The organism is Flexivirga alba, assembly GCF_042661025.1.
Lineage (GTDB): Bacteria > Actinomycetota > Actinomycetes > Actinomycetales > Dermatophilaceae > Flexivirga > Flexivirga alba.
The window spans coordinates 618089-844162 of sequence record NZ_JBHSWH010000001.1 but is presented as its reverse complement, the minus strand read 5'-3'; the positions used below and the strand labels follow the sequence as shown (position 1 = coordinate 844162).

Annotated in this window: 203 protein-coding genes, 4 tRNA genes, 1 other RNA gene, 12 pseudogenes and 1 riboswitch (1 of these 221 running past the window's edge); of the genes and pseudogenes, 119 read left to right on the top strand and 101 right to left on the bottom strand. The window is 66.8% G+C overall.

Annotated features, from left to right (window positions below; all coding sequences use genetic code 11):
* Nucleotides 1-53 precede the first annotated feature (53 nt).
* Nucleotides 54-878 (top strand): alpha/beta fold hydrolase, encoded by an 825-nt coding sequence (locus ACFQDH_RS04205; RefSeq protein ID WP_382398771.1) that lies wholly within the window; start codon nt 54-56, stop codon nt 876-878.
* A 16-nt stretch (nt 879-894) separates the two neighbouring features.
* Here ACFQDH_RS04205 and ACFQDH_RS04200 read toward each other — a convergent pair whose 3' ends face one another.
* Nucleotides 895-1875 (bottom strand): ArsR/SmtB family transcription factor, encoded by a 981-nt coding sequence (locus tag ACFQDH_RS04200; protein ID WP_382398769.1) that lies wholly within the window; start codon nt 1873-1875, stop codon nt 895-897.
* A gap of 100 nt (nt 1876-1975) precedes the next feature.
* Between ACFQDH_RS04200 and ACFQDH_RS04195 the strand changes: the two genes are divergently transcribed.
* The gene (locus ACFQDH_RS04195) at nt 1976-2461 is read left to right on the top strand and encodes an OsmC family protein (RefSeq protein WP_382398767.1); all 486 of its coding nucleotides are present in this window, start codon (nt 1976-1978) and stop codon (nt 2459-2461) included.
* A 3-nt stretch (nt 2462-2464) separates the two neighbouring features.
* Here ACFQDH_RS04195 and ACFQDH_RS04190 read toward each other — a convergent pair whose 3' ends face one another.
* Together ACFQDH_RS04190 and ACFQDH_RS04185 are read right to left on the bottom strand one after the other, a co-directional pair.
* Nucleotides 2465-2947 (bottom strand): rhodanese-like domain-containing protein, encoded by a 483-nt coding sequence (locus ACFQDH_RS04190; protein WP_382398765.1) that lies wholly within the window; start codon nt 2945-2947, stop codon nt 2465-2467.
* Nucleotides 2941-3411: a cysteine dioxygenase gene (locus ACFQDH_RS04185; protein ID WP_382398763.1), complete on the bottom strand. Its 471-nt coding sequence runs from the start codon at nt 3409-3411 to the stop codon at nt 2941-2943. The genes ACFQDH_RS04190 and ACFQDH_RS04185 overlap by 7 nt, the downstream gene beginning before the upstream one ends.
* Before the next feature lie 230 nt (nt 3412-3641).
* On the opposite strand from ACFQDH_RS04185, the gene ACFQDH_RS04180 reads away from it, so the two are divergent.
* Together ACFQDH_RS04180 and ACFQDH_RS04175 are read left to right on the top strand one after the other, a co-directional pair.
* Complete coding sequence (locus ACFQDH_RS04180) at nt 3642-5033, top strand: glucose-6-phosphate dehydrogenase (protein ID WP_382398761.1); 1392 nt, start codon at nt 3642-3644, stop codon at nt 5031-5033.
* Nucleotides 5034-5362: 329 nt separating this feature from the next.
* On the top strand, nt 5363-5656 hold the full coding sequence (locus ACFQDH_RS04175; protein WP_382398759.1) for a DUF4190 domain-containing protein: 294 nt from the start codon (nt 5363-5365) through the stop codon (nt 5654-5656).
* A 1-nt stretch (nt 5657) separates the two neighbouring features.
* On the opposite strand, the gene ACFQDH_RS04170 is transcribed toward ACFQDH_RS04175, so the two are convergent.
* A complete protein-coding gene (locus tag ACFQDH_RS04170; RefSeq protein WP_382398757.1) occupies nt 5658-6809 on the bottom strand; it encodes a geranylgeranyl reductase family protein in 1152 nt (383 codons plus the stop codon).
* 43 nt (nt 6810-6852) lie between these two features.
* Nucleotides 6853-7158 (bottom strand): hypothetical protein, encoded by a 306-nt coding sequence (locus ACFQDH_RS04165; RefSeq protein ID WP_382398755.1) that lies wholly within the window; start codon nt 7156-7158, stop codon nt 6853-6855.
* Here ACFQDH_RS04165 and ACFQDH_RS04160 point away from each other — a divergent pair.
* The 7 genes and pseudogenes from ACFQDH_RS04160 to ACFQDH_RS04130 all read left to right on the top strand — a co-directional run.
* Nucleotides 7159-7314 (top strand): annotated as a pseudogene (locus ACFQDH_RS04160) (LUD domain-containing protein); the annotation flags it as partial.
* A gap of 92 nt (nt 7315-7406) precedes the next feature.
* The gene (locus ACFQDH_RS04155) at nt 7407-8915 is read left to right on the top strand and encodes a flavin-containing monooxygenase (RefSeq protein ID WP_382398753.1); all 1509 of its coding nucleotides are present in this window, start codon (nt 7407-7409) and stop codon (nt 8913-8915) included.
* A gap of 3 nt (nt 8916-8918) precedes the next feature.
* Nucleotides 8919-10184 carry a glycosyltransferase family 4 protein gene (locus ACFQDH_RS04150; protein WP_382398751.1) on the top strand — a complete coding sequence of 422 codons (1266 nt, stop codon included), beginning with the start codon at nt 8919-8921 and terminating at the stop codon, nt 10182-10184.
* Nucleotides 10181-10906, top strand: coding sequence for a class I SAM-dependent methyltransferase (locus tag ACFQDH_RS04145; protein WP_382398749.1), 726 nt, complete (start codon nt 10181-10183; stop codon nt 10904-10906). Before ACFQDH_RS04150 ends, ACFQDH_RS04145 begins: the two co-directional genes overlap by 4 nt.
* Nucleotides 10906-11901, top strand: a complete 996-nt coding sequence (locus ACFQDH_RS04140) for a glucosidase family protein (RefSeq protein ID WP_382398747.1) — start codon at nt 10906-10908, stop codon at nt 11899-11901. The genes ACFQDH_RS04145 and ACFQDH_RS04140 overlap by 1 nt, the downstream gene beginning before the upstream one ends.
* A 100-nt stretch (nt 11902-12001) precedes the next feature.
* Entirely contained in the window at nt 12002-12631 is a 630-nt protein-coding gene (locus ACFQDH_RS04135; protein WP_382398745.1) for a class I SAM-dependent methyltransferase, read from the top strand.
* 117 nt (nt 12632-12748) lie between these two features.
* On the top strand, nt 12749-13276 hold the full coding sequence (locus tag ACFQDH_RS04130) for a DUF2599 domain-containing protein (protein ID WP_382398743.1): 528 nt from the start codon (nt 12749-12751) through the stop codon (nt 13274-13276).
* Between the two features lie 48 nt (nt 13277-13324).
* On the opposite strand, the gene trxA is transcribed toward ACFQDH_RS04130, so the two are convergent.
* Nucleotides 13325-13711, bottom strand: coding sequence for a thioredoxin (gene trxA, locus ACFQDH_RS04125; RefSeq protein ID WP_382398741.1), 387 nt, complete (start codon nt 13709-13711; stop codon nt 13325-13327).
* Between the two features lie 347 nt (nt 13712-14058).
* Here trxA and ACFQDH_RS04120 point away from each other — a divergent pair, with 347 nt between their 5' ends.
* From ACFQDH_RS04120 to ACFQDH_RS04105, 4 genes are all read left to right on the top strand, one after another.
* On the top strand, nt 14059-14517 hold the full coding sequence (locus ACFQDH_RS04120; RefSeq protein ID WP_382398739.1) for a cupin domain-containing protein: 459 nt from the start codon (nt 14059-14061) through the stop codon (nt 14515-14517).
* A 44-nt stretch (nt 14518-14561) separates the two neighbouring features.
* Nucleotides 14562-15830 carry a low temperature requirement protein A gene (locus ACFQDH_RS04115; protein ID WP_382398737.1) on the top strand — a complete coding sequence of 423 codons (1269 nt, stop codon included), beginning with the start codon at nt 14562-14564 and terminating at the stop codon, nt 15828-15830.
* Between the two features lie 22 nt (nt 15831-15852).
* Complete coding sequence (locus ACFQDH_RS04110; protein WP_382398735.1) at nt 15853-16647, top strand: crotonase/enoyl-CoA hydratase family protein; 795 nt, start codon at nt 15853-15855, stop codon at nt 16645-16647.
* 112 nt (nt 16648-16759) lie between these two features.
* A complete protein-coding gene (locus tag ACFQDH_RS04105; protein WP_382398733.1) occupies nt 16760-17902 on the top strand; it encodes an NAD(P)/FAD-dependent oxidoreductase in 1143 nt (380 codons plus the stop codon).
* A 137-nt stretch (nt 17903-18039) separates the two neighbouring features.
* On the opposite strand, the gene ACFQDH_RS04100 is transcribed toward ACFQDH_RS04105, so the two are convergent.
* The 3 genes from ACFQDH_RS04100 to ACFQDH_RS04090 all read right to left on the bottom strand — a co-directional run bounded on the left by ACFQDH_RS04100 (nt 18040) and on the right by ACFQDH_RS04090 (nt 20063).
* Nucleotides 18040-18858, bottom strand: coding sequence for an alpha/beta fold hydrolase (locus tag ACFQDH_RS04100; protein ID WP_382398731.1), 819 nt, complete (start codon nt 18856-18858; stop codon nt 18040-18042).
* A gap of 9 nt (nt 18859-18867) precedes the next feature.
* Entirely contained in the window at nt 18868-19371 is a 504-nt protein-coding gene (locus ACFQDH_RS04095) for an MFS transporter (protein ID WP_382398729.1), read from the bottom strand.
* A 65-nt stretch (nt 19372-19436) separates the two neighbouring features.
* Nucleotides 19437-20063: an MFS transporter gene (locus tag ACFQDH_RS04090; protein WP_382398727.1), complete on the bottom strand. Its 627-nt coding sequence runs from the start codon at nt 20061-20063 to the stop codon at nt 19437-19439.
* Nucleotides 20064-20161: 98 nt separating this feature from the next.
* On the opposite strand from ACFQDH_RS04090, the pseudogene ACFQDH_RS04085 reads away from it, so the two are divergent.
* Nucleotides 20162-22203, top strand: a pseudogene (locus tag ACFQDH_RS04085) (NAD(+) synthase).
* Nucleotides 22204-22406: 203 nt separating this feature from the next.
* Here the strand turns inward: ACFQDH_RS04085 and ACFQDH_RS04080 are convergent.
* Nucleotides 22407-22886, bottom strand: coding sequence for a hypothetical protein (locus ACFQDH_RS04080; protein WP_382398725.1), 480 nt, complete (start codon nt 22884-22886; stop codon nt 22407-22409).
* Nucleotides 22887-23070: 184 nt separating this feature from the next.
* On the opposite strand from ACFQDH_RS04080, the gene ACFQDH_RS04075 reads away from it, so the two are divergent.
* From ACFQDH_RS04075 to ACFQDH_RS04065, 3 genes are read left to right on the top strand one after another with little or no spacing between them, the layout of a single operon-like run.
* On the top strand, nt 23071-26304 hold the full coding sequence (locus ACFQDH_RS04075) for a DEAD/DEAH box helicase (protein ID WP_382398723.1): 3234 nt from the start codon (nt 23071-23073) through the stop codon (nt 26302-26304).
* A gap of 45 nt (nt 26305-26349) precedes the next feature.
* On the top strand, nt 26350-27225 hold the full coding sequence (locus ACFQDH_RS04070) for an SDR family NAD(P)-dependent oxidoreductase (protein ID WP_382398721.1): 876 nt from the start codon (nt 26350-26352) through the stop codon (nt 27223-27225).
* Nucleotide 27226: 1 nt separating this feature from the next.
* A complete protein-coding gene (locus ACFQDH_RS04065) occupies nt 27227-27901 on the top strand; it encodes an NAD(P)H-binding protein (protein WP_382398719.1) in 675 nt (224 codons plus the stop codon).
* Nucleotides 27902-27985: 84 nt separating this feature from the next.
* On the opposite strand, the gene ACFQDH_RS04060 is transcribed toward ACFQDH_RS04065, so the two are convergent.
* Entirely contained in the window at nt 27986-28441 is a 456-nt protein-coding gene (locus ACFQDH_RS04060; RefSeq protein WP_382398717.1) for a Rossmann-fold NAD(P)-binding domain-containing protein, read from the bottom strand.
* Nucleotides 28372-28887: an NAD-dependent epimerase/dehydratase family protein gene (locus ACFQDH_RS04055; protein WP_382398715.1), complete on the bottom strand. Its 516-nt coding sequence runs from the start codon at nt 28885-28887 to the stop codon at nt 28372-28374. Before ACFQDH_RS04055 ends, ACFQDH_RS04060 begins: the two co-directional genes overlap by 70 nt.
* 109 nt (nt 28888-28996) lie before the next feature.
* On the opposite strand from ACFQDH_RS04055, the gene ACFQDH_RS04050 reads away from it, so the two are divergent.
* Nucleotides 28997-29563: a TetR/AcrR family transcriptional regulator gene (locus tag ACFQDH_RS04050; protein ID WP_382398713.1), complete on the top strand. Its 567-nt coding sequence runs from the start codon at nt 28997-28999 to the stop codon at nt 29561-29563.
* On the opposite strand, the gene ACFQDH_RS04045 is transcribed toward ACFQDH_RS04050, so the two are convergent.
* Nucleotides 29564-29917, bottom strand: a complete 354-nt coding sequence (locus tag ACFQDH_RS04045; protein ID WP_382398711.1) for a hypothetical protein — start codon at nt 29915-29917, stop codon at nt 29564-29566. It abuts the gene before it with no gap.
* A gap of 182 nt (nt 29918-30099) precedes the next feature.
* Here ACFQDH_RS04045 and ACFQDH_RS04040 point away from each other — a divergent pair, with 182 nt between their 5' ends.
* Nucleotides 30100-32211: an ArnT family glycosyltransferase gene (locus tag ACFQDH_RS04040; RefSeq protein ID WP_382398709.1), complete on the top strand. Its 2112-nt coding sequence runs from the start codon at nt 30100-30102 to the stop codon at nt 32209-32211.
* 14 nt (nt 32212-32225) lie between these two features.
* On the top strand, nt 32226-33113 hold the full coding sequence (locus ACFQDH_RS04035; protein ID WP_382398707.1) for a dolichyl-phosphate beta-glucosyltransferase: 888 nt from the start codon (nt 32226-32228) through the stop codon (nt 33111-33113).
* On the opposite strand, the gene ACFQDH_RS04030 is transcribed toward ACFQDH_RS04035, so the two are convergent.
* From ACFQDH_RS04030 to ACFQDH_RS04015, 4 genes are all read right to left on the bottom strand, one after another.
* Nucleotides 33041-33655 carry a hypothetical protein gene (locus tag ACFQDH_RS04030; protein WP_382398705.1) on the bottom strand — a complete coding sequence of 205 codons (615 nt, stop codon included), beginning with the start codon at nt 33653-33655 and terminating at the stop codon, nt 33041-33043. The two genes, ACFQDH_RS04035 and ACFQDH_RS04030, sit on opposite strands and share 73 nt — an antisense overlap.
* 13 nt (nt 33656-33668) lie before the next feature.
* Nucleotides 33669-34637 carry a non-homologous end-joining DNA ligase gene (gene ligD / locus ACFQDH_RS04025; protein WP_382398703.1) on the bottom strand — a complete coding sequence of 323 codons (969 nt, stop codon included), beginning with the start codon at nt 34635-34637 and terminating at the stop codon, nt 33669-33671.
* A 206-nt stretch (nt 34638-34843) separates the two neighbouring features.
* Nucleotides 34844-35389, bottom strand: coding sequence for a gamma carbonic anhydrase family protein (locus ACFQDH_RS04020; RefSeq protein WP_382398701.1), 546 nt, complete (start codon nt 35387-35389; stop codon nt 34844-34846).
* A 48-nt stretch (nt 35390-35437) separates the two neighbouring features.
* Nucleotides 35438-36148, bottom strand: a complete 711-nt coding sequence (locus ACFQDH_RS04015; RefSeq protein WP_382398699.1) for a LuxR C-terminal-related transcriptional regulator — start codon at nt 36146-36148, stop codon at nt 35438-35440.
* Nucleotides 36149-36297: 149 nt separating this feature from the next.
* Between ACFQDH_RS04015 and ACFQDH_RS04010 the strand changes: the two genes are divergently transcribed.
* Together ACFQDH_RS04010 and ACFQDH_RS04005 are read left to right on the top strand one after the other, a co-directional pair.
* On the top strand, nt 36298-36573 hold the full coding sequence (locus ACFQDH_RS04010) for a GlsB/YeaQ/YmgE family stress response membrane protein (protein ID WP_382398697.1): 276 nt from the start codon (nt 36298-36300) through the stop codon (nt 36571-36573).
* On the top strand, nt 36570-36767 hold the full coding sequence (locus tag ACFQDH_RS04005) for a hypothetical protein (protein ID WP_382398695.1): 198 nt from the start codon (nt 36570-36572) through the stop codon (nt 36765-36767). The genes ACFQDH_RS04010 and ACFQDH_RS04005 overlap by 4 nt, the downstream gene beginning before the upstream one ends.
* A gap of 78 nt (nt 36768-36845) precedes the next feature.
* On the opposite strand, the gene ACFQDH_RS04000 is transcribed toward ACFQDH_RS04005, so the two are convergent.
* Nucleotides 36846-38423 (bottom strand): ABC-F family ATP-binding cassette domain-containing protein, encoded by a 1578-nt coding sequence (locus tag ACFQDH_RS04000; protein ID WP_382398693.1) that lies wholly within the window; start codon nt 38421-38423, stop codon nt 36846-36848.
* Between the two features lie 210 nt (nt 38424-38633).
* Here ACFQDH_RS04000 and ACFQDH_RS03995 point away from each other — a divergent pair, with 210 nt between their 5' ends.
* Nucleotides 38634-40427 (top strand): long-chain-acyl-CoA synthetase, encoded by a 1794-nt coding sequence (locus ACFQDH_RS03995; protein WP_382398691.1) that lies wholly within the window; start codon nt 38634-38636, stop codon nt 40425-40427.
* A 99-nt stretch (nt 40428-40526) separates the two neighbouring features.
* On the opposite strand, the gene ACFQDH_RS03990 is transcribed toward ACFQDH_RS03995, so the two are convergent.
* The 4 genes from ACFQDH_RS03990 to ACFQDH_RS03975 all read right to left on the bottom strand — a co-directional run bounded on the left by ACFQDH_RS03990 (nt 40527) and on the right by ACFQDH_RS03975 (nt 44041).
* Nucleotides 40527-41270: a histidine phosphatase family protein gene (locus ACFQDH_RS03990; RefSeq protein ID WP_382398689.1), complete on the bottom strand. Its 744-nt coding sequence runs from the start codon at nt 41268-41270 to the stop codon at nt 40527-40529.
* A 60-nt stretch (nt 41271-41330) separates the two neighbouring features.
* Nucleotides 41331-41621, bottom strand: a complete 291-nt coding sequence (locus ACFQDH_RS03985) for a hypothetical protein (protein WP_382398687.1) — start codon at nt 41619-41621, stop codon at nt 41331-41333.
* Nucleotides 41622-41701: 80 nt separating this feature from the next.
* Entirely contained in the window at nt 41702-42967 is a 1266-nt protein-coding gene (locus tag ACFQDH_RS03980) for a fatty acid desaturase family protein (protein ID WP_382398685.1), read from the bottom strand.
* A gap of 18 nt (nt 42968-42985) precedes the next feature.
* Nucleotides 42986-44041 carry a ferredoxin reductase gene (locus tag ACFQDH_RS03975; protein WP_382398683.1) on the bottom strand — a complete coding sequence of 352 codons (1056 nt, stop codon included), beginning with the start codon at nt 44039-44041 and terminating at the stop codon, nt 42986-42988.
* Nucleotides 44042-44135: 94 nt separating this feature from the next.
* Between ACFQDH_RS03975 and ACFQDH_RS03970 the strand changes: the two genes are divergently transcribed.
* From ACFQDH_RS03970 to ACFQDH_RS03955, 4 genes are all read left to right on the top strand, one after another.
* Entirely contained in the window at nt 44136-45353 is a 1218-nt protein-coding gene (locus ACFQDH_RS03970; protein WP_382398681.1) for a PucR family transcriptional regulator, read from the top strand.
* A gap of 5 nt (nt 45354-45358) precedes the next feature.
* Entirely contained in the window at nt 45359-45781 is a 423-nt protein-coding gene (locus ACFQDH_RS03965; protein WP_382398679.1) for a VOC family protein, read from the top strand.
* Nucleotides 45782-45855: 74 nt separating this feature from the next.
* Nucleotides 45856-46791: an alpha/beta fold hydrolase gene (locus tag ACFQDH_RS03960; protein WP_382398677.1), complete on the top strand. Its 936-nt coding sequence runs from the start codon at nt 45856-45858 to the stop codon at nt 46789-46791.
* A 51-nt stretch (nt 46792-46842) separates the two neighbouring features.
* On the top strand, nt 46843-47454 hold the full coding sequence (locus ACFQDH_RS03955) for a hypothetical protein (RefSeq protein WP_382398675.1): 612 nt from the start codon (nt 46843-46845) through the stop codon (nt 47452-47454).
* Here ACFQDH_RS03955 and ACFQDH_RS03950 read toward each other — a convergent pair.
* A complete protein-coding gene (locus ACFQDH_RS03950) occupies nt 47441-48271 on the bottom strand; it encodes a hypothetical protein (RefSeq protein WP_382398673.1) in 831 nt (276 codons plus the stop codon). The genes ACFQDH_RS03955 and ACFQDH_RS03950 overlap by 14 nt on opposite strands.
* A gap of 105 nt (nt 48272-48376) precedes the next feature.
* Here ACFQDH_RS03950 and ACFQDH_RS03945 point away from each other — a divergent pair, with 105 nt between their 5' ends.
* Together ACFQDH_RS03945 and ACFQDH_RS03940 are read left to right on the top strand one after the other, a co-directional pair.
* The gene (locus ACFQDH_RS03945; protein ID WP_382398671.1) at nt 48377-50044 is read left to right on the top strand and encodes an FAD-binding dehydrogenase; all 1668 of its coding nucleotides are present in this window, start codon (nt 48377-48379) and stop codon (nt 50042-50044) included.
* Nucleotides 50044-50661 carry an NUDIX hydrolase gene (locus ACFQDH_RS03940; protein WP_382398669.1) on the top strand — a complete coding sequence of 206 codons (618 nt, stop codon included), beginning with the start codon at nt 50044-50046 and terminating at the stop codon, nt 50659-50661. The genes ACFQDH_RS03945 and ACFQDH_RS03940 overlap by 1 nt, the downstream gene beginning before the upstream one ends.
* Nucleotides 50662-50863: 202 nt before the next feature.
* Here the strand turns inward: ACFQDH_RS03940 and ACFQDH_RS03935 are convergent, their stop codons facing one another.
* Both ACFQDH_RS03935 and ACFQDH_RS03930 read right to left on the bottom strand, forming a co-directional pair.
* Entirely contained in the window at nt 50864-51028 is a 165-nt protein-coding gene (locus ACFQDH_RS03935) for a hypothetical protein (RefSeq protein WP_382398667.1), read from the bottom strand.
* Complete coding sequence (locus ACFQDH_RS03930) at nt 51025-51537, bottom strand: GOLPH3/VPS74 family protein (protein WP_382398665.1); 513 nt, start codon at nt 51535-51537, stop codon at nt 51025-51027. Before ACFQDH_RS03930 ends, ACFQDH_RS03935 begins: the two co-directional genes overlap by 4 nt.
* Nucleotides 51538-51864: 327 nt before the next feature.
* On the opposite strand from ACFQDH_RS03930, the gene mraY reads away from it, so the two are divergent.
* On the top strand, nt 51865-52962 hold the full coding sequence (gene mraY / locus ACFQDH_RS03925; protein WP_382398663.1) for a phospho-N-acetylmuramoyl-pentapeptide-transferase: 1098 nt from the start codon (nt 51865-51867) through the stop codon (nt 52960-52962).
* 21 nt (nt 52963-52983) lie between these two features.
* Here the strand turns inward: mraY and ACFQDH_RS03920 are convergent, their stop codons facing one another.
* Nucleotides 52984-53343 (bottom strand): ArsR/SmtB family transcription factor, encoded by a 360-nt coding sequence (locus tag ACFQDH_RS03920; RefSeq protein WP_382398661.1) that lies wholly within the window; start codon nt 53341-53343, stop codon nt 52984-52986.
* Between the two features lie 49 nt (nt 53344-53392).
* Here ACFQDH_RS03920 and arsM point away from each other — a divergent pair, with 49 nt between their 5' ends.
* From arsM to ACFQDH_RS03900, 4 genes are read left to right on the top strand one after another with little or no spacing between them, the layout of a single operon-like run.
* Entirely contained in the window at nt 53393-54238 is an 846-nt protein-coding gene (arsM, locus tag ACFQDH_RS03915; protein WP_382398659.1) for an arsenite methyltransferase, read from the top strand.
* A 58-nt stretch (nt 54239-54296) separates the two neighbouring features.
* A complete protein-coding gene (arsB, locus tag ACFQDH_RS03910; RefSeq protein ID WP_382404803.1) occupies nt 54297-55367 on the top strand; it encodes an ACR3 family arsenite efflux transporter in 1071 nt (356 codons plus the stop codon).
* Nucleotides 55364-55771 (top strand): arsenate reductase ArsC, encoded by a 408-nt coding sequence (locus ACFQDH_RS03905; RefSeq protein ID WP_382398657.1) that lies wholly within the window; start codon nt 55364-55366, stop codon nt 55769-55771. The genes arsB and ACFQDH_RS03905 overlap by 4 nt, the downstream gene beginning before the upstream one ends.
* A 53-nt stretch (nt 55772-55824) precedes the next feature.
* Nucleotides 55825-56580, top strand: a complete 756-nt coding sequence (locus ACFQDH_RS03900) for a class I SAM-dependent methyltransferase (RefSeq protein WP_382398655.1) — start codon at nt 55825-55827, stop codon at nt 56578-56580.
* A gap of 3 nt (nt 56581-56583) precedes the next feature.
* On the opposite strand, the gene ACFQDH_RS03895 is transcribed toward ACFQDH_RS03900, so the two are convergent.
* From ACFQDH_RS03895 to ACFQDH_RS03880, 4 genes are all read right to left on the bottom strand, one after another.
* Nucleotides 56584-57681, bottom strand: a complete 1098-nt coding sequence (locus tag ACFQDH_RS03895; RefSeq protein WP_382398653.1) for a hypothetical protein — start codon at nt 57679-57681, stop codon at nt 56584-56586.
* 80 nt (nt 57682-57761) lie between these two features.
* On the bottom strand, nt 57762-58322 hold the full coding sequence (locus ACFQDH_RS03890) for a bacterial proteasome activator family protein (RefSeq protein ID WP_382398651.1): 561 nt from the start codon (nt 58320-58322) through the stop codon (nt 57762-57764).
* A gap of 22 nt (nt 58323-58344) precedes the next feature.
* The gene (locus ACFQDH_RS03885; RefSeq protein ID WP_382398649.1) at nt 58345-59316 is read right to left on the bottom strand and encodes an NAD(P)H-quinone oxidoreductase; all 972 of its coding nucleotides are present in this window, start codon (nt 59314-59316) and stop codon (nt 58345-58347) included.
* Between the two features lie 10 nt (nt 59317-59326).
* The gene (locus ACFQDH_RS03880; RefSeq protein WP_382398647.1) at nt 59327-59956 is read right to left on the bottom strand and encodes a class I SAM-dependent methyltransferase; all 630 of its coding nucleotides are present in this window, start codon (nt 59954-59956) and stop codon (nt 59327-59329) included.
* Between the two features lie 133 nt (nt 59957-60089).
* Between ACFQDH_RS03880 and ACFQDH_RS03875 the strand changes: the two genes are divergently transcribed.
* Nucleotides 60090-61184, top strand: coding sequence for a flavin-containing monooxygenase (locus ACFQDH_RS03875; protein ID WP_382398645.1), 1095 nt, complete (start codon nt 60090-60092; stop codon nt 61182-61184).
* Between the two features lie 93 nt (nt 61185-61277).
* Here the strand turns inward: ACFQDH_RS03875 and ACFQDH_RS03870 are convergent, their stop codons facing one another.
* Nucleotides 61278-62054 carry an IclR family transcriptional regulator gene (locus tag ACFQDH_RS03870; RefSeq protein WP_382398643.1) on the bottom strand — a complete coding sequence of 259 codons (777 nt, stop codon included), beginning with the start codon at nt 62052-62054 and terminating at the stop codon, nt 61278-61280.
* Between the two features lie 80 nt (nt 62055-62134).
* Here ACFQDH_RS03870 and hutH point away from each other — a divergent pair, with 80 nt between their 5' ends.
* The 7 genes from hutH to ACFQDH_RS03835 all read left to right on the top strand — a co-directional run bounded on the left by hutH (nt 62135) and on the right by ACFQDH_RS03835 (nt 73207).
* Nucleotides 62135-63676 carry a histidine ammonia-lyase gene (hutH, locus tag ACFQDH_RS03865; protein ID WP_382398641.1) on the top strand — a complete coding sequence of 514 codons (1542 nt, stop codon included), beginning with the start codon at nt 62135-62137 and terminating at the stop codon, nt 63674-63676.
* A 128-nt stretch (nt 63677-63804) separates the two neighbouring features.
* On the top strand, nt 63805-65460 hold the full coding sequence (hutU, locus tag ACFQDH_RS03860) for a urocanate hydratase (RefSeq protein ID WP_382398639.1): 1656 nt from the start codon (nt 63805-63807) through the stop codon (nt 65458-65460).
* A 10-nt stretch (nt 65461-65470) separates the two neighbouring features.
* The gene (locus ACFQDH_RS03855) at nt 65471-66937 is read left to right on the top strand and encodes a purine-cytosine permease family protein (RefSeq protein ID WP_382398637.1); all 1467 of its coding nucleotides are present in this window, start codon (nt 65471-65473) and stop codon (nt 66935-66937) included.
* Nucleotides 66934-68139: an allantoate amidohydrolase gene (locus ACFQDH_RS03850; RefSeq protein WP_382398635.1), complete on the top strand. Its 1206-nt coding sequence runs from the start codon at nt 66934-66936 to the stop codon at nt 68137-68139. The genes ACFQDH_RS03855 and ACFQDH_RS03850 overlap by 4 nt, the downstream gene beginning before the upstream one ends.
* A gap of 184 nt (nt 68140-68323) precedes the next feature.
* A complete protein-coding gene (locus ACFQDH_RS03845) occupies nt 68324-69649 on the top strand; it encodes a formimidoylglutamate deiminase (RefSeq protein ID WP_382398633.1) in 1326 nt (441 codons plus the stop codon).
* Between the two features lies 1 nt (nt 69650).
* Nucleotides 69651-70844, top strand: a complete 1194-nt coding sequence (gene hutI, locus ACFQDH_RS03840) for an imidazolonepropionase (RefSeq protein WP_382398631.1) — start codon at nt 69651-69653, stop codon at nt 70842-70844.
* Between the two features lie 182 nt (nt 70845-71026).
* On the top strand, nt 71027-73207 hold the full coding sequence (locus ACFQDH_RS03835) for an NEW3 domain-containing protein (protein WP_382398629.1): 2181 nt from the start codon (nt 71027-71029) through the stop codon (nt 73205-73207).
* A 112-nt stretch (nt 73208-73319) separates the two neighbouring features.
* Here ACFQDH_RS03835 and ACFQDH_RS03830 read toward each other — a convergent pair whose 3' ends face one another.
* The 5 genes from ACFQDH_RS03830 to ACFQDH_RS03810 all read right to left on the bottom strand — a co-directional run bounded on the left by ACFQDH_RS03830 (nt 73320) and on the right by ACFQDH_RS03810 (nt 78151).
* Nucleotides 73320-74297, bottom strand: a complete 978-nt coding sequence (locus ACFQDH_RS03830; RefSeq protein WP_382398627.1) for a magnesium transporter CorA family protein — start codon at nt 74295-74297, stop codon at nt 73320-73322.
* Nucleotides 74294-74602 carry a DUF4333 domain-containing protein gene (locus tag ACFQDH_RS03825; protein ID WP_382398625.1) on the bottom strand — a complete coding sequence of 103 codons (309 nt, stop codon included), beginning with the start codon at nt 74600-74602 and terminating at the stop codon, nt 74294-74296. The genes ACFQDH_RS03830 and ACFQDH_RS03825 overlap by 4 nt, the downstream gene beginning before the upstream one ends.
* An 87-nt stretch (nt 74603-74689) precedes the next feature.
* Entirely contained in the window at nt 74690-76033 is a 1344-nt protein-coding gene (locus tag ACFQDH_RS03820) for a dihydrolipoamide acetyltransferase family protein (protein ID WP_382398623.1), read from the bottom strand.
* A complete protein-coding gene (locus ACFQDH_RS03815) occupies nt 76026-77039 on the bottom strand; it encodes an alpha-ketoacid dehydrogenase subunit beta (RefSeq protein ID WP_382398621.1) in 1014 nt (337 codons plus the stop codon). The genes ACFQDH_RS03820 and ACFQDH_RS03815 overlap by 8 nt, the downstream gene beginning before the upstream one ends.
* Complete coding sequence (locus ACFQDH_RS03810; RefSeq protein ID WP_382398619.1) at nt 77036-78151, bottom strand: thiamine pyrophosphate-dependent dehydrogenase E1 component subunit alpha; 1116 nt, start codon at nt 78149-78151, stop codon at nt 77036-77038. Before ACFQDH_RS03810 ends, ACFQDH_RS03815 begins: the two co-directional genes overlap by 4 nt.
* 78 nt (nt 78152-78229) lie before the next feature.
* Here ACFQDH_RS03810 and ACFQDH_RS03805 point away from each other — a divergent pair, with 78 nt between their 5' ends.
* Together ACFQDH_RS03805 and ACFQDH_RS03800 are read left to right on the top strand one after the other, a co-directional pair.
* Entirely contained in the window at nt 78230-78748 is a 519-nt protein-coding gene (locus ACFQDH_RS03805) for an Lrp/AsnC family transcriptional regulator (RefSeq protein ID WP_382398617.1), read from the top strand.
* Between the two features lie 85 nt (nt 78749-78833).
* Entirely contained in the window at nt 78834-79772 is a 939-nt protein-coding gene (locus ACFQDH_RS03800) for a hypothetical protein (RefSeq protein ID WP_382398615.1), read from the top strand.
* A 135-nt stretch (nt 79773-79907) separates the two neighbouring features.
* On the opposite strand, the gene ACFQDH_RS03795 is transcribed toward ACFQDH_RS03800, so the two are convergent.
* Together ACFQDH_RS03795 and ACFQDH_RS03790 are read right to left on the bottom strand one after the other, a co-directional pair.
* Entirely contained in the window at nt 79908-80291 is a 384-nt protein-coding gene (locus ACFQDH_RS03795; RefSeq protein ID WP_382398613.1) for an ankyrin repeat domain-containing protein, read from the bottom strand.
* Between the two features lie 56 nt (nt 80292-80347).
* Nucleotides 80348-80674, bottom strand: coding sequence for a DUF4235 domain-containing protein (locus ACFQDH_RS03790; protein WP_382398611.1), 327 nt, complete (start codon nt 80672-80674; stop codon nt 80348-80350).
* Between the two features lie 227 nt (nt 80675-80901).
* Between ACFQDH_RS03790 and ACFQDH_RS03785 the strand changes: the two genes are divergently transcribed.
* A complete protein-coding gene (locus tag ACFQDH_RS03785; RefSeq protein ID WP_382398609.1) occupies nt 80902-81942 on the top strand; it encodes a phosphatase PAP2 family protein in 1041 nt (346 codons plus the stop codon).
* Here ACFQDH_RS03785 and ACFQDH_RS03780 read toward each other — a convergent pair.
* The gene (locus ACFQDH_RS03780; protein ID WP_382398607.1) at nt 81835-82677 is read right to left on the bottom strand and encodes a thioesterase family protein; all 843 of its coding nucleotides are present in this window, start codon (nt 82675-82677) and stop codon (nt 81835-81837) included. The two genes, ACFQDH_RS03785 and ACFQDH_RS03780, sit on opposite strands and share 108 nt — an antisense overlap.
* A gap of 195 nt (nt 82678-82872) precedes the next feature.
* Here ACFQDH_RS03780 and ACFQDH_RS03775 point away from each other — a divergent pair, with 195 nt between their 5' ends.
* Nucleotides 82873-85116 (top strand): heavy metal translocating P-type ATPase, encoded by a 2244-nt coding sequence (locus ACFQDH_RS03775; protein ID WP_382398605.1) that lies wholly within the window; start codon nt 82873-82875, stop codon nt 85114-85116.
* A 115-nt stretch (nt 85117-85231) separates the two neighbouring features.
* On the opposite strand, the gene ACFQDH_RS03770 is transcribed toward ACFQDH_RS03775, so the two are convergent.
* The gene (locus ACFQDH_RS03770; protein WP_382398603.1) at nt 85232-86677 is read right to left on the bottom strand and encodes a protein kinase domain-containing protein; all 1446 of its coding nucleotides are present in this window, start codon (nt 86675-86677) and stop codon (nt 85232-85234) included.
* Nucleotides 86678-86806: 129 nt separating this feature from the next.
* Here ACFQDH_RS03770 and ACFQDH_RS03765 point away from each other — a divergent pair, with 129 nt between their 5' ends.
* Both ACFQDH_RS03765 and ACFQDH_RS03760 read left to right on the top strand, forming a co-directional pair.
* Nucleotides 86807-88117: an MFS transporter gene (locus tag ACFQDH_RS03765; RefSeq protein ID WP_382398601.1), complete on the top strand. Its 1311-nt coding sequence runs from the start codon at nt 86807-86809 to the stop codon at nt 88115-88117.
* Between the two features lie 178 nt (nt 88118-88295).
* The gene (locus ACFQDH_RS03760; protein WP_382398599.1) at nt 88296-89315 is read left to right on the top strand and encodes an SAM-dependent methyltransferase; all 1020 of its coding nucleotides are present in this window, start codon (nt 88296-88298) and stop codon (nt 89313-89315) included.
* Nucleotides 89316-89495: 180 nt separating this feature from the next.
* Here the strand turns inward: ACFQDH_RS03760 and ACFQDH_RS03755 are convergent, their stop codons facing one another.
* Entirely contained in the window at nt 89496-90197 is a 702-nt protein-coding gene (locus ACFQDH_RS03755) for a hypothetical protein (protein ID WP_382398597.1), read from the bottom strand.
* Between the two features lie 80 nt (nt 90198-90277).
* On the bottom strand, nt 90278-90742 hold the full coding sequence (locus ACFQDH_RS03750; protein WP_382398595.1) for a hypothetical protein: 465 nt from the start codon (nt 90740-90742) through the stop codon (nt 90278-90280).
* A gap of 575 nt (nt 90743-91317) precedes the next feature.
* On the opposite strand from ACFQDH_RS03750, the gene ACFQDH_RS03745 reads away from it, so the two are divergent.
* Complete coding sequence (locus ACFQDH_RS03745; protein ID WP_382398593.1) at nt 91318-91575, top strand: hypothetical protein; 258 nt, start codon at nt 91318-91320, stop codon at nt 91573-91575.
* 132 nt (nt 91576-91707) lie between these two features.
* Here ACFQDH_RS03745 and ACFQDH_RS03740 read toward each other — a convergent pair whose 3' ends face one another.
* From ACFQDH_RS03740 to ACFQDH_RS03730, 3 genes are all read right to left on the bottom strand, one after another.
* Nucleotides 91708-92304 carry an RNA polymerase sigma factor gene (locus tag ACFQDH_RS03740; protein ID WP_382398591.1) on the bottom strand — a complete coding sequence of 199 codons (597 nt, stop codon included), beginning with the start codon at nt 92302-92304 and terminating at the stop codon, nt 91708-91710.
* A 178-nt stretch (nt 92305-92482) separates the two neighbouring features.
* On the bottom strand, nt 92483-93067 hold the full coding sequence (locus tag ACFQDH_RS03735; protein WP_382398589.1) for a membrane protein insertase YidC: 585 nt from the start codon (nt 93065-93067) through the stop codon (nt 92483-92485).
* A 64-nt stretch (nt 93068-93131) separates the two neighbouring features.
* On the bottom strand, nt 93132-93434 hold the full coding sequence (locus ACFQDH_RS03730; RefSeq protein ID WP_382398587.1) for a hypothetical protein: 303 nt from the start codon (nt 93432-93434) through the stop codon (nt 93132-93134).
* An 86-nt stretch (nt 93435-93520) separates the two neighbouring features.
* Between ACFQDH_RS03730 and ACFQDH_RS03725 the strand changes: the two genes are divergently transcribed.
* Together ACFQDH_RS03725 and ACFQDH_RS03720 are read left to right on the top strand one after the other, a co-directional pair.
* Nucleotides 93521-94045, top strand: coding sequence for a mycothiol transferase (locus tag ACFQDH_RS03725; protein WP_382398585.1), 525 nt, complete (start codon nt 93521-93523; stop codon nt 94043-94045).
* Nucleotides 94046-94140: 95 nt separating this feature from the next.
* Nucleotides 94141-94887 (top strand): DUF4232 domain-containing protein, encoded by a 747-nt coding sequence (locus ACFQDH_RS03720; protein ID WP_382398583.1) that lies wholly within the window; start codon nt 94141-94143, stop codon nt 94885-94887.
* A gap of 20 nt (nt 94888-94907) precedes the next feature.
* Here ACFQDH_RS03720 and ACFQDH_RS03715 read toward each other — a convergent pair whose 3' ends face one another.
* The 4 genes from ACFQDH_RS03715 to ACFQDH_RS03700 all read right to left on the bottom strand — a co-directional run bounded on the left by ACFQDH_RS03715 (nt 94908) and on the right by ACFQDH_RS03700 (nt 96790).
* Nucleotides 94908-95282, bottom strand: coding sequence for a thiol-disulfide oxidoreductase DCC family protein (locus ACFQDH_RS03715; RefSeq protein ID WP_382398581.1), 375 nt, complete (start codon nt 95280-95282; stop codon nt 94908-94910).
* Between the two features lie 169 nt (nt 95283-95451).
* Nucleotides 95452-95541, bottom strand: a tRNA-Ser gene (locus ACFQDH_RS03710).
* A 230-nt stretch (nt 95542-95771) separates the two neighbouring features.
* Nucleotides 95772-96437 carry a LytR C-terminal domain-containing protein gene (locus ACFQDH_RS03705; RefSeq protein ID WP_382398579.1) on the bottom strand — a complete coding sequence of 222 codons (666 nt, stop codon included), beginning with the start codon at nt 96435-96437 and terminating at the stop codon, nt 95772-95774.
* Between the two features lie 59 nt (nt 96438-96496).
* Nucleotides 96497-96790 carry a type II toxin-antitoxin system VapB family antitoxin gene (locus ACFQDH_RS03700; RefSeq protein ID WP_382398577.1) on the bottom strand — a complete coding sequence of 98 codons (294 nt, stop codon included), beginning with the start codon at nt 96788-96790 and terminating at the stop codon, nt 96497-96499.
* Nucleotides 96791-96861: 71 nt separating this feature from the next.
* Between ACFQDH_RS03700 and ACFQDH_RS03695 the strand changes: the two genes are divergently transcribed.
* Entirely contained in the window at nt 96862-98412 is a 1551-nt protein-coding gene (locus ACFQDH_RS03695) for a helicase HerA-like domain-containing protein (RefSeq protein WP_382398575.1), read from the top strand.
* Between the two features lie 4 nt (nt 98413-98416).
* Here the strand turns inward: ACFQDH_RS03695 and ACFQDH_RS03690 are convergent, their stop codons facing one another.
* The 3 genes from ACFQDH_RS03690 to ACFQDH_RS03680 form a co-directional block, all read right to left on the bottom strand.
* Nucleotides 98417-99232: a LytR C-terminal domain-containing protein gene (locus tag ACFQDH_RS03690; protein ID WP_382398573.1), complete on the bottom strand. Its 816-nt coding sequence runs from the start codon at nt 99230-99232 to the stop codon at nt 98417-98419.
* Nucleotides 99233-99385: 153 nt separating this feature from the next.
* Nucleotides 99386-101017, bottom strand: a complete 1632-nt coding sequence (locus ACFQDH_RS03685; RefSeq protein WP_382398571.1) for a purple acid phosphatase family protein — start codon at nt 101015-101017, stop codon at nt 99386-99388.
* A 183-nt stretch (nt 101018-101200) separates the two neighbouring features.
* Nucleotides 101201-101288 (bottom strand) — tRNA-Ser (locus ACFQDH_RS03680).
* Between the two features lie 97 nt (nt 101289-101385).
* On the opposite strand from ACFQDH_RS03680, the gene ffs reads away from it, so the two are divergent.
* An RNA gene (gene ffs / locus ACFQDH_RS03675) (signal recognition particle sRNA small type) lies at nt 101386-101482 on the top strand.
* 208 nt (nt 101483-101690) lie between these two features.
* Here ffs and ACFQDH_RS03670 read toward each other — a convergent pair.
* Entirely contained in the window at nt 101691-103304 is a 1614-nt protein-coding gene (locus ACFQDH_RS03670) for a hypothetical protein (RefSeq protein ID WP_382398569.1), read from the bottom strand.
* Nucleotides 103305-103389: 85 nt separating this feature from the next.
* Between ACFQDH_RS03670 and ACFQDH_RS03665 the strand changes: the two are divergent.
* The 4 genes and pseudogenes from ACFQDH_RS03665 (at nt 103390) to ACFQDH_RS03650 (ending at nt 107712) form a co-directional block, all read left to right on the top strand.
* Nucleotides 103390-105634, top strand: a pseudogene (locus tag ACFQDH_RS03665) (DNA polymerase III subunit gamma and tau).
* 73 nt (nt 105635-105707) lie between these two features.
* Nucleotides 105708-106384 (top strand): annotated as a pseudogene (locus tag ACFQDH_RS03660) (lysophospholipid acyltransferase family protein).
* Between the two features lie 160 nt (nt 106385-106544).
* Nucleotides 106545-107144: a recombination mediator RecR gene (recR, locus tag ACFQDH_RS03655; protein ID WP_382398566.1), complete on the top strand. Its 600-nt coding sequence runs from the start codon at nt 106545-106547 to the stop codon at nt 107142-107144.
* The gene (locus ACFQDH_RS03650) at nt 107137-107712 is read left to right on the top strand and encodes a DUF5063 domain-containing protein (protein WP_382398564.1); all 576 of its coding nucleotides are present in this window, start codon (nt 107137-107139) and stop codon (nt 107710-107712) included. Before recR ends, ACFQDH_RS03650 begins: the two co-directional genes overlap by 8 nt.
* A gap of 27 nt (nt 107713-107739) precedes the next feature.
* Here ACFQDH_RS03650 and ACFQDH_RS03645 read toward each other — a convergent pair whose 3' ends face one another.
* Nucleotides 107740-108633 carry a phosphatase PAP2 family protein gene (locus tag ACFQDH_RS03645; RefSeq protein ID WP_382398563.1) on the bottom strand — a complete coding sequence of 298 codons (894 nt, stop codon included), beginning with the start codon at nt 108631-108633 and terminating at the stop codon, nt 107740-107742.
* A gap of 214 nt (nt 108634-108847) precedes the next feature.
* On the opposite strand from ACFQDH_RS03645, the pseudogene ACFQDH_RS03640 reads away from it, so the two are divergent.
* The 8 genes and pseudogenes from ACFQDH_RS03640 to ACFQDH_RS03605 all read left to right on the top strand — a co-directional run bounded on the left by ACFQDH_RS03640 (nt 108848) and on the right by ACFQDH_RS03605 (nt 118871).
* Nucleotides 108848-110115: pseudogene (locus tag ACFQDH_RS03640) on the top strand (aspartate kinase).
* The gene (locus ACFQDH_RS03635; protein ID WP_382398561.1) at nt 110112-111167 is read left to right on the top strand and encodes an aspartate-semialdehyde dehydrogenase; all 1056 of its coding nucleotides are present in this window, start codon (nt 110112-110114) and stop codon (nt 111165-111167) included. Before ACFQDH_RS03640 ends, ACFQDH_RS03635 begins: the two are co-directional and overlap by 4 nt.
* A gap of 5 nt (nt 111168-111172) precedes the next feature.
* Complete coding sequence (locus ACFQDH_RS03630; RefSeq protein ID WP_382398559.1) at nt 111173-112234, top strand: aspartate-semialdehyde dehydrogenase; 1062 nt, start codon at nt 111173-111175, stop codon at nt 112232-112234.
* 234 nt (nt 112235-112468) lie between these two features.
* The gene (locus ACFQDH_RS03625) at nt 112469-113917 is read left to right on the top strand and encodes an ABC transporter substrate-binding protein/permease (protein WP_382398557.1); all 1449 of its coding nucleotides are present in this window, start codon (nt 112469-112471) and stop codon (nt 113915-113917) included.
* On the top strand, nt 113914-114756 hold the full coding sequence (locus ACFQDH_RS03620; protein WP_382398555.1) for an amino acid ABC transporter ATP-binding protein: 843 nt from the start codon (nt 113914-113916) through the stop codon (nt 114754-114756). The genes ACFQDH_RS03625 and ACFQDH_RS03620 overlap by 4 nt, the downstream gene beginning before the upstream one ends.
* Before the next feature lie 108 nt (nt 114757-114864).
* The gene (locus ACFQDH_RS03615; protein WP_382398553.1) at nt 114865-115833 is read left to right on the top strand and encodes a DUF2332 family protein; all 969 of its coding nucleotides are present in this window, start codon (nt 114865-114867) and stop codon (nt 115831-115833) included.
* A 141-nt stretch (nt 115834-115974) separates the two neighbouring features.
* Complete coding sequence (locus ACFQDH_RS03610) at nt 115975-117504, top strand: AMP-binding protein (RefSeq protein WP_382398551.1); 1530 nt, start codon at nt 115975-115977, stop codon at nt 117502-117504.
* Nucleotides 117504-118871 (top strand): alpha-hydroxy-acid oxidizing protein, encoded by a 1368-nt coding sequence (locus ACFQDH_RS03605; protein WP_382398549.1) that lies wholly within the window; start codon nt 117504-117506, stop codon nt 118869-118871. The genes ACFQDH_RS03610 and ACFQDH_RS03605 overlap by 1 nt, the downstream gene beginning before the upstream one ends.
* 3 nt (nt 118872-118874) lie before the next feature.
* Here ACFQDH_RS03605 and ACFQDH_RS03600 read toward each other — a convergent pair whose 3' ends face one another.
* A complete protein-coding gene (locus tag ACFQDH_RS03600) occupies nt 118875-119420 on the bottom strand; it encodes a cysteine hydrolase family protein (protein WP_382398547.1) in 546 nt (181 codons plus the stop codon).
* A 4-nt stretch (nt 119421-119424) separates the two neighbouring features.
* Nucleotides 119425-120939, bottom strand: a complete 1515-nt coding sequence (locus ACFQDH_RS03595) for a purine-cytosine permease family protein (RefSeq protein WP_382398545.1) — start codon at nt 120937-120939, stop codon at nt 119425-119427.
* 116 nt (nt 120940-121055) lie between these two features.
* Here ACFQDH_RS03595 and ACFQDH_RS03590 point away from each other — a divergent pair, with 116 nt between their 5' ends.
* From ACFQDH_RS03590 to nrfD, 4 genes and pseudogenes are all read left to right on the top strand, one after another.
* Nucleotides 121056-122141, top strand: coding sequence for an LLM class flavin-dependent oxidoreductase (locus ACFQDH_RS03590; protein WP_382398543.1), 1086 nt, complete (start codon nt 121056-121058; stop codon nt 122139-122141).
* A gap of 9 nt (nt 122142-122150) precedes the next feature.
* On the top strand, nt 122151-125423 hold the full coding sequence (gene fdh, locus ACFQDH_RS03585) for a formate dehydrogenase (RefSeq protein ID WP_382398541.1): 3273 nt from the start codon (nt 122151-122153) through the stop codon (nt 125421-125423).
* Nucleotides 125416-126509: pseudogene (locus ACFQDH_RS03580) on the top strand (4Fe-4S dicluster domain-containing protein). The gene fdh and the pseudogene ACFQDH_RS03580 overlap by 8 nt, the downstream one beginning before the upstream one ends.
* On the top strand, nt 126506-127597 hold the full coding sequence (gene nrfD, locus ACFQDH_RS03575) for an NrfD/PsrC family molybdoenzyme membrane anchor subunit (RefSeq protein WP_382398539.1): 1092 nt from the start codon (nt 126506-126508) through the stop codon (nt 127595-127597). The pseudogene ACFQDH_RS03580 and the gene nrfD overlap by 4 nt, the downstream one beginning before the upstream one ends.
* 45 nt (nt 127598-127642) lie before the next feature.
* Here nrfD and selD read toward each other — a convergent pair whose 3' ends face one another.
* Nucleotides 127643-128632: a selenide, water dikinase SelD gene (gene selD / locus ACFQDH_RS03570; protein ID WP_382398537.1), complete on the bottom strand. Its 990-nt coding sequence runs from the start codon at nt 128630-128632 to the stop codon at nt 127643-127645.
* A gap of 37 nt (nt 128633-128669) precedes the next feature.
* On the opposite strand from selD, the gene ACFQDH_RS03565 reads away from it, so the two are divergent.
* The 3 genes from ACFQDH_RS03565 to selB all read left to right on the top strand — a co-directional run bounded on the left by ACFQDH_RS03565 (nt 128670) and on the right by selB (nt 131951).
* A tRNA-Sec gene (locus ACFQDH_RS03565) sits at nt 128670-128765 on the top strand.
* Nucleotides 128766-128794: 29 nt separating this feature from the next.
* Nucleotides 128795-130138 carry an L-seryl-tRNA(Sec) selenium transferase gene (gene selA, locus ACFQDH_RS03560; protein ID WP_382398535.1) on the top strand — a complete coding sequence of 448 codons (1344 nt, stop codon included), beginning with the start codon at nt 128795-128797 and terminating at the stop codon, nt 130136-130138.
* 13 nt (nt 130139-130151) lie between these two features.
* Entirely contained in the window at nt 130152-131951 is a 1800-nt protein-coding gene (gene selB, locus ACFQDH_RS03555; protein ID WP_382398533.1) for a selenocysteine-specific translation elongation factor, read from the top strand.
* 12 nt (nt 131952-131963) lie between these two features.
* Here selB and ACFQDH_RS03550 read toward each other — a convergent pair whose 3' ends face one another.
* A complete protein-coding gene (locus ACFQDH_RS03550; RefSeq protein ID WP_382398531.1) occupies nt 131964-133424 on the bottom strand; it encodes an MFS transporter in 1461 nt (486 codons plus the stop codon).
* 65 nt (nt 133425-133489) lie between these two features.
* On the opposite strand from ACFQDH_RS03550, the gene ACFQDH_RS03545 reads away from it, so the two are divergent.
* Both ACFQDH_RS03545 and icmF read left to right on the top strand, forming a co-directional pair.
* Nucleotides 133490-133984 carry a MarR family transcriptional regulator gene (locus tag ACFQDH_RS03545; RefSeq protein ID WP_382398529.1) on the top strand — a complete coding sequence of 165 codons (495 nt, stop codon included), beginning with the start codon at nt 133490-133492 and terminating at the stop codon, nt 133982-133984.
* Between the two features lie 93 nt (nt 133985-134077).
* A pseudogene (icmF, locus tag ACFQDH_RS03540) lies at nt 134078-137307 on the top strand (fused isobutyryl-CoA mutase/GTPase IcmF).
* Nucleotides 137308-137461: 154 nt separating this feature from the next.
* Here the strand turns inward: icmF and ACFQDH_RS03535 are convergent.
* Nucleotides 137462-138643 (bottom strand): trans-sulfuration enzyme family protein, encoded by a 1182-nt coding sequence (locus ACFQDH_RS03535; RefSeq protein WP_382398527.1) that lies wholly within the window; start codon nt 138641-138643, stop codon nt 137462-137464.
* Nucleotides 138644-138682: 39 nt separating this feature from the next.
* On the opposite strand from ACFQDH_RS03535, the gene ACFQDH_RS03530 reads away from it, so the two are divergent.
* From ACFQDH_RS03530 to ACFQDH_RS03520, 3 genes are all read left to right on the top strand, one after another.
* Complete coding sequence (locus tag ACFQDH_RS03530) at nt 138683-139240, top strand: Lrp/AsnC family transcriptional regulator (protein ID WP_382398525.1); 558 nt, start codon at nt 138683-138685, stop codon at nt 139238-139240.
* Nucleotides 139241-139371: 131 nt separating this feature from the next.
* Nucleotides 139372-140022, top strand: coding sequence for a hypothetical protein (locus tag ACFQDH_RS03525; protein WP_382398523.1), 651 nt, complete (start codon nt 139372-139374; stop codon nt 140020-140022).
* Between the two features lie 48 nt (nt 140023-140070).
* Nucleotides 140071-142383, top strand: coding sequence for an FdhF/YdeP family oxidoreductase (locus ACFQDH_RS03520; RefSeq protein WP_382398521.1), 2313 nt, complete (start codon nt 140071-140073; stop codon nt 142381-142383).
* Between the two features lie 6 nt (nt 142384-142389).
* Here ACFQDH_RS03520 and ACFQDH_RS03515 read toward each other — a convergent pair whose 3' ends face one another.
* Nucleotides 142390-143091 (bottom strand): helical backbone metal receptor, encoded by a 702-nt coding sequence (locus tag ACFQDH_RS03515; protein WP_382398519.1) that lies wholly within the window; start codon nt 143089-143091, stop codon nt 142390-142392.
* Nucleotides 143092-143195: 104 nt separating this feature from the next.
* Between ACFQDH_RS03515 and ACFQDH_RS03510 the strand changes: the two genes are divergently transcribed.
* On the top strand, nt 143196-144908 hold the full coding sequence (locus ACFQDH_RS03510; protein ID WP_382398517.1) for an AMP-binding protein: 1713 nt from the start codon (nt 143196-143198) through the stop codon (nt 144906-144908).
* 4 nt (nt 144909-144912) lie between these two features.
* On the opposite strand, the gene purU is transcribed toward ACFQDH_RS03510, so the two are convergent.
* Genes purU through glyA form a run of 7 tightly spaced genes read right to left on the bottom strand, consistent with a single transcriptional unit; the run spans nt 144913 to nt 153568 of the window.
* Nucleotides 144913-145785: a formyltetrahydrofolate deformylase gene (gene purU / locus ACFQDH_RS03505; protein WP_382398515.1), complete on the bottom strand. Its 873-nt coding sequence runs from the start codon at nt 145783-145785 to the stop codon at nt 144913-144915.
* Between the two features lie 41 nt (nt 145786-145826).
* Nucleotides 145827-147218: an L-serine ammonia-lyase gene (locus ACFQDH_RS03500; protein ID WP_382398513.1), complete on the bottom strand. Its 1392-nt coding sequence runs from the start codon at nt 147216-147218 to the stop codon at nt 145827-145829.
* Complete coding sequence (locus ACFQDH_RS03495; protein WP_382398511.1) at nt 147218-147826, bottom strand: sarcosine oxidase subunit gamma; 609 nt, start codon at nt 147824-147826, stop codon at nt 147218-147220. Before ACFQDH_RS03495 ends, ACFQDH_RS03500 begins: the two co-directional genes overlap by 1 nt.
* On the bottom strand, nt 147819-150725 hold the full coding sequence (locus ACFQDH_RS03490; RefSeq protein WP_382398509.1) for a 2Fe-2S iron-sulfur cluster-binding protein: 2907 nt from the start codon (nt 150723-150725) through the stop codon (nt 147819-147821). The genes ACFQDH_RS03495 and ACFQDH_RS03490 overlap by 8 nt, the downstream gene beginning before the upstream one ends.
* Nucleotides 150722-151018, bottom strand: coding sequence for a sarcosine oxidase subunit delta (locus ACFQDH_RS03485; RefSeq protein ID WP_382398507.1), 297 nt, complete (start codon nt 151016-151018; stop codon nt 150722-150724). The genes ACFQDH_RS03490 and ACFQDH_RS03485 overlap by 4 nt, the downstream gene beginning before the upstream one ends.
* Before the next feature lie 28 nt (nt 151019-151046).
* Nucleotides 151047-152276 carry a sarcosine oxidase subunit beta family protein gene (locus ACFQDH_RS03480; protein WP_382404802.1) on the bottom strand — a complete coding sequence of 410 codons (1230 nt, stop codon included), beginning with the start codon at nt 152274-152276 and terminating at the stop codon, nt 151047-151049.
* Between the two features lie 2 nt (nt 152277-152278).
* Nucleotides 152279-153568: a serine hydroxymethyltransferase gene (gene glyA, locus ACFQDH_RS03475; protein ID WP_382404801.1), complete on the bottom strand. Its 1290-nt coding sequence runs from the start codon at nt 153566-153568 to the stop codon at nt 152279-152281.
* A gap of 248 nt (nt 153569-153816) precedes the next feature.
* Here glyA and ACFQDH_RS03470 point away from each other — a divergent pair, with 248 nt between their 5' ends.
* The 7 genes from ACFQDH_RS03470 to ACFQDH_RS03440 all read left to right on the top strand — a co-directional run bounded on the left by ACFQDH_RS03470 (nt 153817) and on the right by ACFQDH_RS03440 (nt 160532).
* Nucleotides 153817-154467: a GntR family transcriptional regulator gene (locus tag ACFQDH_RS03470; RefSeq protein ID WP_382398505.1), complete on the top strand. Its 651-nt coding sequence runs from the start codon at nt 153817-153819 to the stop codon at nt 154465-154467.
* Between the two features lie 390 nt (nt 154468-154857).
* Nucleotides 154858-156396, top strand: a complete 1539-nt coding sequence (locus ACFQDH_RS03465; protein ID WP_382398503.1) for a purine-cytosine permease family protein — start codon at nt 154858-154860, stop codon at nt 156394-156396.
* Nucleotides 156393-157331, top strand: a complete 939-nt coding sequence (locus ACFQDH_RS03460; RefSeq protein WP_382398501.1) for a polysaccharide deacetylase family protein — start codon at nt 156393-156395, stop codon at nt 157329-157331. The genes ACFQDH_RS03465 and ACFQDH_RS03460 overlap by 4 nt, the downstream gene beginning before the upstream one ends.
* A gap of 18 nt (nt 157332-157349) precedes the next feature.
* Nucleotides 157350-158603: a M24 family metallopeptidase gene (locus ACFQDH_RS03455; protein WP_382398499.1), complete on the top strand. Its 1254-nt coding sequence runs from the start codon at nt 157350-157352 to the stop codon at nt 158601-158603.
* Nucleotides 158604-158731: 128 nt separating this feature from the next.
* Complete coding sequence (locus ACFQDH_RS03450) at nt 158732-159208, top strand: nucleoside deaminase (RefSeq protein ID WP_382398497.1); 477 nt, start codon at nt 158732-158734, stop codon at nt 159206-159208.
* A 40-nt stretch (nt 159209-159248) separates the two neighbouring features.
* The gene (locus tag ACFQDH_RS03445) at nt 159249-160004 is read left to right on the top strand and encodes an IclR family transcriptional regulator (protein WP_382398495.1); all 756 of its coding nucleotides are present in this window, start codon (nt 159249-159251) and stop codon (nt 160002-160004) included.
* Nucleotides 160005-160328: 324 nt separating this feature from the next.
* Nucleotides 160329-160532, top strand: a complete 204-nt coding sequence (locus ACFQDH_RS03440) for a cold-shock protein (protein ID WP_325551828.1) — start codon at nt 160329-160331, stop codon at nt 160530-160532.
* Between the two features lie 178 nt (nt 160533-160710).
* Here ACFQDH_RS03440 and ACFQDH_RS03435 read toward each other — a convergent pair whose 3' ends face one another.
* Nucleotides 160711-162621 carry a penicillin-binding transpeptidase domain-containing protein gene (locus tag ACFQDH_RS03435; RefSeq protein ID WP_382398493.1) on the bottom strand — a complete coding sequence of 637 codons (1911 nt, stop codon included), beginning with the start codon at nt 162619-162621 and terminating at the stop codon, nt 160711-160713.
* A 69-nt stretch (nt 162622-162690) separates the two neighbouring features.
* Nucleotides 162691-164343 (bottom strand): LCP family protein, encoded by a 1653-nt coding sequence (locus tag ACFQDH_RS03430; RefSeq protein WP_382398491.1) that lies wholly within the window; start codon nt 164341-164343, stop codon nt 162691-162693.
* A gap of 204 nt (nt 164344-164547) precedes the next feature.
* Between ACFQDH_RS03430 and ACFQDH_RS03425 the strand changes: the two genes are divergently transcribed.
* Nucleotides 164548-164638: transfer RNA gene (locus tag ACFQDH_RS03425), tRNA-Ser, on the top strand.
* 311 nt (nt 164639-164949) lie between these two features.
* Here ACFQDH_RS03425 and ACFQDH_RS03420 read toward each other — a convergent pair.
* The 3 genes and pseudogenes from ACFQDH_RS03420 to ACFQDH_RS03410 form a co-directional block, all read right to left on the bottom strand.
* Nucleotides 164950-165381: a GtrA family protein gene (locus tag ACFQDH_RS03420; protein ID WP_382398489.1), complete on the bottom strand. Its 432-nt coding sequence runs from the start codon at nt 165379-165381 to the stop codon at nt 164950-164952.
* Nucleotides 165378-165659 carry a sensor histidine kinase gene (locus ACFQDH_RS03415; RefSeq protein WP_382398487.1) on the bottom strand — a complete coding sequence of 94 codons (282 nt, stop codon included), beginning with the start codon at nt 165657-165659 and terminating at the stop codon, nt 165378-165380. Before ACFQDH_RS03415 ends, ACFQDH_RS03420 begins: the two co-directional genes overlap by 4 nt.
* A 296-nt stretch (nt 165660-165955) precedes the next feature.
* Nucleotides 165956-166102: pseudogene (locus ACFQDH_RS03410) on the bottom strand (histidine kinase dimerization/phospho-acceptor domain-containing protein); the annotation flags it as partial.
* 381 nt (nt 166103-166483) lie between these two features.
* Here ACFQDH_RS03410 and ACFQDH_RS03405 point away from each other — a divergent pair.
* Nucleotides 166484-166702: a hypothetical protein gene (locus tag ACFQDH_RS03405; protein WP_382398485.1), complete on the top strand. Its 219-nt coding sequence runs from the start codon at nt 166484-166486 to the stop codon at nt 166700-166702.
* A 269-nt stretch (nt 166703-166971) separates the two neighbouring features.
* On the opposite strand, the gene ACFQDH_RS03400 is transcribed toward ACFQDH_RS03405, so the two are convergent.
* The 4 genes from ACFQDH_RS03400 to ACFQDH_RS03385 form a co-directional block, all read right to left on the bottom strand.
* Nucleotides 166972-167694 (bottom strand): response regulator transcription factor, encoded by a 723-nt coding sequence (locus ACFQDH_RS03400; RefSeq protein WP_382398483.1) that lies wholly within the window; start codon nt 167692-167694, stop codon nt 166972-166974.
* Nucleotides 167695-168111: 417 nt separating this feature from the next.
* A complete protein-coding gene (locus ACFQDH_RS03395) occupies nt 168112-169839 on the bottom strand; it encodes a glycerol-3-phosphate dehydrogenase/oxidase (protein WP_382398481.1) in 1728 nt (575 codons plus the stop codon).
* Nucleotides 169840-169975: 136 nt separating this feature from the next.
* Nucleotides 169976-171493 carry a glycerol kinase GlpK gene (gene glpK, locus ACFQDH_RS03390; RefSeq protein ID WP_382398479.1) on the bottom strand — a complete coding sequence of 506 codons (1518 nt, stop codon included), beginning with the start codon at nt 171491-171493 and terminating at the stop codon, nt 169976-169978.
* Nucleotides 171494-171536: 43 nt separating this feature from the next.
* Nucleotides 171537-172502, bottom strand: coding sequence for an MIP/aquaporin family protein (locus ACFQDH_RS03385; RefSeq protein ID WP_382398477.1), 966 nt, complete (start codon nt 172500-172502; stop codon nt 171537-171539).
* A 177-nt stretch (nt 172503-172679) separates the two neighbouring features.
* Between ACFQDH_RS03385 and ACFQDH_RS03380 the strand changes: the two genes are divergently transcribed.
* From ACFQDH_RS03380 to ACFQDH_RS03345, 8 genes are all read left to right on the top strand, one after another.
* Complete coding sequence (locus ACFQDH_RS03380) at nt 172680-173462, top strand: IclR family transcriptional regulator (protein WP_382398475.1); 783 nt, start codon at nt 172680-172682, stop codon at nt 173460-173462.
* A gap of 5 nt (nt 173463-173467) precedes the next feature.
* Nucleotides 173468-174970, top strand: a complete 1503-nt coding sequence (gene glpK / locus ACFQDH_RS03375) for a glycerol kinase GlpK (protein ID WP_382398473.1) — start codon at nt 173468-173470, stop codon at nt 174968-174970.
* Between the two features lie 77 nt (nt 174971-175047).
* Nucleotides 175048-175629, top strand: a complete 582-nt coding sequence (locus ACFQDH_RS03370; RefSeq protein ID WP_382398471.1) for an RNA polymerase sigma factor — start codon at nt 175048-175050, stop codon at nt 175627-175629.
* Nucleotides 175626-176423: a hypothetical protein gene (locus tag ACFQDH_RS03365; protein ID WP_382398469.1), complete on the top strand. Its 798-nt coding sequence runs from the start codon at nt 175626-175628 to the stop codon at nt 176421-176423. Before ACFQDH_RS03370 ends, ACFQDH_RS03365 begins: the two co-directional genes overlap by 4 nt.
* Before the next feature lie 205 nt (nt 176424-176628).
* Nucleotides 176629-177108, top strand: a complete 480-nt coding sequence (locus ACFQDH_RS03360) for a GNAT family N-acetyltransferase (protein WP_382398467.1) — start codon at nt 176629-176631, stop codon at nt 177106-177108.
* A 226-nt stretch (nt 177109-177334) separates the two neighbouring features.
* Nucleotides 177335-178807: an HNH endonuclease signature motif containing protein gene (locus ACFQDH_RS03355; RefSeq protein ID WP_382398465.1), complete on the top strand. Its 1473-nt coding sequence runs from the start codon at nt 177335-177337 to the stop codon at nt 178805-178807.
* A gap of 139 nt (nt 178808-178946) precedes the next feature.
* Nucleotides 178947-179264, top strand: a complete 318-nt coding sequence (locus ACFQDH_RS03350) for a P-loop nucleotide/nucleoside kinase family protein (protein WP_382398463.1) — start codon at nt 178947-178949, stop codon at nt 179262-179264.
* A 293-nt stretch (nt 179265-179557) separates the two neighbouring features.
* The gene (locus tag ACFQDH_RS03345; RefSeq protein WP_382398461.1) at nt 179558-180091 is read left to right on the top strand and encodes a GNAT family N-acetyltransferase; all 534 of its coding nucleotides are present in this window, start codon (nt 179558-179560) and stop codon (nt 180089-180091) included.
* Between the two features lie 10 nt (nt 180092-180101).
* Here ACFQDH_RS03345 and ACFQDH_RS03340 read toward each other — a convergent pair whose 3' ends face one another.
* The 3 genes from ACFQDH_RS03340 to ACFQDH_RS03330 all read right to left on the bottom strand — a co-directional run bounded on the left by ACFQDH_RS03340 (nt 180102) and on the right by ACFQDH_RS03330 (nt 182398).
* Nucleotides 180102-180959 carry a hypothetical protein gene (locus ACFQDH_RS03340; protein WP_382398459.1) on the bottom strand — a complete coding sequence of 286 codons (858 nt, stop codon included), beginning with the start codon at nt 180957-180959 and terminating at the stop codon, nt 180102-180104.
* Nucleotides 180946-181554: an RNA polymerase sigma factor gene (locus ACFQDH_RS03335; RefSeq protein ID WP_382398457.1), complete on the bottom strand. Its 609-nt coding sequence runs from the start codon at nt 181552-181554 to the stop codon at nt 180946-180948. The genes ACFQDH_RS03340 and ACFQDH_RS03335 overlap by 14 nt, the downstream gene beginning before the upstream one ends.
* Before the next feature lie 202 nt (nt 181555-181756).
* Entirely contained in the window at nt 181757-182398 is a 642-nt protein-coding gene (locus ACFQDH_RS03330; RefSeq protein WP_382398455.1) for a nucleoside/nucleotide kinase family protein, read from the bottom strand.
* Nucleotides 182399-182421: 23 nt separating this feature from the next.
* A riboswitch (cobalamin riboswitch) is annotated at nt 182422-182559 on the top strand.
* 74 nt (nt 182560-182633) lie between these two features.
* Between ACFQDH_RS03330 and ACFQDH_RS03325 the strand changes: the two genes are divergently transcribed.
* From ACFQDH_RS03325 to ACFQDH_RS03305, 5 genes and pseudogenes are all read left to right on the top strand, one after another.
* Entirely contained in the window at nt 182634-183632 is a 999-nt protein-coding gene (locus ACFQDH_RS03325; protein WP_382398453.1) for a hypothetical protein, read from the top strand.
* Between the two features lie 48 nt (nt 183633-183680).
* The gene (locus ACFQDH_RS03320; protein ID WP_382398451.1) at nt 183681-184778 is read left to right on the top strand and encodes an energy-coupling factor transporter transmembrane component T; all 1098 of its coding nucleotides are present in this window, start codon (nt 183681-183683) and stop codon (nt 184776-184778) included.
* A pseudogene (locus ACFQDH_RS03315) lies at nt 184667-185770 on the top strand (ABC transporter ATP-binding protein); the annotation flags it as partial. The gene ACFQDH_RS03320 and the pseudogene ACFQDH_RS03315, both read left to right, overlap by 112 nt.
* A gap of 95 nt (nt 185771-185865) precedes the next feature.
* The gene (locus ACFQDH_RS03310) at nt 185866-186363 is read left to right on the top strand and encodes an AAA family ATPase (RefSeq protein ID WP_382404800.1); all 498 of its coding nucleotides are present in this window, start codon (nt 185866-185868) and stop codon (nt 186361-186363) included.
* Nucleotides 186360-187226 carry an ECF transporter S component gene (locus tag ACFQDH_RS03305; RefSeq protein WP_382398449.1) on the top strand — a complete coding sequence of 289 codons (867 nt, stop codon included), beginning with the start codon at nt 186360-186362 and terminating at the stop codon, nt 187224-187226. The genes ACFQDH_RS03310 and ACFQDH_RS03305 overlap by 4 nt, the downstream gene beginning before the upstream one ends.
* A gap of 154 nt (nt 187227-187380) precedes the next feature.
* On the opposite strand, the pseudogene ACFQDH_RS03300 reads toward ACFQDH_RS03305, so the two are convergent.
* Together ACFQDH_RS03300 and ACFQDH_RS03295 are read right to left on the bottom strand one after the other, a co-directional pair.
* Nucleotides 187381-188216: pseudogene (locus ACFQDH_RS03300) on the bottom strand (aldo/keto reductase).
* Nucleotides 188217-188297: 81 nt separating this feature from the next.
* Nucleotides 188298-189428, bottom strand: coding sequence for a serine hydrolase domain-containing protein (locus tag ACFQDH_RS03295; RefSeq protein WP_382398447.1), 1131 nt, complete (start codon nt 189426-189428; stop codon nt 188298-188300).
* 102 nt (nt 189429-189530) lie between these two features.
* On the opposite strand from ACFQDH_RS03295, the gene ACFQDH_RS03290 reads away from it, so the two are divergent.
* From ACFQDH_RS03290 to ACFQDH_RS03265, 6 genes and pseudogenes are all read left to right on the top strand, one after another.
* A complete protein-coding gene (locus tag ACFQDH_RS03290) occupies nt 189531-189734 on the top strand; it encodes an RNA polymerase subunit sigma-70 (protein ID WP_325551857.1) in 204 nt (67 codons plus the stop codon).
* A 93-nt stretch (nt 189735-189827) separates the two neighbouring features.
* Nucleotides 189828-190631, top strand: a complete 804-nt coding sequence (locus ACFQDH_RS03285) for a Clp protease N-terminal domain-containing protein (RefSeq protein ID WP_382398444.1) — start codon at nt 189828-189830, stop codon at nt 190629-190631.
* Between the two features lie 270 nt (nt 190632-190901).
* A complete protein-coding gene (locus ACFQDH_RS03280; protein WP_382398442.1) occupies nt 190902-191636 on the top strand; it encodes a beta-phosphoglucomutase family hydrolase in 735 nt (244 codons plus the stop codon).
* Nucleotides 191637-191639: 3 nt separating this feature from the next.
* A complete protein-coding gene (locus tag ACFQDH_RS03275) occupies nt 191640-194018 on the top strand; it encodes a glycoside hydrolase family 65 protein (protein ID WP_382398440.1) in 2379 nt (792 codons plus the stop codon).
* A 92-nt stretch (nt 194019-194110) separates the two neighbouring features.
* Nucleotides 194111-195525, top strand: a pseudogene (locus ACFQDH_RS03270) (class II fumarate hydratase).
* 100 nt (nt 195526-195625) lie between these two features.
* Nucleotides 195626-196774 carry a magnesium and cobalt transport protein CorA gene (locus tag ACFQDH_RS03265; protein ID WP_382398438.1) on the top strand — a complete coding sequence of 383 codons (1149 nt, stop codon included), beginning with the start codon at nt 195626-195628 and terminating at the stop codon, nt 196772-196774.
* 66 nt (nt 196775-196840) lie between these two features.
* Here ACFQDH_RS03265 and ACFQDH_RS03260 read toward each other — a convergent pair.
* The 4 genes and pseudogenes from ACFQDH_RS03260 to ACFQDH_RS03245 form a co-directional block, all read right to left on the bottom strand.
* Nucleotides 196841-198011: pseudogene (locus tag ACFQDH_RS03260) on the bottom strand (calcium:cation antiporter).
* 142 nt (nt 198012-198153) lie between these two features.
* Nucleotides 198154-198297, bottom strand: a complete 144-nt coding sequence (locus ACFQDH_RS03255) for an HAD family hydrolase (protein ID WP_382398436.1) — start codon at nt 198295-198297, stop codon at nt 198154-198156.
* Nucleotides 198298-198413: 116 nt separating this feature from the next.
* A complete protein-coding gene (locus ACFQDH_RS03250; RefSeq protein ID WP_382398434.1) occupies nt 198414-199328 on the bottom strand; it encodes a D-alanyl-D-alanine carboxypeptidase family protein in 915 nt (304 codons plus the stop codon).
* A 159-nt stretch (nt 199329-199487) separates the two neighbouring features.
* The gene (locus ACFQDH_RS03245) at nt 199488-200765 is read right to left on the bottom strand and encodes a S53 family peptidase (protein ID WP_382398432.1); all 1278 of its coding nucleotides are present in this window, start codon (nt 200763-200765) and stop codon (nt 199488-199490) included.
* 164 nt (nt 200766-200929) lie between these two features.
* Here ACFQDH_RS03245 and ACFQDH_RS03240 point away from each other — a divergent pair, with 164 nt between their 5' ends.
* Both ACFQDH_RS03240 and ACFQDH_RS03235 read left to right on the top strand, forming a co-directional pair.
* Entirely contained in the window at nt 200930-201745 is an 816-nt protein-coding gene (locus ACFQDH_RS03240) for a MerR family transcriptional regulator (RefSeq protein ID WP_382398430.1), read from the top strand.
* 82 nt (nt 201746-201827) lie between these two features.
* Complete coding sequence (locus tag ACFQDH_RS03235; RefSeq protein WP_382398428.1) at nt 201828-202226, top strand: SRPBCC domain-containing protein; 399 nt, start codon at nt 201828-201830, stop codon at nt 202224-202226.
* A gap of 50 nt (nt 202227-202276) precedes the next feature.
* On the opposite strand, the gene ACFQDH_RS03230 is transcribed toward ACFQDH_RS03235, so the two are convergent.
* A complete protein-coding gene (locus tag ACFQDH_RS03230; protein WP_382398426.1) occupies nt 202277-202696 on the bottom strand; it encodes a MarR family winged helix-turn-helix transcriptional regulator in 420 nt (139 codons plus the stop codon).
* Between the two features lie 116 nt (nt 202697-202812).
* Between ACFQDH_RS03230 and ACFQDH_RS03225 the strand changes: the two genes are divergently transcribed.
* The gene (locus ACFQDH_RS03225; protein WP_382398424.1) at nt 202813-204648 is read left to right on the top strand and encodes a chloride channel protein; all 1836 of its coding nucleotides are present in this window, start codon (nt 202813-202815) and stop codon (nt 204646-204648) included.
* Nucleotides 204649-204664: 16 nt separating this feature from the next.
* Here ACFQDH_RS03225 and ACFQDH_RS03220 read toward each other — a convergent pair whose 3' ends face one another.
* From ACFQDH_RS03220 to ACFQDH_RS03205, 4 genes are all read right to left on the bottom strand, one after another.
* The gene (locus ACFQDH_RS03220) at nt 204665-205414 is read right to left on the bottom strand and encodes a DUF4232 domain-containing protein (RefSeq protein WP_382398422.1); all 750 of its coding nucleotides are present in this window, start codon (nt 205412-205414) and stop codon (nt 204665-204667) included.
* A 239-nt stretch (nt 205415-205653) separates the two neighbouring features.
* Complete coding sequence (locus ACFQDH_RS03215) at nt 205654-206736, bottom strand: ABC transporter substrate-binding protein (protein WP_382398420.1); 1083 nt, start codon at nt 206734-206736, stop codon at nt 205654-205656.
* A gap of 76 nt (nt 206737-206812) precedes the next feature.
* Nucleotides 206813-207685, bottom strand: a complete 873-nt coding sequence (locus ACFQDH_RS03210; RefSeq protein ID WP_382398418.1) for an ABC transporter permease — start codon at nt 207683-207685, stop codon at nt 206813-206815.
* Nucleotides 207685-208533 carry an ABC transporter ATP-binding protein gene (locus ACFQDH_RS03205; RefSeq protein ID WP_382398416.1) on the bottom strand — a complete coding sequence of 283 codons (849 nt, stop codon included), beginning with the start codon at nt 208531-208533 and terminating at the stop codon, nt 207685-207687. Before ACFQDH_RS03205 ends, ACFQDH_RS03210 begins: the two co-directional genes overlap by 1 nt.
* 165 nt (nt 208534-208698) lie before the next feature.
* Between ACFQDH_RS03205 and ACFQDH_RS03200 the strand changes: the two genes are divergently transcribed.
* Together ACFQDH_RS03200 and ACFQDH_RS03195 are read left to right on the top strand one after the other, a co-directional pair.
* On the top strand, nt 208699-210306 hold the full coding sequence (locus tag ACFQDH_RS03200; RefSeq protein ID WP_382398414.1) for a sensor histidine kinase: 1608 nt from the start codon (nt 208699-208701) through the stop codon (nt 210304-210306).
* Nucleotides 210306-210998: a response regulator gene (locus tag ACFQDH_RS03195; protein WP_382398412.1), complete on the top strand. Its 693-nt coding sequence runs from the start codon at nt 210306-210308 to the stop codon at nt 210996-210998. Before ACFQDH_RS03200 ends, ACFQDH_RS03195 begins: the two co-directional genes overlap by 1 nt.
* A gap of 14 nt (nt 210999-211012) precedes the next feature.
* On the opposite strand, the gene ACFQDH_RS03190 is transcribed toward ACFQDH_RS03195, so the two are convergent.
* The 6 genes from ACFQDH_RS03190 to ACFQDH_RS03165 all read right to left on the bottom strand — a co-directional run bounded on the left by ACFQDH_RS03190 (nt 211013) and on the right by ACFQDH_RS03165 (nt 216865).
* On the bottom strand, nt 211013-211720 hold the full coding sequence (locus ACFQDH_RS03190; RefSeq protein ID WP_382398410.1) for a type 1 glutamine amidotransferase: 708 nt from the start codon (nt 211718-211720) through the stop codon (nt 211013-211015).
* 5 nt (nt 211721-211725) lie between these two features.
* Nucleotides 211726-212580 (bottom strand): LURP-one-related family protein, encoded by an 855-nt coding sequence (locus tag ACFQDH_RS03185; protein WP_382398408.1) that lies wholly within the window; start codon nt 212578-212580, stop codon nt 211726-211728.
* 219 nt (nt 212581-212799) lie between these two features.
* The gene (locus tag ACFQDH_RS03180) at nt 212800-213936 is read right to left on the bottom strand and encodes a DUF2786 domain-containing protein (protein ID WP_382398406.1); all 1137 of its coding nucleotides are present in this window, start codon (nt 213934-213936) and stop codon (nt 212800-212802) included.
* Nucleotides 213937-214200: 264 nt separating this feature from the next.
* The gene (locus ACFQDH_RS03175) at nt 214201-214602 is read right to left on the bottom strand and encodes a VOC family protein (protein ID WP_382398404.1); all 402 of its coding nucleotides are present in this window, start codon (nt 214600-214602) and stop codon (nt 214201-214203) included.
* Between the two features lie 29 nt (nt 214603-214631).
* Entirely contained in the window at nt 214632-216002 is a 1371-nt protein-coding gene (locus ACFQDH_RS03170) for an FAD-dependent oxidoreductase (protein WP_382398402.1), read from the bottom strand.
* Between the two features lie 89 nt (nt 216003-216091).
* Nucleotides 216092-216865, bottom strand: coding sequence for an SCO family protein (locus ACFQDH_RS03165; protein WP_382398400.1), 774 nt, complete (start codon nt 216863-216865; stop codon nt 216092-216094).
* Nucleotides 216866-216949: 84 nt separating this feature from the next.
* Here ACFQDH_RS03165 and ACFQDH_RS03160 point away from each other — a divergent pair, with 84 nt between their 5' ends.
* The 3 genes from ACFQDH_RS03160 to ACFQDH_RS03150 are packed head-to-tail and all read left to right on the top strand — an operon-like array spanning nt 216950 to nt 220199.
* Entirely contained in the window at nt 216950-217486 is a 537-nt protein-coding gene (locus tag ACFQDH_RS03160; protein WP_382398398.1) for a MarR family transcriptional regulator, read from the top strand.
* Nucleotides 217483-218844, top strand: a complete 1362-nt coding sequence (locus ACFQDH_RS03155) for a ClC family H(+)/Cl(-) exchange transporter (RefSeq protein WP_382398396.1) — start codon at nt 217483-217485, stop codon at nt 218842-218844. The genes ACFQDH_RS03160 and ACFQDH_RS03155 overlap by 4 nt, the downstream gene beginning before the upstream one ends.
* A 20-nt stretch (nt 218845-218864) precedes the next feature.
* Nucleotides 218865-220199 (top strand): threonine/serine exporter family protein, encoded by a 1335-nt coding sequence (locus tag ACFQDH_RS03150; RefSeq protein ID WP_382398394.1) that lies wholly within the window; start codon nt 218865-218867, stop codon nt 220197-220199.
* Here ACFQDH_RS03150 and ACFQDH_RS03145 read toward each other — a convergent pair.
* Genes ACFQDH_RS03145 through ACFQDH_RS03135 form a run of 3 tightly spaced genes read right to left on the bottom strand, consistent with a single transcriptional unit; the run spans nt 220156 to nt 222019 of the window.
* Nucleotides 220156-220866: a polyamine aminopropyltransferase gene (locus ACFQDH_RS03145; RefSeq protein WP_382398392.1), complete on the bottom strand. Its 711-nt coding sequence runs from the start codon at nt 220864-220866 to the stop codon at nt 220156-220158. The two genes, ACFQDH_RS03150 and ACFQDH_RS03145, sit on opposite strands and share 44 nt — an antisense overlap.
* Nucleotides 220863-221462 carry a hemerythrin domain-containing protein gene (locus ACFQDH_RS03140; RefSeq protein ID WP_382398390.1) on the bottom strand — a complete coding sequence of 200 codons (600 nt, stop codon included), beginning with the start codon at nt 221460-221462 and terminating at the stop codon, nt 220863-220865. The genes ACFQDH_RS03145 and ACFQDH_RS03140 overlap by 4 nt, the downstream gene beginning before the upstream one ends.
* Nucleotides 221463-221488: 26 nt before the next feature.
* Complete coding sequence (locus ACFQDH_RS03135) at nt 221489-222019, bottom strand: OsmC family protein (protein WP_382398388.1); 531 nt, start codon at nt 222017-222019, stop codon at nt 221489-221491.
* A gap of 18 nt (nt 222020-222037) precedes the next feature.
* Between ACFQDH_RS03135 and ACFQDH_RS03130 the strand changes: the two genes are divergently transcribed.
* Nucleotides 222038-222460, top strand: coding sequence for a PNPOx family protein (locus tag ACFQDH_RS03130; protein ID WP_382398386.1), 423 nt, complete (start codon nt 222038-222040; stop codon nt 222458-222460).
* Nucleotides 222461-222477: 17 nt separating this feature from the next.
* Here ACFQDH_RS03130 and ACFQDH_RS03125 read toward each other — a convergent pair whose 3' ends face one another.
* On the bottom strand, nt 222478-223359 hold the full coding sequence (locus ACFQDH_RS03125; protein ID WP_382398385.1) for a PIG-L deacetylase family protein: 882 nt from the start codon (nt 223357-223359) through the stop codon (nt 222478-222480).
* Between the two features lie 199 nt (nt 223360-223558).
* A complete protein-coding gene (locus ACFQDH_RS03120; RefSeq protein ID WP_465253889.1) occupies nt 223559-224533 on the bottom strand; it encodes a formylglycine-generating enzyme family protein in 975 nt (324 codons plus the stop codon).
* Nucleotides 224534-224608: 75 nt separating this feature from the next.
* Here ACFQDH_RS03120 and ACFQDH_RS03115 point away from each other — a divergent pair, with 75 nt between their 5' ends.
* Together ACFQDH_RS03115 and ACFQDH_RS03110 are read left to right on the top strand one after the other, a co-directional pair.
* Entirely contained in the window at nt 224609-225646 is a 1038-nt protein-coding gene (locus ACFQDH_RS03115; protein ID WP_382398381.1) for a LacI family DNA-binding transcriptional regulator, read from the top strand.
* Nucleotides 225639-226074: the 5' end (the start) of a sulfatase-like hydrolase/transferase gene (locus ACFQDH_RS03110; protein WP_382398379.1), read on the top strand. Its footprint extends 941 nt past the window's final position; the window shows 436 of its 1377 coding nt (coding positions 1-436); its start codon is at nt 225639-225641; its stop codon lies off the right edge, out of view. The genes ACFQDH_RS03115 and ACFQDH_RS03110 overlap by 8 nt, the downstream gene beginning before the upstream one ends.

Sequence of the window (226074 nt, the reverse complement as noted above, 5' to 3'; positions counted from 1 at the left end):
CCATATCTGACCATGACGCGTCCCGCGCTGCGGGCGACGAGGCGAGGCCCAAGATGACCGACATCAAATACACGCGCGAGGGCTCCGGCGACCCGCTGGTGCTGATCCATGGGATCGGGCACCAGCGCTCCGCGTGGGGCGACACTTTCGAGCTGCTGGCGGAGGATTTCGACGTCATTGCCATCGACCTGCCGGGTTTCGGCAAGTCGCCGGGGCCGGACCGCCCGCACAGCTACCGCATGGACAGCTACGTCGATCAGCTGGAGGAGTTCTTCGCCGAGCTCGGCCTGGACCGCCCGCACGTCGCCGGCAACTCCCTGGGCGGCATGTTCGCGCTCGAGCTGGCGGCTCGCGGCGCCGTCCGCACCGCGACCGCGATCTCACCCGCCGGCTTCTGGGGAACGCTCGGGCTGGTCAACGCGATCGCCAACCTGGCGATGCTGAAGGCTTCGACCTACGCTCCCCGTCCCGTGCTGAAAGCCTTCTCCGACAAGGCATTCCTGCGCAAGCTGAGCCTGCGCGCGCTCTACTCGCACCCCGAGCGGGTGCCGGCCGACGTCGCGTATGACGAAGCCCTCAACCTGCGCAACGCACCCGGCTTCTTCCCCGTTGCGTGGCACGCCTCGCGCGCTCGCTTCAAGGGCCGGCCGCTGGTGCCGGTGACGATTGCGTGGGGCACGAACGACCGGCTGCTCCTGCCGTCGCAGGCGACTGCCGCGCGGGAAGCGCTGCCGACCGTCTCGCACCTCACCCTGCCCGGCTGCGGCCACGTGCCGATGATCGACAACCCGGAGCTGGTTGCCGGCGCGATCGTGCAGACCGTCGTCCAGGCTGCTGACCGCGCGGGAGAGCCGCTGCTGCACCTCACCGGAGCCTGATCCGGCCCAGTCGATCTCAGTTCCCGCGGAGCGCGAGGCCTGCGGGGCTGAGCTGGTAGTAGACGAAGCGACCCCGCCGAAACTGGCTGAGCAAACCAGCGCGCTCGAGTACCTTCAGGTGACCACTCACCGTCGGCTTGGGTAGGTCCAGTTGGGCCGCCAGGTCGGTCGTGCTGACCGGCACCGTCGCCTTGCTGAGGATGCGCGAGCGGGTGCTGCCCATCAGTTGCTCGAGGCTGCTGGTCGCGGACTGCTCGGGCTCCTGCAACCAGAGCGTCGCCGCACCCCACGCCGGATAGCCGATGGCCACTGGCATGTCAGGCTCGTCGTTCTCGTCGGGGCCGTGGACGATGAAGCCGGATGCCTTGAAAACCACTGGTGTGAATACAAGTCCACCGGGCGGCGCCGCGATGTCGATGTCGAACTCGTGCTGCAACTCCAGAACCTGGCCGTCGAAACTGATCTGGTCATTCAGGTCGTTCAGGACACCGCCGATGCCGTCCTTGACGATCTGCTCGGCCCGCATGTTGAGGTCACGCAGCGCGATCGCATGCGCCCGGTCCCAGAACGGCTGCAGCACCCCGGTGAAGTAATCGACCAGTGCGTCCTGGGCGACCCGGCGCAACCCGGCCACATCTTCATCGCCGTATGGCGACCCCTGCTCGCGCAGTCGCTCGGCGACTCCATGCACATCCTGGTCCGGGATCGCCGTCACCAGCGACCGGAGCCGCTCGGTCACGGCGGCGGGTGAATTGTCCACGTCATACGCGTAACCGGGCACCACCAGCAAGGACGGTGCGGTCGGGTTCGTGGTCAGGCTTCGCAGCGTGGCGACGCCGGGTGCGTTCTGGTCGCGCAGCGCGGTGGCGAGCGGCGCGTGCAGTGAGCGCGACGACGGCTGCACGAAGAGCGACATGCTCGACAGGATGTTCCAGGCCGGGTCGACCACGAATTTGATCGCGGCGATGTCACCGGCCGAGCACCGCACGCGAATCATCACTCAAGTCCATTCTGGGTTGTTGGTCCGGCGCCCATTGTCGCGGAACGGCGTTCACCTCGTGGGCATCGGGTCGGCCGGACCGGCATACGATGCGGGTATGGCGGAAAACCATTCGTACCCAGTGGCTTTGAGCTGGCAGGGCTCCACCGGCGAGGGGTATGGCGCCTACTCCCGCACGCACTATGTCGCACCCGCCGAATTGGCCGGGGTGAAGCTGTCCGCGGACCCGCACTTCGGTGGCGACCCAGCCGTGCCGAACCCGGAGCACCTGCTGGTGATGGCGGCGAGCAGTTGCCAGTTGCTGTCGTTCCTCGCGGTGGCCGCGCGGGCCAGGCTCGACGTCGTCGACTACGTCGATGCAGCGGAAGGGACCATGCCGGAAGGAAATTCGCCGATGTCGATCACCGACATCGCGCTGTATCCGGTGGTGACGCTCGCGCGGGGCAGCCGCGTCGACCAGCTCGAGCGGCTGACGCGCATCGCGCACCAGGAGTGCTTCATCGCCAATTCACTGCGCTCGCGGATGTCGATCGACGCGCGCTTCGTGATCGACGGCCAGGACGTGGCGACCGTCAGTCTCTGACCGTCAAGCCTTGACCGGCAGGCCGAGCGATCGCCACGCTGCGAACCCGCCGATGACGTCGGTCGCGTGGCGAATGCCCAGGCTCACCAACGAATCCGCGGCAAGCGACGAGGCGTAGCCCTCCTGGCACAGCACGATGACGCGCAGCCCCGGTGCCGCGATCGGCAGCCGGGCGTCGCTGCGCGGGTCGAGCCGCCACTCCAGGACGTTGCGCTCGATGGTCAGCGCTCCCAGCGCAGCCGCCGGCTCACCCTCGCTCGTCCGTTGCGCGGCGGGGCGGATGTCGACCAGTGTCGCCCGCCGCCACAGCACCTCTTGGAAGGCGGCACGTGGGCTGAGTCGTTGCAATCGGCTGCGCGCGTCTGCGAGCTGATGGTCGACCCCGGCGAAGCGGGAAGTCGGAGCACTCTCCTCGGCTGACGTGACCGAGGAAGTCGTGAAAAGCGCTGACTGCCAGGTCAATTCGGATGCGAAGCCGGTCACCATGACAAACCGTCTTCGTCACGTCCCGAGAGGACCAGCTGATCGTCGCGAACCTCGTAGCGCGTCATGCTCTGCAACGCGGGGTGGTAGGCGTGCACCGAGACCGCCCAGTGTGTCGTCTCGTTGCGAACGTCGTGGATGTGTCGATCGGTGAAGTGCCGGCTTCGGCCGACGACCAGATCACTGGCTGCGTCATACCCGACCCAGACGTGTTCGCGCAGCGTTCCTTGCACGACGCGGAACGCACCGTATGCCGAGCCGTGGTCGTGCCAACCGGTCGCGGATCCAGGCGGCCAGGCGATGGCCCAGACCTGCACGTCGTCGTCGGTGGACAGCACTGCCCACTGACGCTCGGGCCGCGTCTCGTCATATCCGAAGCGCGACAGCGCGTCGGCATACCCGGCGGTGATGGCGTCGAGGTCCCGGGGCGTGATGGGGTGTGTCGAACTGCGGGCGATGGTTGTCATGGGTGCATCCTCAAAGCTGTCGAGTGAATTTCACTGTGGGAGAGCAGGTCTCGGACGAATTGACGTCCGCTGAGCTACTGACAGCGACAGCTGGTCCCGCGGCGCATGGAGCGGGCGGGATCACAAGTGATGATGCGTTGCATAACATTAAGTTACACAACCTATTACTTCGTGACAACTCGTGCGGTCCACATCGCGAACATTGGGGCCGGCCGTGCCATGCTCGGGCCATGGCTGCCGATACTCCTGTGACCCTGCTCATCCTCGGTGCCGGTGGTGACCTCACCCACCGACTACTGCTGCCCGGGATCGGCAGCCTGCTGAAGGTCGAGCCGTCCCGGAAGGTCCAGATCGTCGGCGCCGATCGCACGGACCTGACTGCGGCGCAATGGAAGAAGCGCGTCGAAGAGTCGTTCGCCACCGTTCCCGTGCCGGCTCGTCCGGCCCGGTCGGCGCTCGCCAAGACGCGCTACCAGCAGACCGACCTGCTCAATCCCGAGCAGCTGAGTGCACTCCTCGCCGGCTGCAGCGGTCCGTTGGTCATCTACTTCGCGCTGCCGCCGTCGGTGTCGATGAAGGTCTGCAAGCTGCTGGAGAACGTCGACCTGCCGGACGACACCCGACTGGCGCTGGAGAAGCCGTTCGGTGGTGACGAGAAATCAGCGCGTGCCTTCAATGCGCAGTTGCACAAGCTGGTCCTGGAAGACCACATCTTCCGCGTCGACCACTTCCTGGGCCGCTCCACCGTGTTCAATCTCATCGGGCTGCGTTTCGCCAACCGCATCCTGCAGCCGGTCTGGAATGCCGAGCACATCGAGCGCGTCGAGATCATCTACGACGAGGACCTCGCGTTGGAGGGGCGCGCCGGCTACTACGACGGCGCCGGAGCGCTGCGCGACATGCTGCAGTCCCACCTGCTGCAGGTGCTGGGGGTCTTCGCGATGGAGTCGATCGCCGATCTGTCTGCGCAAGAGGTCCAGGACCAGAAGGCGCAGGTGCTGCGCGCTACCCACCTGTGGGGTGGCAGCGCCAAGAAGTCGAGCAAGCGAGCCCGCTACACAGCCGGGCAGATCGGTCGTCGCAAGATCCCGGCATACACGCGGGAGAAGGGTGTCGACCCGTCGCGAGAGACCGAGACACTCGCACAAGTGCAGGTCGAGGTGCGCAACAACCGGTGGGCGGGCGTTCCGTTCACGCTGCGCAGTGGCAAGGCGCTCGGTGCGCCGCGAAAGCAGGTGATCGCCTACTTCAGGCCGGTGCCGCACCTGCCGGGCGGCTTCGACAACACCGCCGCGCCCGACAAGCTGATCATCGACCTCACCCCGGGCGCCGTGTCTTTCGTGCTCACGATGAACGCCGAGGGCAGCCCGATGGACCTGGAGCAGAAGACGCTGCGCGCCGAACTCGCGCCCGGCTGGATGCTGCCGTATGGCGAGGTCCTGCGCGAGGTCCTGGACGGCGACAATCTGCTCTCCGTGCGCAGTGACGCCGCCGAATCCTGTTGGCGCATCATGGATCCGGTGCTCAAGGCGTGGAAGGCGGGCCGCGTCCCGATGGAGACCTACCCCGCCGGCTCGGCCGGCCCGGCGGGCTGGCTGCCCGCCGACTCCGTCGTGGAGTAGCCCGCCGACGATTCGTGAGGGCGCTACACCCGCCCTTACCATGGCCGCATGTCTGATCCGTATGGCGGCAAAGGCTCGGACGACCGGGGCTCCACGAGCGAGAAACGACCGCGCAACCGGCGGTCGACCCCTACTCGCCGACGCCATACCCGGGGAAGTCCGCGGATCCCTCCGCCCAGCAGGGCCAGTCGGCATACGGGCAAGCTGGCTATCCGCAGTCGAACTACTACGGGCAGCCGCAATATCCCCAGCAGCAATACCCACCGCAGGGTTACCCGCAGGCCGGCAATGGCCAGCAGCCGTACGGACAACAGCCCTACGGACAGCCGATGCCGTATGGCGCGCCGGGCACGCCCTACGCCGCTTACCAACCGGCGCCGACCAACGGCCTCGCGCTCGCATCGATGATCACCAGCATCGCCGGCATCTTCGTGCTCCGTGGCTTCTCCGGCATCGTGGCCGTGATCCTCGGCGTCATGGGGCTGAAGCGCTCCAAGGAGATCCAGGACGTCGGGCGTGGGCAAGCAATCGCGGGCATCATCATTGGTGCCGCGCAGTTCGTGCTGCTCATTGCCTTCGTTCTCATCGTGATCGTCGCCCACACGTCGAGCAGCGGCGCCTGACTCACCAGCGGTTCAGTGCCGCAACCCCGGCCCGCACCACGCGCCGCCGCATCAGCTGCGCGAGTGTCGTGTCGCCTCTCGTGATGCGCACGAAAACCCGCCAGCCGAGTGGGGTTCGAAGCACCGAGTGAAAGATTCGCGGGTGCCGTTCGAACGCCACCAACGCCTGCTCGCCCGCCGCCATTTCCGCGCCCAGCTCACCCCGCACGTCCTGCGTGTATGACGCAAGGCCCTCCGCAGGTGAGGCGTCCCCGGCAGCGATCCGTGCGGCCGCTGATCCGGCGAGTGCCCCGGACCGGACGGCATACGAGATGCCCTCTCGGGTCCACGGCTCGAGCAGTCCGGCGGCGTCTCCGGCGACCAGCACCCTGGCACGCCCGAGGGGTGACTCCGCGGTCCGGCACCGGGTGAGATGTCCGGAGTCGCGCACGATCGGCAGCGCCGAAAGCCCTTGCTGGGCAATGAAATCGGTGAGGTACTGCTTCGTTTCGGCCGGTGACCCCTTCGCCATGATCACGCCGACGGTCAGCACGTCCTGCTTGGGGAAGACCCAGGCGTAGGAGCCGGGCGTCGGGCCCCAGTCGAGGTGCACACGGCCGGACCAGGCAACCCTGGCCGCCGCGTCCGGAGTCAACTCGACCTCCAGGCCGAGGTCGACCTGCCGGAGGTCGACCCCGACATACCGGCCGATCCGGCTCGCCGACCCGTCCGCGCCGACGGCCGCCCGAGCCTGCAATTCGCCGTCGGAGGTGTTGAGAGTGACCAGGCCGCCGCCCTCGCTCACCCCGGTAACCGTGACGCCGGTGCGCATCTCTGCGCCGGCTGTGGTCGCCGCGTCAAGCAGGGCGGAGTCGAACTCGGCCCGGTTGACCAGACTGAGGATCGGCTCGTCCGCGCGTTGCTCGTAGTATCGTCGACCGCGAATCGTGAACGATGCCCGGGTGATTCGCTGCTGCACCGGCACCTCGAAGCCGTCCGGCAACGACGCGAGGGTCGGGCCGATGAGGCCGCCGCCGCACGTCTTGTAGCGGGGAAATGTCGCGCGATCCACGACGAGCGTGCGGGCGCCCGCCGCTGCTGCCGACTGCGCCGCCCGGCTGCCCGCCGGGCCGGCACCGATGACGACGACGTCATACACCTCGGGCGTTTTCACGGTGGCCGATCGTAGCCGCCCTAACTTGTCGTGGGCAGCAGGGTCAGTGCGACGAGTCCGGATGCAGGCTGGTCATTCGCTCGTATGCCGAGCGGATGTGCTGCTCCATGAGCGCGACGGCACTCGCCGCGTCGTGTTCCGCGATGGCGGCAACGACCGCGTGGTGTTGCGCCCGCAGGATGCGGCGAGCGATAGTCCAGTCCGGGAGTGCATCGAGACCGGCGAGGTTCGGCAGCCGCATCGACTCGCGGATCGCGATCGTCAGGTCGCTGGCCAGCCTGGTCGACAGGCGCTCGAGTGCGACCCGAACTACGGTGACGTCGGGGATCGGGAAATTGGCCAGCGCCACGTGCCGGGCGCCGTACGCCTGCTGCGGCCGGCCATCGACGCGCACCGTGCACTGACCTGGATCAGTGGCCCCAGCGCCACGAGCGACATCGAGCTCAACCGCATCGAGGGGGTGCACGGTCCGCGGCACCTGCACGTCATCGTTCTCAGCGGGTAGTGAAAAGCTGTCGGTGGCCGATCTGGCCTGGCATGTGACCGACGGGTAACTTGGACCTTCGGACTGACGGATCGGCGAGCCGAGGAGACACGATGCCCCTGCAGGATCACTACGACGTGCTGGTCGTGGGCGCCGGCCTGTCCGGGATCGACGCCGGCTACCGGATCCAGACGATGTGTCCCGGTGCCGATTACGCGATCCTCGAGGCGCGCGAGAGTCTCGGCGGCACCTGGGATCTCTTCCGCTACCCGGGGATTCGGTCCGACTCCGACATGTTCACCCTCGGCTTCCCCTTCGAGCCGTGGACCGGTGAGAAGTCCATCGCCGACGGCGCCGACATCTTGCAGTACCTCAAGGACACGGCCGCCAAATACGGCATCGACGAGCGGATCGTCTACTCCACCAAGGTGATCAGCGCCGACTGGTCCAGCCGCGACGCCCGCTGGACGCTCACGCTGCAGACACCCGACGGGCAGCGCACGGTCACTGCCGACTTCGTCTACCTGTGCTCCGGCTACTACAACTACGAGCAGGGCTACCGGCCCGACTTCCCGGGCATCGACGACTTCGCCGGGCAGGTTATCCACCCGCAGTTCTGGCCGGCCGACGGCCTGGACGTGCAGGGCAAGAAGGTCACCGTCATCGGCTCCGGAGCCACCGCGATGACGCTGGTGCCGGCGCTCGCGCGGCAGGGCGCGCACGTCACGATGCTGCAGCGGTCACCCACCTACGTCCTCACCCTGCCGTCGCGCGACCCCATCGCGAAGGGGCTGCGCAAGGTGCTGCCGACCAAGCAGGCGTATGCCGCAGTGCGGCTGAAGAACGCCGCGACGGCCGTCGGGTTCTACGAGTTCTGCCGACGCGCTCCCGGTGCGGCCACCAAGGTGTTGCGCACCGGTGTGGCGCGCCAGATCAAGGGCAGCAACGTAGGTATGACGGCCTTCACCCCGCGCTACAAGCCCTGGGACGAGCGCCTGTGCATCGTGCCCGACTCTGATCTCTTCAAGGCGATCCGGGATCACGACGTGGACGTCGTCACCGACACGATCGACCGGGTCGAAGGGGGCGCCATACACACCGGGTCGGGGGTGTCGATCCCGTCCGACATCATCGTCACCGCAACGGGACTCAACGTTCAGCTCGCGGGCGGCGCGAAGCTGAGTGTCGACGGCCGCGAGTGCGAGCTGGGCCAGCGCTACATCTACCAGGGCCTGATGCTCGAGGGCGTGCCGAACGCCGCGGTGTGCATCGGCTACACGAACGCGTCCTGGACGCTGCGCGCGGACCTGTCGGCGAAGTTCTTCTGCCGCTTCGTCAACCACGTCCGTCAAAGCGGCCACGCCTACGGCTATCCGACCGTCACCAAGGAGATGCCGTCGTCGCCGGCGTTGGATCTGGCAGCGGGTTACATCCAGCGCTCGATCGCGACCCTGCCCAAGCAGGGCGACCGCAAGCCGTGGTTCCTGCGGCAGAACTACTTCTCCGACCGCCGTGACTCCCGACGAGCCGACGTCACCGACAGCATCACCTTTGTCCGGCCCGGCGAGGTGCGCCTGCCGAACGACGACCTGCACACCGCCGCCGAACCAAGCGTCGCCTGATCCATGAGGGTCGCGCTTGCGTCATACAGGAGCAAGGAGCACTCCGGCGGACAGGGCGTCTACATCCGCAACCTGTCCCGGGAGCTGGTGGCGCTCGGTCACGAGGTCGAGGTCTTCAGCGGACAGCCCTACCCGAAGCTCGACCCGGGCGTCGGGCTGACCCCGGTGCCGAGTCTCGATCTCTACCGCGCCGACGACCCGTTCCGCCGACCGGCGTTCGGCGAATTCCACTCTGCCGTGGATGTTTTCGAGTATGCCGCTATGTGCACGGCCGGCTTCCCCGAGCCGCGCACCTTCGGCATGCGGCTGTCGCGATTGCTGCGGGACCGACTGGACGACTTCGACATCCTGCACGACAACCAGACCCTGGCGCCCGGCCTGCTGGCGCTCGAGCGCCGCGGCCTGCCGCTGCTGACGACGATTCATCACCCGATCAGCCGGGACCGCCGGCTCGAACTGGAGGCGGCGACCGGCTGGGACCGAGTCACTAAGCGCAGGTGGTACGGCTTCGTGCAGATGCAGCGCCGAGTCGCCCAGCGCAGCAAGCACATCCTGACCGTGTCACAGGTCTCGGCTCGCGACATAGCGACCGACTTCGGGGTGCCGCGTGACCGGATGCGCATCGTCCCGGTCGGTGTCGACGTCGACCGCTTCCGGCCACGGGCCGAGCCACGAGTGCCCGGCCGCATCGTGTCGGTCATCAGCGCCGACGTGCCGCTGAAGGGTATGTCGGTCCTGGTCGACGCGCTCGCGGAGCTGCCGCGGAACGCCTGGAGCGAGCTGATCGTCGTCGGCGCCCCGAGCGAAGCAACCGGCAAGCGGCTGGCCGATGCGGGGCTGGTCGACCGGGTAACCTTCCGCAGCGGGCTGACCGACGAGGAGCTCGCGTCGCTCGTCGCCTCGGCGTCGCTGCAGGTCATTCCGTCGAGGTACGAAGGCTTTTCGATCCCGGCCATCGAGGCGATGGCGAGCGGCACCCCGGTGGTGGCATCCAACGTGGGCGCCCTGCCCGACCTGCTCGCGGACGGTGTCGGCCGACTGGTGCCGGTAGGTGATGCAGCTGCGCTCGGCGCCGCGATCGCCGAGGTGCTGGCGTCCCCGACCGAGGCCGCGAGGATGGGTGCGGCCGGCCGCACCCGCGCGGTCGACACTTACAGTTGGCGCGCGGTTGCCCAGGCGACCGCCGATGTCTATGCCGAGGTGATCGCCGCGGACAGCACGCTGCCCGCACCGCCGACGGCCACGAAAACCAAGGAGTCAGCACGATGATCACGATGGACTTCGACTCGGCGTTCCCGCTCTGGCCCGGCATGACTGTGCTCGATGTCGGTGCCGGTCAGGGGCGCCACTCGTTCGAGGCGTTGCGCCGTGGGGCCGTGGTGACCGCGTTCGACCAGTCCGAGTCGGACCTGGCCGACATCAAGACGATGTTCGGCGCGATGGAGCTCGAGGGCGAAGTGCCCGATGGCGCATCCGGGACCGTGCTCCACGGCGACGCACGCTCGATGCCCTTCCCCGACAACAGTTTCGACCGCGTCATCGCGTCGGAGATCCTCGAGCACGTGCACGAGGACGAGGCGGTCATGGCTGAGATCTTCCGGGTAGTCAAGCCCGGCGGACTGGTCGCCGTGTCCGTCCCGCGCTCTTGGCCGGAGAAGGTCTGCTGGAAGCTCTCGGACTCCTACCACGAGGTGGAGGGCGGCCACATCCGCATCTACAAGGCGTCCGAGCTGGTGGAGCGCTTGGAGCGGGCGGGCCTGGCGCCATACAAGCAACATCACGCGCACGCGCTGCACGCGCCCTATTGGTGGCTCAAGTGCGCGGTCGGTCCCGACAACAACGACAACCCTGCGGTGAAGGCCTATCACCGGCTGTTGGTGTGGGACATGATGAAGGCGCCGTTCGTCACGCGGGCCGCCGAGAACGCCCTCAACCCGGTCGTCGGCAAGAGTTTCGTGGTGTATGCCGCCAAGCCGGAGATCAGCGCCTGATGGCGGTGCAGCGACCCGTCGGGCGACTCGGCGCACTGGCGGTGCCCGGTGTGATGAGTGCCGAGAAGTGTGCTGCCACAGCGCAATTCGTCCTCCGGCAACAGCGCTCGGACGGCTCGATCCCTTGGTATGACGGCAGTCATCTCGACCCCTGGGACCACATCGAATCAGCGATGGGCCTGACCGTTGCCGGCTACTGGTCGGCGGCCTGGCGGGCCCTCGAATGGTCCGCGGCGAACCAGCGCAAGGACGGTTCCTGGCCGATGGTGCTGCGCGGTAACGGGGTCGAGGATGCTGGCTCCGACACCAACCAATGTGCTTATTTCGCAGTCGGTTTGTGGCACTACTACCTGGTCACCGGTCGCACCGATGGTCTTGCTCGACTGTGGCCGACCGTCGAGGCAGCGATCAATTTCGTCATCCGCGCGCAACATCCCGGCGGAGAGCTGGGCTGGGCCGTCGGCACCGACGGCGGGGTCGCCGACTTCGCCCTGCTGACCGGCAGCGCGAGCGCGCTGCAGTCGATCGAGTGCGCCTGTCTGATCGCGGCAACCCTGGGACACGACCGCCCGCGGTGGCGTTGGGCCGGCAACCGACTCGCGAGTGCGTTGCGTGAGCGGCCGGCGTCCTTCGCCGACCGGTCGCGCTTCTCGATGGATTGGTACTACCCCGTTCTGTCCGGTGCGCTGCGCGGGCGGGCGGCCACGGAGCGAATCGACTCCGGCTGGACCGACTTCGTTCGTCCCGGCCACGGCGCCCGCTGCGTCAATGACCAACCGTGGGTCACCTCGGCGGAGTCCGCGGAGCTGGTCGCTGCGCTGGATGCGATGGGCGACACCGATCGAGCGCTGGCCGTGCTGGACGACCTGCAGGGGCTGCGCGACGAGACGACCGGCGGCTACTGGACCGGCCGCAACTTGCCGGACATGGTGGTGTGGCCGAGGAGCAGACCTCGTGGACCGCTGCCGCCGTGCTGCTGGCGGCCGACGCGGTGACGCAGACGACCGCCGGTGCCGGTTTGTGGCGGGATGCCGGCTGGCCTGGTGACGAGTCCGTCGAACCCGCCTCACTCGCACGCGACGAAGCGGTGAGCTGATGCCGGTCCCACCGGAGCTTGCCGAAACCGTCGCAGCGACAACGGGTTTCATGCCTGTCGATGAGGGTGATGCGTTGTATGACGTCGCGCTCCGCGCCCGCCCGGGGACCTGGCTTGAGATCGGGACCTATTGCGGAAAGTCGACGCTCCTGCTGGGTGCGGCCGCGCGTTCAGCAGGCGCTCGGCTCGTCACCGTCGATCACCACCACGGTTCGGAGGAGAACCAGCCGGGCTGTGAGTGGCACGACACCACGATGGTCGACCCACGCAGCGGTCTGCTCGACACGTTGCCGCACTTCCGGCCGGTGCTCGATGCGCTCGCTGACGTCTGCTCGGCGGTCGTCGCGAAGACCGAAGTCGTTGCGGGCTGGTGGAATTCGCCGATCGAGCTGCTCTTCCTCGACGGCAACCACACCGAGAAGACCGCGCAGCACGACTACCGCGCCTTCGCCCGGCATCTCGTCCCGGGTGGCCTGCTGTTGGTGCACGATGTCTTCCCGGACCCCGCCGACGGCGGGCAGGCGCCCTGGCACGTCGTGCAGTCGGCGCTCGCGGACGGCTTCACCGAGGTCGCGCAGCACGGTTCGCTGCGGGTGCTCGCCGCGCCGCCCACGCCGACAGGCTCATAAGAGTGCCGAGGGGCTCAGAAAATCACGGCCTCCAGGTGTGTCTTTCTGAGCCTGTCGACGCGTTGCTGGGCCTCTCGGCGAGGTGGGGCGGCAGGTCCGAATGTGAGAATGGGCGGCATGTTTCGGGTCCGCGTCGCCGGTATGACGCTGCTGGTGCTCGGCGCCGTCGCCGCGTGTGGGACGAGCGACGGTGGCAGCGAGCCACCATCGCATTCGTCCACATCGTCCCCAAAAGACGGCCGAGGAGTGGGGGAGCGAAGCGGAGGAACGTCTCGAGGCCCCGCCGCGACGAAACCCGCTCAGTCACAAGCGAGTTCGCCGACATCGGACAGCGCCCGTCCGCCATACATCGATCACGTGGTGTGGGTCAGCCTGCCGAGCGGCCGCAGCTTGCAGATCTACCCGACGACCAATGGTCGGACAGTCACGGGCGACTCGGCGGAGGCCGAAGCCTGGCGCGAGGTGCTGCGCAAGTCGCCCAACGCCGGAACCCGAGGCATGCGAGCGCAATTCGACTGCCACTGGGCGTTCGCACGACTGGCAGAACCCAACAAGCCAAGCTGGAACCTCGAGCCGTGGCGACCGGAGGTGTCGGGCCAGCAGATGTATGACGCCCGCTGCAACCCCGGCGGCCACGAGGTCTAGAACGAAGCTGGTCGAGTGCGGTGAGGGACGAGCCGCGTCACGCGACCCCTACTCCTGGTCGGTTTTCTCCTGCTTGGCCTCTTCTTCGGCGATCTGCGCACGGACCTCGTCCATCGGCAGCTTGCGCGCCTGGTCGATCAGCGACGTCAGCTCGGGTCCGGGCAGCGCGCCGGCCTGCGCGAAGACCCGGATGCCGTCGCGGAAGATCATCAGCGTCGGGATCGAGGTGATTTGCAGGGCCTGGCTGAGCGCCGGCTCGGCGTCGGTGTCGACCTTGCCGAATGTGATGTCCGGGTGCTTCTGCGACGCATCCTCGAAGATCGGCGCGAACATCTTGCACGGGCCGCACCAGTCCGCCCAGAAGTCCACCAGCACGATGCCGTCGGACTGGACCTCGTCGGTGAAGGTGTCGGTCGTGAGGGTCTTGGTTGCCATCGTTTGTGCTCCTTGGTTCGACGGTGGCGGTCTGCGGCTGATCTTGCGCCGCTCCCTTCGGGCAACGACAGGGAGCCGCGGATCCTTCCGCGCCACCGCCCGAAAGTGTCCGAATAGCGATACTTCAGTCTTGTATGTCGAGACAATGCGAAATGTTTTTGGCGAATGTCGGGAGCTCATGTTCTGCTGGGGGCATGTCTTCGCACGTCACGCTCCGCATGCGACTCGCCGACCGGCGTCGTATGACGACGTGGCATATCTGCCGCTATTGAGCTGATCTTCGCTCAGCTCGCACGCAGACCACAGCGCCCAGGGCGCTCCCGCCATTTTCCGCACGGAGACTTTCGATGACCACCGCCTCGCCCGGTATCCGGGATTTCACCAGTGACCAACTCGCCCGCGTGGCAAGGCTGTTCGCGCACGACGCGGATGCCACGAGCGCGACCGGACGCACCAGTGCCGAGCGGCAACGTCATCAGCTGACCAAGAACCCGCACCTGGAAGTGTGGCTGGTGACCTGGCCGCCCGGGGCCACCACCGACTGGCACGACCACGGCGCCGCCGCTGGTGCGGTGGTCGTGGTCCGCGGCGAGCTGATCGACCGGCTCTGGAAGGGCGGATCCGAGCACTGGCGTGAGCTGACCGACGGGGACGAGATCGCGATCGCGCCGCGGACTGCGCACAACCTCACGAATGTGGGCGATGAGGTGGCGATCACCATCCACGCGTACTCGCCGGGTCTCGCCGAGATGACGCCATACGCGTGGGAGAACGGCCAGCCGGTCGCGATCGACACCACGTCCTGACGCCCGCGGCCTGGGAAGATGCTGCGTATGAGCGAGCGACCAGAATGAGCAACGCCCCTTCGCCGTCCGAGCTCCGCCGCCGGCTGACGCCCATGCGCGGTCGCGACCCGCAGGAGGGTGAGCGGGCGTCCACGCCGCTGGAGCTGCTCTTCGACCTGATCTTCGTGGTCGCGGTCGGCACATCCGCCTCGCGTTTTGCCGAGATGGCCGCGGAGGGGCACATCGCCAAAGGTGTCCTCGCGTTCCTCTTCGCGATGTTCGCGATCTGCGTCGCGTGGATCAGCTTCTCGTGGTTCGCGTCCTCATTCGACACCGACGACTGGCTCTATCGACTGTTGACGATGCTCACGATGGTAGGTGTCGTGGTCTTCGCGCTCGGCCTGGCTCCCATGTTCCACTCCGTCGACGAGGGGCGTCACGTCGACACCAGGATGATGGTCATCGGGTATGTCGTGATGCGTGTCCCGCTCGCGGCGCAGTGGTGGCGGGCAGCGCGGCAGGCGCCGGAATATCGACTCGTCGCGCTGCGCAACATCCGGTGGATGCTGATCGTGCAGGCGGGTTGGGTCGTGTTCGGCTTCGTTCCGATGCCGCTGTGGCTGACCGCGGCGATCGTCGTATTTCTCGGCGGCTGCGAGTTGCTCATCCCCGTGCTCGCACAGGGCGGCGCCAACGGCACGCCGTGGCACCCGCACCACATCGCCGAGCGCTACAGCCTGCTCGCGATCATCACCCTCGGTGAGGGCATCGTGGGGACCATCGGTTCGTCACAGGAGCTGCTCGGTGGCGCAGCCGGCGACCAGTGGAGCTGGAACGCCGTCGCCGTGGTGATCACCGGTATCGGCCTGACCTTCGGCATGTGGTGGGTCTATTTCATGATGCCGTTCGGGACCTTGCTGCAGCACCGGCCGACATACGGCTATCTCTTCGGTTACGGCCATGTGCTCGTCTTCATTGCGATTGCCGGTGTTGGTGCCGGTTTGCACATCCTCGGTCTGTTCCTCGAGCACGATTCGCACCTGGGGCAGGCGGCAGCGGTCCTGCTGCTGACGGTGCCCGTGGCGGTCTACTTCGGTGCGGTCTATTCGTTGCACGACGTGCTGATCGGTCGCCTCGATCCGTTGCATCTGGTGAACCTGGTGATCACGGCGGCGCTGCTCGTGGGTGCTGTGGTGCTGGCGGCGCTCGGTGCGCCGATCTCGATCAGCTTGTTCCTGACCATGGCTGCGCCGTTCGTGACGATCATCGCCTACGAGGCGGGTGCGCACCGGTGGCAAACGGAGCAACTGGAGCGGCTCGCGGCTGACTCCTGACCGCTACCCGTAGGCTCTACTCATGAGTAGCAATATCGACGTCACAGTTGCGGACGGCATTGCCGACGTCCGGCTGGACCGGCCGGAAAAGCTGAACGGCCTGACCTTGCCGATGCTGCGCGATCTCGCTTCTGCAGCACGGAAGTTGCGTGGTGACAAGGAGATCCGGGCCGTCATACTCTCCGGCACCGGTGACTCGTTCTGCGCCGGGCTCGACTTCAAGACCGTCACCACCGATCCGAAGCAACTGCCGCTGGGCATGCTTCCCCGGCCCTGGCGGGGGACCAACCTCTTCCAGGAAGCGTGCTGGGCATGGCGCCGGGTGCCGGTGCCGGTCATCGCCGCGGTGCATGGGCACTGCTACGGCGGAGGGGTGCAGATCGCGCTGGCAGCCGACTTCCGAGTGACCACCCCGGACGCCAAATGGTCTGTGCTGGAAGGAAAATGGGGCCTCATCCCCGACATGACCGGGGTGCACACGCTCTCCGAGCTCGTGGGCATCGAGACCGCGAAACGACTGACGATGACCGCAGAGATCATCTCCGGTGAAGAGGCTGCCCGACTCGGCCTGGTCGGCCAGGTCCACGAGCAGCCGTATGACGCGGCTCGCGAGCTCGCCGAATCCCTCCTGCAGCGTTCGCCCGACGCGGTGGTCACGGCCAAGCGGATCTTCAACACGAGCTGGCGGTCGTCACCACGGCGTACCCTCGCGCGGGAACGCTGGGAGCAGACCAAGTTGTTGCTCGGCAAGAACTCCCAGATCGCGCGCGTTGCGGGCCTCAAACGCGAGGACCCGGTTTTCCTGCCCCGCCGCTAGATTCCGGAATATCCCGCCGCCTGCGACACGAACGCAGTTAGCGTGGCGACATACGGCGTCGCGCTGGGTCTGACCGTCCCGTCAGCCGTCGGCGTGCCGGGAAGAGGGATCCATGCGAGTTCTGGTGCTGGGTGCAGGTTTTGGCGGGTTGGAGCTCTCGACCCGACTGTCTGAGGAGCTCGGCGACGAAGCCGACGTCATTCTGATCGACAAGTCGGACGACTTCATCATGGGCTTCTCGAAACTCGACGTCATGTTCGGTCGAACGACCGCCGAAGCGGTCCGACATTCGTATGCCGATGTCGTCAAGCCGGGGGTGCGATTCGTGCAGAGCGTCATACGCTCCATCGATCCTGACAGTCGTTCTGTCGAGACCGATGCCGGTCGTTTCGAGGGCGACGTGCTGGTGGTTGCCCTCGGTGCCGATCTCGATCCGTCGGCGACGCCGGGTCTGGTCGAGGCAGGGCACGAGTTCTACACGCCGGCAGGGGCATTCGCTGCTGCGAAGGTGTTGGACTCCTTCACCGGTGGTCGCGTGATCGTCGGCGTCACATCGACGCCGTTCAAATGCCCGCCGGCGCCGAGCGAGACGGCGCTGATGCTGCACGACTTCCTGGTCGGGCGTGGCCTGCGCGAAGCCAGCGAGATCTCGCTGGTGATGCCGCTCGGTAGTCCGATCCCGCCGTCGCCGGCGGCCTCGGAGGCGTTGCTCGTTGCGTTCGCGGAGCGCGGGATCACCTGGTCGCCGGACAGCCTCGTGCGCAGTCTCGACGGGGAGCGGCGGGTGGCGGTGCTGGCCGACGGGCGGGAGTTGCCCTTCGACCTGTTCCTGGGCGTGCCGGCCCACCGTGTGCCGGACGTCGTGGCGGAATCCGGGATGTGCGTCGACGGATGGATCCCGGTCGATCCGTTGACTCTCGAGACCACCTACCCCGATGTGTATGCCGTGGGCGATGTCACCAGTGTCGGCACTCCGAAGGCCGGCGTCTTCTCCGAACGCCAGGCCGGCGTTGTCGCCGACCGGTTGATCGAGCGGCACCGGAGCGAGGCCGGGCACGCGACATACGACGGAACAGGCCTGTGTTACATCGAGTTCGGCAGCGACAGAATCGGCCGGGTCGAAGTCACCTTCCGCAGCGGCCAGCCACCGGTCGGGACTTTCAATGAACCGTCGCAGGAGTTGCGCGAACGCAAGGCGGACTTCGGCTCGAGTCGGGCGAAGCGTTGGTTCGGCACGGACTGGGCCAACCACTGAACGCCGACTGAACCAACCACCCAATGCCGAGAGGACAGGCAATTGTCGAGAGGACACTCGATTTCGGCCTCAATGGCCGAAATCCGGTGTCCCCTCGATACATCGCCTGTCCTCTCGGTGAGGGGGTTTCAAGGGTTTCAGGGCAGTCGGAGGATGCGGCGGACGTGCGGCCAGGCGAGGCTGCCCAGCTCGCGATTGCTCTCGTCATTGCCGCCGCGACGCATGGACGCGCCCGCGGAAACTGGTGTCTCACCGGGTAACAACGTCCGGTGTCCGGCAGCGGGCAGAGTGCTGAAGGTCGTCTCCAGACCATGATCCCGGCGTCGGGCGACGATGCGTTGCGCGAAGTCGACCGACGGCCACACCTGGTCGTCCCCGCCCGCGATCAGGAGCAACTCGCCGATGCGTTCGACCGGAATCGCTGCGCTGGCAACGGTTTCCGGGTCCGCGACGCCCAGGCTCTGCCGGTAGCTGCCGACGTAAGCCGGTGGGTCGGTGTCGGGCTCCCAGGTCGTATCGAACGGAACCGCGGGCACCGGGCGCCCGTCGCGGGTCCAGTGTGAGACCTGCGATTCGTCGGGGTCGATGAAGCTCCACGCGACCGGGGTTGGCGCGAATCCGATGCAACCGTCGACTCGTTCGTCATACGAGGCAACGAGCAGGGCGGCTTCCGCGCCGAACGACATGCCGGAGATGACCAACCGGTCGCACTCGGTGGCAAGCCGGTCGAGTGCCGCGGTGAACGTCTCCAACGGGACCAGTCGCGGTCCGCTCGGCTGCCCGGGGCCGCCGAACCAGCGGATCGACATCGCCAGCGCGCCATGTGACGCCAGCAGCCGGGCGCGGTCCCCATCGATGCGCCCGCTCGACCCACCGACCGTGAGCACGCCTGTCCCGCAATGCTTCTCGGGTATGACGAGCAGGCCTTCCGGACCCGTGAGCGAAATCTCCCGCATGCCTCGATCCTAAACGGCCCGTATGCGCGTGACTCGCTGTGCACGCATCGCTGCCACCAGGCTGAGCGCTGCGAGTCCGGCGAGCCCGAGAACGATCGATCGCTCCGACCAGGTGCCGACGAGCATCGAGATGACCGTGGGCACTGCGAAACCGACGTAGGTGAGTGAGTAGAAGACAGCGTTGGACATCGCGAGTTCGCTTGCTGGAGAGGTGTGTTCGACGCGGGTCAGTCCGCCCACGAGAGTCAGCCCATAGCCGACTCCGAACACCACCGCAGTTAGGATCACCAGCACGATCGAGGGATGATCGATCACGGCGACGGTGAGTAGCACGCCGACCAGCGCGCCGGCCATCCCGAGCAGACTGACAGTGCCCGGGTGGTGCGTCTCCAGCGAGCGGGCCGGTTGCTGCACGAGCACACCGACGGCGAGGGTGAGTCCGCAGATGACGGCGGTGAATCCGACGGTGAAGTCGCCGGTCTGATCCTTGATGAGCGGTGGCAGGACCACCATGCTGATGCTCGGACAGGCGAAGACCCAGGCGGCGATCGGTGCGATGCGGGACCAGAAGTGCCTGCTCAGGGCAAAGTGCCGCGCTGAGGTGGCTGAGGAGGGTGGGGTGGTGCCGGAGCGGGGGACCGTCTCGAGGTCCCGAGAACCGGCGCGTTCCAGACCAGCACGCCCGCCACGATGATCAGTGCGATGTGCACGACATACGGGAGAATCTTCGGTGCGGGCAGCCACTGTGCGAGCAACCCGGCGACGAGTGGCCCGCCACCGAAGCCGGCGGAGAGTGCTACCGCGGCCCGGCGTGCGCCGGTGCCGATCGGAGCGTCGGCGGAGAGTTCCTTGACCCAGGTCGTACCCGGCGCCATCGCGGCGCCAGTGCACACGCCGTACAGCACCCTGCCGATGAAGAGCAAAGCCGGCGTCGACTCGCCGACGGCGAGCAGCAGCGACGCAACGGCGGCCAGCACCATGACCGGTCGCAGCACGGCGCGATGTCCGAACCGACCCGCGAGTCGCGCGGCGATGAGCAGCGCGGGAACCAAGCCACCCGCGTATGCCGCGAACATGGCCGTCACGAGGGTCTGTGAGAAGTGATCGGTCGACCGGTAGACCAGCAGCAGTGGCGTGAATTGGTTGGCGCCCCACCCGATGACGAACATCGCGGCGGCAACTCGGGACCAGGGCGGGATCGTCACACCGGCCATCATCGCAACCGGTCGGTTCGGTGTGCGCCGAAGCGTGCGCGCGGCCCTGGACCGCCGAAGGTCGGGCTCCGGCTGAGACACTGGCAGGCATGAACTTCTTCTCGGCATACGACCAGGGCTTCGCGCGCGTTGCGGCGTGCACCGTCCCGACCGCGATCGCCGATCCTGCAAGTAATGCTGCGACGATCATCGAGCAGGTGCGCGCGTGTGCTGCCGACGCGGTGGCGGTTGCTGCCTTCCCGGAGATGTGCCTGACCGGCTATGCGATCGACGACCTGGTGCTGCAGGATGCCGTGCTCGAGGATGTCGAGGCTGCAATCGATGAAATCGCAGCAGCGACAACGGATCTGCTACCCCTGGTGATTGTCGGCGCGCCGCTGCGCAAGGGCTTGCGACTCTACAACTGCGCCGTCGTCATCCACCGCGGCGTCGTGCTCGGTGTGGCGCCGAAGAGCTATCTGCCCAACTATCGGGAGTTCTACGACAAGCGCTATTTCGCTCCGGGCGACGACCAGTGCGGCGGGTCGATCACGGTCGGGGGAACGACCGTGCCGTTCGGTCCGGACTTGATCTTCACCGCCGAAGATCTGCCGTCGCTGGCGGTGCACGTCGAGGTCTGCGAGGACATGTGGGTGCCGATCCCGCCGTCGTCAATGGCGTCGCTCGCCGGTGCCAACGTGCTGGTCAACATCTCCGGCAGCCCGATCACCGTCGGTCGCGCCGCCGAACGGCGGTCATTGGCGAAGGCGCAGAGTGCGAGATGCCTTGCGGCATACGTGTATGCCGCCTCCGGGTATGGCGAGTCGACCACCGACCTCTCGTGGGACGGCATGACGATGGTTCATGAGTGCGGCGGTCTGCTCGGGCAGGGCGAGCGCTTCCCGAGCGCGGCGGCGCGCACCGTCGTCGACGTCGACCTGGACCGCATCCAGCAGGAGCGACTGCGCGACGGCTCGCTGGCCGACAACGCGCGAACTCATCGTGCTGCCAGTGAGTTTCGGACGATCGACTTCGTTCTGGACCCGCCGAGGAAGACATCGGCCTGCTGCGGAAGATCCAGCGCTTCCCGTTCGTCCCGGACGACGCAGAGCACCTGGCGCAGGATTGCTACGAGGCCTACACGATCCAGGTGACTGCGCTGAAGCAGCGTCTGACCGCGATCGGCGGCCCCAAGATCGTCATCGGTGTCTCGGGCGGGCTCGACTCGACGCATGCTCTGCTGGTCGCGGCGCGCGCGATGGACGAATTGGGGCGACCGCGCACCGACATACTCGCCTACACGATGCCCGGTTTCGCGACCGGCAGCGCGAGCAAGTCGGCAGCGACCGATCTGGCGCACGCCATGGGAGTTTCGTTCCAGGAGTTGGACATTCGCCCGGCGGCGACCCAGATGCTGCGTGACATGGGGCATCCGGCCGGCGACGGTAAGCCGGTCTATGACGTGACGTTCGAGAACGTCCAGGCCGGCCTGCGCTACGACTACCTCTTCCGAATCGCCAACAAGGAGAACGGCATTGTCCTCGGCACCGGCGACCTGTCCGAGCTCGCACTCGGATGGTGCACGTATGGCGTCGGCGACCAGATGTCGCACTACAACGTCAACGCCGGGGTGCCGAAGACGCTGATCCAGCATCTGATCGGCTGGGTGATTAGCACCGGCACGTTCGACGACGCCGCGACCGGCACGCTGCAGTCGATCCTCGACGCGGAGATCAGCCCCGAGTTGGTCCCTGCCGGCGCGGACGAGAAGCCGCAGTCGACCGAGGACGCGATCGGTCCGTACGCGCTGCAGGACTTCAACCTCTTCCACATCCTGCGGCACGGCATGCGGCCCAGCCGGATCGCGTTCATGGCATGGCACGGCTGGCACGACGCGTCGGCCGGGGAGTGGCCGACGGGCTACCCCGAGGACCGGCGGACGGCGTACTCGATGGCCGAGATCCACTCGTGGCTGGAGCTTTTCATCAAACGCTTCTTCGGGTTCAGTCAGTTCAAGCGATCAGCATTGCCGAACGGCCCGAAGGTCGTCGCCGGTGGAGCGCTGTCACCCCGCGGCGACTGGCGTGCCCCCAGCGACGGCAACGCCAACGTGTGGCTGCGGGAGCTGGAGCGCAACGTCCCGAAGAAGTGAGCGGGCTCCGGAATGGGTGTGGCCCGCGTGCACAGGTCTCCCCAGTGTCGACATACGACCGGGTATGGCGTCCGCGCACGTGCACAGCTCTCCCCAGTGTCGACAGACGACCGGGTATGGCGTCCCGCCGCGCTGGCGCTATGCCGATCGCGTTGTATGGCGCGCGTTTGGCATAGCGGGAGTTGCCGCACCGACGGCCTTGCCTAGCCCTGGCCCCAGTCGAGGATCCGCCAACGCTCGGACGGGGTGTTGCGGACGAGGTAATAGGACCACGCCTCGTGATCGGGCTTGCTGCCCTTGGTCAGCCCCTTCAGATGCTTGAAGGTCGCCTCCGTGTCGACCTGGACGCACTTCTTCCAGTTCGTGGCCGCCTTGCTCTCGCATTGCGCGCCACTGGTGACCGGCCCGGTCCTGACGATCCGCAGGTCCTCGACGCGTGGCCCGTGCAGGCTCCACCAGCCGGCGTCGACACCGACCCGGTCACCGATGACAACTGCCTTGGCAGCGGAGAAATCCCGGTCGTTCAGCGCCTTGGCGAAGGTCTGTACAACGCCTGCTGGCGAGGTTGACGACGAGGGCAACGCCACGGTTTCGCGCGGCTTGCCCCACAGCCAGAGCCCCAGAACCCCCGCCAGGACGACGATCGCCAGGCCAAGTCCCACAATGCTCTGAATCCGACGCATGGTCCGAGTATTGGTCGCGCAGGGTCCTTTCGTGAAGTCGCGTCCCAAATTCATACCGCTCTGCAATGCGGCTGACACCGCGTGAACACGATCCGCGCACACATCCCCCGGCGTCGGAGCGCGCCATACACAGGGATGCGGAGCGGCGGTCGCGGGTGTCAGCCCGGGCGGCTACCGTCGGAGAGTGATCAACCCGCCCGAGCTGCAGCTGAAAGGGGCGGAGTGGGTGCGTCGCGTCGGTCCGGAGCAGCTCGCCGCGCGGTTGGGGGAGCTGACCCTCGCGCGTGCCGAGCTGTATGTCGACTCCGAGCGCGTGCAATCGATCAACACCGGCGATCAGGGGCGGCTTCTCCTGTCCACGGTCGAAGGCAACCGGGCACGCCCCTACACCGTGATGATCACCCGGGTCGAGGACCACGACGGGCTGCCCGACTGGCATTCGCGGTGCTCCTGCCCGGTCGCGACCGAATGCAAACACGTCGCGGCGACCCTGCTCACCGCGCGCGATCATCTCGGTGGCGTCACCCCGGAGCTGCCGGCCTGGCGCCGGTTCGTCCAGGAGCAGCTGGAGGATCCGCCGGTCGATCACACCGACGACGGCGTGCGTCTCGGCTTGCGGCTCGAAGCGACCAAGGAGCTGCGCGGCAGGCGACGGGTCACCCGCGTCTCGGTCCGCCCGGCGCACGTCACCAAGACGAGCAACTGGTCCAAGAGTTCGTCATGGGACGAGATCGCGCTCAACCGCGTCCGGCGGCGCTTCAACCTCGCGCAGGCCGACGCGATCAGCGCCCTGCGCGATGTCATCGTCGGCCGCACCCACCAATACGCCCTCGCCCCCGCCGAGCTCCACCTCGACGACTCCGGCGCCGGCCTCTGGTCGGCGCTGCGTGACTGTGTCGCGACGGGAGTGGAGTTTCTGCCGGCATACAACAGCCGTGAGCAGGTCCGGCTGCTGCCCGACCCGCTGCAGGTGGCGGCCGACTTCGGCGAGCAACCCGACGGCTCCCTGCTCGGCAGCGCCAACGTCGTCGGCCTCATCGCGCCCGGCGAAGTCGTCCTGTTCGGCGATCCGGGGCACGGCCTCGCGCTCGTCGGGCACGACGGCAGCATCACCCTCGCGCAGCTCGAGACCGCCCTCAGCCCGGCGACCCGGGCGCTGCTGCTCGACGGCCCGCTCACCGTGCCGCCCGAGGACGCCGAGGAGTTCCGCGACCTCTACTACCCGCGCCTGACCCGCCAGCTGCGACTGGTCTCCAGCGACGGGCTCACCGTGCCAGAGCCGCTACGGCTACACCTTGTCGTCAGTTCGCCGGAGCCGCAGGCGATCCAGGTCATCGCCCGGATGCTGTATGCCGGGAAGCATCCCAAGCCGGTCGCGCTCGACGTCTATGACCGCACCCGCGACCGCGTCGGCGAGCACGAGCTGGTGGGTCGGGTCGACCCGACGCTGCGCGAGCTCGGTCTGATGGAGCTGATCGGCGGACTCGGCTGGTGGCCGGTCTCCGAAAGCCTCCTGCGCGGTTGGCCGGCGGTGCGTTTCGCCGAGACCATGGACGAGCTGTCCGCCAGCGACGACATCGAGCTGGTCATCGACGGAGAGCTACCGGCCTTCGAAGAAAGCACGGTCGCGCCGCTGATCACGATCGGCGCCGCCGACTCCGAGGACAACGACTGGCTCGACCTGCACGTCACGGTCACCCTCGACGGTGAGGAGGTTCCTTTCGCCGAGCTGTTCGCGGCACTCGCCCGGGAGGACGACGCGATGCTGCTGGCGTCGGGCACGTGGTTCTCCCTCGACCGGCCAGAGCTCTACCAGCTCGAGCGCCTCATCGCAGAGGCCCGCGAGATCGCGGACAAGCAGCGAGAAGGCTTGTCGATCAACCGTTTTCACGTCGGCCTCTGGGAGGAGCTTGAGCAGCTCGGAGTCGTCGACCAGCAGAGTGAGCGGTGGACCCGGCAGCTGGAGCGAGTTCGCGACCTCGATCGGTTCTCGGCGCCGACCATCCCCGAGTCACTCAACGCCACACTGCGCAGCTACCAGGTCGAGGGTTTCACCTGGCTGGCCGCGCTGTGGGACTGCGCGCTCGGCGGCATCCTGGCCGACGACATGGGTCTGGGAAAGACGTTGCAGACTCTCGCTCTGCTGGCTCGCGCTCGCGAGGAGGGCGAGCTGGAGGTGCCGGTGCTCGTGGTCGCGCCGAGCTCGGTCGTCGGCACCTGGGTCGGCGAGGCCGCACGGTTCACGCCCGACCTTCGAGTGGTGGCGCTCGCCGAGACCAGCAAGCGGCGCGGCAGCACCGTCCGAGAAGCCATCGGCAACGCACACGTGGTCGTCACGTCATACGCCGTGCTGCGGCTGGACGCCGACCAATTCGCCGAAACCAACTGGAACGGCTTGGTTCTCGACGAAGCGCAGTGGGTCAAGAACCACGCGTCCAAGACCTTCCAGGCGGCCAAGCGCATCGGTGCGCCGTTCACGCTCGCGGTCACCGGCACCCCGCTCGAGAATTCCCTGATGGACCTCTGGTCGATGCTCGCGCTCGCGGCGCCTGGCCTCTACCCGCGGCCGGAGGCCTTCGGGCAGCGCTATCGCAAGCCGATCGAGCGCGGCCAGGCTCCGGAGCTGCTGGACCAGTTGCGCCGCCGGATTCGCCCGCTGATGCTGCGACGCACCAAGGACCAGGTGGCGAGCGACCTGCCGCCGAAGCAGGTTCAGGTGCAGGCCGTCGAGCTGGGGGCCAAGCATCGGCAGATCTACGACCGGCACCTGCAACGCGAGCGGCAGCGCGTGCTCGGCCTGCTGGAGGACCCGGACGGCAACCGCGTCGCGATCCTCGCCGCGCTCACCCGGCTGCGCCAGCTCGCGCTTGACCCACGGCTGGTCGACGACGTCCCCGGCAGCAGCGCCGAGAACTCCGCGAAGATCACCCTCCTCGTCGAGCAGATCGGCGAGCTCGCCGCGGAAGGTCACCGGGCGCTCGTCTTCAGCCAATTCACCTCCTTCCTCAAGCTCGCCCGGGACGCGCTCGACAAGGCCGGGCTGACTTCGTCATACCTCGACGGCCGAACTCGCAACAGGCAGAAGGTTATTGACGGTTTCAAGACCGGCGACGACCCGGCGTTCCTGATCTCGCTCAAGGCCGGCGGTGTGGGGCTCACCCTCACCGAAGCCGACTACGTCTTCGTGCTCGACCCGTGGTGGAACCCCGCGACAGAGGCGCAGGCGATCGACCGCGCGCACCGCATCGGGCAGGACAAACCGGTGATGGTCTATCGATTGGTCAGCGCCGGCACCATCGAGGAGAAGGTCGTGGCGCTGCAGGAGCGCAAGCGCGAACTCTTCGAGAAGGTCGTTGATGGTGACGGCGGTGTCGGCGGCGCGATCACCCCCGACGACATCCGCGCGTTGTTGGACTGACGTGAAGCCGGTTACTTGGCAGTAACCACGTCTAGGGTGGCAGGTATGCGCATTCTCTCCGCCAAACCGACCAGGTCATATGCCGCAGCGCGATGCCTGGTGACCGGTGGTTGTTCCGGCCTCGGTCAGGCCCTCGTCAAACTCCTGGTCGCCGACGGCGCGCGAGTGCTCGTCGGCGACGTGCACGACACGGCGCCCGAGGGTTCGCTGCCCGACGGCGTCGACTACCTGCGGCTGGACGTCAGTCGCGACGAGGACTGGGACAACGCCCGCAACTGGGTGGAGAGCACCTACGGCGGCCTCGACCTGCTGATCAACAACGCCGGCATCGCGGCAGGCGGTCGCATCGACGTCGCCGACATGGACGAATGGCGCCGCATCACCGACATCAATCTGCTCGGTGTTGCCCGGGGTTGCCACACCTTCGTGCCGATGATGAAGCAGCAGTCGGGCGGTCAGATCGTCAACACTGCATCGCTGGCCGGGCTGGTTCATGCGCCCGCGATGGCGTCATACAACGCGGTGAAGGCGGGCGTCGTCGCTATCAGCGAGACGCTGCGGTCGGAGCTTGCGCCATACAACATCACGGTGTCGGTCATCTGCCCGTCGTTCTTCCGGACCAACCTGGCGTCGTCGTTCGGTGGCAAGGATGTCGACATGGAAGCCAGCGGTGTCGACATGATCAACAAGGCGCCGCGATCGGCGGATCAGGTTGCGGCCGTTGCCTATTCGGGGATGAAGGCCGAGAAGCACATCATCCTCACCGACCGTGACGGGCACATCGCGTATGCCGCAAAGCGCTACGCGCGACCGGTCTACGACCGGGCGATGAAGGCTGCCGGCAAGCAGGTTGGCACCGGTAAGACACCGACACCGAAGATCGTCGAGAAGTTGCAGGCGCTCGGCGCCAGAAAGAAGTGACATGAGTTCTGTTGCCATCATTGGCGGACACGGCAAGATCGCGTTGCTGCTCGCGAAGCAGCTTGCGGCGCAAGGACATCAGGTGCGCTCGCTCTTCCGCAACAAGGATCACGCGCCCGAGGTCGCGGCCACCGGCGCGGAGGCAGTCGTTGCAGACGTCGAGCATCTCGATGTGCCGGCTATCACCGAGTTACTGGCCGGCGTCGACGCGGTTGTGTGGTCGGCGGGTGCCGGCGGTGGCAGCCCGGCCCGGACCTATGCCGTCGACCGGGATGCCGCGATCCGCAGCATGAACGCCACCGCGGCGGCGGGCATCGAGCGCTACGTCATGGTCTCCTACTTCGGCGCATCTACGGATCACGGTGTGCCCGAGGACAATTCGTTCTTCGTGTATGCCGAGGCGAAGGCCGCTGCCGATGAATATCTGCGTGGCACCGGCCTCTCCTGGACCATCGCCGCGCCCAGCAGCCTGACCGACGACGCGCCGACCGGCCGCATCGAGGTCAAGGGCCAGGACGGCGACGGGTTGAAGTCCGGGTCGGTCTCACGAGCCGACGTCGCGGCGGTTGTCGCGGCACTGCTGCCGGCGACCAACTCGGTCGGAGCGTTCGTGCAGTTCAACAACGGCGACACCCCGATCGCCGACGCTGTCGCCGCCATCAAGCGGGCCGAATAATAAAGCGGGTTGAGTAGCGGAGGAGCGAAGCGGGGGAGCGTATCGAAACCGCGGGTCTCGATACGCAACCTCGTGCCTCGGCTGCTACGCGACCAGCGAAAAGTACGCACCGGCCCTGATGTCTTCCAGCAGCGTCGGACCGGTCGGCTCCCACCCGAGCAACGACCGGGTCGCATCGGACGACGCCGCGCCCTGCATACCGAAGAAACCGCCGATGAAGCCGAAGTGCGCGACGGCATCGTTCGGATCGATCGACGTGACGGGCAGGCCGAGTCCAGCGCCGATGGCCTCGGCGATGGCCTTGGTCGGCACGCCGGTCTCGCCGGTGGCGTGCAGTCGTGCGCCGGCTGGGGCGCTCTCCAGGCCGAGTCGCACCAGACTCGCGGCATCGGTGCGAGCCACCGCCGCCCAACTGTTGCTGCCGTCGCCGACGTAGCCCGATACTCCGGCCTTGCGCGCGGCGGCAACGATCAGTGCGATGAATCCGTGGTCGCCGACGCCGTGGACGGTCGGCGCGAAACGGGCCGCGACGGCCCGCACCCCTGGTCGACGAAATCGAACGCGCGGTTCTCGGCGCCGCCGCGTAGTGATTCCGGGCCGACGTGGGGACTGGCGTCGTCCTCGGTCGCCGGCCGGCCTGCGGCGAGGCCGGCAACGCCGGACGCGAAGACGAAGGGCCGGTCGCTGCCGGCGAGCACCTCGCCGATGGTCTCGATCGCAGCTCGCTCGGCGGCATTCGAATTGGCCGGATTGGACCAATCGTGTTTGTTTGCAAGGTGTATGACGCCCTCAGTGGCGTCGGCGCCCTTGCGAAGCGAGTCGAGGTCATCCAGGTCGCCGCGCAGGACGTCGGCGCCCTTGGCTTCGAGCTGGGCAGCTGACGATTCCGAACGAGCGAGACCGGTGACCTCATGTCCGGATCGCAGCAGGTCGTCGACGGTGGCGGAGCCGATCCAACCGGTGGCACCGGTGACGAATACGCGCATGGTGGGTCCCTTCCCGAGAAAGGAGCAGTGCTCCAACGAGTGATGTCATTGACTGACATCATTCACCGTACACCTGGATGTCAGTTACTGTCATCAGTAAGCTTCCGGTATGGCGCGGTGGCAACCAGGAGCACGAGAGCGATTGCAGACGATCGCCCTACAACTCTTCGCGGAGCAAGGGTTCGAGCAGACCACCGTTGCCGAGATCGCTCGCGCCGCCGATCTCACCGAGCGGACGTTCTTCCGGCACTTCGCGGACAAGCGTGAAGTGCTCTTCGCCGGTCAGGACGACTTCCTCCAACTGTTCACCGACCCGATCGACGCGGCGCCGGAGGGCACGGTGCCATACGAGCTCATCAGGCGATCGCTGGACGCCGCCGGTGAGTTCTTCCCGGACGAACGACGTGCGTTCTCGCGGGTGCGGGCGTCGATCATCGACACGGAGCCCTCGCTGAAGGAGCGGGAGTTGGCCAAGCTCGCGACGCTGAAGCTGCGACTCGGTGAGCTGCTGCGGGAGCGCGGCATAGCCGAACCGACCGCGACCCTCGCGGCGGAGACGGGGGTGACGATCTTCCATCTGTCGTTCCAGCAGTGGATCGCAGACAAGGAGTTGCGCAGCATGTCCGAGATCGCGCGGGAGCGACTCGACGGGTTGGTTGCCTTGACCGCCGGCTGATCAGGTCCCGGACCCGGAGCCAGGCCCGCCGCCCGCACCAGGTGCGCCGTTGGGCGCCCCATTGCCTTGCTGTCCGGTGCTGCCCTGCTGCTGTGAACCGGTGCCACCAGGGACCTCGAAGGTGCGCGCGTTGCCGAAGCCACCACCGCCCATCCGGCCGGTACCGCCGCCGGTTCCGCTCGCCACTGCGGCCGATGCCGTGATCGCGCCGGCCGACGACAGCCCGATCGCCAGTGCCGCCACGACCGCAGTCTTCTTGCCCGACCAGCGCGGCTGGTGGAGGACGGGCGTCGTTTCGGCGACGTGCTGTCCGGCCGGTGGCGGCGTCGGAAGTTGGGGATGTTCCTGCGTCATGGGTGATCGTCCTTAGAGTGCTGAGATCCGTTGTCGCACATGAACATTGCAGCGGGTCCTGTGGTCGGTCTTTGAGACCCCGCAGGCGAGCCTGGCAACGCTGAAGGGAGAGCTGACCCTTCACGGTCAGCCCTGGCAGCTGCCACAGCATGGCCACAAGCGGCGCCGACACGCTCCATGACATGGACTCAGCAACCGCGCACCTGCGGACCTCAGATGAAGTAGTCCGCAGGGAAACCTCGACCAATGTCGGGCGCTCCGGTGCGGCTGTCGGCGACGGACGATTTGCGCGCTGGTGGAGTGGACATCCGGACGACCCCTCGTGGGCACGACCGTCAGCGTTCGGCCTGCTGGTGGCGACGGCGGTCCTCTACTTCTACAACCTGACCGCGAGCGGGTGGGCGAATTCGTTCTATTCCGCTGCGGCCCAGGCAGGTTCGGTCAACTGGGAAGCCTTCTTCTTCGGATCCTCCGACGCCGCCAACTCGATCACCGTCGACAAGCCGCCGGCCGCGCTGTGGGTGATGGCCCTCTCGGTCAGAGTCTTCGGGCTCAACTCTTTCGCGATCCTGATGCCGGAAGTCCTGATGGGCGTGGCAACGGTCGGGTTGGTCTATTCGATGGTTCGTCGCCACTTCGGTGCGGGCGCCGGACTCCTCTCGGGTGCGGTGCTGGCGCTGACTCCGGTGGCAGCGTTGATGTTCCGCTTCAACAACCCCGACGCATTGCTGGTGCTGTTGATGACCCTCGGCGCGTGGGGCACGATGCGAGCGATCGAGAAGGGCTCCATCAAGTGGATGGCCCTGGTCGGGGTGTTCCTCGGCTTCGGCTTCCTGACCAAGACGCTCCAAGTCTTCCTCGTCATACCCTTCTTCGGGATCGCCTACCTCGTGACTGCGCGGACGAACCTCAAGCGACGAGTCCTCGGCCTTCTCGCCGGGCTCGGTGCGATGATCGCCGCCGCAGGCTGGTGGGTGCTGATCGTGCAGCTGGTTCCGGCCGACTCGCGGCCGTACATCGGTGGTAGCCAAACGAATTCGTTCTGGAACCTCACCTTCGGCTACAACGGCTTCGGTCGGCTGAGCGGCAACGAGACTGGCTCCGTCGGTGGCGGCGGCGCGGGAGGTGGCACCACCGCCGGCGGCATGTGGGGCGTCACCGGCATCACCAGAATGTTCGGGTCCGAGGTCGGCAGTCAGATCTCCTGGCTCCTGCCTAGCGCACTCATCCTGCTCAGCGTCGGCATCGTCCTGCGCGGTCGTCAGCCGCGCACCGACGGACGCCGGGCGGCATACCTCGTGTGGGGCGGCTGGCTGCTCGTCACCGGCCTCACCTTCTCGTTCATGGCCGGCATCTTCCACCAGTACTACACAGTCGCGCTGGCTCCCGCGATCGCAGCAGTGGTCGGCATGGGCGCCAAGGAAGCCTGGGACCGCCGGCATCACGCGATCGGCTCGATCACCCTTGCGGTCGCGACGGCCGCCGCCGCGACGTGGTCGTTCATCCTGCTCACTCGGGTCACCGCGTATGGCGACTGGTTGCGCACCTCGATCCTCGCCGTCGGTATGGCGGCGGCATTCCTCCTGCTCGCGCTGAACTGGTTGCACCGCAAGGCGATTCCACTGGTTCTCGCGGGTGCGATCGCAGCCGGCTTGGCCGGGCCGGCGGCATACACCTGGAGCACGGTGAACTCCGCCAACACCGGCTCGATCCCGACCGCTGGTCCCGGTGGAATGGGCGGCTTCGGTGGTGGTGGCGCTCCCGGCGGTGGCCGGATGGGCGGCGTCCGTCCCGGTGGCACTACCGGTCAGGGCACTATTCCCGCCCAGGGCGGCACCACTGGCCAAGCAGGCGCGACGGGCAACGCGGCGGCCACGCAGCGTCAGGGTGGCGGCCTGGGCGGCCTGCTGGGTGCCACCACTCCGAGCACCGCAGTCGTCAGCGCACTCCAGTCTGGCGCGGCCACGTACACCTGGGTCGCAGCGGCGATCGGCAGCAACAACGCGGCGGGCCTGCAGCTCGCGACCGGGCAGCCGGTGATGCCGATCGGTGGGTTCAACGGGAGTGACCCGTCACCGACGCTCGCGCAGTTCCAGAGTTATGTGCAGTCCGGCAAGATCCACTACTTCCTCGCCGGCGGCGTCGGCGGTGGGGGTCAGTCGGGCGGCTCGAACGTCGCGCAGCAGATCACCACGTGGGTTGAGGCGCACTACAAGAAGGTGACGATCGGGGGATCGACCTTCTACGACCTGACCCAGCCGACCAGCTCCGCGAGCTCGTCGTCGAGTAACTGACAAGGATGCGAGCGATGAAAATCTCTCAAGAACAACAGGATTCGGTGGGTCACAACCACTTCGGCCTGCGCCAGATCGTGCTGGACGTCGTGATCCCGGTGCACAACGAGCAGCGCATCCTGGAAGCGAGCGTCGACACCGTGTGGAGACTGCTGCGCGATGAGTTTCCCTATCCGTTCCGCATCACGATTGCGGACAGCGCGTCCACGGACGGCACCCTGCTGATTGCGCGCCGGCTCGCTTCGACGCGTCCCGAAGTGCGGGTTCAGGTGATGAGTCGCAAAGGTCGGGGGCTGGCCCTCAAGCACGCCTGGCTGTCCTCGGATGCTCTCGTGCTGGCCTATATGGACGTCGATCTGTCGACCGATCTGGGCGGGCTGTTTCCGCTGGTGGCGCCGCTGTTGTCCGGGCATTCCGACGTCGCGATCGGCTCCCGGCTGGCTCGCGGATCACATGTGGTGCGGGGGCCGAAGCGCGAATTCATCTCTCGCAGCTACAACTTCATCCTGCATTGCTCATTGCGCACCGGTTTCACCGATGCCCAGTGTGGCTTCAAGGCGATCCGTAGTGACGTGGCCAGGGCGTTGCTGCCGCTCGTGGAGGACGAGACGTGGTTCTTCGACACCGAGCTGCTGGTGCTCGCCGAGCGGTGCCGGCTGCGGATCCACGAGGTGCCGGTCGATTGGTATGACGACCCCGACAGTCGGGTGCACATCACCAGCACCGCACGCGACGACCTGCGTGGCGTATGGCGCCTACGCCGTTCGCGTAGTGCCGCCGATCCCCAGATCCAAGACCTGCGGAAAACGCTGGGGCGATTGGGGATCGATCAGTCGCGGTCGGAACCGGACAACTGCGAGGCGGACCGATTCGCCGCTTCGAGTGCCGCGACGCTCTCCTGAGTCAGGTAGGCGTGCACGGCCGTCGCCACCTCGCCCACCGGCCGTGGCGGTAGATAGGCCGAGGCACCGGCGTCCAGCAGTCGGCCGACCGGACCCTGGTAGCGCACCTCGAGTTCGTCGTCCTCGATCTCGGTGATGATCAGCCGCGCCTCCGGGAAGCTGCCGCGCAGCACGTTCAACAGTTGCGGACTGACCGGATTGATGAGCAGCACGTCAGCCGTCGGTGGAGCGTCGTGCAGGTCGAGAACGATGTAGTCCGAACCGAATTCGTCAGACAGTCGGCGCCGAGCAGAGTCGGACAGCTTCATCGCGGTCGCGACCACCGTCACGCCCTCAGGTGTCTTGACCTCCGATGTCGATGAGCGAGGCTCCGGGAGGACCACACCCTCGAGGACTGAGGGGCGGAAGACCAGCTGGCCCAGCTCGCGGTCGCCGCCGACCAGGGTGATCTCGGCGCCTTTCATCGCGGCTGTGAGTGACTCGCGGAGCTCGCGCGGCAATGTGTCCAGGTCAAGTGTCGGTGATTCCCCTCGATGCCCCATGCACCCAGTCTGCCTAGTCCGTCGGCTCCGGCGGTTCTTCGGCGCCCGCGTGTTCGTCGCGTTCCGCCCACTCCAGCAGGGTGTCGATGCGGAAGGCCTCGTCGTCGATGCCGGCTGCTGGATCGCCTCGCTCGGCATACCGCCCAGGCACCGTGGCGATCGTGCACTCCTGCGGCTCGATGTCGTCGAGTTCGTCCCAGCCGAACGGTGTTGAGACGGTGCCCGAAGGGTTGCCGCGCACCGAGTAGGCGGCAGCGATCGTGTGGTCGCGGGTGTTCTGGTTGTAGTCCACGAACACCATCCGCGGGTCGCGGTCCTTGCGCCACCAGGTCGTCGTGACGTCGTCGGGCGCGCGCCGCTCGACCTCACGGGCGAACGCCAGCGCGGCACGGCGTACGTCCTGGAATCCCCACTCGGGCTCGATGCGCACATAGACGTGCAGCCCGGACCCGCCCGAAGTCTTCGGATAGCCGGTGATGCCCAGCTCGTCGAGCAGCTCGTGCGTCACCCGAGCTGTATGGCGCACCCGGTCGAAGTCTGCTTCCGGCATCGGGTCGAGGTCGATCCGCCACTCGTCCGGGCGCTCGACGTCGAACCGCCGGGAGTTCCACGGGTGGAACTCGACCGTCGACATCTGGACCGCCCAGATCACCGCGCCGATCTCGGTGACACACAGCTCGTCGGCGGTGCGGTTCCACCGAGGAAAATGAATGTTGACTGTTTCCAACCAGTTCGGAGCTCCGCGGGGCACGCGCTTCTGATGCACCTTCTCGCCGGTAACACCGGTCGGAAAGCGATGCAGCATGCACGGACGATCTCGCAGCGCCTGCACGATGCCGTCGCTCACCGACAGGTAGTAGTTGGCCAGGTCGAGCTTCGTCTCGCCGCGCTCGGGGAAGTAGACCCGGTCCGGGTTGGAGATCCGCACCGTGTGCTCACCGGCCTCGAGCTCGGTCGCCGGAGTGCTGCCCTTGGCTGCCATATCGCCAACTTAACGTCCTGCGTCGCCTTCTGCCGCTGTCCGAAGCGCCTCGAGCCGGTCGCCCCACGAGTCGCCCAGGTCGCGCAACCAGGTCGATACGGCATGGCGGCCTGAATCCCGCGATCGAGAGGACCCGATAGGCAATGAGTGGACCCGCTATCGCACGCCGGTATGGGGCCCGCTCGAAGCGTTATGTGTCCTCTCAATCAACGGGCGGCGGGTCGTCCGCCGGGTTGGATGACCTCGCCCGCGGCGTGTATGGCGGCGAGGTCGACATACGCCGAGCCGTTCAGCTCGATACCGGCCCGCTCCTCGTCGCTCAGCTCGCGGCGCACCTTGGCGGGCACGCCGGCCACCAATGAGCCCGCCGGGACCTGCATACCCTCGGGCACGACCGCGCCCGCCGCGATCAGCGAACCTTCGCCGATGACAGCGCCATTGAGCACTCGCGATCCCATACCGATCAGGACGTCATCCCCGATCGTGCAGCCGTGCAAGGTGGCGTTGTGCCCGACGGAGACCCGCTCGCCGACGCGTAGCGGGCTGCCCGGATCAGCGTGCAGCGAGCAGTTGTCCTGGATGTTGCTGCGCGCCCCGATGCTGATCGACTCGATGTCTCCGCGGACCACGGCGCCATACCAAATGCCGACCTCGGCGCCGAGTGTCACGTCACCTACCACGGTGGCGTTGGGGGCTACCCATGTCGAATCGTCGACCGTGGGCGTCATGTCCTGGATGCGGATGATCGTCATCGCGACAACGTATCCGCTCCAGGTGAGATCCTCGGCGCGACGAGACCGTCAGTCCGACGTCTTCGACGCCGGGTCCGTCGTGACGGTCGTCCCGTCACCGTCACGCCACGCGTCGAGGCGGTGATGATCGGGCCTGAACCCGTGCGCGATGCCCCACAGGACGGCCTTCGTCCGACTGGTCACGTCGATCTTGCGGTAGAGACTGCGGATGTAGGACTTGATCGTGTTCGGGCTCAAATAGGTCAGCGAGGCGATGTCAGCGTTGCTTCGCCCCTGGGTGATCAGGGCGAGGATCTCCGACTCCCGATCGGTGAGGCCGTCGAGACGTCCCGGCCAGTCGAGTCCCGGGTCGCTGTGGACCAGTGGCGGCGGGTCACTGATCACGACCTTGCCGGCGTGCACCGCCTCGAGCGCGTCGACGAGTTCAGCTGCCGGAAGCGTCTTCGACAGGTAGCCGTCCACACCGCGCCTGCGTGCCGACGTGATCAGCTCGGGATGGAAACTCCACGTGTAGACGACCACTCGCCGTGCACGCGGGCTGTTCACGAGCAGGTCGATCTGGCCGGTGTCTGCCTCGCCCTGGGCGAACGAGTCGTAGAGAGCGATGTCGACGTCCTCGATCAGCGGTTTGTTGGTGTCGATCTCGATGATGACGACCCGATCGCGGTAGTCGTCCAGCATGTGTGCCAGGCCGCCGAGGACGATGTCGTAGTCGTCGATCAGGGCGAGCCGGATCGGCTCGGTCACGCGTGGAGGCATTGCCGGAGAGTAACCGCCTTTGGGGTGTGCCACACCACCATTGACGGTGGAAACCTTGTTCGTCGGGCCAACTCGGCCCAGCGGGGGTCTTCAACACAGCGGACCCCGTCACCACGGGGTCCGCTCACACCTGGAAAGCGAATCTCACCATGCTCGGTCTCATCATCAGTCTGATCGTCATCGGCCTCATCGCCGGGGCGGTCGCCCGACTGCTCGTGCCGGGACGCCAGAACATCGGCATCCTCGCGACGATCGTCTTGGGCATCGTCGGTTCCTTCATCGGCGGTTTCCTCGGCTATCTGATCTTCCACAAGGACGCCCAGAGCGGCTTCTTCCAGCCGTCCGGCATCATCGGCTCGATCATCGGCGCGATCATCGCGTTGCTGATCTACCTGCGGATGGGCAGCCGCCGGACCGTGCGATGACGGAGGGCGCCGAAGTCACGTATGCCGCCATCGCGCGACGGCGTCTGGTGCGTTGGCACGTCTCCGTGCCCGGTATCGGCAGGACGACCACGTTCCGCCGCAGTCGTGTCGAAGCGGCGGCTCAGACCCTGGTCGCGCGGTGGACGGGGAACCCGGATGCCTCCGTCGCCGTGCTCAGCAGGCCGCGATCGTGACCGGATCCGACGAGCCGACCACCACGGCAGGGGGCGTGGTGGTCGGCTCGTCGCCTGCGTCCGGTCGTCAGCAGAAGCTCACGCAGGCTGCAGATGTATGGCGCGGCCGGCCCAGCGTCGCCGGATCCACCGGTCATGGCTGGCGAGTATGACGGTGACCGGGCTCGCGGCCAGCGCGTCTTCCAACTCGTCCACCAGTGCCAGGGACAGGTGGTTGGTCGGCTCATCCAGCAACAGCAGATCCGGCTGGCGCGCGATCAGCAGGGCCAACTCGACCCGCCGCTGCTGGCCCAGGCTGAGCTCGCCGAGCGGTCGGCTGTGATCGCGCGGATGCAGCAAACCCAATGACGACAACGAAATCCGGTCGTCCATGGCCTCGAAGAGGTCGCTCGCTGACTTGTCTCGATCCGTTAGCGAGACATCCTGCGTCAGCAGCCCGATCTGCCGTGCCCGCACGTCAACCCGCCCGGAGTCCGGCATCCGCCGGCCGGCGATCAGGTCGAGCAAGGTCGACTTGCCCGCGCCGTTGACCCCCGTCACCAGCAGGTGCTCACCGGGTATGACGTCCAACCGGTCACAGCGCAGCCGCCCACGCACCCGAACGTCCCGCACCGACACGGCCGCGATCGGCTGCCGGTCGAAAGAACCCGAGAACTGCATAACCGCAGGCGGTTTGGGGATGCGCGAGCGCTCCAGCAACTCGATCCGCTGCTCGGCATTGCGCCGCCGCCGGCTCACCGTGGCCTGGACCCGCTGGCGCTTGAAGCCGTAGATGAACTTGTCGTTGTCGCGCGGGCCTCGGTTGTGGGCGATGTCGGTGTTGGTCGTGCGTGCGGCCGCCCGCAGCGAGTTGAGCTCGTCCTGTTGCGCTTCGAACTCCTCCTGCCACCGGTGCCGCGAAGCGCGTTTGGTAGCAAGGTAATCCGTGAAATTGCCCGAGAAGAGTCGCCCTCCGCGTCCGTCGGTGCCGAAGTGCGACGGGTCGAGATCGACGATCGCGGTGCACACCCGGTCCAGGAAGACCCGATCGTGCGAGGCGACCAAGGTGGCGCCACCCATCGAATTCAACTCGTGCTCAAGGAAATCCAGCGCTTCGTCATCCAGATGATTGGTCGGTTCGTCGAGCAGCAACACTTCCGGGCGACGCGTCAGCAATGCCGCCAGTGCGAGCCGGGCGCGTTCGCCGCCGGACATCGACGCAACAGTGCGCGACGGGTCCAACGTCCCCAAGCCGAGTCGGTGCGCGGCCACCTCGGCTCGCCGGTCCGCGTCCCAGGCGTCGTGGACCATCGCCCAGTCGAGCAGTCGGGAATACTCGTCGGCCAGGTCGGGCCGGTCGTCGAGCTGCGCAGCAAGAACCTCCATCCGCTCGATGCCTTCGTGCAGCGGAGCGAGGGCGTCATACATGACTTGTGCGATCGTTGCCGTCGGGTCGAGCCCTGAGTCCTGGCCGAAGTAGCCGAAGTCGTCCGGGATCGCGACGCTGCCGCCGTCGGCATCCCGCAGCCCCGCCGCGACCTGCAACAGAGTTGACTTCCCGGAGCCGTTCTCGCCGACCAGGCCCACGGTCGCACCGGGTATGACGGACAGGCTGACGCCGTCCAGCACGCGCCGGTCGACATACGAAAATACGAGATCGGTGATCTGAAGTGACATGAGAGATCCGTTCCACAGGCAGTGGGTGCTCGCCGGGATGGCCGCGGACGCGAGCGATGACGGATCTACTTCTTCATGGTGCAGCTAGCCTGACATGAGAGCCGGCAACCAGGCAATCCGATTCATCGGGGCGATCAGCCGAACATTTGGTTACTCGTGGGTATCGTGGAGCAGTCCCGGGAGCCGTGGCACCAGCAACAAGGAGTTTCAATGAGTCCACAGACTCGTCAGCGCGTCAGCCTGCTCGACCTTGGCAAGGGCGCGCTCGGCATCTTGCCCGACCTACCGCTGCTCGCGCGCGAGGCGCCGGGCCTCTTGCTGCGCAAGCCGACCGCCAAGAACTCTCTGGGCCTGATCTTCCAGAACAACGCCGCCCGTCACCCCGACCGCGACTTCGTCAAGGGCGAAGGTGCCGACGGCACGGTCCGCGCCCTCACGTATGGCGAGGCGAACGCCATCGTCAACCGCTACGCCCACGTGCTGCAGGCGCACGGCGTCAAGCGCGGCGACGTCGTCGGCCTGATGGCGCACAACTGCATCGACAACCTGCTGGTCATGCTGGCGACCGTGAAGCTCGGCGCGATCGCTGGGCTGCTCAACTACAACCAGCGCGCCGACGTGCTGGCCCACAGTCTCGGCATCCTGAACGCCCGCGTGATGGTCGTCGAGGACTCCTGCACCGAGGGTCTGGCCACGGCCGGCGATGCCGCGAAGGCGCAGCAGGTGCTGACCTTCTCGGAGTTGAGCGAAGCCGCCAAGGCGCAGGGCGAGGACAACCCGGCCGCCTGCGCGCAGGTCATCGCCCACGAGAAGGCGTTCTACATCTTCACCTCCGGCACGACCGGCATGCCGAAGGCCTCGGTGATGAGTCACTTCCGCTGGCTGAAGTCCTACAGCGGCCTGGGCGCGCTCGGGGTGCGGCTGAAGTCCACCGACACGATGTACTGCCCGCTGCCGCTCTACCACAACAACGCGGTCACGGTCGCGCTCAGCTCGGTGCTGGTCAGCGGTGCTTCGATGGCCATCGCGCCGAAGTTCTCCGCGAGCCGGTTCTGGGACGACTGCATCCGGTATGACGCAACGGCTTTCGTCTACATCGGCGAGTTGTGCCGTTACCTCCTCGCCCAGCCGGCGAAGCCGGTCGACCGCCAGCACAAGGTGCGGGTCATCGTGGGCAACGGCCTCCGGCCGGACATCTGGGACGACTTCCAGGGTCGCTTCGGCATCTCACGCATCGCCGAGTTCTACGGCGCGAGCGAGTGCAACATCGCGTTCATCAACGCCTACAACCTCGACCAGACCGCAGGCACCTGCCCGCTGCCCTACAAGGTGGTGGCCTACGACGTCGAGACCGGCGCGGCCACACGCAACGAGAAGGGCCGGCTGAGCAAGGTCAAGAAGGGCGATGTCGGCCTACTGCTGGCCAAAGTCACCGGCCGGGCACCGTTCGACGGCTACACCGACGAGGACGCGACCGAGGCCAAGCTCTTGCGAGGCGGCTTCAAGGACGGCGATGTCTGGTTCAACACCGGCGACCTGGTGCGCGATCAGGGCTTCACCCACGTGGCGTTCGTCGACCGGCTCGGCGACACCTTCCGGTGGAAGGGCGAAAATGTCGCGACCACCGAGGTCGAGGGCGCGATCGACGAGTTCCCCAGTGTCGACGACGTCACCGTCTACGGCGTCCAGGTGCCCGGCACCGACGGCAAGGCCGGTATGGCGGCGGTCGTCCTGCACGACGGTCAGGAGTTCGACGGACCCGGTGTGGCCGCGCACGTTGCGACGTCGCTCCCGGCATACGCGATGCCACTCTTCATCCGGGTCACGGACTCGCTGGAGCACACCTCGACGTTCAAGAGCCGCAAGATCGAGCTGCGCAACCAGAGCTTCGTGAAGCCGGGCGGCGACCCGGTCTACGTGCTGACTGACCAGGAGCGCGGCTACGCGCCGCTGTATGACGGCTACATCGACGACGTCATCGCCGGGAAGTTCCCCCGCGTCTGACCCCCGCCATCCGCTCGGTGATCGACTTCAAGCACGAAAGTCGGGGTCCCCGCGAAGTATCGGAGGAGCGCAGCGGGGGAGAACTTCGTGGGGTGACGTTTAGCGGGCGGTGATGAGCTTCGCTTCGGGTAGGTGCCCGACCTCGTTGTAGGTCAACAGCTGCGGCAGGCCTTCCTTGTCCAGGACCAGCCGGGTGAGGCCGGTGTTGTAACCGGCCATCGACGTCGCCCGCCAGATGTTCTCGATCGCCAGGTCGTTGGTGCTCGGGCGCTCCGGGTCGCGCACGTCGCGGTCCCAGGGCTCCCGGACGAGCAACCGCGCGATGATCCAGGAGATCAGGCCGACGCTGGAGATGACCATCGTGCACTCGGCGTCGTGCTCGAGCAGGGACGTCATCGCGGTGCGCACCCGAGTGTCGAACGCGGCGAACGACTCGGTGTATTCGTCGTCGTGCTCGCCGTCGGCCCAGCGGGCTATCGCCTGGGTGAACATGTCTTCGAACGCCGCCCGCGGCCGTAGTGTGCGAACCATGTCGGCCTTGAGGACAAGCATGTTCTTGTATGCCGGCTTGAACGCGTTGATGACCTCGACGTGATCCAGCTCGTTCCAGACGTCGTCGACATCCGTGGGAGCGATCCAGCCGGCCGCGACACAGACGGCGGCTGCGGTCTGCCGCTGGCGGTTGAGGCTGCCGCTGACGATCCGGTCCGGCTTGATCTCACGCGTGCTCAGGAACTGCCCGAGCAGCCTCGACTGGGTGCGTCCGAGATCACTGAGCTGGTCGTAGTCGCTCTTGCCGAACGACGCTTGACCGTGGCGCACGAGCAGGATCGAGCGGGTCATGGCCTCAATCTAACGGTCGGAGAGGGCGGCACACCTCCGGGACCCCGCGGTGCCGTCGGCTCAGTCCAGGCGAGTCAGCGTGCCGTCGGCGCCGACGCGGAACCGGGCTGCGGACGCCCTGGTTTCGCTGGGCAGAGCGCTCGGGCTGACCGCGGCGCCGTGCGTCGCGTGTTGGGACGAGGTGTGCTTCAGCCCGGTGGAGACCCCGGCTGCGGTGGCACTGGCGGCCGGTATGGCGCCCGCGCCGACGATCAGGATCGCTGCGCTGCCGAGCAGGGTGCGGCCGGCCCGGCGCATGAACCCGGAGTCCTGGTCTGCTTCCGATTGAAGGAGTGCGGTTGTGGTGTTCATGCGAACAACTCAACCGCCGGCCGGTATGGCCCTCCTGTGTGAGCTCTATGCCGATCCGATGGGCATCGGCGAGCGCCTGATCAGGCCGTGCGCGGCGGCGCCTTCGGCAGAGCGAGACGCGCGAGGCGACGCTTCTCCTTGTTGGGGGAGTAGACGGCCTTGATGGTCTCCCAACGGTTTTCGTCCGGCAGCGCCAGCTGGCAGATCTTCTTCCAGGTCTGGAAGAGCTGCTTGGGCAGCGGGCCCGTGGTGTAGGGCAGGCCGTACTTGCGGCATACAGCCCGCATCTTGGGCGCAACCTCGATGTAGCGGTTGGACGGCAGGTCAGGGAAGCAGTGGTGCTCGATCTGGTGCGACAGGTTGCCGGTCAGGGTGTGGAAGAGCCTGGAGCCGGAAAGGTTCGCCGAGCCGAGCATCTGGCGGATGTACCAGTCGCCGCGGGTCTCACCGTCGATCATGTCCTCGGTGAAGACGTCGACGCCGTCGGGGAAGTGCCCGCAGAAGATCACCGCGTGCGCCCACACGTTGCGGATGCCGTTGGCGACGACAGTGCCGGCCAGACCACGCTTGAAGGAGTTGCCGGCCAGCAGGCCGGCCGCCGGGGTCGCGATGTAGTCCTTGGCGACCATGCGGATCGCCTTCTTCTTCAGCGCCGCCAAGTCGGTGTTGAACTCTTCCTTGGTCTTCAGCCCTGCCTTGACCATGTCCCACTCGAGGTCGTATGACGCGATGCCCCACTCGAACAGCGGCGACAGCGCGGCGTTGACGATCGGGTTGAAGAGGTCGCGCGGCTGCCACGGCTGGTCGTCGCTGACCCGCAGGATGTTGTAGCCGACGTCGCGGTCCTTGCCCAGCACGTTGGTCCAGGTGTGGTGGATGTCGTTGTGGGTGTGCTGCCAGCCGCGGGCCGGCGCCACGAAGTCCCACTCCCAGGTGGTGGAGTGGATGTCGGGGTCGCGCATCCAGTCCCACTGACCGTGCAGCACGTTGTGCCCGATCTCCATGTTCTCCAGGACCTTGCAAAGCGCGATCGCACCCGTGCCGAGCGTCCAGCCGAGCTTGCTCTTGCTGAAGGCGAGGGTGATGCGGCCGCCGGCGTCCAGCCCGCGGGCGACGCGGATCACCCGGCGGATGTATGCCGCGTCCGACGCACCGCGCTCGGCGATGACCTCGTCACGGATCGCGTCCAGCTCGACGCCGAGCTGGTGCACCTGTTCGTCGGACAGATGTTCCGCTGCTTTGGGCCTGGCCAACGGTGCACCGGTCGTCGGTAGGACGCCGGTGCGCTTCTTGGGCGCCGTGGTGGTCGCGGTGGTTTCGGTCGTCAGTTCAGATGTCAGAGTCACGATCTTGGGGATCCTTGATCAGATATCGAGGTGGCATGTCCCGGCGGCAGCCGAGATGCAGGTTTGGATGAGGTCGCCTTCGGTGTCGTTGATCTCACCGGTGCGCAGGTCGCGCACCTGGCCGGACAGGAGCGGGGTCAGGCAGGTGCGACAGATGCCCATTCGGCAACCACTCGGCATCAACACACCAGCTTCCTCGCCGACTTCGAGCAACGGAGTGCTCGCGTCGGCTTCGACCTCTCGGTCGGACTTCTCGAAGATCACCGTGCCACCGTTGCCTGAGACTTCGGTGAGCTTCGCGGTCTCGAAGCGCTCAACGGTCAAGCTGCCCGGAAGGTTCGCGCCCTGCCAGAGGCGCTCGGCGTCGTCGAGCATGGCGGTCGGTCCGCAGACGTAGGTCTTGCGGCTGCGCCAGTCGGCGCACAGCGCGTCCAGGTCGGCGATCGAGCCGAAGTCGATCCGGCCGTCGTCCGCGGTGTAGCGGTGCACGACGTGGAACCCGTCATGCTGTTCGGTCAGCTCCGCGAGTTCCTCACTGAACAAAGCGGATTCGCGGTCGCGTGCAGAGTGGATCAGCACAACGTCAGCGTCCGAGCGCTTCGGCAGCAGGGTGCGGACCATCGACATCACCGGGGTGATGCCGCTGCCACCGGTAAGCATCAGCAGTGGTCTCGGGCCGGTCGGCAGCAGGAACTCGCCCTGCGGAGGCGCCAGGAAGAAGATGTCTCCGACGCGCGTCTCGTGCGCCAAGTGCGAAGAGACTTTGCCGCACGCGGTCACGGTGATCTCCGGGTCGCCGCCCGCAGGAGCCGACAGCGAGTAGGAGCGCCACTGGCGGACGCCGTCGATCTCCACGCCGATCCGGGCCCACTGGCCGGCGTCGTGCGGGGACCAACCGTCGCCGGGCCGAAAGGCGATCGTCGTCGATTGTGCGGTCTCGGGCCGGACCGTCGTCACGACACCACGCAGCTGGCGGGACGAGGACAACGGGTTGATCAGCGCGAGAAAGTCATGCGGCGGCGCGGGATGCGTGAACACCGAGGCAGCGCGCAGCGCGACCGACTTCAAACCCATGCACCCACTGTAATTGGCTTGTCGCGCTGATTCATCCACCCACCGCCTACAATGAGGAGCATCATTTTAGCGTCTGGGTATAAAAGGAGCCGGTATGGCGAGCGCTGTGCGACCCGGCAAGGCGACCATGATCGGCGCCGAACTGCCGTGGGCGGAGCTGCCGCGGGGCATCAGCGCGCTGCTCGAGGACTCGCTGCCCCAGCTGGTCGAGGAGATCGTCTCGCGCATTCCGCAGGAGATACCCGAATACTCCCGCCCCCTGGAAGGTGAGTTCGGGACGGCAGTTCGCCGTGGTGTGGAGATCGCGCTCGGCAGGTTGTTCATCGACCTGCCCGGCCGCGACGAGCCTGCCCTGATGCCCGACACCCGCTCGGTCTACCGGCAGATCGGCGTGGGTGAGGCCCGGACCGGTCGATCCCTGGAAGCGCTCCTTTCGGCATACCGGCTGGGTGCTCGTGTGACGTTCCGTGCGGTGTCGGGGATCGCCGACCGGGTCGGGCTCGAGCCCCGACTGATGCTGCCGCTGGGCGAGTCGATCTTCGTCTACATCGACGAGATCTCGGCCGCCAGCATCGAGGGGTTCACCGAGGAGCAGTCGCGCCAGGTCGGTGAGCGTGACCGGCGCCGCGAGTCGCTGCTGCGCCGAATGTTGGCCGGCAACCTGCCGGAGGTGGAGGGCCGGCGCCTGGCCGGCCGGGCCGGCTGGACCATCCCTGCGCGGCTGGTGGCAGTCGTGGTGCCGACCGAGCACGGCGAGGGTTTGCGTGCCGCCGTTGGTGACGACGCGCTGATCAGCGGACGTACCGGTGAGGTCGTCATACTCGTGCGGGCTCCGGAGTCCGACACCGAGCGCGGCAGGCTGGCCGCGACGCTGGGTGGTCGACCCGCCTGGATCGGCCCGGTGCGCACGTGGGACCGGGCGGAGGAGTCCTACCGGATGGCAGCCGTGGCTGCCGCGACGCCGGCCCTGGCGTATGACGACGCGGGCGTCCGCTGGGTCGAGGACCACCTGACCGCCATCGCGTTGCACGCCGATCCGCTGGTGATGAAGGACCTGGCGACGCGATGCCTGGAGCCGATGGCCCGGCTGCGCCCGGAGCAGCGTGACCGGCTGGCCGAGACGCTGCTTGTCTGGCTCAAGCACCGCGGCGAACGCGGCCGGATCGCGAAGGAACTGCACGTGCACCCGCAGACCGTCGGCTACCGCCTCGGACAGCTGCGGGACGTCTTCGCCGACGACCTGGACGACCCGGAGCGGCGGTTCGAGCTGGAGTTGGTGCTGCGGGCGGGTCACCGCCCCGAAGCTCAATAAGTTGTATGACGAGAGGAGTCGCGATGTCGCTGAGGTGGGACAGCGTGGTGGTGGACTGCCACGATCCGGGGACTTTGGCGCGCTGGTGGGCCGACGTCCTCGGCTGGCAACTCGTCGAGGAGTCTGACGACGAAGTGCTGATCGCACCCGCGCACGTGGCCGGGGCGGGTCCGTTGTCCACGAAGCAGTGGCAGGAGCTCGGGCCGGTGCTGTTGTTCGGGACGGCGGCGGAGGGCAAACAGGTCAAGAACCGGCTGCACCTCGACCTCGCACCGCATGTGTCCGACGACCGGGAGGCCGAGATCGCTCGGCTGGTGAGCAAGGGCGCGACCCACATCGACATCGGGCAGGGAGCTGACCTGCCGTGGACCGTCCTGGCAGATCCCGAGGGCAACGAGTTCTGCGTCCTGAGCGCGCGCGATCGCTGACCGGCCTCGGGCTGTGACGCCACTGTGATCTGACGTGCGCACCGCGCGAACCTCTCGTCTCGTAAATTGTCCTGGTGATCACTGCCAAACGTCGTGAGCGATATGTCGACCTCGACGGCGTTCGCGTCCATTACGTGACCGAGGACGGTCCGAAGGACGGCCCGCGTTTCGTTCTGGTGCACGGCCTGGGCGGGTCCTGGGCCAACTGGGCCGACGTGATGCCGCTGCTGGCCGAGCGTGGCCGTGTCGTCGCACTCGACCTCGGCGGGCACGGTCTCACTCAGACGACGCCTGAACAGTCGACCGTCACGGCGAACCTGAAGCTGCTGCAGCGCTTCGTGCAGAGCACCTGCGACGGGCGGCCGGCCATCGTCATCGGCAACTCGATGGGCGGGCTGCTGACCGGGCAGCTTGCCGCGCTGGACAAGCGAGCAGTCGCCGGGGCGGTGTTGATCGATCCCGCCATACCCCCGACGCCTGCGAGTCGACCGGAGCCGATGGTGCTCGTGGGCTTCGGTGTCAGCTCGATTCCCGTGGTCGGGCCGCGTGCGCTCGCGGGTCAAGGAAAGCGGGTGCCGGTGGAGAAGCAGGTGGCCTTCACCATGCGGCTGGTCACGAGCGACTTCGATCGGATCAGCCCGGCGCTCTACAAACTGCACCTGGACGACGCCATACAGCGTCCGGAGCGTGTGGGAAACACCGATGCGCAATACCTCGCGGCGACGAAATCGCTTCTCTGGCAACTGTTTCGACGCGGTCGCTACGCCCAGGCCATGCACCGGATCCTGCAGCCGGTTCTGCTCATGCACGGTGCGCGCGACCGCCTGGTGCACGTGCGGACCGCGCGTGCGCTGGCGGCTGCCAACCCGCACTGGAGCTATGTCGAGGGCGCCGAGCAAGGACACACTCCGATGCTCGACTACCCCGAGTGGGTGGCCGATCAGGTGCTCAGTTGGGTCGACGCCCACCCCGCGATGGGGACTCGGGGAGTGCTGTCCGAAGGTGCGTGATCGTCGTCACGCGATTTGGAGACTCGCCGAATCGCCGGGCATTCTGGAGCGATGAGCACTACCCACCTCCACGCCCGCCGTCTGAGTGTCGTCGCGGTCGCAGCATGCGGTCTCGTCGGGCTGAGCGCCTGCTCCGGCGGCAGCTCCTCGACGTCCTCGTCGTCCCCCAGCCTCACCGCGTCGAGCACCTTGCCGTCGATGTCATCGACCACCAGCAGCTCGCCGTCGGCGAGCCGCTCGGTTCTGAGCAGCAGCTCCGCCAGTGCGTCCTCGACCTCCGGCAAGTCGGCGTCGTCGTCGAGCAGCGCGAAGCCGAGCAAGAGCACCAAGCCTGCTGCCAAGGCGGACCCGGTCGCCGCTTGCAAGACCGCCAACACCAAGAGCAACCAGGCGATCAGCCAGTGGAACAGCGCGGTGACCTCGCAGTCCAAGAGCAAGTTGGACTCCGCGGCGCACAACTTCCAGACCGTCGCGGGCAGCCTGCGCAAGTTGCCCGCTCAGGCCGGCAACAAGAGCTTCACCGTGCGGGTGACCGCTGTCGCGAGCGATCTGGACGCGATGGCCAAGGACCGGTTCGCCGGTAAGAGCGTCGACCCGTCGAAGTACAACACCGACTCCGAGACGTTGCGGACCTACTGCCAGAAGGTCCTCACGACTCAGTAGTTCCGGCTGCGAGTTCCTGCGCCGCCGCGAGTGCCTGCTCGGCTGCCGACCGTGCGGCAGTCGCCTGCTCCGCTCGCGTGCGAGTGGCTTTCGCCGTGCGGCGCGCCGCGGTGAGGGCGCGTTCGGCGAGTTCGGCTGATTGCTGCGCCGATTCCTCCGCTTTCTGGGCGGCGGTCAAGGCGTCCGCCGCCGCCGCGAGTTGCTGCTCTGCGTCGGCCTGCTGCTGTGCCTGTCGGCGTGCGGTCTCGTCCTCGGTTTCCTCCGCCCGGGGCTCGTCCTCGGGTGTGTCGTCGGGTGCCTCGAGGGGTTGCCGCAGCGGTATGGCGACAGCGTCCTGCAGGTCGACATCGCCGAAGCCGCTGTACCGCAAACCGCTCACCAGTCGGCCACTGCCGACCGCGCGGCCGGCTGCCGCATCGGCCACAGCAGCCACCAGCGTGTCGGACAGTTGCTCCTGGACGGTGGCCGACAACGGCTCGTCCGATGCATCCGCGATCTCGGAAGTCAGCTGCGAGACCAGCGAATTACGCTGTGCGCTCAGTGATTTCATTGATGCGACGTCCAGCTTGCTCTGTGCAGCCCGTAGCTGCTCGCCGAGCTCGAGCAGCTCGTCGAGTCGCGCGCCGTCCCGACGATGCAACTGGTTGAGCAGAGCTGCGGCGACGGTTGGGCGCCGCAATGCCTTGAGCTGATCGGCCACTTCCTTGTCGCCGGCGGCCCTGGCACGCTTCACCGCAGCGTCGCGCTGCGCGATGAACTGGCCGGGTGGCCCGGCATACAACTGCTCGACCGTGCTCTCGAATTCGTCGGCGGGCATGCGCTCAGTCAACAGCACCGGCGGGCACGCTTGCTGAGTCGCGAGCGACCGTCGCGAGTACCGACGGGTAGGTTTGGTGCTTCGCGACTTCGAAAGGTGCACCCCATGGACGCGGACGTCATCATCGTCGGAGCCGGACTCGCCGGCCTGGTCGCCGCGGGCGAGCTCGTCACCGCCGGCAAGAAGGTCGTGATCGTCGACCAGGAGAGCTCCGCGAACCTCGGCGGGCAGGCCTGGTGGTCCTTCGGCGGGCTCTTCTTCGTCGACTCGCCCGAGCAGCGCCGGATGGGCATCAAGGATTCGGTCGACCTCGCCTGGCAGGACTGGCAGGGCAGCGCCGGATTCGACCGGCTGGACGACGAGGACAGTTGGGCCAGCAAGTGGGCCAGGGCGTATGTCGAGTTCGCCGCCGGGGAGAAGCGCTCCTGGCTGAAGGAACGCGGCATGGGCTGGCTGGGGATCGTCGGCTGGGCCGAGCGAGGCGATGGTCGCGCGGGCGGTCACGGCAACTCGGTCCCGCGCTTCCACATCACGTGGGGCACCGGCACGGGCGTGGTGAAGCCGTTCGCGGACAAGGCTCTCGCCGCGGTCGAGACCGGGCACGTGCGCTTCCTGCACCGCCACCGGGTGGACGAGCTGGTTCGGGATGGCGCGGCCGTCACCGGTGTGCGTGGCCGAATCCTGGCCGAGGACAACGCTTCTCGTGGAGAGGCGTCGTCGCGGGACGAGGTTGGCGACTTCGAGCTCACTGCGCAGGCGGTGGTCGTGAGCAGCGGTGGCATCGGCGGCAATCACGAGCTGGTCCGCAAGTGGTGGCCCCAGCGGTTGGGCACCCCGCCGCGGGAGATGATCACCGGGGTTCCGGCATACGTCGACGGCCGGATGATCGACATCACCGAGCAGGCCGGTGCGCGCACCGTGAACCGCGACCGCATGTGGCATTACGTTGAAGGAATTAGGAATTGGGCGCCGGTGTGGCCGCAGCACGCGATCCGGGTCCTGCCGGGACCATCGCCGATGTGGTTCGACGCGCTCGGCCGTCGGTTGCCGCATCCGTACCTGCCGGGCTTCGACACGTTGGGGACGTTGCGCTATCTGCGGACGATGCCGGAACTTGCGCCATACGACCACTCGTGGTTCGTGGTGACGCAGAAGATCATCGAGAAGGAGTTCGCGCTGTCGGGGTCGGAGCAGAACCCCGACATCACGAACAAGGACCTGAAGCTGCTCGCGTCGCGGGTCCGCAAGGGCGCGCCCGGGCCGGTCGAGGCGTTCAAGCAGAAGGGCGCGGATTTCGTTGTCGCGGATGACATTTCGACCCTCGTGGATCGGATGAACGCGCTAACGCCGGAGCCATTGCTGGACGCGCGGATGCTTGAGCGGCAGATCGTGGAGCGGGACCGTGAGGTTGCCAATCCGTTCAGCAAGGACGCACAGCTGACCGCCATACAGGGTGCTCGGCGGTATCGGGGCGACCGGTTGATCCGGGTCGCGAAGCCGCACCGCATCCTCGACCCGGCGGCTGGCCCGCTGATCGGCGTGAAGCTGCACGTGCTGACCCGAAAGTCGTTGGGAGGCTTGCAGACTGACCTGCAGTCTCGCGTGCTGGATCCGACGGGTGAGCCGATCGAGGGCCTGTTCGCCGCGGGTGAAGCGGCTGGTTTCGGTGGTGGTGGTGTCCACGGCTACAACTCGCTGGAGGGCACCTTCCTCGGCGGCTGCATCTTCTCCGGCCGCGCCGCCGGACGTGCTGCGGCCGCGCAGGTGGGCTGATGAAAGCCCCACGAAGTTCTCCGCTCGAACCTGCACCCCACGAAGGTTCTCCCCCGCTGCGCTCCTCCGAATCCTCCGCGGGGACCCCGCAGCGCGCCGATACTTCGCGGGGGCCCCGGGGAGCCGACCACCCGGGCGCGCTGCGGCGTCTCGGGCTGGCGCTCTTCCGGCTGACGCCGTCGAAGGTCGTGTGGCCGTTCATCCGGATCGCGTCGCCGACCTTCACCGTGGGCGCGGTCGCGCTCATCGAGTATGACGGGAAGCTGCTCGCGCTGCGGCAGACCCATCGCGCCGGCGTGAGCCTGCCCGGTGGGCTCGTGGAGAAGGGTGAGCACCCTGCGCAGAGCGTGGCGCGAGAAGTCATGGAGGAGACCGGGATTCGCATCGACCCCGGCGACGTCATCGCCACGACATACGAGACCAAGCTGCGGCACATCGACGTACTCTTCCGGGTTGTTTGTCACGAGGAACCCGAGGTGCGCGTCGCGAGCGAGGCGACCGGCCACGAGTGGCTGCCGCTGGACGACTGGACCGACATCGACAAGGCGACCGCGCGTGTGCTGCAGGCCGTCCGCGCCGTGCACCACGAGCCGCGCTTCGGCTCGGTCCTCGACTGACCCACACCCAATCCGCGGGACTGACCCGTGCTTTGCCGTTGTTCGGCGACGGAGCGCGGGTTGGCACCAGAACCAGGCTCTACGGAGCCGCCCTCACTACTGCGGCATACAGATCGACGCGGCCGGCGTGACTGCGATCGGCCGCGGGACTGTACGACGAACCCGTGTCGACGGTTTCTGTTCGACGCTTCGGTGAATGGCTTCAGCTGCTGGCGACGGTGCTGGCCGCGGTCGCGGCGCTGACGGCCGCCATCGTCGCCGCCATGGCAGCGGCCTGCGCGTCATGAACGGCACGGCCGACCGCGCCGGATGCCCAGTCGCCGTCGGTGATCTGCTTCGCCCGCTCGACGAGGTCCTTCTTGCTCATGCCGAACTGTTCGGGGAGAAGACACTCGGGACAGCCCCGACCGCTTGAGTCAATCCGAGCAGTGTGCCGGTGCGCAGATCCGGCGCCGACTTCTCGGAGAGAACCGCGGCGACGTCGTTCCAGATCCGATCCCGTTCGGCCGGCTTGCGCACCGGGAATCGGTTCGGTCGCAGGAAGCGCCCACGCTGACACTCCACGATGCCGGTTGCGGCGAGGCGGTCATACAGTTCGTCACCGAGGCCCTTGGCAACCTTCCCGAGGACGTCCTTCGGCTTCTTGCCGAGTTTCTGCTGGAAGGTCACGAGTGCCCGGTCGAGAATTGGGTCGCCGAGCGGTGCCGGAGTCGGCGGCGGCGCAAGCCGCCCGCGGTCGTCGACGGCTGCGCGCCCGCTCGCGGCGAGTTCGGCGAGCAGGCCGCCCGCGAGCGCGATCGGCACCGCCGGGCTACCCGCAAGCCACTTTCCCTCGTCGGTGGTGACCAGCAGCAGAAATTCCTCCGAGATCAGCATGTGTCGAGCCTACGTGCGAAGCCGGCACCGAGCAGCTTGGTTGTGGCGTGTGCCGGAGCATCACGTCGGGCGCAGAACCCCGCGAGAGGTCAACGGATGTCGTGAGCCACGAATCTCACAACTTCTGTTGACCTCTCGGTGCTGGGAGGCCGTGGATCCGGATCGACATGCAACCCGGGGCGCCGCCAGGCGTCATACATCTTGAGTCCAGTTGTGCTCCGTGCTGCCTCGTGCACCGGATCAGAGTCGAACAAGGTGGAGTTTCTGCACGATGCGTAGGCGCACGGCCCTTTCGATGACGACCGACCTTCCGCGAGAAGGACTCCGGTGAAACTCGTCCTCATCGGCGCGCTCGTCGCCCTCCTCATCGGACTGATCGGCACCCGCTACTTCATCGGGCTCGCCAAGCGTCAGGGCTGGGGCCAGTTCATCCGCGACGACGGTCCGACGAGTCACCACACCAAGCGCGGCACGCCCCAGATGGGCGGCATCGTGATCATCGGTGGCACGGTCGCCGGTTACGGGCTGGCGCACCTGCTCACCTGGGATGCCCCCAGCGTTTCCGGGCTGCTCGTGCTCTTCCTGATGGTCGGCATCGGGTTCGTCGGCTTCCTGGACGACTGGACCAAGATCACCCATGAGCGGTCGCTCGGCCTGACATCGGTGCAGAAACTCATCGGCCAGACCGTCGTCTCGGTCGTCTTCGCAATCTTGGCCAGCCGGTTCTCCCGCGGTGGCATCACTCCCGCGAGCTACCGAATCTCGTTCGTGCGTGACACCTGGTTCAACTTCGCCTTCGCCGGCACTGTCATCGGGCTCATCCTCTTCGTGCTCTGGGCCAACGTGATGATCGCGGGCGCGAGCAACGGGGTGAACCTCACCGACGGCCTGGACGGTCAGGCGACCGGTGCGTGCGTGATGGTTTTCGGTGCCTATGTGCTGATCAGCGTGTGGCAGTTCAACCAGAACTGTCAGTCGGTCATGTCCTCGCAGTGCTACAACGTGCGCGATCCACTCGACCTGGCCGTGGTCGCCGCCTGCGTGATGGGCGCCTGCTTCGGGTTCCTGTGGTGGAACGCGTCGCCGGCCAAGATCTTCATGGGTGACACCGGATCGCTCGGACTCGGCGCGGCGCTGGCCGGGCTGGCGATCATGACGCGCACCGAACTGCTGATGATCATTCTCGGCGGTCTCTTCGTGCTGGAGACCGTGTCGGTGATGCTGCAGGTCGGCTACTTCAAGGCGACCAAGAGGAACAACGGCGGCGTCGGCAAGCGGTTGTTCCGGATGTCACCGATTCACAACCACTTCGTGCTGCTCGGCTGGGCGGAAGTCACCATCACGATCCGCTTCTGGATCATCTGCGGCATCTGTGTCGCGGCGGGCCTCGGCGTGTTCTACGGCGAGTGGGTGGTCGGTGTATGACGGCAGGCTCTCCGTCCGGCGCTACACCTCGAGGCTGATGGCCTTTCGGAGTGCGTCGAACGTGTCGCCCACCAATCGGAAGTAGGCCCACTTGCCGCGCTGCTCCCGCGTCACGAGACCGGCTTCGGCAAGCAGCCTCATGTGATGGGACACGGTCGGCTGACTCAGGCCCACCGGCTCGGTCAGGTCGCAGATGCACGCCTCGGCACCCTCGGCTGCGGCGATCAGCGAGATCAGTCGAACGCGGGTCGGGTCGCCGAGCGCCTTGAACACTCGCGCCAACTGCTGTGCCGCGTCCTCGTCGAGCACACCCCCGGTCAACGGGGAGCAACATGCGGCGATCCCCACGGGCGTGATCGGCAGCTCGGTACGGGTGGGCATGGCGACGATGCTAATCGATATATTGACGAACGTCGATAGGTCAGGCACGATGCTCCCATCGACATACATCAATTGGAGGTTGGCCGTGTCTGACGCGAACAATGAGGTCCGTGAGCAGGTTCGCAGTCGGTATGCCGCCGCAGCCACGGCGGTGACCCGGGGCAACCGTGATGCCCTGGCAGTCGTGGATGCCGACCAATCCTGTTGCGGCCCAGCGGAAAACGCTTCCTGCTGTGGCGGCACCGGCGAAGTGGACGACGCCTTCGGCGCCGGCCTGTACTCGTCCGAGGAGCAAGGTGAGCTGCCCGCCGAGGCGATTGCCGCGTCGTTGGGCTGCGGGAACCCGATGGTGGTCGCGGAGCTGCACGAGGGCGAGAAGGTCCTCGACCTCGGCTCGGGCGGAGGCATCGACGTGTTGCTGTCGGCGCGCCGTGTCGGCCCCACGGGTCACGCGTACGGCGTCGACATGACCGACGAGATGCTGGAACTCGCGAACGCCAACAAGGCGAAGGCCGGCGCCACGAACGTCGAGTTCCTGAAGGGCACCATCGAGGACGTCCCACTGCCCGACGCCGCGGTCGACGTGGTCATCTCCAACTGCGTGATCAACCTGTCGACCGACAAGTCGGCGGTGCTGGCCGAGATGTTCCGGGTCCTGGCACCCGGCGGGCGCATCGGGGTCTCCGACGTCGTCGCCGAGGACCACCTCACACCGGCAGATCGTGCCGAGCGTGGTTCGTATGTCGGCTGCATCGCCGGAGCCCTTTCCCGCTCCGAGTACCTGGACGGCCTGGCGGCGGTTGGTTTCGTCGACGCCGAGGTCACCTTCACGCACGAGGCAGCCCCCGGAATGCACTCCGCACTGATCCGCGCGACCAAGCCGGGTCAGGTCTGAAAGCGTGGCCGACACCGATCTGCGTCATACCTCGACGCCCTCCGACGCCGAGCCGGTTATGGCGAAGCTGTCGACGCTGGACCGGTTCCTGCCGGCCTGGATCATTGCGGCCATGGCGCTCGGGCTGATCCTCGGTCGGGTGATCCCGTCGCTGTCCGGTCGCCTGGACGCGGTGCAGGTCGGCTCGGTCAGCCTGCCGATCGCGATCGGGTTGCTGCTGATGATGTATCCCGTTCTGGCGAAGGTCCGTTACGACCGGCTCGACCGGGTCACTGGTGACCGGCGACTGCTCGCAACCTCACTGGTGCTGAATTGGGTCATCGGACCGGCGCTGATGTTCGCGCTCGCTTGGGTGTTCCTGCCCGACCTGCCGGCATACCGGACCGGGCTGATCATCGTCGGTCTCGCCCGGTGCATCGCCATGGTGTTGATCTGGAACGACCTCGCCTGCGGTGACCGGCAGGCCGCCGCAGTGCTGGTCGCGATCAACGCGATCTTCCAGATCTTCGCCTTCGGCATCCTGGGTTGGTTCTACCTGCGTGTCCTGCCCGGCTGGCTCAGCCTGGATCAAGTGGACGCCGGCTTCTCGATCGGCACGATCGTCGTCTCCGTGCTGGTCTTCCTCGGCATACCTCTGGTCGCCGGTTATCTGACCCGCACGATCGGCGAACGCACCAAGGGCATCGCCTGGTACGAGCAGCGGTTCCTGCCGAAAATCGGGCCGGTCGCGCTCTACGGGCTGCTCTTCACGATCGTCATACTCTTCGCACTGCAGGGCCACACGATCACCACCCAGCCGTGGAACGTCGTGCGCATCGCCATACCGCTATTGGCCTATTTTGCAGTCATGTTCACCGTCAGCTTCGCGCTCGGGCACCGGCTGCGACTCGGCTATGCCAAGACCACCACGGTCGCGTTCACCGCTGCGGGCAACAACTTCGAACTCGCGATCGCAGTGTGCATCGGCGTCTTCGGGGCCACGTCCGGGCAGGCGCTCGCAGGCGTAGTCGGCCCGCTCATCGAGGTGCCCGTGCTGGTCGCTCTGGTGTATGTCGCGCTGGCTCTTCGGAATCGCTACTACCCCAACGAGATCCAGTCGACGGCAACCGTGGTCGAGGATGTCGCGTGACCGCCCGCAAGCCAGGCGTGCTTTTCGTCTGTGTCCACAATGCCGGCCGCTCGCAGATGGCCGCCGGCTGGCTACGTCACCTCGCCGCTGACCGGGTCGAGGTCTACTCCGCCGGCACCGAGCCGGCCGATCAGATCAATCCGGTCGCGGTCGATGCGATGGCCGAAGTCGGCATCGACATCACCGCGGCGCAGCCCCGGCTGCTCACTCCCGAGCTCGTCGAAGGGGTCGACGTCGTGGTCACCATGGGCTGCGGCGACACCTGCCCGTACTTCCCGGGGAAACGCTACGAGGACTGGCCCCTGACCGACCCGGCCGGGCAACCACTCCCCGTCGTCCGGCAGGTGCGTGACGACATCCGGAACCGGGTGCAACTCCTCGTTGCCGAGCTGATCGGCGACTGACAGCGGGGAAACCCGATTGCCGCGAGCTGTGTCGCACCGCAATAGTCGTGCGTATGGCGAACGACCGATCTCGCAGTTTTGGAGCCGTGGCTGCGGCATACGAGCGCTATCGACCGGAGTACCCGGATCGGATCGCCGAGCTCGTGCAGGCGTATGCCGAAACCCCCGTGCGGACCGCGTTGGAACTCGGCGCCGGCACCGGCAAGGCGACCAATGTCTTTGCCCGACACGGCATTTCGGTGACGGCCAGCGACCCGGACCTTGGAATGCTGGACGAGCTGAGCAGGCGGCTGCCCGAGGTCGCCACGGTGCACGCACCCCTCGAGAAGCTGCCTGTGCTCGGCCCCTTCGACCTGGTCTTCGCCGCGGCCTCGCTGCACTGGACAGAGCCAGCCGGTCGGTGGTCCCGGATCGCCGGACTGCTCGTTCCGGGCGGTGTTTTCGCGTGCTTCGGCGGTGCGCCATACCTTGCCGACCCCGAGCTGGAGGCAACCGTGCAAGCAGCCGAACAGCCCTGGGTGATCGATGACTCCCCGGCCGGGCCGACGGATGTATCCGAGGACGGAATGCATTGGCCGGCAACCGAACTCGTCGCCGACGCATGTTTCACCGATGTCCGTGAGACCGTGATCGAGCAGCGGCTCGAGCTGACCAGGGACGAATGGATCGGCTACCTGTCGACCGTCTCGGCATACCTCGTGCTGAGCGAAGAGGACCGAGCCGCGGCGCTCGCTGCGGCCCACGACGTGCTGCCAGCCGCGGTCCAGCTGGTCGCCGACCTGACCGTCCACCTCGCCCGGCGGGTGTGAGCTTCAGATCGCGTATGGATAGATGCCGAGCATGTACGCACCGAACCACGCACTGGTGACGGTCGCGACTGCGCCGACGGTGACCTGCGTGGTGCGTGAGCGTTGGGCGAGGGCAAGGGCGACCGGTGTCAGCAGCACGAACGCCGGCAACAGGAGGCGCACCCGGGAGTTCATCAAGCCGGTCGACAGCAGCACCGTCGAGGCGGCGAGAGTGCCGTAAACGCTGACCTGCCAAGGCAATCGGGTGACGAACGCCAGCACGATCAGCACGACTGTCGCCAGGATCACCCAGGCCGTGATGACGTCCCCGGCGGTCTGGTTCAACGACAGCGTGTCGACCAGGTAGCGCAGGGTTGCGGCACCTGCATCGAAACGGGTGTCCCAGCCGTTGCTCTGGATCCGGAACCACCCGGTGGGTGAGCCGACCCGGATACCGACGAAGACCATCCAGAACAGCCAGCCGAGCGGCGCAAGCGCGGCCCCCACCCACGGTCGCCACCCGTCACGCCGACTGAGGAATGCCGCGATCAGCAGCACGGCGATCAGCCCGACGGCCGTCGTGCGGGTCAGCCCGGCGCACATCGTCAGCAATCCCGCTGCGATCCAACGCTTTTCGAGGATCATCCACAGCGCCCAGCCGGCGAACGCGCAATAGATCGCCTCGGTGTAGGCCATCGTGAGCACGACGCTCATCGGGGTCGCCGCGAAGAGCACCGCCATGATCAGTCCGGCCTGGTCGGCCCGCTGCTCGTCGCCCGGCCACCGCCGCAGCGCACACCAGTGACCGATCCGGTATGCCGCAACGGTCGCCGCCGCTCCGGCAACCAGGCTGGTCAGGATCGCCGCGGCATACGTGCTCATCCCGGGGAGGGTGTCGACGGCGCGCACCACCATCGGGTAGCCCGGGAAGAAGGCGTATGCCGTGTCGGTGGTGAGGTGTCCGTGCGCGTCGGTGAGATTTGCCGGGAGGTGGTCGTAGCCGTGTCCGGCGAGCGCCAGCATCCACTGGCCGTCCCAGGCGGCGAGCATGTCGTGCAGCGACTTGCCGTTGCGGTGGCCGACATACAGCAACCACCATGCGCCGACGATGCGCACCACCACGAAGGCGGCGGCTCCGGTCAGCCAGGATCGGGCTGCCGGAGTGTCCGCCCAACGCGAGCGCCCGGGCGGCGTCGCGTCGCTCAGAGGTATTGCCCCGTCGGCGTCGTCGGGCCGGATCCGTCATGGCCGGGGTCGACGCCGTGTCCGGGCGGAAGGCCGCGCCGCATCGCCTGCAACTGGGCCTGGGAAGCCATCTGCTGCGCCACGATCGCGGTCTGTATGCCGTGGAAGAGCCCCTCCAGCCAACCGACCAGTTGCGCCTGGGCGATGCGCAGCTCGGCGTCGCTGGGGGCGTCGTCGCTGAACGGCAGGGCGATCCGATCAAGCTCTTCGACGAGCTCCGGGGCAAGACCGTCCTTGAGTTCAGCGATCGAGCGATGATGTATGTCGGCCAGGCGGCGCCGTCCGGCGTCATCCAGCGGCGCGTTGCGGACTTCCTCCAGCAACTGCTTGATCATCGAGCCGATCCGCATCACCTTCGCGGGGCGCTCGACCAGGTCGGCGGGGTTCTCCTCGACGGTCGCCTCGGTCTCGTCGGTGTCCTGGTCCTCGGCCCCGTTGGGCGGTGACGCCACCCCCATGCCGTCTTGGGTCACGACGACGATGCGCTGTTGCTCGTCCTGGTTCTCGTCAGCCGTCATGGCACCCATAGTGCCAAACGGCTCAGGCTGTGGTCAGCAACAGCTTGCCGATGTGCTGCGACGCGGCCAGGGCTCGGTGCGCGTCGGCGGCGTGGTCCAGCGACATGGTCTCCTGCACCACCGGGCGCACCGCGCCCGTCTCGAGCAACGGCCAGACGTGCTCGCGAACACTCGCGACCACCTTCGCCTTGTCGGCCCGGTCCCGCGCGCGCAGGCCGAGGGCGATGATCGTGCCGCGCTTGGCCAGCAGCGCGGCGATGTTGAGCTCGCCCGTCATACCGCCCTGCATGCCGATGATGTCGAGACGTCCGTCCTTGGCAAGCGCGTCGATGTTGCGGGACAGGTATTTCGCGCCGACGACGTCCAGGATGACGTTCGCGCCGCCTTCGGCTGACATGACCTTGACGAAGTCCTGCTCGCGGTAGTTGATGAGTATGTCGGCGCCGAGTTGCGCACACCTGTCAAGCTTTTCGGCCGATCCAGCGGTCACCGCCACGCGCGAACCGAACGCCTTGGCGAGCTGGATCGCCATCGTCCCGATGCCGCTGGACCCGCCGTGTGCCAGCAGCAGCTCCCCGGGTTGCAGGTGTGCGGCCATGAAGACGTTGGACCACACCGTGCACACGACCTCCGGCAGCGCAGCCGCTTCGATCAGATCGATGCCGGTCGGCACGGGCAGCAACTGTCCGACAGGGACCGCGACCTGCTCGGCATACCCACCCCCGGCCAGCAACGCGCAGACCTGATCGCCGACCGACCACCCGGTGACGGCCGCACCGAGGGCGCTGATCGTGCCGCTGATCTCGAGCCCGGGGATCTCCGACTCGCCCTTGGGCGGCGGGTAAAACCCTTGGCGTTGCATCAGATCCGCGCGATTGACCCCCGCGGCTGCCACCTCGACGAGCACCTCGTCGTCGCCGATCGTGGGCGTAGGTAGGTCGGAAAGGGTCAGCACGGACTCGTCGCCGAAGCTCGGCAGGGTGATCGCACGCATGGATCAGACGTTACGCCGTGCGCAGCACAGCCCATTGATAGTGCAGGTCGGTCTCGTACTCGCTCTGCCAGGTCTCGAACGTTTCCACGGTGCCGTGCCGGGCGAGCGTGGCGCGCAGATCGTCGTCGGAACGCAGGGCGAAGAACCGTGGCGGCCCGTATGCCGGATCGCCCCAGCGCTGCTCACGGGTCGTCTCGGCGCCCCAGACACCGATCGCCACGGGCGAGCCGGGACGGACAACGCGGACGAGTTCGGCGATCGCTGTGTCCAGGTCGTCATCGGCGATGTGCAGGAGCGTGCTGGCCGTGTATGCCGCGTCGAATTCGCTTGTGTCAAAGGGCAGTTCGAGCGCTGAACCCACCTGCACATCGAGGCCGGCCTCGACGCAGAGCGCCACGCTCTCGGGTGCCAGATCGATTCCGCGTATGCCGAGGCCGGCGTCCCTGAAGGCAGTCGAGTCCCGACCCGGACCGGTCCCGACCTCGACCAACGAGGAACGGCCTTCCTGCTGCAGCAGACTGATGAACGCGTCGCGGTGCTCCACGCGGTCGGCCGGCAGATGGTTGGCGCGGCGGTCGCGAGCCTCGTTGTCGTAGTAGGTGCGCAGGTCGGCCTCACGCTCGGCGCGGCTGTTCGTCATACGGCCATCCTTCCAGCGCGGGACCTCGGGACGCTCGTTCCTCGCTCCTCGGCCGCCTTGGGGGCTCCCCCGCTTCGCTCCTCGGCCACCTCCGGACGGGAATTCTGCCTTCCGGGATGCCGTTCAAATTTGTATGACTGTCCCGACTGTGACGACGCTGCGCCGGGACGTGGTGGTCATCGGTGCCGGCCAGGCCGGACTCTCGGCTAGTCACTTCTTGCGCAAGGCGGGCTTGGAGCCCGGTGTCGACTTCGAGGTGCTGGACGCCAATCCGACGCCGGGAGGCGCGTGGAGCCATCGCTGGGACGCGTTGACGCTGGGCGCCGTGCACGGCATACACGACTTGCCGGACTTCCCGCTCGGAACGCCCGACCCGGCCGAGCCGGCGCGTGAGGTCGTGAAGCGCTATTACGACGCCTACGAGCGTCACGAAAATCTGCGGGTGCAACGTCCGTGGAAGGTGACTGCCGTCGAGGATGCCGGTGAGCCCCTGCTCGTCCGCGCGGAGCACGCGGGCGCGCGCCGCGACTACTTGGCGGACGCAGTCATCAGTGCGACGGGCACCTGGGACCGTCCGTACGTGCCCCGCTATCCAGGCCATTTCACCGGCATACAACTCACCACTCGCGACTTCGGTGCGCCGGAGGACTTCCAGGGCAAACGAGTCCTGGTCGTGGGCGGCGGAGCGTCGGCGGTGCAGTTCCTCCTGCTGCTCGAGCGGTATGGCGTGCAGACCCTCTGGTCCACCCGGCGTCCCCCGCAATGGATCGACCGCACGGTTGGTCCCCGCTGGGGCGCGGAGGTGGAGCAACGGGTCGCTGCCAAGACGCGAGCCGGACTGCCACCCGGATCCGTCGCATCCAACACCGGGTTGCTGCTCGGACCGGAATACGCGGCAGGGATCGAGCGCGGCACGCTGGTCAGCCGTGGCGGCATCGCCCGGCTCACCGAGCACGGCGTCGACCTCGCCGACGGCAGCCACGAAGACGTCGACGTCATCCTGTGGGCGACTGGATTCCGTGCATCGCTGGGCCATCTCACCCCGCTGAGGCTGCGCGAGCCGGGCGGCGGATTGCGTATGGCGGCCGACGACGTGTCAGTGATCAAGGAGCCGCGTCTCTTTGCCGTCGGTTACGGCCCGAGCGCCTCCACTCTCGGCGCGACCCGCGCCGGTCGCCGCGCGGCCCGTGGGGCACTTCGACTGCTCGACCGGCGCGCCGCGGCCTGAGTTCTCCCGATCGAGAGGACCCGATAAGTGTTGAGCGGACCTGATATCGCACCCCAACAATGGGTCCGCTCGAAGCGTTGTGGGTCCTCTCGATCAGCGGGCGGCGGGGGCGGAGGTCGGGCGGTGGCCGAGGCGACGGCTGAGTTCGGCGGCGGCCGAACGCACGGAGGCGACGAGCGGACCGTCCGGTGGCGGGTCGTCCGCCGGGTAGGTCACCGCGATGCCGGCCGCCGGGCCGCCGTTGTGGTCCAAAGCTGCGACCGCGACGGACGCGAAACCCTCTGACACGGAGCCGGATTCGACGGCATACCCACGGCGCCGCACCTGCGCCAGCTCCGAGTTCAGGACGGTCAGCGACGTCGGCCCGAGCTCGTTGCGTTGCACGAACGACTCACGATCCGGATAGAGCGCCCGCACCTGCGACGCAGGCAACGCCGCCAGCATGGCGAGACCCGATGCGGTGACCGAGGCGGGCAGCCGCACCCCCACATCGGTGACCAGCGACGGTCGACGCGGGGCGCGTTCCTCGATCACGTAGAACACGTCCCGTCCGTGCAGCACCGCCAAGTGCGCGTTGTGCGTCGTCGCGTCCACCAGGCGACTCAGCACCGGCCGTGCGATCCGCTGCAACGGCGCTTGTCGGACGTATGCCGTGCCCAGCTCGAAAGCCGCGACGCCCAGGCCCCACCGCCGGTCATCCGCCAGGTGGGTCACGAAGCCGGAGTCGGACAGAACGGCGAGCAGGTGGTAGGTCGAGGATCGGGGGAGGTGCAGCTCGCGGGCGATCGCGGCTGCCGGCATCGGCTCGGCATGCCGGGCCAGTAACTGCAGCAGGGCGACGCCTGACGCCGCTGCGGGGGCGTTCGCCATACGGCATTGTCTCAGATCCGAGACAGTAAGGTGCTGGCGGCGGTATCCATCACCAGGCGACCGGGTATGCAATGGGTCACATGAGCCAATCCATTGTTGTGGGTGTCGGGCCACTGTCCATCGCGGATGTCGTGGCCGTCGCCCGTCACGGAGCCCGTGTCGAGATCTCCGACGAGTCGCTGGCCGAGGTCGAGCGCAGCCGCGCCATCATCGAGCAGCTGGCCAACGACCCCATCCCGCACTACGGCGTCTCCACCGGTTTCGGAGCGCTTGCGACCAAGCACATCCCGGTCGAGTCGCGCGCCCAGTTGCAGCGCTCGCTGGTGCGTTCGCACGCCGCCGGCTCCGGTCCGGAGGTCGAGCGCGAGGTCGTCCGGGCGCTGATGCTGCTGCGGATCAGCACTCTCGCCACCGGGCGCACCGGTGTCCGCCCCGAGGTGCTGACGACGTATGTCGGCATGCTCAACGCCGGCATCACCCCGTGTGTCCGGGAGTACGGCTCGCTGGGCTGCTCCGGTGACCTGGCCCCGCTCGCCCACTGCGCGCTTGCGCTCATGGGTGAGGGCGAGGTTCGCAACGCCGACGGTGTCCAAATCGCCGCCGGCGACGCCCTTTCCGCCGCCGGCCTCACGCCGGTCGAGTTGCGTGAGAAGGAGGGCTTGGCCCTCATCAACGGCACCGACGGCATGCTCGGGATGCTCTGCCTGGCCATCACCGATCTCACCGAGCTGACCAAGGTCGCCGACATCACCGCCGCGATGTCGGTCGAGGGCCTGCTCGGCACCGACGACGTCTTCGCGGCCGACCTGCACGAGTTGCGCCCGCAGCGGGGCCAGGGTGACAGCGCCGCCAACCTGCGGATCCTGTTGAAGGACAGCGAGATCCGCGAAAGTCACCGCGACCCCGCAGCCTGCACCCGCGTGCAGGACGCCTACTCGCTGCGCTGCTCCCCGCAGGTCGCAGGGGGAGCGCGGGACACCATCGCGCACGCCACGAACGTGGCGAATGCCGAGCTCGCGTCGGCGGTCGACAACCCGGTCGTCACCAAGGACGGCCGTGTCGAGTCCAACGGCAACTTCCACGGTGCACCCGTCGCTTACGTGCTCGACTTCCTCGCGATCGTCACCGCCGACCTGGCCAGCATCAGCGAGCGTCGCACCGACCGCTTCCTCGACGTCTCCCGCAACAACGGCCTGCCGCCGTTCCTGGCCGACGACCCGGGCGTCGACTCCGGTCACATGATTGCCCAATACACCCAGGCCGCAATCGTTTCCGAGCTGAAGCGGCTTGCCAACCCGGCCTCGGTCGACTCGATCCCGTCGAGCGCGATGCAGGAGGACCACGTCTCCATGGGCTGGTCCGCGGCACGCAAGCTGCGCCGCTCGGTGGACGGCCTGCGCCGCGTGCTCTCGATCGAGTTGCTCACCGCTGCTCGCGGCATACGCCTGCGTGCGCCGTTGCGACCGTCGGCGGCCACCGGTGCCGTGATCGACGCGCTGCCGAACATCGGTGTCCCCGGTCCGGACCGCTACCTGGCCCCGGAGATCGAGCAGGCAGTCGAATTCGTCACCAACGGCAGCGCCATTGCCGCCGCAGAGAAGGTCACCGGCGCACTGCGCTGAGCTGGTCCCTTCGACACGGCCTCCGCAAGCTCCGGCCTACTCAGGACGCCGCTCGATACGCTCCCCCGCTTCGCTCCTCCGCTACTCGACCAGCTTGAACCGACTGAAAACGAAAGGATCTGACGATCATGGAAGGTGCACGTCCCGTACGCGCCCCGCGCGGCACCAAGCTCACCGCCCAGTCCTGGGCGGCCGAGGCCCCGATGCGGATGCTGATGAACAACCTCGACCCCGAGGTTGCCGAGCACCCCGACGAGCTCGTTGTGTATGGCGGCACCGGTCGTGCCGCCCGCGACTGGCGATCCTTCGACGCAATGGTCCGCACGCTGGAGAACCTGAAGGCCGACGAGACCATGCTGGTGCAGTCCGGCCGTCCCGTGGGCGTCATGCAGACCCATGAGTGGGCGCCGCGTGTGCTGATCGCGAACTCCAATCTCGTTCCCGACTGGGCGAATTGGCCGGAGTTTCGTCGCCTGGAGCAGCTCGGCCTGACGATGTACGGCCAGATGACCGCGGGTTCCTGGATCTACATCGGCACCCAGGGCATCGTGCAGGGCACCTACGAGACCTTCGCGGCGGTCGCCGAGAAGCGCTTCGGCGGCACACTTGCCGGCACACTGACCCTCACCGGCGGTTGCGGTGGCATGGGCGGCGCGCAGCCACTCGCGGTCACCATGAACGACGGCGCCTGCCTGATCGTCGATGTCGATGAGACTCGGCTGCGTCGCCGCGTCGACCACCGCTACCTCGACGAGGTTGCGGACAACCTGGACGACGCGATCGAGAAGGCCGTCGCGGCCAAGAACGACCGTCGCGCCTGGTCGATCGGGGTCGTCGGCAATGCGGCAGAGATCTACCCGGAGCTGTTGCGCCGCGGTGTTCCGATCGACATCGTCACCGACCAGACCAGTGCGCATGACCCGCTTTCCTATCTGCCGGAGGGTATTTCGCCGGAGGACTGGCACGACTACGCCGACAAGAAGCCGGAGGAGTTCACCGACCGCGCACGCGAGTCCATGGCCAAGCACGTCCAGGCGATGGTCGAGTTCCAGGACGGCGGCGCCGAGGTCTTCGACTACGGCAACTCGATCCGTGACGAGGCACGAAAGGGCGGTTACGACCGCGCCTTCGAGTTCCCCGGCTTCGTCCCGGCATACATCCGTCCGCTGTTCTGCGAGGGCAAGGGCCCGTTCCGTTGGGCGGCGCTCTCGGGTGACCCGAAGGACATCTATGCGACCGACAAGGCCGTGATGGACCTCTTCCCGGACAACGACCGGTTGCAGAAGTGGATGCGCGGCGCCCGCGAGAAGATCGCCTTCCAGGGCTTGCCGGCCCGCATCTGCTGGCTCGGCTATGGCGAGCGTGACAAGGCCGGCCTGGCGATCAACGACCTCGTCGCGAGCGGAGAGGTCAGCGCGCCGATCGTCATCGGTCGTGACCACCTCGACTGCGGTTCGGTCGCCTCGCCATACCGCGAAACCGAAGCGATGGCAGACGGATCCGATGCGATCGCCGACTGGCCGCTGCTCAACGCGCTGGTCAACACCAGCTCCGGTGCGAGCTGGGTGTCGATCCACCACGGTGGCGGCGTCGGCATCGGCCGGTCGATCCACGCCGGTCAGGTCTCGCTGGCCGACGGCACGCCGCTGGCCGCGCAGAAGCTGGCGCGAGTGCTGAGCAACGACCCTGGCATGGGCGTCATCCGGCACGTCGACGCGGGCTACGAACGCGCCGAAAACGTCGCAGCCGACCTTGGTGTGCGTGTTCCGATGCAGGAAGGCTGAGGCGATCCAAATGGATGCTGATCGAGTAGCGGAGGAGCGAAGCGGGGGAGCGTATCGAGATCTGGCCCCCGAGCCACCTGCCTCAACAGGTGGGGCGGTCGAGAAGCATTCGATCGACTGGATTCCGGAACAGGACCGGCATGGGTCGGTTCGCAACCTCTTCTCCGTGTGGTTCGCGGCGAACATGCAGATCACCACCGTCGTGACCGGCGCGCTCGCCGTGATCGTCGGGCTGTCGTTGCCATGGGCGCTGCTTGCGATTGTGGTCGGCAACGTCTTCGGCGCCGTCTTCATGGCGTTGCACTCGGCGCAGGGGCCGAAGCTCGGCATCCCCCAGATGATCCAGAGCAGAGCGCAATTCGGCTTCTTCGGCGCGATCATCCCGTTGCTGCTCGTGTTGCTGATGTATCTCGGCTTCTTCGCCAGCAGCGGGGTGCTCGGTGGCCAGGCCCTGTCCGCGTGGACCGGGCTCGGTCTGGTGCCGTCGATCCTGATCGTCAGTGCGGTGTGCACAGTCGCCGCGGTGCTCGGCTATCGCTGGATTCACGCGATGGAACGGGTGATCAGCGTCCTTGCGGTGCTCGCCTTCCTCTACCTGTCCTTCCGGTTGTTGCAGCAGCACGACATCGGCAACGCCTGGCATGCCGGATCGTTCTCCTTCGGCACGTTCCTGCTCGCTGTCGCGATCGCGGCAACCTGGCAGATCACTTATGCGCCATACGTCGCGGACTACTCGCGCTACCTGCCGGAGTCGACGAGTGCGCGTGCGGCCTTCGGCTGGACGTATGCCGGGTCGTTCATCGGCACGGTCTGGATGATGGCGTTCGGCTCGATCGCTGCCGCGTTGGCGTCCAAGTCGTTCGGAGACAACCCGGTCGCGTTCGTCGTCGACCTCGCCCCGAGCGGTGCGCAGTGGGTGTTCTATGTCGTCCTGCTGCTCGGCGTGCTCGCGATCAACACTCTGAACCTCTACGGCGCGTTCATGTCGACGACCACGACGACGTCGGCGGTCGTGAAAATGAAGATGGGCACCGGTGTTCGCACGATCTTCGTCCTCATCACGGCGGTCGTCGGCGCGCTCATCGCGGTGCTCGGGCACTCCAATTTCGTGCCGAACTTCGAGAACTTCATCCTTTTCCTGGCCTACTTCCTGATCCCCTGGACGGCGATCAACCTCGTCGACTTCTATCTCGTGCGGCGCGAGCGCTATCACATCGCGTCGATCCTGGACCGTGGTGGCCTCTACCCTGACTGGGCCTGGCCGGCGCTGTTCGCCTACGCAGTGGGTGTGATCGTCGAGGTGCCCTTCATGAGCACGACCTTCTACACCGGTCCGATGGTCGACCATCTCGGTGGTGCAGACATCTCCTGGATCCTCGGGCTCATCGTCTCCGCCGCCGTTTATGCCGGATTCGGCAGTCGGATCGTCGCGAGTGAGAAGCGTTGGTATGACGACCATCTCGAGGCAAACTCATGAGTGACGGTGGCTTCGACCGGATGTGGGCCGACCTCGAGTCGGTGGGCCGTGTGTCGTCCGGCGGCTACCGACGTTTCGCCTGGACGGCGGAGGACCACGCGTTGCGCGAGTGGTTCGCCGGCGAGTGCGAGGCGCGTGGCCTCGACCTCGTCCAGGACCGCATGGGCAACCAGTGGGCGTGGTGGGGCGACCCGGACACCGACGGCCCCGGTGTCGTCGTCGGTTCACACCTGGATTCGGTGCCCGATGGCGGCGCGTATGACGGGCCGCTCGGCGTCGTGTCAGGTCTGGCGGCCCTGGATGCCTTACGGGACAAGGGTTTTACACCCAAGCGCCCGATCGCGGTCGTGAATTTCGGCGACGAGGAAGGCGCCCGATTCGGCGTCGCGTGCGCCGGATCCAGGGTGATCACCGGAGCGATGACCGCCGAGCGTGCGCTCGGCCTCACGGACGCCGATGGCGTCACCATGGCAGAGGCACTACGGCAGGCCGGTCGTGACCCAGGCGCGATCCGGCGCGACGACGAAACCCTGCGCCGGATCGGGCAGTTCGTCGAGTTGCACGTGGAGCAGGGCCGCGCCCTCGCGGATCTGGACCCGGCCACGTCGGCCGTTGCCATCGGCACGGACATCTGGCCGCACGGCCGCTGGCGGATCGACCTGCCGGGTACCGCCAATCACGCTGGAACGACAGCACTGTCGGACCGCCGCGACGCGATGCTGTCGGCAGCGCAGGTCGTGCTCGCCGCTCGCGAAGCGGCAACGACGAACGGGTGCGTTGCCACCACCGGCAAGATCGCGGTCGAGCCGGGCGGGGTGAACGCCATACCGTCCCACGTGCGGCTCTGGCTGGATGCTCGTGGGGCGGACCAGAACGCAGTGCGCGCAACGGTTTCCGCGGTTGAGAAGGCCGCGACCGGCTGTGGCGGCACCCTGACCGAGGAGTCCTGGACCGACACCACCCGCTTCGACGACGATCTGTCCGGTCGGCTGCGACAGATCCTCGGTGAACACACCCCGATGCTCGGGACGGGTGCTGGTCACGACGCGGGTGTGCTGGCGACAGCGGGCATCTCGACGTCGATGCTCTTCGTCCGCAACCCCACCGGTGTCTCGCATTCGCCCGAAGAGTTCGCCGAGCGCGACGACTGCCTGCATGGTGTCGACGCCCTGACGAAGGTCGTGCAGGAGCTGGCGTCTTGAGCACCCCACGAAGTTCCTCCCCCGCTCCGGCCACCCCACGAAGTTTCTCCTCCGCTCCGGCCACCCCACGAAGTTTCTCCCCCGCTTCGCTCCTCCGAATACTTCCCGGGGACCCCGACCCGCTCCTCCGAATACTTCCCGGGGACCCCGACCCGCTCCGCCGGATACTTCGCGGGGACCCCGCATGACGAAGTACTGGGCCGAATTCGCCATACTCCCAGACGGTTTGGCGCGGAACGTGACCTTCCACATCGAGGGTGATGTCTTCGACCGGATCGAGAGCGGGCAGCCGCAAGGTGATGCTCACCGGCTGCCGGGCGTGGCCTTGCCCGGGTTCGCCAACACACACAGCCATGCGTTCCACCGGGCGCTACGCGGACGCACCCACTCCGGGGGCGGCACGTTCTGGACCTGGCGGTCCCGGATGTATGACGCAGCTCGGCGTCTCAACCCCGACAACTACCTGACTCTCGCCCGCGCGACCTACGCCGAGATGGCGCTGGCCGGGGTGACGAGTGTCGGCGAGTTCCACTACGTCCATCACGCGCCGGACGGCACGCCCTACGACAACCCGAACGCGATGGGGGAGGCGTTGCAGCAGGCTGCCCGCGAAGCCGGCGTGCGCCTCACTCTGCTCGACACCTGTTATCTCGCAGGGGGATTGACCGCCGACGGACACCAGCCGCTTGCTCCCGAGCAACGTCGCTTCGGGGACGGCGATGTCTCGGCCTGGGCGGAGCGCGTCTCCCAGCTGTGGGATGACGCGACGACCCGAGTGGGCACCGCGATCCACTCGGTGCGTGCGGTGCCACGCGCTCAACTCCAGGAGTTCGTGCAGTATGTCGGGCAGGGCCAGACCTGGCAGACGATGCACGCTCATGTCTCCGAGCAACCGGCGGAAAACGAGGCATGCGAAGCGTTTTACGGGATGACGCCGGTCGAGTTGCTGTCCGAAGCGGGGGCGCTCGGCCCGAATTTCAGCGCCGTGCACGCCACGCACCTGACCGGTGCAGACATCGCGAGCCTCGGTAACGCGCGCGCAACTGCTGCGTTCTGTCCGACGACCGAGCGCGACCTCGCCGACGGAATCGGCCCTGCACGTGAGTTGCTCGACGCCGGAGCGCGATTGAGTCTCGGCTCCGATCAACACGCGGTTATCGACCCGTTCGAAGAGGTCCGCGGTCTGGAGTCGCACGAGCGGCTCCGCACCCTGCACCGCGGTCGGCTCAGCCAGGACGAGCTGATCGCCGCAGCCACCGCCCACGACACGATCGGCTGGTCCGAGGCCGGCGCGCTGCGCGAGGGTGCCAAGGCCGATCTGGTCGCCGTCGACCTTGAGTCGCCCCGAACTGCCGGTGTACCAGCGGAATTCGTGCTCACCGCAGCCACCGCGGCCGATGTCACCGATGTGATCCGCGACGGCGATCCGGTGGTCTCCGACCGGCAGCACCGGCTCGGCGACGTCGGTCGGCTGCTGACCGAGGCCATCGACAACCTCTGGGAGAAATGACGTGAGCACAACAGCACTGACCGGCATCGGCGAGCTCGTCACCAACGACCCGACACACCCGGATGGTGACGGGTCCTCGCTGGGCCTGATCCAGGACGCAGCGGTCGTCGTGGACGACGCGAAGCTCGCCTGGGTCGGCCGGGCATCGGCGGTGCCCGACACCGACGAGCGCCGCGATCTCGGTGGCTGCGCGGTGATCCCGTCGTTCGTGGACAGCCACAGTCACCTGGTCTTCGCCGGCGACCGCTCGGCCGAGTTCGCGGCCCGGATGACCGGTGAGCCGTATGACGGCGGCGGCATCGCCGTGTCAATGAAGGCGACGCGCGCCGCGACCGACGACGAGTTGCGCGCGTTGCTCGCACGCCGCGTCGCTGAGATGCACGCCCAGGGGACCGGTGTCGTCGAGATCAAGAGCGGTTACGGGCTCGACGTCGACAACGAGGCACGCGCGCTGCGTATCGCTTCCGAATTCACCGACGAGACAACGTTTCTCGGCGCACACGTTGTGCCGCCGGAGTTCCGCGCCAGCGACTCCGGACGCGACGACTACCTCGACCTGGTCTGCGGCGAGATGCTCGCGGCGTGTGCGCCATACGCCCGCTGGATCGACGTCTTCTGCGAGCCGAACAGCGCCTTCGCGTTCACCGGTGAGGAGTCCGAGCGGGTGCTACGCGCCGGCGCCGGCGCCGGTCTCGAGCTGCGCGTGCACGGTAACCAGCTCGGGCACGGTCCCGGTGTCCAGCTCGCGGTGTCACTCGGGGCGGCCAGCGTCGACCACTGCACGTTCCTCAGCGGCGAAGACATCGCGGCGTTGGCCGGATCATCAACGGTGGCAACGCTATTGCCGGGTGTGGAGTTCTCCACAAGGTCGCCATACCCCGACGCGCGGCGGCTGATCGATGCCGGTGTGCAACTCGCTCTGGCGAGCGACTGCAACCCCGGCACGTGTTACTCCAGCTCGATCCCCTTCGCGATCGCGGTCGCCGTCCGTGACATGGGTATGACGCCCGCCGAAGCCCTCCTCGCTGCGACGTCCGGTGCGGCAAAGTCCTTGCGCCGGAGCGACATCGGCGTCATACGCGTTGGTGCACGGGCCGACCTGACCGTGCTCGACGCTCCGTCATACCTGCACCTGGCCTACCGGCCCGGCGTGCCGATCGCGCACGCGTTGGAGTGGGGACCAGCCGCGAGCTGAACGCGCGTCGGTGAGCCGGGCGAGGAACACGTTGCCGGCCACCAATTTCGGGGAGTGCTAACAACTCATCCGCGTGACGAAATGTGATTGCATGTCTTTGTTCGAATCACAAACACGCATTCTGGATGGTTTTCATGTGCTTTCGTGGCCGGTCTGCGGCCACCACCCCGAGGAGATGTTCCATGCACATTCGCACAGTGACAGTGGTGACAGCGGCGGTTCTCGCGCTGGCGGGCGCCGGCGCGACTCCGGCGATGGCGAGTGGGCGGTCTCCTGCCCCGCCGGGGAAGACGACCGCGACAGCTGCTGCGTCCGGCGGCTCGTACAACGGCCTTGCACTCACACCGCCGATGGGGTGGAACGACTGGTCCTATTACCAGTGCAACATCGACGAGTCCCTCATCGTCGCCCAGGCCAAGGCATTGGTGAGCACCGGCTTGGCCAAGAAGGGCTACGACACGGTCACGACCGACGACTGCTGGATGGCCGGCAGTCGCGCGGCGGACGGCAGTCTGCAGGCCGACCCGGTGAAGTTCCCGCACGGAATGGCCTGGCTGGGCAAGCAGATCCACGCGCTCGGCCTGAAATTCGGCATCTACGAGGACGAAGGCACCCAGACGTGTGGTGGCTACCCGGGCACCTGGGGTCACGAGACTCAGGACGCCAACACGTTCGCCAGTTGGGGCGTCGACTACGTCAAGCTCGACGGCTGCAACGTCCCGACCCAGCCGGGCCGATCCTCGCTGCAGACCTATCGGTCGGCGTATGAGAAATTCAGCGGCGCGCTGGTCGCGACGGGCCGGCACATGGTCTTCTCCGACTCGATGCCGGCCTATTTCGAGGGCAGTTCGGACTGGATGGCGTCGATCAGCGACGCGAGCAAGGTCAGCAACCTGTGGCGCGAAGGCGCCGACACCGCTCTCGGTCAGCAGAGCGGGGCGGCGAAGTGGAGCGCCATCGCCTACAACTACGGCTACAACGTCGGGCTTGGCCAGTATGCCGGTCCCGGCCACTGGAACGACCCCGACTTCCTGCTCGCTGGCGACGATGGTCTCAGCACGACCGAGATCCAGAGTCAGATGTCACTGTGGGCCGAGATGGCGGCGCCGCTCATCAGCAGCACTGACCTGACCAAGCTCAGCCCGCAGGCGCTGGCCGTCCTCGGCAACAAACGGATCATTGCCGTCGATCAGGACCCGCTTGGCGTCCAGGGCCACATCGTCCAGCAGGGCACGGCGTATGACGTGCTCACCAAGCCACTCGCGAACGGTGACGTCTCGGTCGTCCTGTTCAACAAGGGCACCAGCTCGCAGACCATCAGCACCACCGCGGGAGCCGCTGGGCTCGGCGGCTCCGGCCCGTTCCAGCTGACTGACCTCGTCGATGGGCGGGTGACCGCGTCGAACGGCGTCATCGCCGCGGACGTTCCGGCACATGGGACCGTGATGTACCGCGTGCACCGCGGCGCTTCGACGAAACTGGCCCCGGCGGTGTCACCGAGCTTCGACAACGGCACCGTCGGCACCGGCCAGGCCACACCGGTGCGGGTCACGGTGACCAACAACGGGCCAACCATGGTCAACACCGCCGATGTGCGACTGTCCGTGCCGTCGGGGTGGACCGTCAGTCCGGCCGGCAGTGCCCTGCGCACCATCCGGCCGGGTGGCTCGGCGACGGCAACCTTCCAGGTCGACGGGAAGACGCCGCCACCAGGACCGCACACCGACAGCCTCACGGCGACGGTCGATTACCGGGCGCGGAGTGCGAGCGCAACGATCACCGGAGCTGATGACATCTTCAGCAATGTCCCCTACCCGAACCTCCGGGCGGCCTACAACAACGTCGGGGTGACCGATCTGTCGACGATCGCGAAGGGCAACTTCGACGGAGACGGCAACAGCTTTTCCGCCGAGCAACTGGCCGCCGCCGGTGTCACCCCTGGGTCCACCATCACCTCCAACGGCGCCACCTTCACCTGGCCCGACGCCGCGGCGGGTGAGCCGGACAACGTGGAGGGCAGCGGAGCGGTCGTCACCACATCCGGGCAGGGCAGCAAGCTGGCCTTCCTGGGTTCCGAGGCCGGCGACGCGCAGTCCGCGGTGACAGTCACCTACACGGACGGAACGACCTCGACCGGGCAGCTCGGATTCCCGAACTGGAGCTTCTCCCCGGCGGACGAGTTCGGGTCGACGGTCGCCGTCTCGGTCAAGGGTCGTAACACCCCGAGCGGCTACGCGGACGCTGCCTACGACTACCGCGTCTTCGAGAACTCGGTGTCGCTCGACCCGAGCAAACAGGTCGCGAGCGTCACGCTGCCGAACAACGCGTCGATCCACATCTTCGCGATGACGGTGCAGCAGTAGACGATCAGCCCCGTCAAGACCATGCCCCCGTCCCGCTCGTGCGGGGCGGGGGCATGGCGTCTCAGCACGAGGCGGAGATGGATAGCGGGCGAGACGCCGCCGCGTTGTCGCGTCAGAGCCAGTTCTTGCGCTTGAACACGCCATACAGACCCACGACGAGAACCGCCATGAGGGCCGTGCTGAACCAGAAACCCGAATGCTGGCCGAAACCGGGGTAGGGGACGTTCTGGCCGTACCACCCGGTGATGAGCGTGGGCACAGCGATGATGGCGGCCCATGACGTCAGCTTCTTCATGATGATGTTCAGCGAGGCGTCACCGAGCGCGAGATTGGTGTCCTGGACGGATTGCAGTGTGTCGCGCAGGGATTCGGACCATTCGGCGACTCGCATGGTGTGGTCGTAGAGGTCCTGGTAGAACGGCAAGAGCTCGTGCTGCTCATCGTCGGTGGTGACCCGGCGCAACAGCATGGTGGCGACCTCGCGCATCGGGAGCACCACCCGGCGCATCCGGCCGATCCGCTTGTGCAGCGCGTACGCCTCCCGCGCGATTGCCGGACCGGCGTGCTGCTCGGCGAAGAGACTGTCCTCCAACGCATCCACTTGCTCGTCGATACGGGTGGTCACGTCGTAGTACCCGTCGACGACGGTGTCCAGGATGGTGTGCAGCAACGACTTGGCGCCCATGCGGATCAGACTCGGGTCGTCCGCAAAGGCGTCCTCCACGTCGTCAACCGGAAAGTTGCCGCCGAGCCGCACCGTCACGACCGCGCGGGGCAACACGATGATCGACATACGGTGCAGGTCGCTCTCGTCGGCGGCCTTCGCCACCGTGAAGCAGGTGATGAAGAAGTAGGACTTGAAGCGCACGGCCTTGGGCCGCTCGTGCTGGGTGAGCGCGTCCTCGACCGTGTGCTCGTCGAGGTTGATCGCGGCGGCGAGCTCACACACGTCCGCGTGCTCGGGATCGACCAGGTCGACCCACGTCAGCGTGCCGTCCTGGGCCAACAGCTCGGGGAGGTCGTGCAGCGAAACCTCGCTGGGATCAAGCTCACCGGACCGCCATACGCGGGTCCGGCGCTGGCAGGTCATCCCTTGCGCTTGATGCTGTAGCTCACCTTGTCACCGTCGACCTTGTCGACGACCGCGGTGACGGTCTGCTTCTTACCGTCGATCACGACGGTGCAGTCGGTGGTGGCCTTGACCTTGGCCTTCAGGTTGTCGTTGCACTTGACGTCGCCGACCTTGGATCCGGTCGCGGCCGCGCTGACCTTCTCCTTGATCTGCGACTGCAGGTCGCCCTTCTTGACGACCTTGTCGCCACAACCGGCGAGCAGGCCGACGACCGCGACACCTGCCGCGAGACCTGCCGCCCCACGGCGGACAGAGTTCTTCATGGACCCTCCAGCTGTCATGCGCATCACGGGCGCGAGTTTACGTGGTCTGCGCGTCAGGAGGTATGTCGCGCGCGATCCGCCCGGCCGTCATACCTCGCCGAGCAGCAGCAGCGGCCGCTCGACGGCATCCGCGACGAACCGCAGGAAGCCGCCGGCCACGCCGCCGTCGCATACCCGATGATCGAAGGTGAGGCCCAGCTGCGCGACCTTGCGCACGGCGAGCTGACCGTCAATCACCCACGGACGGTCGATGATTCGGCCCACGCCCAGCATCGCGGCTTCGGGGTGGTTGATGATCGGCGTGCTGCCGTCGACGCCGAATACGCCGTAGTTGTTCAGCGTGAACGTGCCGCCGGTCAGATCCGCCGGAGACAGTGTGCCCTCGCGGGCGGCGTCAACGAGTTGGACCATGCGCTCGGCGAGCTGCCGGGTCGTCAGCCGGTCGGCGTCGTGCACGACGGGTACGACGAGACCGCGCGGCGAGTCCGCCGCAAACCCCAGGTGTATGGCGCCGTGGCGCACGATCTCCTGGCGTTCCGTGTCGACCGAGGAGTTCAGCTCCGGATATTTGCCCAACCCTGCAACGCAGATGCGACCCAGCAGGGCCAGCAGGCCGCCACGCTCCAAGCCGATCGCCCGCCGTGCCTCGACCAGGCCGGTCGCGTCAGCGTCGACCCAAGTCGTCGCGTCGGGGATCTCGCGCCGTGAGATGGTCAGCTTGTCCGCCACCATTCTGCGTATGCCGGTCAGGGCCACACGTGTGTCGCCAGTTGAAGCTGGTCGAGTGCCGGGGGAGCGCAGCGGAGCGGCGGGTCGAGTGCCGGGGGAGCGCAGCGGAGGAGGTGTATCGAGACCAGGTGTATCGAGACCAGGTGTATCGAGACCAGGTGTATCGAGACCCGCCACCGCCGATTCGACGTCGCTGCGGCGGATGACACCGTCGGGACCGGGAGTGACTGTCCGCAGGTCAAGGCCCTGATCGGCGGCCATTCGGCGCACGATCGGCGAGATCACCCTCGGCGCACCACCAGGCACTCGCGATGGGGTGGTGGGTGGGGTCGCGGTCCCCGCGTGCTGACGCCGGCGGGCGGCACGACGCCCGGACGAGCCGGAGCCGCCGACATCGGTGGTGCCGTAGCCGACGAGCACGGCGCCCGAGCCGTCTTTCGCGTCGCTGGTGGTTGCGGCGCTGCCGGAAGCAACTGTCAACAAAGGGGATCCGACCGCAATGGTGTCGCCCTCGGCGCCGTGGCGGGTGTGCACGCGGCCGGCATACGGGCATGGCACCTCAACGCTGGCCTTCGCGGTCTCCACGACGACCACGTGCTGGTCGATCGCGACCTCGTCGCCGTCGGTGACCAGCCACTCGATGATGTCCGCCTCGGTGAGGCCCTCGCCGAGATCCGGCAGGTTGAAGGTCTGCTCAGCCACGCGAGCTCACTCCCGCGAAGGTCAGGTCCGGCTGGTCGTCCCACTGCAGGCGGGCGATTGCGTCCAGAATGCGTTCCACACCAGGCAGATACGTCTTCTCCAGCATCGGCGCCGGGTATGGCGTCGGCAGCCCGCTGACTCGCGCGACCGGTGCGTGCAGCGAGTGGAAGCAGCGCTCGGTGACCCGTGCGGCGACCTCGCCGGAGACGCCGGCGAAACCTTGCGCCTCAGCAACGACGACGCAGCGGCCGGTGCGACGCACCGACTCGACGACGGTCTCGTCGTCGAAGGGCACGATGGTGCGCAGGTCGATGACCTCGACGCTCCAGCCCTCCTCTGCGGCGGCTTCGGCGGCCTTCAGTGCTGTCGGCACGGACGGGCCGTAGGTCACCAGCGTGACGTCGTCCCCGTCGCGGCGGACCTTCGCCTTGCCGAATGCCGGGCGTTTGCAGGGGAGTTCGATGTCCTGCTTGGACCAGTAGAGCGCCTTGGGCTCCATGAAGATGACCGGGTCGGGATCGTCGATCGCCTCGCGCAGCAGGCTGTAGGCGTCAGCCGCGTCGGACGGCGTGACGACCTTCAACCCCGGGGTGTGTGCGTAGTAGCCCTCGCTGGAGTCGCAGTGGTGCTCCACGCCGCCGATGCCGCCGGCATACGGGACACGGATGACCATCGGCAGGCCAACGGCACCCGAGGTGCGGTTGCGCATCTTGGCGACATGCGAGGTGATCTGCTCGAAGGCCGGGTAGGCGAACGCGTCGAACTGCATCTCGACAACAGGCCGAAACCCGGTGAGACACATACCGATTGCGAAGCCGACGATGCCAGCCTCGGCGAGCGGGGTGTCGAAGCAGCGGTCCTCGCCGAACTTCTCGGTGAGTCCGTCGGTGATGCGGAAGACGCCACCGAGGGTGCCGACGTCTTCGCCGAAGACCAGCACGTTGTCGTCTGCGGTCAGTGCGTCGCGCAGCGCGGTGTTGAGCGCGCCGCCCATCGTGACGGTCATTCTCCGACCTCCGCGTCGAGCTCCGTGCGAACCATCGCGCGCGCTTCTTCCAGTTGAGGTGTGCGCTGCGCAAAAACGTTGTCGAACAACGACATCGGGTCAACGGCGGGGTCGGCGTTCATCCGCTCACGCAGGTCGGCGGCCTTCGACTCGGCCTCGGCGTTCGTCGCGGCGACCATGTCGTCGTTGAGTTCACCTCGTGCTCGCAGCCAGGCCTCGACGCGTGCGATCGGGTCGCGATCGAGCCATGCGGTGACCTCGTCGGAGGATCGGTAGCGGGTGGCATCGTCTGCGTTCGTGTGTGCGTCCATGCGGTAGGTGTGCGCCTCGATGAGGAACGGTCCCTTGCCGCTGCGGCAGTGCTCGAGCGCGACGTCCATGACCGCGAGCACCGCGGCCGGATCGTTGCCGTCGACCTGCTCGGAGGGGACGCCATACCCAATTCCCTTGTAGGCCAACGACGGTGCCTTCGTCTGCTTGGAGAGCGGCACGCTGATGGCGTATTTGTTGTTCTGGACGAAGAAGACCACCGGTGCCTCGAAAACCGCAGCGAAGTTGAGCGCTTCGTGGAAGTCGCCCTCGCTTGTCGCACCGTCGCCGATGAAGGCCAGCGCGACGTGGTCGGTGCCGCGTCGCTTCTCGCCGTATGCCGCGCCCGCCGCGTGGACCAGCTGGGTCGACAGCGGGGTGCACTGCGCCGCGGTCTTGGTCGCGATCGGGTCGTAGCCGCAGTGGCTGTCGCCGCGCAGCAGGGAGAGCACCTCGATCGGGTCGATGCCGCGGGTCACCAGCGCCATCGATTCGCGGTAGGTCGGGAAGAGCCAATCGCCCTTGCCGATCGAGAGCGTGGCGCCGACCTGGCAGGCCTCCTGGCCGCGCGAGCTCGGGTAGACCGCGAGGCGGCCCTGCTTGGTCAGGGCTGTCGCCTGTATGTCGAAGCGGCGGCCGACGACCATCGCGTGCCACATCGCGCGCAGTCGTGCGGCGCTGGGCATCGGGTAGTCACGACGCGTGCCTGCCTGCTCGACCTCCGCGCCGGTCGGGTCGATCAATTGCACCGGGTTGGGCGACGGCAGCAGGGCAGCCGTCATCGCCTCGGCTGTGGTCTCCATCACATTATTGTCGCGCGTGCTTGGCATATTGCAGTGAATGATGGCGTCATACAAGACGTATGGCGCCATACTTGCTGTATGGCGAAGCAACCGTCCAAAACAAGCACGCGAGCAAGCCGCGCGACCGGACAGTCGGCGGAGCACCGTGTCCTCGACGACGTCGACCGGCAGATCATCGGCGCGCTGGAGCGGGATGCGCGGTTGTCGGTGCGGGCGCTGGCCGAGCAGCTGCACCTGTCGCGTGCGGCCACCTACGCCCGGCTCCAGCGGCTGCTCGACGACGGCGTGATCGAGGGCTTCACCGCCCGGGTGGTCCCGCACTTGGCCGGGTTGCAGACGACGGCATACATCGCGTTGCAGATCGAGCAGAACACCTGGCGGTCGGTGTCGGCCGCGCTGGCCGAGCTGGACTACATCGACTCGATCTCGTTGCTGGGATCGGAGTTCGACGTGCTGGCGCTGGCGCATGCACCGGACAACCAGGCATTGCGCGCGTTGGTGCTCGAGCGGATCCAGGCAATCCCCGGTGTCATCGGCACGCGAACCTGGTTGTCTTTCGAGGAGATTCGCGGCGCCGGCGCACCCTGGGCCAGGTGACAGCCGGGGGTGAGAAAGCGGTGACTCAGGAAACGTTCAGCCTTCGGTAAGAAGCTGCCCAACAAGTCCAAGGGGAGGTCGGGCATTGGAAGCGATCGGTCGCCGGCAGGTCATCGCGCTGGCGGGTGTCGGAGCCATGTCCGTGCTTGCGGGGTGCAGGGCAGTGAGCGCCGCGCCACCGGTTACCCCGGTCGTCGTCCCAGCATCATCTGCGCCCGCGCCGACTCTGCCGGCGAGCGTGGTCTACCGGATGGGAAACAGCTTCATCCCGGGCGCGTTGGCGAAGCGGCGTGACCTGCACAGCTTGACGAGCAAGTGGTCCGTGCTGGTGGGCGACATCAGCCTGCCCGACCTCCAGGACTGCCAGATGTATGTCGACACGGCGATCCCGATGATCGAGAAGCTCACCGGCATACACCTGGATCAGAAGTATCTGGTGATGTTGCCGAAGACGGCGGCTGAGTACGAGCACTGGTCGGGTGACCGCGGCGACGACCTCGGAGTCTTCCGGGAGCCGCTCGACGAAACCTGGCAGGGATGGGTTGTCATCAAATGCGCTGCTGCGATCGGCGAAGGTCGCACGCTGCTGGAGGACACGGGCTATCTGAACCATGTGATCCGGCACGAGCTCTTTCACGCGAACACCCTGGACGACGGAGTGAGCGGATATGGCACGCCCAAATGGGTCCTGGAAGGCTTCGCCGAATGGGCCGGTGCGACCGCCACGATCCTCTTCCCGCGCAAACCGCCGCTGCCCGTCCTGCCGAAGAATGCCGAGTTCTCCCGGGAGGGAACGACTTTCGCCTATGAGCGGTCGTTCATGTTCGTGTCGTACTTGGTCACGCGCTTCGGACAGCGTCAAGCGATCAGGTTCTACGAACGCGCGATCGACTTCACGTATGACACGACGGAGCAGGCCTTCCATGCTGTTCTCGGGATCTCGCTCGCGACTGCGACGAAGGACTGGGCGGCGCAGTACAAGAAGCAGGTCGCGAGGTTGTACGCGGAGATCCTCGGAACGTGACGCAGCCGACGCACAGCGATTGAGCGGACCCACAACGCATCGGATGGACCCACAACCACAACCGGATTGCGGGTCCGCTCCTGCCGGTTGGGGTCCTCTCGATCAAGGGAGAGGGGGCGAGCGAGCTGCCCAGCCTCAGCGCAGGAGGTCGCCGCGGCCGAAGAGTTCGGCAGTCGCCGCAGCTGACGGCGAGCCCGAGTCCACGTCGGCGCCGGCCTCCAGGAGCAACCACACAATGGTGTCCTCGCCCTTGAAAACTGCTCCTGCCAAAGGAGATTGACCGCGGTCGTTGAGCCGGTTGACATCGGCGCCGCGTTCGAGCAGGGCCGACACGACGGCTGCTTGCCCGTGGTAGGCCGCGAGCATCAGCAAAGTGTTGCCGCCGGAGTCGGCGAGGTCGACCGGCATACCGCCGTCGAGTTTGCCGAGGAGCGCATTGAGGTTGCCGCCGCGCACGAGGTCGCCGCAGGCAGCGGCGTGGTCCGCTGTTGCCGCATCGGCCGGGTTCGCGTTGCTCATAAGGCGACCCTAACTCACCGAAGCCGCCAGCATAAGTCGCCGAAATTCGGCGACCGTCAGGCCTTGGCGACCTTCTTGTCAGCCTTGAGCTGCGCGGCCTTCTTCTGTTGCGCCTTCACAACCGGCGGCGGCACGTGGCCGGAGGTCTTGGTGTAGAAGTCCGACGCCTTGCGCTGTGCGTAGGCCCGGAAGCCGCCGGCGATGGCGGACGAGACGATCGCGAAGACCGCGACCTGCATCGCGGAGTAGTCGGGGTCGTGCTTGTCGACGGGCGGGGTGCCGCCCGTCGCGGTTTTCCAGCTCGCCGTCGTCGCCTTCTTCGCGGCCTTGCCTGCGGCGATGCCGGACACCGTGAGAAGCACCTTGTACGCGATCCCAGCCATGTGGTTCCTTCTTCGTTCCGTATGCCGGCGCGGTCGTCCCACACCGCGCGCTGTCCTCCACTGAGCCTGCCACATACCCCGCGCCCGCGGCGAGACGTCGTCGCGCGGGAAGCGCCATACGAGCTTGTCCGGAGTGGCCGACGTACCACGCAGTGTTTGTTTACTATGTGAACAATGGTCGCCTCAGGGGAGAACAACGTCCCCACGTCGTTCTCCTCCCGGGTGTCTTGGGACACCGTCCGCTGGGGGCTCTCGGCCTGTATGCCGCCGTCCTCGTCGCCTTCTGCGCGACGTGGGGCGTGCCGATGGACCGCGTCGGACTCACCTTGTGGATCATCGCCGGACTGAGTGCTGTGTGCATCGGCAAGGGCTGGCTCGCCTGGGGCCGAATGATGCTGGACTGGCTTCCGTTCCAAGGGATCCTGCTCGCCTACGACTACAGCTACGGGGCGGCGTCGCACTTCACCGGTGGTCTCATCGCCGGTTTCCCCCAGGAGGGCGCGCACAACAGTGTCGGTATGCCGCTGCACGCATCCTTTCCGGTCGACGTCGACCGGTGGTTGTTCGGCGGCAACCTGCCCAACCAGTGGCTGCAGCAGCACCTGAGCGGCGCGGTGCACCAGGCGCCGTGGTGGTCGGTCTTCGTAACCCTTTGCTACTGCAGCCATTTCATGGTTTCGCCGATCGTCGCGGCGGTGCTCTGGATCCGTTCCCGTGATCGGTTCCGGGCCTGGGCGGCGCTGCTCGTCGGGCTGGCCGTCGCCGGGATCACGACCTACTTCCTCTTCCCGATGAGCCCGCCGTGGCTCGCGTCGCAGCAGGGCTACATCCACGGCCCCGAGGTGCTGCGCCTGTCCGGTCAGGGCTGGTCCTGGCTCGACTTCCACGGCGCGGCGCAGGTGCTGGGTGACGCCCAGGACCGCTCCAATCCGGTCGCCGCGATGCCGTCGCTGCACATGGCGACCGCGACGCTGGTGATCGGATTCTTCTGGTTCAGCGTGCGGCGCTGGGTGCGTCCGCTGCTCCTGCTCTACCCGGCGTTGATGGCGTTCTCGCTGGTCTACTCCGGTGAGCACTACGTGATCGACGAGATCGCCGGGGTCGTCTACGCACTCGTGCTGCTGACGGCCTGGCGGGTGTTGCGCCGCAGACCGCTGCACCTACCGCGACGACTGGGTGGCGTCGGGATCCTGGCGAGTTGGAAAGTGCCGGACCGTCAGGCACTGCTCGACCCGGCCGACCGGCCCGTGGACGTCGTTCAGCACTGACGACGTCAGCCCGAGTCCGGTGGGCCCGAAGGTCACGCTCGTGTCGAGGCCGATGAGGGTCGGGTCGGGCTCGCGAACGAAGTGCAGCGTCAGATCGACATTCGGGAACATCAACTCGGTGGGTCGCACCCGGGTCGCGATGCCGTTGGCCGTGTCCACCAGCATCGTGTATGCCGCAATCGGCGCTGCCTCGACGCCGTCGATGAGCTTGCAGTCGGTGCGGATCCACACCTGTCGCCGGCCCTCCCGGCCGCCCGGGATCGCTTGAAGCTGCAGGGAGCGGATGTAGCCGCCGGGCCACTCGAGGGAGCCGTCGAGCTTCTCACTGCCGGCCGGGCCGGGCATCGCAGGCAGTTCATTGCCGGCGACCTCCCTCATGTCGGCGACCGCGAGTCGCCAGGCGCGGGCCCGAATGATCGTGCGACCGCCGATGGTGAGCGTTGCCTCGAGCAGCTCGATGGTGCGGCCGGGACGGATCGTCTCGACGTGAATCGTGCTCTCCTGCAACGGGATCATCCCGAGGATCTCGAAGCAGATGCGGCCGAGCTGCATGTCGTCACGCCGGTCGTGCATCGCCAGCTCGTGTGTGATGAGTCCGCTGATCGGGGCCATGTGCTGCTCGGTCTCCTGCCAGGCACCCTGCACGTGGATCGTCGGCTGGTAAACGCCCTCGCGCACAGGGACGTAGTAGGCGAGCGGCGTGGCGTTGTCGGCGGCGGCGTTCAGGTCGGTCACGGGACAGCAGCGTAGGTGAGTCCTGCCCCGCCTTCCGATTGAGAGGCATACAACCGCATTGAGAGGCATGGAGAAATGCGGGATTTCGCCATGCCTGTGAATGCGTAGGTGTGCCTCTCAATCGGGTGGTGGTCGGGAGGAGCAGGATCGGAATATACCCGTGGGGGGTATAGTTGGCTGTAGCGGAGGTTAGAGATGACTATTGAGAGTTCGCCGCGCGAGGTCGAGCTGGGCATCACCGGGATGACGTGTGCGTCGTGTGCCATGCGCATCGAGAAGAAGCTGCGCAAGATCGACGGCGTCGACGCCACGGTCAACTTCGCCACGGAGAAGGCGAAGGTTGCCTACCCCGAAGGTGTTTCGACAGATGACCTGGTGGGCGCCATACAGGCTGCAGGGTATGACGCCTCGGTGCACCAGCCGAAGGGCCCGGCGACCGCGGGCGAGCCCGACGCCGAGCCGGAGGACGAGACCCCCGCACTGCGGCACCGGCTGATGGTCAGCTGGGCGCTCGCCGCACCGGTGATCGTGCTGGCGATGGTGCCCGCGTTCCAATTCCGCAACTGGCAGTGGTTGTCCCTGGTGCTCGCTGCGCCGGTCGTGGTGTGGGGCGGGCTGCCCTTCCACCGGGCGGCTTGGAACGGCCTACGGCATCGCGCGACCACGATGGACACGCTGGTCAGCATGGGCACGATCGCCGCCTTCGGCTGGTCGCTCTACACCCTCTTCATCGGCGACGCCGGTATGCCGGGGATGCGTCACGGCTTCTCGTTGACGACCCCGGCGGGCGAGGGCGCGAGCACGATCTACCTCGAGGCGGCTGCCGGTGTGACGGCCTTCCTGCTCACCGGCCGCTACCTGGAAGCTCGCTCCAAGCGGTCCGCCGGTGCGGCGCTACGAGCGCTGCTCGAGCTGGGTGCCAAACAGGTCACCGTGCTACGCGACGGACGCGAATTCACCGTGCCCGTCGAGGAACTCGCGGTCGGCGACCTTTTCGTGACTCGCTCCGGGGAGAAGATCGCGACCGACGGAGAGGTCGTCGAGGGCAACTCGGCAGTCGACAACTCCGCGATGACCGGTGAGTCCGTGCCGGTCGAGGTCGCTGCGGGTTCGGCCGTCACCGGCTCGGCGGTCAACGCCGGCGGCAAGCTGGTCGTCCGCGCGACTCGGGTCGGCGCCGACACCGTGCTCGCGCAACTCGGCCGGTTGGTCGAGGAGGCTCAGACCGGCAAGGCGCAGGTGCAGCGTCTCGCCGACCGGGTGTCCGCGATCTTCGTACCGGTGGTGCTGGTGTTGGCACTGCTGACGTTCCTCGGTTGGCTCGTCATCGGGGGTTCCACCGTCACGGCGTTCACCGCCGCGGTCGCAGTGCTGGTCATCGCCTGCCCGTGTGCCCTCGGAATGGCAACTCCGACAGCGCTATTGGTCGGCAGCGGACGTGGCGCCCAGCTCGGCCTGCTGATCAAAGGACCGGAGGTGCTGGAAAATACCCGGACCGTCGACACGGTGCTGCTGGACAAGACCGGCACCGTCACCACCGGCGTGATGCGGATGTCTCGCGTCATACCGGCTGCGGGGGAGTCGGCTGACGAGGTGCTCGCGCTCGCCGGCTCGTTGGAGCACGGCTCGGCGCACCCGATCGCCAAAGCGATCGCCGATGCGGCCGCTGAGCGCGGCGCACTTGCGGCGGTCGAAGGTATGACGGACGTGGGCGGCCTCGGCGTGGTCGGTCAGGTCGACGGACACGCAGTAGTTGTCGGGCGCCCGGCCCTGTTGCAGGACAACGGTATTGACCTGACCGACGAGCTCGCCGACGCCATGAGCGACGCGCAACGTGGTGGCGAGACGGTTGTTGCGGTCGGCTGGAATGGCGTGGCGCGCGGACTGATCGCGGTCGCCGACGAGATCAAGCCGACCTCCGCCCAGGCCGTCGCGGACCTGCGTTCGCTCGGGCTGCGGCCGGTGCTGCTCACCGGTGACCACGAGGCCGTCGCGCACGCGGTGGCAGACGCCGTCGGCATCGACGAGGTCATCGCCGGGGTGCTACCGGCAGACAAGGCGACCGTGGTGCGCGACCTGCAGGCCGAGGGCCGGGTGGTGGCGATGGTCGGTGACGGTGTGAACGACGCTGCCGCGCTCGCCCAGTCCGATCTCGGTATCGCGATGGGGACCGGCACCGATGTGGCCATCGAGGCCAGCGACCTGACCCTGGTGCGCGGTGACCTGCGCGGTGCCGCGGACGCGATTCGGTTGTCCCGCAGCACTCTTCGGGTGATCAAGTCCAACCTGGTGTGGGCGTTCGGCTACAACGTCGCGGCGATCCCGCTGGCGATGAGCGGCCGGCTCAGCCCGATGGTTGCAGGGTTCGCGATGGCGTTCTCATCGGTGTTCGTCGTGCTGAACTCGTTGCGGTTGCGCCGGTTTCGGCCGTTGGACTGAGTCCCCCATTGAGCCGGCCGAGGAGCGAGGGACGAGCGTCTGTCTCGATACGCAGCCTCGTACCTCGGCTGCTACTCGACCAGCTTGAGCGGGCTACTCGACCAGCTTGAGCGGGCTACTCGACCCGCTGGGGCGGGGTGCTCACGGACAGACCCAGGGCATCGACGAGCGCGGGGAGACCCGACTCCCAGCCGGCCGAGACGTTGCGGACCTTCCAGGTGTCGCCGCGCCGGTAGATGCGGGCGAGCACGGCAGCGCGCTCGCCGCTGAGCTCGGCGGGCAGGTGGAACTCCTCCCGCTGGCCAGAGCCCTCGGCATACAGGGTGGTGCGCAGGTCGGGCAGCTCGCCCAGTGTGGCCGGTTCGTCGACCGCCATACCGAGGACCACGGCGTGGACTTCGGGGCCGAGGGTTGCTGCGTCGAACTCGATACGGCCCGAATCCGACAGTCGCACAACGCCGTCGGCGGATCTGCGGTTGTTGAAGAAGACCAGGCTGTCGTCGCCGAGGGCGCGGTCGTCGGCGCCGAGCTCGCACGCGATCAGGTCGACGCTCGCGCTACTGGTGGACTCGATCCGCAGGGTCAGCGACGTGCCCGACAAGGGAGCGTTCTGGCCGCGCGACAACGTGAAGACCGCCTGGCGCCGGGGTGCACCGGCCGCCGTCGGTGGGAGGGGCGTCGTCGGCGCCGATTCGGGCAGGTGCGCAACGCGGACCGGCGAGATGCGGTGCGTGAGCATCGGCGTCGAACCGATGGCGGCCTGCAACTGCTCGGCCACCTCGACCGCACCGTGCGGCCTGGCCTCCGGATCCTTGGCGAGCATCGCATGCACGACCGCACGCAACGGCTCCGAGACGGTGTCCGGCAGGGTCGGCACCGGCTGTTGCACATGTGCCAGCGCGAAGCCGATCGCTGTGTCGGCCTCGAAGGGCAGATGGCCGACGAGCATCTGGAAGGCCACGACCCCGAGCGAGTAGAGGTCCGACTGAGCTGTCGCCTCCTTACCCATCGCGGCCTCCGGCGCCAGGTACTGCGGCGTGCCCATCACCTCGCCGACCCGTGTCATCGACGAGGCGTCCAACGCCCGGGCGATGCCGAAATCGGTCAGTTTCGCTACGGATTCGTCATCGACGACGATGTTGGCAGGCTTCACGTCGCGGTGCACGATGCCCTTGGAGTGTGCCGCGTGCAGCGCGTTGGCCGCCTGCACCAACAGGTGCACGGCGTCGATCTCCCGCATTGGTGCGGTCCGCGCGATCACCTTCGACAGCGGGTCGCCGTCGACCAACTCCATCACGAGGAACGCCGTGCCGTCGTCCTCGCCGTAGTCGTAGACCTGCGCGATGTTGCCGTGGCTGAGCTTGGCCGCGTTGCGAGCCTCGATTCGGAAGCGCGCGACGAATTCCGGGTCGTCGGTCAGATTGGTCCGCAGCAGCTTGATCGCGACCGGTCGCTCCAGCACGGAGTCGGTGCCCCGCCATACCTCGCCCATGCCGCCGCCGGCGATCCGCGAGGACAGCACAAAGCGGCCGCCGACCTCGGTGCCATCGGTGCGTTGCATCCCTCGAACCCCTCCACGCGCGTTTGGTGTGCAGCCTAACGACGTCCACGAGGTGTGCACGCGTTCCATCCGGACGGTGGTTCGACATACATTGAGTGCCGAAAGATTGACGTGCGATGGAGGAGGACAGTGAGCGGCCTGCGCGGGATGTTCGCCGACACACGGCCGTTGCAGGTGCCCGCCTTCCGGCGGCTCTGGAGCGCCAACATCATCACCGTCATCGGTGCTCAGCTGACCGTCGTCGCGGTGCCGGCGCAGATCTACGCCGAGACGCACAGCTCGGCATATGTCGGACTGACCGGGGTCTTCGGGCTGGTGCCACTGGTGATCTTCGGGCTGTATGGCGGGGCGCTCGCCGACGTGATGGATCGTCGGCGGCTGCTGATGATCTCCACCGTCGGGCTGATCGTGTGCAGTGCGCTCTTCTGGGTGCAGGCGATGATGCACGTGAACAACGTGTGGGTGATCCTGTCGCTCTTTGCGGTGCAGCAGGCGTTCTTCGCGGTGAACCAGCCGACCCGCTCGGCGATCCTGCCGCGGCTGATCCCGCTGGACCAACTGCCCGCCGGCAACTCGCTGAACATGACCGTCATGCAGTTCGGCGCGATCGCCGGGCCGCTGGTCGGCGGTGCGCTGATCCCGGTGCTGGGCTTCCAATACCTCTATCTGACCGACACGATCTGCCTCTTCGCAACGCTGTGGGCGGTCATCGCCCTGCCCGCGATGCCACCGACGCACGATGGCACGTCGAAGGCCGGATTACGTTCTGTCATCGACGGATTCATCTATCTGCGCGGTCACAAGGTGCTGCTGATGTCGTTCCTGGTCGACATCATCGCGATGACGTTCGGTATGCCGAGGGCACTCTTCCCGCAAGTTGCGCACGAGAGCTTCGGCGGTCCGACCGACGGCGGCCTGGCATTTGCGTTGCTCTTCGCCGCCATACCTGCTGGAGCGGTGGTGGGCGGGATCTTCTCCGGCTGGGTGTCCCGCGTCGAGCGGCAGGGCTTGGCCGTGGTCTGCGCGATCGTGGCCTGGGGTGCGGCGATGGTCGTCTTCGGGATCGGCGTCGGGTTGGCCGACGGCAGGGCCGACGTGTTCCTGCTGCTCGCGCTCGCCGGACTGGTGATCGGCGGCGCCGCCGACATGGCGTCCGCGGCGTTCCGGTCCACGATGTTGATGGAGTCAGCGAATGACGACGTGCGTGGACGACTGCAAGGTGTCTTCACGGTGGTCGTCGCCGGTGGCCCGCGGGTGGCGGATGTCGTGCACGGCGGTGCCGCCGCCGTGGTCGGCACCGCTGTCGCCGCGACCGGCGGTGGCGTGCTGGTGATCGTGCTCGTGCTGGTCGCGGCTGTCGTCATACCCGTGTTCGTGCGGTACCGCGTGGCACGCCCGACGGCCGCTGCCGCCCCGTTGCCGGCCCCGCCCACACCCTGACCGACCCTCTTCGCCCGCGCCCCGACCGCCCCCTCTTCGCCGAGAGGACACCCAATGACCGAAGGGACAGGGAAATCCGCTCGAATTGGGCCCGAATCGGGCCTGTTTGCGTGTCCTCTCGATGAACGGGTGTCCTGTCGGTGGGGATTGGGTGGGTTGGGGCTGGGAGGATGGCGTCGTGGAACCACCTGTGCTCTTCTCCGTCGCGCCCGACTACTACCGCTTCGCCGTCGCCGAACTGCGTGCGGCGCTGGACGTGACCAAGGTGCAGCGGGTCGGCCCGGACGCCGGTGTCGCGCACCTCGGCTCCGGCACGCTGCAGGAGGTTTCGGATGCGTGCTGGGGCGGTGAGTTGCCGCTTGTCCGCCATCTCGCGCGAGCCGATGCTGTGCGCGGCGCGGGCAGCTTCGACGCACCGGCGGATCTTGCCGAATGGGCGGCCAGTGTTCTGCTGACGTCGCTCGAAGTCGGCGACGAGATCAGCTTGCACACCTGGGACAGCGGCGACGCCGAGTTTGCGCCGGGTAAGGTGCGCCGGCCATTGCTGGAAACGTTGATGGACAACGGGATTCGCGTGGTGACGAGCGGTGCCGACAAGGTCGGGAGCGTGTGCTTCGGCACCGACCGGATCGCGGCCGGCGTCAATCCGAGCGCGCTGTCACTGTGCGACTGGCCCGGCGGTCGGATCCGCCTGGCGACCGTGCCCGAGCAGGTGTCACGCGCGGAGTTCAAGCTCGAGGAGCTCTTCTCGTATGTCGAGGCGCCGACCGGCGAGGCTGCTGTGGACTTCGGTGCCAGTCCGGGCGGGTGGACGAGAATCGTGCATTCGCAGGGGTTTCGGCAGGTGCACGCGGTGGATCCGGCGGCACTCGATGATCGCGTGTTGGCGCTCGGCGGCGTCATACATCACCGGCAGACGGCCGGCGACTTCATCAAGGAGTATGACGGCGACGCCGTCGACCTGATCGTCAACGACATGCGGATGGTGCCGCAGCTGACCGCGCACACCATGGTGGACGCGGCACGGCTGCTGCGACCCGGTGGTCAGGCGGTCATCACCCTGAAGCTGGGCACGAACAACCCCGAGAAGCAGATCGACGATGCGCTGGAAGTGCTTGTGGCGGCATACGATCCGAGCTTCATGCGACAGCTGCAGCACAACCGGCACGAGGTGACAGTGGTGGCGACCCGGCGCTGACGTGCCCTCACGCCGCCGGCGCGAGACTCCGCAGGTGGCGCCGCTCCAGCGTAGGAGTCCGTGCCTTGTGCCGCTGCGGCCCGACACTGGTCTCCACTGTTAGAAATCGACCAAATAGAGGTGGCGTGAGTAACGCTGGGATATTCACGCCACCTTCTATGGTCGCTTCTCAGTTTGCGGCTAGCTGCACGGTTCTCCGGCTGAATTGGCGGCGAAGCTCTGTCGCGGTGCCTCCGGCTTTGAAGAATTCAACAGGTTTTGAACCGCGTACGCCGACTTACCAACGGTCAGCGCGTAAACGGTGCCATCCATCGGCGCACTGGAAAGCGTTGTCCGTGCTTGTGTCGCGGCCTGAACCGTTCCTTCCATCTCACCCTGTCCAACAATTTCATCGTCATAGGGCAGCGTCGAGGCGGCGCCAAGGCCGCGCCAGCCAGCTGGGACTTTGTCGCCGGGCGAGCAGCGCGCATCAGTCCACTCAAGCGCCATGATGTACGTGTGCCCGACTTCCATGCGTGACGCGTCGGTGATGCCAAGCTCTTGGCGGTCATTCACGTCGCCGTTGCCGAACTTCCAGCCAATGGCGGTCTGCTCGAATTTCGCCGGAAGATCTCGCGGGGCGCTGGTCTTTGACCACAGAACGTTACCAACATCGAGAGTCACCGATCGCAGGATCATGCCCTGCCCTTGGCCCAACTCGGTGTCGGTCGGCGGCAGCTCGCGTTCTGCGGAAATTGTGACGACTGCGATGTAGTCGGCATATGTCGTCCAGTCGGCCGCTGTCTCGTTCGGCAGTCGGTCCGCACCTGACCCCAGCTGAACGTGGCTGGCACCCGCCGCCGCGGCCCGCTCGGAGTGGTGCCCGATCAAGAGGAAGGTCATGAGTGCTGTTGCCAACGCTGCCGCGGCACACGCGACCACCGATTTGGTGACTCCCGCTTTGATTTTCATTATTCCCCCGATCAGTAGTAAGCGTTGATGTTGTTTCGTTGATTTGCGCCAAGAGGCGTCAAATCATCGGTCGGCGTTTCCATACAACCGAGAATAGAGTCCCGCTGATTGCGTCGAGGATACGCATCAGCCCCATGGGTGAGGCCCACGGCGTGGCCGGTTTCGTGACAACTCAAGCCAGGTTTGTAGTATCCGCCACCCTCGATACGGACTACCGTTTGGTCGCACACATAGGTGGCGACGGGGTCGTCGCACCAGGTATAGCCGTTGTAAGATCCGGGAACATCGCCCTCTTGATACAGAATGTCGGTTTCACCAGTACCTGTAAGCTTTGGCGTGCTGTCGTAGTAGATTTGAAGATCGGTCGGCGAGTACTGTGATGCGAGCATGTTGCGCACCACCGATTTGTCTCCTGCTTCAAGCTCCAGAGATCCGCTTGAATTCATGTAGTAGTAAACTTGATTGTTGTCTGTCAAGCAGACTGGTCCGTACCCGGGACCACCCTTATTGCATGGGGTGTGGTAATTCCCGGTCGGAACCAAATTGTCGGTCGAATCTGCGAACGCTTTGCCTGCCGCTCCTCCGGCAATGGCACAACCCAAGACTGCTCCGGCCGCGACTACGCGCACTCTTCGAACATGCATCGAAACCTCCCCGTTCTCTCCTTTGTGGAAAAGAACGGTCCTCTGCGTTTCAACATCCGTCAAGGGAATCTGAAAAAAACCTGAGAGCAGCGACTCCCGGTCGGACCGGTGGCTCCTCAGCTCATCGACGGACCGGCTTGCTGGCTCACCCTGTCCCCGGACTGGCAGGTTCCGTCGGCAGCGACGGGCATGACGTCGTGGAAGCAGCTCCCAGCGAATCTTGGATGAGGTGTCGTGTCCACGTCAGTTGTTTCCCTTGGAAGGCGTTGACCGCGTGAGATGGCTTCGTGGGGATGATCACTAGAAATCGCCCTCCGACCTTCCAAGTGGGCCAGACGCCATCAAGCTTCGGATTTCGGTCAGAGAACTCGAGTGTGGATGGCCCGTGAGCCGGACGGATCCACTCGGTGACCCGCATCGTCACGGTTACCCGCGGTGAGTTTGCTCCGGCGATCTTGACGACATCGGCAACCGCGACTGCCCGAGAGCAGGCGATGCCCTCGGCGATTGTTTGCCCACGCTCGTCGCCGGCCGGCCCGTCCGACACAGAAGAGGCGCCAGCAACCGTTGAGTCACCGGAGCGATTGACCAGCAGTGCCGTGCCGGCACAGCCGACCAGCACCACAGCGGCTGCTGCGCTGATCACTGTCCACCGCATCCGGTGACCCGAAGATGCTTGGCCGGCTCCGTGTTGCGGCTGATGTTCTTGTATTGCTGGCTGCTCAGCCGATGCCGTAGCGATCAATTTCAACGCGCCGCGGAGGCGACGTTCCTCGTCGGGCGTCAGTTCGTCATCATCATGCATCGCGACGACCTCTCTTCGTATTGACCGAATCTGTGACAGCAGTGCCTTCCGTATCACTGAGACAGTCGCGGAGCATCAGCGTCGCTGAGTGCAAACGGCTCTTGACGGTGCCGACTGGTACCGACAGCCGATTGGCGATCTCGGGCACGGTCATGTCTGCCCAATACCGCAGGGTGATGACCTGCCGGTGCGAGGGACTGAGCAACTCAAGAGCGGCGGCCACCATCAGCGCGGTATCGCGATCGTTCGACGTGCCGGAGAGGCGGCGATCCGACCAGTACTGGTCGAGGGTGGACGCAAGCTTCTCCTGCACCCGTGCATCCCTCGCGCGGCGGCGGTGCCAGTCGGCGGCAACGTTCGAACTCACGACGGTGAGCCACGCTCGCACCTCACGGACACTGTCGCTCTCGCCTGCCGCCTCGCGTGCTTGTGTCTCAAGAAGCTTGAGCCGAACAATCTGCACACCGTCGTCGAGCTCGGCCCACGGCACGCCGCCCAGCGACAGCACCGCGCGCACGAGGTCAGTGTCCTCAGCCTCGATGTCCCTCGGTCCCTCTTCCCCAGGAACCGGTTTGATCAGACGCAGCATCTGCGGCCGTCCATCACCAACGGGTTTGCACATGTCTCGCCTCCCTCTCCTCCAATGACGCGCGAACCTGGCGAACCGTTCACCTGTGCAGTCAGTGAGCTATCGCGATAGGCCGCCATGGCGATGCTGTCATGTCGGCCGGGATGGGTGGTGGTGGCGACCCGGCGCTGACCTACCTTCACGTCGCGAGTGCGAGGCCGCGCAGGTGTCGCCGCTCCAACAGACTCCAAGTCGAAGTGGTCAACAGGTAGAACATCGCAGCGAGCGGCATCAGCGCGGCGAAGACGACCGACCCGAGCGAGAGGTATGGCGCCACCCGCTGCATCCGGGCCGCAACAGCGGCAACCTCCGGCGGCTGCCCGTCGGGTATGACGAGGGCCGACACATGTGCGCGGGCATCGAGGACTGTCAGCCAGGCGACCGCGGCGATCAGGATCAGCAGTCCGCCGAGGACGAACAGCCCCGGGAGCCCGACGCTGAGCAGATGCCCGGCCATCGGTGCGCCCAGCAGTGACTGGTCCAGCAGGAGATTCTGCTGGCCCGCGATCACCGGGCTGGTGAAGAGGCGGTAGATCGTCGCAAAGACCGGAGCCTGGGCGAGCGCGGTGAGCAGCCCCGGTCGCCGCATCAGCGGATGCAGCGCGAGACGGGTCAGCAGGGTGAGCGCGACCACCAGTGCGGCGGCCGGGACGTGCTCGGCCAGCGGGCCGATGACGTCATACAAGAGGTGGACGAAGGGGTCGAGCAGGGCAACGACATGCATGATGAAAGAGCCTCCGGATCAAGGGAATTGAGCAGGGTGATCGGAGGTGGCCCCAACGGTTGGATCAGGCCAGGGCCACCGGGGTGGCTCCTGGGGCTCTCGGCCGGGGACGGCCGGCTGCGTCCGGATGCGTGCTGGTGAGTATGACGCCGGGCGCCCTCGCCCGGTGCGGTCCCACGTCGGCTCGGGTGACGGCCGTCGGCAGCAGTAGGTGAAACGCCGAGACGACCAGCAGTGAAGCGGCCAGTGCGACACCGATCAGCAGCGGTGCCTGGCCCGGCTCGGCGACGACGGCGAGGAGTCCGAGCAGGACCGCCATACCAGCGAAATACGCGCGGGCGCGGTGCATGGTCTCGGTCGCTCTCACAGGTGTCAGTCTCCGTCATACGTGCGCCGCGGACAAGGCACCCCTGGTTCGCCCAGGTGCCCGGAACGCGTGGTTGGGTGGATGACATGGCTGAGACGGCAGATGTGGCGACCGAGATCCTGACCGACGCTTTCACCCGGGTGCGCGACGGGCTGCCTGCGCAACTGGACGGGTTGACCGCCGAGCAGATCCTCTGGCGACCAGCCCCCGATGCCAACTCGATCGGCTGGCTGGCGTGGCACCTGGCACGTGTCCAGGACGACCACCTTGCCGGAGTCGGTGACATCGAACAGGCCTGGATGAGTGGCTGGTCCAAACGATTCGGGCTTCCGTATGACGAGCGGGCGTTCGGCTACGGCCAGTCCAGCGAGGAGGTCGGCGCGTTCTCCGTGACCGACGTTGCGTTGCTCACCGGTTACCACGCCGACGTGCACGAGCTGACCCTCAAAGTGTTGCAAACACTGAAGACTCACGCCGACTACGAACGCATCGTCGACGAGCGGTGGGACCCGCCCGTGACGGCAGCGGTCCGCATCACGTCAGTTCTCGGCGACATCACCCAGCACTTTGGCCAGTTGGCTTACGTGCGAGGGCTGTTGGGGCAACGCTGAACATTCCTTTAACAACCTGCTGCCGGGGCGGCGCGTCCTATCAGTGAGAGGTCGATCGGCGAGCGATCGACCGGGAGCCTCCAGGGATGACCACGATGAATCGCACATCAGTAGTTACGGGTCTCACTGCAACAGGCATCGGTATGACGCTGCTCCTCACAGGCTGTGGATCGAGTGGCTCCGCTTCTACTGGCGGCAATTCGCTTTCGCCGGCGATGGACGCCGACTCGACAAGCTCCAGTCCGGCGCCGACCGTTGCCGGCAGCTCGTCGGTCGGCAGCGCATCGAGCACGACATCGTCGCCGGCCAAGTCGGCTCCGCCGACGCACACCAGCGGATCGGGCAGCAACCGAACCGCGACGGCGATGCCGCCGGCCGTCAAGCCGTCGAGCACGTCCTCCGCGGGCGACAAGCCGGTCGCGTTGTGCAGCGTCGGTCAATTGCGGATCTCAGTGGGCGGCGGCAACTCCGACATGCAGGGATCACACCGGTCGCTGCGGTTCACCAACATCAGCAACACGGTCTGCAAGCTGACCGGCGCTCCCGGAGTGTCCTACCGATCGGCCAGCAGCGGCGGCCATCAGCTCGGCAAGCCGGCGCAGCGGATCGTCGGACATCAGCCGATCGTATTGATTCCCAACGCGACTGGGTCGGCGGGTCTCTTCATCTCGTCGGCGCCGCGCAAGAGCGACTGTGCGAAGGCGACCGCTCCCGGCATACGTGTCTATCCGCCGGACTCGTATGCCTTCGCCTTCGTCGCGCTGCCCGAGGTGACCTGCACGTCGGGCGGGCCTTACCTCAAGGTCGGCCCGATCTTGCCAGGCCCGAACCACACGGTATGACGCTAGGCCCTGCTGTTTGATCAGCTCGGCGCGCTCGGCGGCAGTGCGCAGGCCGGTGTGCCACCGGGGAGTTGGTGGCGATGCTTCGCGACCCAGGCGTAGGTGGGTTTCGCGATCCGGTCGATGCCGGGCAAGGTAATGATCCGCCCGACCACCCGCAGCGGCGCCGGACCGGTTTGCAGGGCAGCGGCGATGGCTTCGGGCCCGTAGACGACCGAACCGTCGGCATGGACGAACGGCATTTCGACGACCGCTCGCTCCGGCGAGACTCCGAGTGCATCGAGATCGACCGACTGCAGGGAAGCGACTTCGACCTTGAGGTGCAGTCGCGGGGCGAATCCTGCTGCCTTCGTGCAGAAGCCGCAGTCGGCGTCATACAGCAGGGTTGGCTTCATGTGAATCACGCTATCTCGCCGGCGGGCGAAGCCTGGAAGGTGTCTCCCCAGGGCTTGGCGGTGGTGGGAGCCGTCGGCTCGCTCGTCCCTCACAAGCCTCCTCCCAAATCCCGCTGTCTCCAATAAAATTGAGAGACCCGACGAAACTGGTGTCGGGTCTCTCAATTTTTGGCGGTGGCGGTGGGATTTGAACCCACGGTGGAGTTGCCCCCACACAACATTTCGAGTGTTGCACCTTCGGCCGCTCGGACACGCCACCGCCGAAGAGGCTACCTGACCACCTTCGTGACGCCAAAACGAGGTCTCGGTCTCGATACGCGGCTTCCCCCGCTGCGCTCCTCCAGCCGCTACCCTTCGAGACGCCCGTTCGTCCCTCACGGGCTCCTCAGGGCGACGCTCGACCAGCTTGGTGGGCACTACCCGACGGTCCGCGTGACGCCAAAACGAGGTGCCGGTCCGCGCAGCTGGCGCTGACAGCCCGTCGAGAGGTCAACGGATGTCGTGAGTTCTGCGACTGAGGGCATCTGTCGACCTCTCGATGACGGGAGCGGTCGGTTCTGTCTCGATACGCGGCTTCCCCCGCTGCGCTCCTCCAGCCACTACCCTTCGAGACGCCCGTTCGTCCCTCACGGGCTCCTCAGGGCGACGCTCGACCAGCTTGGTGTGGATGCCGCTCGGCCCCTCCGGGGTGCTACGGCGCGGGGCAGCCGGGCGGCGGGGTGACGGTGGTGGGGGTGCGGACCGGACAGCCGGAGCCTGGTCGCCGAGCACCAGGTCGACCGAGTCGTCGGTGCGGCCGTCCAGGACCAGCTGCGCGCCGGGCACGTACTTCTTGACGAATTCGGTGGCGTTCTTCTTGCCCTTCGGCCCGAACCTGACCTGGCCGACGCCCTTCAACCGCTCTTTGTAGGGGTCGTTGCTGACGGTGCCGACGGTGAAGCCGTGCGTCGTCATCGCGATGCCGGTCTCCTTGGCCTGACTGCGGTCGGAGGCGTTGTAGATGTTCAGCACGAAGATCGACTGGGGTGGGGGAGTCTGCGTCACATTGCACGACGAGGAAGCGGTCGGGGCCGCCTGGTTGCGCCCGTTCATGTACGTGACGGCATACAAGAATGCTCCGAGCACCATGGCCACAGCCACTGCGATGACGATCATTGACCGGCGGTGCCTGCGGCGCCGTGCCTGAGCGAGGCCGCCGTCCTCGCGGACGTAACTCACAGCACTAGGACCCGTGCGTGCAGCACGGGCCGTTGTTGCAGCGCTGCGCGCAGCGCCCGGTGCAGTCCGTCTTCAAGATAGAGATCCCCCTGCCAGGACACGACGTGCGCGAAGATGTCGCCGTAGAACGTGGAGTCCTCCGACAGCAGCGTGTCCAGGTCGAGCGTGCGTTTGATCGTGACGAGTTCGTCCAGCCGTACGACACGCGGTGAAACCGTGCGCCAGTCTTTCGAGCTGACCAGACCGTGATCCGGGTAGGGTCGCCCCTCGCCCACCGCCTTGAAGATCACCCGGCCAGCTTAATGGCGACCTGACGCAGAACCCTTCGGCCATCGGCGTGGCGCGACTATTCTCGGTCAATGTGACTGAATCCACTGCTGGCGGACAGCTTGACCAGATCAAGAATGGCTACTCCTTCGAGGGGGCGGTGATCGAGCTCGGCGCTGCCGTCATCGACGACACTGCACACGCGGACACGCCGATCCGACTCCCGATCTCGATGATGAACCGGCACGGCCTGGTCGCCGGAGCGACCGGCACCGGCAAGACCAAAACCTTGCAACTGATGGCGGAACAACTGTCCACCGCGGGCGTCCCCGTATTCCTTGCCGACATCAAGGGCGACGTCTCGGGCATCGCTTCACCCGGCGAAGGCGGCGACAAGACCGAGGCACGCGCCAAGGACGTCGGCGAGGACTGGAAGGCCACCGCCTTCCCGACCGAGTTCCTCTCCCTCGGCGGCAAGGGCAAGGGTGTGCCGATCCGGGCGACGATCACGTCCTTCGGTCCGACGCTGCTTTCCAAGGTGCTCGGACTCAACGACACGCAGGAGTCGTCCCTGGGCCTGGTCTTCCACTACGCCGACAAGCGCGGCCTGAGCCTGCTGGACCTGAAGGACCTGACCGCGGTCATCCAGTTCCTCACCTCGGATGAGGGCAAGGAGGACCTCAAGGGCCTCGGCGGGCTTTCCTCGTCGACGGCCGGCGTCATACTGCGCAACTTGATCGCGTTCTCCGACCAGGGAGCCGACGCGTTCTTCGGCGAGCCGGAGTTCGACACCGCCGACCTCACTCGTATGGCGGAGGACGGCCGCGGCATCGTGACCTGCCTCGAGGTGCCAGGTGTCCAGGACAAGCCGGCACTTTTCTCCACCTTCCTGATGTGGCTGCTGGCCGACCTCTTCCATGACCTGCCCGAAGTCGGAGACGCTGACAAGCCGAAGCTGGTCTTCTTCTTCGACGAGGCGCACCTGCTCTTCAACGACGCGTCGCAGGCGTTCCTGACTGCGATCGAGCAGACGGTGAAGCTGATCCGCTCCAAGGGCGTCGGCATCTTCTTCGTCACCCAGACGCCGAAGGACGTGCCCAACGACGTCCTCTCCCAGCTCGGCAACCGGGTCCAGCACGCGCTGCGCGCCTTCACCCCGGATGACGCCAAGGCGCTGCGGGCGACCGTGCAGACCTTCCCGACGAGTGGCTATGACCTCGAGAAGCTGCTGACGTCGCTCGGCACCGGCGAGGCCGTCGTCACCGTCCTGTCCGAGAACGGCGCACCCACGCCGGTCGCCTGGACCCGGATGCGCGCGCCGCTGTCCCTGATGGCTCCGTCGCCGGCCGAGACCATGGACGGCATCATCGCGAAATCGCCTCTCGCGCCGAAGTATTCGGAGGCGGTCGACCGGGAGTCGGCATACGAGATGCTCAACAAGAAGCTCGCCGGGGCCCCGGCAGCGGGCGATGGCGAGAACGCGCCGGCGGAGGCCAAGAAGGCCGAGCCGAAGAAGAAGGAAGCGCCCGGCATGGTCGAGCAGGTGATCAAGTCGTCGGCGTTCAAGTCGGCGCTGCGGTCGGCGGGCACGGTGCTCGGCCGCGAGATCACCCGCGGGATATTCGGGACGGCTCGTCGGCGCTGAGCCACTAGCTGGAGGTAGCGGAACCGCCGGACGTTGAGGCGGTTGCCGCGCAACTGGACGACGTCGGCTTCGGAGTCGGAGCCGGCGTCGCCTGTGCGACGGGGACGATGGAGCTGTCGACCCACTTGCTGCCGATGACGACGTCGACCGTGGTGCTCTTGCGGCCGTCCTGGATCATCTTCACGTTCTTGAACTGCAACGCCGCCCGGCGCGCGGCCGGCTCACCCTGCGCCCCATAACGTATGGCGACCGCGTTGTCCGGGTAGTAGCCGCGCTTCGGGTCGTTGCCGACGGCGGCAACCTTGAAACCGCGCTTGTGCAACTCCGTGCCCAGAGTCGCCGCCGTGCCGGGGAGGACGTAGGCGTTGTAGACGTTGACGGTGATCTTGGACGGCGCCGGTGGCGGGACGGGCACCAACGCGAACTTCGCGCCGATCACCAGGTCGACGCTCGGGTCGGCGCGGTTGTCCTGCTCGAGCGTTGCACCCTTGACCTGTTGGGCGAGCGTGAGTGCGATCTGCTTGCCGTTGGGGCCGTAGCGGATCTGGGCGTACTTCGGTGCTGTGCCGCCCTTCGGGTCGTTACCCGTGGCGATGATCTTGATGCCACGCCAGGACAACTGCGTTGCGACGCTGGCGGCCTGACCGGTCTTGCCGTCGGCATTCCAGATGTTGGCGTGGATGGAGTTGAGAGCGATCTTCATCGTCGGGACCGTCTCGGCGCCGACACACGACTCGGACGTCGGGTGACCCGCGTTCGTGCTGTTGCAGGCGGCGATCGCGGGCAGCGTCAAGGCGATGACGACCGTAGCCCCCGCCACGCGCCTACCGGTCAACCCCATGTTCCCACCTGTGCGCCACAACAATCCTTGTGGCACACAGTATGAGTGGTTCTTGTGTGGATCCCGAGGATCGTCCCACGGCGCGTTCATCACATGTCGATGTCGATGCGCCATCGGCGGGGCGAGCGTCGATCAGTGACGACGCGGACGCTCGAGGCGGAAGGTCTCGAATGGCGTGAGCTGGCCACCGACGCCGGTCACGTCGTAGTAGGTCACCGTGATGGATGTCTTCCCGCCCTGCCAGCCGGGGTCGACCGAGAACGACGCGAACCCGTAGGCGTGCGCCGGGTTGCGAACCGCCGACCACGGTGCGTCCTCCTTGACGTAGTTCGGGGTCCGCTTGCCGTTGCTGCCCTTCGTGCCGACGGAGGTGATGACCCGGCAGGCCGGTGGGTTGTAGAAGAGCCCGTTCGACGGGGCCGACGTGCCGCCGCCGCCGATGACCATGTGCACGGTGCCTTTCGTGGTGTCGACGACCTGGCTGTCGGTCGCGCGCGGGATCGGTGTCCGGGTCTCGTTGTCCTGCTGGCCGCGGATCGGGTGCGACCGCTCGTAGTGATGCTCGTGGCCGCCGACGACGAGGTCCACGCCATACCGGTCGAAGAGTGGCAGCCACTCCTCCCGTATGCCGAGGTCGGCGCCGTTGAACTGGTCTGCGGTCGAGATCGCGACCTGGTGCATGCAGATGACGATCCAGTCGACGTCCTTGTCGTGACTCGCATCGCGCAGCGCCGACTCGAGCCAACGCTGCTGCGCGCCCTTGGAGTAGCCGCGCACGTAGCTGTCGCCGCCGTCCTGGTAGCAGACGTCGTCGTTGGCGATCGAGATCACCCGCACCGAACCGACGGAGAAGGAATACCAGAGGCCGCGGGTGGTGTCGGTCTGGCCGGAGGCTTTCGGCAGCTCGAAGAAGGTCTGGTATGCCGCGTAGCCGATCGGACCGTTGCCGAGCTCGTTCTCGTGGTTGCCGGCCGACGGCATCCAGGGCCGGTGCCGTGCGCTGCGGCTGTTGTTGGCCCAGAAGTCCCACCAGGTGCGCACGCGATCCGTCGCGAGGTTGGCGTAACAGAGGTCGCCGTTGAAGAGGTGGAAGAGCGGCTGGAGCTGCTCGACGCCGAGGGTGGTGTCGCCGGCCGCGAAGGAGCCTAGGTTGTCGTTGGCCATGACCGATTTGCCGGCCGAGTCCGTGACCTGCTTGCCGACCGTCGGGGTTCCCTGATCGCCGAAACTGGTGAAGGTGAAGGCTTTTCGTCCGTTGGGGGCAGTGCGGAAGCTGCCGCCCTCGGCGGCTGCGCCGCGGTGCACGGCCAGGTAGAGGTGCTCCGAATCTGCTTGCAGCCCAGTGATTTTCGCGTGATGCGCGTAGACCGTGGTGCCGGACTTGGCGTCGACGTAGCTGCGTGTGTTGGCCGGGTAGGAACGGCGGTAGCCGTACTCCGTGCCGACCAGGACGCGGGCCTGCTGGACCGGCTGCAGCGTGTGCCAGGAGACGACGACCTCGCGGCGGGCGTCGGCTCCGAACTGTGTGTGCAGGCCCGAGATTGGCGGTGTGGCCGATTCCGTTGGCTGTTGGTGCTTTTCGGACGATTTGTCGGCTTGCGCGGATGCCGCGGCGCTCGCGGTGCCGGATTCGAAGAAGCCGGCTGCCGCCAGCGCGGCACCGGTGGTCAGACCCGCTACCACCTGTCGGCGGCCGAGTCGCTTACCGAAGAGGGCCGCATCCGCGGCATCGTGGAAACCTGCTGACGTCTGGTCATCACTCACGTATGGCGACCCTGCCCAGCCGGGCTGACCGGGGCACGGCATACAGGTGAACCTGCGGCGGAGCGTGGAAGAACGCGGAGGATAGGGGAACCGTCGTCGCTGCGCTCCTCCTCCCGAATCGAGCGCCTCGCGCCAACGCAGAGAAGGACCGCCCGGAAAAACATGGACGGTCCCTCTCAGCTTTGGCGGAGGATAGGGGATTCGAACCCCTGAGAGCTTTCACTCAACACGCTTTCCAAGCGTGCGCACTAGGCCACTATGCGAATCCTCCGCCGAGGAGAATACCTGCTCGCGGCCAGGACTCCGAATCGGGATCAGACGGGCCACCTCGATTGCGTATGACGAGCCCGCGTGTTCTACAGTTGGCGCCGGACCCCTCGTGCGGTGGTACCTCTCCGAATTCCCCCAGGGCAGGAATGCAGCAAGGGTAGGAGAGCTCTTCCAGGTGTGCGAGGGGTTCTTTTACACCCCACGAAGTTCTCCCCCGCTGCGCTCCTCCGATACTTCGCGGGGACCCCGATAGAGCGCCCACGAAGTTCTCCTCCGCTCCGTCACCCCACGAAGTTCTCCTCCGCTTCGCTCCCCCGATACTTCGTGGGGACCCCGACACGCTCCCCCGATACTTCGCGGGGGCTCCGAACCTCGAACCGGGTTTCCGTGGGCTCGTGCTTCGTCAGCTCGTTCCGCTCGACGAGGGCGACGGCGTCTCGCCCGGCGCCACACAACCCGGGGGCTGCGAGCGAACCGGCTTGAAATCACTGGAGAGTCGGATCTCGCCGCTTGTCGGCACGGTGACCCGCAACCAACCATTGTTGTTGACGATGCACGCCGTCAGTTGCTCCTTGGTGGTCGGATTGACCGCACCGATGTATGACGAGTAGCGGACCTTCAGGTCGATCGGTTTGTTCGCTGTCGCGTCGAGCGTGACACCGTGCGAGTCGATCTTTATGACCTTGCCGCCGGTCGCCAGCGGCGCGGGGTTGATGACTCGGAAGAGCCGCCAGTCCGAGTTGCTCCAGGCCGGCTTCAGGTAGGGCAGCCCGCCGAGGACTAGCAGCGCCTCGTCGTGGGACGCGTAATCGATCGGTGCCTTGGGAACCGCCACCCAGCCGACCGCCAGCGAGTCGAGCCACTGGCGGTAGCTGACCGGGTTCAGCAGTCCCGTCTGGTAGAAGATCGAGTTGTCCGCCTGATCGGCCTGCCGATCCCAGCCGCGTGCGATCGAGAACGACGCGAGATAGACCGATCCCCAATGGTTCTTGGTGTCGACGACTTCCACCCGCCGACCCAGAGCCGCCGGACCCAAGTGCTGCTGGTCGGCCTTGAGCGCGGTCGCCAACGGCTGGTAGAAGACGTAGCTGCTCGACGGCTGGCCGGCCAGGTGCAGCTGGTTGACCAGGTCGCTGACCGGCCAGATCGCGACGATCAGCGCGCACAGCCAGGTGAGTGAGTCGCGGACTTCGGCATACGCGATGACAACCGGCACCGCGGCGAGCCAGGCCAGCCGGGTGGCGTTCGTGCCGATCGCCAGCGGCATGATCAGCAATGGCAGGAACGACACGGCGAGCACGGCTGCCGTTGCGCGGATCAGTTTCTGGTGGCACACCCCGATAACCACGATGCAGGCGAGCATCGCCGGTGCCGCATCGCTGATCGGGAACGGCATGGTGCCGGTGCCCGGGAACAGGACCGCCATCGCCAGCCCGCCGATGAGCAGCGCGGCGGCGCAGATGCTCGCCGTACGCCGATAGTCCGGGCGGAGTATGGCGACCACGATGGCGATGATGCCGACGAAGAAGCCGGCCAAGGGGGAGCCGAGGAACGAGAGGAGGGCCACCACTACGGCGGTCTTCTCGCGATGCGCGCGCAGCGCGACCAGAGCCCAGATGCCGAGCGCGGCGCCGACGGTGAAAGTCACCCGGCCGTTGAGCAGGTCGGCGGCCTGCGCGAGGGTGATCGCGACTGCCCCGGCCCGCGGGCGCGGCGCCTTCTCCACCAGGAGCGCCCCGCCATACGCACTGAGGATGACCGCGGCCACGCCGGTGAGCCGGATCCCGAAGGTCGCCATCGAGAACGGCACGATCGCGCTGTAACTCGGCAGGTTGATCCCGCCGAACCAACCGCCCCACCACACCGGAGCACCACCGACCTGGGCGACCTTGGCCCGAGCGACCTGCGCCGCGAGGTCCGGCACCTGTGGTGTCCAGAAGATGTAGATCAATGCGAAGAGCACGGCGCAGCCGATTGCCAGCGTCGTCGGCGAGCGCGGCCGGCGCGACGAGAGCATGACGTCCACCGTACCTTTCGCTGCCGTGTCAAGCTCTGTGGACGGACAGGTAACGCGTGTGGGCGAGGGCGAATAGAGTTTTGCAATGACCACCGCGCTGTACCGCCGCTACCGGCCCGACACCTTCGGCGACATGATCGGCCAGGACCAGGTCACCCAGCCGCTGATGCAGGCCCTGCGGACCGGACGGGTCAACCACGCCTACCTGTTCAGCGGGCCACGCGGTTGCGGCAAGACCACCAGCGCCCGGGTGCTCGCACGATCGCTCAACTGCGAGCAGGGGCCGACGCCCACGCCGTGCGGGGTGTGCGAGTCGTGTGTGGCGCTCGCGCGTGGCGGGTCGGGCACGGTCGACGTCATCGAGATCGACGCCGCGAGTCATGGTGGTGTCGACGACGCGCGTGACTTGCGAGAGCGGGCGTCATACGGGCCGGCGCAGTCGCGCTACAAGATCTACATCATCGACGAGGCGCACATGGTGACGCCGCAGGGCTTCAACGCGTTGCTGAAGATCGTCGAGGAGCCGCCGGAGCACGTGAAGTTCATCTTCGCGACGACCGAGCCGGAGAAGGTGATCGGCACCATCCGGTCGCGGACCCACCACTATCCGTTCCGGCTGGTGCCGCCCGGCACCATGCAGGGCTACCTGGAGCAGTTGTGCGAGGCGGAGAAGGTCGCAGTCGAGCCGGGCGTGCTGTCGTTCGTCGTCCGCGCCGGTGGGGGTTCGTTCCGGGACGCCCTCTCGGTGCTCGATCAGCTGATCGCGGGGTCGGGCGAGGAGGGTCTGACGTATGCCGGGGCCGCTTCGCTGCTCGGCTTCACCGACGGCGAGCTGCTGGACGCAACGGTCGACGCGCTCGGAGCCCACGACAGTGGCGCCGTCTTTCGGCAGGTCGACCGAGTGGTCGAATCCGGCCACGACCCAAGGCGATTCATCGAAGATCTGCTCGAGCGATTGCGCGACCTCATCGTCATCGCGGCCGTCCCCGACGGCGCGGCGCAGGTGCTGCGCGGCGTGCCCGAGGACCAATTGGCCCGGATGCGCCAGCAGGCTTCGTCGTTCGGTCCGGGGAGTTGTCGCGTGCCGCCGACATCGTCAACACCGGCTTGTCGGAGATGACCGGCGCCACCGGCCCGCGCCTGCAGCTGGAGTTGATCTGCGCGCGGGTGCTGTTGCCTGCCGTCTCCGGTGAGCAGGGGTATGCCGCCCGCCTCGACCGACTCGAGCGCCGCATGGACATCGGCGGCCCACCGGCCCCTGATGCGGGTCGAGCAGGCAGGGGAGCGCAGCGGAGGAGGCCGTATCGAGACCAGCGGCGAAGGACGAGCCGGAAATGGTGGCTGGTGGAGTAGCGGTGAGGGACGAGCCGCAGGCACAAGGTGGTCGAGTAGCGGCGAGGGACGAGCCGCGTATCGAGACCCTGGCTCCGGTTGCGGGTCTCGATACGTCCTCGGCTAGCGCCTCGGACAACTCGACCAGCTTGGTGGATGGTCGAGTAGCGGCGAGGGACGAGCCGCGTATCGAGCCCCCGCAGGCACCCGCTCAACCGGCGCCCGACCAGCCCACGGCGGCTCCGACGGGTGCGGTGACGACAGACGCCATACGCCGTGCCTGGCCCGACGTCCTGGACCGCATCGCCCGCAGCAAGCGCGTCACCTGGGCGCTGCTCAGCCAGCACGCGCACGTGGCCGATTTCGACGGCGAGACGCTCGTGCTCGGCACGAGCAGCCCGGGCCTCGCTTCCGCGGTCGAGCGACCACCGCACCCCGACGTCGTCGCTGCGGCCCTGTATGACGCACTCGGTGTCCGCGCTCGCGTCACGGCGCGGGCCGACGCCGGCGCACCCTCACCCAGCCTGCCGCCGGAGTCGGGCGACGCACCCGGCAGCGCGTCCGGTTCGTCGCCCGCTGACGCTCCGCCCGCGGATACCCAGCCGGCATCAGCCGGGCGGCAGCAGCCGTCGTCGCCACCGGCTCAGCCGACGAACGAACAAGCACCTGAGCCGCCGACCGCACAGCAGTCGGTCGCGGCCGCACCGCCGCCCGCCCGGCGGTCCCGTGCCGCCGAAGCGCTCGCTCAGGCGGGACTGGCGTCGTCCGCCGGCAACGACGGCGGCGGTGGCTGGGGTTCGGTCAACGCCCCGCCTCCGGAGTGGGCGACTGCCGAAAACCCAGCAGCACCAGTAAAATCCGCGGAGCCGACGAAGCCCAAGGATGAGGAGGTCGCCGAGAGGATGGACGACGAGGACGTCGATGACCTCGGCCAGGTCGGTCTGCCGGTGATGCAGGCGGTGCTCGGCGCCACCGTGATCGACGAGCAGGTCGACTGATGAGCGAGCGCAGCGAGCTTTCAAACAAGCACAGGCTCATGCCCGCACACGAGGCACGAGGGGACGGGAAATAATGGGCGGCGGGCCGCTCTACCCGTTGTCGCGGATGACCGTCGCTCCGCTGCTGCGGGCGATCTGGCGGCCGAATGTCGAGGGTCGGGACAACGTGCCGAGGACCGGTGGCGTGCTCATCGCGAGCAACCATCTGTCGTTCGTCGACAGCGTCGTCATACCGCTGGTCGCACCGCGCAAGGTGGTCTTCCTCGCCAAGGCCGAGTACTTCACCGGCAAGGGTGCCAAGGGCATAGCGTCGCGCACTTGGTTCAACGCCATGGGCATGATCCCGGTCGAGCGGGAGGACTCCCGTGCGGCGGTCAACTCGCTCGATCAGGCGCTGCAGGTGCTGCGCGAGGGGAGGCGTTCGGCATCTACCCCGAGGGCACCCGCTCGCGAGACGGTCGCCTCTACCGTGGCCGCGTCGGCGTCGCGCACCTGGCGATGCAAGCCGGTGTGCCCGTTGTGCCGGTCGGGATCATCGGCACGCCTGAGGTACAGCCGATCGGCACGAACATCCCCCGGCTGGCGAAGGTCACCGTGAAGTTCGGCGAGCCGCTGCACTTCGGTGACAGCTTCAAGACGATGCCGGCCGGTAAGGCACGACGGATCGCGACCGACACGATCATGGAAGCGATCGCTGCGCTGTCCGGCCAGGAGCGCGCCGCGTCATACAACGAACGCCCGCCGGGTTAGCGCGGGCACGACGTTCGACTCTGACGGCTGGATTGACGGCTGACGGTCCAATCGCACCGTCAGCGGTCAATCCAGCCGTCAGGGTTCGGCCGAGACGGCCCGGTCGCCGGTGGGCGAGGCGGGCGCGCGTCGTCATGCCGGGCGATTAGGCTCAACAACTGTGTATGAAGGTGTGGTCCAGGACCTGATCGACGAGCTCGGCAAGCTGCCGGGGGTTGGTCCGAAATCTGCGCAGCGGATCGCCTTCCACCTGCTGCAGGCCGACCCTGCCGACGTCACCCGGCTGACCGAAGTGCTGACGACGGTGCGGGAGAAGGTCCGCTTCTGCGAGCGCTGTTTCAACGTCGCCGAGGACACCCTGTGCCGCATCTGCCAGGACCCGCGCCGAGACGACAAGTTGCTCTGCGTCGTCGAAGAGCCCAAGGACATCGTCGCCGTCGAGCGGACCCGCGAGTTCCGTGGCCGGTATGCCGTGCTCGGTGGTGCGATCAGCCCGATCGACGGCATCGGGCCGGATGACCTGAAGATCACCGAGATGCTGCGTCGCCTCGGCGAGGAGCCGATCGAGGAGATCATCCTGGCGACCAACCCCAACCTGAACGGCGAAGCGACCGCGACCTACCTGTCCCGGCTGCTGCGCACGATGGGATTGCGCGTCACGAGGCTAGCTTCCGGACTGCCGGTCGGGGGAGACTTGGAGTATGCCGACGAGGTGACCCTCGGCCGCGCATTCGAAGGACGGAGAGTTGTCGATGCCTGAGACACCTGACACCGAAGCCCTGCAGGTGGGGACGCTGGCCGCGGAGACTGCCCAGGACGCCCGTGCGTTCTGTGAGTCGGTGCGTCAGCTCGCCGCCGGGTCGGCCCCCGACGCGGCCCTGCCGTTGATGCTGCTGATGCTCTCGCAGTTGCAGGTCGCAGGCGCGCGGTTGGGCGCCATACAAGATGTCGTGCCGGAGGAGCGCTTCGAGGCCGACCCCGGTCCGGAGAGCAGCCTCGACGCGCTGCGGATGGGCCTGGCCAACATGCTCGACGGCATCGACGACTATGCCGACGTCGTCGACCCGCTCACCTCGGTCGAGCCGGCCCGCGGCGCGTTGTCCGACGACCTGGCCGACATCGTGGGAGCGCTCGAGCACGGACTGGTGCACTTCGACCACGCCAGGCTGAGTGAGGCGCTGTGGTGGTGGCAGTTCAGCTACTTGTCGCAGTGGGGCGTGCGGTCGTCGGCTGCGTTGCGGGTGGTTCAGACGATCCTCGCGCACATCCGGCTGGACGCCGACGACGAGGTCGTGGCGGATGCCGAGTTCGAAGCGTTGCACCCCTGATCGAAGTGCTTCGCCTCTGACCGGAGGTCAGACCGACGTCGTCGACCGGGTCTTGGCGTCCCGGCCGTCGCCGGACTTCGCAGCCCGCTCGAGCAATTCGTCCTCGACAAGCTCGTTCTCGTCGCGCGCGGGAGTCCACGGGCTGTGCCCGAAGAGCAGCCAGACCGCCAGCACCGCAACGCCGACGCAGAAGTAGCCGGCGAAGGCGTCGAAGATGAAGTGGTTGGCCGTGGCCATGACGACGAACAGCGTCCAGATCGGGTAGAGGACACCGATCGCGCGCAGCAGAGGATGGCGGGCGACGAAGAAGAGCGTCAGGCCGACCCACAGGGCCCACCCGCAATGCAGGCTTGGCATGGCCGCGAACAGATTGGAGTGACTGGACACCGACCGGCTGCCCCACGAACCGATGGTGTGGAAATAGACGGTGGTATCCACGAATCCGGCACCGTCGAGCAGCCGCGGGGGAGCAGTCGGGAAGAGCCAGAAACCGATCAGTCCGAGAACCGTGGTGAAGGCGAGCACACTGCGAGCCGTTTTGTAGACACGGCGATGCCAGATGAACATCCAGACGAGAACCGCGATCACCGGGAAGGCGAACGCCGCGTAACTGTAGTTGGCCGCCTGTGCGATCCAGTGGTGGTCCATCACGAAACGGTTGAGTGTGAGTTCGACGTCGAACCCGATGTTCTGCTCAAAGTGGAAGAGGTCCCACCCACGGTCGTACGCGGCGTGCTCGCGCAACGGCACCAGATCGCGCAAGTGTTCGTAGACCAGGTCGAGTACGACGATGAGGACGATCTCGAACCACCAGCGCGGTCGCCGGTAGGCGCGCCACCACACGGGAAGCAACGCAGGGCCGGACTCGGCTCGACGTTGCTTGGCGGTGAGGTCGCCGACCCCTCCCGAAAGACTCGACACAACACTAATTCTGTCACTGAACTCTCACAGGCCGAAATCACCCTCCGTTCACGGAGTGTTCGTGATATTTCACGCGCCACGTGTACACGGCGCGGCAGCACGGCGGTGGGACGAGTTCCGACATACGGGCGACCCCGTTACCGCTTCCGGTGCTCGATAGACTCCGGGGGTCACCGCTCGAATATTCGACGACCCGTGAAGGGAAGCTCGACCCGTGCCTCTTGTGGTCCAGAAGTATGGCGGCTCATCGCTCGCCGACGCCGAAAGCATCAAGCGGGTTGCCAGGCGCATCGTGGACACGCGCAAGGCCGGCAACCAGGTTTGCGTCGTTGTGTCCGCGATGGGTGACACGACCGACGAGCTCCTCCAGCTCGCCGATGCGGTCTCGCCCGCTCCCCCGAACGCGAGCTCGACATGCTGCTCACAGCCGGTGAGCGTATGTCGATGGCGCTCGTCTCGATGGCGATCGCCAACCTCGGTGACTCCGCCATGTCGTTCACCGGCTCGCAGGCCGGCGTGATCACCGATGACACGCACGGCAAGGCGCGCATCATCGACGTCACGCCCGGCCGGATCACCGGAGCGCTCGGCGACGGGCACATCGTGATAGTCGCGGGCTTCCAGGGCGTCAGTCAGAACACCAAGGAGATCACCACGCTCGGCCGTGGCGGCTCCGACACGACCGCCGTGGCGCTCGCCGCCGCGCTCGAAGCCGACGTATGTGAGATCTACACCGACGTCGACGGCATCTTCACGGCCGACCCGCGCATCGTGCCGACGGCACGCAAGATCGATCGCATCAGCAATGAAGAAATGCAGGAGATGGCCGCGTCGGGCGCCAAGGTCCTGATGTTGCGTTGTGTCGAATACGCCCGACGGTTCAACTTGCCGATCCACGTGCGCTCCTCGTTCAGCTACCGCGAGGGCACCTGGGTCCGCCCAGCAGAAGGAGAAGAAGACGTGGAAGCCCCGATCATCGCCGGCGTCGCCCACGACCGCAGCGAGGCCAAGATCACGGTCGTCGGCGTCAAGGACACGCCGGGCAGCGCCGCGGCCATCTTCAATCTGATCTCGGCGCAGCAGGTCAACATCGACATGATCGTCCAGAACGTCTCGGCGGTCGCCACCGGCACGACGGACGTGTCCTTCACGCTGCCGATGGCCGACGGCCAGCGCGCGGTGCAGGCGCTGCAGGACGCCAAGGTCGAGCTCGGGTTCGAGTCGCTGCAGTATGACGACCAGATCGGCAAGCTCTCGCTCGTCGGCTCCGGTATGCGCAGCCACCCCGGTGTCTCGGCGACGCTCTTCCAGGCGCTCGCCGACGCCGGCATCAACATCGAGATGATCACGACCTCGGAGATCCGGGTCTCTGTCGTCACCAAGGGTGATCTGCTGGACGACGCGGTCCGCGCCGTGCACACGGCGTTCGGGCTGGATTCCAGTGACGGAGAAGCAGTGGTCTACGGAGGTACCGGACGATGAACGTGTTCGCTGACGAGGGTCTGAAGGTCGGCGTCGTCGGCGCGACCGGTCAGGTCGGTGGCGTCGTGCTGCGGCTGCTCGCCGAGCGCAACTTCCCGATCGCGCAGCTGCGTCTCTTCGCGTCGGCGCGCTCAGCGGGCCGCGAAATCGACTGGCAGGGCCAGCGATTGGTCGTCGAGGATGCTTCGACCGCTGACCCGGCTGGGCTCGACATCGCGATCTTCTCCGCAGGTGGCGAGACTTCGCGTGTGCAGGCTCCGCGATTCGCGGCGGCCGGCGTGACGGTGATCGACAACTCCTCCGCATGGCGCAAGGACCCGGAGGTCCCGCTGGTCGTCTCCGAGGTCAACCCCGAGCGGATCGCGAACCCGCCCAAGGGCATCATCGCCAACCCCAACTGCACCACGATGGCAGCGATGCCGGTGCTGAAGCCGCTCGCGGACGCGGCCGGCCTGCGCCGCCTGATCGTTGCGACCTACCAGGCAGTGTCCGGCTCAGGGCTCGCCGGCGTCGAGGAGCTGGCCGGGCAGATCCGCCAGGGGGTCGAGGGCAACCTCGAGGGGCTCACGCATGACGGCTCGGCCGTCGAGCTCGGCCCGGCGAAGAAGTATGTCGCCCCCATCGCCTACAACGTGCTGCCGATGGCCGGCTCGCTCGTGGGTGACGGCAGCGAGGAAACCGACGAGGAGCAGAAGCTGCGCAACGAGTCGCGCAAGATTCTCGAGCTCCCGGACCTCGCGGTGGCCGGCACCTGCGTGCGTGTGCCGGTCTTCACCGGCCACTCGCTGGCGATCCACGCCGAATTCGACAAGGCGATCACCCCGGACGAAGCACGCGCGATCCTTGCCGAGGCGCCGGGCGTCGTGGTCACCGACGTGCCCACCCCCTTGGAGGCGGCGGGACAGGATCCGTCATACGTCGGGCGGATCCGGCAGGATCAGTCGGTGCCGGACGGCAAGGGGCTGGTGCTCTTCGTTTCGAGCGACAACCTGCGAAAGGGTGCTGCCCTCAACACGATTCAGATCGCTGAGGTAATAGCCGCAGGGCGGTGACAGCAATGCGTGATGACAAGCCCACCTTGGCGGTCGTCGGCGCGACGGGTGTCGTCGGCCGGTCGTTGCTGTCGCTGTTGCCGACCCGCGAAGACATGTGGGGCGAGATCCGACCGCTCGCGTCGGGACGGTCTGTCGGGGAGCGTTTGTCCATCCTCGGCCAGGATGCCGTCGTCCGGGAGCTGAGCGCCACCGCGTTCGACGGCGCCGATGTCGTGGTCATGGCCGTGCCCGCCCAGGTGTCGGCGCAATGGACGCCGATCGCTGTTGGTGCCGGTGCGGTAGTGATCGACAACTCCGGCCACTTCGCCGCGGAGCCGGATGTGCCACTTGTGGTGCCGGAGATCAATCCCGACGCCGCCCGTCAGCCCGCGGCGGGCATCATCGCCAGCCCGAGTGCGGCGACCCTGATGATGGTCGGCGCGCTGCACTCGTTACACAGCTCATGGCAGCTCACCTCCGTCGTCGCGACGACCTTCCAGGCAGTCACCGACGCGGGTGTCGCAGGCGCCCTGCGCTTGTATGACGAAACCATGGAGCTGGCCGGTAACCAGAGCGTCGGGCAGTCGCCGGGGGACGTGCGCCGGATGCTGTCGGACCTGGGAGAGTCACCGTTCCCGGCGCCGGTGGCCTTCAACGTGATTCCGTGGGTCGGCGGCGAGGCGGAGGACGGTGCGACCGACTCCGAGGTGACGGTGCGTGAGGAGTTGCGCACCCTGCTGCGGGTGTCCCATCTGCCGGTGGCCGTGACCTGTGTGCAGGTGCCGGTGGTGCGGACACACTCGGTGTCGATCCACGCGACCTTCGCGACCGACACCGACCGTAACGACGCCGTTCGGGTGCTGACCGAGTCGTCGAACTCCGTTGTGGTGCTTGATGATTCGGCGGCATCGCTCGACGACGCATGGCCGACACCGGTCGACGTCGTCGGTGCCGACCCGATCTTCGCCGGCCGGGTCCGGCGGATCGACGGCTTCCCCAACGCGATCGAGCTGTTCATCTGCGCGGACAACCTGCGCAAGGGATCGGCACTCAACGCGCTGCAGATCGCCGAACTCACGGTTTAGCTTCACCCGACGATGGGCCCTTACACTTTCGCAGTGCATAAGGTCCGGTTATCGTTCACCCCACGAAGTTCTCCCCCGCTCCGTCACCCCACGAAGTTGTCCCCCGCTCCGTCACCCCACGAAGTTCTCCCCCGCTCCGCTCCTCCGATACTTCGTGGGGACCCCGACCCGCTCCTCCGATACTTCGTGGGGACCCCGACACGCTCCTCCGATACTTCGCGGGGACCCCGAAGTATGGCTCGTGTCGCGGTCGTGTTGGCGACGCTCTTCCTGCTCGGCGGGGCGTTCCTCGCCCCTTCCGCGCATGCTGCCCCGGACAACGCACGTCCGCCCGGGCTGCCGTCGACGCTGCGGGTAGGGACCGAGGGCGTCTACCCGCCGTTCAGTTATCACGATTCGTCCGGGAACCTCACCGGGTATGACGTCGACCTGATCACGCAGATCGGCAGACGCCTCGGCGTGAAGATCCAATTCGTCCAGACGCCATGGGATTCGATGTTCTCGGCGCTGGAGGCGAACCGGATCGACCTGGTCGCCAACGAGGTCACCCTCAACCCGGAGCGCAAGGCGAAGTACGACCTGTCCGCGCCATACATCACGACGACCGGGGTGGTCGTGGTGAAGTCGTCCAACAGCTCCATCAAGGTACTGAAGGACCTCAAGGGCAAGAAGGCGGCCGAGAACACCACCAGCAACTGGGCGGCGACGGCGAAGCAGGCCGGGGCTCAGGTCGTGTCGGTGACCGCGATGGACAAGGCCGTTGCGGCCCTGACCGACGGTCGCGTCGACGCCATGGTCAACGATCAGCTCGCGGTGAAGAACTACCTCAACACCACCGGTAACAAGGGCGTGAAGATCGTCGCCACGACCAACGACAAGAGCGAGTCGGTCTTCGCCGCACGCCAGGGCAGTGGTTACATGCCGGCGATCAACAAGGAGATCGCGGCGATGCGCACGGACGGCTCGCTGCAGAAGATCTACGACAAGTATTTCGCAGCGGGCGCGGAGAAGAAGTCGACGACAAGCGACTGGCAGCTGGTGAAGGACAACGCGTGGCCGATGCTGAAGGCGACGATCAAGACAACGATCCCGCTGACCGCGATCAGCTTCGTGCTGGGCCTGATCCTCGCAGTGGGCGTCGCGTTGCTCCGTCGCTCGACGGTGGTGGTGCTGTCCTGGCTGGCTCGCCTCTACATCTCGATCATTCGCGGCACGCCGTTGCTCGTGCAGCTGGTGATCGTCTTCTACGCACTGCCGCAGGCGGGCGTTAAGTTCAGCTCGTTCTGGTCGGCGGTGATCGCGCTGAGCCTCAACGTGGGCGGGTATGGCGCAGAGGTCGTCCGCTCGGCCATCTCGTCGGTGCCCAAGGGGCAGTGGGAGGCTGCCGAAACGATCGGCATGCGGTATCGCACGTCCTTGCGGCGCATCGTCCTGCCGCAAGCCGCACGCATCGCGGTGCCGCCGCTCGGCAACACCCTGGTGTCCCTGGTCAAGGACACCTCGCTCACCTCGATCATCCTGGTGCCCGAGCTCTTCCAGAAGGCTCAGGATGCGGCGGCCCCGACATACAGCTATCTGGCGCTGTACTGCGCGGCGGCCGTCTATTACTGGGTGATCTGCTTCGTCCTGAATGCGGGCCAGGGCCGCCTCGAGAACCAGCTGAACAGGTATGTCGCACTATGAGCAAAACCCCACGAAGTTCTCCCCCGCTTCGCTCCTCCGATACTTCGCGGGGGCCCCGACGCGAACTATTGGTGGAATCTACCTCGCTGGCCAAGAAGTTCGGTGACCACGAGGTGATCAAGGACATCTCGTTCGCCGTCGAGAAGGGCTCGGTGACGGTGGTCATCGGGCCGTCCGGGTCCGGCAAGACGACCTTGCTGCGCGGGCTCAACGCACTGGAGCGTCCGGACAGCGGAGTCGTCCGGATCGGTGACGTGAGCGTCGATTTCGCGACCGTGCACGCATCGAAGCGCGGGCGGCTGAGCGGGTCGGACCGCGAGCTGATCCGTCGCTATCAAGCCCGAAGTGGGATGGTCTTCCAAAGTCACAACCTCTTTCCGCACCGCACCGCGCTGCAGAATGTCACCGAAGGCCCGATCGTCGTCCAGGGGCAGTCGGCGAGCGAGGCTCGTGACAATGCGCGTGACCTGTTGGCAAAGGTCGGGCTGGCCGACCACGTCGACAAATACCCGTCGCAGCTGTCCGGTGGCCAGCAGCAGCGGGTGGGCATCGCGCGGGCCCTCGCGCTCGAGCCGGACCTGCTGCTCTTCGACGAACCCACCTCGGCCCTCGACCCGGAGCTCGTCGGTGGCGTCCTCGACGTCATCCGCGACCTTGCCGCCGAGGGCAGGACAATGGTGCTGGTGACCCACGAGATCCGCTTCGCGCGCGACGTCGCCGATCAGGTGCTCTTCATCGACGGCGGTGTGGTTGTCGAGCGCGGTACGCCGGCCCGGGTCATCGACCAGCCCGAAGTGGAGCGCACTCGCACCTTCCTGCACCGTCTGCTGGAGGTATGACGATCGGTGGCCTAGGAGCGGTGAGGTACGAGCCGCGTCTCGAGGTCCGAGCCACGGTCCCGTGACGTCATTCGGCAGGGTCTGCGGGTCGGTTAGATTGACGGAACCATGACAGATGTTGCCGACTGCCGCGCCGCGTTCGCCGCTGCTGCTGAGGTGTTCTCGGGGCCGCTCTACCGGCACTGGTGCGCGGTCGCCGGCGCCGAAACCGGGCCTGACGATCGGACCTTCACAGCCTTCTCGTCATACGGTCTGGACTTCGCGAACTGGCAGTCAGCGCAGCGGTTGTTGCGCGCGACCAGCGAGGAGCTGCGGTCCCTCGGGCTGGGTCGCCCGCTCGCGGAGTACTTCCCGGTGCTGAACGGCACGCTGCCGCCGGACGGCCGCTCCTATCAGCTCTGGACGGAGCTGCTGCGCGATCGGCGCGGGACCATCGGGCGACGCCTGCAGGAGCGGCCGCTGCCGCTCAATGACCCGCAGGCCGGGGTGCGGATGCTGCGAGTGGTCACCGAACACCTCCAGTCGGTGTATGCCGAGCCGGTGACCATCGACCTCGTCGCGGTCGGCGCGGCGGCCGGTCTGGAACTGGTGGCAGACGCGTTCGAGCCGGATCTGCTTGCGGGACAACACGTTGCGTCGCGACGGGGCTACGACCTGTATCCATTGCATCCGCCCGAGAACGGCACCCTCGACCGGATGCTCTCCCAGCTCGAGCCGGAGCAGGTCGCAGCCCAGTCACGAGTGCGGCGGGCCGCACGATTGGTCGGTGAGCAGGACATCGTCGTGTCGCGCCGCGACGCCTTCGACATCGTGGCGGCTGAAGGCTTCGGATTCGGCCGGCTGCCAGTGGTTTTCGGTTCGTCCTTCCTGTGCATGGTCGACGACCGACGGAAGATGGACGAGCTGATGCGTGCCCGGCACGCGGAGGGTATCTGGGTTTCGGAGGAATCCGTCGGTGTGCTTCGAGCGGTGAGTGACGCAATCGCGCTGCGCGACGCCGAGCCGATGACCCGCGCGATCCGGCTGGCCCATTACCGGGCCGGTGAGTTGCTGGCCGAGGTCGTGCAGTTCTCCTAATGCGGGTCGAGTAGCCGGTGAGGTACGAGCCGGCGTATCGAGACCACGCCTCGCCGAATCGCGCCTGTTCGCGTCGTTTCCTGGCGGCATACAGCTGTAGTTGCCAGAATGGCGGCACTGCGACTGAGTTGGAGGCTGCCCATGGAATTCCCGCTGATCGTCCGTGATTTCCTCGAACGCGCCGAGACGGTCTATGGCGACCGTCTCGCGGTCGTGGACGAGCCCGACCAGCCCGCGTCGCCCTTCGACGGCGGCTCGATCACCTACCGCCGGATGGCGCAGCTGGCGCGAAGTCAGGCGGTCGGGCTCGATGCGATGGGCGTACCCGTCGGGGGCCGGGTTGCCGTGGTCTCCCACAACAGCGCGCGACTGCTGACGTCGTTCTACGGCGTCAGCGGCTACGGACGCATTCTGGTGCCGGTCAATTTCCGTTTGTCGGTGCCCGAGGTGCAGTACATCGTCCAGCACTCCGGTGCCGAGGTGCTGATGGTCGACCCCGAGCTGCAGCAGCTGCTCGATGACGTGGAGTGCGAGCGGAAATTCGTCCTCGGCGAGTCCGACGACGAGGTCTGGGGATCGACCGAGGAGCCCCGGCCGTGGGCGGGCGACGAGCACGCGACCGCAACGATCAACTACACCTCCGGCACCACCGCACGCCCGAAGGGCGTGCAGCTGACCCACCGCAACAACTGGCTCAACGCGACCGTGTTCGGTTGGCAGGCAACGGTTTCCGACGAGGACGTCTACCTGCACACGCTGCCGATGTTTCACGCGAACGGTTGGGGGATGCCCTTCGCGGTCACCGGCATGGGCGGCAAGCACATCGTGTTGCGCAAGGTCGACGGCACCGAGATCCTGCGCCGGGTGGAGAAGCACGGAGTGACGCTGATGTGTGCCGCCCCCGCCGTGGTGGCCGCAGCGCTCGACGCAGCGCAGACGTGGGACGGTGCCATCCCCGGTCGCGACCGCACCCGCATCGTGGTTGCCGGTGCGCCGCCACCGACCCGAACGATCGAGCGGGTCAGAGAGGAACTCGGCTGGGAGTTCATCCAGATCTACGGTCTCACCGAGACGGCGCCGCTACTCACGATGAGCCGGATGCGCTCGGAGTGGGAGGACCTGTCGCCGACCGACCAGGCGCGCAAGCTCGGCCGGGCAGGCTATCCCGCAGTCGGTGTTCGTATGACGGTCGACGAGACCGGGGAGGCGCTCTTCCAGACCAACCACAACCTCGAGGCCTACTGGGAAAATCCGGAGGCGACGTCAGCAGCGTTGGCGGGCAACTGGTTTCACACCGGAGACGGCGGCGTGATCGACGATGGCGCTCTGGTGATCCTGGATCGGAAGAAGGACGTGATCATCTCCGGTGGTGAGAACGTCTCCTCCATCGAGGTCGAAGACGTGCTCATGTCGCACCCCTCAGTGCGGGAAGTGGCGGTGATCGGCATACCCGACGAGAAGTGGGGTGAGCTGGTGACCGCTCTGGTCGTGTCCGACGGTGAGGTGACCGAGGAGGAACTGATCGCGCACGCGAGGGCGTCGCTGGCCGGCTACAAGACGCCGAAGCGCATCGAGTTCCGGGACGAGTTGGCCCGGACCGCGACCGGTAAGCTGCAGAAATTCAAGCTGCGCCAACCGTTCTGGGCCGCCGACGGCAAGCAGGTCAACTAGTGGTCCCTGCCGAGGGACTGGTCGGCATCGGGCGCGCGGTCCAGGGCGCCATCTACGCCGCCGGCGCGTACGGCCACAAGCCGAAGATGCCCGTGGAGCCTGCCGCCCTGTATGACGCAGCCCGCCGCCGGATGAGCCCGCAAGCGTGGTCGTATGTCGCGGGAAGCGCCGGCATGCAGCGCACTGATGCCGCGAATACTGCTGCGTTCGAACGCTTTCCGATAGTTCCACGGATGCTGCGGGACGTGGCGGATCGGTCCCTGGGAGTGACGCTCTTCGGGCACGACCTGCCGGCGCCGGTCCTCTTCGCCCCGATCGGCGTGTTGGAGATGGCGCACAAGGAGGCGGAGCTTGCCGTGGCGCAGGCCGCGCGATCGCTCGGACTGCCAATGGTGCTCTCCACGCAAGGCTCGGTGCCGATGGAGGAGACAGCGTCGGCGTTGGGTGCCAATCCGATGTGGTACCAGCTGTATTGGAGCAACAACGACGATCTCGCAAGGTCTCTGGTCAGTCGGGCCGAGAGGTCCGGCGCGCAGGCGATCGTCGTCACGCTCGACACACATTCGCTGGGCTGGCGAACCAAGGACCTCGACCTGGGCTACTTGCCGTTCGCACGCGGCGAGGGCATCGCGCAGTACCTCACCGACCCGGTCTTCCAGCAGCTGGTCCGCGACCGTGTGGCGGAAAAGCGCAGCGGAGATGCGGGTCGAGATGCCACCCAAGCTGGTCGAGTAGGCCGAGCCCCCAAGGGCGAGGCCGTATCGAGACCAAGCGCCGCAGAACTGCACCAGCGTCCCACGCCGACCGCCATACGCACGCTGATCTCGATCAGTCGCCATTATCCCGGGACCCTGCGCGACAACCTGCGCTCGCCGTTGCCACGTGCCGCCGTCGAGACCTTCCTGGATGTCTTCCCATGCCCAGCACTCACCTGGGGCGACCTGGCAAAACTGCGTGAGTGGACTCAGCTTCCCATTGTCCTCAAGGGAATTCAGTCCGTTGACGATGCGCAGTTGGCGCTCGAGCACGGTGTCGACGGCATCGTCGTCTCCAACCACGGCGGTCGCCAAGTGGATGGGGCGATCGGGTCTCTCGACGCGCTGGCCACGATCACGCCGGTTATGGGCGGGCGGCTCCCGGTTCTCTTCGACAGCGGCATCCGCAGCGGCGCCGACATCTTCAAGGCGCTGGCGCTCGGTGCCTCGGCCGTCCTGGTGGGCCGACCGTGGCTCTACGGACTCGCGCTGGACGGCGCGGCCGGTGCGCAAGCGGTCATGGAGCGGCTGCTCGCCGAACTCGACTTGACCATGGGGCTTTCCGGCGTCGCATCGATCGACCAGATCACCCGTGACTGCCTGGCGCAGTGACACTCAGGCGATGGTGATCTGCGGGCCGTAGAGCTCCATCGCGGCCAATGCCCGTGCGTGGTTCTCCGGTGTCGATCCGGCACACAGGTCTGACGCCACGCGGACGGTCGCACCCGCGTCGGCGGCGGCCAGTGCAGTCGACAGGACGCAACAGTCCGTCGACACCCCAGCGAGGGTCAATCGCGGTGTGGCGCCGACGATTTCGACCAGAGCCGGCCACTTGCCGAAGGTCGGCACTGTGACGACCGGGGCGACGTCAGCCAGAGCCGCGAGCTCCGGCACGATCGCGTAGAGCGGGTCGCCGTCCGGGACCTGCGCGAACGGCCAGGTCTCGTAATACGTCACCCAGGAGCCCTGCGGCGACGGGTCCGCGACGAACCTGGTGAAGACAACCCGGTCGCCATACCGCTCAATGGCCGCTCGGATTCGGGGGACCGTCTGTGCCCACATCGGCGAACCCCATTGCGAAGTCTGCGGATCGGCGAAGATCGCCTGCGCATCGATGACGACGAGCCAGTCGTGGCCAGACGAATCAGCCTGTGCCGACACCGGATCAGACCTTGGCCTGAGCAGGCTCGGCGCTCCGCGTCGGCAGTGACTCCTGACGCGCCACCTTCCCGCGCCTCAACAAGTATGCCGCCACGAACGACAGGATCAGCGCAATGATGACACCGACGTTCGCATAGGCCCAATCACCGCTCCACGAGGCGGTTTTCGCGTCATACGTGCCCATCCCGAGTGGATGCAGCAAGTAGCCCTGCCAGTTGTTCCACGAGGCGTCCTGCGCATAGTTGTTGACCACCAGCCCCCAGCCGATCACCGACGTGACGACCAGAATGCCGATCGAGGTCCAGTCCCAGGCGCCATACCGGCCGGTCGGATCGAAGAGATCGTCGTCGTCATACGACCGCTTGCGCAGCACGATGTCCGCGATCATGATGCCTGCCCACGACGCCAGCGGAACCCCGAGAGTGATGAGGAACGACTGGAACGGGCTGGCAAAGCTCTGGGCGACGAACACGACGTAAATCGTTCCGAGAGTGAGGATTACGCCATCGACCAACGCGGCCGTCGGACGCGGGATCCGCACGCCGAGCGAGAGCAGGGTGAGCCCCGAGGAGTAGATGCCGAGCACTGCGCCACTGACCAGCGACAGGATCGCGGCGACGAGGAACGGCACCAGGAACCAGGTGGGCAGGATCTCGGCGAGCGCACCGATCGGGTTGTCCAGGACACCCGTCGCGACCTGCTTGTCCGATCCGGCGAGCAGCAGGCCGAAGATCACCAGGACGACCGGCGCGATCGCGCCGCCGAAGGTGTTCCAGGCGACGATCTGACCGCCGGAGGCGTCGCGTCGCTGGTAGCGCGACCAATCCGCGGCGATGTTGATCCAGCCCAGACCGAAGCCGGTCATCACCATGACCAGCGCGCCGACCGTCTGTTGCCAGCTCCCGGACGGCATGGCCGTGATCTTCGACCAGTGGATGTGCGACGCGGCGACGACCATGAAGACGATGGTGATGATGCCGGTGATCCAGGTCAGCCAGGACTGCAGCCGCATGATGATGTGATAGCCGGCCACCGAGGCGAGCACGACGAGCGCAGCGACGACGATGCACGCGATGATCTTGGTCGTGGTGCCGCCGCCCCAGCCGAGCTTGTGCATGACGGTCGCGGTGGCCAGCGTCGCGTTGATCGTCAGGAACGTCTCCCAGCCGATCGACGTCAGCCAGCTGATCACGCCCGGGACCTTTTGACCCGTGACCCCGAACGCCGCGCGCGACAGGATCATCGTCGGTGCCGAGCCACGCTTGCCGGCCAGCGCGATGACCCCGCAGAGCGCGAAGCTCAGCACAACGCCGACGGTGACGACCACAACCGACTGCCAGAACGAGATCCCGAAGCCGAGCACGAATGCCGCGTAGGAGATGCCGAAGACGGACACGTTCGCCGCGAACCACGGCCAGAACAGATCGCGAGGCTGCGCGGTCCGCTCGGACTCCTCGATGATCTCGATGCCGGTCGTTTCGACGCCGAGGCGTCGCACTTCCTGCTGCGTTTCGCTCATTTCGAGAGCATGGCAGATTCGCGGGTGCGAGGTACCCGGTTATTTGCGTCGTTCCGCGGCCGGGAGCGGGTATGGCGATCGGGAACACCCGCCGCTGTCGGATTGTTCAAATTTGTATGAAAGCATTCGGTTTCCTCAGCTTCGGTCACTACGGGCGCGTGCAGGGGTCGCAGACGCCGGACGCTGCGAGCGCACTGAAACAGTCGCTGGAGATCGGGGTCGGGGCGGACGAGCTCGGTGTCAACGGCGCCTACTTCCGGGTCCACCACTTCGAGCGACAACTTGCGTCGCCCATCCCGCTGCTGGCTTCGATCACCGCGCGTACCAAGCACATCGAGGTCGGCACCGGCGTTATCGACATGCGTTACGAGAACCCGTTGCAGCTCGCCGAGGAGCTGGGCGCGCTCGATCTGCTGAGTGATCAACGGCTCGCGATCGGCATCTCCCGCGGCTCGCCCGAGACCGCGCTGCGGGGTTACGAGGCGTTCGGATACACCGGCGCGCAGGACCCGAGGGGTGGCGACATCGCCCGGGAGAAGTTCGCGACGTTCCTCGACGCGATCGACGGTGTGGGCATGGTGGATGCCGACCCGCAGCGCGCCATACCCGGCACCCGACTGCGGATCGAGCCGCGCTCCGACGGCCTTCGCGATCGCATCTGGTGGGGCTCCGGATCACGCGAAACCGCTGAGTGGGTAGGCAAACTCGGCCTCAACATGATGTCGTCGACCCTGCTCACCGAGGCGAACGGTGCGTCCTTCGCCGACCTGCAGGCCGAGCAGATCGCGCGCTTCAGGACGGCGTATGTCGCCGCCGGGCACACCGGGCGACCGCGTGTCTCCGTCTCCCGCAGCATCTTCCCGATCGTCGACGAGCGCGACGCGGCATACTTCGGCGGTGCCCGTGACTCCGACCAGGTCGGCATCATCGACGGGTATCGGTCGACGTTCGGCAAGACCTACGCGGACGCGCCCGACAAGCTGATCGAGCAACTGCGCGGCGACGCGGCAGTAATGGACGCCGACACCGTGATGCTGACCATCCCGAACCAGCTCGGCGTCGACTACAACCTGCACGTGCTGCAGGCGTTCGCCGAGCACGTCGCGCCGGCGCTGGGCTGGCGGCCGAACACCGAGGGTCCCGTGGAGGGTGACCAGCCCGGCGCGCTCGATATCGCGATATCGCGCAGCGGTCGGGACTAAGGTTGGCGCGTGGGTCGATTCAGCGCGTTGGAGTGGCCGGTCTTCCGGCAGTTCCGCTCCGGGGACTACCTCGGACGCGGTCCCGCGGTCGAGTCCGCGAAGACGCGCACGACCCAGTCACGTAACGCGACCGCTGATCGGGTCGTCCAGAGCATCTGCCCCTATTGCGCGGTCGGTTGCGGGCAGCGGGTCTACGTCAAGGACGAGAAGGTCGTCCAGATCGAGGGCGACTCGGACTCGCCGGTGTCGCGCGGTCGGTTGTGCCCGAAGGGCGCCGCCAGCGAGCAACTCGTCAACGCGCCGGGCCGGCAGTATGACGTTCTCTATCGAGCGCCGCGTGCCACCGAGTGGCAGAAGCTGGACCGGGACACCGCGATCGACATGATTGCCGAGCGGTTCGTCCGCAGCCGCCGCAACACCTGGCAGGAGCGCGACGACGAAGGTCGGATCCTGCGGCGCACCATGGGTATTGCATCGCTCGGCGGTGCGACGCTGGACAACGAAGAGAACTACCTGATCAAGAAGCTCTTCACGGCGGCAGGTGCCATCCAGATCGAGAACCAAGCCCGTATTTGACACTCCGCCACGGTTCCCAGTCTGGGAGCCTCCTTCGGGCGCGGCGGCGCCACCCAAACGCTCCAAGACATGGCCAACGCCGATTGCATCGTGCTGCAGGGCGGCAACATGGCCGAAGCGCACCCGGTCGGATTCCAGTGGGTTGCCGAGGCAAAAGCCCGTGGTGCCAAGGTGATTCACGTCGACCCGAGGTTCACGCGCACGTCAGCGGTCGCTGACAAGCACATCGCAATCCGGGCCGGCTCCGACGTGGCCCTGCTGGGCGCGCTCATCAACCATGTCCTCACCAACGACCTGTGGTTCAAGGACTACGTCGTCGCCTACACCAACGCCGCGACGCTGGTCGGTGATGACTTCCGCGACACCGAGGACCTCGGTGGGCTCTTCTCCGGATTCGACCCGGAGACAGGCAAATACGACCCGTCTTCGTGGGCCTATGCCCACGCTGATCCGGGCGAGCAACACGGCCATCCGGACTCGGCGCCGGGCGACGCCCTGGGCAGCGGTGGTCCACCGCTGCAGCACTCGGAGGTCGAGCGTGACGAAACGCTGCAGCACCCCCGGTCGGTCTTCCAGATCCTCAAGCGGCACTACTCCCGTTACACGCCGGAGATGGTGCAGGACGTGTGCGGGATCCCCACGGCGGATTTCGACTACCTGGCACGTGCGCTGACCGAGAACTCCGGACGTGATCGCACCTCGTGCTTCGCCTACGCGACCGGCTGGACGCAGCACACACTCGGCGCCCAATTCATCCGGACCGCTGCCGTGCTGCAGCTCTTGCTCGGCAATGTCGGCCGGCCCGGTGGCGGCATCATGGCACTGCGAGGACACGCCAGCATTCAGGGATCCACCGACATACCAACGCTTTTCAACTTGCTGCCGGGCTATCTGCCGATGCCGATGGCCGGCAACCACGACAACCTGCACGACTACCTCGCCTCGATCGGCACCAAGCAGCAGAAGGGCTTCTGGGCCAACTCCGACTCCTATTTCGTCAGTCTGATGAAGGCATACTTCGGGGACGCCGCGACCGCTGAGAACGACTGGTACTTCGACAGATTGCCCCGTATGACGGGCGCCCACGGCACCTACGAGACGGCGATGAACATGCTGGCGGACGAGGTCGAGGGCTACTTCGTGCTCGGCCAGAACCCTGCCGTCGGGTCGGCCAACGGCAAAATGCAGCGCGAGGGCATGCGACACCTCAAGTGGATGGTCGTGCGCGACCTCAGCCTGATCGAGAGCGCGACATGGTGGAAGGACTCACCGGAGGTCGAGTCTGGCCAGGTGCGCACCGAAGACATCGAGACCGAGGTCTTCTTCATGCCGGCGGCGACCCACGTCGAGAAGGCCGGTTCGTTCACCCAGACCCAGCGGATGCTGCAGTGGCGGCACCAGGCGGTGCAGCCGCCGGGTCAGTGCCAGAGCGAGATGGATTTCTTCTTCGAACTCGGCCGTCGTATCCGCGCACTGGTCGCCGCTTCGGGCGACGACCGGGACCGACCGTTGTTGGACCTGACCTGGGACTACCCGGTCGATGACGAAGGCAAACCGGACCCGGAGTCCGTGCTGCGGGAGATCAACGGCTATCGCACCACGGGCACTGGAGAGCGTGAATTGCTCTCCAGTTACACCGAACTCACCGCCGACGGGTCGACGTCGTCCGGTTGCTGGATCTACACCGGAGTGTTCGCGGACAACCAGAACAAGGCAGCCCGCCGCACACCGCACGGCGGGCCCGGCGTGAGTCAGTCGCAATGGGGATGGGCCTGGCCGTCGGACCGCCGGATTCTCTACAACCGGGCCTCCGCGGACCCCGACGGCAAGCCGTGGAGCGACCGCAAGAAATACATCTGGTGGGACGAGAACGACCAGAAGTGGGTCGGCGACGACGTCCCTGACTTCCCGGTCAACCGCGCGCCGCACAGCCGCCCCGATCCTGCTGTCGGTGGGCCGGCCGCCCTGGCCGGCGACGACCCGTTCATCATGCAAGCAGACGGCAAGGGTTGGCTCTTCGCGCCCAAGGGCCTCGTCGACGGCCCCTTGCCGACACACTACGAGGCACAGGAGTCGCCGGTCCGCAACGGTCTCTATCCGCAACAGCAGAGCCCCTCACGGCTGATCTACCCGCGCACCGACAACCTGTCGGCTCCGAGCGCCGGCGACCCAGGGGCAGAGGTCTACCCCTTCGTCTTCACCACCTATCGCCTCACCGAGCACCACACCGCCGGCGGCATGAGCCGGTGGCTGCCCTACCTGTCCGAGCTGCAGCCGGAGATGTTCTGCGAGGTGTCGCCGCAACTGGCTGCGGAGCGTGGGCTGGTCAACGAGGGCTGGGCGACGATCATCTCGCCGCGGGCGGTCATCGAGGCGCGGGTGTTGGTCACCGAGCGGATGAAGCCGCTGACAATCGGCGGTCGGGTCGTGCACCAGGTCGGCCTGCCTTATCACTGGGGAGTGGGCGATCACGCTCTGGTCACAGGTGATTCGGCGAACGACCTGATAGGTGTGACGCTCGATCCCAACGTGCAGATCCAGGAGTCGAAGGTCGGTTCGTGCGAGGTGATCGCCGGTCGGCGACCGCGAGGCCGGGACGCCGACGCGCTGCTTGCGTCATACAACGAACGTGCGGGGGTGACGGTGCAGACTGACAACCAGCGAGTCACCGATGCGCGCGAAGAGGAGGGAGCCGACGATGAGTAGCCAGTCTGTCTCCGGCTACGCCCGAGGCGCGTCCCATCAGTTCTCTGGCCCCACCGACCCGGTCGCCGATGCGCACTGGCCGACCGGTCCGGTGCGCAAGGGGTTCTTCACCGACACCTCGATCTGCATCGGCTGCAAGGCCTGCGAGGTTGCGTGCAAGGAGTGGAACCACAACCCGCGCGACGGTGACCTCGAGCTGACCGGCTGGTCCTACGACAACACGCAGTCGCTCGGCGCGAGCACCTGGCGGCATGTCGCGTTCATCGAGCAGGACCAGGAACGCATCCAGCAGGCACGCGAATCAGGCCGTCAACTGGTCGAACTCGGTATGCCGACCGTGCGCGGCCAAGCTGGTCGAGTGCCGGAGCAACACGCTGGTCGAGTGCCGGAGGAGCGCAGCGGGGAGGTGTATCGAGACCAGAGGCCTCGAGAGACACCGCGCCCCCGGATACACCCGAGTTCCGCTGGCTGATGGCGTCCGACGTGTGCAAGCACTGCACACACGCGGGCTGCCTGGATGTCTGCCCGACCGGAGCGCTCTTCCGCACCGAGTTCGGCTCGGTCGTCGTCCAGGACGACGTCTGCAACGGCTGTGGCACGTGCGTCGCGGGATGCCCCTTCGGCGTCATCGAGCGCCGCAGCGACGGCACGGCGGCGCCCACGACTCGCAGCGGCGAGAAGAAGGGCGAGCAGCCCGACGTGCCCAACAAGGGTGTCGCGCAGAAGTGCACCCTCTGCTACGACCGCCTGGTTGACGGTGAGACCCCGGCCTGTGCCAAGACCTGCCCGACGACCTCGATCAAGTTCGGCGATCATCCGGATCTCGTTGAAACTGCCCGTGATCGGGTCAAGCAGTTGCACGACCAGGGCATGACCGAGGCTCGGCTGTATGGCGCCAACGAGCTGGACGGCGTCGGTGGGACCGGTGCGATGTTCCTGCTGCTGGACGAGCCGGAGACCTATGGGCTGCCTCCGGACCCGCGCGTCCCGACAGCTGACCTGCGGGTGATGTTCAAGCGGGCCGGTATGGCGGGAGCCGGCATGCTCGCCGCTGCGGCGCTCGCGTTCGTCGGAGGCGGCCGGTGACGGTTTCCGACTTCGACCAGTTCCGCCCGCCCGAGCCCGAGCGCAGGGGGCGACGTTTCGGCAAGCTGCGCCGCAAGAAGCGGCCAGGACGCACCGACGGCACGGCCGAGATGCTGATGGTGCCCGAGGTGGAGTTCACCTCCTACTACGGCCGCGCCATCGTCAAGCCGCCGCCGTGGGGTCCGGAGATCGCCGCCTACCTGTTCCTCGGTGGCGTCGCGGGCGGATCCGGCCTGCTGGCCTACGGCGCACAACTCACCGGCCGAGAACTGTTGTGCCGCAACGCCCGTCTGGGTGCAATGGCAGCGGTGGGCATCGGCGGAGCTGCGTTGGTGAAGGACCTCGGCCGGCCGGACCGCTTCTACAACATGCTGCGCACCATCAAGCTGACGTCCCCGATGAGCGTGGGCTCGTGGATCCTTGCGGCATACAGCGGGGGCATGGGGCTGGCAGCGGCGTCCGAGGTCGACCGGCTGACCGGCGGGCGACTCCCGCTGGGCCCATTGCGGCGGGGCTTGACCGTGGTCGAGCCGGTCGCCGGGGCAGCGAGCGCATTGCTCTCACCACCGCTCGCGGCCTACACCGCAGTCCTGCTGTCGGACACGGCGAACCCGACCTGGAACGCCGCCCACCGCGATCTGCCCTTCGTCTTCGTCAGCTCGGCCAGCCTCGCCGCGGGTGGGCTGGCGATGGTCACCACGCCCACCCGGGAAACCGGCCCGGCTCGGGCGCTCGCGGTCATGGGGGTCGCCGGTGACCTGTTCGCAACGCGCTACATGGAGAGCCGGATGGATCCGGTGACGGTCGAGCCGCTGCACCAGGGGCGACCGGGCACGCTGATGCGTTGGAGCGAACGCCTCGCAGTCGCAGGTGGTCTCGGTGCACTGTTGCTCGGGCGCAACCGGGTCGCCGCCGCAGTGTCGGGAGTGGCGCTGCTTGGAGCATCGGCCTGCACGCGGTTCGGCGTACTCGAAGCCGGGATCGCCTCGGCCAAGGACCCGCGCTACACCGTGGTGCCACAACGCAACCGACTCAACAAGCGCCGCGCCGAAGGCATCACCGACGACTCGATCACCACCGCCAACTGAAACGCGTCCCGAAGTGCCGACGGTCGTGATGTCGGGACCGGTCAATCAGCGGACCTCGATGCCGGACCCGGCGACCGTGTGGCCGATGACCGGATAACCGGGGACCTCACCGACAACGAGCAATCCGCCGGAAGTCTGTGCGTCGGCCAGGAACAGCAGGTCGTCCTCGGTGATCGATGAGGAAGCGCGCAGGTGTGGCCGCACCCAGTCCAGGTTGCGACGCGTGCCTCCGGACACGTAACCGCCAGCCAGTGCATCGAGGGCTCCGTCCACAGCCGGAACTGCGGACCGCTCGAGGACAGCACCGATGCCGGACGCGCGGCACAGCTTGTGCAGGTGCCCGAGCAGGCCGAAGCCGGTGACGTCGGTCGCCGCGATGACACCGGCCGCCAACGTGTCACGGGCAGCGACATCGTTGAGCGCGGTCATCGACGCGATGGCTGCCTCGAAGGTTTCGCCGGTCTGCTTGTGCCGGTTGTTCAGCAGCCCGACACCGATCGGTTTGGTCAACGTCAGCGGTATGCTGGCAACCCCAGCGTCGTTGCGCAGCAGGCGATTCGGGTCTGCGATGCCGGTGACCGCCATACCGTATTTCGGCTCCGGGTCGTCGATCGTGTGGCCGCCGATAACCGGGCAACTTGCCTGCTTGCCGACGTCAAGGCCGCCGCGCAACACCTCGGTCATCAACTCCATCGGGAGCACGTCTCGTGGCCATCCGACCAGGTTGATCGCGACGACGGGGCGACCGCCCATCGCGTAGATGTCGGAGAGTGCATTCGCGGCCGCGATGCGCCCGAAGTCGTAGGCGTCGTCCACGACGGGCGTGAAGAAGTCCGCCGTCGACAGCACCGCGAGGTCCTCGCGAACCAGGACCGCGGCCGCGTCGTCCCCGTCATCGACACCCACGAGAACGTCCGGCCCTGCCTGCCCGGCCAGCCCGCGCACCGCGTCTTCCAGCTCTCCGGCCGGAATCTTGCAGGCGCAACCACCTCCGTGGGCATAGCCGGTGAGTCGGACTGTGTCGGTGCCGGTCATGTCTGCGAGCGTATGCCCGCCCGGTAGGTTGGCCCATGGAGGCGTCAGGGTTCCTGGTGGGCCCCCCGGTCTTCAAAACCGGTGAGGCCGAGCATCTCGGTCTGGCGGGTTCGATTCCCGTCCGTCTCCGCCAGCTTGTATGCCGTGACGCCGGAGGTGCCGATGAACTCGCAGGACCCGCGCCGTCGCATCCCGCGCACCGACACCCTCCTCGCGTCGCCGGTGGCGACTGCTGCGGTCGAACGACTTGGCTCGGCGGTGGTCCGTCGACTGGTGACGTCGGCCCAGGACCGAGCACGCCGCGGCGAGATCGAGCCGGACCGGGTGCCCGCGGTGCTCGCCGACTCACTGCAGCAGGTCCGGGCGACGCAGCTGCGGCCGGTGCTCAACGCCACCGGTGTCGTCATACACACCAACCTCGGACGTGCGCCACTGTCACCGGCAGCGATCGACGCGGTCCAGACGGCCGCGGGGTATGTCGACATCGAGCTCGACCTCGCGTCAGGGACCCGGTCCAAGCGGGGGCTTGCGGCCCGTGCTGCGCTCCTCGCCTGCTGCCGATCCGCCGAGGAAGCGTTGGTGGTGAACAACGGGGCGGCTGCCCTCGTGCTGGCGACTACCGCGCTCGCGGCAGGGCGCGAAATCGTCGTCAGCAGAGGCGAACTCATCGAGATCGGTGCCGGCTTTCGACTCCCGGACCTCATCGCATCGACAGGCGCTCGGCTGCACGAGGTCGGCACCACCAACCGAACCCATCTGCAGGACTACGAGGATGCGATCGGCCCGGACAACGGTGTGATCCTCAAGGTGCATCCCAGCAACTTCCGCGTCGACGGCTTCACCTCTGCGGTCTCCGTCGCCCAGTTGAGCGAGCTCGCCGCCCGGCGGGGTGTTCCGCTGGTCGTCGACCTCGGCAGCGGCCTCCTGCGTCCGGACCCGCTCATTCCCGATGAGCCTGATGCGGCCACGACGCTCGGCGCCGGAGCCGACGTCATCACCGCCAGCGGGGACAAACTGCTTGGTGGCCCGCAAGCCGGAATCATCTTGGGCCGCAAGGAAATCGTCGACCGTATGGCGAAACATCCCCTTGCCCGGGCGGTGCGTGCCGACAAGCTCGCCCTCGCAGCCTTGGAGGCGACGCTGACCGGAGCCGACGCTCCGGCGAGCCGGGCGCTGCACGCCGACCCGGACCGTCTCAAGGAACGCGCCGAAAGGTTGGCCGCGGCAGTCGGGGGAGAAGTGGTTGCGCATGACGGTCGCGTAGGTGGCGGCGGCGCGCCCGGTGTGCCACTCCCGGGCTGGGCGGTCTCGTTGCCTGCTGGTGTGGCGTCGGCGCTGCGCACCGGCGACCCAGCCGTGCTGCCACGGGTCCACGGAGGCCATTGCCTGATCGACCTGCGCTGCATCCCGGAGGCCGACGACGCACGGTTGACCGACGCGGTGGGCGCCGCCCTTGGCCGCCCGCAGCCGGCCGAGGAGGTCGTGAGGGACGAGCGACCGTCTTGAGGTCGCCAGTGACATGTATGTCGTAGCCACCGCCGGTCACGTCGACCACGGCAAGAGCACCCTGATCCGGTCGCTGACCGGCATCGAGCCGGACAGGTGGGCGGAGGAGAAGCGTCGCGGGTTGACCATCGACCTCGGATTCGCCTGGACCACAACGCCATCCGGCGCGGATGTCGCGTTCGTCGACGTGCCGGGGCACGAGCGGTTCCTCGGCAACATGCTGGCTGGCCTTGGCCCGGCGCCGGTCGTCTGTTTCGTCGTCGCCGCCGACGAGGGGTGGCGAGCGCAGTCCGCGGAGCACCGCGATGCGATCCGTGCGCTGGGCATCGAGCGCGGCGTCGTGGCGATCACCAGGGCCGATCTCGCGCCGGACCGGGTGGCGGCCGTCGGGGAGCAGACCCGTCACGAACTTGTCGACACCGGGCTGCGCGACGCGCCGATCGTTCCCGTCTCCGCGCGCACCGGGGACGGTGTTGTCGAGCTTGTGACCGCGTTGGACGAGGTTCTCAGCAGCGCGCCGAAACCATTGCTGGACAGTCGAATTCGACTCTGGGTCGATCGCTCCTTCACGATCAAGGGAGCCGGGACTGTGGTGACCGGCACCCTGGCCGCCGGGGCGCTGTCCACCGGTGACCGGCTCAGCCTGCTCGGAGCACACGAGCCGGTCGAGGTCTCCGTGCGCGGGCTGCAGCAACACGGGGGCTCCGTCGACACAGTCACCCCGGTCAGTCGGGTCGCGGTCAACCTGCGCGGCGTACCTGCTGACGCAGTCCACCGCGGCGATGCCCTCGTGACACCGCGGGCGTGGCAGTTGGCACGGTCGGTCGACGTACGCCGGGGGAGCGGACCCGCACTGTCCGACCTGCCCGAGCAGACAACCGTGCACCTCGGGACCCTCGCTGTCCCGGCCCGGTTACGTCCCTTCGGTGAAAATGCCGCACGGGTGACCTTCGAGCAGGCGGTCCCACTGGCGGTTCGCGACCGAATGATCCTGCGGGACAGCGGATCTCGACAACTTGCCGGAGTCCAAGCGATCGATGTCGACCCGCCTGCTCTTGCCCGACGCGGCGCCGGGCGCCGTCGCGGCGAGCAGCTTGCGACGTTGGTCTCGGGCGGCGACGTGCTGGTCGAGGTGACTCGTCGACGTGCGGTGTCACGTGCATATCTGGAGCATCTTGGCGTCGCAGTCCCTGAGACGCCGACCGCGGGCGTCGTGGTGCGGGGCGACTGGTTGATCGACGAAGGAGCGTTTGCCGAGTGGGCGAGCGCCCTGCGTGACACTGTCACCGCTGACAAGTCACGGAATCCGTTGTCAGCAGGTCTTTCTCGTGGTGCGGCGATAGACGCTCTTGAACTTCCGGACCCGGCCCTGCTGGATGTTGTGGCGGCGGCCGCCGGTGTGACGCAGCAGGACGCCGCGTTGACGCACGCGGGAGATGCGGACGATCTCGGCCCGGTCGAGAGTGCTGTCACGACCCTGGAAAATCGCCTGAGGGTGTCGCCCTTCGCCGCTCCGGAGGCTGACGAGCTGGCCGCGCTCGGCCTCGACAACCGTGCGCTGGCGGCGGCTGAGCGCGTCGGGCGGCTGATCCGCCTACGCGACGGCATCGTCCTGCTGCCGACCGCTCCCGCGCTGGCGATGCGCGAATTGTCCCGACTGCCAGAGGTATTCACCACGAGTGACGCGAGGGTTGCGCTGGGCACGACACGTCGTGTCGCCATACCCCTGCTCGAGCACCTGGATGAGCGCGGCTGGACCAGACGCGTCGACGCCGGTCACCGCACGGTGGTGCGGGCCGGCGTCGGCGGTTGAAGTTGTCGACCCTCAGGCCTCGGCGAGGGCGAGATCGTCTTGGGCAGGCACTGTGTCCTTCGGTCCGCGTCGAGTGACGGTCAACGCAATGGCGCCACCCACGAAAGCGGCGACCGCACCGACGAGGAAGCACAGCTTGAACGCGTCCGCCGACGGCAGTGCGGGAGTGCCCGGTTTCAGGATGATCGTCTGACTGGTCAGCAGGCTTGCCATCACTGCACCGGCGACCGTCGTGCCGATCGAGCGCATCACGGTGTTGATGCCGACTCCGGAGCCGGCTTCGGCCGGCGGGACGTTCTCCAGGATGAGGGTCGGCATGGCGGCATACCCGATGCCCACCCCGGCACAACTGACGCAGCTGGCGACGAGCAACTGCCAGGGCGCGTTCATCATGAAGAGCGCCAGCAGGTAGCCGACGCCGATCACGGCAGCACCGATCGCCAGGGTGAGTCGTGCGCCGACCGTCGTCATCAGCCGGCTGGAGACCGGAGCGAGGAACATCATCATCAGTCCGCCGGGAGCCATCCAGAGGCCGGCTTCCAGGATCGACTGGCCCAGGCCGTAGCCGGTCGCCTTCGGCATCTCGAGCAGTTGGGGCACGACGATGGATTGCGCCATCATCCCGAAGCCGATCAGCATGGCCGCGATGTTGGTCAGCAGCACAGGGCGGCGCGCGGTGGTGCGCAGGTCCACGAGCGGGTCCTGCTGACGCAACTCGTAGAGGCCGAAGAGCACGAGCACGACGAGTCCGCCGCCGATGCACAAGAGGGTGTTGGTCGACGCCCAGCCCCAGTCGTTGCCCTTGGAGACGCCGACCAGGGTGGCGACGAGACCGATCGCGAGGGCGACGGCACCGACGACATCGATGGAGGCCGGGTGTCCGTCCGACACGTTCGGGACCAGGACGGCGGTGGCGACGACCATGAGCGCCGCCAGCCCGGCGGAGACCCAGAAGAGCGCGTGCCAGTTGTAGTCCTGCGCGATCCACGCGGCGAGGGGTAGGCCGATCGCGCCGCCGACTCCCATGGTGGCGCTGAGGGTCGCGATCGCGGTCGCCGACATCTGTGGGGGAACGACCTCGCGCACCATGCTGATCGCGACGGGGATGAATCCCATTGCCATTCCTTGCAAGAAGCGTCCGCCGATCATCGGCCACACGGTGGTGGACAACGCGCAGACGATCGAGCCGATCACCAGGATGACCGAGGATCCGACGAGCACCCGCTGCTTGCCGATGATGTCGCCGAGCCGCCCGGCGACCGGCATGGCGACGCCGCCGCCGAGCAGTGTGGCGGTGACGACCCAGGACGTGTCGCTCGCGGATGCGTGCAGCAGCTGAGGGAGTTCAATCTGGATCGGCAGCACCAGCGTCTGCATCAGTGCGGCGCAGAGCGCGCCGAAGCAGAGCACGGCGATGATCAGCTGTGGTTTGACGGCGGTCGGAGCAGGCGGTGCGTCGGATGTCGTTTTCATGATCCCTCTTGTCGGCGTATATATGTATGGTGCATGCATACGAGGAGATCTGTCAAAGTACGGGTATGACGAACGACGTGCCGAGCCAGGACGGCCTACCGGCGGACCTGACCGCTTTTGCGCGCAACGCCGACGTGTTGCCGCAGCGTCGTGCCGCGGCGATCCTCCACGCATTCGATGTCGACCGTCGGGTGGTCGAGGCGGCAACGAGCCTGACAAGCGCCGAATTGCGTTTGCTGTGGCTACTTTCCGACGGGCGCGCGCGCACCCAGCGAGACATCTCGACCGAGCTGAGCCTCGAGCAGTCCACGGTCAACCGGCAGGTCAACGCCGCACTGCGGGCCGGCCACCTCGAGCGGCAGGCCGCGGGCTCGGGCGCCGCGATGCTCGTCGCGACGGCCGGCGGCCGGCAGCGTTACGAGGCCGACGTGGAGGCGTTGATGCAGTTGATGGGCACGGCTCTGGAGGCGCTCGGTGACGGCTCGGAGCAATTCCTGGTGTCGCTGGCGACCTTCGTCGAGGCCTATCGCGACGCGGCCGGCGGGCGCCCGGGTCGCTGAGGCGAGGCCCTGGGCCGGGCCAGGCGATTGGACCCGAATACTTGGACGTCCTACTATTGGGAGCGTATTCCGAGTTTGATGAGTGGAGACCCCATGTCCGAGGCACCCGCACTGCATGTTCCGGTGAACCCGGTGCGCATCGTCACCGCGTCCAGCCTGTTCGACGGGCACGACGCGTCGATCAACATCATGCGGCGCATCATGCAGAGCCAGGGCGCAGAGGTGATCCACCTCGGGCACAACCGCAGCGTCCAGGAAGTCGTCGACGCGGCGATCGAGGAGGACGCTCAGGGGATCGCGGTCAGCTCCTACCAGGGCGGGCACGTCGAGTATTTCGAGTACCTCGTGCAGTTGCTGCGCGACGCCGGGGCCGACCACATCAAGGTCGTCGGCGGCGGCGGTGGCGTCATCGTTCCCGAGGAGATCGACCGGCTGCGCAACTCTGGGGTCACGATCTTCAGCCCGCAGGACGGCCAGCGTCTCGGCCTGGTCGGGATGATCAACCAGGTCATCAAGGACTGCGACTTCAACACCTACGACCTGTCCCGGCCGGATGCGCATGCCGTGATCTCCGGTGACCGTACGGCGGTCGCACGCACGATCACCGGTGCGGAGCAGGGCGCGCTCGATCCGGCCCTGCTGGAGCAACTGCACGCCGCGGCAGCCGACCGCCATACGCCCGTGCTCGGCATCACCGGCACCGGCGGCTCCGGCAAGTCGAGCCTGACCGACGAGCTGGTTCGCCGCTTCCGGATGGACCAGCAGGACAAGTTGCGGGTCGCGTGCGTGGCGATCGATCCGACCCGCCGTCGCGGTGGCGGCGCTCTGCTCGGCGACCGCATCCGGATGAATTCCCTTGACGGAGAACGCACTTACTTCCGGTCGCTCGCGACCCGTGGTGGCCGAGAGTTGCCCGAGGAGCTCACCGAGGTGCTCACGGTGCTGCGTGCGGCGGCATACGACCTGATCATCGTGGAGACGCCCGGCATTGGTCAGGGCGACGCGGCGATCATCGACTTCGCCGACGTCAACCTCTACGTCATGACGCCCGAGTTCGGTGCGCAGAGCCAGCTGGAGAAGATCGACATGCTCGACTTCGCCGACGTCGTCGCGATCAACAAGTTCGAGCGGCGGGGTGCGATGGACGCGCTGCGCGATGTCGGCCGGCAGATGGTCCGCAACCGCGAGGCATTCGGCAAGAAGCCCGAGGACATGCCGGTCTTCGGCACATCGGCCGCGACCTTCAACGACGACGGTGTCACCGCGCTCTACCAGGAGCTGTGCTCGGAGCTCGATGCCAAGGGGCTCGAGCTGCCGCAAGGCGCACTCGAACCGGTCACGGTCCGGCACTCGTCGGTGCTGCGCCAGGTCGTGCCGCCACAGCGGGTGCGCTACCTCGCAGAGATCAGCGAGACGGTGCGCGGCTACCACTCCGACACCCAGCGGTATGTCGATGCGGCTCGTCGCGTGCAACATCTGACGACAGCGCGAGATGCGTTGGCGGACAAGGCTCCTGATGCTTTGAATACCCTGATCGACGAGGCGGGCGAAGCGCTGCCAGGGTCGGTTACCCGGCTGCTGACCGACTGGCCGAAGGTTGTCGAGTCCTACAGCGGTGACGAGCAGGTCGTGACGATCCGCGACAAGGAGATCCACACGGCTCTCGCGCGGGAATCGTTGTCGGGAAACAAGATCCGGCGGGTCGCGTTGCCGCGCTACCAGGACGACGGCGAGTTGTTGTCGTTCCTGCGCCGGGAGAACCTGCCGGGCTACTTCCCTTACACAGCAGGCGTTTTCCCGTTCAAGCGGGACAACGAGGACCCGGCGCGGATGTTCGCCGGCGAGGGTGACCCCTTCCGCACCAACCGCCGCTTCAAGCTGCTGTCCGAGGGGCAGCCGGCGACCCGGCTCTCGACCGCGTTCGACTCAGTCACCCTCTATGGGCGTGACCCCGACCTGCGGCCGGACATTTACGGAAAGGTCGGCACCTCAGGCGTTTCCGTCGCCACGCTGGACGACATGAAGGTGCTGTATGACGGGTTCGAGCTGACCTCGCCGTCGACCAGCGTGTCCATGACGATCAACGGCCCGGCGCCGACGATCCTGGCGTTCTTCCTCAACACGGTCATCGACCAAGAGCTGGCGAAGTTCGCTGACGAGCAGGGCCGGCAGCCGAATGACGAGGAAACGCAACAGGTTCGGCAACGTGCGCTCGCGACGGTCCGCGGCACGGTGCAGGCCGACATCCTCAAGGAGGACCAGGGCCAGAACACCTGCCTGTTCTCCACCGAGTTCTCGCTGCGGATGATGGCCGACATCCAGGAATGGTTCATTCAGAACGCCGTTCGCAACTTCTACTCGGTCTCGATCAGCGGCTACCACATCGCCGAAGCCGGCGCGAACCCCTGAGCCAGCTGGCGTTCACGCTGTCGAATGGCTTCACCTACGTCGAGGCCTACCTGGCGCGCGGGATGGACATCGACGACTTCGCGCCCAACCTGTCGTTCTTCTTCTCCAACGGCATGGACCCGGAGTACTCCGTGATCGGCCGCGTCGCTCGGCGGATCTGGGCGGTCGCGATGCGTGACAAGTATGGCGCCAACCCGCGCAGCCAGAAGTTGAAGTACCACGTGCAGACGTCCGGTCGGTCGCTGCACGCGCAGGAGATGAACTTCAACGACATACGGACCACGCTGCAGGCGCTGATCGCGATCTATGACAACGCGAATTCGTTGCACACCAACGCTTTTGACGAGGCAGTCACGACGCCGTCGGAGGAGTCGGTGCGTCGCGCCCTCGCCATACAGTTGATCATCAACCGGGAGTGGGGCCTGGCGATGAACGAGAACCCACTGCAGGGTTCGTTCATCATCGACGAGCTGACCGACCTGGTCGAGGAAGCTGTGCTGCTGGAGTTCGACCGCATCTCCGAGCGCGGTGGAGTGCTCGGTGCGATGGAGACCGGCTACCAGCGTGGCAAGATCCAGGACGAGTCCATGGTCTACGAGCACCGCAAGCACGACGGATCGCTGCCGATCGTCGGCGTCAACACCTTCCGCAACCCGCATGAAGGCGAGGTGCCGCAGAAGGTCGAGCTGGCCCGCGCGTCGGAGCACGAGAAGGAGTCGCAACTGGCTCGCGTCGAAGCGTTCCAGCAGGAGCACCGCGACGAGGCACAGGAGGCCCTGACCCGGCTGCGCGAGGCAGCGACCAAGGGCGAGAACGTCTTCGCGGTCCTCATGGATGCGGCGCGAGTTTGCTCCCTCGGTCAGGTCACCGAGGCGTTCTTCGAGGTCGGCGGCCAGTACCGCCGCAACGTCTGAGAACCGTCCCCTCTGATCGAGAGGACAGGCAACTACCGAGAGGACACCGGATTCGCGGGTCTTTGCCCGGTTTTTGCCCGGAATCCGGTGTCCTGTCGGTATTCGGGTGTCCTCTCGGTCAGGGGGTCGATACGGCCTCGCCTGGCGGCTCGGCCTACTCGACCCGCTTGAGCGCCTGGGCGAGGTCGGCGCGTAGGTCCTCGACGTCCTCCAGGCCGATCGAGAGCCGTACGACGCCTGCGTCGGGTCGCGCGTCGGCGGGCACCGGCCGGTGGGTGAGCGACGCCGGGTGCGAGATCAGGGAAGTCACGCCGCCGAGCGAGACCGCGTGCTCGAAGAGTCGGACCGAGCTCACGAGGTGCGCGGCGGCGTCATACCCGCCTGCCAAGCGAAGTGCGAACATCGCTCCGGAGCCACGCATTTGGCGACCGACGATCCTGGTCGGGTCGCACTCGCTCAATCCGGGGTAGTACACGTGCTCGATAGCGGGGTGTTCAACAGCCCAGCCGACCAGCTTGTCGGCGGATGCCTGCCCGGCTCGCACCCGCAGCGGGAGGGTCGCCAGCCCCCGGTGCAGCAAGTAGCCGCCCATCGGGTGCAACAGGCTGCCGGTGATCGCGCGGACGCGGCGCAGCGCTTCGGCCCATGGCGTGCTCGTCGCGACGATGCCGGCGATCGCATCGCCATGTCCACCAATGAATTTCGTGGCGCTGTGCAACACCAGGGCGGCGCCGAACTGTGCCGGGTTCTGCAGGATCGGGGTGGCGAACGTGTTGTCCACGACGACGGGCGCGGAGCCGGCCGCCTCGGTGATGGCGGCGATGTCGACGAGTTCCAGGGTCGGGTTGGCCGGCGTCTCCACCACCACCAGGCACGTGTCGGAACGCACCGCGTCCGAGACCTCTGACGGCGCGCAATAGGTCGTCTCGACGTCCAGCAGCGGCGAGCCGAGCAGGTGGTCGGTGCCGCCATACAAGGGACGTACGGCGACGACGTGGCGCCCCTCGTGCTCGCTCTTGGCCGCCAGTATGACGGCGGTCATCGCCGCCATACCGGATGAGAACGCGACGGCCTCGTCGGTGCCCTCGAGCGCCGCCAAGCCTTCTTCGAAGCGCGCCACTGTCGGGTTCCACAGCCGTGCGTAGACACTGCCGCCACCCGGCACGGGGCGTCCGCCGCCGGCCATCGTTTCGTAGGACAGCCCGCTGGCGTCCAGGTCGGGCACCGGGTTCGTGGTGGACAGGTCGATGGACGGGACGTGCACGCCCTGCTCGGCCAGACCCTCCCGACCAGCGTGCGTGGCGATCGAGTCCATCTGCAGCGTGGGTGTCGTCATGCTGCGCACGCTAGAAGAATCCGGTGCAGAATGGATCGTATGGCGAAGAATCCAGCACGTGGACGGGAAATCAAGACAGGATCCACTGATCCGGGTCGAGTGCCGATGTCCGCGCCGAAGAATCCGCCGTCCGTCAGTGGACTTGATGAGGTGGATCTGGCGTTGCTGGCCGAGCTCGCAGCCAACGCGCGGATCACCAACGCGGCCCTCGCGGGGCGCATCGGCATCGCCGAGTCGACATGCGCCAAGCGGATGCAACTTCTGCGCGACCGCGGGATCATCACCGGCTTCTCCACGCAGATGGACCTCGCCGCGCTGGGCTATCCGATCCAGGCAGTCATCGCGGTGCGGCTGGCCACCCACAATCGCGACCACGTGCTGCGCTTCCACGACACGCTCACCGGCATCCCCGGTGTGCTGACGGCCTTCCACGTCGCAGGGGAGAACGACTATCTGTTGCATGTCGCGGTGACGACGCCGCAGGAGCTGCGCGACCTGGTGCTCGACCACATCACGGTGCACGCCGGCGTGCAGCACACCGAGACGCAGCTCGTCTTCGGTGTGCTGCCCGGCGCGGGAATCTTCAGCAAGACCTGAGGCGGTACGCAGCTGCTGAGGATTGGAGCGAACCTTTGCCGAACCCCAGGAAAAGGGTCTAACGTGCTTTACGGAGTCACATCCTCCACATGACGAGATCACGTAGGTGCGATCCCGCCTTGGCGTCAGTCATGAAAGGGATGACAACTATGGATGTCACCATTGCCGCATCTGCTTTTCCTCCGCTCGCGCTCGGGTTCTTCGGGCTGGGCACCGGATACCTGATCTACGGGCCACAAGAGCTCTTCGGCTGGCCGGCCAAGAGCGAAAAGGTCGACATGGGGACCGGTGTTTGGGGCATCTGGCTTCCGGGCTTTTGCCAGTTCGTTGCAGGCACCATCCTTTTCCTGGGCCTCGGCCTGTTCCCCGGCACGTTCGCCGATCACACGGCGAACGGCTTGGGCTCGAGTTCTCCGCTCTACATGGCTGCTTTTGCGTTCTCGGCATACGGCATCCACTGGTTCGGCATCGGCTGGAACAGATACCGCGGCACTGATGCGCGCGCCAATACCGGGATGACGGTCGGCTACACGGTCATATCGGTGATGGGCGTGGTGGTCTTCTTCGACGTGGGTGACTGGCCGGTTGGATTGGTGTTCGTCGGACTGACCGCGATCTACGTGTGCGACTTCTTCGCCTCGGCGCTGACCCCAGGGAAAACGCTGCATACCTGGGGGCTGCGAGGCTTGGGCTGTTTCCACCTGATCACGGGAGTATGGCTGCTCTATTGTGCGTTTGCGGCCGCAGTCAACATGTCCCTCGGATTCAACTGGAAGCTGTGATCGCGCCGCATCCGCTGACCCGACAAATATGAAATAGGTTGAGTAGAAATGGCTGACAAGCCGATTGAGCGCGAGCATCGCGGGCAGGACATCGAGACGAAGCCGCCGAAGAAGTCCTCCGTCGGACTCCCCGGAATCCTTGAGTCCGTCCGGTATGGCGAGACCGAGATGGGGGCGAAACGGAGCCTGCGGACGTTCCTGAAGATGAACCAGGTCGGCGGCTTCGACTGCCCGTCGTGTGCCTGGCCCGATCCAGCCGAGCGCAAGACTGCCGAGTTCTGCGAGAACGGCGCGAAGGCGGTCGCGTGGGAGGCTACCCGCAAACGGGTGACCCCTGAGTTCTTCGCCGAGCACTCGGTGGCCGATCTGCGGGATCGCGACCACCATTGGCTCGAAGCAAACGGTCGGCTGACGACGCCGATGTACCTCGCCGCCGGCGCCACGCACTACGCGCCGATCGCCTGGGAGGATGCGCTCGGGCTCATCGCCGACCGCCTGAAGGCGATGCCCAGCTCGGACCGTGCGGTGTTCTACACCAGCGGGCGGGCAAGCAACGAGGCGGCTTTCGTCTACCAGCTGCTGGCCAGGAGGCTGGGCACCAACAATCTGCCCGACTGCTCGAACATGTGCCACGAGTCCAGCGGTGCCGCACTGTCCGCGACGATCGGCGTCGGCAAGGGCTGCGTCAGCATCGAGGACCTGTCCGACTTCGCGGACCTGATCGTCGTCGCAGGGCAGAACCCCGGCACCTGCCACCCGCGGATGCTGACAACCCTGGAGAAGGCCAAGAAGCGCGGCGCCAAGATCGTCGGCATCAACCCGCTGCCGGAAGCGTTCATGGGCAAATTCCGCAATCCACAGTCGGTCCGCGGTCTGGCCGGCACCGGCACCGACCTGAGCGACATGTACCTGCCAGTCCGCGTCAACGGTGACATGGCACTGTTCGCGGGGTTCAGCAAGGCGCTGACCGAGCGCGAGGACGCTGCTCCCGGAACGGTCTTCGACCACGACTTCATCGACCACTACTGCGACGGTTTCGAGGAGACCGTGGCCGGGTGGCGCGCCCTCGACTGGGAGGACATCACCCGGATGTCCGGCATCAGCCGGGCGGACATCGAGCGGTTCGTGGACCTGGTCGTCGACGCGGGCTCGGTCACCGTGTGCTGGGCGATGGGCCTGACGCAGCACCGCAACTCGGTCGCCACGATCAAGGAGATCGTCAACTTCCTGCTGCTGCGTGGCAACATCGGCAAACCGGGTGCCGGGCCGTCCCCGATCCGCGGTCACTCCAACGTGCAGGGTGACCGCACGATGGGCATCTGGGAGAAGATGCCGGCCTGGTTCCTCGACGCCATACAGGCCGAATTCGGTTTCGACCCGCCGCGCGAGGAGGGGTATGACACGGTGAAGACGATCGAGGCGCTGCGCGACGGCACCGTCGACGTCTTCGTCTCGCTGGGCGGCAACTTCGTCGCGGCGACCTCCGACACGGCAGTCTGTGAGGCGGGTATGGCGAACTGCAAGCTCGTCGTCAACATCGCCACCAAGCTGAACCGGTCCCACCTGTGTGCCGGACCCGACAGCGAGTCGCTGATCCTGCCCTGCCTCGGCCGCACCGAACGCGACGTCCAGGCCGGCGGCGACCAGTTCGTGACCGTTGAGGACTCGATGTCGATGGTGCACGGTTCATGGGGTCGGCTACTACCTAGCTCGCCGCTCTTGCGCAGTGAAGTCGCCATCGTCACCGGCCTGGGCGAGAAACTCTTCGGCGCGCAGGACGGCTCCGTCGACTGGCGTGCGATGCGTGACGACTACGGCGTGATCCGCAAGCACATCGAGCACGTGGTGCCTGGGTTCCACGCCTACAACGAGCGGGCGCACCCCTCGCAGCGGCGCGGCTTCATGCTGCCGCGCGGGCCACACGACTCGCGGACGTTCAATACCGCGACCGGTAAGGCGCGGTTCACCGCAAACACGCTCTCGTGCGCCGAGGTCCCCGAGGGCTACCTGTTGCTGAACACGGTGCGGTCGCAGGGCCAGTTCAACACGACCGTCTACGACTACGACGACCGTTACCGGGGCATCAAGGGCGGGCGTCACGTCGTGATGGTCAACGAGGCCGACCTCGCGGCGAACGGGCTCCGCGACGGCGACATGGTGGACGTGATCAGTAACTCTGCGTCCGGGGAACGGCGGGCCAAGTCCTTCCGTGCCGTCGCATACCCGACTCCGGCGGGGTGCTGTGCTGCGTATTTCCCGGAGGCCAACGTCCTGATCCCGCTGGAGGCCACCGTCGACGTCAGCAACACGCCGATGTCGAAGTCGGTGCCGGTGCGTCTCGAGCGCGTCGGTCAGCCCTGAACCCGGTCAATCGGCGAGGGTCCGGTGTGCCTCGATTATCGACGGGCCGTACCAGGTGATGAGGCGTCCGCTGAGTAAACGGGTCGGAGTGCTGAACGCTTCGGGGCCATCTTCGGCGGTGAACACATACGGTTCGTCGGGCAGGAGTATGACGTCAGCCCCTCGCGCGTCCAGGTCTGCGAGCTCGACCTTCGGGTAGCGCCCGTCGGAGTCGGCATACACATTGTCAAAACCCGTGCGGCGCAACAGGTCTCCGGTGAACGTGCGCGAACCGACCACCATCCACGGGTCTCGCCAGATCGGCACTGCGACGCGCGCCCGCACCGGCGGTAGCTCTCCTGACCAGAGTGATCGAGCCTCCGCCAACCAGGCCGGCCGTTCCCACTGAAGGACCGTGTCGAAGAGTTCGTCATACGCCGCGAAAGCTGCTGGCACCGTTTCGATTTCGCTCACCCAGACGTTCACACCGGAGTCGCGCAGGCGCCGTACGTCCAGCTCGCGGTTCTCCTCCTTGTTGGCAACGACGACGTCGGGTTGCAGAGACCGGATCGTCTCGAGGTTGGGGTTCTTCGTGCCGCGCACCCGCGTCACATCGAGGTCGGCCGGGTGGGTGCACCAGTCCGTCGCGCCGACGAGTGCTTCGGGCCGTGTGGCGGCCAGTGCTTCGGTGATCGACGGCACCAGGGAGACGACGCGTTGTGCGGTCATGGGTCGATCTTTTCATCCGTGGTTTCGATACGCTCCCCCGCTGCGCTCCTCCGCTACTCAACCAGCTGTTTCGATACGCTCCTCAACCAGCTTGTGGCGGTGCCATGATGACGAACATGGACGCGACCACGGCATACCGGGCGGCGCGGGACTTCCTCCTGCAGCACTACGACAACTACGACCAGGCAGTCGAAGGTTTCCACTGGCCCGACCTGGGCGATCGGTTCTGCTGGGCCGTCGACTGGTTCGACGCGGTCTCGGTTGGCAATGACCGCCCGGCGCTGGTGATCGTCGAGCAGGACGGCTCGCGGACCAGTCGCAGCTTCCAGGAGATGTCCCGCCGGTCCGATCAGGTCGCCACCTGGCTGGGTGGTCTCGGCGTCGGCAAGGGCGACGCCGTGATCCTGATGCTCAACAACCAGGTCGAGTTGTGGGAGACGATGCTCGGCGTGATGAAGCTGGGCGCGGTCATCGTGCCCACGACGACCGCCGCCGGCCCGAGTGATCTGATCGATCGTCTCGAGCGCACCTCCGCCAAAGCAGTCGTGTGCAACGCGAGCGACATCGGCAAGTTCGACGAGGTCCCGGGCGACTACCTGCGCCTCAGCGTGGGTGCCGCCGACGGCTGGCAGGACTTCGCGAATGCCTTCGAAACCGAGTGGCGGGCCATCGCGCACCCGGGCACGACGCCGCAGGACCGGCTGTTGCTCTACTTCACCTCGGGCACGACGTCGAAGCCGAAGCTCGTCGAGCACACGCAGGTGTCCTATCCGGTCGGTCACCTGTCCACCATGTACTGGATCGGCCTGCGGCCAGGCGACGTGCACCTCAACGTCTCCTCGCCGGGCTGGGCGAAGCACGCCTGGTCCAACTTCTTCGCGCCGTGGATCGGCGAGGCGACGATCTTCATCTACAACTACTCCCGCTTCGATGCTCCCGCTCTGCTGGAGCAACTGCGCACCGAGGGTGTCACGAGCTTCTGCGCGCCCCCGACTGTATGGCGGATGCTCATCAACGCCGATCTCGGCGTAAAGCCGGACGCCCTCCGTGAGGTGGTCGGTGCCGGAGAACCGTTGAATCCAGAGGTGATTCGGCAGATCGAGAAATCCTGGGGCGTGACCATCCGCGACGGCTATGGGCAGACCGAGACCAGCGTGCAGATCGCCAACACTCCCGGTTCTGCCGTGCAGCCCGGCTCGATGGGGCGTCCGTTGCCGGGTGTGCCGTCGGGTCTCGCGGATCCGGTGACCGGCGAGTTGCTCCCGGCCGACGCAGACGAGGGTGAGATCTGTCTGGACCTGAGTCAGCACCCGGTCGGGCTGATGACCGGCTACCAGGCCGACCCCGAACGCAACGCTGCCGTCATGGCACACGGGGTCTACCACACCGGCGACGTCGCCTCCCGCGACGCGAACGGCTACTACACCTACATCGGGCGCACCGATGACGTGTTCAAGGCGTCCGACTACAAGATCAGCCCGTTCGAGTTGGAATCGGTGCTGATCGAGCATCCGGCGGTCGCCGAGGCCGCAATCGTGCCCGCACCCGACCCGGTGCGGCTGGCCGTGCCGAAGGCCTACATCGCGCTGGCACCCGGTCACGAGCCGACGAAAGAGACCGCGTTCGAGATCCTCAAGTACGCGAGGGAACACCTGGCGCCATACCAGCGGGTGCGGCGGGTCGAGTTCTACGAGCTGCCCAAGACGATCTCCGGCAAGATCCGCCGGGTCGAGCTGCGCGGACGTGAAGAGGAGATCGCCGGCGAGCGCTCCGTGCCTGAATGGCGCGACGACGACTTCCCCGAGCTGAAGGGCTAGTTCCTCAGCGGAGCACGACCGTCCGCTGACCTTGGACGAACACCCTTCCCTCACAGTGCCATCGGACTGCGTTCGAGAGGGCTTTGCACTCGGTGTCCCGTCCGGCGGCCACCAGATCGGCCGGGGTGTAGGAGTGGTCCACCTCCTGCACCTGCTGGGAGATGATTGGTCCCTCGTCGAGATCGCCGGTCACGTAATGCGCAGTGGCACCAACGGTTTTCACGCCGCGTTCATACGCCTGGTGATAGGGCTTGGCACCCTTGAAGCTCGGCAGGAACGAGTGGTGGATGTTGATCGCGCGGCCGCTCAGCTTGCGGGTCAGGTCGTCGGACAGGATCTGCATGTAGCGGGCGAGCACGACCAGATCGACGTCGAGCTCGTCCACCAGTTGCAGCAAGCGCGCCTCGGCCGCCGGCTTGGTCGCGGCCGTCACCGGGACGTGGTGGAACGGCACGTGATGCCATCGCACCAGGTCCTCGTGGTCGGGGTGGTTGGACAGCACCCCGACAATGTCGATCGGCAGGTCGTCGACGTGCGCGCGGAAGAGCAGGTCGTTCAGGCAGTGGGCGGATTTCGACACCATGATCAGCACCCGTTGCTTGTCGGTCGATCGCCGCAGCCGGGCATTCAACTGCCACTGCTCGCGCAAGGGGTCCAGTGAGCGATCCAACGACTCGATCCCAGGATCACCATCCTCGGGCACCACGAAGTCGACCCGGCATACGTAGCGCCCGGCGAGCTGGTCGTCGAACTGCTTGATCTCCCGTATGTCGGCACGGTTGTCGACGAGGAACCCGGTGACCGCGTGCAGCAGTCCGGGCCGCTCCGCGCCGTCCAGCGTCAGCACATACCGGTGTTCACCGTTGTCTCCGCTCATGGCGAATCTCCTTGTCTTTGAGGCATGTTCATCAGAGCAACTCAGCACTCGACCACGTTCACGGCGAGACCGCCGCGGCTGGTCTCCTTGTACTTGCTCTTCATGTCCCGGCCGGTCTCCCGCATCGTGCGTATGGCGGCATCCAACCGCACCCGGTGATCGCCGTCACCCTGCATCGCCAATCGCGCCGCGTTGATCGCCTTCACCGATGCGATCGCGTTGCGCTCGATGCAGGGCACCTGCACCAGGCCGCCGACCGGATCACACGTCAGCCCGAGGTTGTGCTCAATGCCGATCTCCGCAGCGTTCTCGACCTGCACTGGTGCTCCGTCGAGCACCGCGCAGAGCCCTGCCGCTGCCATCGAACAGGCCGAACCCACTTCGCCCTGGCAGCCGACCTCGGCGCCGGAGATCGATGCCCCCTCCTTGAAGAGGATGCCGATCGCACCTGCCGTCAGCAGGAAAGTGACCACCTCCTCGTCCGACGCGCCGTCGACGAAGCGGGTGAAATAGTGCAACACCGCACGCACGATGCCGGCGGCACCATTGGTCGGTGCGGTGACGACCCGACCGCCAGAAGCGTTCTCCTCGTTGACCGCCAGCGCATAGAGATTCACCCACTCCATCGCCCACAGCGGATCGCTCATCGTTCCGGTGCGAGCCCGCTCGGCCGCCTCGTGGGCCCGCAGCTTCCGCCGCAGCTCCGGAGCCCGCCGTCGCACCCGCAACCGCCCGGGCAGAAACTTCTCCTCCCGGGTGCAGCCGTTCTCGACGCACTGCTGCATCACAGCCCAGACCTCCAGCAACTGCGCTCGGGTGGTCGCTTTGGGGCGGAAGGCGGCTTCGTTGGCGAGCATCACCTCGGCGATGGAGCCACCCGTGGCCGAGCACTGGGCGAGTAGTTCCTCCGCGCTGGTGAACGGGTGCGGAACCTCGACGGCATCGGTGCCGAGCCCGCCGTCGTCGTCCTTGTCGACGACGAATCCGCCTCCGACCGAATAGCTTTCGGTCTCGGTGAGTATGGCGCCTGTGTCGTCATACGCGGTGAAACGCATACCGTTGGGGTGCTGGGGGAGGGGCTTGCGGTGGAACTCGACGTCGACAGCGGGGTCGAAGTCGATCGCCCGCACGGCTGCGAGCAGGAGCCGTCGCGTGTCACAGATCTCGTCGAACTGTTCGAACGCCGCGTCGACGTCCACGGTCTTCGGATCGGCTCCGGTCAACCCGAGGACGACGGCACGGTCGGTGCCGTGCCCCACGCCGGTTGCGGCGAGAGACCCGAAGAGCTGCACCGTCACACGCTGCACGCGCTCAAGTGTCGACGCCCGCTGCAGCCCGGTGACGAACCGGGCTGCAGCGCGCATCGGGCCCACGGTGTGCGAGGACGACGGCCCGATCCCGATTGAGAAGAGGTCGAGTACGGAGAGGGCCATCAGGCGAACTCGCGCATACCGTCCAACAGCCACCGAGCGGTGTGCGTCGCGAACGACGCCCTCGGCATGATCCGCCAGGTGTCAGGCTCGACGCGCCAGAGAATGACATTCACCGTGCCCAGCAGCGTGACCAGTGCGGAACCTGCCGGGAACACGTTCGGGTCCAGATCGAGCCGACAGGACTTGTCGAGCACGTCCTGGGCGCGAGTACCGCGCAGTTCGAGCGTGGTCCGATTCGCCGAGAGGTCGACGACCTGGCCCGGCAGGCCACCCAGGGCTGTGCTCAACTCGTCGGTGATTTGTGCCGGGTCCGTGCCACCGTCGGACTCATCAGGGGCGATGAGCAGGAACTCGTCAGGCCCGGACCAGAGGACGTGCCGGTTGCCGGAGAGCTCCGTGACGTCACCGACACCGGCCGGCAGCGCTCCAGTGAGGGTCCACTCGAGGGCAACTGCCGATGGGCTGCCGGGCTCGACACGCAGCCCGATCTGGGCGAGGAACGGGATCTCTCGCAGTGCCACGTCGGTGCTGCCCCCGGACTCCAACTCCTTGGCCAGCCGCTGCAGCGGACTACGGCGGCGCTCCAGCACCACATTGCGCTCAACCATCGCGACGTGCTCCTTCCTTGTCGTAGACAACTGCCTCGGCGATCTGCGCCGGGAAGAACTTTCCCCCGAACGACACCATCACCTCTTCGCCGACCCGCGAGCGACCGTCCCTGACGAGCGCCAGTGCGAACGTCCGGTCCAGCGCCTCGCTGTGATAGCTCGACGTCACATGTCCGATCATCGGAATCGGTTGCGGCGCAATGCCACTCAGCGGCTTGTCCGGCGCGTTCTCCGGCGTGACGACCTGACTGCCCTCCGGCAACCGCAGCTCGCGGTCGACCGGGAAGAGACTGACGAGTTGCTTGCGTCCCTCCTCGACGTGGCCGGCGCGTGCATAGGACCGCATGCCGATGAAGTCCTTCTTCTTCTTGGCGACGACCCAGTCCATCCCGAGGTCCTGCGGCGTGACCGTGCCGTCGGTGTCCTGCCCAACGATCGGAAAGGCCTTCTCGGCACGCAGCACGTGCATCGTCTCGGTGCCATATGGCGTGATGCCGAACTCTGCACCCGCGTCCGTGATGTCGTCCCAGACGGCTTCGCCATACCAACCGCTAACGTTGACCTCGAAGGCCAGTTCACCGGAGAACGTCACCCGGGCGATGCGAGCAGGTATGCCGCTGGCCAGCACGGTGTCGTGGAACGCCATGAACTCGAAGCCTTCCCGTGACACGTCCAGGTCCGGCGCAATCTTGTGTATGACGTCACGCGACCGAGGGCCGGCGACGACCGTCGTGGACCACTGCTCCGTCACCGAAGTGAAGAAGACGTCGAGGTCCGGCCACTCGGTCTGGTGCCACTCCTCCAACCACTCCAGGACCCCGGCCGCGCCGCCGGTCGTGGTGGTCATCAGGTAGCGGTCCTCCGCGAGCCGGAAGGAGACACCGTCGTCGAAGACCATGCCGTCCGGGCGGCACATGACGCCATACCGCTGCTTGCCGATCGGGAGCTTGGCGAAGGCGTTGGTGTAGATGCGGTTGAGGAAGGTCGGCGCGTCCTTACCGCGGATTTCGATCTTGCCCAGCGTCGAGCCGTCCATGTAGGCGACATTCGTTCGTGCTGCACGACATTCGCGACCCACCGCAGCGTCCATGTCCTCACCCACCTGCGGGTAGAACCAGGGGCGCTTCCACTGGCCGACGTCCTCGAACTCGGCACCGCGCTCGACATGTCGCACCTGCGCGGGAGTCACTCGCGCCGGATCGTAGAGCTGCCCGCGGGCACGACCAGCCAGCGCCGCGAAGGCGACTGGCATGAAGGGCGCACGGAAGGTGGTGGTCCCGATGGTGCCGGGCGACGGCTTCGGGGTGAGCGCGTCGCTCGGCCCGGCGTCGTCGCCCTGGCCGGGCTGGCCGACCGGCACGGACGCCATGTCGTGTTCGCCGAGCAGCTGGCTCAGCAGGCCGATCGTCAGCACTCCGCCGATCTTGCCCTGGTCGAGACCGGTGCTGATCGAGGTGTAGCGCTTCACGTGCTCCACCGAGTGCATGCCAGCGTGCACCGCGCGGACGACACCGGCCGCCGTCTCGTCACGTTGCAGGTCCACGAAATGAGTGTCGAAATTGCCTGCAGGAGAAGGGATTACCCATAGTGCATCCGTGACGCCCGAGCGGCTTCGACGCTCGTCTATGGTAGTCGGATCGGGTTGTCCCGCACCGGCGGCAACGCCCTCGGCGATCGCGCCTGCGGTCCAGTAGGTGCCGGTCACCGCACCGGCAAGTGCCTGGTCACGCACCGGACTGGACGGTACGAAGCCGAGCAAACCATCGTCCCAGTGCAGCGCACCCTGGCGTTGCGAGTGCAGGTTGACGTTTGCCGACCAGCCGCCGGAGACCGCGAGCAGATCGCACGGAAGCTGTTGTGTCTGCTGAGCATCGGCACCTGCGGGAGCGATGCGTACTCCGACGAGTTCGTCGGATCCGACGGCCTCGACGACCACGTGCCCGTGACGGACATCGACCGACGTCGGGTCCTCGACGCCCGCCGTCGGCCGGCTGTCGACCAGAGTCACCTTGGCGCCGGCCGACGCGAGGTCGGCCGCGACGGAGTATGCCGAGTCGTTGGTCGTGAGCACGACGATCTGCTCGCCGACCAAAACGCCATACCGGCCGAGGTAGTTCTGAACGGCCGATGCCAGCATTACGCCGGGCAGGTCGTTGTTCGCAAATACCAGGGTTCGCTCGAACGCACCTGTCGCCAGCACGACCCGTCCGGCATTGATGTGCCAGACGCGCTGGCGGGAGACGCCATCCTTTTGCGGCGCGTCGACCCGCTTTTCGAGCGCGATCAGGTAGTTGCTGTCGTAACTGCCGAAGACACTGGTGCGCAACAGGATCCGGCAGTTGGTAGCGGCATCGAGCTGCTCCCGCACGTCCTGGATCCACGCGCCCGCAGGGACGCCCTCGACGATTTCGTTCGGCCGGCCGAGCAGGCTGCCGCCGAGCGCGAAGTCCTGCTCGAAGAGCATTACTCGTAGACCGGTGGCAGCGGCCGCGCGGGCCGCGGCCAGGCCGGCCGGGCCGGCGCCGATGACGGCGACGTCGGTGTGCACGTGCATGTGGTCGTACTCGGCGGGGTCGACCGACTGGTCGAGGGTGCCGATTCCGTCCTCCCAGGTCAGCTGCAGCCCTTCGACCAACTCGGTGATGGTCGCCGGCTGCATCGACTCGCCATACTCACCGTTGACCCGCACGAATGCGTTCGGCTCCTCGGCACCGCTGCTCATCACGCCGCGCGGCCGTCCGCGATAGATCGAATTCCCCACGCGGACAACTCCGTTGGCCAGCGCAGCCGAAGCGACGGTGTCGCCGGACAGGCCGTCGTACGACCGGCCGTCGAGGGTGAAGGTGCGCGACTGTGCGCGGTCGACGACGCCGCCGGACCGGAGACGACGTGCGCTCATGACTGCGCTCCTTGCGTGCTGTTCGCGTCGACCGGTGCCGCGCCGACGTAGGTGGAGGTGATGTCGTAGGTGCGGGTGTCACGGACCGCGTTGAACCATTTGCGGCAGCCTGCGCTGTGCACCCAGCGCTCGCGGAACGCGCCCTTCGGGTTGTCCCGGTAGAAGAGGTACTGCGCCCACTCCTCATCACTGACGGCCTGCGGGTCCTCCGGGTAGGGGATATGGGCCTGGCCGCCGTAGGTGAACTCGCCCTCCGGGCGCACGCCGCAATGGGGGCAGTTGATCATCAACATGTCGGGATCTCCTTCAGTCTGGGGGCGCTCAGTGAGCGACGGCTGCGGCGCCGTGCTCGTCGATGAGCTCTCCGGTGACGAAGCGCTCGAGGGAGTAGGGACGGTTGAGCTCGTGCGGCTCGTCGTTGGCGATGGTGTGTGCGAAGGCGAAACCGGCACCCGGCACGGCCTTGAATCCGCCTGTGCCCCAACCGCAGTCGACATACATGCCGTCGACGGGGGTGAGTCCCATGATGGGAGACGCGTCCAGCGTGACGTCGACGATGCCGCCCCAGGTCCGCAGCAGGTGTGCGCGGGAGAACGCGGGGAAGAGCTCGACCGCGGCTGACATCTGGTGCTCGATGATGTTGAACGAGCCGCGTTGTCCATAACCGTTGTAGGAGTCGACGCCGGCGCCCATGACCAGTTCACCCTTGTGGGCCTGCGAGACATAGACGTGCACGTGGTTCGACATCACCACCGTCGGATGGATCATCTCGTGCAGTTCGGAGACCAGCGCCTGCAAGGGATGCGACTGGATCGGCACCCGGAAGCCGGCCATTTCGGTGAGCGTGGACGTGTGCCCGGCGGCGGCCAGCGCCACCCGACCGGCCTTGATGTTGCCCCGGGTCGTCCGGACGCCGACGACCTTGTCGCCGTCCATGTCGAAGCCCGTGACCTCGCAGTTCTGGATCAGGTCGACACCCAGTTCGCTCGCGCGTCGTGCGTAGCCCCAGGCGACCCAGTCATGCTTGGCGATGCCGGCGCGCGGTTGGTAGGTCGCGCCCATCACCGGATAACGAATGTCCTGGCTGATGTTGATGATCGGGCAGATCTCCTTGACCTGCTCGGGCGTGATGTATTCAGCGTCCACACCGTTGAGCCGGTTGGCTTCCACCCGGCGCACCGAGTCACGCTCGTCCTGCAACGTGTGCGCGAGGTTCAGCACGCCACGCTGCGAGAAGAAGATGTCGTAACCGAGCTCGTCCTCCAGTCCTTCCCAGAGCTTCAACGACTTCTCGTAGATCGCCGCGGACTCGTCCCACAGGTAGTTGCTGCGGATGATCGTGGTGTTGCGGGCCATGTTGCCTCCGGCCAGCCAGCCGCGTTCGAGGACTGCGACTTTGGTGATGCCGTGGACTTTGGCGAGGTAGTAGGCGGTCGCCAGTCCGTGGCCGCCGCCGCCGACGATCACGACGTCGTAGGAGTCTCGCGGGTCCGGGTTGCGCCACAGGAACGACGGGTGCGGTGGCAGAGCTCGCTGCTCTGATGGGGTCATCATCACGCCTCCTGGGCCGCGAGGCCGGAATAGAGCGGGAAGCGCGCGGTCAGGTCGGCGACCCTGGAGCGCAGCTCGTCGGCGACGGCGTTGACGTCGTCGGTGGTGAGAGTGGCCGCGATGATGTCGGCAACCTCGGTGAATTCCGCATCGCCGAAGCCACGGGTGGCAAGGGCCGGAGTGCCGATCCGCAGGCCGGAAGTGACCATCGGTGGACGTGGGTCATTGGGAATCGCGTTGCGGTTCACCGTGATTCCGATGCTGTGCAGGCGGTCCTCGGCCTGCTTGCCGTCGAGTTCGGCGTCGCGAAGATCGACCAGGACCAGGTGCACGTCGGTCCCGCCGGACAGCACGCGGATGCCGTGCTGTGCTGCGTCATCCTGCAGCAGCCGCTCCGCGAGCAGGCGCGCGCCGGACAGCGTGCGGCGCTGGCGGTCCACGAAGTCGTCGGACGCGGCGAACCGGAAAGCGACCGCTTTCGCGGCGATGACATGCTCCAGCGGCCCGCCCTGCATCCCGGGGAAGACCGCCGAGTTGATCTTCTTGGCGATCGCGGCGTCATTCGTGAGGATGATGCCGCCGCGTGGGCCGCCGAGCGTCTTGTGCGTCGTGCTCGTCGTGACGTCCGCGAACGGCACGGGGTTCGGGTGCAGGCCGGCGGCCACCAGCCCGGCGAAGTGCGCCATGTCGACCATCAGCAGCGCGCCGACCTCGTCGGCGATGGCGCGGAACGCCGGGAAATCGAGCGTGCGCGGGTATGCCGACCAGCCGGCCACGATCAGCTTCGGCCGGTGCTCACGGGCGAGCCGGGCGACCTCGTCCATGTCGATTCGTCCGTCGTCGCCGACGTGATAGGCCGCGACGTCGAACATCTTGCCGCTGTAGTTGATCCGCATCCCGTGCGTCAGGTGACCGCCGTGCGCGAGGTCCAACCCGAGGATCGTGTCGCCCGGCTGGAGCAGCGCGAAGTAGACCGCTGTGTTGGCCTGGGCGCCGGAGTGTGGCTGCACGTTGGCGTATGCCGCGCCGAAGAGGCTCTTCACCCGCTCGATCGCGAGAGTCTCGATCACGTCGACGTGCTCGCACCCGCCGTAATAGCGTCGACCGGGGTAGCCCTCGGCATACTTGTTGGTGAGCACGCTGCCCTGCGCCTGCAACGCCGCAACCGGCGCGAAGTTCTCTGACGCGATCATCTCCAGGGTGTCCTGCTGACGGCGTAGTTCAAGCGCGACGACGGCGGCAACCTCCGGATCTGCTTCTGCCAGAGGGGAATTGAATTCTCCCCGCGTCATACCGGCTGCTGGTGCGTCGGTCAGGGTGGGGCTTGCTGAGGTCACGGCGATTCCTTCCGCACGTTGAAGTCGACAACTGATATATCAGTTGTCGGGTAAGCTAAGCCCCAGATCGCCCGCTGTCAATACTCAATGCGGACATGGCCGAGGTGCTTCGCAGTCGCTTCGCGCCTGAGCAGCACCTCGGCCATGTCCGCCCGGCTCCATATTTGATCCACTGCATTGGAAGTGCTGCCATGATTCGATCCGTGCCCAACCAATCGCGGACCAACGGATCGTTGACCGAGGCTGCCTACGAAACGCTCAAGGAGCGCCTCGTGCTGCTGGACATCGAACCGGGCGAGCCGCTGAGCGAGCAGGCGCTTGCCGCCGAGCTGGCGGTCGGTCGCACGCCGCTGCGGGAAGCCCTGAAGCGCCTGGAGTCCGACCATCTGGTCATCACCTATCCGCGCCGCGGCACCTTCGCGAGCCCCGTGGACATCACGGCGCTGTCGGAAATCTCCGAGATTCGGCGGGTCCTCGAGCCACTTGCTGCCGGGCTCGGTGCCGTGCGCGCCGACGCTGATGATCGCCGCAGTCTGGAGAAGTTGCGGGACGGACTCGCCGCGCTGCCTGCCGACACCTCTGCGCGCGATCACATGGAGTGGGACCTACAGGTGCACCGCGCCATCTATCGGGCGACGCACAACGACCACCTTGAGACGGCGCTGGTGCGCTACGGCAACCTCGCGACCCGGATCTGGTCGGTGGCGGCGCCACGCCTGCCTGATGTGGGATCGCACATCGTGGAGCACATCGAGCTGCTCGAGGCCGTGCGCGCCGGCGGTAGTGGGCATGCGGAGCAGCTGATGCTCAAGCACATGCAGGCCTTCGAGGTCCGGATCCGCACGGTCCTCTAGTCACCCACGAAGGTTCTCCCTCACTGCGCTGCTCCGAATGCTTCGCGGGACCCCGACTGCCCCATCCGAATATTTCGCGAGGCCCTCCTCGTTCTTCGGGGAATTCGCGAGGCCACGCTTCGATTCTGCGACCAGTCTGCGAACTACTGGCCGGTAGGGCTTGACGGTGTTCTGGATCACATCTACGTTCAGTGCAACCAAGTTGCGTTGAACGCAACAAGAAGTTCTCGAGGAAGACGCGTCGGCCGGTGTATGCCACCGAGCGCACCTGAACTCGTTCGCGCGGCATGAGGCCGATGTTGGCAGCTCGGATTGCCAAACGGCCTCGGCGGCCACACGGGCCATGTGGTCCGGGATCCCGGAATCCCCTTCCCCCAGAAAGAAACCGGAATGCAAATCACTGACGCATCACCCGACGAGGCGCAAACAGCCGACGTCGAGGACGTGCTACAACCGATCCCCGAGTCGAAGCGGACCACCAAGGTCTCCGGCCAGTTCTGGATCTGGCTCGGCGCCAACGTCGCCCCGATCAACTGGATCCTCGGCGCACTGGGCGTCCAGCTCGGCCTCAGCTTCAGCGACACGATGATCGTGCTGGTCGTCGGCAACCTGATCGGCATGTTCGGCTTCGGCTTCTTCGTGCTGCTCGGCCAACGCTCCGGCGCCACCGGAATGCTGCTCTCCCGCGGCGCCTTCGGGCGCAAGGGTGCGTATCTGCCGGCCGCCGTACAGGCGATCGTCGCCATCGGCTGGGCCGCGGTGAACACCTGGATCATCCTCGATCTGGTGATGAGTCTCTTCGGCCTGCTCGGCTGGGTCGACCCCAACGCGCACAACTACGGTGCGCGCATCGCCGTGGCCGCGCTCATCATGATCATCCAGGTCATCATCTGCTTCCTGGGTTACCGCGCCATCGCGGCCTTCGAGCGCTGGTCGATGCCGCCCACCATGGTCGTGCTGACCATCATGACGATCCTGGCGTGGACCAAGGTCAACGTGAACTGGGGCTTCCAGGGCGCCGGCCTGCACGGCACCGAGCGCTTCGCCACGATGACCGGGATCATGACCGCGATCGGGATCGGCTGGGGCATCGGCTGGTTCACCTACGCCCCCGACTACTCACGCTTCGTCAGCCGCAGCGTTCCACGCCGCAAGCTCTACTTGACCAGTGTCTCCGGCATGATCATCCCGGTCATCTGGCTGGGCGCCCTGGGCGCTTCGCTGGCCACGACCAACCCGAAGGCCGACCCGGGCCAGCTGATCGCGGGCAACTTCGGCACGATGGCGATCCCGATCATCCTGCTGGTGATTCACGGGCCGATCGCGACAAACATCATCAACATGTACACCTTCAGCGTCGCCAGTCAGGCGCTGGACATCAAGATCTCGCGGCGCAAGCTGTCGCTGCTGGTGGGCGTCCTGTCGATGTGCGCGGTGATCGGCTTCATGTTCGCGGGCAACTTCGCCACGGTCGTCGACACCTGGTTGGTCGCGATCGCCGGTTGGGTCGCCACCTGGGCCGGCATCATGGCGGTGCATTACTTCATCTTCGAGCGCAAGCACCGCAACTTCGACTACCTCTTCCGTGACCCGAAGGACACCCACCTCAAGGCGGTTAACAAGTACGCGATCATCGCGTTCCTGTGCGGCCTGGTGATGACCTGGATGTTCATGTATGGCGGCATCCCGGCTCTGCAGGGACCGGCGGCGCGTGCTCTCGGCGGTGCGGACTTCTCCTGGCTGGCCGGCGCGCTCACCTCCGGCACGATTTACTTCCTGTCCGGCTACCGGCGCTTCAAGCGCCGGATCCACGACGGCATCCCGCTGGGTCTGCGTGAAGGTGTCGCAGACGACCAGGCAGTCGCGGAGCTGGAGACCTGTGAACAGGACGCGGCCGTCCGTGACCAGGTCGAAGAGGTTCATGCATGAAAGCCCCCTTCCACCCGCCGTCGGGCTTCAGCTGGCCCGCAGGGAAGAAGTTCGCAGCGTCGCTCACCTTCGACGTGGACGCGGAGGCCGGCGCACTCGCCTTCGACTCCACCTTCCACCGTCGTATGTCGCTGATGACCCACCAGAACTACGGACCATCCGTGGCGGTGCCGAAGCTGCTCGCGATGCTCGACCACCACGGCATACAGGCGACGTTCTTCGTGCCCGGCTACACGGCTGACCTCTACCCCAACATGGTCCGGGCCATCGCGGATGGTGGCCACGAGGTCGCACACCACGGCTGGATGCATGAGAAGACAACGTCGCTCACCGACGCGCAAGAGGCCGAGATGCTCGATCGCGGGCTGGAGAGCCTCGACCGCGTTGGCGTGCGGCCGGTCGGCTACCGAGCGCCGTGGTGGGAGTACAACTACCGAACGACCGACATGCTGCTCGAGCGCGGATTCGCCTACGACTCAAGCCTGTTGGACGGTGACGTGCCCTACCGCTTCACCTCGGCTGAGGGCGCCGAACGCGACCTCGTCGAGATCCCGGTGGACTGGGCGCTGGACGACTGGGAGCAATTCGCGTTCTACCCGGAGTGGACCGGCAGCGGCCTTATCGAGTCGCCCCGCAAGGCGCTGCAGATGTGGTCCGACGAGGCCACCGTGGCAGCAACGGCAGGTAACTGCTTCGTCCTCACCAACCACCCGTTCATCTCCGGGCGCCCGACCCGGCTCAGTGCATTGTCCGAGCTCGTCGACCACATCAAGTCCCTGGACGGCGTGTGGTTCGCCACGCTCCAGCAGATCGCGGAGCACACCGCAAACACGTTGCCCGACATCACGATCCACCGGCGGATCCCCGACCCGGGACCACAGCCCGGCCAGAACGGCGAAGGACACCCGCTCGGCCACCTGAATGACAACCTCTAGAAACAAGGAGACCTCCTGATGACCACCACGACCTCACCCGTGACCAACGTCGCCGACCTCGAGCGGCTCAAGGTGCTGCACAACGGCTCGAAGGTGCCGCTCACCTTCAGCGATGCCGAGCTCGAGCGGCGCATCGACGGACTGCGATCGATCATGGCCGACCTCAAGCTCGACGCCGTCGTGCTGACGTCATACCACTCGATCAAGTACTACAGCGACTTCCTCTTCACCTACTTTGGCCGCTCCTACGCGATGGTCGTCACCGCCGACGACACGGTGACGATCACGGCCAACATCGACGCCGGCATGCCGTGGCGCCGGTCGTATGGCGAGAACATCGTCTACACGGACTGGAACCGCGACAACTACTACTTCGCGATTCAGCAGGCCCTCAAGCAACGGGGTGTCACGGCCAAGCGCGTCGGCGTCGAGGACGACCAGCTGCCGCTGATGCTGCGCCAGCGCCTGGCTGCCGCGCTCGACGGCGCGGAGCTGGTCGATGTCTCGCAGGCCGCGATGCGCCAGCGGATGATCAAGTCGCCGGAGGAGATCGAGGTCATCAAGCACGGCGCCCGCATCGGCGATCTCGGCGGTGAGGCGATCCGCAATGCGATCAAGGTCGGCGTCACCGAGTACGAGGTGGCGCTCGCAGGCACCGACGCCATGGTCCACGAGATCGCAAAGACGTTCCCCAACAGCGAGATTCGCGACACCTGGGTTTGGTTCCAGTCGGGCATCAACACCGACGGTGCTCACAACTGGCCGACGACCCGGCAGTTGCAGGACGGCGACATCCTGTCGCTCAACTGCTTCCCGATGTCCTCCGGCTACTACACGGCGCTCGAGCGCACCCTCTTCCTCGGTGAGCCGGACGCCCGCTCGCTGGAGTTGTGGAACGTCAACGTTGAGGTGCACCGGGCAGGCCTGGAGCTGATCAAACCCGGCGCGGTCTGCAAGGACATCGCCGCCGAGCTCAACAAGATCTATGTCAGCCACGGGCTGCTGGCCAACCGGACCTTCGGTTATGGCCACTCGTTCGGCGTCCTGTCGCACTACTACGGGCGCGAGGCCGGCCTCGAGTTGCGCGAGGACATCGACACCGTGCTCGAGCCGGGCATGGTCGTGTCGATGGAGCCTATGATTACCGTCCCGGATGGCGAGCCCGGTGCCGGCGGCTACCGTGAGCACGACATCCTGGTCGTCGGCGACGACGGTGCGGAGAACATCACCAAGTTCCCGTTCGGACCGGAGAAGAACATCATCGGCGCCTGACGACCTCACGGGCACCGGGGAGGTTCGGCCGGCGCAGCCGCCCGCTTCCCCCGGTCTCGTGTTCGCGCCCTTATGCAGCATCGATGCGCCACAATCACAGGGACCGGCGACGGAACGGAGGACCTGCGATGAACGATGACGAGCTACGTGCGCGCTTCTCGCGCCCGGCATTCGAGGCTGCGGTCGATGCGGCGTCGGCATCACTCGCCGACGGTGGCGTGCCCATCGGGTCCGCGCTCGAGCGTGGCGGTCGACTGCTCGCGACCGGGCACAACCAGCGGGTGCAACAGGGTGACCCGACGGCGCACGGCGAGATCGACTGTCTTCGGCAGGCGGGCCGCATCGGTTCGTATGCCGGGACGATCCTGCACACGACGCTCGCGCCCTGTGCGATGTGCGCCGGAGCGATCGTGCAGTTCGGCATCACCGACGTCGTCGTGGGCGAGAGCCGCACGTTCCCAGGCGAACTCAACTGGCTGCGCGGTCGCGGGGTGACGGTGCTGGTGCTCGATGACGACCGGTGCGCGCAGCTGATGACGCAGTTCCAAGAACGCTTTCCGCACGTGTGGGCCGAGGACATCGGCACACTCCCCGACGAGTCATGAGCACCCCACGATGAGCGACCCGGGCCTGAGGAATGAGTCGATGCCGAAGTCCCCGCGTGGCACGTCACCCGTCGCGACCGCAATGGCCGTCCTGCGCTGCTTCAGCCCGGAGCGTCCGGTGCTCGGCGTCGTCGAGATCGCCGAGGAGATCGGGCTGCACAAGTCGTCCGTGTCGCGGATGATGTCGACCCTCGAAGCCGAGGACCTGGTCGAGCAGGACCCGCTGTCGAAGAAGTTCCGACTCGGGCTCGGCCTGCTCAGTGTGGCCGGATCGCTGCTGGCGAATCTGGACGTCCGACGTGCCGCGTTGCCGGTGTTGACGTCGCTCACCGGGTCGACAGGGGAGACGAGTTCACTGGTGATCTGGGACGACTTCGCCGCCGTCATCGTCGAGCAGGTCCCGTCTGCAAACCCGATCAAGCACGCCACCGAACTCGGTACGCGGTACAGCCGCGTCGAGGACGCGTCGGTCCGGGTGCGGTTGGCGGGTTTGTCCGAGAGCGATCGCGAGGAGTTCTTCGCCCGGACGCCGCGAAGCAAGGCGGCATACCGTCGGCTGACGGCGAATGACGGGCAGGGCATCGCAGTCAATGACGGAGACACGACCCCGGACGAGGTTGGCGTCGCAGCGGCAGTGCACGACCACCGCGGCCGACTGATCGCGGCGATCCTGCTCGCCGTACCGCGCTATCGCGTTGACACAGAACGTCTTTCGCGGTTGGTCGACGACTGTCGTGCCGCCGCTGACGATCTCACCCGCGCGTTGGGCGGCACACCACAGCGGCGCAGCGCCTAAGCGGAACGTTCTGGTGAGGTCAGCTCATCGCCCACCTGCAGCAGCACGCACATGTCCGAAATCGGCTACCGCGACACCGCGGCTGAAGGCCTCGTTCAGCGACTGAGATCGGTCAACTGTCGGACATCTTCCGTGCACCTTCTGCGTGCTACCGTCGGTCCTCGATTGCAGTTGCAGTTCCTCGTTGGTGCGGCGCCTGACTCCGGTTGGGCGCTGAGTTTGTGAGCGGACGGTTCACCCATTGGGGGATGCCTCGGCGGTCCAGTGGCCACGTAAAGTGCGCGGTCACACGCAACGAGAACAATAGATTGAGAGTTACCCCCAATGGCACAGGGAACCGTCAAGTGGTTCAACGCTGAAAAGGGCTTTGGCTTCATCGCCCAGGATGGCGGCGGCCCGGACGTCTTCGTCCACTTCACCGCGATCCAGTCTCAGGGTTACCGCAGCCTCGAAGAGGCACAGCGCGTCGAGTTCGAGATCACCCAGGGTGACAAGGGCCCGCAGGCGGCCAACGTCAACCCGGTCTGATCGACTCCTCGAAGTAGCACCCCAGATTTAGCACGATCCATGGCCGGGCTTTGAGCCCGACCAGCACTTCGCCCCGGCAGCGCACCAGCGCTCGCCGGGGCCTTGTGTGTCTGCCGACCATGCGTGTCGAGTGCCGGGGCAGCGCAGCGGCGGAGGTGTATCGAGACCTCGCGACGGCTCAGCTGTTCGCAAGGGTGGTCAGGAACTTCGCGGCCACGGGTGCAGCGGTGTCGCCGCCGCTCTTGCCCTTCGGGACATCCTCGACCAGCACGCAGAACGCGGTGTCGCCCTGCCACCCGGTCAACCAGCCATTGACTCCGGTCTTGCCGCCCTCGGCCCACTCCGAAGTGCCGGTCTTGGCGTAGACCGGGCCGCCCGGCACCTTCTTGACAGCGGTGGCCGTGCCATTGGTGACGGTGTTGCGCATCAGCTTCCGCAGCTCCTGAACAGCGTTCTGGTCCAACGGTTTTGCGGTCCGCGAGCCGCCCGGAGCGGGCGACGTCACGAGTGCCGGCGGGATCATCGAGCCGCGGGCGACCGACCCGGACATCACTGCAATGGCGAGCGGCGAACCTTGCACGCGGCCCTGGCCGAAGACCGAAACCGCTTTATCGGTAGGGCCATTGGCCGTCGGCACGTTGCCGGCGAAGACTCCGTTGACGCCGACCTGCTTGCTCCAGTCGACCCCGAAGCCGAGCGCATTCGCAGCCTGCTGCAACTCGGTGTCGCTGAAGCCCGAGCTCGCCTTCACGAACGCTGTGTTGCACGACTTGGCGAAGTCCTCGGTGAATTTCGGATGCCCGGCCGTCTCGCCCTCGAAGTTGCCGATGCGATAGCCGTCGACGAAAACGGACGTCGGACACGGCACGACGGTGTTGGGGTCGAAGCCGTGCGTCAGCAGCGCGTAGGTCGTCGCGATCTTCATCTGCGAACCTGGCGCGTAACGCCCGGTCAGCGCGCGGTTGATGCCGTATGACGGGGAGTTGGCGACGGCACTCACGTTTCCCGTCTTGACGTCGATCGCCACGATTGCGGCTGGCTTGCCCTTCTGCGACTCCAGCGCCGTCTCCGCGGCGTTCTGAACCCGCGGGTCGAGCGTGACCGAGACGTTCTTGCCGTTCTTGGCTTTGCTGCCGAAAAGCACTGCGGCAGAGTTGGATCGGGGCGTGATGGTAAACCCGGGGGTGGAGCGGAGCGTCGCGTCATACTGCGCCTGCAGTCCGGACAGGCCGGCGATCTGACCCTCGCGGTAGGTGTTCGGGTGCTTCTTGATCATCTCGGCGGTGACCGGTCCGACCCCGCCGAGCAGTGGCTGCGCGAAGGTGCGGGTGGCCGCCAGCGGTTGCTGGCGACTCGTGACCACGACGCCGGACAGCCCCTGGATGCCGTTCTGATAGATGATGTAGTCGTCCTGGCGATAGGTGATCACCGGGATCAGTGCTTGCGAGTGTGCCTTCTTGGCCGTGTGCAGTTTGTCGACCAGGCCGGTGATGTTCAGGACGTTCTGCAGCTGACCGATCGACGCGTCGGTGCCCTTCGTGGGATCGATCGAGATGTCGTAGACCTTCTGGTTGATCATGATGCCGCTGCCGCCCGCACCCCTGATCTCACCGCGCAGGCCGTTGTCCTGACGCACGACGAAGGCGTCGGACGCCTGCAGCTTCGGATGCCACAGCGATGTCGAGGAATCGACCTTGACGCCCCAGGCCTGGCCCTGTTTCGCGAGGTTGATCGGGTCGTCCCAGCTGAAGGTGCGCTTGTCGGCCAGGGACCACGCCACGTGCAGGGTCGCCGTCGCGGTGTCGCCATCGCGGTTGAACTTCGTGACGTCGACCTTGATCGGGCCCTTGCCCAGCGCGGCGGTGGCCGTGGCGAAGTTGTCGGCGGCGGCGGAACCGCTGGTGCCGATGTAGGTCGCCGCGCCAAGCGTGCGGGCCGACCAGTCGTGGGCGAAGTCGGTCGCCGCCGCCTTGGCCGCGGAGTCCTGCTTGTTCACGCTGTCGGCCTGCTGCCAGTACATGTAGCCGCCGGCACCGCCCGCGATGAGGAGGGCTCCCGCGGTGACTCCCAACACAGTGCGTGAACTCATGGCAACATCCAACCCCATTGCAGAGACACGGCAATGGGGTGGGAGTTGCTCACGGAGTCAGCCGGCCGATCAGCAGGAGTCGGCCGTGCTGCTGTACGCGGCCTGGGTGGAGCTGCTGCTGGAGCTGCCGCTCGAGGGCGTCGAGGACGACGAGCTCGGCGTCGCGCTGCTCTTCTTCGGGGTCGGGGCCTTCTTGTTGTGTCCGGCCGCTAGAGCCTTCTGCACCCGAGCGTGGATCTTGGCGTAGTCCGGGTCCCAGTTGCTTTTCGGATCGGAGATGTCGACCGTGCGCATATTGCCGTTCTTCATCGTGTTGGCAAGCGTGGCCCAGGCGGGCAGGTCGTCCTGTTTGATGTCGATCCGGATGTTCTTGGCCGCGACCTGCATGATGGACGGGAACTTCTGAACCATCTGGAACGGGTTGACCTGCGATATGAGGTCGTTGAGCATGCAGCGTTGGCGGCGCATCCGGTTGTCGTCACCGGTCACCGACCCGACGCGGCTGCGTGAGTACCACAGCGCGTCATGCCCGTTCAGCTTCTGGTAGCCCGGCTTGATCCATCCCGTGATGGAGCCCGGGTTGATCTGGTTGGTGACTGTGTTGATGCTCCCGCCGATCGGGATGCCCTTCTTGGGATCGAAGGTGGATCCCGGGTCGGCCTTGACGTTGACGTAGACGCCGCCCATGGCGTTGACCAACTGCTCGAAACCGGCCATGTCGATTGTGGCGGTGTAGTCGATCTTCAGGCCGGTGATGCCGGAGACGGCGTCCTTGGTGGCGGTGAGGCCAGGATTGGGGTCGTCCTTGGGGAAGAGGTCCTTGTGCTCGTTGCCGAGCAGCCAGACGCCCTCCATCAGCCCTGCGGCGTTGTCGGTATCCCCAGGTAGTTTCGTGTATCCGCCCGGGTAGAGCTTGTGTAGTGGGTCGCTGGCAGGGAAGGGGGCGTGACCCATGTTGCGCGGCACGCTGACCAGCACGGTGTCGCCGGTCTTGGTGTCAACGCTGGCGACGATCAACGAGTCAGGGCGTTGGTTGATGCGGTCGGCACCGGCGTCGGAACCGAAGAGCAGGATGTTGACCCGCGGCGTGTCCTTCCACGGATTGCTTCCGCTGCCGGGCGTCGCGGCGTCGGCGTTGGTGGTGTAGCGGTTGTGGAAGATGTTGTTGAACGCGTTGCGGGTGATCCACACGTCGTGCGCGGCATACGCAGCAGGGGCAGCGACGACCAGGCACATCACCGCGGCGAAGATGCCGTGCAGCCAACGGGTCTGATCGGGCCACCGCCGACCGGTCGTCGTCATCGCCGTGAGCACGATGCCGGCGACCCAGAGCAGGCCGCCACCGATCGTGCAGACGAGCAGCAGCACCAGGCCCTTCCTGGTGAGCAATTGCGCTGTGCCGTGGATGAGGCCGCCGCTGGTGACGATGATGCCTAGACAGATCGCGCCGATCAGGGCAACGCCAACCATGACGAACCCGATCATCTTGCGCTTGGTCCACAGCAGACCGAGACCGGGCAACAGCAGCGACAGGGCGGTCAGGCCAAGGGCACGGCGCACGTCGCGGGCCCGTGCAGTGCGCAGGTCGGCCCGGGAGCCGACGGACGGGCGTGCCGCAGCCTGACGCCGGACGAGTTCCTGCCGGGTGGCAATGATGGTCTCGTCCGGATCGTGCTCCGGTACATGGCGTCGTCTACCGACGCCCCCGACGTTTCCCGTCATTCGCCTACCTTCACCTGGAGTCCGTTACCGTTCTGTGATCATTGTGGATGAACGAGTCTGACTCACGGATCGTGCCGATCACAAATCAGCCCCGTCACAGTAGACGTCGAACCTTGGCGTCTGGTTGTCGGCCGGAGGCACCCGTTTTGAACTCGGACCCGCCTCTTGGGTAGCCTTGCCACGCTTCACCACGAGTGAGGCACTGGAGGCGTCGCCTAGTCTGGTCTATGGCGCCCGCCTGCTAAGCGGGTTTGGGGATAAAACCCCATCGAGGGTTCAAATCCCTCCGCCTCCGCACATTGGAACCCCCGGGAGCTTGCGACCGGGGTTTCCTATGTGCAGAGGCGGAGAGATGCCGGGAGGCGCGGCTCGGGTGCGAGGTACGAGCGCCCGACCGAGCCGGCTCCCTCCGTCGACAATGCCTCGCGAAACACTCGAGCGCGACGGCTCCCTCCGCCGACAATGCCTCGCGAAACACTCGAGCGCGAGGCCACCTCGGGACCTCGAGACGCCTCCCCCGCTGCGCTCATTTCGAGACGCTCGCTCGTCCCTCGCGAGCTCCTCAATGCACCGCCTCCGGCTCCTCGGCCACGTCAGGGGGCGACGCTACTCCGACGCGGCGACAACCGGTTTCGGCGCGAACCAGCGGCGCAGCATCACGAAGCGGATGAGCGTCGCCACGACGTTCCCGGCGAGTTGCACCGCCGACTGGGCGGTGTGGGATGCGTCGGGGTTCGCGTGCAGCAACAGGAACAACGCGAGCGCGGTCGCGGCCCACATGATCAGCCAGAGCACCAACCCCTGCAGTTGCGCACGGCCGGCGCCCTCGCGGGAGCGCACGCCGAAGGTGAAGTGCCGGTTGGCGGCGGTGTTGAAGATCGTTGTGATGATCAGCGCGAGCGCGTTGGCCACCTGTGCGTTCATCGTCAGGTTGAGCAGGTAGAAGAGCGCGACGTTGGCGACCGTGCTGGCGACGCCGATCACCGCGAAGCTGCTCAGCTGGTGCTTCAGGTGCGTATGGCGGGTCGCGCCCGTCATACCGGCACTCGCGGGTCGTATGGCGCTGCCGGCGCCGACGGACCCGGCGCGGATTGCCTGCGAGGCAACCAGATGGAGAAGACTGTCTCACCCGGACGCGAGGTGACGTCGACCTTCCCGTGGTGGGCGGCGACGACGGCCGACACGATCGACAGGCCGAGCCCGGTCGATCCTTCCGTGCGGGTGCGGGCTGCATCACCGCGGATGAAGCGCTCGAAGATGCGCGGCACGAGTTCAGGGGTGATGCCGGGCCCGTTGTCGCGAACTTGGAGCAGCACGCCGTCGCCCTGCGCACCCACCGACAGGACGACCCGCGTGCCGGGGGCGTGTGCTTGCGGGCATTGCCGAGCAGGTTGATGACGATCTGCCGGATCCGTGCTTCGTCCCCTTCGATCTCGATGCCTTCTTCCGGCAGATCAAGGCCCCACACGTGGTCCGGACCTGCGGCGCGGGCGTCGCTGACAGTCTCGATCGCGATGAGCGGCAACTCGACCGACTCGAAGTTCAGCGGCCGACCGGAATCGAGCCGGGCCAGCAGCAGCAGGTCCTCGACCAGCGCAGTCATCCGGCCGGCCTCGGACTCGATGCGGCCGAGCGCGTGGGTGACGCCCTTCGGCACCGGTTCCGTCTCGCGGCGAGACAGCTCGGCATACCCGCGGATCGACGCCAACGGCGTGCGCAATTCGTGGGAGGCATCGGCGACGAATTGGCGTACCTGCATCTCACTGGCTTGCCTGGCAGTGAGTGCGTTGTCGATGTGGTCGAGCATGCCGTTGAGAGATGCGCCGACCTGCCCGACCTCGGTGCGCTCGTCGGTGTCCCGTGGTTCCACGCGCTCGGACATCACGACCTCGCCGGAGGAGAGCGGAAGCTTGGAGACGCGAGTGGCCGTCGCAGCGACTCGGCGCAATGGCTCGAGATTGCGCTGGATGACCCACGTCGCTGCCATCGCGACAAGGATGACGCCGGCTCCGCTGAAGAGTGCGATCGATAGGGCCGTCTTCTGAATGGTGTTGTTGTTGGCGTCGATCGGCAGGCCGATGATCGTCGTGACCTGCGCATCGTATTGGCGGTTGCTGTCCAGCGTTCGCAAAGTTTGGGGGTGGTTGACCGAGATCAGTTGATAGGTGCCGAGCTTGCCGAGATCAACGGGCTGCGGTGTGCGGCCGAGCCCGGCGGCCTGCAGCTTCCTCTGCTGGGCGGAGGTCAGCTGGGTGCTGCCACCGAGGCGGTTGACCGTGGCGCTTTGGATGCTCTGCTGGCTCTGGGCATTCCACTGGTAGACGGGGTCACCGTTTGTCTGGACGTCGTAGCGGAGTGAGTTTCCGCCGGCGAGGCCAACCGCTCCGGCATCCGGCCCGCCGCCGCCTCCTGGATTCTCAAGCGCCAGCTCGGCAGTACGGAGTTGTTCGTTCACGCTGCTCTCGAGCGTCTGGTTGAGGCGCCATACGGCGAGCGTTCCGGCCGCTGCGGTGACAACCATGAAGAGCAGCAGCATCCAGGCAACGAGCTTGGTACGCAGGGTCCAACGGCTGGGTCGCCAGGATGCGGTGGTGGTCATTGCTGAGCCGTTCAGGAGTCCAGCCCGGGTCAACTGGCGGGTTTCAGGACGTAGCCGGCGCCGCGCATGGTGTGGATCATCGGGTTGCGGCCGGCGTCGATCTTCTTGCGCAGGTACGAGATGTAGAGCTCCACGACGTTGGCCTGGCCACCGAAGTCGTAGTGCCACACGCGGTCCAGGATCTGCGCCTTGGACAGCACCCGCTTCGGGTTGCGCATGAGGTAGCGCAGCAGCTCGAATTCGGTTGCGGTCAGGGTGATTTCGGTGTCCCCGCGGAAGACTTCGTGGCTGTCCTCGTCGAGTCGTAGGTCTCCGACGACCAGCGTCGAGGAGGAGTCTTCGGTCATCGCGACCGACCGCCGCAACAAGGCTCGCACTCGAGCCACGACCTCCTCCAGAGAGAACGGCTTGGTGACGTAGTCGTCGCCGCCGGCAGTCAGCCCGGCGATGCGGTCCTCGACGGCATCGCGTGCGGTCAGAAAGAGCACGGGCAGCGTCGGGTCCTCGTCGCGTAGCCGGCGCAACACCTCCATACCGTCGAAGTCCGGCAGCATCATGTCGAGCACGACCGCGTCGGGCCGGAACTCCTTCGCGGTGCGGACGGCGCTCGTGCCGGTGCCGGCGCTCTTGATCTCCCAGCCCTCGTATCGCAGTGCCATGGAGAGGAGTTCGGTCAGGTTGCTCTCGTCGTCGACGACGAGAACTCGCACGGGGGACCCGTCGGGTCGTTTGAGGCCGGATGTGTTGCTCATGGTGGTTCACCCTCTCCCCGCTCACTGTGTGCGGCCATGGGCAAGTCTATGTCCACCCTGTGTGAATCCTGTATGGCGCGACGACGATCTACCGAGGCTGGGACGGGGCCTGGCAGGTGGAGGTGATGGTCGCTGCGCGGCGACCGGCGACGACCGGATCCTGCGAGTAGATCCAGACAAGCTGGTCGAGTAGCGCACGGAGGAGCGCAGCGGGGGAGTGCGCGTATCGAGACCACGTGAGCAGACGATTGGTCTCGATACGGGCTCGTTCCTCGCCCTACTCGACCAGCTTGGGTGAGGCTGGTTCCTCGCCCTACTCGACCAGCTTGGGTGAGGCTGGTTTCTCGCCCTACCCTTCGATACGCTCGCTCGTTCCTCACGAGCTACTCAGGGCGGCGCTCGACCAGCTTGGGGGTGCTATTTGGTGGCGGTGACCCGGCGCAGGCCTTGGCGCATCTCCGGCGCGCGCAGGCGGGCCGCATCGCTCTCGGAGTCGGTGTCGAGCTCCTGCGAGGCACGTTCAGCGGCAACGCGCTCGCGGTAGGTCTCGACCTCCTGCCGCTTCTGCTCCTCGGTCCAGCCCAGCAACGGCGCCATGATGTCGGCCGTCTCCTCGGCTGCATCGACGCCACGATGCTTGGTCTCGATCGACATACGGGTACGTCGGGCGAGCACGTCGGCGAGGTGCAGTGCGCCCTCGTGAGTGACCGCGTATTTGAGTTCCACCCGCAGGTAGGTCTCGGCGGACGTGACCGGCTCCAGCAGCGTCTCGTCCTCGGCCGTCAGCGCGAGGAGCTCGTCCAGCTTTGACCCGTAGCGGTTGAGTAGGTGCTCGATCCGCCACGAAGGCAGACCGGTCTGCGCAGACAACTCGTGAGTGAGGTTGACCATTGCGGCATACCCGTCGGCGCCGAGGAGCGGGACGCGGTCGGTGACCGATTCCTTGATCTCGCCGAGGTCCCTGCCGGCGATGTCGATCGCGTCCTTGGCCATCACCCGGTAGGTGGTGTATTTCCCGCCGGCGATCGACACCAGACCGGGCTGCGGACGCGCGACGGCGTGCTCGCGGGACAGCTGGCTGGTGTCCTCGCTCTCCCCGGCGAGCAGGGGACGGAGCCCGGCATAGACGCCGAGGATGTCGTCCTTGGTGATCGGTGTCGCCAACACCGAATTCGCATGCTCCAGAAGGTATTCGATGTCCGAGGCAGTCGCCGCGGGGTGTGCCAGATCGAGCGTCCAGTCCGTGTCGGTCGTGCCGATCAGCCACTGCTGCCCCCACGGTATGACGAACAGCACCGACTTCTCGGTGCGCAGAATCAGCCCGACCTCTGCGGCGATCCGATCGCGGGGGACCAGGATGTGCACGCCCTTGGAGGCCCGCACCCGGAACCGGCCGCGGCCGCCGCTCATCCGTTGCACGTCGTCGGTCCAGACACCGGTGGCGTTGACCACGACCTTCGCACGGACGGTGATCCGCTCGTCGGTCTCGACGTCACGGACCACGGCACCGACCACCCGGTCGGCCTCGCGCACGATCTCCACGACCTCGGTCGAGCTGCGGACCACGGCGCCGTAGTGCGCAGCGGTGCGCGCGACCGTCATGGTGTGCCGCGCGTCGTCGGCCTGCGCGTCGTAGTAGCGGACCGCGCCGACGAGCGAGTCTGACTTGAGGCTCGGGAAGAGCTTCAGCGCTCCGCCGCGGGTGAGGTGCTTCTGACGCGGCACTGACCGGGCGCCGCCCATCTGGTCGTACATCGCCAAACCCGTTGCGACATAAGGGCGTTCCCAGCCGCGGTGCGACAGCGGGTAGAGGAACGAGACCGGGTGCACCAGGTGCGGCGCGATGGTGGTCAGCATGAGTTCGCGCTCGCGCAGCGCTTCGGCGACGAGGCCGAAATTCATCTGCTCGAGGTAGCGCAGCCCGCCGTGGAAGAGCTTGCTGCTGCGTGACGAGGTGCCACTGGCGAAGTCACGGGACTCGACCAATGCGGTGCGTAGTCCGCGAGTTGCGGCGTCGAGTGCGGCACCGGAGCCGGTCACCCCTCCGCCGATGACGAGGACGTCGAATTCGCGCTCCTGCAGGTCTTTCCACGCCTGCACGCGCTCTTCGGGCCCGAGTCGGGCGCTGTTGGGCTGCATCACCATGAAAATTCCTCCTGGCCGCCGACCGTATGACGACGATCGGTGTCTTCCAGCTTAGGTATGTGCTTGGTCGAGGCAGCGCGCGGATGGCCCGTGGCGAGGCACGAGCCATCCGCGCGGTCTGTGCTGGCGGTGCTCGTCACTCGACGTCGACCCAGTCCAGCGTGCGCTTGACGGCCTTCTGCCAGCCGGCATACCCGGTGGAGCGCTGCTCGTCGTTCCACTCCGGCTCCCAGCGCTGGTCCTCGTTCCAGTTGGCACGCAGCTCATCGGTGTTGTTCCAGAAGCCGGTCGCCAGGCCCGCGGCGTATGCCGCACCCAGCGCGGTCGTCTCCGCGACCACCGGGCGGGAGACGGACACACCGAGGATGTCGGCCTGCAGTTGCATGCACAGGCTGTTGGCGGTGACACCGCCGTCGACCTTGAGCACGTCGAGCTTCACGCCGGAGTCCTTCTCCATCGCGTCGGCGACGTCTTTGCTCTGGTAGCAAATGGATTCCAGCGTTGCCCGGGCGAGGTGCGCGTTGGTGTTGAAGCGCGACATACCGACTATCGCGCCGCGCGCGTCCGAGCGCCAATAGGGGGCGAAGAGTCCGGAGAACGCCGGCACGAAGTACATGCCGCCGGTGTCCTTCACCTGCCGGGCCAGCTGCTCGGTCTCGGCCGCACCGGAGATGATGCCGAGCTGGTCGCGCAACCACTGGACGGCGCTGCCGGTCACCGCGATCGAACCTTCGAGTGCGTAGACAGCGGGGCTGTCCCCGAACTTGTATGCCGGTGTGGTCAGCAGACCGCTCTTGCTGCGGACGATCTCCTCTCCGGTGTTCATCAGCAGGAAGTTGCCGGTGCCGTAGGTGTTCTTCGCCTCACCGGGCGAGAAACAGACCTGGCCGACCGTGGCCGCCTGCTGGTCGCCGAGGTCGCCCGCGAGCGGCACCTCTCCGCCGATCGGGCCGCTGCGTAGCGTCGTCCCGTAGAAGTTCGGGTCTGAGCTGGGCCGGATCTCCGGCAACATCGAGCGCGGTATGTCGAAGAACCCGAGCAATTCGTCGTCCCAGTCGAGGGTTTCGAGGTTCATCAACATGGTGCGACTGGCGTTGGTGACGTCGGTGACGTGCACGCCGCCGTCGGTGCCACCGGTGAGGTTCCACAGCACCCAGCTGTCGGTGTTGCCGAAGATCGCGTCGCCGCGCTCGGCTGCCGCGCGGAGCCCGTCGACGTTGTCCAGCATCCACTTGATCTTGCCGGCTGAGAAGTACGTGGCCGGCGGGATGCCGGCCTTCTGCCGGATCACATCGCCCTTGCCCTCACGTTCGAGAGCGGAGGCGATCTTGTCGGTGCGGGTGTCCTGCCAGACAATCGCGTTGTAGTAGGGGCGGCCCGTCGTCTTGTCCCAGACGACCGTGGTCTCGCGCTGATTGGTGATCCCGATCGAGTCCAGATCGCTCGCGTGAAGGTTGGCGTTGGCGAGCGCGCTGCCCATCACGGTCCGGGTCCGGTCGATGATCTCCAGCGGGCTGTGCTCGACCCAGCCTGCCTGCGGCAGGATCTGCTCGTGCTCGAGCTGGCGTTTGGCGATCTCGTTTCCGCCATGATCGAAGATCATGAATCGGGTGCTAGTTGTGCCCTGATCCAGGGCGCCTACGAAGTCGGGCATGTTGTCTCCTGCAGTTCGTTGCTGTGTGTTTGGAGGGTGACGACTAGTAGTCGAGCTCGTCGTCGACCGGTGGCACCTGCTCAGGTGCTTCCTCGGGCGCTCCGAGCGCTGCTCGGGCGTCCAGCACCTTGCCGATGAAGAGGTCGTAGATGAAGATGCCGATGACGCCACCGATCAATGGGCCGACTATCGGCACCCACATGTAGCCGCTGAAACCGCCTGGCCCGTGGACGGTTCCGGGTAGCGCCAGTTCACCGAAGCCGGCGAAGTAGGCGAGGATGCGCGGGCCGAGGTCACGGGCCGGGTTGATCGCATATCCAGCGTTCGCACCGAAGCTCATGCCGATCGCGGCGACCGCGAAGCCGATGATCAGCGGGGCGAGGTTCGCCTTGACGATAGTGTTGCGCGCATCCACGACCGCCGCGATGCACAGGAGCAGCAATGCCGTGCCGATGATCTGGTCGAGCAGCGGACCCCACATGGAGCCGTTGAAGGCCGGTGACGGGAAGGTCGCGAAGATCGAGAAGGTCGCGTTCGTGTGCCCATGGACGAGCGTTGCGCCGCCCTTCGCCGCTGCGGCGTCATACGCATGGATCGAGTCGTGGTAGTTCCACCAGACCAACGCGGCGCCGACGAACGCGCCGACGATCTGGCTGATCGAGTAGGGCAGCACCTTGCGCCAGGGGAACTTGCGTCGCACGGCGAAGGCGAGGGTGACTGCGGGGTTCAGGTGCGCTCCGGTGACTCCGCCGGCGATGTAGACGCCGAAGCAGACCGCGAACGCCCACCCCCAGGTGATGAGCAACCAGTCGCCGGAGGCGAGGAAGATCGTCGTCGCGCTCTGGGCGCGACCCGATCCGGGAAGGGCGGCTACGGCCATGGCGACGACGCCGTCGCCGAAGAGGATCAGCACGCAGGTGCCGAGGAACTCGGCGGCGCACTCACCCCACATTCCGCCCAGCTGCTTGAGTCCGAGTCCGTGTTTCATCGGGGCAGTGACGGCGCTCATCGTGCGTTCGCCTCAGGTGGTGGAAAAGCTCGACTTCTCATGGTGTGCATACCTCTCCAGGGGTGTGAGCCGCATCACAAATGCTCTGCGCATCGTCAACGTAGAACCGCGTCGGGTCGTGGGGGTTGAGGCCGTTTGACATTGTCGAAGGGCACTGGTCGATTACCCTCAGGACGTATGCCGGGCAGTGTGCAATCGGTCGAACGAGCGGCGGCGATCATGCGACTGCTCGCCGGCGGTTACGGCCGTCCACTGGGGGAGCTCGCTGGTGCTCTCGGGCTCAGCAAAAGCACTGTGCACGGCATCGTGCGGACGCTCGTCGAGGTCGGTTTCGTCGAGCAGGATCCGAGCAGCGGTGACTATCTGCTGGCCGGCGAGGTGCTGGCCGCGCGCCTGAAACCTATGGATATCAACGAAATGCGGTCCCGCGCGACGAACTGGGTGGACGCGCTCGCTGCGCACACTCGTCTGTCGGCACGGCTCGTCGTGCTTCCGGACGCGCCGGCCGCCGAGATCACTGCCGGGGTCACGGCGCATCACGTCTTCAGCGCGTCGCCGGCTCCGCAACGGGTGGAGATCGGGGATCCGGTGGACCTCACCGCGACTGCCGAGGGCAAGGTGTTGCTGGCGCTCAGCCCGATCGGCACCCAGGTGCTGGAGGGCATCCGCCCTGACGCCGATGCGGTGCGGTCGGACACGACCGTCGGCCGGTTGCGTGAAGAGGCAGTGGTCACGCGTCGGCGTGGCTTCGCCATCGACGTCGCCGAGTCCCGCGGCAACGTAGCCGGACTTGCCGTGCCTGTCCGGAGCCATGGCGGCATGGTCGTGGCGGCTCTCGGCATACGCGGGACGGTTGAACAGGTGCTCACGCCGGCGCGCGAGGCTCGCGACGACGTGCTGTCGTCACTGCACGAAGCCGCACGCGGCACCAGTCACGCCCTCATGTCCAAGAGGTGGTGAGGCGGATGACCGCTCGCTACGTCCTCAGCATCGACCAGGGCACCACCTCGACTCGCGCGATGATCTTCGACCAGCACGGCCGACTCGCCGGGATGGGCCAGCGCGAACACCGGCAGATCTTCCCCCACCCGGGCTGGGTCGAGCACGACGCCGCAGAGATCTGGCACAACACGCGCCGCGTCATACCCGAGGCGCTCGCGGACCTCGGCATCTCCGTCTCGGACGTGGCCGCGGTCGGCATCGCGAACCAACGGGAGACGTTCGTGCTGTGGGAGCGCCGGACCGGTCGGCCGGTGTGCCCGGCGATCGTCTGGCAGGACACCCGCACCCGGGCGATCGCCGACCACCTGCTCGACGACCCTGGCGCCGACTTCTTCCGCAAGCGGGCCGGGATTCCGCCGGCGTCATACTTCACGGCGGTCCGGCTGTCCTGGCTGATGGACAGTCGGCCCGAACTGCGAGACCGTGCGCGTCGCGGTGACCTGCTGCTCGGGACGATGGAGACCTGGCTGATCTGGAATCTGACAGGTGGGCCGGACGGCGGCATACACGTCACCGACGTGACCAACGCGAGTCGCACGCTGTTGATGAATCTGGAGACGCTGCAATGGGATCCGGAGCTGCTGGAGTTCTTCGACGTCCCGGAGGCGATCCTGCCGCGGATCGTGCCGTCGTCGGCCGTGGTCGGCATGGCCACCGGCGCCCTGGCCGGCGTCCCCGTCGCCGCTGCTGTCGGCGACCAGCAGAGTGCGTTGTTCGGCCAAACCTGTTTCGAGGCAGGCGAAGTCAAGTGCACCTATGGCACCGGTGCGTTCCTGCTGATGAACACCGGCGACGAGATCGTCCACTCCACCCACGGGATGTTGCCGACGGTCGCGTACCAGTTGGCGGACGGTTCCAAGGCGTATGCGCTCGAGGGTTCGATCGCGGTCGCGGGCGGTTTGGTGCAGTGGGTTCGCGACGGGCTCGGCCTGATCAAGACCGCCCCGGAGATCGAGACTCTCGCGCGGACGGTCGAGGACAGCGGCGGTTGCGTCGTGGTGCCGGCATTCACCGGATTGTTCTCTCCCTATTGGTCATCGGGCGCTCGCGGCGTCATCTCCGGGCTGACCAGTTTCGTCACCGCCGGGCACCTGGCGCGCGCGGTGCTCGAGTCGTGCGCCTGGCAGACCAGCGACGTCGTCGAAGCGATGGCAGCCGATGCCGGTGTGCCACTGAAGTCGCTGCGCGTGGACGGCGGTATGACGGCCAACCACCTGATGATGCAGATGGTCGCCGACGTCCTCGACGTGTCGGTGGTGCGACCGACGAACAGTGAAACCGTCAGTCTCGGCGCGGCATACCTGGCGGGACTTGCCGTCGACTACTGGTCGGACATCAAGGTGCTGCGTCGCAATTGGCACCGCGCCGGTCAATGGGAGCCGCAGATCACCGCGCAGCTTCGCGAGGAGCAACATGCCGCGTGGCGGTCAGGGATCGGCCGGACGCTTGGAGGCGACCAGGGGTGATGGGTGCGGATGGTCTTCCGTCATGGGCATGCTCAAGATGCGTGAATCCCGATCGGGGTGTGCGGACACTATGAGGTATGGGGGATCCTTCCGAGAGCGGCGAGCCTCTCTGGTTGCGTGCGCGCGCCGGGGACGGTGAGGCGTTCGGCCGGGTTTTCGACGCTCATCGCGATCGGGTCTACCGGCATGCGTGTCGACTGGTTGACGACATACAAGACGCAGAAGACGTGACCGCGATCGCGTTCCTCGAGCTGTGGCGGCGACGGGACGCGGTGCGGCTGGTGGCCGGCTCGGTTCTGCCGTGGCTGCTGGTGACCACCAGCAACGTCGCACGCAATCAGCGGCGGTCCACGTTCCGCTATCGGCGCTTTCTGGCAGCGCTGCCCAGGCCGGACGCCGCACCCGATGCCGCAGCGTCGTCGGCGCAGTCGAGCGTGTTCGGCCTCGATGCAGATCTCCGTCGGACGCTCCAGTCCCTTCGCGGCGTCGACCTGCACCTTCTGGTGCTGGTCTCGGTCGAGGACTACCCGATCGCGGATGCCGCAGCTGTCCTCGGCGTGAGCGAAGCGGCGGCCAAGAGTCGCCTGCACCGCATTCGCGCCAGGATTCGCTCCCAATTGTCGACTGACAATGACTTCACGACGAGGGCACGCCCATGACCAGCACTATGAACCAGACATTCGCCGACACGCTGCGTGCCGCCCTGGTCGATCACGTGGATCGAGCAGCCGTGGCGCGCAAACGGAAGTGGTGGCGGCGTGCTGGCGGCGCGGGCATCTTCTTGGTCGTCGTCGGTGGGGGCGCGGCCGCGGCTCAAGGAGTGCTGCCCCTACCGGGTGCCGATCAGGTGACGAACCTGAGTCACCCCATCACGGTCACCCGCACCGGCACCTCGACCGTGCGACTCGGTCCGCGACCGGCAAACGCGACCGATGCGGAGTTGCGCCTTCGGTGCCTGAGCGCCGGCACGTTCACCTTCGCGGATGGTGCGTCGATGTCGTGTTCCGCGGCCGATGCCGCGGGTGGCACCAGCATCACGACGTATGCCATGGCACTCGGCCCCGGTCAGAACTCGACGACCATTACGACCACTCGCGGCGCACGCTGGACGCTCACGGTCAGCTACTCCCAGCACGTCCCCACGGGTTGGGCCACGAACGCGCGCGGGCAGACGTATGGCGTCACGAACGACAAAGGGGAGGACCCCGACCTCATCGCTGCCATCGCCACGAATGGCAAACAGGGTTACCTCTACGCGGCCGAACTCAACGGCGCCGCGCCCGCCAACCCCGCGCAGGCGCAGGAGTGGTCGAAGCAGGACAGCGGTCGCACTCACTCCATTCCCGTGTACGCAAGCGATGGCACGACAAAGATCGGCAGCTTCGAGGCGCCCGGCGTTGTCCACTCCGGCATACCCGCACCGCAGCCGCAGCAACCGAGTCGGAGCCCGTGAGCGCGTCCGCTCTGTGCCCCAGGTCGGCTCGAAATTGAGATGCTCGTGAAGCTCGCCCGGCATATCGTCGCCCTCATGCAGTTCGCATGTTTCGCGAGCGGTCGTACTCGCAAGTGAGCGGGCGGCCTTCTCCGGCCGCAACGTGCTGCCCGACCGACAGGGTCCGGCAGCTTCATTTTGACGTGCTCACGAAGGACATGCTCCAGTGCGAATCCGTAGCTTCCAGAAATCCGACCTGCCCGTCCTGATCGACCTCACGATCGAGACGTTCCGGGTGTTGTTCGAGGACGACCTACCCGTCCTGATCGGGCCTGACGTCTTCGCTCACGATCACGGCGATTGGAAGAACGACTACCGGCGGGAAGTGCCGACGCTGCACGACCCCGGCAGCGACAAGTTCGTGATAGTCGCCGAAGAAGCTGGCCAAATTCTCGGGTATGTCGGGTGGCAACTCGACAGCGCGGGAACCGGTCGCCTCGAGATGGTGGCCGTCCATCCCAGTGCGCAGCGGCGTGGCGTAGCTACAGCGCTGTGCCGTCACGCGGTGGAGGAGCTCCGGCTCCGCGGCGCTGCGGTCGTCCACGTCGGAACCGGAGGTGACGCCTTCCACGCCCCGGCTCGCCGTCTCTATGAATCGCTTGGATTCATCGGCTGGCCCGTCGTGGATTACGCGAAGGCGCTGTAGCCCAACAGCGGGTGGCGGGTGAGGAAGAGGACGCGCTTGGTCCGCCTCATTCGCCATCTGCTGGGAGCATCGCTCGTTGCTCGTGAACCGGCGCGGCGCCATGTTCGATCAAAGCCTCACCTGCTATTTAAATGCGAAATGTGTTCGGGAAAACCTGTACGAGACACTCGTGTTTTGGTAACCTGTAGATACGCGAAAGCGCATACAGGGGAGGGGGATTCACCTCATGAGCATTGATCATTTGATGGTGGACTGTGCCTCGGCGGAGCCGGGTCGAGGGCAGGAGGTTCTCGCGGTGTTGCAGGCTGCGGCGGAGGTGATCGACGAGGTTCCGGGTGCGTTGCATCAGTTCGGCGAGGACCAGGAGGCTGAGTTGATGTCGGTCCTGTTGCGGTTGCAGGGTCGGTCGTCGCAGGTGGGCGCGATCGTGGCCGCGGATGCGGTGGATCGTGGTGTGCTGGTGGGGTCGGATGCGGCCAACGCGTCGCAGTGGATCTCCGGGCGTCTGACCGGCGGGACTCGGCTGGAGCCGAAGACGATCCGGGTGATGGCGTCAGTGGCCGATGCGTGCCAGCACCGGAAGAACACGGTCATCGGCCGAGCATTGCTGAAGGGGTCGTGTTCGGTGGAGTCCGCACGGACCGCGCTGCTCCAAGCGGACAAGGTCGGCCCGGTTATCCCGACCGCGGAACGTGACGAGGTGCTGAGTTGGTTCCTGCAGGTCGACCCCGCGCTCGGGTGCGACGGGCTGACGAAACTGACCCGGGCGATCATCGACCGGTTCGCCCCGGAGAAACTGTCCGAGGACGACGAGAACCTCGAAGGCATCGAGTCGTTGTCCTGGTCCACCACTGCGACGGGGATGACGCGGTTGGTGGCGGAGTTGTCCCCGGCGAACGCGGCAATCCTCAAAGAAGCAATCAACGCCAAGTCCGCACCGCGACCTGCGAAACCGGCTGACAACACTGACAACACCGCCGGAGCCGGCGGACCGGAGGAAGCTGGCGAAACCGGTACAACCGGCCCCGCTGACCGCACTGCTGGGACTGCTGCGGCTAGCCGGGGCCACGGGTCGGGTGCCGCGTTCGGCCTCCGCGTCGATGACGACACAGAAGCTGCCGAGTCGTCCACCAGTTCTGAGCCGGTGCGGGATGAGCGGTCACCAGGCAAGCGTCGGGCGGATGCGTTGATGGACTTGGTCGGTGCCGGTGCCCGCGCGGCAGCCGGTGACGGTGTGCAAGCTGGCGCGGCGACGGTATTGCTGACCATGGGGTTGCAAGAGCTACTCAAGGGTCACGGTGCGACCACCAGCACCGGTGACGTGCTCGACGCGGGTGCTGCCCGCCGGTTCGCGTGCACCGCGGACCTGATCCCGGTCGTGCTCGGCGGACCCAGTCAACCCTTGGACGTCGGCCGGCGAGAACGCCTGGCGACCAAAGCAATCCGGGTCGCAGTCATCCTGCGAGATGGCGGATGTTCGTTCCCCGGCTGTGACCGGCCACCGGGCTTCTGCGAAATCCACCACGTCAGACCGTGGTGGGCCGGCGGCGAAACTTCCCTGTCCAACTCGACCCTGTTGTGCGGCCGACATCATCAGGGCGTGCACCGGCAGGGCTACACCGCCGACGTGAGACCCGACCGCGTGATCTGGGACCTGACACCCGGGCGGATGCCCGGCCACCAAACCAAAGCAGCCTGAAACGCAGCTGCCCATGTGGGCGAGTCTCGACGGCGTTCGCCGATCGGCCCTGACCAAGCACCGAGGCGATGTAACGCGGCGCCTTTGAAGGCCGCCGCGTCCGGTAGACGATGATGAGTCTCGACGGAACGAGGTAGCGATGGGACAACCGATCCTGTTCCTGACCGTGGGTTTGCCCGCCACTGGCAAGACGACCGTTGCCCGACAGCTTGAGGTCGATCATTGCGCGCTTCGTCTCACGAAGGATGAATGGATGAAGGCGCTTTACGGAGAACAGAATCCGCCGTCAGCATCCGACGTCATCGAGGGAAGGCTCATCGAGATCGGGCTGCGCGCACTGGAACTGGGTGACAACGTGGTGATCGACTTCGGTTTGTGGGGGGCGATGAGCGTTCCGCCCTGCGCCGGGCGGCAGCCGACCGCGGCGCGCGCGTGGAGATGCACTACCTCGAAGTGACCGCGGACGAGCAGCGACGACGACTCGATCAACGACAGACTGACGCACCGCGCACCACGTGGCCCATCTCAGACGAGGAGCTTGCCAGGTGGGCCGACATCATCCAGGTTCCGACACAAGGCGAGGTCGACGGCACTGAACCGATCGACGATCCACCTGTCGGCTCCGGCTCATGGGACGAATGGCGCTGGAATCGCTGGCCACCGGCGATTGCTTGATCGTCACTGATCACGTGGTCGAACCTGCCCAGAAATGCGTTGACGCCATACGAGCAGGTGGGTGACGGTTCAAGGGTGAGGATCCGACCTGAGCAACCCGACGACAGCGACGCGATCCGGGCGGTGACGGCAGCTGCGTTCCGCGGCGCGGCATACAGTGCGCCGCCGGTGACGCCCGGCGGAGACCCCGGTGAGGCGACGCTGGTGTCCTGGCTGCGAGACGATCCCGGGTGGATCCCCGAGCTGTCGCTGGTCGCCATCGAGGACGAGAAAGTGCTCGGTCACGTCGTCTGCACACGCGCGCACGTCGGCGACCAGAGCGCGCTCGGACTCGGCCCGTTGAGCGTCAGCCCACAACGACAAAAGAGCGGCATCGGCTCCGCGCTCGTGCAGGCGGTCCTGGCTGCTGCCGCCGCGAGGGGCGAAAGCCTCGTGGCATTGCTCGGCGAACCGGCGTACTACGGGCGCTTCGGCTTCGTGCCCGCACGCGAGGTCGGGATCACCGCGCCCGACGCATCGTGGGGCGACTACTTCCAGGTCCGCACCCTCAGCCGGTATGACGGCCGGACCGGCGAATTCCGTTACGCCGCACCGTTCGACAGGCTTTGACGACGAACTGTCACCAGGTGACGGTGAAGCTTCCCTTGTCGGTGATGGCGCTGACCGTGTATGACGTGCTCGGGTAGCTCCATCCGGAGCCGTTCTCGATCCAGCCCTCGCCCGGCAGTGTCTTGCGCCAGTAGGCCTCGATGTCGGTCGGCAGGTAGGTGATCCGCACGGTCAGGGAGCTTCCACCCTCTGCGGTTCGCTGCCACGTGGTGTCCGAAGGCATCGCCAGCATCCGGGTCTTGCCACCGGACGGGTCCTTCAGCGGCACTGCGCCGGTGTATTCCTGATCGCCGAGCCGGCCAGACTGCGGCAGGCCGGCCGACATTGCCGGAGGCTCGTGACTCTCAGCCGACAAGCTCGAGGTGGACGAGTTGCTGGTGACGGTCGAGGAGCCAGAAAGCGCAGTCCTATTCGGACTCAAGGAACTGGTCGTCTCTGAAGACGGAGTCGAGCTGGCGGTGCTTGCCCCGGTCGTCGGGTGGTCGTTGCCCGGCGTGCCGGGCTGGTTCAGCGCCGACGGCTTGCCGGCGCCGGTCGGCTCTTGCGTGCTCGTCGTGGTGCTGGGTGTCGTGCTGCTCGAGCTCGTGGTCGTGGCCGGCTGCAGGCCGTTGACGACCTCGTGTTTGCCATCGTTGTGTAGCCCGACCACGGTGACCACGACGATCGCAGCCGCGGCAGCAGCCGCACCGACGCCGGCGAAGATCCGCGATGCGGGGCTGGACCGGCGCCGGCTGCTCAGGGTCGCCGCGACGTCGTCCTCGCGGTCTCGGTCCAGGTCGGCGTCGGAGATCTGCAAAGCCTTCGCGGCGAACGCGTCGCGCAGGCGGCGCTCCAGGTCATCCTGGTCGTGCTGCTCAGACGGATTCATCGGTTGCGCCTCCTTGCATGATCTTGTTGAGAGTGGCCATCGCCCGGCTTGCTTGTGATTTCACGGTGCCCTTGCTGATCCCGAGTGCGTCGGCGATCTCCGCCTCGGACATGTCCGACCAGTAGCGCAGCACCAGCACCTCGCGCTGCCGGGCCGGCAGCTGGTCGACCGCACGAAGGACCGCCTGGTGCTCCTCGGCGAGGAGCACGTCGGTATCGGCCGGTGGTGCGATCTCCGGCTCGGCGACCTTCAGGTGGGCACGGACCGTACGGCGTCGGCGCAACATCGACCGGGACTGGTTGACCACCGCTTGGCGCAGGTAACCGACCGCAGCCCGGGAGTCGCGCAGCGCGGCCCGGTTGCGGTGCATCCCGAGGAACGCCTCCTGCACGACATCCTCGGCGCTCGCCGTGTCGTCGACCAGCAGCCGCGCGAGCCGCACCATCTGCAGGTGATGTGTGCGGTAGAGCTCGGCCAGGTCGACCGAGTCCTCCGCGGTCATCGGCTCGAAGCAGGGGAGCGCGTCACGGTCATGGACCCGACCTCCCAAGCGATACGGCCTTTCGGCATACACGGCGGGTGCGGTGAGTGTCATGACACCCTGACCCTTCGCCCAGACCCTAACGAGTCGTCGCTGTGGAAGGGAACGCCGCACCGCGGCAGGCCGGGAACCGGCTGCCGTCCAGCGATGATCGCGTTGCACCTCATGGTGGGTAGACGCACGACCGGCGTCCGGGTTGCCTCCGTGCGTGGCGCGACATACCGCGTGCGCGTGTGATCGGTCACACCCGCGGCGCCTACGGCAGCAGGAGTATGGCGTCCGCCCTCTCCCGCGTCGACCGCACCAGGTCGGCATTGCGCTCGTCGGAACCCAGCGCACGCTGCGACGCTTCGGCGAGACTGCGGCCGTAGCTGCGGTGTCGCTCGATGAGCCGCTCCCGCCGGAGCTCGTCGGGGGTTTCGACATACCAAATGGCATCCAGCAGCCGGGGCAGTTCGGACCAGGGTTCGTCGGGGAGCAGTAGGTAGTTGCCCTCGGTGACCACGACCTGCGTGTCGGGCGCCACCTCGATGGCTCCTGCGATCGGCTCCTCCAGCGACCGGTCGAACGCCGGAGCCCACACGGTGCGGTCGCGCTCGCTGCGGATGCGGGAGAGCAGTTCGACATACCCGAGGGCGTCGAACGTGTGCGGCGCGCCCTTGACCGGTGCCCAGCCCCGCTCGTCGAGGACCGCCTGCGCCAGGTGGAACCCGTCCATCGGCACGACCACCGTCCGTATGCCGCGCTCACGGCAGCCCCGGGCGAGCTGATCGGCGGCGGTCGACTTGCCGACGGCCGGCGGGCCGGTCAGGCCGACGATCACCCGGTCGGTCGCGGCAGCCAGGTCGGCGAGCGTTTCCACCGCAGCCGCGGCGTCGAGGATGGGTGCGGTGCTCACTCGTCAGACTCTTCCAGAACCGCTGCTAGCCTTCGGGGTGGCGTCCGTGTCGGGCGCCAAGGTGTGAGCAGGGGAAGCCGGTGCGATTCCGGCGCTGTCCCGCAGCCGTGAGTGGCCGATCGGTCACGAGTCGGAATACCTGCGCCACCGGTCACCGGATCGACTGTCGAGGACTGCAGTCGCGGGCGAGATCGTGTCGCACGCGTGGAGTCGCGACCGAAAGGACTCCATCCGCATGCCCAGCCGCCCGGTTCGTGCCGTCGCAGCCGTCGCACTCGCCACCTCCGCAACCTCGTTCGCGTATGTCGGATCGGTCGCGCCCGCACAGGCCGCCGGCTACAACGGCGTGTGCAAGACCAGCTCCGGGGTGACCGTGGTCGTCGACTTCCGCGAACTCGGGGGCGGCATCGCGGTGCGCTGTGCGCCGGTGGGCAGTGGCGCTTCTGGCGTCGATGCCCTGCAGGCGGCCGGGATCCCGGCGGAGGGGACTCGACAGTACGGGCTTGCCTTCATCTGCCGGCTCTACGGCAAGCCGTCGGCAACGGCCACCTTGCCCGGCGGCTACCACGAGTCGTGTGGGCGGACCCCTCCGCCGAATGCGCACTGGTGGTACACCCAGGCACCGAACGGCGGCTCCTGGTCCTCCAGCGGTGACGGTGCGTCCACCAGCCACGTCATCCCAGGCGGTTTCGAGGGATGGGCGTTCAGCGAGGGCGGCACCAACTACTCGCCGCGTTACACCCCGACCCGTCCTGCAGCTCCGAAGCCTCCGCCTGCGCCGACGCACACGACGACCCAGCCGCCGGCGCCGCCGCGCCATACGACCACGACCGCGCCGAGCAACCCGAAAACGACTGACCCAAACGGGAATTCGACGTCGAGCAAGGCCGGGTCCACCCATTCGCAGCCGAAGTCAACCACGGCGTCCAAGGCTTCGCAGGCAGCGAAGAAGAAGGCTGCCGAGAAGAAGGCGAAGGCGAGCCACTCGTCCTCCGCGAGCAGCTCGTCGAAGGCGAAGCGCAGCAAGGGGTCGTCCAGTTCGGCCGGTGTTACGGGCACGTCGTCGGGCGGTCCGACGAATGTCGCCGGAGCGCCCATGGCCAACAGTGACGACCTGATCAAGGACTCCAAGAAGTCGTCGGGCGTCAATGCGACCACCGTCGTAGGGGGTGGCGTCCTGGCGGCGCTCGTCGTGGGCGGCGGTGCGGTTGCGATCGTCCGCAGGCGCAACTAGAGCAGTGAGTCAGAAATAGACCAGCAACTTCGCACGCATCGCACTCGGGTGAAACGTCTGCCCGCTCCGGTCCACCCGATCGCCTGGTGGCTGTGGGCGATCGGTCTGGCGGTGGCGGCGTCATTCACGACCAACCCGCTGCTGCTGTTGCTGCTCATCGCTGTCGCGTGTTTCGTCGTGCTGCTCCGGCGCGGCGACGCCCCGTGGTCGCGGTCGCTGCGGCTCTACCTGCTGCTCGGTGCCTTCATCGTCGTGGTGCGTGTCGCGTTCCGGTGCTTCCTCGGCGCGTCCGGCGGCGGCACCGTCCTGCTGGACCTGCCGCGAATCCCGTTGCCGGACTGGGCGGCTGGGGTTTCGTTGCTCGGTCCCGTGCACCTGTCCGACGTGCTCGACGGCCTGTATGACGGCCTGCGACTCGCCGCGATGATCATCTGCATCGGCGCCGCCAACTCGCTGGCCAACCCGAAGCGACTGCTCAAGGTCGTGCCGATCGCGCTCTACGACATCGGCACTGTGGTGGTGGTCGCGGTGTCCGTCTTCCCGCAGATGGCTGACAGCATCCGGCGGGTGCGGCGCGCCCAGCAGCTTCGACCGGACCGAGGACGGAAGTGGCAGGTCGTGCGGCGGGTCATCGTTCCGGTGCTTTCGGATGCGTTGGACCGTTCCCTTCTCCTTGCGGCTGCTATGGATTCGCGCGGTTATGGCCGGCGCGGATCGACGCCGGTGCGGACCCGCCGGCTGCTCGGAGTCCTGACCGTCGTGGGGCTGATCGCGGTGTGCATCGGAACCTTCGGCGTGCTCGACGACCGAGCGCCGGCGCTGTTCCGCTGGCCGGCCTTCGTGCTCGGCGTCGCGCTCGCAGTGCTCGGACTGGCATTCTCGGCCCGTGAACGAACCGTGACCCGCTACCGGGTCGAGCCGTTCGATCTCACGGCAATGGCTGTTGCGGCAGGTGGTCTCGCCTCGGGCGTGCTGATGATCCTGGCCACGCAGTACGCTCCGGCACATCTGAATCCCTCGACGACACCGGTCGAATGGCCGGTTGTCGACCTGCTGCCCCTGGTCGCCGTGGTCATCGGCTTGGTCGCTGCGGTGGTGTCGCCGCCCAGCGTCATACAGGATCCGGACGTGGAGGTGTCGACATGATCGAGTGGCGCGATGTGTCCGTTCGGTATGACGACGGGCGAGAGCCCGAGCTGTCGCATGTCGACCTGCACGTGGAGGAGGGCGAGCTCGCGCTGGTGGTCGGCCGGACGGGCGTCGGCAAGTCGACGCTACTCGGCACGATCAACGGGCTGGTGCCGTACTTCACCGGCGGGCGGCTGTCGGGGACCGTCACGGTCGCGGGCATGGACACCCGCGACCACCCGCCGCGTGAGATGGCCGACGTGGTCGGCCGGGTTGGGCAGGACCCTCTCGCAGGGTTCGTCGCGGACACCGTCGAGGACGAACTCGCCTACGGGATGGAGCAATTGGGCGTCTCACCGACGACGATGCGCAAGAGGGTCGAGGAGACGCTCGACCTGCTCGGGATCGCTGCGCTGCGCGGGCGCTCGCTGGCAACGTTGTCCGGAGGGCAGCAGCAACGCGTCGCGATCGGTGCCGCGCTGGTGACGGCACCCAAGGTGCTCGTGCTCGACGAACCGACGTCGGCACTCGACCCGGGGTCTGCCGAAGAGGTGCTCGCGGCTGTCACCCGCCTTGTCCACGACCTCGGGACGACGGTCGTGATGGCTGAGCACCGGCTGGAAAGAGCTGTGCAGTATGCCGATTCGGTGATCTCCCTGTCCGGCGACGGCATCGTCCGCAGCGGCGATCCGGCGACGATGATGATCGACGCACCCGTCGCCCCGCCGGTCGTGGAGCTGGGACGGCTCTGCTCCTGGACGCCGCTTCCCTTGTCCGTTCGGGATGCCCGTCGCGCGGCCCGTCCGCTGCGTGGGCAACTCGCCGAGCCGACGCCGAGGACCCGCCCCGCCGGCGAGACCGTGCTCCGTGCCGACGGGCTGACCGTGCGATACGGCCAGCGGGTCGCCGTGCGCGACGTCGACCTCGAGCTCGCGGCCGGCACCGTGACCGCACTGATGGGCCGCAACGGTTCCGGCAAGTCGTCGTTGATGTGGGCGCTGCAAGGCAGCGGGCCACGCGGTGCCGGGTCTGTCGTCGTTGACGGTGTCGAGACTGCTGGTGGGCGGGGAAGCGGTCGGGTGGCTCGGCGGCGCGCATCGGTCTGGTGCCACAGACTGCTGCGGACCTGCTCTACCTGGAAAGTGTCGGCGAGGAATGTGCCGCCGCTGGGGCCGGCGCCCGCGAGCTGCTCGAGCAACTGGCACCGGGCATCGAAGACCGTCAGCATCCGCGGGATTTGTCGGAAGGGCAACGCCTTTCGCTGGTGCTGGCGATTCAGCTCGCCGCGCGTCCGCTCGTGTTGCTGCTGGACGAGCCGACGCGCGGGCTCGACTACAGCGCGAAGGCGCTGCTCATCCGACAGTTGGCGGAGCTCGCGGGTGACGGGCACGCCGTGCTCGTGGCCACTCATGATGTGGAGTTCGTCGCGGGTCTCGCCGATCGGGTCGTCGTCCTGGCCGACGGCGATGTCATCGCGGACGGTCCGACCGCAGACGTCGTCGCCTCATCGCCGATCTTCGCGCCGCAGGTCGCCAAAGTCCTTGCGCCGCAGCAGTTCCTGACGGTTCAGGACGTCGCCGACGCGATGCGGAGTGAGCCATGAAGCAGGTGACCGAGCCGGTCATGGCCGATCGGCAGGCGGACCTCGTTGCCACGTTGAGCAGTCACGCCGTTCCGTTGCGGCCGCGTAGCGCCCTGATGCTGGCGTTGATGTCCGTCGCGGGGCTGGCGATGTTCTGCTGGCCGTTGCTGACGCATCACAGCACGTCAGGGACCGCGCATGTCACTGACGCACCGATCATCTTCGCGGTCACGCTGCCGTTGCTGGTCTTCGTCATACTGGCCGAATTCGCCGACGGCGGAATGGATTCGAAGGCGTTGGCGATGCTGGGCGTATTGTCGGCAATCGACGCAGCACTGCGACCGACCGGCGGTGGCACCGGCGGGGTCGAGACCGTTTTCTTCCTGCTGATCCTCGCCGGGCGGGTGTTCGGGCCGGGCTTCGGCTTCGTCCTCGGCTGCACGTCGCTCTTCGCATCCGCGCTGATCACTGCAGGAGTCGGCCCGTGGCTGCCCTTCCAGATGCTCTGCTCGGCATGGATCGGGATGGGCGCCGGCCTCTTGCCGCGTCGTGTCCGGGGGACCCGTGAGGTGGTCATGCTCATCGTGTACGGCGTGCTCGCGGCATACTTGTTCGGGGCCTTGATGAACCTCTACAGCTGGCCGTTCCTGGCCGGCGTCGACCTCGGTGGACACGCCAATCTCGCCTATGTGCCGGTGGATTCGTTGCTCGACAACCTGCATCGCTTCGGTGTCTACACGCTGGTCACGTCGACCGGTGGATGGGACACCGGCCGGGCCATCACCAATGCCGTGGCCATCGCCTTGGTGGGTCGCCCGGTCCTGGTCGTGCTGCGCCGGGCCGCCCGGCGTGCGTCATACGACCCGGTGCGCGCAACGGACTGACCGCCCGACCCGCCGCCCCCTTTGCCGAGAGGACAGGCGATTGTCGAGCGGACACTCGTTTTCGGCCGAAATACGGCCTAGATCGGGGGAATCGCCTGTCCTCTCGATCATTGGGTGTCCTCTCGGCGAGAGGGGTGGTGGTGGTGCGGGAGGGCTACATCTCTTCGTGGGTGTTGGGGTCGCCACCGAAGAGGCGGCCGTTGTCACGGCCGAGGCCGGTGATGGCGACCATCTCGGCGTCGGAGAGCTCGAAACCGAAGACGTTGAGGTTGGCCTGCTGGCGTTCCGGAGTGCCCGACTTCGGCAGCGGCAGTGAGCCGAGCTGGTGGTGCCAGCGCAGGATGACCTGGGCCGGCGTGACGTCGTGTGCGCGTGCCGCATCGGCGACCGGCGCCTCATCGAACGGTGCCTGCCGCTTGCCCATCGGACTCCACGCCTCGGTGCGAATCCCCAGGTCAGCGTTGGTCTTTCGCATCTCGACCTGGGGGAAATAGGGATGCAGCTCGATCTGGTTGACGGCCGGTGTCACGCCGGTCGCCTCGATGATCCGGTCCAGGTGGGCGCCGGTGAAGTTGGAGACACCGATCGTCGTCACCAGCCCGTCCTGCTGCGCGGTGACCAGCGCCTTCCAGGCCTCGACGAACTTGCCGACGCTCGGGTTGGGCCAGTGGATGAGCTGCACGTCGATCCGGTCGATGCCGAGGGTTTCGAGGACGAACGGATCGAGGCAAGTGCCTCGTCATACCCGTGATGACGCCCGGGGATCTTGGTCTGGATCCGCACATCGTCGCGCGGCACGCCGGAGCGGCGCAGCGCCTCGCCGACCTCGGCCTCGTTCTCGTAATTGACTGCGGTGTCGAGCAATCGGTAACCCGCGGCGAGCGCGGCTTCGATCGCGTCCACACCCTCGTCGCCCTTGAGCGGGTAGGTCCCGAAGCCGATCGCCGGGAGCGTCGTGCCGTCCTGGAGTGTGTATGTCGGTGTGCTCATCGAGACAACGCTACGCGGCAATGGCTGGTTGAGTAGGCGGGGGAGCGCGGCGGAGGAGGCGTATCGGAACCAGCCGCGTCCTCAATCGATTTCGCCGGCCGCCAGGTCGACGTGTGTCGCACGCGCGACGTCGGAGGGGAAAGCGCCCGCCGTACCCTCCGGAGAGGTGTTGGTCAGCGCCACGATGACCGTGCGCGTCGCGGGGTCGATCGACCACGTGTGTCCGTAGGCGCCGCCCCAGTGCACCGAACCCACCGGCAACCCGTAGAGCGGCCCGGTGTCCGGGGACGCGATTGCCCAGCCGCGGCCGAACGAATCGCGCAGCGTCGGAGTGAGCTGCCGGCCGATGCGACCGGCATACATCTCGGCCACGGTGGAGGATCGCAAGATCGGTGCGCCGCCGAGGGCGACGGCATTGAAGAAGCGCAGCACGTCGTGCGCGTGGGCTGCAGCGCCGGCGCCACCCGACGGCCATTGCGAGGCATCGAAGATCCGCTCCGGTGCATAACGAACCACGTTGGTGTCATTGGGGATCGGCTCATCGGTGATCGGGATCAGGCCGTCGCTGTATGCCGTCGCGATCGGCGTTCTCTCCCCGATGGAGAAGGCGAAACTGGCCAGCTGCAGTGGCACGCAGACGATGTCCTGGACAGCTCGCGGCAACGTCGCGCCGGTGGCTGCTTCGATGAGCGCGCCGAGCACGTCATACGCGACGGAATAGCGGTATTCGGTGCCCGGGACGGCCCGCAAGGTGGTCCGGGAGATGCGCTCGAGGTTGTCCGCGAGCGTCAGGTCGGTGCGGTCGAGGCCGTCGGAGACCTCGAGTCGGTCGTAGTCGCTGCCTGGAGGCTCGCCCATGCGATAGGCGAGACCGGCGGTGTGTGTCAACAACTGATCGACGGTGATCTCCGGCACGGAGCCGTCGGCGAGCGCTGGTCGAAAACCCTGCAGCCAGTGGGTGATCGGGGTCGTCAGGTCCAACGTGCCCTGCTCGACCAGGTGCATCACGGTGACGGCGATGACCGGTTTGGTCACCGAGGCGAGCCGGAAAACTGTGGTGGGAGCCATCGGCGTCTGCGACTCGACATCGGCCATCCCTGCGGCCTGCTCGTGGACGAGTTGTCCGTCCCTGGCGACGAGTACCACTGCGCCGGCGATGTGACGGTCCGCAACAGCACGGTCGACGGCGCGGGTGACTCCGGGAAGCGTCATACCCGGAGCGTATGCCGCACACCCACTATGCCGTCATGCGGCAAGGACGGCCCGTTGTCAGGTTTAGTTGACAGATATGGCATTGTCAGGTTTTATTGACACATGAACGACGAACTGAAGCTCACCGAAGCTGCTGCGAGTACGAATCCCGCACAGGGGCTGGCAGCGGTGCGTGCACTCCGAGTCCTCGCCGACCGGTTGGAGGACGTGCAGGTGCGCAATGCCCGGGAGCGCGGCTGGAGCTGGCAGGCCATCGCCGATGTCCTGCAGGTCAGCCGGCAAGCCGTTCATCAGAAGCACTCCTGAGCCGATGTCGTATGACGCCCGCTCGGCCGTGCACCTGGTGTGAAACGCACTGGGAAACAACAAACTTCAAGGAGACAAGCAATGTTTCGTTCAATGGATTCTGAAATACGGATAGCGATGATGCAGGCCACTGAAGAGCGACGGGAGCTCGGGCACGATCTGCTCGGCCCCGACCACCTGCTCCTGGGCCTGTTGGCCAACGTCCGCGGATCGGCATACGAAGTGCTGGCCGGGCAGGGCGTCACCTACGACTGGGTGCGCCAGGTCGTGGCAGAGAAACACGACGACCGGCGCGAAGACGATGACGCCGACGAACCGACCGACTCGTCGGACAACCTCGACGAGGACAAGGAGGCGCTGAAGGCCATCGGCATCGACCTGGACAAGGTCCGTGAGGCCGTCCGCGACGCCTTTGGTGAGGACATCACCGAGCGCTGGGGGCAGCGCCGCGGTCGTGGTCGTGGCGAGCGCGGGCACCATTCCGATGGCGACCGGCGTGGGCGCGATGAGGAGCGGAAGGACCGCGATGAGCGTCGCGGTGGGCCGCGGCGCGGCGGCCCGCACGGTCGCGGCCCCTGGGGTGGCGAATTCGAAGGATTCGGTGAAGGTTTCGCCGGATTCGGGCCGGGCGGTCGCGGACGACGGGGTCCGCGCAGTCGTCGTTTCGAGCGGGTGACGGCAAGTATGCGTCGCATGCTGCACGGGTTGCGTGGCGAGTTGCGTGCCGCGCAGACGGAGCAGGGATGCGACCGCAGTACGGGATTGCTCCCCGGCGTTGTGCTCGCTGCGATCTTCGCCAGCCATGACGCGGCGGTCGACGCCGTGATCGAGGCCGCCGACAATCCCGACGCGCTGCGGGTGGCGGTCGACGCGCTGGCCGGTCACGCAACGACCTGACCTCCGCGCCCTCGGCCCGGTTTCGTGCGTGATGCGCGATGCCGGGCCGCTGTGCGTCTGCGGACACTGCGCCCAACGTCCTTGACGACGACCGGTTCGGGTCTAGCCTGCCAAGAGCCCCACTAGTGCAGTGAGTCAGAAATAGAGCAGGTACGGATGTGGGCAAAGTTGCTGGTCAGGCGCGAAGCGACTGTCCAACAACTTTGCACGCACCGCACTAGGTGGTGCGACCACGACGAGCCAACTGCCTACGCAACTAAGGAACGTTCGATGCTTGGACTGCCGGACTCGATCACGACCTGCCTCTTCGATCTCGACGGGGTCATCACGGACACGGCGAGCGTGCACCGCAAGGCGTGGAAGCAGATGTTCGACGCCTATCTGGAAGCCAAGGACGGCAAGGACTTTCAGCCGTTCACCGAGGACGACTACAACAAGTATGTCGACGGGAAACCGCGCCAGGACGGAGTGCGTGACTTTCTCGCCTCCCGCGACATACAGCTGCCTGACGGTTCACCAGATGATGGTGGTGATGCCGAAACCGTCTGGGGACTGGGCAATCGGAAGAACGTCAAGCTGCAGGCAGAGATCGAGCGCAACGGCGTCAAGGTTTACGAAGGCAGCCGTCGCTACCTGCAGCTGGCCCAGGAACAGGGTCTGCGCCGGATCGTCGTGTCGTCGAGCGCGAACACCGAGATGGTCCTGAAGGTCACCGGGCTCGAGCAGTATGTCGAGGGGCGTGTCGACGGAGTCACCTTGGCGGAGCAACACATCAAGGGCAAGCCGGCGCCGGACTCCTTTCTCGCCGGTGCGAAACTCGCCGGCGCAACACCCGACCAGGCTGCCGTCTTCGAGGACGCGACGTCCGGGGTTGCGGCCGGCCGCGCGGGCAAATTCGGCTTCGTGGTCGGCGTCGATCGGGTCGGTCACGCGGCTGCGTTGAAGCAGAACGGCGCCGACATCGTGGTGCAGGACCTCTCCGAACTCATCGAACAGAAGGACTGAGTCGTGGCAGACAATGCCAAGAGCGAATTCACTGTCGAGCCGTGGCGCGTCCGGGAACTCGGTGTGCACCCGGGAAATCTCGCACAATCCGAATCAGTCTTTGCCCTGGCGAACGGTCACATCGGCGTGCGCGGCAACTACGACGAGTCGACGCCGAACGGCCTGCTTGGGACCTATCTCAACTCGTTCTACGAGGAGCGTCCACTGCCGTATGCCGAGGCGGGCTACGGCTACCCCGAAGAGGGGCAGACGATCGTCAATGTCACTGACGGCAAGATCATTCGGCTGCTCGTTGACGACCAACCGCTGGACCTTCGGTATGGCGTGGTGCGACATCAGGAGCGCACTCTCGACCTGCGCGAAGGGTTGCTGCACCGCGACCTGACCTGGGAGACCACCGCCGGCACACAGGTGCGCATCCGCTCGACCCGGCTGGTCTCCTTCACCCAACGAGCGATCCTCGCGATCCGCTATTCGGTCGAGGCGGTCAACAAGCCGGTCCGCATCGTGATGCAGTCGGAGATGGTCGCCAACGAGAAGCTCGCAGTGGAGTCGAAGGACCCGCGGGTGGCCGCTGCGCTGAAGGATCCACTGAAGCCCGAGGAAGCCTCCAACACCGGCAACCGGTCGCAACTGATCCACCGCACTCGGCGCAGCAAGCTTCGGGTGGCGGTTGCATGTGACCACGAGATCCACGGTGACGACGGGACTCAATTCCACAGCAACACCTACGTGCAGCCGGACTGGACCCGCACCACGGTCGGCACCGAGCTGCAGCCCGGCGATACGGTCGGTATGACGAAATTCGTTGCGTACGGCTGGAGTTCGCAACGCACGTTGCCCGCGTTGCGGGACCAGGTCGACGCTGCGTTGTCGGCGGTGCTGCACACCGGGTGGGACAACCTGGTCGCCGAGCAGCGCAATTATCTGGACGAGTTCTGGGACGGAGCCGACGTCGAGGTCGACGGCGACCCGGTCATCCAGCAGGCCGTTCGCTTCGGGCTGTGGCACGTGCTGCAGTCGGGCGCCCGAGCGGAGGGCCGCGCCATACCGGCGAAGGGCCTGACCGGTCCCGGGTATGACGGGCACTGCTTCTGGGACAGCGAGATGTATGTCCTGCCGGTGCTGACCGCGACCGCTCCGCAAGCCGCGCGCGATGCGCTGATCTGGCGGTTGTCCATCGCCGATCTGGCCGAAGAACGCGCAAAGACGTTGAAGCTCAGCGGAGTTGCGTTCCCATGGCGCACCATTCGCGGGCAGGAGTGCTCGGCATACTGGCCGGCCGGCACGGCAGCCTTCCACGTCAATGCGGCCATCTCGGTGGCCGCGGCACGCTACGTCTACTGGACGAATGACGAGGAGTTCGATCGAGAGGTCGCGCTCCCACTGCTGGTCCGGACGGCCCGGTTGTGGGCCGGCATCGGGTACCACGGCAACGACGGCCGATTCCACATCGACGGCGTGACGGGTCCGGACGAATACAGCGCGATCGTCGACGACAACGTCTACACGAACCTGATGGCGGCTCGGAACCTGCGCTATGCCGCGGAGGCCGTCGAGCGCTGGCCGAAGGTTGCCAAAGAGCTGAAAGTCACCGAAGCCGAACGAGCCGACTGGTGGGCCGCGGTCGAGACGATCGCGGTGCCGTATGACGACGAGCTCGACGTGCACATGCAGGACGCCGACTTCACCAATCACCGGGTGTGGGACTTCCAGGAGACGCACGACAGCGACAGCTACCCGCTCCTGTTGCATTACCCGTATGTCGACATCTACCCGCGCCAGGTCATCAAACAGGCCGACCTGATCCTCGCAATGCATTGGTGCGGTGACGAATTCACCGCTGAGCAGAAGGCGCGTGCGTTCGCCTACTACGAGCCGCTCACCACCCGCGACTCCTCGTTGTCGGCTTGCACCCAGGCGGTCATCGCGGCCGAGGTCGGGCACGTCGAACTCGCGCACGACTACGCGACGGAAGCCGCACTGATGGACCTGCACGACTTGGAGCACAACACCAAGGACGGCGTGCACGTTGCGTCGCTAGCCGGTGCCTGGTTGTCTCTGGTCTGCGGCTTCGGCGGGATGCGCGATCACCACGGCCAGCTGAGCTTCGCGCCCGCATTGCCCGAAGGCATCGAGCGGCTGGCGTTCAACATTCGGTGGCAGGGCTGCAAGATCCGGGTCGAGGTGACCCACGAGCGGACCACCTACCAGCTGGAGGACGGCCCGGACGCGCACACCACGATCAAGCACTATGGGCGCAAGTTCACGCTGCGCTCCGGGAAACCGGCGTCACGCGCGACGAAGCCGCCCAAGCCGATCACACCGCGGCCGGAGCAGCCCGTCGGTCGTGCTCCGCTGCGGGCGGGGTCGGGCGGCTGACCTCTGCGCGAAGCCCGCGTGGCAGACTGGTTGACGAGCCGAAGTCGGCTGATCGCATGCTCGGCCGACGTCATTGACGGGAGTCGAAAACCATGACACCACAAGGTGATTCAACCTCCACTACCCGAACCGAGCACGACTCGATGGGTGACATCGAAGTTCCGGTCCACGCCAAGTGGCGTGCGCAGACACAGCGTGCGGTGGAGAACTTCCCGGTCTCCGGTCGTCCGATCGAGCGCGAACTGATCGGCGCCCTCGCGTCGATCAAGGGTTGCTCGGCCATCATCCGCGGTCAGCGCGGCATGCTCGACCAGCGCAAGGCGCAGGCGATCCATGACGCGGCGGCCGAGGTGGCGCGCGGCGACTGGGACGCAGAGTTCCCGATCGACGTCTTCCAGACCGGTTCGGGCACCTCGTCGAACATGAACGCCAACGAGGTCATCGCGACGCTGGCTCAGGAGTCGCTGGGCGAGCCGGTGCATCCCAACGACGACGTGAACGATCCGTTCTCCTCCAATGACCAGTTCCCTGCCGCCATACACATTGCCGCCACGCGTGCGGTGGTACGCAAGCTGATCCCGGCGCTGGAGCATCTTGCTGAAGCGCTGGAGCGGAAGGCGACCGAGTTCGCCGACGTGGTGAAGTCGGGGCGCACACACCTGATGGACGCGACCCCCGTGACGCTCGGTCAGGAGTTCGGTGGGTATGCCGCGCAGATCCGCCTCGGGGTGGCGCGCCTGCAGGACGCGCTCCCCGCGTGGGCTCCCTGCCGTTGGGCGGCACCGCGGTCGGCACTGGAATCAATGCGCCGAAAGGCCTTGCCGGAGAAGTGATTTCGCGACTTGCCGAAGACATGGACCTGCCGCTCACCGAGGCGGCCGACCACTTCGAGGCGCAGGGCGCTCGCGACGCGCTGGTGGAGCTGTCCGGTGTGCTGCGCACGATCGCGGCCAGTATGACGAAGATCGCGAACGACATCCGGTGGATGGGGTCCGGCCCGCGCACCGGCCTGACGGAGATCTTCCTGCCAGACCTGCAGCCGGGTAGCTCGATCATGCCCGGCAAGGTCAATCCTGTTCTGGCAGAGGCGGTTTGCCAGGTAGCTGCCCAGGTCGTCGGCAACGACGCAGCGGTCGCCTGGGGCGGTGCTGCTGGCAACTTCGAGCTCAATGTCATGCTGCCAGTCATCGCCGACAATCTGCTGCAGTCGATCGAGATCCTGGCCAACGTGAGCGTGCTCTTCGCGGACCGGTGCGTCGACGGCATCACCGCCAACGTCGAGCGGTGCCGCGAATTCGCCGAGTCCTCACCGTCGATCGTCACCCCGCTCAACCATTACGTCGGGTATGACGAGGCCTCCGCCATCGCCAAGCAGTCGCTCAAGGAGGGCAAGACGATCCGTGAGGTTGTCGTCGAGCGAGGACACGTGGAGAACGGCGCGATCAGCGAAGCCGACCTGGACCGGGTGCTCGACGTGCTGGCGATGACCCGCCCGCGCGAGTCCTGATGCGCTTCGGGAGCGTTGCCCGCGAGATTCGGGGTCCCCGCGAAGTATTCGGGGGAGCGAAGCGGCGGAGAAACTTCGTGGGGTGAATTAGGCTCTGACCGTGCCCAACTGGAGGAACCGCGCCTTCCGATCGACGGCAGCGTTGCCCGCTAGCGCGTCGTCGCGCGACGACGCGCCCGAGCGCATCCTGCAACCGCGTCGGGGCGATCAGGACGACGTGCCGGTCGAGGAGTCGGTGGTCGAGAAGGCGGTCTATTGCAACGGCCACCGGGTGGAGGCACCGAAGTCGTTGCGCGAGGCGATGCACCGGTTGCACGGTCCCGACAAGCCAATGGCCTGGATCGGGCTTTTTCACCCGACCGAGACTCAGATCAATGACATGGCAGAGGTTTTCAACCTCCACCCGCTCGCGGTCGAAGACGCGATCGTCGCCCACCAGCGGCCCAAGCTGGAGCGGTACGACGAGACGCTCTTCGTCGTGTTGCGCCCCGCGATCTACCTGGACGCATCCGAGACGGTGCAGATCGGTGAGCTGCACCTCTTCATCGGCCCCGACTTCGTGCTCACGGTTCGTCACTCCGACCGGCCGACGCTGGCCGCCGTCCGTGAGCGACTGGAGTCCGACCCGGAGTTGCTGGCCCGCGGGCCGGAAGCGGTGCTCTACGCGATGCTCGACTTCGTCGTCGACCGCTATGCCCCGGTGATAGCAGGCCTCGAGAACGACATCGACGAGATCGAGAACCAGGTCTTCGAGTCCGATCCCGCCGTGTCCCGACGCATCTACGAGCTGTCCCGTGAGGTCGCCGAGTTGCAGCGGGCCACCAAACCGTTGCTGCAGATCGTGAAAGGTCTGGAGGATGGGTTCGACAAGTACGACACCGACGAGGAGCTGCAGCGCATGCTGCGGGACGTCACCGACCACGCAACCAGTGTCGTCGAGCGGGTCGACGGTTTCCGGGCCAACCTGGCCGACATACTCACGCTCAACGCGACCCTGGTCGCGCAGACCCAGAACGAAGAGATGCGCCGGCTCGCCGAGGCCGGGATGGATCAGAACGACGAGGTCAAGAAGATCTCCGCCTGGGCGGCAATCCTCTTCGCGCCGTCGCTGATCAGCGGCATCTACGGGATGAACTTCGACAACATGCCCGAGTTGCACTGGGCGCTCGGTTACCCCTACGGCATCGTGTTGATGCTCATCGTCTGCTCGGTACTCTTCGTCATCTTCCGCAAACGGAAATGGTTGTGACTCCATGCTGGTTGAGTAGGGCGGGGAGCGAAGCTGAGGAGCGCGTATCGAAACCCTCTGTGGTCTCTACGGATTCGCGGCGAGGAAGATGAACGCCGCCGTCAACACCAGATGTATGCCGCCCTGCAGGCGCGTCGCTCGCCCCGGCACGACGGTGAGGATCCCGACGGCCGCGGTGATGCCGAGGAGCACGATCTGCGTGTGCCCCAGGCCGAGGTGCAGATCGGTGGGCAACCAGATGGACGCGATCGCGATGACCGGGATCGTCAGGCCGATCGATGCCATCGCCGAGCCGTAGCCGAGGTTGAGGCTGATCTGCACGCGGTCCCGTCGAGCGGCGTTGACCGCGGCGAGCGTCTCGGGAGCCAGCACGAGGACGGCGATGATGACTCCGACGAACGAATGCGGCAGGCCCAGCGATCGGACACCGTCCTCGATCGGCTTCGACTCGACCTTGGCCAGGCCGACGACCGCGATCAGCGAGACGAGCAGCAGCGCCAGGCTCTGCAACGCGGCGCGATTGCTGGGCGGTTCGGCGTGCTCACCCTCGGACTCCTGGGTGGTCAGGTCGTCCGGTGCGGTCGCGGCATACCCGTTGTCGCCGGCCAGAGGTCGATAGTCCGCACGGTGCACCGGCAGGAAGAAGTCGCGATGCCGCACGGTCTGGGTGACGACGAAGAGGCCATACAGCGCGAGCGACGCGATCGCCGCGAAGGTCAGCTGGGACCCGGAGAACTCCGGACCTGACACGCTCGAGGTGAAGTTCGGCAGCACCAGACACATGGTCGCGAGCGTCAGCACACAGGCCAGCGCCGCGCCGGTCCCTTCGGCGTTGAAAGTGACAGTGTTGTGGCGCATCGCACCGACGAGCAACGAGATGCCGACGATGCCGTTGCAGGTGGAGCATCGCCGCGGAGAAGACGGTGTCGCGGGCAAGAGTGCTGGCGTCGGAGCCACCGCTGACCATCAGCGTCACGATGAGGGCGACCTCGATGACGGTCACCGCGACGGCCAGCACGAGAGACCCGAACGGTTCACCCACCCGGTTCGCCACGACTTCGGCGTGATGCACCGCAGCGAGCACCGAGGCGCCCAGCAACAGAGCAACGATGACGATCCACGCCGGGCCGATGTGCTTTCCGAACGTGAAGGGAAGCGGCAGCAGCGCCAGGATGGGGACCCAGACGTTCCAGCGGGCCAAAACGGTGCGCAGTCGAGTCGGGTTCACGGGCGCCATTATCCAGGGAGCACGACGAACCATTTTCGCCGAGAGGCCCAGCAAGCGCTCGAGAGGCCCAGCAAAATCGCCGTAGAGCGGGCGATTTGCTGAGCCTCTCGGGGTGCTTCTGAGCCTGTCGGCGAGAGGGGACGGCGCGGGTTCACGGCAGGTAGAACGTCGGGTTCGGCGGCTTGACCGGCACGATGGCGTGACCGCCGATCAGATCGCTGAACTGGTCACCGAAGTTGGCGATGACCGTGTAGCCGCCGGATGCGGTCTCGACGTGGCGGATCGTCGATTTCACCGAGTCGATTTTCGGTACGCCCTTGCTGCACGACGAGGCATGTTTCATCTCCGAAAACGTGACGGTAAGCGGGCCCGTCGACATTACTGCGGCGCCGACCGTAAGGCGTCGGGTCTTCAGCCGACGAAGTTGAAGTGGTAGTCCTCGCCCTCTTGCAGCGTCGAGGCGTAGGGGTTGTGGAAGCCGAATCCGGCTTGGTGGGTCAACAGCCACCGGTTGGCGACCGCGCCCCACGAGAAGATCCACGGTTCGTCGCGTTCCTCGAAGTCGATCGCCAGGCCGTACCCGTGGTTGGACGTGCCTGGATGAGCGGCACGCGGACTGCCGAATTTCTCGTGCCAGTACTGCTGTTCGGCATACGAGCGATAGGTGAGGTCGATCGTGGCGAAGTGACCGAATTGTCGCTTGAACGCGGCCTGCAGACGATGCAGCGCGCTCAGTGCGGAGCCGTTGAGGTAGCGCGGCGTCGCTTGGGTGTAGCCGGGGTCGAAGTGCGAATCAGTGTTGTAACACAACGGAATTGGCGACAACAGGTGGAGCGGTATGCAGCCGTTGAGGCTGCCCGGGTTGGTCGCGTAGATCGCGATCGTGCCGCCGTTGAGGTAGCCGCGGTCGGTGCGGATCCACGGCCCGTCGTCGACGAGAGCGCCGGCGACCCGCTCATGGCACGTGTAGCGTCCGACGATCGGGTGGCTGAAGCCGGGGCCGGAGCGGATGTTGGCGAACTGGTTGTCGGTGGTGACCCGCCCGACGATGTGCGGACACGGGACCGACGGCATCGCAGCCGGCCGGTCGGTGGTCAGGTAGTCAGTGCTCACACAACCGCCGACCAGCGAGCCCTCGGTGATCTGCAGCCAACCGGCGTACTCGATGCCGGTCACCTCGGCGCCCGGCATCAGCAACCCGACTGCCGGGTATGCCGAGCTCGGCCCCATCCGGACGTTGAGGCTGTCGATACCTGGGGCAACGAAGCGCGAAGTGCCAGCGGCTTCGGTGCCCAGCTGTGCCGAGCCGGAATGTGTAGTGGTCACGGTCGCCCCTCCCTTTGCGATCACTGCTCCTATTTGATCAGACTCCGGGGTGCGTGTGTTGTTGTGGATGTGTCCGGCGGCCTGCGTCGGCCGGAACGCCGCTGAGCGGCATACCCGATGGGTATGCCGCTCAGCGCATTTGCGGAAACGGTCAGTCGCTCACTTCGACAGCGAGCCGATGATCGAGCCGACGTCCGGGGTGCCCCAGCCGGTCGGGGAGTCCCAGCCGGCCGTCGCGGAGTAGCCGCCGGAGAACGTCGGGGTTGAGTTGCTGCCTTCGGTCACGTCGAACAGCTTGCCGCTGTTGGCCCACGTCTGGGCGTATTGGTTGACGCTGCCGATCGGCTTGCCGCCCGCCTGGTCGAGGTCCGCTGCGATGCCGGCCCACTGCGGCGAACCGGCCGACGTGCCACCGAAGTAGTAGAAGCCGTTCGCGTCGCCCCCCATCATGCCCAGGTAGGTGAGCACGCCGGTGTAGACGCTGGCGTTGTAGGCGACGTCCGAGCCCTGCTTGCCGGTGATCAGGCTCGGTGCACCGCCGGTGGCGCCGATCGGGCCGTCCGCGCAGTTCGTCGGGCAGTTGGCGTAGTCACCCCACACGGTTTCGCGTGGCTCTGGCAGGCCGCTGCCGACATACAGGTTGGTGCCACCGACCGCGGTGACCAGCGGGTCTGCTGCGGGCAGTGCGAAGTTCTCGTAGCCCGCGCCGTTGTCCGAGCCGGCGTCGGCCGAGGACGCGAAGACCGACATACCTTGCGACGCGGCCTTGGCGAAGGTCTTGTGGGCCTGCAACTGCTGGGCGTTGTTGCCGTGGATGAGGTTCTCCGAGGAGCCGTAGCTCATCGACAGCACGTTGCCGAGCTTGTTGTCGACGGCATACTTCACTGCGCTGTCCAGCGAGGCGCCGTGGTCGTTGGCCGCGACGACGAGCGCGATCTTGGCGCCCGGCGCGACGGCGTGTGCCCACTGGACGTCCAGGGAGGTCTCCTGAGCCCAGTCGAGCTGGGTGCCGCGGCCGTTCCAGGTCGGCTTGCCACCCGGGTAGTGGATGCTCAGGTCGGCAGCAGGCAGTCCCCACTGGTTCGAGAAGACTGCCAGATCCGATGCGGCGGTCGGGCTGCCGAACGCGTCGACGATGACGATGGTCTGGCCGGTGCCGGCCGGCTGACCGTTGATGGTGGCCGGGATGTTGTATGCCGCCCGGATGCTGTCCGGTGTCTGGCAAGCGAATGTGCCACCGGAGGAGGCCAGGCACTCGGCCGGGGTGAGCGCCGGGGTGATCGAGCTGGTGGCGAGGTGCGACTTCACCACGATCGGTTTGACGCGGTAGGTGAACGCACCGGACGGACTGGCGGCGTAGGCCGGCAGGGTCGTGGCCGTCAGGCCGGCGGCGGCGATGGTGGCGAGGGCTAGTTTGGCGTACGACTTGCGCTTCATGGGCGCTCCTTTGGGGGCAAGGACATTCCCAGAGTTGGTCGGGTGACCAGGGGTATTTCGCAACCTACTGCTGTCCGGCGCCTCGCGGGGAGTGATTGCGCGAGGAAGGATTTTCGGGCGAGGCTTGACTCTGACACCGTGTCAGGCCGTGAACTGAAGGAGTCATGTTCAACATCGGAGACTTCGCCAGACACGGCCGGGTGTCGGTCCGGATGCTGCGTCACTACGACGCGATCGGGCTGTTGCAACCGGCCGAGGTCGACCCGTTCAGCGGTTACCGACGGTATGACGGCGCGCAACTCGCGCGGCTCAACCGGCTGGTGGCGCTGAAGGACCTGGGTTTCACGCTCGATCAGGTCGGCGTGCTGCTCGACGACGCGGTGACCGGTGAGCAACTGCGCGGGATGCTTGCGCTGCGGCTCGCTGAGCTCGAGGAGTCGGTCGCTGCCGACCAGGCGCGGCTCAGGCAGGTCGAGGCGCGGCTCCGAGCAATCGAAAGTGAGAGCACCATGTCCGACACGAATGTCCTGATCAAGTCCGTTCCTTCGGCTGACTACGTCGAATTGCGAGCAACCGCAGCCAGTTTCAGCCCCGACGACATCGGCCCGGTTGTGCAGCCGCTGTGTGCCGAGCTGGGCGAACTGCTGGCCCACGCCGAGGCTACGCCCGACCCTGACGGGCGCCTGACCTGTTGGTACGACCAGCAGCCGGACGGCTCCGTCGCGGTGCACGCCGGAGTGCCGGTCATCGCGACCGGCGCCGACACCAACGGGTTGACCGTCACGACTCTGCCCGGGGCCGAGGTGGCGGTGCTGACACACCGCGGTCCGATGGACCAGGTCATGGCGTCCTGGCAGGGGCTGCTCACCTGGGTCGAGAACGCCGGCCGCCGTACGGGTGGCCCGTCCCGCGAGGTCTACCTGGAGACCTCGAGCGATCCGAAGACCTGGGTGACCGAGTTGCAGGAGCCGATCGGCTGACGCCGAGTCAGCAGTCAGGGTTTGCGGGGGTTGCCGCACGGTGGTTGTGTGAGTCGTACACCCTCTCGAGGAGATGACGATCATGGCTGGGTTCACCGCCACCGCTGCGGCAGATGTCGCCGCTACCGCCCAGCAGGTGTGGGCCGCGCTCACCGAGCCGGACCAGATCGCCACGTACCTGGCCGGCTCACGGGTCACCACGACCTGGGAGGTCGGCTCCCCGATCACCTGGGACGGCGAGTATGACGGCCACTCCTACCAGGACAAGGGCGATGTACTCACCTACGACGAGCCACGCGTTGTTGTCGTTCACCCACTACAGCCCGATAATGGGCCAGCCCGACGAGCCGGCCAGCTACCACACCCTGGTCTACACGCTCGACCGCGTCAGCGGGTGGCACCCACCTCGAGCTCACCCAGGACGGCTGCGCGAGCCAGGAACAGGCCGCGCAGTTCAGCCGATTCTGGCAAGAGATGCTGAACGCGCTGAAGGCGCACGTCGAGTCCTGACCCATTTCCCACGGCCTGGTCTCAGGTCGTGTGCAGGGTGTCGAAGAGTTCGTCGACGACCTCTGCCAGCCGGGCCAGCTCCTCGATGTGGTCCGCGGAGAGTGCGTTGAGTCGCTTGCGACCCTCGCTGGTGAGGGTCAGGCGGACGACGCGATGGTCGTCCCCGTCCCGGCTGCGGTCGATCAGGCCGAGTTCCTGAGTCCGGTTGACCAACTCGACAGCCGTGTTGTGGCGCACCAGCAGGTAGTCGGCGACGTCGCCGATCGTCGGGTCGTCCGAGCCTTCGTGCCCGCGGATGGCCAGCAGCAACTGGTGCTGGCTAGCGGTCAGTCCCATCGCCGCCGCCTGCTCGGCGCTCCAGTGCTCGAACTTGCGCAGGCGAGTGCGCAACCGCAGCAGGCGGGTGTAGTCGGCGTTGGTGATGCGACGTCGGGAGGTCACGGATTGAGACTCTCTTCTGGAGGATTTGACCAACCTTATATTATGTCGTTGCACGATATAATCGTGTCACGACATAGATGTGAGCCACCGCACACGACCGGCAGAGAGTGACCCCGTTGAGTTCAACCCATCCCATTGCGCCGAACGACGTCCCGCGCGACGTCCATCACCTCGGTGACTTCCGCGCCACGCCGCGCCTGCTCGTCATCGCGGCACTCGCGATCCCGGTCGGCGCCGTCGCCGCAGTGGTCGCCTGGGCACTGCTGCGACTCATCGGAATCATCACCAACGCGATCTTCTACCGACGGTTCGACACCGCGCTCGTCGCTCCCGGGGCCGGCCACAGTCATTGGTATGTCGTGCTGCTCGCCCCGATCATCGGCGGTCTCGTCATCGGTGTGATGGCGCGCTACGGGTCGGAGAAGATCCGCGGTCACGGGATGCCGGAAGCGATCGAGGCGATCCTGCTGGGTGGCAGCAAGGTGCAGCCGCGGGTCGCCGTGCTCAAGCCGGTCTCCTCCGCGATCGCCATCGGCACCGGTGGCCCGTTCGGCGCCGAAGGCCCGATCATCATGACGGGCGGAGCGATCGGATCGCTCTTCGCGCAGTTCCTGCGACTGACCGCGGACGAGCGCAAGACGCTCCTCGTCGCAGGTTCCGCAGCCGGTATGGCCGCAACCTTCAACACACCCTTCGCAGCCGTGATGCTGGCCGTCGAGTTGCTGCTCTTCGAATGGCGTCCCCGCAGCTACGTGCCGGTCGCCACCGCAGTGTGCGTCGCGACCGTCATACGGCACCCGATGCTGGGCAGCGGTGTGCTCTTCCCCGTGCACGGTGCGCTGCACATCACCCCGTTCGCCGAATTGCTGTGTGCGGTCACCGGAATCGTCGCGGGCCTGCTCGCGATCGTGGCCACGATCCTGGTCTACGCGGCGGAGGACGGCTTCCGACGACTGCCGGTGCACTGGATGTGGTGGCCGGCGATCGGCGGCATCATCATCGGCATCGGCGGCATGATCGTCCCTGAAGCGCTCGGTGTCGGTTACAACATCATCGGTGCCGAGCTGGACGGGAGCATCTCGCTCGGGCTTGTCGTCGGCATCCTGATCGTCAAGACGCTCATCTGGTCGCTGTCGCTCGGCTCCGGCACGTCGGGCGGCATCCTCGCTCCGATGTTCATGATCGGCGGTGCACTCGGTGCGCTCGAGTCGCACATCTTCCCGCACGTCGGTCCCGGTTTCTGGGCGCTGGTCGCGCTCGCCGGGGTGCTCGGCGGTGTCATGCGCTCGCCGTTCACCGGCGTCATCTTCGCGCTGGAGCTGACCGGTCGCTTTGACGCCATACTCCCGATGATCATCGGTGCTTCAACCGCATTCGCGCTCTCGAGCCTGCTGCTGAAGCGCTCGGTGCTCACCGAGAAGATCGCGCGGCGCGGCTACCACCTGACGCGTGAGTATGACGTCGACCCGCTCGAGATTTATTTTGTCGGCGAGGTGATGTCGCGCGACATCCTCAGCTATGAGAGCGACCTGTCGGCGGCGGAGGCACTGGAGGTCATCTCCGGCAACGAGCCGGACAGCGTCGAGACCCGACGCCAGATGCTCTATCCCGTCGTGGAGGGCACCGACAAGCTCGTCGGCGTCGTGACACGAACCCAGTTGGAGACTGCGATGCACGAGAACCGCGGCGACCGGCCGGTGCTGGAGCTGTGCATCACGGCGCCGATCGTCACACACTCCGACCAGACGCTGCGTGAGACCGCAAATGCCATGGCTGCCAATGCTGTTGACAAGATGCCCGTCGTTGATCGGGACGACTCGACTCGGCTGGTCGGGCTGGTCTCGCTCACCATGCTCCTCGAGGGGCGCGTGCGTGATGTGCGCGAGGCGCGCGAGTCCGAGCGGGTGCTGCGGCTGCGTGTTGCCCGGCCGGGCTGGTTCGGCCGCGGCTGAGTCGTCCCGTCGCAGGTCAGAAGTACAGGCCTGGTGTGCCGAAGAACGAGTTGAGGGACTTCGTCAGCGCGATGACCTTCGCCCGTTGGGCCGCGGTGAGACCCGTGTCCGGCATGGCGATGAGCTGTTTCAGTTCGCTCACCTGGTAGGCGTAGAGCGAACCGTAGAGCTTGAGGTTGGCCTCGGCGTGATACCAGTACGCACCACGTGTCGCGTCGGCTGCGGAAGCGCCGCGGATCCACCAGCGCTGCGCGTAGGCGTAGTAGGTCAGATCGACGCTCGCACTCGGCTGGGTGGGCTGGACCTGCAGGTCGCAGGTGCTCACCGACTGGCGGAAGCGCACCGTGTGGTTGGTGTGTGCCGGAGTGACCGCGAGGTAGGTCGACCAGTGCGGGCACGGCCCCGTCGCAGAGCTGTTGAACGCGGACCACTGCAGCCCGGCCGCGGCGTAGCGCCCGGGGGCGAGAGTCACGGTGTGGGGGGTGCCGACATCTGTCGCGTGGGCCATCACACTCCCTGCGGAGTTGAGGGCGACGGCACTCGGAAAACCGTTGATCGTGCAGGTTGTCGAGGCCTGATTGCGGAAGAGCAGATACATCCATCGGTGGCCCATACCGGCCTCGACATACGAGTGAGTGACCGCGAGCGCGCTGCCCGCGCAGGGCGCGTAGGTCGTGGCTCGCGCCGCCGGTGAGGCGGTGAACGAGACTGTGCCGGCGACACCGGCGGACGCGGTGATCACCGCCGCGAGACGGATGAACTTCATGGTGGAACCTCCTGATGGTGAGCTCATGTCACCTGTCATGAGCACACCATCGGTAACGCTGATACGCGTTTCCCGAAGCCCGGAAAGAACCCGCACAGAACCCGGGAACTGCCTGGGCTTCGCCTCCACATACTTTGTCGTCGGCCGAACCGTCGAGAGGTCCACCAATACGGCGAGCGGCACACCGATTTGGTATGCCGCTCGCCGCAAAAGTCTGCTGCTCGGTGCGTCCGGCGTTCTCAGCCCGCGGCGCCTGCAGGGGTGGTGGTGGTCTTGAAGCCCTCGAGCTTGTTCGCCTTGATGGCGTACTCGTTGGTGAACGTGTCCGCGATCTTCACCTTGCCCACGTCGACCCCGAGGCCCTTCTCCATGGCGTAGATCGTCTTCGGGCCACCGGCCGGCATGATGCCGTCGGGCAGGAACTGACCCTTGTCGGTGGTCAGGCCGCTGACGTATTGCGCCTTGGAGATCGTGCTGTTGGACACGTACTGCTGTGGCATCTTGGCCGCGATGTCCGCCGCCGAGTGCGTGTTGATCCAGTGCATCGTGGCGACCAGGGCATCGACGACCTTCTGCACAGCGTCCTTGTGCGAATTGACCCAGCTCGCGTTGGCGAGCACCGATGCTGCCGGCCACGCACCGCCGAGGGCTGCTGTCGCCCCCTTCGTCGAGGCGAGGTCGATCGCCGAGTAGCCGACATGCTTGGCCTCGATCGCACCGACGGTGGGCTGGGTCGTCATGACGCACTGCGCCGTGTTCCGCTGGAGGGCCGCGATGGCGGTAGCACCCGCATGGACGGCGAGCGTCTTGTACTGGTTGTGCGCGACGCCCTTCTGATGCGCCATGAATTGCGTGAGTTCGTCGGTGCCGGAGCCGAGGTCGGTGACGCCGAGCGTCTTGCCCTTGAAATCTGCGGCGCTGTGCACACCACTCTTGGTGTTGCACATCTCGCGCTCGCCGGGTGCCCCGGACAGCTGCACCACGCCGATGACATCCTTGCCCTTGGACTGGAAGTCGATGGTGTGGATGTACCACGCGCCGGCCATGTCGACCTGGCCCGAGGCCATCGCCTCCTCGGCGCCGACGCCGCCGTTCTGCTCGGTGGACAGCTCCACCTTGACGCCATACTTCTTGTAGAAGCCGAGGTCCTGGGCGAGCTGGTAAGGCAGGTAGATCTGCTTGTCGATGCCTCCGACCATCATTTTGACGGTCGGCATCGAGCCGCCTCCTCCGGTTGCTGCGGACGAGCCGCCCGCGCTGTTCCCTCCTCCGCTGCTGCCGCAGGCGGCGGTGGCGAGCGCGAGGGCTCCGATGGCAGTCATGGTCAGTGCTTGTTTGAGCATGGGATTGGTTCCTTTCCAGGGTCGAACGCTTGTGTGGTGCTTCGGGGGCGAAGTCTCAAATGGCTTGCGCTTCGGTCTTACTCGGCGGGCGCCACGACAGGACCCGCTTCTCGAGCAGCGCGATGAGGGACTCGGCCACGAGGGTGACGGCAGCCATCAGGAGCATGCAGGCGAAGACGGTGTTGGGGTCGAAGTGGCCCTGGGCCTGCACGATGATCAGGCCGACGCCGGCCTGTGAGCCGAGGACCTCACCGACGAGCGCGCCGATGATCGCGAAGCCGAACGCGGTGTGCAGGCTGGCGATGATCCAGGTGAGGGCCGACGGGATCGTCACGTGCCGGGCGACCTGCAGTGGTGACGCTCCGAGGACCCGAACGTTTGCGATCAGGTTCTGGTCCACCTCTCGCACGCCCTGGAAGGCGTTGAAGAACACGATGAAGAAGACGAGAACCGCCGCCAGCAGCACCTTGGGAAGGATGCCGAGACCGAAGGCGACCACGAAGATGGAGCCGAGGATGATGCGCGGCACTGAATTCAGGGCCTTGATGTAGGGACTGCAGATGTCGGACAGCACTCGGTTCTGGCCGAGCAGCAGGCCGAAGATGACCCCGCTCACCGTGCCGAGCCCGAAGCCGAAGATCGCCTCCTTGATCGTGACCCAGACGTTGAAATAGATCGACCCGAAAGGCGTGCCCTTGGTGAACAGATCCAGGAGCGACTGCCAGATCATCGACGGCTGGCCGTAGAAGAACTTGTCCACGACGCCCGTGGCGGTGCACACCTGCCAACCGCCGACCACCAGGATCGGCAGGATGATTCGGCCGGCCCAGACGCGCAGGGCACGTGTTCTCCGGGCGCGGCGAGCCGCGTGCTGGATGTCTGCCTCGGACTGTTCCGGTGCAGTTTCGGGTGGTCGGGTTGCAACCATCACGCCGCACCTGCCGTCTGCGCGTAGGCGCGGTCGACCTCGTCCTTCAACGAGGACCAGATGCGATCCTGCAACTCCAGGAACCGCTTCTCGTGGCGGATGGCTTGCACCTCTCCTCGTGGGCGAGGCAGGTCGATGTCGAAGGACTGCTTGATCGAGCCGGGACTGCTGGTCATGACCAGGACCTTGTCGGCGAGCGCGACTGCCTCGTCCAGGTCGTGCGTGATGAAGAGAACCGACGGCCGCGCCTGCTCCCACAGCCCGAGCAACTCGGTCTGCATGATCGCCTTGGTCTGCACGTCGAGCGCTCCGAAAGGCTCGTCCATCAACAGGATTCGCGGTTCGTTGATCAGCGCGGCAGCCATGGCGACCCGCTTGCGCATGCCGCCGGACAGTTGGTGTGGGTACCGGTCCTCGAATCCGGTGAGGCCGACTCTGCGCAGCCAGTCCCGTGCGAGCGCGATCGCGTCCTTCTTGCCCATCCCGGCGAGGGTGGGGCCGATCATGACGTTGCCCAGAACGCTCTTCCACGGGAAGAGCGCGTCGGCCTGGAACATGAAGCTGACGCCCTTGGTGATGCCGTGCACCGGGTTGCCGCCGACTTTCACGGATCCGCCGCTGGGGTTCTCCAGCCCGGACACCTGGCCGAGCGTTGTCGATTTGCCGCATCCGGTCGGCCCGACGATGGCGCAGAACTGCCCGGGCTCCACCGTGAAGGTCACGTCACGGATGGCGGTGAACGGGTCGCCCTTGGGGGTGATGTATCGCTTGGTGAGTCCGGTGATCTCGATCCGGGCCGAGTCACCGGCCCCGGGTGGGGACGCATACAACGTCTGGTTGTCGGTCATGGGTGCTCCTTCGGTTTGCACTGGAGACCGACACTAGGAAGTGACGCGGATCACGTCGCGGTTGCGAAAGAAGCTCGCCGTTGCTCTCATTGATCGCCTTTTAGCGCGTTCTGCGCACGGACAATGCCTTGTCCGAACCGTTGACCGCCGTCACAATTGGCGCAAATGCGATATCGGATGCGTCGGCTGTCGAGCCAGATCTTCGTGGCGCAGTTGGTCATCCTGACGATCACGATCGTCATCGGGTTCCTCCTGCTCGCCCGGGCCGAACGTGGCCACTTGGACTCCCAATTCGAGACTCGGGCTGCGGCCATCGCGCAGGCGGCAGCGGGTGTCCCGCAGGTCCGCAGCTGTATGGCGACCCCCGCGCCGGGATGCAGCGCGGCCGTCCAGTCCATCGCCTCCGGCATCGCGCACCACGCGGGGGCGTCATACGTCGTGATCATCGACATGCATCAGGTGCGGCACTCGCATCCGGATCCGGCACTGATCGGCAAGAAGGTCTCCGAGCCGATCGTCACGATCGACGGCCGGGTGCACACCGGGGTGGACAACGGCAGCACGGGCCGGTCCGCGAATGGCAGGGTGCCGCTTTACGGCCCGGACGGCAGGATGGTCGGGGAGGTGTCGGCGGGCATCCGGGAGAGCTCGGTGTCCAGCGCACTGTGGCGCGTACTCCCTTCGTATGCCTTGTGGTTCGCGATCGCACTCTTGGTCGGGGCCTTCGCTTCATGGCAGCTGGCGCGGCGGCTGAAGCGCCGCACCTTCGGACTTGAGCTCGACGAGATCGCGCAACTGCTGCAGGAACGCGAGGCCACGTTGCACGGCATACGAGAAGGGGTGATCGCCTTCGACGCCGACGGCCGCGTCACTGTCGTGAACGACGAGGCCCAGCGGCTGCTGCACCTGTCGACCGGGGCGATCGGCAGCAGGCTCGAGGAGCGGATGCCCGCGGGCCGGCTGCGGGACATGCTTGCCGGTGGTTCGACAACGCCCGATGACATCGTTTTCACCGACGACCACTGCCTGATTATCAACCGTATGCCGGTCTGCATCGCCGGAACCCTGCACGGTGCGGTCGTCACCCTGCGCGACCGCACGGAGGTCACCGGGTTGATCCAGGAACTGGACGGCGAGCGTGGCCTGACCGATTCGCTGCGGGCGCAACAGCACGAGTTCGCCAATCGGATGCACGCCGTCGCAGGGATGCTGGAGCTCGGATTGCCTGAGGAGGCACTGCGATTCGTGCTGGAGGTGCAGGGCACGTCGGCCGAGTTGGACAACACGCTGCGGACGCACATCGGCGCACCCCAGATCGTCGGGCTGCTGCTCGGTAAGGCGGCCGAGGCCAGCGAACACGGCATCGACTTCGTCATCGACCCCGACACCCGCCTCGGTGAAGCGCCGGAGAAGGTGCAGGCGCTGACGACGATCCTCGGCAATCTCATCGACAACGCCTTCGAAGCGCTTGCGACCGTTTCCGCCCCGCGCCGGGTGGTCGTCGGGATCGTGGAGGAGTCGGACCAGGTGACGGTGCTGGTGACTGACAACGGCCCGGGCTTGCCGGCCGGCGCGGGGGAGGAGATCTTCCGGGACGGCTACAGCACGAAGTCCACGCAGCTCCCGTCCCGTCGGCGTGGGCTCGGCCTGGCGCTGATCCAGCGGATGGTGACCAGGATGGGCGGGACCATTGAGGTGTCAGAGGGTCCGGGTGCGCGTTTCCGGGTGAAGCTGCCCCGTCAGGAGTCGGCCAGCGAGGTGGTCCCGACGTGATGGCCGGCGCACTGCGGGTGCTGGTGGTCGACGACGACTTCCGGGTCGCGGGCATCCATGCGGCGATGGTCAGTCGGGTTCCTGGTTTCCAAGTGCTCGGCACCGCGCACGGCGCCGAGGAGGCGTTGGCGACGGCGCGCCGGACACATCCGGACCTGGTGCTGATGGACATCTATCTGCCCGACGGGAACGGCCTCGAGGTGGTGCGGGCCTTGCGTGACGAGCCGAAACCTCCTGACGTCATGGTGATTTCGGCGGCGCGCGACACCGCCTCGATCCGTGAAGCGATGCAGCTCGGTGCGGTGCACTATCTCGTGAAGCCCTTCGGGTTCAGCGCGCTGACTGACCGCCTGACGGCATACCAGCGAATGCGGCTGCACTTGGCCGAGCTGCCCGACCATGCCCGGCAGTCGGACGTCGACGAGCTGTTCGGGATGCTGCGCCCGGCGCAGCCTGCCGCGGCCCTGCCGCCCAAGGGACACTCCGCGGCAACGCTCGAATCGGTGCTCAAGGCCATCCGCGACAGCGATGCCGACCTGTCGGCCTCCGAGGTCGCCGAGGCGATCGGCATCAGCCGGGCGACGGCGCAGCGGTACCTCAGCTACCTGGAGCAGCACGGCATGGTCAAGCTGCAGTTGCGATATGGATCCGCCGGTCGCCCGGAGCATCGTTACCGGGCGTCGCGGGCCTGAGTCACTGGGTGAGTTCAGGACTGGACGAGCGCGGCGAAGCGGGTCGCCAGGAGAGTCGCCGCCTCCAGCACCGCGGCATCCGCAGCGACCAGGTCGTCGATGCCGCGGGCGACGCGGTCGCGCTCGTCCTGATCGGAGCTGCGGAATGCGCCCGCCCACTCGGCGTAGGTCGCCGGGGAGATCTCGGGGTGGAACTGGACGCCCCACGCATTCGGCGCGGCGCGAAAAGCCTGCTGCGGGTAGGGATTTGACGTGCCGAGCAGCACGGCGCCATCGGGGAGTCTCTCGATCGTGTCCCCGTGCATCGACGCGACCTGGAAGTCCGGTCCGAGGCCGTCGAACAATGCGTCGCCGACTGCCTCGTCGGTCGCGCTCACGGCGACCACGCCGGCTTCGACCCCGTGCGAACCCTTGACGACGGTGCCGCCGAGGGACTGTGCGAGCAGCTGCCCGCCGAGGCAGATCCCCAGCGTGGGGCGGTGCTGCAGCACGGCGTCGCGGAACAGCGCGCGGATCTGCTCGAGCCACGGAAACCTGGCGGTGTCGTTGCAGCTCATGTCGCCGCCGAGCACGATCAGCCCGTCGGCGCGCAGCCGATCGGGAACGACGTCGCCGTCATACGGCCGGACAGTGTGTATGGCGACGCCCTGCTCGTCCAGCCAGCCGCTGAACCTGCCCAGCTCGTCGTCCGCTGCGGGCTGGACCACCAGCACGGTCGACATCGCGCTCAACGCTCGTCCTGCTTGAGCGCGGTGTCGACGGTCAACGCCGCGGCAATTGCGAGTGACCGCAACGGATCTTGCAGGTCCGGTCGAATGCGCACGACGTAGTTGTCGGCGGTGGTGAACATCGTGGTCAGCAGGCCTTCCCAGGTCTTGGTGATCCGGCCGACTTCGACACCGTTGCCGTCCAGGAGGGCGAAGTTCCAGGCGCGCCAGTTCTCTGCATTGAGGGTGCCGACGTCCTGTCCGCCGACCTGCAGACCGAAGCGGATCTTGCCGAACATGTTCTGCTGCACCAGCCGACCGATCTCGCCGCCGCCCGGGTGCTCGACGACGATGGTCGACTTGAAGACCTTCCCCGGCCGCGTCAGCAGCAACAATGGCCGGCCGGTCGTGTCGCGGATCTCCAGCCGGTGCGTGAGGAACTGGTCCAGGTTGCTGACGAAACGCAGCGCCTTCTTCGCGTTGCTCTGCCCGACCTCGACGACCGCACCGATCTCAGCGCCGTCCTCCGCGTAAACCATGTATTCGTTGGTCAGCTCGATCAGCTTGCGCTTCTGGCTGACGACGAGCGTGTGCTCGGTGAAGACGTTGCGGTTGCTGCCGGCGACCGAGTGCCCGACCTGACCCTGGACCGCGCCTCCGAAACTCTGGTCGCCATACCCCTGCGTCCACTGCGGATGCTGACCCTGGGCCGACTGCGGGGAGCCTTGTTGCGGGTATGACGAGGTCGGTTGCTGCGGTTGTTGTGGCGGCGGCATCGGCTGGTAGTGCTCAGTCCACTGCTGGCCGTCCCACCAGCGCAGCCGGTTGGTGCCGGCCGGGTCCGGATGCCAGGCAGCAGGTGGGTTCGACGTCATGGACACATCCTGTCATTGGAGCTACGGGTGGCGAGGCCCGTCGTGGTGAATCGGGTCGCCAGATGTTGGAGCGTCACAAGCGCCCGGAGGTTCCCACCGAGCCGTCCCGAAGTCAGCCGAGCGGATCGTCCTGGGGTCGTGCCAGGGAGCCCGCGGCACCCGAGAGGCTTGCGGAGTCGGCGGCGCGCTGGCCGGCCGCCCACCCGTGTGCATCGGTGGTCATCCGGCTCTGCTTGTGGACGATGTTGGGGAACAGCTCGTCGACCAGATCGTCGACGTGTGCTGCCGCTCGGCAAGAACGCGGACCAGCGCGCGTGAACTCCCGCCGTCGCTGGCCGGAGCGTCGGGTTCCGTTCCGTTGATGGCAGATTCGGTCTCCGTCTGCATCGCCTCGCGAAGCCGGTCGCCGATGCGCACGGCATACGCGGTGAGGAAGGACTGGCGGAAGCGGCGCGTGCGCGACGTGCCGGCGCGGGTGATCTGACTCCCTTCGCCGAGCATCGCCCGAGTCGCCTGCAACAGCAGCGACGTGAAGATGGTTTCGACCGCTGCGAGGTCGGCCGCATGGCCGACGACGGTGGAGAAGCCGAGTCCGACGCTCCAGATCGTGCGGCACCGATTGGCTTCGGCGACGGCCTGCAGGAGCCGGACCTTCTCCTGCTCGTAGGGGCGCTCCACCCACACCCGGGTGGACAGCGCGTCGTCGGTATGACGGTCGGTCGACGCCGACAGCATCGCGACGTCGAGACTGTGCCGGGTCATCAACGATTGAGCCGCCGCGGTGAACGTGTCGGCCTCTGCTTCGTAAGGGGTCGACTCGGCTTGGGCGAGCATCCGGCGCACCCGCTCAAGGATGCGCGGGTCGACCTCGGCCGGGGCGGAACTCGTGCGGCCGGGCCGCGCGGTGCCCGGCAGCGGATCGATGCGCTCGATCGTCGGGAGCATGGTCACGAGCACTGCGAGATCGAGGACCGTCCGTAGTGTTGCTTCGAAGCCCTCCGCACGGGATCGTTCGGTGACGAAGTCGCTCTGCGGTGGCCACCAGCACCGCGCGTCGATGGTGCGGAGTTGCTCTGGCCAGGACGGGGCAAGCGTCGAGGCGGCGTACGTCCCAAGCTGAGCAGCCATCCCATCTGCGGCCAGGGTCTGAGCATCGCTGTCGAGCTCGCGCCCGACGTAGATGTGCAGGTCGATCGGGCGCCAGCCTCTGGACCAGGCGAGACCGACGGGCGCGACGAGCAGCTCCCGCAGCTGTCGGTTGATCGCGGCTGCGGCACGTGGCTCGGCACTCCGTGCGAGCAGTCGTCGAATCGAGAGCTCCGCCCGGTGCGGATCGCCGGCCGCCAACGACGTCACGGCGTCGGCGAGGTTGTGGGCGATCTGCTGACTCAGGAGCTGCCGGTGCTCAGTGCCGTCATACAGCGTGCGTTGCGGCGTGGGCGAAACCCCGAACGCACTGCCTGCATGTGTGCCAGAGGCTCGACGCCGGCGACGATCCTTGGCCTTGGCGGCGCGACGCTGTTGATTGTGAGTACCATGGGACGTCCCCCTGTGTGTCGATCACGTGTCCGAGTTGAGGACGTCAGGCTTGCATCGAGCACCGACAGTCGCCCAGGCCGGCTAGTCGGTGTCGACGACGATCTCGCACTCGAAACCTTCGGGGTTCTCGATGAACAAGGCCGTGTGATCTGGGCCGCCGGCGTGCGGATAGCGATCGGCGAAGAGCTCGCGCCAGTCGCCGGCGGCGCAATCCTGCCGTAGTTGATCGAGCGCTTCGCGGTCGTCGGCACGCAGCGCGAGGTGGTTGAGCCCCGCGCGCATCCGATCGTGCGGACCACTCACCGCCGGCGACCCCTCCAGCACGATGTATGGCGCGCCGGCGCAGCGCCATACGCGACCGACCGGCCAGGCGGCATCGAGGTCCTCGTGCCAGCCGATGCGCGTGAGCAGCCAATCGAACGAAGCGCCGGTGCGTTGCAGGTCGGTCGTCCAGAGTTCGATGTGGTGGACCGGGCTATCCATCCGGCAAACCCTAGCGACACCAGTCGGTTTCAGGACCCATAGGGCTTGAGCTCGGCCAGCACCTCGTTGAGCGCCTCGGTGCTGGATGGGTGGGTCCAGATGCCGTTCAACAACTCGTCCGCGGTGACACCGGCACGAATGGCCAGCGCCACGAGGTTCACCAACTCCTGGGAGTCGATGCAGAAGAGCGTCGCGCCGAGCACCTTGCGAGTGTCGGCGTCCACGGTGAAGGTGATGACGCCTTCCGCGTCGCCGACGATCTTCGGTCGCGGCATGGTGGCGATCTTGGCAACCGGCTTGGCGGCATACAGGACGTCGTGGCCCGCTTGCTGAGCCTGCGCCGGCGTGAGCCCGACCTGCGACAGCGGCGGGGTGATGAAGGTGGTGTTCGGCACGGCGACCCGGTCGGTGGTCGTGCGGGTGCCGTCGCCGACCAGCTGATCCCACACGATGCGGTTGTCGTCCAGCGAGATGTAGGTGAACTGCGGGCCGCCGTTGATGTCGCCGACCGCGAAGACACCTTCGACCGACGTACGCAGGCGGTTGTCGACCCGCACGAATCCCTTTGCGTCCGTGTCGATTCCGGCGACATCCAGTCCTATATCGGCGGTCACCGGGGTGCGGCCAACCGCGAGCAGGACCGCATCGACATCGATCCCGTCGTCGGCGAGCTGCGCTCGCAGGCCGTCGCCGGACTGCTCGATGCCGCGGATCTCGGCGTTGTTGCGGACTGTGATGCCTCGCCGGGTGAGGACGTCGGTGACGGTCTCGGCGACGATCGGCTCCGCATGTGGAAGAAGCGCAGGCCCAGCATCCAACAGCGTGACTTCAGAACCGAATTGGGCGAACATGCTCGCGAACTCCAGGCCGATGAAGCCGCCTCCGATGACGGCCAACCGATGCGGGAACGGGTCTGCGTGCTGGATGGTCGTCGAGTCATAAACGCCCGGCAGGTCGATGCCGGGTATGTCCGGTCGAGTCGGTATGGCGCCGGTGCCCACCACGATGGTCTGCGCGGTCACCACCACGTCGCCATCGGCGGTGCGCACGGTGACTTCCTTGGGTCCGGTGAAGCGTGCCTCGCCGTCGAACAACGTGGCCTGGCCGTCGAGCATCGCGTGGTTGGCGGCGTTGAGTTTGCCGATGAGGTCATCACGCCCAGCAACGGATTCCGTGAAATACGTCTGCGGGTCGTCGTCCGGACGCCGCGCCTCGGCCGAGACCACTAGATCCTTGGTCGGGACACACGCGACGTTGATGCAGGTGCCGCCATACATCGCCGGGTCGCGCTCGACTAGGGCGACGGACTTGCCCGTCGCGGCATAGCGCTTGGCCAGGGTCTTGCCGGCTTTGCCCCAGCCGATGACCAGCAGGTCGACGTCCAGCGATGACTTCGTCATGTTGTCTCTTCGTCCCTCGGGGGCATGGACCGCACCGGACATCTTGCATCAGCGCGGTCATGTGCCAGTGTGCACCGGTCGGTGATCGGTCAGTGCCGGATCGACCGGAGCACGGTCTCGGCCTGCGCCTCGGTCCAGGCGGTCGACGCGGGAGACGTGAGGTTCCTTTTGCCCTCGGTGTCCATGAACTTCAGCAGTTTGCTCGGAACGCTGCCGCTCTTGGCGTATGGCGTGCCCTCCAGCACGAAGCGCTCGTGGCCGGAAGCATCGAGGAAGAACACTTCGTCGGAGTGCTGGACGTCGTAGGTCAACGGCGCTCCGGTGCGCCAATTGCGCGGGGCAGGCCCTGGACCGTCGGCGACCTGTTTGCGCCATACGCCGAGGTAGTCCCACAGGGCGTTGACGTTCTTCGTGCTGCCCGTCCACGCCTGCCAGTTCGACGGCGGGTCGGTGAACAGGTTGCGGTAGGCCTTGAGCTGTGTCGGGGTGTCCCTCGCCGGGTCGACGGTCAGCGAGACGAAAACCGGTGGCTTCGTCGAGTCCTTGCTCGCTTCCGCTCTGGCGGTCTGCACCACGGTCGCGGTGTCAATTGGGCACGTTTCCTGGCACAACGTCATCACGTCCGAGAGCACGACGGTGCGACCGGCAAGATCGGCGAGGCTGACGCGCTTGCCGTTGCTCGCGGTGAACGAAAGCTCCCGGATCGTCTTGGGGATCGATGAATTCATTGGTGTACCAATGCGATCCAACGCCGAGGACGAAGATGTGCCCGCGCTCGCCGGATCGTGCGTCGAGCCGGCGGAGCAGCCAGCGAGGCTGAGCACGATGACGGATCCGATCAGTGCCGTATGCAATCGATGCATTGAGCAATGGTCGCACGGCTGGCTGACGATCGGCTGGGCGCAGTATTTCATGCATACTGCAACAGTTGCCCTATGCTGTCTGGTATGACGGAAAACCACACGACCGTGTCCGAGTCGATCGTCGCGGAGCTCGCTGACGACGACACGGCGAGCGTGCTGGCCGGCCAAGCGGACGTCGTCGACGCGGTTCTTGCGGCGAACCGAGTCTTCGTAGCGGTTGCTGCCGGAGCCTTGGCGAACCTCGAGCCGGAGGTCACCCTGCCCCAGTTCCGCGCGCTGGTGCTGATCGACATACACGGGTCGATGACTGTCGCGGAGCTGGCGGAGGCGCTGGGTGTAGTGCCATCGACTGCGACCCGGATGTGCGACCGGCTGGTCGCCAAAGACCTGGTCGACCGGACGGTGGACAGTGCGAACCGCCGCCAGATGACCCTCACCCTGCGCGCGGAGGGGCACGCGCTGATCGCGCAGAGCACCCGGCGGCGTAAGCGGGAGATCAACCGACTGCTCAAGAGCATTCCGTTGCAGGCTCAGGCCGATCTCGCGGCTGCCCTCGGCACCCTGGTGCAGGCCGCGCACGGCAGTGATCGGACTCGCGCCTCTCGGCCGCTCCGATCATGATCGGCGGTCGCGACAGCTGGTTGCGCCGTCCGCGAGCCGTTTCCTCCATCGGCCATGACGTCGCAGCCGGTTCCGAGCTGCTTGGCTTCGCCGCCGTCGCTGCCGTGGTGGGTGCACTCACCGGTCTCGCGGCCGCGACCTTCCGCGTGGCGCTCACCTGGCTCGCGGATCGACGGTCGGACATCAGCGGATGGACGCACCACCACTGGTGGCTGGCACCTCTGGTCGTGCTGGGTTGCGCTGCCGCCACCGCATTGTCGGCGTGGCTGGTCCATGGCGTGGAACCTCATGCGGAGGGGAGCGGCATACCGCGCGTCGAGGCCGTGGTCGAAGGCCGCACGGAACCCGGGCGTTTTCGCATCCTGCCGGTCAAGTACGTCGGAGGGCTGCTGTCCATCGGCGCCGGGCTCGCGCTGGGCCGGGAAGGACCGTCCGTGCAGATGGGCGGAAACATCGCGGTGATCGTCGCGAAACTGACCAGGCGGCACGGCGATCAGCTTCGGTTGCTCGTGGCGGGCGGGGCGGCCGCGGGCCTGGCGACCGCATTCAACGCACCTATCGCCGGCGGCGTCTTCGTGCTCGAGGAACTGGTGCGCCGCTTCGATCCGAAGGCAACTATCGCCACTCTGATCGCATCGGCGGCGGGGTTCGCCAGCGCACACCTGTTGCTGCCCAGTGGCACTGAGTTCCACGTCGTGCACCTGCAGGACCCTCGGCTGTCGCAGGCGGGTTGGGTTGCGTTGCTCGGCATACTCGCCGGGTTTACCGGCGTCCTCTACAACCGGTCCCTGATGGGGGCGCTGCGCGTTGCCGACCGCAGCCGACTGCCGGTCGAGGCGCGCGGTGCAGTGATCGGTGCGCTCGTCGGTGGCCTCGTCCTGCTCGGGCCGACGATGGTGGGTGGTGGTGACAACCTCACCGAGGACGCATTGCTCGGCAGCGGAACCCTGGCCGCCGTCGTCGGTGTCCTCGTCCTACGGTGGGTCCTCGGAGTCGTCTCGTATGCAGCGTGCACCCCGGGTGGCCTCTTCGCGCCGATGCTCGTGGTCGGGAGCCACCTGGGCCTCGCCCTCGGCGTCGCCGCTCACCTGATCGATCACGGTGCCCCCGAGCCCGCTGGTTTCGCCCTCATCGGTATGGCGGCGCTCTTCACCGCAAGCGTTCACGCACCCGTGACGGGCATCGTGCTCGCGACCGAGATGACCGGCACCACGACCTTGCTGTCTCCCACCCTCGGCGCATGCGCGATCGCGATGACCGTGGCCTTGATGCTGCGCGGCGAGGGCATCTACGACATGCTCACCACGCGGGCGGTCACGGCTGCCCGTGCCAATGCGTCGAGTCCCGTGGTGTCGTGAGAGGAATCAGGTTCGTGAGTATGACGAGTCGACCGGCGCCATACGCCTCAGGTCAGGGCGACGAGCGCAAGCGACTGCTGCTGGAGGTCGGCGCCGCGCTGCTCGGCGGCGGCGCAGCATCGAGCGATGTCGAGGACGAGCTGCGTGCGCTGAGCCCGGTGATCGGCTGCCCGGAGATCACCGTCGCCGCGTTGCCGACCGGCTTGTTCGTCGGGCTCGAACCGATGGACAGCGTGAGCTTCGCACCGGTCGACGGGGCGGTCCGGTTGGACCAGAGCTCCGAAGTGCTGAAGGTCGTCTCCGCCCTGCGTGCCCGCGAGCTGACGGTATCGGCGGCTTTGCAGCGGCTGCACCAGATCCGCGCGACACCGCCGCGCTGGCCTCGGTGGGTGGGCGACCTCGGCGGCATACCGATCGGCATCGGACTGTGTCTGCTGCTGCAGCCAGCATTCGCCAATTTGCTTGTTGTTGCTTCCTGTTCGCTCGTGGTCGCGGTGCTGACGATGCTGACGCGCAGGTGGCGCTCGCTGGCCCGCTTACTGCCTGTCGCCTCCGCATTCGTCAGCTCGCTCATCGTCCTGGGTGCCTTCCACGCCGGCTGGGTGGACGGCCCGCTGCGACTGATCGTTGCGGCGATCGCCGTGCTGTTGCCCGGAAGTGCCATCGTCGTCGGGCTGACCGAGATCGCGTCCGGCGCGGCGGCCGCCGGCACCTCCCGGCTGGTTTCGGGCGGCGTGCAGATCGCGCTGTTCATCTCGGGCGTGGTCGCGGCTGCCGCGTTGACCCGGACGCCGGCGGACTCGCTGACAAACGGGGTCAGCGCACATCCGGCCTGGTGGGCCGCGGTGCTCGGCATCGCAATTTGTGTGCTGGGCTTGATGATTCACTTCTTCACGCCCATCGAGCACACCCTGGCGATCGCCGTGGTGATGGGCGCGGCCGGCGGCACCCAGGTGCCGCTGCAGCTCATCTACAACCCGGAGGTCGGCGGTTTCACCGGCGCCCTGGCAGCCATGGTCGCCGCGATCGTCGTCTCCTGGGTGCCGGGGGCGCCGATCTGGCGGGTCACTTACGTGCCGGCGTTCCTGATCGTCGCGCCGGGGTCGTTCGGACTGCTCAATGCTTCGCAGGTGGAGTTCGGCAGCGGCACGAGCAAGTCTCTGCTCACAGCACTTTCGGCGTTTCTCGCGATCGCGGTCGGCACCTTGATCGGCTCGATCATCGCTCGCGCTGCCGAGCATTCGGCGCGCTCCCTGCCGTCGACGACCGGTGCCGTCGACTGGCCGACGGGGAGTGAACGGGGCCGTTCGGTCAGCGGGCGACATACACCGTGTTGGCCGACTCGCCGCCGGTGAGGAAGTTGGCGAAGGTGACGACATGCGCGTCGGACCTCTCGAAGGTCGCGGTCAGCAACGCCGAGAACTCGTCGTCGGGCGGGTCGTCGGACCAGAGTGCGAAGACGCCATCGGGTTTCAAGTGTTGTGTGAGCTGGCGAAGCCCGTCGGCCGTGTAGAACGCGGCGTGATCCGGGTGCAACACATGGCGCGGCGTGTGGTCGATGTCCAGGAGTATGGCGTCGAAGCGGCGGCCGGGCGCGTCCGGATCGAAGCCCGCATCGGAGGCTGCCATCGCGAAGAAGTTGTCGAGCACCAGCCGGGTGCGCGGATCCTGCACGAGCTCCGCGGCGCCGGGTAGCAGCTGTCGCTCGTGCCAATCGATCACTTGGGGCATCGCGTCGACAACGATCATCGAGCGAATTCGCTCATCTTCCAACGCAGCTCGCGCGGTGTAACCAAGTCCGAGCCCACCGACGACGATGTCCAGATCGGTGCCCTGAGTCTGCGCGAGACCGAGTCGCGCGAGCTCGACCTCGGCGACCGTGAACAGGCTCGACATGAGGAACTCCTCGTCGAGCTTCACCTCATAGACGTCCACCTTGAGCGTCGGCTCCAGCCGGCGGCGCAGGCTGATCGTGCCGCGCGGTGTCTCGCTCCAGGCGAGTTCTTCGAAACGCGCGCTCACTCGGACGCGTCTTCGCTGGCCGTCTTCGAATGGCGCGTCGGACCGGGCGACTTCTTGGCCGCGGCGACCTTGCCGCCGTGCTGCTGGTTGTCGTCGACGTATTCTTCCGGGTCCTTGTCGGTCGGCTTGATCCCGGAGGCTGCGTTGATCGCCTCGAAGCGCAGGAACTGTATGGCGATGTCGTGCCGCAGTTGCAGGCTGGCCTGCTGCCGGAAGTCGGCCAGATCCTGGCGCTCCTCCTCGCCCATGTGCCGGCTGTTGTAGACGTTGCAGTCGGTGACGGCGGTCCACCATTCCTTGGTGCCGGTCTTGGCACGGTCGGCCTGGCGGATCGCCATACGAATGTTGTTGTGGTCGCCGATCGCGTCGTCGGTCTCCTCGGCGGCGTCCGGTGCGTCCGCAGCACCGGTGCCGAGCTTGAGCAGCTCCGGATAGAAGTAGCGTTCCTCGGCCTCGGCGTGATTTTCCAGCAGTATGGCGAGCCGGCGCCACATCGCGGCCAGGCCCTCGGTGTCGTCCCGGGGCCATTCCTCGAGCATCGCGAAACCACGGCGCTGCTCGTCGTGCTGCTGCTGAATGATCTCGGTGATGTCCATGGCCCGAAGCTACCCCGCCAGCCGCTTCACTGCGCGCGGCGCACGGTGATGGTCGGCGGCTCGGCGAGTGACTGACCCACCACGCAATAGCGCTCCGTCATACGGGCAAGGCGCTCGAGCTGCTCCGTCGTCGCGTCGGTGTCGGCCGTGAAGTCGAGCATCAGATCTTGTATGCCGACAGGCACAGACCGATCGATGCCGAGGGTGCCGCGAGCGTCGAAGCTGGCATCCGCGCGACCGTCGAGAGACCTCAGCTCCACGCCGGACGCGAGAGCCACTGCGCGCAGCGTGACGCCCGCGCAGGCCAGCACCGCTTCCAGCAGCATGTCGCCGGAGCACGCGTCGGAACCGTCGCCGCCCGTTGCGGCATGCAGGCCGGCTTGGGTGATCGACCCGGTCTGGTGCACCGAGAACGTTGGTGCCGCCCCGCTGCCGTCACCCGTTGCGGCAAGCGGTGTCAGCGCCTCGGCGCCGGATTGTTTGTAGCGCTCCTTCAGTGGTGCCTGTGCGGCTCGAAGCTCATTCGCGTCCATGGTGACCATTGTCGACGCTGGCATGGACGTACGGTGTGGACCGTGAAGTTGACGGCGGCTGACGCGCGCGACCGGCTCGCCGGCGCCGACCACGGAGTCCTGTGCACCGTGCATCACCGACGCGGGGTGGACGCGGTGCCGGTGGTCTACGCCATCAACGGCGACCTCGTCGGCATACCGGTGGACACGGTCAAGCCCAAGTCGTCGAATCACCTGCAACGAGAACGCAATCTGCAGGCCGACCCACGGGCAACGCTGCTGGTGGAGCACTGGGATCGGGACGACTGGTCACGGCTGTGGTGGGTTCGCGCCGAACTGCGCTGGCCAGGTGACGCCGACCCGGCAGAGGCAGAAGCGCTCGCCGGTCAGTTGGCCGCGGACTATCCGCAGTATGGCGATCGGCCCTTCGCCCGAGTGCTGGTGCTGCACCTCGTCGGCGTCACCGGGTGGGCCGCCGAGAGCTGACGAACGGCGATGTGGGCTCACGGCGACGCCCTTCGAATGCCGGCCGCGTTGGTCGTGGATGGCGGCTGGTGGCAGGTCCAGCGACATTCGAGCAGATCCCAATAGCAGGTCGACGTGTTGTGTTGGTGGCGTGCCCGGTCGGGATCGCTCGGCATACCGACCCCGACCGCCCGACGAAGGTGCTCGATGGTGAGGAACGCGCGCCGGAGGTCCTCGGGTAGCGCCTCATAGGGCGAGACCTGCGAACGGTGCCGGGCGATCCCCTCGAGGCGCCGCTCGTACTGCCGAGTGGTGTCGATGCGTTCGGTGATCAGCTCGTCGGTCGTGCCAAGGTCTGCGAGGGCGAGGTATGGCGAGTCCGGGTCCTGACCGGCCAACTGCCCCGCCCACCGGCGCATCAAGCGACGGGGCAGGCAGTGCAGCCAGACGGGTATGCCCTGCTCGCGCCCGACAGCCACCGCTGCATCGCGCATTCGAGCGTGGTCACGGTGGCCGTCGCTGCCGTCGAGCGTCACGATGAGGTCGGGGTGGAAGTCCGCGACGGCCCGGGAGACCCGGCGGGTCACCTCGGCGAACGGCTCTGCGAGGATCGAACCCGCAGGTGCCGCGCCGGTCATCCCGGAGTCGAGCAGGTCAAGCAGGAAGACCTCGCTGACGCCCAGCAGGGTTGCGGCGTCACGCAATTCGGCCTCGCGGAGCGTTGCGATACCGCCCGGCGGCACGGTGACTCCCTGTCGGACCTCACCGGCCTCGCCCCGGCTGGCGCAGCAGACCGCAGTCGTCATACCGCTGTCGGCCAGGTGCAGCAACAGTGATCCCGTGCCGAAGGTCTCGTCGTCCGGATGCGCCACCACGACGAGCGCGCGCGTCGCGCCACTGTGGCCCAGGGTTTCGATCATCGCCTGCCCCCTCCGTGCGTGCCGACGCGGATAGTGCACGACCGTAGTGCCCATGGCCGACCACCGAAGGCTTATTGCGTACCCGGGAGTGCTTGGTGGGCGCCAACATCGACACCTTGCGGTAGTTGGGCTCCGGGCCCGGGATGTTCATCGCTGAGGTCGACGGCATCCGCGCCGGGCTTGTTTCTGGCCGACTGAACTAGACGTCCCGTGCGCACCGAAATCCGGTGTTGCCAGTGCTGCTGTCGGGAGTGTTGCCGGTGCGCGCGGCAACGCGGTAACGGTTGCAGTAGCTGCTGTGACACAGGTAGGAGCCGCCGCGCATGACCTTGGTCGTGCCGTCCCGCGGACCGCTCGGGTCGACCAGTGGCCGCCGCGCCGGGTGGTCGGTGGTCCACCAGTCCCGGCACCATTCCCACACGTTGCCCGACGTGTTGTAGAGCCCGAAACCGTTGGGTTCGAACGCATTAACCGGGGCGGTCCCGGCGTAACCGTCGGCCCGGGTGTTGTGCACCGGGAACTGCCCCTGCCAGATGTTGCAGCGGTGCTGCCCGCCCGGGGTGAGCTCGTCGCCCCAGGGGTACCGCTTCTGCCGCAGCCCGCCACGCGCGGCACACTCCCACTCGGCCTCAGTCGGCAGGCGAAGCCCGGACCACGCGCAGTATGCCGCCGCGTCGCGCCAGCTGACGTGCACCACTGGGTGCTCGTCCCGGTCGGCAACGTCACTGCCAGGACCCTCCGGAGCCGCCCAGAACGCGCCGTCGACGCCGCACCACCACGGCGTCCCCGAGGGTCGAGGTGCGTCGCGCCGCAGCCGGCCGGGCAGGAACGATGCGAAGACGTAGGACCAGCCGAATTCTTCTGCGTCCGTGCGGTATCCGGTGGCCGCGACGAACGAGGCGAACTCGCGGTTCGTGACGGCATACGGCGACAGGTAGAACGCCGCGAGCCGCACCGGCCGCACCGGTCCCTCTCCGTCTCGCGGGATTCCGTCGGCGTCGTCCCCGCCCATCAGGAACTCGCCGCCGGGGATCAGCACCATCTCGCCGACGTTGCCGTCGGCGGCGGCCGTGCCCAGGTCCGTCGGATGATCGGTGTGCGGATCGCTGGTTCGCGCCGGCGCGCAACAGGTGTGCGATGGGTCGGTACTGGATCCCACGGTTTGCTCCTCGATGCTGCGGTTGGGCCTTGACAGGATAGCTCGGTCGGTGAATCGTGTAACCATGTCAATTGGGTTATCCGAATAACCGTGTCCAAGTCGTCGAAGACGCCGCGATCGCGACCGATCCAGCGTGATGTGGCCGAACGTGCCGGGGTTTCATCGGCGACGGTGTCCTACGTGCTGTCCGGGCGCCGAGGGCGCGCGAATCCCGTGTCGGAAGAGACCCGCGTGCGAGTTCTCGATGCGGTGAAAGAGCTTGGTTACCAGTCGAATCACGCGGCACGCAGCCTCCGACGGCACCGCACGGACATCGTCGCCGTCGTCCATCGGCCGCCGAGCAACCCCTGGCTCGAGGAGCTGATCGAGCAACTGCACCGGTCGGCCGTGGAGCGGGGATGCTCCGTGATCACCGTGCCTATCGCGTCTCGCGATCGGGCGGAGACCGTGCTGCGAGTGCTGCGGGAGCGATTCGTGGACGGGGCAATCATCGCACCAGATCCGGCTATCGACCCGGCACAGGTCCGCGCCCTGGCAGCGGGCGGGCTTCCCCTGGTGGCCTTCGACGACACCCTGACGGCTCGGCGCCTCGACGTCGTGCGGCTGGCACAGGAGGAAGCGTGCCGCAGCGCGGTCTGCTATCTGATCGAGCAGGGCCACCGCCGGATCGCCTATCTCGCACACGACGAGGAGCTCGCCTTGGATGGGCATGGAGTCAAATTCGCCGCCTACCGGAAGGCATTGTCCGACAACGGAATCGAGCTGGACCCTGCCTTGGTCGTCCCTGGCGCCGACTTCCGCCCGGACGCCTACGCGCAGGTGCAGAAGCTGCTGCGCGGGTCGACCCCGCCGACTGCGATCTTCAGCGCCTCGGACCGTGCTGCGATCAACGCGATCTGGGCCGCGAGAGACGCCGGTCTGGGCGTACCCGACGACCTGGCGGTGATCGGCGTCGGCAACACGAAGGAGGGCGAGTCGGTGCAGCCGGCTCTGACGACGGTGGGCACCCCACAGACGGACTTCAGCCAGGTGATCGACGCGCTGTGGGAACGCATCGACGACCCGACGCGGTCGGGTCGCGAGCTGCTCGAGCCATGGCGTCTGGTGACGAGGAGTCCGCATGACTGACAACCAGTCCGCCCGTGAGTCGGGTGCACGACCCAACGTCGTGGTCTTCCTGACCGATCAGCAGCGCTTCGATTCCACCGGCGCACACGGCAACCCGCTCGGCCTGACGCCGAACTTCGACCGGCTCGCCGAGGAAGGCACGTTCTGCGCCAATTCGTTCACGCCGCAACCGGTGTGTGCACCGGCTCGGGCCGCGCTGCAGACCGGCCGCCACGCGACCGCTGCCGGCGTACATCGCAACGAGCTCGCCCTTGCCTCCGACGCGGACACGGTGGCGAAACGCTTCGCTGCTGCCGGTTACGACACGGCATACGTCGGCAAGTGGCACCTCGCGGGGACCGGCGACGAGCCGGTGCCACCGCATCTGCGTGGTGGTTACCAGCACTGGCTGGGCGCAGACGTCGTGGAGTTCCTCTCGGACGTGTATG

Coding starts and splice junctions, on each gene's coding strand:
- ACFQDH_RS04205 (WP_382398771.1), top strand. CDS start 54: ATGACCGACATCAAATACACGCGCGAGGGCTCCGGCGACCCGCTGGTG.
- ACFQDH_RS04200 (WP_382398769.1), bottom strand. CDS start 1,875: ATGATTCGCGTGCGGTGCTCGGCCGGTGACATCGCCGCGATCAAATTC.
- ACFQDH_RS04195 (WP_382398767.1), top strand. CDS start 1,976: ATGGCGGAAAACCATTCGTACCCAGTGGCTTTGAGCTGGCAGGGCTCC.
- ACFQDH_RS04190 (WP_382398765.1), bottom strand. CDS start 2,947: ATGGTGACCGGCTTCGCATCCGAATTGACCTGGCAGTCAGCGCTTTTC.
- ACFQDH_RS04185 (WP_382398763.1), bottom strand. CDS start 3,411: ATGACAACCATCGCCCGCAGTTCGACACACCCCATCACGCCCCGGGAC.
- ACFQDH_RS04180 (WP_382398761.1), top strand. CDS start 3,642: ATGGCTGCCGATACTCCTGTGACCCTGCTCATCCTCGGTGCCGGTGGT.
- ACFQDH_RS04175 (WP_382398759.1), top strand. CDS start 5,363: ATGCCGTATGGCGCGCCGGGCACGCCCTACGCCGCTTACCAACCGGCG.
- ACFQDH_RS04155 (WP_382398753.1), top strand. CDS start 7,407: ATGCCCCTGCAGGATCACTACGACGTGCTGGTCGTGGGCGCCGGCCTG.
- ACFQDH_RS04150 (WP_382398751.1), top strand. CDS start 8,919: ATGAGGGTCGCGCTTGCGTCATACAGGAGCAAGGAGCACTCCGGCGGA.
- ACFQDH_RS04145 (WP_382398749.1), top strand. CDS start 10,181: ATGATCACGATGGACTTCGACTCGGCGTTCCCGCTCTGGCCCGGCATG.
- ACFQDH_RS04140 (WP_382398747.1), top strand. CDS start 10,906: ATGGCGGTGCAGCGACCCGTCGGGCGACTCGGCGCACTGGCGGTGCCC.
- ACFQDH_RS04135 (WP_382398745.1), top strand. CDS start 12,002: ATGCCGGTCCCACCGGAGCTTGCCGAAACCGTCGCAGCGACAACGGGT.
- ACFQDH_RS04130 (WP_382398743.1), top strand. CDS start 12,749: ATGTTTCGGGTCCGCGTCGCCGGTATGACGCTGCTGGTGCTCGGCGCC.
- trxA (WP_382398741.1), bottom strand. CDS start 13,711: ATGGCAACCAAGACCCTCACGACCGACACCTTCACCGACGAGGTCCAG.
- ACFQDH_RS04120 (WP_382398739.1), top strand. CDS start 14,059: ATGACCACCGCCTCGCCCGGTATCCGGGATTTCACCAGTGACCAACTC.
- ACFQDH_RS04115 (WP_382398737.1), top strand. CDS start 14,562: ATGAGCAACGCCCCTTCGCCGTCCGAGCTCCGCCGCCGGCTGACGCCC.
- ACFQDH_RS04110 (WP_382398735.1), top strand. CDS start 15,853: ATGAGTAGCAATATCGACGTCACAGTTGCGGACGGCATTGCCGACGTC.
- ACFQDH_RS04105 (WP_382398733.1), top strand. CDS start 16,760: ATGCGAGTTCTGGTGCTGGGTGCAGGTTTTGGCGGGTTGGAGCTCTCG.
- ACFQDH_RS04100 (WP_382398731.1), bottom strand. CDS start 18,858: ATGCGGGAGATTTCGCTCACGGGTCCGGAAGGCCTGCTCGTCATACCC.
- ACFQDH_RS04095 (WP_382398729.1), bottom strand. CDS start 19,371: ATGGTGGTCCTGCCACCGCTCATCAAGGATCAGACCGGCGACTTCACC.
- ACFQDH_RS04080 (WP_382398725.1), bottom strand. CDS start 22,886: ATGCGTCGGATTCAGAGCATTGTGGGACTTGGCCTGGCGATCGTCGTC.
- ACFQDH_RS04070 (WP_382398721.1), top strand. CDS start 26,350: ATGCGCATTCTCTCCGCCAAACCGACCAGGTCATATGCCGCAGCGCGA.
- ACFQDH_RS04065 (WP_382398719.1), top strand. CDS start 27,227: ATGAGTTCTGTTGCCATCATTGGCGGACACGGCAAGATCGCGTTGCTG.
- ACFQDH_RS04055 (WP_382398715.1), bottom strand. CDS start 28,887: ATGCGCGTATTCGTCACCGGTGCCACCGGTTGGATCGGCTCCGCCACC.
- ACFQDH_RS04050 (WP_382398713.1), top strand. CDS start 28,997: ATGGCGCGGTGGCAACCAGGAGCACGAGAGCGATTGCAGACGATCGCC.
- ACFQDH_RS04045 (WP_382398711.1), bottom strand. CDS start 29,917: ATGACGCAGGAACATCCCCAACTTCCGACGCCGCCACCGGCCGGACAG.
- ACFQDH_RS04040 (WP_382398709.1), top strand. CDS start 30,100: ATGGACTCAGCAACCGCGCACCTGCGGACCTCAGATGAAGTAGTCCGC.
- ACFQDH_RS04035 (WP_382398707.1), top strand. CDS start 32,226: ATGAAAATCTCTCAAGAACAACAGGATTCGGTGGGTCACAACCACTTC.
- ACFQDH_RS04030 (WP_382398705.1), bottom strand. CDS start 33,655: ATGGGGCATCGAGGGGAATCACCGACACTTGACCTGGACACATTGCCG.
- ligD (WP_382398703.1), bottom strand. CDS start 34,637: ATGGCAGCCAAGGGCAGCACTCCGGCGACCGAGCTCGAGGCCGGTGAG.
- ACFQDH_RS04020 (WP_382398701.1), bottom strand. CDS start 35,389: ATGACGATCATCCGCATCCAGGACATGACGCCCACGGTCGACGATTCG.
- ACFQDH_RS04015 (WP_382398699.1), bottom strand. CDS start 36,148: ATGCCTCCACGCGTGACCGAGCCGATCCGGCTCGCCCTGATCGACGAC.
- ACFQDH_RS04010 (WP_382398697.1), top strand. CDS start 36,298: ATGCTCGGTCTCATCATCAGTCTGATCGTCATCGGCCTCATCGCCGGG.
- ACFQDH_RS04005 (WP_382398695.1), top strand. CDS start 36,570: ATGACGGAGGGCGCCGAAGTCACGTATGCCGCCATCGCGCGACGGCGT.
- ACFQDH_RS04000 (WP_382398693.1), bottom strand. CDS start 38,423: ATGTCACTTCAGATCACCGATCTCGTATTTTCGTATGTCGACCGGCGC.
- ACFQDH_RS03995 (WP_382398691.1), top strand. CDS start 38,634: ATGAGTCCACAGACTCGTCAGCGCGTCAGCCTGCTCGACCTTGGCAAG.
- ACFQDH_RS03990 (WP_382398689.1), bottom strand. CDS start 41,270: ATGACCCGCTCGATCCTGCTCGTGCGCCACGGTCAAGCGTCGTTCGGC.
- ACFQDH_RS03985 (WP_382398687.1), bottom strand. CDS start 41,621: ATGAACACCACAACCGCACTCCTTCAATCGGAAGCAGACCAGGACTCC.
- ACFQDH_RS03975 (WP_382398683.1), bottom strand. CDS start 44,041: ATGGGTTTGAAGTCGGTCGCGCTGCGCGCTGCCTCGGTGTTCACGCAT.
- ACFQDH_RS03970 (WP_382398681.1), top strand. CDS start 44,136: ATGGCGAGCGCTGTGCGACCCGGCAAGGCGACCATGATCGGCGCCGAA.
- ACFQDH_RS03965 (WP_382398679.1), top strand. CDS start 45,359: ATGACGAGAGGAGTCGCGATGTCGCTGAGGTGGGACAGCGTGGTGGTG.
- ACFQDH_RS03955 (WP_382398675.1), top strand. CDS start 46,843: ATGAGCACTACCCACCTCCACGCCCGCCGTCTGAGTGTCGTCGCGGTC.
- ACFQDH_RS03950 (WP_382398673.1), bottom strand. CDS start 48,271: ATGCCCGCCGACGAATTCGAGAGCACGGTCGAGCAGTTGTATGCCGGG.
- ACFQDH_RS03945 (WP_382398671.1), top strand. CDS start 48,377: ATGGACGCGGACGTCATCATCGTCGGAGCCGGACTCGCCGGCCTGGTC.
- ACFQDH_RS03940 (WP_382398669.1), top strand. CDS start 50,044: ATGAAAGCCCCACGAAGTTCTCCGCTCGAACCTGCACCCCACGAAGGT.
- ACFQDH_RS03935 (WP_382398667.1), bottom strand. CDS start 51,028: ATGAGCAAGAAGGACCTCGTCGAGCGGGCGAAGCAGATCACCGACGGC.
- ACFQDH_RS03930 (WP_382398665.1), bottom strand. CDS start 51,537: ATGCTGATCTCGGAGGAATTTCTGCTGCTGGTCACCACCGACGAGGGA.
- ACFQDH_RS03920 (WP_382398661.1), bottom strand. CDS start 53,343: ATGCCCACCCGTACCGAGCTGCCGATCACGCCCGTGGGGATCGCCGCA.
- arsM (WP_382398659.1), top strand. CDS start 53,393: ATGCTCCCATCGACATACATCAATTGGAGGTTGGCCGTGTCTGACGCG.
- arsB (WP_382404803.1), top strand. CDS start 54,297: ATGGCGAAGCTGTCGACGCTGGACCGGTTCCTGCCGGCCTGGATCATT.
- ACFQDH_RS03900 (WP_382398655.1), top strand. CDS start 55,825: ATGGCGAACGACCGATCTCGCAGTTTTGGAGCCGTGGCTGCGGCATAC.
- ACFQDH_RS03890 (WP_382398651.1), bottom strand. CDS start 58,322: ATGACGGCTGACGAGAACCAGGACGAGCAACAGCGCATCGTCGTCGTG.
- ACFQDH_RS03885 (WP_382398649.1), bottom strand. CDS start 59,316: ATGCGTGCGATCACCCTGCCGAGCTTCGGCGACGAGTCCGTGCTGACC.
- ACFQDH_RS03880 (WP_382398647.1), bottom strand. CDS start 59,956: ATGACGAACAGCCGCGCCGAGCGTGAGGCCGACCTGCGCACCTACTAC.
- ACFQDH_RS03875 (WP_382398645.1), top strand. CDS start 60,090: ATGACTGTCCCGACTGTGACGACGCTGCGCCGGGACGTGGTGGTCATC.
- ACFQDH_RS03870 (WP_382398643.1), bottom strand. CDS start 62,054: ATGGCGAACGCCCCCGCAGCGGCGTCAGGCGTCGCCCTGCTGCAGTTA.
- hutH (WP_382398641.1), top strand. CDS start 62,135: ATGAGCCAATCCATTGTTGTGGGTGTCGGGCCACTGTCCATCGCGGAT.
- hutU (WP_382398639.1), top strand. CDS start 63,805: ATGGAAGGTGCACGTCCCGTACGCGCCCCGCGCGGCACCAAGCTCACC.
- ACFQDH_RS03855 (WP_382398637.1), top strand. CDS start 65,471: ATGGATGCTGATCGAGTAGCGGAGGAGCGAAGCGGGGGAGCGTATCGA.
- ACFQDH_RS03850 (WP_382398635.1), top strand. CDS start 66,934: ATGAGTGACGGTGGCTTCGACCGGATGTGGGCCGACCTCGAGTCGGTG.
- ACFQDH_RS03845 (WP_382398633.1), top strand. CDS start 68,324: ATGACGAAGTACTGGGCCGAATTCGCCATACTCCCAGACGGTTTGGCG.
- ACFQDH_RS03835 (WP_382398629.1), top strand. CDS start 71,027: ATGCACATTCGCACAGTGACAGTGGTGACAGCGGCGGTTCTCGCGCTG.
- ACFQDH_RS03830 (WP_382398627.1), bottom strand. CDS start 74,297: ATGACCTGCCAGCGCCGGACCCGCGTATGGCGGTCCGGTGAGCTTGAT.
- ACFQDH_RS03825 (WP_382398625.1), bottom strand. CDS start 74,602: ATGAAGAACTCTGTCCGCCGTGGGGCGGCAGGTCTCGCGGCAGGTGTC.
- ACFQDH_RS03815 (WP_382398621.1), bottom strand. CDS start 77,039: ATGACCGTCACGATGGGCGGCGCGCTCAACACCGCGCTGCGCGACGCA.
- ACFQDH_RS03810 (WP_382398619.1), bottom strand. CDS start 78,151: ATGGAGACCACAGCCGAGGCGATGACGGCTGCCCTGCTGCCGTCGCCC.
- ACFQDH_RS03805 (WP_382398617.1), top strand. CDS start 78,230: ATGGCGAAGCAACCGTCCAAAACAAGCACGCGAGCAAGCCGCGCGACC.
- ACFQDH_RS03795 (WP_382398613.1), bottom strand. CDS start 80,291: ATGAGCAACGCGAACCCGGCCGATGCGGCAACAGCGGACCACGCCGCT.
- ACFQDH_RS03790 (WP_382398611.1), bottom strand. CDS start 80,674: ATGGCTGGGATCGCGTACAAGGTGCTTCTCACGGTGTCCGGCATCGCC.
- ACFQDH_RS03775 (WP_382398605.1), top strand. CDS start 82,873: ATGACTATTGAGAGTTCGCCGCGCGAGGTCGAGCTGGGCATCACCGGG.
- ACFQDH_RS03770 (WP_382398603.1), bottom strand. CDS start 86,677: ATGCAACGCACCGATGGCACCGAGGTCGGCGGCCGCTTTGTGCTGTCC.
- ACFQDH_RS03755 (WP_382398597.1), bottom strand. CDS start 90,197: ATGACCTTCCTCTTGATCGGGCACCACTCCGAGCGGGCCGCGGCGGCG.
- ACFQDH_RS03740 (WP_382398591.1), bottom strand. CDS start 92,304: ATGCTGCGTCTGATCAAACCGGTTCCTGGGGAAGAGGGACCGAGGGAC.
- ACFQDH_RS03735 (WP_382398589.1), bottom strand. CDS start 93,067: ATGCATGTCGTTGCCCTGCTCGACCCCTTCGTCCACCTCTTGTATGAC.
- ACFQDH_RS03725 (WP_382398585.1), top strand. CDS start 93,521: ATGGCTGAGACGGCAGATGTGGCGACCGAGATCCTGACCGACGCTTTC.
- ACFQDH_RS03720 (WP_382398583.1), top strand. CDS start 94,141: ATGAATCGCACATCAGTAGTTACGGGTCTCACTGCAACAGGCATCGGT.
- ACFQDH_RS03715 (WP_382398581.1), bottom strand. CDS start 95,282: ATGAAGCCAACCCTGCTGTATGACGCCGACTGCGGCTTCTGCACGAAG.
- ACFQDH_RS03705 (WP_382398579.1), bottom strand. CDS start 96,437: ATGATCGTCATCGCAGTGGCTGTGGCCATGGTGCTCGGAGCATTCTTG.
- ACFQDH_RS03670 (WP_382398569.1), bottom strand. CDS start 103,304: ATGCTCTCGTCGCGCCGGCCGCGCTCGCCGACGACGCTGGCAATCGGC.
- ACFQDH_RS03650 (WP_382398564.1), top strand. CDS start 107,137: ATGCCTGAGACACCTGACACCGAAGCCCTGCAGGTGGGGACGCTGGCC.
- ACFQDH_RS03635 (WP_382398561.1), top strand. CDS start 110,112: ATGAACGTGTTCGCTGACGAGGGTCTGAAGGTCGGCGTCGTCGGCGCG.
- ACFQDH_RS03630 (WP_382398559.1), top strand. CDS start 111,173: ATGCGTGATGACAAGCCCACCTTGGCGGTCGTCGGCGCGACGGGTGTC.
- ACFQDH_RS03625 (WP_382398557.1), top strand. CDS start 112,469: ATGGCTCGTGTCGCGGTCGTGTTGGCGACGCTCTTCCTGCTCGGCGGG.
- ACFQDH_RS03620 (WP_382398555.1), top strand. CDS start 113,914: ATGAGCAAAACCCCACGAAGTTCTCCCCCGCTTCGCTCCTCCGATACT.
- ACFQDH_RS03615 (WP_382398553.1), top strand. CDS start 114,865: ATGACAGATGTTGCCGACTGCCGCGCCGCGTTCGCCGCTGCTGCTGAG.
- ACFQDH_RS03610 (WP_382398551.1), top strand. CDS start 115,975: ATGGAATTCCCGCTGATCGTCCGTGATTTCCTCGAACGCGCCGAGACG.
- ACFQDH_RS03595 (WP_382398545.1), bottom strand. CDS start 120,939: ATGAGCGAAACGCAGCAGGAAGTGCGACGCCTCGGCGTCGAAACGACC.
- ACFQDH_RS03590 (WP_382398543.1), top strand. CDS start 121,056: ATGAAAGCATTCGGTTTCCTCAGCTTCGGTCACTACGGGCGCGTGCAG.
- selD (WP_382398537.1), bottom strand. CDS start 128,632: ATGACCGGCACCGACACAGTCCGACTCACCGGCTATGCCCACGGAGGT.
- selA (WP_382398535.1), top strand. CDS start 128,795: ATGAACTCGCAGGACCCGCGCCGTCGCATCCCGCGCACCGACACCCTC.
- selB (WP_382398533.1), top strand. CDS start 130,152: ATGTATGTCGTAGCCACCGCCGGTCACGTCGACCACGGCAAGAGCACC.
- ACFQDH_RS03550 (WP_382398531.1), bottom strand. CDS start 133,424: ATGAAAACGACATCCGACGCACCGCCTGCTCCGACCGCCGTCAAACCA.
- ACFQDH_RS03545 (WP_382398529.1), top strand. CDS start 133,490: ATGACGAACGACGTGCCGAGCCAGGACGGCCTACCGGCGGACCTGACC.
- ACFQDH_RS03535 (WP_382398527.1), bottom strand. CDS start 138,643: ATGACGACACCCACGCTGCAGATGGACTCGATCGCCACGCACGCTGGT.
- ACFQDH_RS03530 (WP_382398525.1), top strand. CDS start 138,683: ATGGCGAAGAATCCAGCACGTGGACGGGAAATCAAGACAGGATCCACT.
- ACFQDH_RS03525 (WP_382398523.1), top strand. CDS start 139,372: ATGAAAGGGATGACAACTATGGATGTCACCATTGCCGCATCTGCTTTT.
- ACFQDH_RS03520 (WP_382398521.1), top strand. CDS start 140,071: ATGGCTGACAAGCCGATTGAGCGCGAGCATCGCGGGCAGGACATCGAG.
- ACFQDH_RS03515 (WP_382398519.1), bottom strand. CDS start 143,091: ATGACCGCACAACGCGTCGTCTCCCTGGTGCCGTCGATCACCGAAGCA.
- ACFQDH_RS03510 (WP_382398517.1), top strand. CDS start 143,196: ATGATGACGAACATGGACGCGACCACGGCATACCGGGCGGCGCGGGAC.
- purU (WP_382398515.1), bottom strand. CDS start 145,785: ATGAGCGGAGACAACGGTGAACACCGGTATGTGCTGACGCTGGACGGC.
- ACFQDH_RS03500 (WP_382398513.1), bottom strand. CDS start 147,218: ATGGCCCTCTCCGTACTCGACCTCTTCTCAATCGGGATCGGGCCGTCG.
- ACFQDH_RS03495 (WP_382398511.1), bottom strand. CDS start 147,826: ATGGTTGAGCGCAATGTGGTGCTGGAGCGCCGCCGTAGTCCGCTGCAG.
- ACFQDH_RS03490 (WP_382398509.1), bottom strand. CDS start 150,725: ATGAGCGCACGTCGTCTCCGGTCCGGCGGCGTCGTCGACCGCGCACAG.
- ACFQDH_RS03485 (WP_382398507.1), bottom strand. CDS start 151,018: ATGTTGATGATCAACTGCCCCCATTGCGGCGTGCGCCCGGAGGGCGAG.
- ACFQDH_RS03480 (WP_382404802.1), bottom strand. CDS start 152,276: ATGACCCCATCAGAGCAGCGAGCTCTGCCACCGCACCCGTCGTTCCTG.
- glyA (WP_382404801.1), bottom strand. CDS start 153,568: ATGACGCGGGGAGAATTCAATTCCCCTCTGGCAGAAGCAGATCCGGAG.
- ACFQDH_RS03465 (WP_382398503.1), top strand. CDS start 154,858: ATGCAAATCACTGACGCATCACCCGACGAGGCGCAAACAGCCGACGTC.
- ACFQDH_RS03460 (WP_382398501.1), top strand. CDS start 156,393: ATGAAAGCCCCCTTCCACCCGCCGTCGGGCTTCAGCTGGCCCGCAGGG.
- ACFQDH_RS03455 (WP_382398499.1), top strand. CDS start 157,350: ATGACCACCACGACCTCACCCGTGACCAACGTCGCCGACCTCGAGCGG.
- ACFQDH_RS03450 (WP_382398497.1), top strand. CDS start 158,732: ATGAACGATGACGAGCTACGTGCGCGCTTCTCGCGCCCGGCATTCGAG.
- ACFQDH_RS03445 (WP_382398495.1), top strand. CDS start 159,249: ATGCCGAAGTCCCCGCGTGGCACGTCACCCGTCGCGACCGCAATGGCC.
- ACFQDH_RS03440 (WP_325551828.1), top strand. CDS start 160,329: ATGGCACAGGGAACCGTCAAGTGGTTCAACGCTGAAAAGGGCTTTGGC.
- ACFQDH_RS03435 (WP_382398493.1), bottom strand. CDS start 162,621: ATGAGTTCACGCACTGTGTTGGGAGTCACCGCGGGAGCCCTCCTCATC.
- ACFQDH_RS03430 (WP_382398491.1), bottom strand. CDS start 164,343: ATGACGGGAAACGTCGGGGGCGTCGGTAGACGACGCCATGTACCGGAG.
- ACFQDH_RS03420 (WP_382398489.1), bottom strand. CDS start 165,381: ATGACGGGCGCGACCCGCCATACGCACCTGAAGCACCAGCTGAGCAGC.
- ACFQDH_RS03400 (WP_382398483.1), bottom strand. CDS start 167,694: ATGAGCAACACATCCGGCCTCAAACGACCCGACGGGTCCCCCGTGCGA.
- ACFQDH_RS03395 (WP_382398481.1), bottom strand. CDS start 169,839: ATGGTGATGCAGCCCAACAGCGCCCGACTCGGGCCCGAAGAGCGCGTG.
- glpK (WP_382398479.1), bottom strand. CDS start 171,493: ATGCCCGACTTCGTAGGCGCCCTGGATCAGGGCACAACTAGCACCCGA.
- ACFQDH_RS03385 (WP_382398477.1), bottom strand. CDS start 172,502: ATGAGCGCCGTCACTGCCCCGATGAAACACGGACTCGGACTCAAGCAG.
- ACFQDH_RS03380 (WP_382398475.1), top strand. CDS start 172,680: ATGCCGGGCAGTGTGCAATCGGTCGAACGAGCGGCGGCGATCATGCGA.
- glpK (WP_382398473.1), top strand. CDS start 173,468: ATGACCGCTCGCTACGTCCTCAGCATCGACCAGGGCACCACCTCGACT.
- ACFQDH_RS03370 (WP_382398471.1), top strand. CDS start 175,048: ATGGGGGATCCTTCCGAGAGCGGCGAGCCTCTCTGGTTGCGTGCGCGC.
- ACFQDH_RS03365 (WP_382398469.1), top strand. CDS start 175,626: ATGACCAGCACTATGAACCAGACATTCGCCGACACGCTGCGTGCCGCC.
- ACFQDH_RS03355 (WP_382398465.1), top strand. CDS start 177,335: ATGAGCATTGATCATTTGATGGTGGACTGTGCCTCGGCGGAGCCGGGT.
- ACFQDH_RS03350 (WP_382398463.1), top strand. CDS start 178,947: ATGGGACAACCGATCCTGTTCCTGACCGTGGGTTTGCCCGCCACTGGC.
- ACFQDH_RS03340 (WP_382398459.1), bottom strand. CDS start 180,959: ATGAATCCGTCTGAGCAGCACGACCAGGATGACCTGGAGCGCCGCCTG.
- ACFQDH_RS03335 (WP_382398457.1), bottom strand. CDS start 181,554: ATGACACTCACCGCACCCGCCGTGTATGCCGAAAGGCCGTATCGCTTG.
- ACFQDH_RS03325 (WP_382398453.1), top strand. CDS start 182,634: ATGCCCAGCCGCCCGGTTCGTGCCGTCGCAGCCGTCGCACTCGCCACC.
- ACFQDH_RS03305 (WP_382398449.1), top strand. CDS start 186,360: ATGAAGCAGGTGACCGAGCCGGTCATGGCCGATCGGCAGGCGGACCTC.
- ACFQDH_RS03295 (WP_382398447.1), bottom strand. CDS start 189,428: ATGACGCTTCCCGGAGTCACCCGCGCCGTCGACCGTGCTGTTGCGGAC.
- ACFQDH_RS03290 (WP_325551857.1), top strand. CDS start 189,531: ATGAACGACGAACTGAAGCTCACCGAAGCTGCTGCGAGTACGAATCCC.
- ACFQDH_RS03285 (WP_382398444.1), top strand. CDS start 189,828: ATGGATTCTGAAATACGGATAGCGATGATGCAGGCCACTGAAGAGCGA.
- ACFQDH_RS03280 (WP_382398442.1), top strand. CDS start 190,902: ATGCTTGGACTGCCGGACTCGATCACGACCTGCCTCTTCGATCTCGAC.
- ACFQDH_RS03245 (WP_382398432.1), bottom strand. CDS start 200,765: ATGAAGCGCAAGTCGTACGCCAAACTAGCCCTCGCCACCATCGCCGCC.
- ACFQDH_RS03240 (WP_382398430.1), top strand. CDS start 200,930: ATGTTCAACATCGGAGACTTCGCCAGACACGGCCGGGTGTCGGTCCGG.
- ACFQDH_RS03235 (WP_382398428.1), top strand. CDS start 201,828: ATGGCTGGGTTCACCGCCACCGCTGCGGCAGATGTCGCCGCTACCGCC.
- ACFQDH_RS03220 (WP_382398422.1), bottom strand. CDS start 205,414: ATGAAGTTCATCCGTCTCGCGGCGGTGATCACCGCGTCCGCCGGTGTC.
- ACFQDH_RS03215 (WP_382398420.1), bottom strand. CDS start 206,736: ATGACTGCCATCGGAGCCCTCGCGCTCGCCACCGCCGCCTGCGGCAGC.
- ACFQDH_RS03210 (WP_382398418.1), bottom strand. CDS start 207,685: ATGGTTGCAACCCGACCACCCGAAACTGCACCGGAACAGTCCGAGGCA.
- ACFQDH_RS03205 (WP_382398416.1), bottom strand. CDS start 208,533: ATGACCGACAACCAGACGTTGTATGCGTCCCCACCCGGGGCCGGTGAC.
- ACFQDH_RS03200 (WP_382398414.1), top strand. CDS start 208,699: ATGCGATATCGGATGCGTCGGCTGTCGAGCCAGATCTTCGTGGCGCAG.
- ACFQDH_RS03195 (WP_382398412.1), top strand. CDS start 210,306: ATGGCCGGCGCACTGCGGGTGCTGGTGGTCGACGACGACTTCCGGGTC.
- ACFQDH_RS03190 (WP_382398410.1), bottom strand. CDS start 211,720: ATGTCGACCGTGCTGGTGGTCCAGCCCGCAGCGGACGACGAGCTGGGC.
- ACFQDH_RS03185 (WP_382398408.1), bottom strand. CDS start 212,580: ATGACGTCGAACCCACCTGCTGCCTGGCATCCGGACCCGGCCGGCACC.
- ACFQDH_RS03175 (WP_382398404.1), bottom strand. CDS start 214,602: ATGGATAGCCCGGTCCACCACATCGAACTCTGGACGACCGACCTGCAA.
- ACFQDH_RS03170 (WP_382398402.1), bottom strand. CDS start 216,002: ATGACGAAGTCATCGCTGGACGTCGACCTGCTGGTCATCGGCTGGGGC.
- ACFQDH_RS03165 (WP_382398400.1), bottom strand. CDS start 216,865: ATGCATCGATTGCATACGGCACTGATCGGATCCGTCATCGTGCTCAGC.
- ACFQDH_RS03160 (WP_382398398.1), top strand. CDS start 216,950: ATGACGGAAAACCACACGACCGTGTCCGAGTCGATCGTCGCGGAGCTC.
- ACFQDH_RS03155 (WP_382398396.1), top strand. CDS start 217,483: ATGATCGGCGGTCGCGACAGCTGGTTGCGCCGTCCGCGAGCCGTTTCC.
- ACFQDH_RS03150 (WP_382398394.1), top strand. CDS start 218,865: ATGACGAGTCGACCGGCGCCATACGCCTCAGGTCAGGGCGACGAGCGC.
- ACFQDH_RS03140 (WP_382398390.1), bottom strand. CDS start 221,462: ATGGACATCACCGAGATCATTCAGCAGCAGCACGACGAGCAGCGCCGT.
- ACFQDH_RS03135 (WP_382398388.1), bottom strand. CDS start 222,019: ATGCCAGCGTCGACAATGGTCACCATGGACGCGAATGAGCTTCGAGCC.
- ACFQDH_RS03125 (WP_382398385.1), bottom strand. CDS start 223,359: ATGATCGAAACCCTGGGCCACAGTGGCGCGACGCGCGCGCTCGTCGTG.